This window comes from Oceanobacillus profundus (genome assembly GCF_003515705.1).
In the GTDB taxonomy this organism is placed as follows: domain Bacteria; phylum Bacillota; class Bacilli; order Bacillales; family Amphibacillaceae; genus Oceanobacillus; species Oceanobacillus profundus.
In genome coordinates this window covers 114,180-344,865 of the sequence record NZ_QWEH01000002.1, presented here as the reverse complement: position 1 = coordinate 344,865, position 230,686 = coordinate 114,180, and the positions used below count along the sequence as shown (strand labels likewise).

Below are 230,686 nucleotides of genomic sequence, written 5' to 3'. Positions count from 1 at the left end.
AATTCATCCTGCTGTAATTTAGAGTATGCCGCCATTCCTTCATCTTTGTACCTTCTTGCTAGCTCAAACATACTATGATTTAGAGCATGGAAGCCTGCCAACGTTACAAACTGGAATTTATAACCCATTTTCCCAAGCTCTTTCTGGAAGTTAGCTATCTCCTCATCAGAAAGTTTATGCTTCCAGTTAAAGGAGGGAGAGCAATTGTATGCCAATAGCTTATTTGGATATCTCTCATGGATTGCATTAGCAAAATGTCTCGCCTCTTCCATATTCGGCTCTGAAGTTTCACACCAAATCATATCTGCATATGGTGCATATGCTAATCCACGAGCAATTGCCTGATCAATACCAGCCTTTGTTCGATAAAATCCTTCAGAGGTTCGTTCCCCTTGAATAAACGGTGCATCATACGGGTCTACATCACTAGTTATCATATCCGCAGCATTGGCATCTGTTCGAGCAATAATTACTGTCGGGGTCCCCATTACATCTGCAGCAAAACGTGCTGCAATTAAATTTTTAACTGCTGTTTGTGTCGGCAGCAAGACTTTACCACCTAAATGTCCACACTTCTTTTCGGATGATAATTGATCTTCAAAGTGTACGCCAGCTGCACCAGATTCAATCATCGACTTCATTAATTCAAACACATTAAGCTGTCCGCCGAAGCCTGCTTCTGCATCCGCTACAATGGGTACATACCAATCAATATCTGTATTCCCTTCCGAATAATGAATCTGATCCGCTCGCTGTAATGCCTGATTAATCCGCTTAACTACATTTGGTACACTATTTGCCGGATATAAGCTTTGATCCGGATACATTTGTCCCGCTAAGTTCGCATCCGCTGCCACCTGCCAGCCACTTAAGTAAATTGCTTTTAACCCAGCCTTTACCTGCTGAACGGCTTGATTTCCTGTTAATGCACCTAAAGCGTTCACATATTCTTCCGTATTGATTGATTCCCATAGTTTCTTTGAGCCTCTTGTTGCTAAAGTATATTCCAAATCAATGGATCCTCTTAAACGAATGACTTCTTCTGCTGTATACGGACGTTCTACACCTACCCAACGAAGTTCCTTTTCCCAACTCTTCTGTAAACTTTCAGCACGTTGATTTGACATCATTCATTTCCCCCTTTTAATAATTCCTTATAGGCTGGTATTGTTAAAAATTCAGCAAAGCTATCTTGTTTTATTAATGCATCAAAAATTTGTGCGGCCTGTCCAAAATTCCCTTTCCGGTAAGTATCCGTACCATATTGTTCTTCAATCACCGATAGTTCCTCTTGCATGATTTCTTCAACTAGCTCCATTGTTACTTTTCTGCCATCAACAAATTCTCCTTTAGGATAGCGAACCCACTGCCACACCTGCGCTCTTGAGATCTCTGCAGTAGCTGCGTCTTCCATTAAATTGTTGATTGGTACAGCTCCTCTCCCGCTTAGCCATGCTGCTATATACTGGATACCTACATTAATATTGGTTCGAAGGCCTCCTTCTGTAATTTCGCCAGCAGGTAACCGGACCAAATCTTCCGCCGATACGCGCACATCGACTCGTTTCTTGTTAATTTGGTTTGGTGTCGGCATCACTTTATCAAAGATATCTTTAACAAGCTGAACCATACCTGGATGTGCAACCCATGTACCATCATGTCCATCAACCGCTTCCCGCTCCTTATCTGCACGAACCTTATCAAATGCGACTTTATTGGCTGCATCATCGTTTTTAACTGGTATTTGAGCTGCCATTTCACCGATCTCCATCGCATTACGCTTATGGCACGTTTGGACTTCTATCCCGCAAATCTCTTGGTAGTTGATCAATTGTCCAATTCCCTTCCCGAACTTGCTTTGTCTCTGAAAGAAATTGTAGCTGCTTTCCCTCATTCAGCTTCTCCTGAATTTGCTGTCTAATTTCCAGCAGGTTTTTACGTCGTTCTTCAAAGTAGTTGTGCAGCTTCTCCAGAAATTCTAATGCTTGAGGTGTTAAAATTTCGTTAAACTGATTTTCATGATTGATTTGTACGGTGGTTTGGTTCATTATCATTCCTCCCCTTGCTGTTGTATTATAAATAGGAATAACTTCACTTTGTTATATAACAATAACAATAAAAAAAATTAATCCTCTTTTTTTGACAAACAGTAATCACATTCCATTGTATAACTTTTAGAATCAACCTCTTTACCACATTCTGGACAGGACAGCTTTTCATACTTTTTCATGTTATCTCCCCTCTCTTTTATATAACAATATTAAATATTGTTTGTTGTTATAATACAGTCTATGTGATTTTTTAAAATAATGCAACCATTTTTTATAAAAATTTGAAATTTCTTATCAGAAGTAAGAAAATAGATACGTGTTATAAACATTTAAGACTTTTTATTTTGGAGTGGAGTTGTCGTGAGATACTTTTCATTTATCGGTGATCGAACTGTTAAAACAGGTATTGCAGTTTTCTTAACTGCGCTAGTGTGCCAATGGATAGGCTGGCCACCTGTATTCGCTGTTATCACAGCCATTGTAACCGTGGAGCCTACTGTATCCGATTCAATAAAAAAAGGCTTGATCCGTTTTCCAGCATCAGCAATAGGCTCTGCTTTTGCGGTGTTATTTATCTCACTTTTCGGTAACTCAGCGCTCACCTATGCACTTGCAGCAGTATGTACAATCGTAACATGTTTCCGTTTGAAGCTTCATGCTGGTTTGCTTGTCGCCACCCTAACTGCTGTTGCAATGGTAGAAGTCATCCATACTAACTTACTTGTTGCGTTTTTTATTCGTTTGGGGACCACAACAATTGGACTTGCTGTTTCAACCTTAGTAAACATGTTTATTCTACCGCCAAAATACCGTTTGCATATTTTTAAAAGGGTTACAACAATACGAATGGATACTGCAAACCTAATTGAACACACATTCCAAGCTATCTTAGAGGGTAAGCAAGAAAACATCCCTGTAAAGGAGAATTTAAGCAAAATGGATCATGCTGTGCTGCAGACCGAACAACTAAGTCGGTTTCAAAAAGACGAAGCAAAATTCCATCCGCTTCTCAAATCGGAGCAAGAACAGTTTGAACAATTACAGCATCAATTAAGCAGCTTACGGATTATACATTACCATTTGAATAATTTAACTCGTAATCCAATTACTGAATTATCGTGGACAGAGCGGGAAAAAAATACAATCATGAAAGCTGTATATGGGGTCACAAAACGTTTACAGGAGGATGAATCCTATGCCGTTACGGTTCATCAAAGGCAATTAAAAGAAATTACAGATTTATTTTGGGAAGACAGTGAAGCAACCATAAGGAGCAATCCTACATCCCTAACGAATTTTCCACCTGAATTAATTATTTTATATGAACTTGTTTCTATTTATCATATGGTTGAAAGATTCTATTCTTTCGATCATGTAAAAATAAAAAGAGCCACTCCTAACTAAGAGCGGCTCTTCTTATTTCACAAGATTTTTTTGAAAGGCATATATAACTGCCTGGGTACGATCCTGTACTTCTAGTTTTCCTAAAATATTACTCACGTGCACCTTAACTGTCTTCAAGGCAATGAATAATTCATCTGCTATTTCTTGATTCGCTTTTCCTTGTGCAATCAATAACAAAATTTCCATTTCACGTTCCGTCAATTGCTCATGAAGCGCTGCTTCTGGCTTGTGTCGCATACGATTCATTATCTTTCCGGTTACTTCTGGTTCAAGTATTGACTGTCCTCCATGTGTAGCACGGATTGCTTTTGCTATTTCACTGGCTTTTGATGTTTTTAACATATAGCTGGTTGCACCTGCTTCAAGCGCTGGATACACTTTTTCATCATCGAGAAAGCTTGTTACAATTATAATTTTTGCTTCTGGCCATTTTTCAATAATTTTCTTGGTCGCTTCAATGCCATCCATTTCCTTCATAACAAGATCCATTAAAATAATATCCGGACGTAATTTCAGTGCTAGCTCAACAGCTGGAGCCCCATCATCTGCTTCAGCAACAACATCGATATCAGGCTGTGCAGAAAGATAAGCTGAAACTCCAATCCGTACCATTTCATGATCATCAACAAACAATACTTTAATCACGTGCATCCTCCTCCTTCCTTAAAACCGGAACCTTCACCTCTAATCGAGTCCCTTCATTTGGTAAACTAATGACTTTGAAAGTACCTCCAACCTCATAGGCACGTTCCCGCATATTTTGCATCCCGTATGAGCTTGTTTTTATAGCATCTGTATTGAAGCCGATCCCATTGTCGGTAACACGTAAAATAATGGTTTCATCTCGTTCAATCAGCAAGACATGCAATGTCGTTGCCCTAGCATGTCGTAACGTGTTTGATAAAGACTCCTGTAAAATACGAAACAGTTGGTCCTCTACACCTTTATCTACTTTAAAATCTTCTACCTTTGTTTCAATTTCCATGGGAACCTTTTGTGTCAGCTCAAGCAATAGCTCTTCAACACCCTCCTGCAGCGTCTTTCCTTTTAGGGCAACAGGACGTAAGTGGAGTAATAATGCCCGCATTTCCAGCTGTGATTGATGAATCATTTTTTCTACCATTTCCAGTTGTTTTTTTAACCCTTGATCCTCTAGTGAACCTGTTTCATTAATGGCAGACATGAGCATGGACGCTGCAAAAAGCTGCTGACTGACGGAATCATGCAGCTCACGTGCAAGTCGGTTTCTTTCTTGGACAACAATTTCTTGGAGGCTTTGCTCACGCTCATTTGCTCGTTCCGTTGCAATTCGCTGTGCATTCTCTGCTTGATTTCGAATTTTTTCCTGCAATTGATACATCCGGTGTTCAATGCTATCCAACTCTTTATATGATTCTTCAATCGCCCCCAGCTTCCCACCCTTTATCATGACATCAAGCTTTCGATCGATTTGGGTTAGTCTTTGCTTCCAATACCAGCCTGTTGTAAAACCAATAATTGTACCAAACATGATCGCTATAATTACAATCGTAAGTATGAAAGATACATCACCGATTTTCTGCTGCCAAAGCAATCCCCAGCCTTCTGCCTTATCAAGTGAAAAGCCAAAAAAAGTAATGAGCACCAACGTAACTGCTAATAATATGCTGCAAGCAACGGCCATCAAAATATGCTTGAAAATTGTATTCATATCCGTTTCACCTCAATATCTCCAGAAAAAAGTGAGGTAATTATTTTCACACGCGGATATGCTGTATCATAATTCGCCGTTTGATAGTGGATCGACTTATTCATTAATTTTAGATGATGCTTTCCTAATATATGAGCTTTACCAAACACTGAGCTGTGATGAATGCTTACTTCAACTTCATAAGGTACATAAATTTCGATATTTCCAATGACGTGCCGGATTGATATAACAGCTGTATCATTTGGCAACACCGTATTACTTAAATCAATAATCCGATCGCCAAATGCGCCGTGGATATTTACATCTTTCCACTGGTACGCAACATCTTCTGTGATTTGGTCGTCAAATAACTTATGGTCGAATAACGGATTTACTTTCAAAATCGATTCATGATTCTTCTCGGCATCCGGAAGAATCGGATCAAACTGAGTTGCTTCGCTTTTAGACTTTGAATAGTTAATAATAAAAATAATAATAGCTGCGATAATCAAAAAGCGTACCGCAAGTAGATTTAGCACTGAAAACACCATGCTAACAAGCGCTATCCAGAATACAATTTTCCCCCATAATTTATGGAAATTTTTCCAGCCAATATACATAAACAATGCAGAAAATAACGCTGGAATGATCGAGCCACCGAAAAAAAAGGCAATCTCAAATATAAGGAGAATCACACCAATGATCAATATCCAGTTGAAATAATCTGTTGTTAGTCTTTTGAACATTTTGTAATCCTCCTTTGTTGTATGTAATATTATATATAAATGAAACAAACCGTTACGTTATTTTAGCAACTCTAAACAATACAGACGCAGGATTTTTTCTGCGCCTGTACTAGTATATCATGTTTTTTATTTTTTCTGCATGTATGTTCTACCGTTGTTAATTTGCTTTTTCGTTTAATTCTTTTTCAAGTGCTGCAATCTTACTATCAAACGTGCTACGATAGTACGAGCTATTCACTTTGTATTCAAGATTCTCGATGTACTGCTCCATCTCATCGAATTTAGAGAATGGCTTCTCCGATGTATCTTCAACAACTCGATTAATTTGATGGTTTGCTTTTGCAATATTTTCACGGCCCATTAACTCCATACGACGCAAGTGCATATCCTTTAAGCGATGTTTCATATCCTCGTATTTTTGCTCAAGTGTGTCAAGCTGTTCAATCGCTTCTTCCCTTGAAGCTTTCATACGTTCAGCGCGTGCTTGATACTCCTCATACTCTTTCAACGCAAATTCATGCATTGCTTGTTCCTCTGCTTTTTCAGCGATTGCCGACTGCTTTAGACGTTTGTCAGCTAATTCTTGAGCCTTCAAATATTCGCGTGAAAATTCTTCTTTTAATTTATACTGACGGTCAATAAGCTTTCGAACTTTTTCTTTCTCTTGCTCACTTTGACGCAAGTATTGATTTAATGCAGCAATCGGATTTTTTTGTTCCTTTTTATCCATCATTGTATGAAGATCAGCTGAAATCGAATCTTTAATGCGTGTAAAAATGTTAGTTGACATAAAAATCTCTCCTTTTTTACTTTTGATTATTAAAATAGTGGTGGTTTCTAATTTGTTATGACATTTGCTTTACTTATTTAATTCGGCCCATTGCCTCTCAAAATTTGTAAATGGATCATCATCCTCTACAACATGAACAACTGGGTCTTCTTCTTTATTCCAGTTTTTATAAATAAGGTAAAGTACGTACGCTGCAGCTACTCCCATTACAGCATACAGATTAGAGAACGTAATACTTAATACAAGCAATCCAACTAATGCCCAGCCGACTTTTGCTAGTGTTGAATCAGTTTTTACGAATTTCTTAAAACAGACGTATAGCAACCAAACGCTAAGTGCTAAGAGCACCATTGGTCCAATGTTTGCCATTAATATGAACAGGGCAATTAACCCTCCAATAAACAACATAAATTTTTTCATTTCGTTTGCCTCCTTTCTTTATCTTGATTCCATCTTACCGGTTTAGGAGACTTTCGATAATGAGCCTGAGAAATATTTTGGACTAGGTCTCGGGGCTTATTGTGGAGTGCGCCTTTAGGTGTGAACGTTCGTAGTGTTGATAGCTGTTGCCGTTGCTGGGGGCATTGTGATTAGGGATGGTGCTTTTTTAGACGGGGTTGGTGTCTTAGAGACGAGGGATGGTGCTTATTATAGTCTGATTTGGTGTCTTAGCGATGAAAGGTGGTGCTATGGCAGACGGGGTGGTGTCTTAGCGATGAAAGATGGTACTTTTTAGAGGTTTTAAAACAACGTGGTGCGGAAACTGGCCGGAGTGATAATAGGAAGAGAAAAAGGAAATGGAATATTTCTCTACTTCCTTTTTCTCTTCCTATTAATAAGCCAGATAATAAATAAAATCGTCCCAATAATGATTAGAGTGAAAGCGAAATCAGAATAGATATTCATGAATCCAATTATTTTTTGCCAGTTTGCCCCAAGGACTGAACCTAATGTGATAAGAATAACATTCCAGAGGATTGTGCCGATTGTTGTAAAAAGGAGGAATAGCCAAAAATTCATTCTGGCCATGCCAGCTGGAATCGAGATCAAGCTTCGAACAATTGGTACCATTCTACAGAATAAGACAGTCCAATAACCATACTTGTCAAACCATGCGTCCGCCTTGCGAATATCTTCCTTTTTTAGTCGCAGAATATGTCCCCAGCGATTTATTATTTTTTCTAATCGTTCTGCATCGAGCAGCATACCAATACTATATAAGATCATTGCACCTATAACCGAACCTGCTGTTGCAGCAACGACGACACCAAATACTGTTAAATCAGTATATGTCGTCAGAAACCCACCGAATGGTAATACAATTTCTGATGGAATCGGAGGAAAAACGTTCTCTAAAACCATCATTAGATAAACTCCCAAATATCCAAGTTTTTCCATGATATCCGTAACCCAATTTTCCATTATAACCACCACCTTCAAGTACATATGCTTGTCCATTAATATGTATTGTTGGAGATCGCTTTTTATGCTTATTTCATTAAGAACAAAAAAAAGAACCCTCTCTGAAAAAGGTTCTTTTACTATTTCATATAATTTTTAGCTTTGTGCTGATTTCGTATTACGTCGCATACTTCGCATGACAAAGCTCACAACTAAAATGAGCACAATTGCTCCAATCAAGGCCGGGACAATATAGAACCCTCCCATTACTGGACCCCATTGGCCGAGTATGAGTGTTCCGAGCCATGCACCAATAATACCAGCGATAATATTTCCAAAAACTCCTCCAGGAATGTCACGCCCGGTTATTAGACTGGCTATCCAACCTAAAATTCCTCCAATGATTAATGACCAAATAAATCCCATTTACTACTCCTCCTTCATATTTATTGCAGGAGTAGTTTAACCAACTTTTTCAGTATCATACAAAATCAAAACAGCTCTGCTAATAACTCATATGACCTCTTCCTTGCTTCATAGCTATGGGTAATAGTAACAATCATTAGTTCATCGACATCATAACGCTGTTGCAGATTCTTAAGCTCTTCTTTTACATGCTGTGGATTTCCAATAATTTGATTCTGTTTCAGTTTATCAATCATCTGAATTTCTTCATTCGTATACTGATATTGTTCTATTTCTTCTATGGAAGGTACACCGTTCTTACCCTCACCTTTTGCTTGCAACACTTTCCAATGCAAATTACTTTGAGCAATTTTTTCTGCCTCTTCTGTTGTTTCAGCACAAACGACGGTAACCGTTACAATAGCTTTGGCTTTATTTGTTGTACTATTATCGAAATAGCTTTTAACGATCGCAGGGCCATCCGCATCACTCATAAAGTGGCCAAACACATAAGGCAACCCTTTTTCAGCTGCTAGATATGCGCTTTTTTCACTCGTTCCTAACAACCATGGAATTGGTGCTGATTCCGGAATTGGTGTGGCAGCAATTTTTGCAAACATATTTTCTTCAGGAAAATCACAATTGATAAAATGAAGCAATTCATCCAAAAGCTTAGGCATGTTTTTCACTTTCTCCAAGAAGTTTCCAGCTAAAGCAATTGAAACCTCAGCCGATCCGCCTGGCGCTCTGCCAATTCCTAAATCTATCCGACCAGGAAATAAAGTTGCTAACATATGATATCTTTCTGCCACATTATATGGTTTATAATTCGGCAATAAGACAGCACCAGAGCCTAAACGAATTCTTTCAGTTTGCGATCCAATTATTCCAAGCAAAATATCTGGAGCTGGACTCGCTAATCCATCAAGATCATGATGCTCTGCTACCCAATATCGCTTATATCCTAAGCGGTCTGCAAGCTGAGCGAGTTCAATAGAAGCGTCTAATGCTTCCTTCGCAGTATGCCCCTTTGCAATTGGTGCTTGATCCAAAATACTAAGCTTCATTCTTATCACCCTCTTCCTTTTGATTCATTTCATCCACAAGCTTTTCCGCTGCTTTTCTGTAAAAATTACTCATATTTGTAAGTGTAGCCACAAGTAGTACTTGTTCCAAATACGGCTCATCATTATCATTCACTTCAGCAACTTCTGTTTCAACCTCATTCATATGTTCGAGTAGGTCTTTTTCAAACATGGCATGGTTTACATTCATTAATTCCAAATAACTACTGTATAATCGTTGTAAATCAAAGGACTCGTCCGTTATTTTCGTATTCAGCCTTTCAAGTGTCAGCTTTACATCATTGATTGATAATGCACCCTTCATTTGATATATCATGCTTATCAACATTAAATGTTCCTTCGAATACCTCTTGTTTTTAATTGGAAAAAACAATTTCCCTTTTGCATAATTATTTATCATTGTTTTTGTAAGTACTTTTTCATCATCATTCCGCTTTTGACCTACAAACTTCTTCTCAAATAGTTGAATTACCTGATCCATATAAAGATCTAAATCTGGGATATCCTCAATAGATAACTGGTTATCTAAATGGAGTGTTTCCATCCATTCATGTTTATGTTTCATTGTAACAACCTCATTTATATATAGTATGTTCATTATAAAGCGAAATTTTCTCGAAGTAAACATTGACTACATCATATAATACGTTTATTATGTACATATAGTTTTTAAAACTACTTATCATTATAGGGGTGTTAATATGAATAATTACATTCGGGAACCGATCAATGGATTTACACATTTATTCGGGGCAATTTTATCAATCGCGGGACTTGTTGCATTGATAATGAAGGCTCTAGATACAACAGAATCAGCGCTTGCAATAACCGCTGTCATTATTTTTGGAATTAGCATGATCCTGCTATATGCTGCATCTGCTACATATCATATGGTTATAGCAAGGGATCGAATCATCGCATTTTTACGACGGGTCGATCATTCGATGATATTTGTACTCATAGCTGGAACGTATACGCCGTTTTGTTTAATCAGTTTAAATGGTGTAACTGGCTGGATTTTATTCGGTGTCATCAGCGGACTTGCGATTGCAGGGGTTATTTTTAAACTAGTTTGGTTTCATGCACCGAGGTGGTTATCAACTGCACTCTATGTCATCATGGGCTGGATTGTAGTGTTTTTCAGTGGATCACTTGCACCGATTATCGGAACGAACGGGATGTTCTTCCTTATTCTTGGTGGTCTACTATATACAATTGGAGCCGTTATTTATTGGCTGAAGCCCGCATTTTTAAGCTTTAAACATGTCGGTTTCCATGAAATTTTTCATATTTTCATCTTGCTCGGCACCCTATTTCATTTTATATGCATTTATGGGTACGTATTATAAAACATATATTTGAAGGACTATTTCATTTTTTTGAGATAGTCCTTTTTGAAATGTTAATTTATTCTAAAGTTTTCTAGACCCTTGTTTAAGAGGCAATTATAGCATCATTAAAACGTAAGATTAATAAATTGGAAGCAATCAGGCCAGTTAAAGGAATAAAAGTATAACCTTTTAGCAATCGAGAAGAAATTAGTTGCTTTTATTGTGGTAAAATTAAAAAGATTAAGGGAATGACTATAAGGAGGGTTTTATCATGGCGAATAAATCAAGTAATAGGAGAATAGATTCTGCTTCAAAAGTAATTATGGCATCTCCACAAACTATTTATCAGGCGTTTTTGAACCCAGAATCATTGGTTTCGTGGCTTCCACCGAAAGGAATGTCGGGTCATATTGACATGTTTGATCCCCGTGAAGGCGGAACTTATAAACTGATTCTTAAATACGAAATGGATCACTCAAACCCTGGAAAGACTACGGAAAACACTGACGTAGCCCAAGGGAAGTTTTTGGAGTTGGTTCCAGACAAACGAATTGTGCAATCAATAAAATTCGATTCCGAGGATCCATCATTCTCGGGCGAGATGATACAGAAGTGGCTCTTGGAACCTGTTTCAGAAGGCACAAAGGTTACTATTGTATGCGAAAACGTACCTGAAGGAATACGGAAGGAGGATCATGACACAGGTTTAGGATCCACGCTGGAGAATCTTGCTATCTTTACTGAATAACAAATTGTAATAATCATTTCTGATATCAATCTTAAGCAAATGAGCGCTTTAACGAATAACCCAAGCGGAAAATGAACAATATTTTTTATAAAAATTCTATGGATCGAAATATGTTGAGAGCCTTTTTCATTAGAAATAACTGAAAATGATGTAAATAGAGAAATAATCGACAGGCTCTTTGAAAGAGTAAAAAAGGAAGTCGAATTAAGAATGGCGCAACCATCAAATGCAGCTATAGATTCATATTAAAATAATAACAAACCATCATATGGTGGTTTGTGTAGACCTAAAATAAAGTCGCGACGTTTGTAAAAAAGATGCGAATTTTTGCCCCTTTGGATTTTGCATTATCCAAAGGGATTTTTATGGATACAATAAAATTAAGTATTATTCCATTAATGGGCCCAAATTGTGGAAGAAGTTTAAAAAGAAAAACAACACTTTTTATAGACCTTTTATTCCCTTAGTTAATTTACTTTTTAACTTCATAATGCAATTCAATAAATTGATTAAATTTCTTAGTTCCTTTCAGAGAAAGGTCTAATTGTCGATTTCCTTCTTTAAATAAAGGGATCCCGTTACCTATTATAGTTGGTGCAATGGTTATAATGAATTCATCAACTAAATCTTTCTGCATAAAAGAATTTAGCAGTTCACCTCCACCGACTACCCAAATGTTATTACCGTCTTTGTTTTTTAGCTTGTTCATGAAATTATTTACATCATCCTTAACAAATTTCACATTCTCGGTATCCTCATAAGAAGATCTCGTAAACACATAGCATTCCTTATTTTTATATGGGAACTCTTCAAAATCTTGCTTCATTACCCAATCGTAAGTTCTTTTTCCCATTAAAAGTGTATCAACTGTTTCATAGAACTCTGCAAAGCCGTTATCTCCTTCACCTTCAACCTTGAATAGCCATTCAAGAGATTCATCTTTCGTAGCAATGTATCCATCCAAACTTGACGCTATGAACAATACCGTATTTCGTCTTTGATTCATGAAAAATCTCCTTTCATTACCTGTAAACTATATAATATAAACATGACATCTTTTGTCATGTTAATCAAAATAACTCGCAAATATTTCTTACTCAAGGGTCATATGGAGTAGAGAGAATTGAGAAAAGACAGGGACTGAAAAGTCTGCGTATACGATTTCAAACAACACATTGGAATTAGATGAAACCTCCCTATTCCGAACCGTGCAGACGGTTGTGTGAGATGTCGAAGGTTAGTTACCGCTTCCTGCTCGCTTCGATTATATAGAAGACGGTTTTATCTTATTTTAGAAAGGGTAAAAAATAATAGGAGGCTGTTCAATATGAGACATATAGTTTTTTATGATGGAGAATGCCCTTTATGTTCAACTGTGAAGATAGCTGTTCAAAAATTAGACTGGTTTCGACGAATTCATTGGATACCGGTTCAAGTAGCTGAGGGGAGCTATAAATTCCACTTTTTAAAAAATCGGGATATATACGATAAGATTCAAATGCTTTCATCCAAAGGTCGTTTGTATGAAGGGTTTTATACTGTAAGGAAAATATTAACTGCTTTGCCATTAACCTTTCCTTTCAGCTTGTTATTTTATCTGCCATATATCGATAGGCTCTTATCTCCGCTGTACATGTGGATTTCCAAAAATCGTTACGATTGGTTCGGACGTAAACCATTATAATCATATGCTAAAAGAATAATTTTAATAAATATCATTGACTAGATACAATTAAAGTTGATTATTAAGACGATGTATTATGAGCAAATTAGGTCCAAATGGTGGTACATTATTTTGTATCATGATTAGGAGGAGTAATATGCCCAAACACAAAAAATTTGGCAGGAGTAGCTAAAACGAGCGGAATAATTGTTGCCATGGTACTCACTTTTTTCTTACCATAGCAGTATCACCTAAACAAGCTTCTACTACCTGTAAAAGTGGTGAAATAGTGTATATTAGCTCTTTGGTCAAGAAATTATTAAATTACGAAAATGGAACTCTTTTAGAAGTCACATGGAAGGATAGAACGAGTTATTACTATACGTTAGAAACGTTTTATGATTCCGACAACGGCTTGGAGATGGAGGTCCCTGAATATAGGGAGTATCACGCAGCACTACTAAGACTGCATGAATCGAAAGATAATAACGGTTTTCCTAAAACAACTCTCGGAATTTGAAAAGGTGGGTAATAAAAACAATCCTTTTATTATTAAAAGGGGCACTGACAGGAGAAACTATCTGGAAATCTTCTATGAAGTAAGTGCAAATAAATCCCACCTACTTCATGCAGGTGGGATTTCTCAACTATATTGTAATTAGATTTATTTAGAAAGGCGGTTTATTTAAAGTTAATAACCAATCATTTCTGATTGTACATAATGATATAACAAATTTTCCGTTTGAATAAGTGAGCTTTCATGTGTTCGCTCAAAAGCATGGGATGAGTCTATTCCTGGTCCAATTAATCCGTGAATAATATCATGGCCTGCACGAATTGCTGCCGAAGCATCTGAACCATAGAATGGATAAATATCCAATTGATAGCCAATGTTATTAGCTTCAGCCAGTTCAACAAGGTGTTTTCGCAAACCATAATGGTATGGTCCTGTCGCATCTTTGACACAAATGGAAACAGTATACTCATCTGTCGACTGCCCATCTCCCATTGCTCCCATATCCACTGCTAAATATTCCACAGTTTCAGGAGTAATGTTGGAATTTCCACCATAACCAATCTCTTCATTATTGGAAATAAGAAAATGCGTTGTATACGGAAGTCTTATCTCTTCCGCTTTGATTCGTTTGATAAGCTGTAATAAAATACCTACACTCGCTTTATCATCTAAATGACGTGATTTAATAAACCCATTTTCAGTCAGCTGTACACGTGGATCAAAGGAAACAAAATCCCCAACCTCAATTCCAAGCGTCCGTACCTCTTCTGCATTTTCAACCTTTGCATCAATCCGCACTTCCATATTCGTCTGGTCACGTTTGGCGTCACCGGCATCTTTATATACATGAACAGAGGTCTGATGCATTAAAATTGTTCCGGTTATAACTTCCCCATTCGCTGTATGAACCTCACAATACTCTCCTTCAATCGAGTTATAGCGAAAACCACCAATCAAATCAAGACGAAGTCGGCCATCACTCTTTACTTCTTTTACCATTGCTCCTAATGTATCTACATGAGCAGTCAGCATGCGATGCTCATCCTTATTTGCACCAGGCAAGGTTGCGATTAAAGCTCCTTTTCGATTATGTTTCGTTTCTACATTTAAATCCTGTAAAAATTGTTCTACAAATTGAATCACTTGAAACGTATACCCAGACGGACTTGGAATTGATACTAATTGTCTAATTAGCTCCTTTGTTTCGCTAACATTCGGATATGGCGTCATCTGATCACCCCTTCTTATCGATATCCTAATTTTACAGTTAACATCACTGCCTGAACAGTAAATATACTTCATTATTGATGGAATTAGTTCTTATCCTAGCCTCCTTTAGAATATGTGTATAAAAGGGATTTAATCAAGGAGGAGAAACAATGGGATATTATGTACAGGTCGAACCATCTGTTAACATTTATGTGGAGGATATCAATCCAACAAGTGAAAAAGTTATTCTGTTTGTGCATGGATGGCCAGCAAATCACCGGTTATTTGAATATCAATTTAATGTTTTTCCTGGTATGGGCTATCGCTGTATCGGAATTGATTTAAGAGGTTTTGGTCAATCCGATAAACCATGGGAAGGTTATTCTTATGATCGTCTTGCAGATGATATTCGCGTTATTGTTGACACACTCGGTTTAAAACATTTTACACTTGCCGGTCATTCAGTTGGTGGTGCAATCGTTATTCGATATATGGGCAGACATCGTGGATATGGTGTAGATAAGCTTGCTCTATTCGCTGCAGCAGCACCTAGCTTCATCCAGCGACCAGGATTTCCATATGGCTTACAAGCTAATGAAGTAAATCAGCTTATCCAACAAACGTACGATAATCGTCCACAAATGCTAGCAGATTTAACGAACATGTTTTTCTACAGAGCGCTGACACCAGCTTTTAAGGAATGGTTTTTCCAATTAGGAATTGTGGCAAGTGGTTATTCCACAGCTAATATTTTAGTCACATTGAGAGATGAAGTACTCTTTGCTGATGTGGAAAGCATTCAAGCACCTACTCTTATTTTCCAGGGAATACATGATCAAATTTGCCTTCCCCAGCTTGCGTCCGTCCTGCATCAACAAATACAGCACTCCAAGCTTATCTGGTTTGAACATAGTGGACACGGATTATTTTGGGAGGAACAAGAAAAATTTAATCGAGAACTATTAACATTTTTAACGGCGTAAAAATAACCTAGCATGTGACCGTATCCTGAATCACATGCTAGGTATTTGTTTAACTTTTACGCAGAAGTTTAAAATTCTTACTCCAGATTCCTTAAAATAAACTCTCCAGCAACAGAAAGACACCTGTAAATAACAATAGAATGTATGTAAATAGCCTAAAAATCTTTTGATTTATCCATTTAAAAAGTAGCTGCCCTAGGAATAATCCTAAAATCACAAACGGAACCGCATATAAACTCGATTCCCAAATAACTTTATTTGTACCCGTAAAGATGATTTGCGTAATAAGACTGACAAGATAAATAAAAAGATAAAATCCTAAAGTCGTTGCCCGCAGCTTTGCTTTTTCCGTATCTGTTCCAGTAAAATATAACAACAATGGCGGTCCAGGCATTCCAACACTTGTTGTTAACCCTCCAGATATCCCGCCAACAATGAAATCTCTGATTGGAGTTGGTTTTACTTTGAAGTTTAGCATTAACAATACAGTTAATAGCAGAATAAGGATACTGATTCCCAGCTTGAAAACGTTCATATCTTCAATCGTTATAATTAGGATAACACCAACGGGGATACCAGCTAAGCTTCCTAGCGTAAATCGCTTTACAATCTTAAAATCAATATCTTTTCTTATTTTATAGACTAATGCAATTGAAATAATTAAAGATAAAATAATATTTATCTGAATTGCTTCTTGAGGCAAAAATAACATGAGCAAGAATGGTGTAGCCATTATTGAAAAGCCGAACCCAGTGCTCGTTTGAAGAATAGAAGCAACTAAAATAATTGTGATAAATAAAAATATCGTTCCCAAAATAGACACCCTCTGCCTGTGTGATGTTGTGTATTATTCATCATAGCATTGTTCACCTATTTTTTGTTCTTCATCTGACAACTTTTAGCGAAATAGCACAAAGGATATACGCTGATTAACATTCTACTTAGAGCAGACTTTTACGATGGATTTTAAAAAGGACCTAACCTTTGAAAAGCCACCTGACATGTATCAGATGGCCTAAAACAAATTATTATTCAACTAAAAGCGGATAATACCCTTCCTCATTATGTGTTTCTGTTCCGACTAATGGCGGGTTGAACACACAAACCATTCGCATTTGTGTACGTGCACGAAGACGATGCTTATCATTATCATTCAACAAATACATTGTTCCAGGCTTAATTTGAAAAACATCTCCAGTTTCCACTTTTTCAATTTCCCCTTCACCTTCAATGCAATAAACTGCTTCAATATGATTTTTATACCAGAAAAAGTTATCCGTACCAGCTTTAATAATGGTATCGTTCATGCTAAAGCCAACGCCATCCTTTTTCAAAATAAATCGACGGCTCGACCAGTTTTCACTGAAAGTTTCATCCTCTGTTCCAATAATTTCCTCTAATGATTTAACGATCATAGCGCATTCCCCTTTCTTATCCCTCATTATTTGTTCAAGACATAGTTAATACTGTCATCTAATAGCTGAAATCCCTTTTCTAATCCCACTTTGTCAATAATAAGCGGTGGCAGGAATTTAACGACTTCATCCTTAGGACCGGAAGTTTCTACAATTAAGCCACGCTGAAATGCTTCTGCACAAATTTCAGTTGCTAGACCCTCTTCCTCTACTGCAATTCCCTGCATCAATCCTCTGCCCCTTGCTTCTCCATTCAGTTCAGGATATTTTTCAATTATAGTACTTACAGCAGTCTTTAGAATTTCTGCTTTTTCCTGAACTTCTTTTTCGAAGTCATTATTTTTCCAATAGCTTAATGCTTCCGTCGCTGCAATAAACGCTAAATTATTTCCACGGAAAGTACCATTGTGCTCACCCGGACCCCATTTGTCATGTTCCGGTTTGATTAATGTAATTGCCATTGGCAGACCAAAACCACCGATCGATTTGGAAAGACAAACAACATCCGGTTCAATACCAGCTGGTTCAAAGCTAAAGAAAGTACCCGTACGTCCATTTCCTGCCTGCACATCATCTACAATTAATAAAATGTCCCAGCGTTTACACAGTTCCTCTATCTTTTGTAACCATTCGATTCGCGCAGCATTAATGCCACCTTCTCCCTGTACCGTTTCCAATATAATAGCAGCTGGCAATGCCACACCACTTCCACTATCCTCTAAAAACCGTTCCAAATAGGCGATGGAATCATGATTTTCCACATAATTATCAAACGGCATAGATACCGAATGATGGAGTGGCACACCTGCACCATGGCGTTTAAAGGAATTACCTGTCACAGAAAGAGAACCAATCGTCATTCCGTGAAAAGCATTTGTGAAGCTTATAACTGTCTCACGTCCTGTTACCTTTCTAGCAATTTTCAAAGCACTTTCTACTGTATTTGTTCCAGTTGGACCCGGAAACATAATTTTATAGTCAAGCTTACGTGGTGTAAGAATAATTTCTTTAAAGTTTTCAAGGAATTCTTTTCTTGGAGTTGTACCCATGTCGAGGCTATGTATAATGCCATCATTTTGGATATATTCAATCACTTTTTGCTGCATCGTATCATCATTATGGCCATAATTCATTGTTCCTGCACCGGCAAAAAAATCAATATACTCCTTGCCATCTGTATCCCAAAGTTTATAGCCCTTTGCTTTATTAAAAACTGTCGGCCAGCCTCTGCTATAGCTTCTTACAGCAGACTCTAATTCCTCAAATGTTTTCATTTTCGCATCATTTAATACAGCTGTAGTCACCAAATCATCCTTTATCTTTTATTTTTTATTGGACCTATCTTGAATAGCAATTCATCTTCATGTCCTTCAGCTGGAAAATCCTCTGAGAGAAAGTAATCACTGATGTTGCAATCTGTCTCAAGCTTTTTTGCAAGACCTTTAAATAATGATTGTGACGGTTTATTTGAAGGTGAAACTGTTGCTTCAATGTATTGAACGGTTCCACATGCTGTACGGTTCAGTAATTGGTACAACATCTTTGTTGCTAAACCTTTACCGCGCTCAGATTCATTAACAGCAACCTGCCAAATGAATAATTTATCCGTTGTATTCGGATGAAAAAACCCGGAAATAAACCCAACAATCTCCCCGTTTCTTTCTGCCACAATGGATGTATCAGAAAATATCTCACACCACATTAAATAACTATATGACGAATTTAAATCAAGTACCTTTGTATTTTTTATGAGTTGCCAAACCACTGATCCATCGTGTTTGGTTGGCTTACGAAAATGAAAATCTGTTTCAATTTCAGCTACTGCATTCATTCCTGCAATTCCATTTGTATTGATGCTCTCACCTCCTGCGCTATTTAATTGGTACTCTATAAGATTAATAATAAGCTTCCATTTCGTCAAAATTGATAAAGGCGGGAATTTACAGATTATTCATGATGAGGTATGCTGTGGGTAGTTTGATTGAAGATGCCTATTAAAAGCTAGCAAATGCTGAGGTATAATCCGGTTTATGCAAAATTCGAGTTTTTTAGAGTTTTAAATCAGAAGGTTGGTTGCTGATTGGTCGTATTTTTAGCAAGTCTCTAATAAAGCAAATTAATATTGACAGGACGGCATTTTACACGTATAGTAATAAGTACAAATCGTACATACGATTCCGTAGCTCAGCTGGGAGAGCGCTACCTTGACAGGGTAGAGGTCGTTGGTTCGAGCCCAATCGGAATCATCATAAAACAGAGGTCTGTATCCCTTGTATATCAAGGAGTACAGGCTTTTTTATTTTTATAGTAAAGATTTGTTTTTCACCCCAATTTGGTTAGCAGTCACAAATCAGTCACAGAATTTTTTAGAGCCATTTCAAACACATCGGCAACATCATAATCGTTGTTAGGAACAAGGTGAGCGTATATTTCCAAGGTTGTTTTGGGGCTGGTATGTCCCATACGTGCAGCAACTTTGACTAAATCTACACCTCCTGATAACAGGATGGATGCGTGCGAATGTCTTAAATCGTGAAAGCGAATGATACGTACACCACCTGCTTAATGATTCTATTTGTAACCCGCAGCAAATTTCCCGGATCCTGGACCGCCCCATTTTCTGTACAAACAACTAAATCTTGATCTTGGTACATTTCTCCAGCCGCTTTCTTCTGACCCTCCTGATTTCTTCGGTGTTCTTTAAGTTCAGTGATGACTCGGCTAGATAGTAGAAAACCGGATTTCTTTTTCTGTTTACGCACCCCATCTTGATTGAGATCAACGGTATATCGATATCTAATCCCTTGTTTTTTCTTATATTTTTGAATAGATCCTATCATTTTGCTTACCTCCTTATTAGTAAAGGTAAGCAAGTGGTCTACTTTTAATTTTGACCAAGGAATAGTAAATTATAATTAGTTACATTAATTTAGATTTATTATTTGAAATATTGCAATTAAATGGTAAGGTTAATATGCACTTAAACTAACAGGACATTATTGTTGTAGAATAATAGAAATGCATATATTCTCTAAGAAAATTAAAAAGAAACTCTTGACTCTCCCCTATAGGGTAGACATTAAACTCTATTTGTAAGTTAATCATTTAAAGGAGGAATTCAAAATGAACTTAGAAATTAGAGACATTAAAAAAGAGGACATAGAACCTATTAAAGTAATTACTGCTGAGGCCTTTGCTAAAGGGTTTATAGAAGAGGTAGAAAACGAAGATATACTAGATGCAGCAATTACGCTAATGTTTATAAATCCGATATTAAACAAAAGTACCTTCGGGAGAGTAGCTACACTAGACGGCGAGGTCATTGGTGTAATTTTTGGATCAAGAGTTGATGAGATAAGATCTTATAGATTATTACAAGAGGATTATACAAAGGAACTGTTAGAAATCTTAAATCTAAACGACATCGAAAGAAACTTATTTGTCGAATTTACTTCAAAGACTAATGATGCATATAGCAAGTTAATTAGAGGAAAAGAAAATGAGTTTCAAGGCTGTTTAGAATTCTTTGCCGTTTCTGAAAAGTCGAGAGGTAAAAAGGTAGGAAAAAAATTATTGAATGAGCTATTTTCTTACTTTAGAAACACAAAAGTTAATAAAATCTATGTATATACAGATACAATAAGTAACTATGGGTTCTACGACTGTAATGGTTTTAAACGCCTAGAGGAAGAATTAACTGTATTTAATTTACCTGAAGGAAGATTCGAGAATACAAACTTTATTTATGAATACAAATTTTAAGTTTAAAGCCCACCTTAGCTAGGGGGTGGGCTTTAAACTAATTTGAAATTGCGAAAAGTGATTATTTTGATTAAAGACATCTGTAACTAAATAAAATAAATAAATCTTATCACACGACAAACTCTTTTTCACCAAATATTCTTTTATTAATTGAAATGTTTCGATTTCAGTTTCTCTTGTACAATTTACAGTTAAGTAATCTCCCTTTGGTAACTTAGATACACTTGGATTATCTTTAAGCATAATAGAATCATCTGCTGTTATTATACGAAATGCATCACTAATAGCCCAAATATCATTATGACGTGAATAAATTAGTCCGTACTGGAATGTATTCATTATAAATCTTTCTAATTCTTCATCTAATTTATCGAATGACTGCATTTCATCAAGTACTCCACCCTGTGTAGGTGAACTAAAAAGGTATCTTTCTTCGAAGGTCTGCATATTAAAGCCTTTATTCATAAGATCATCCTCAGATGTATGAATAGCTTTCTTTAATATTTCTATTTGTTTACTAAACTGTATTAGTTTTTTTATTTCCATCTGAATTTCTTCATTTTTCTGTTCCAAGTAAAACTTAAGATAATTGGTATCGGAATTAGTAAATAAATCTTTAATTTCACTAATACTTACATTACCCTGTCTACATATTTTTATAATATCAAGGTAAAAAAATTGGTTAATTGTATAATACCGATAACCATTTTCGGGGTTTATGTAGGCAGGCGTAAGCAAGCCAATATCGTGGTAATAACGCAAGGCTTTTATTGTAACATCCTTTAATTTAGAAACTTCTCCAATTGAAAAGTATCTTTTATTAACCATAAATTCCTCCAAGAAGTTTAATGCGTGAAGTCCTTTTTTCACCCCTATATTTTAGAATAGCACACGTTATTGATTAATTTTTGTTATTATTATTGGCATTAATAGAGTATCCTTAATGTCTTCCTATTATTTAGGTAGATTTATATATCTCGAAACTCCAAAATGATTTTTAACCTTTATAGCTAATTTTTCCTGTCTCCAATAATTCTTTAAGACCCATAAACATATAATACCAGCCTTGTTCAGTGCTATCACGCCATTCATCATGAGCTTTTTCGATATCGGACTCTGTCCAATTTTCTTCATGAATAACATGGATCAATTGTGTGAAAGTCATCTCACAGCCTTGCTGGAGTTCTTTTAGCTCAACTGTAATCGTATCTGCTAATTCGCTGAATCCTTCTGGTGTCAATTCAGGCATCTTAAAAGTGAACACGATTTTTTTCGGAGGATCAATTTCGAGGTACTCCCCAATCGCACGGTAATCTTTTCCTTGTCGATGGTCAACAATTTCCCAAGTACCGCCTACTACAGGATTATTTTGTGCAACCTTATTCGTCCCTTCCAATGTAAAAAACCATTTTCTCATCATTTCTGGGTTTAACCATGCATCAAAAACTCTTTCCGATTTTACATCAAAATTTCTGACCATTGTTAAAGTGGTTGTTGAATAGTTGTTCATATTAAAAACTCCTTTATGTAATTTAATGTTCTTTCTTTTGTGCCTTTATTAACTCTTTCTCAAGAGGGTCAAAACGATTACTCCAAAACCTCTCATAAAAACGAAGCCATTCAGAAACTTGAGACAATGACGCTGCGTTTAATCTACATATATGCGTTCTTCCTCTTACATTCCTCTCCACTAAATTTGCTCGTTCAAGAACCTTTATATGTTTAGAAATAGCTGCTAAAGACATGTCAAAAGGCTCTGCTAACTCTGAAACTGTCCTCTCCTTTTGAGCCATCATATAAACGATTTCTCTCCTTGTTGGATCGGATAAAGCATGAAAAATTTCATTTAAGTTATCTTCATATTGATTAACCATATGGTTAAATATAACAAACTTCTCAATTTATACTCAACTGTTTAGTTAAATTAAAAACATATCCGATCTTTCGTTTTGTGTTTTTGTGGGTAAATCAAGAATTATCAATCATTGAATTTCAACTTATCAATATATTCTTTACCCTCTATCAGTGAAAGACCCAAAGTTTCTCTTGCTTTTTTAATTGCTTTTACATCTTCGCCCTCTTTTATTAGTTTACGTAGTTCATCATTGATTGGATTTTCAGGCAGACCCGATTGTTTGGTTACTTGGTCTAAGGTATATTGCATTCTTTTTATGCGACCTTCTAATTTATTCACCTTAGCCGTTACATTTATTATTATAAGAAAAGCTATGATTATAAGAATGTATTCCATATATTTTTAAACCTCCATATATTATTTGTTCCCTAAACTTATGTACGGATTAAAAAACAAATAGTTTCACTATTAAACAATCTTTCCAAGTTAGTCGATTAAGAAAAAGGATTGCCGCAGCAACCCCATTGTTCAACATAGGCACCCGTTACTTTAAGTGCATATTTTTATAATTCAGAAATTGTTGCTTAATTGAATACGCATTGTTTTATATAAAATGTTGCACCTAGTCTAAAGTGCAACTCCCTATTTTATGTTTTTTCATAACAAAATGCCTTTTAAACTAATGCATCTAACTCAACATAGCGAATGCTACTAAAGATCCCTTGTCGCAAGATTGGAAACCACTCTTTTCATAAAAATGTCTTACTTCTACGTAAAATAACGTTAATCCTTCTTGAATTAACGTTGAAGATGGGCCGGGGTTTATTATCCTTGAAATGTATAAGGAGATGAGGCTTTAAATATCCTGTCAACTCCATTAAGATGATAAGGCATTAATTCATTAGCCCTTTGTATGGATACCCATACCCATTCTATTTCTGAAATTTCGTCTTTGTCTATAATAGAAATTTCTCCTTCGATTACTTTTGCATTAAATGTTATAAATATAGCGTGATGTCCCTTGTCTTTAAATATAGCTTCATTGACAGCTATAATTTCTCCAGCTTCAATTGTTAAACTTGTTTCTTCCTTGACCTCTCGAATAACTGCTTGTTCTAGATTTTCTCCTTTTTCCATTGCACCACCAGGGAGAGACCAACCTCCACCCTTGTTATTAAACCATAAGGATTTTTTTCTTATCCTCATTGATAAATAAATGCATAAGTTACATCGACTCTTATCATTTCTTACTCTCTCCTATGTTTTTCAGGGTTAAATTATTACGGAATGTTTTTCGGCTACCCTGCCCCACCAGTAAAATATCTTCTATGTGCCAGTTACTTGAATAAGTTGTTATTTTATTTTTTCTATACTTTTAACCAACCTAATTATCCAATACAACGTTATCCAAGAAAGAATGAACTTTGTAGCCCATTCTATTAAATTAGGTATTACATAGGATGTGTTTATTTTAAAAAACCAGAGTATTAAGCAAAGTGCAATTAAAATTATAATTGGTATTATAATTTTAATCATCCTCTCAAAGCTATTTTTATTCTGTTGCGTTACTTGAATAAGGAGGAGCATTATCCTTCTATCAGTAATGCACCGGTTAGTAAAGTAGAATGATAAAAACAATATTTATTACTTCTATTATTCTATATGGTTGCGGGCTTATCTAATAAAAGTGTCGTATAAGAATGGTATGCCCACATCCAGGATAAACAAAGCGATGGCGACGAAAAGGACGGTTCCGGCTATTGGTAGAATCCATTTTCTTTTCTTGAATTGGAACCAGTAATTGATTGCCCACATTACAGTCAGGAAAATAATTGTACCGAATCCAAACATGTCAGAGACCGGGTCTCGGTGTGGGCTAATATTTACCACAGAGAAAAACGCAAGAAAACCGATAGCTCCCAATAGAATTAAATTGACAGTATGCACGACAATATCATAAATAGTATCCTTGTTTTTCATTAAATTTCCACCCCGATCATTTATAGTCCACAATCACATTTTATTATTCTCATTTCCGTCCCACTAATCTTCGACTGCCATCCCTTTAACAAGATAGTCACTTTTGAGTAATGCACCCGTTTGTTTAAGTACATTCTTTCACAAACATAACCCATAATCTTCATTTGTTACAGGAATGCTGCCCAGTTTGTTTTCACTATAACTAGCACTAAATCTAATCCACCAGAAACCAGTTTTCTCTGTTTTTAAGTTGTAGACAATTTAGAATTGGAAATCCCCATCCTTCATTAGCAGGACTTCAGTTCCACCTTCTTTAATGCCTACTACTTTCATATCTTCGGTACCAAAAGTTACATTAACTAACAAAAGTGAATTATTCAGACCCGCTTCCTTCAACTCTTCCTCAGATTGGTCAATGCCATTTTGAATATTGGAGGGAGATGCATTTCCGATTCCAATATGACAGGTCGTATTTTCATCAAATAAGGTATTGTAAAAAAGAGTATCTGCCTGAGCAAGAGGAGATTTATTAGAGACTAAGGCAATTTCACCTAGATAATGTGAACCTTCGTCTGTTTCAATGATATTTTGTAACACTTCCTGTCCCTTTGCGGCATAATAGTCGGTAATCCGTCCATCTTTAAAAATTAGATAAAATTCATCGATGACACTTCCACCATAGATAAGAGGTTTAGTACCTACCAATTTGCCATTTACCTTATTTTTATGGGGAGCAGTAAATATTTCTTCCGTAGGAATGTTCGGAAAGAAAGGTATTCCATTTTCATCTATGACACCCCCACCGATATAGTGATGATTTTTAGGTAGACCAACTAATAAATCAGTTCCACCGCTATTTGTAAAATGCAAGGCTTCAAATTGGCTCTCGTTTAGGATTTTTTTTCGAGACTCGAAGGCTCTATTGTGACTCTCCCAATCTTTTATAGGATTTTCCCCATCTGCCCGTGATCCTTTTAAAATTAATTTCCATAATGATTGTAAAGCTTCTTCTTTACTTAGGTTAGGAAATACTTTAGTTGCCCATACAACATACGGGACAGCTAGAAGACACCAGCGTACCTCGTGGGATCTAATTTTCGCATAATAATCCCTCAATTTCGTACGAGAAGCTTTTTGGAAACGACTTATCCTTTCTGTAGAAACCTCCTTATAGACATCTAAGTTTTCAGAAATAATATGGATGTAAGCAGCACCTGCATCGTCCCACTCCTTAAAACGGGCAGCCTGCCAATCAGGAAAGTGATCGATGATACTATCTGCTGCATTTAAGTAAAATTCTTTGGTTGACTGTTCATCTGTCCAATCTATAAATACATTTGAAGCTCCTGCCTCGTATGCTACCGTTTTGATTAGACGTGCAAACGTAGCATTTTGTATATCACTATGAATAATCAATAATTGATTTTTTTGCAGATTTACACCTGTTCGAACAGCAAGTTCTGCATACATTTTTAACTGTTGTTCACTTATAAATTCATATATTCCTTTATTCATTTAATATCTCCCCTGTGATGTTCTTGTGTAATTTTGCTACAGACCCCAGACGTACTTAAACTATCCTACCCCGTTAGTGTAAGTACTTTACTTCACAATCTTTATATATATTTCATCCTTACCATATGCATATAGAAATGACCCTCGCATAAAAACAGGGTTCTTAAACTAACCTGCCCTTTAGGAGAAGATCGTCAAATTGACGATCTCTTGTTCAAGTAATGCACCCGTTTCTTTAAGTATAAAAATTCACAAAGTCTTTATTTTAAGTTTTTTCTACATAGAGAAAACTTTTTTAATTCTTTTTCTTTATAGCTCGCTTTACATCAAAAACTCCTATCGTTCCACAAATCAAAACACCTAATACTAAAATGCCTGTAAGAATCCAATTATCCCCCCATATTGTGATTGCACTTAATAAACAGCTTAATGCAATAACTATTGCTCCATATTTTTCTCTCCACTTTGCTAATTTTGAGGAACTATCATTACTCAAATTATCTTCTCTCCTTTTCTTACGCTAAGGCACCATGTAGTTGAATAAGGAATTTACTTTTTTATCCATATTTCCTTTGTATAAGCTATACTCAATCCCACTCTTTCCATATTATTTTGACTGACGGAGCCAAATTTTGCTTGTCCCACAATTAAATCACATTTTTGTAAGTTTGCTTGATAGATACGATGCTTTAATAATGCACTGTGGATTCCTTTATTTCTTATATTCAGCAAAGTTGCCGCAGCAGCTAAAGTAGCTATACCGTCTTTTATAAACAAAGCTCCTATTCCAGCAGGTTCGTTTTGATAGCTCGCTAGATAAAATTTCCAATTTTTAATGTTATAAAGTACTTCATTATTTTGTGCTACTCCACTTTTTAAGAATGCTGGCATTCGGAAACCTTTTGTGTAGATTTCTGCGTAAGTATCAAATTCGTTTCTTTTTAACTTACGGATAGTGATTTTTTGTTCATTTAATTCATAACTTGTTTCTATTTCTTTGGAGAGTGGGGCATAAAGAGCTGTATGGTAATCATTATGATAATAACCAGCTTCACTTAGGCGGGTTAGTAATTCTGAAGAAGTATGAGCTGGAATTAGTTCAAATCGAACAGGAATCTCTTTTTGCTTATAAAAATCTAATATCTTATCTATTTGTTTTTCATCGCCTTCATTTAACCCTTTTACCGTATTGAAGGATGGACCCGGTATGTTCTTTACCGAAAATGCTGTTGCATTCCCAAACATTTGAATTTCTACGTTCATTGAGTTCCCTTGCACTTTTTGAATTTCAGTTAGTCGAGAACTCAAAGTTTCAATTTCTGAGTTTTCCAATCGAACAGCCAATTCTCTATTCACTAGGCTCATATTTTCACTCTCCAAATATAAATAATTTGTACATTTAACATTGCTGTAAATATATCCTTTTCTTATACAACTCTATTGCCCCTTTTGTAAAATATCTTCTACATAAAATAGCGTTAATCCTTCTTGAATTAACGCACCGTTAGTTGAAGTACAACTCCACAATCGTTTTTACGCCTTTATAAACTTAAATACTTAAATGGTCATCGAAACAGAATTACGTTATCTTTGTTTGTTCTCGCCAGAATTTTGTAGGTTTGCAATGAGCAGTAATAAAATCTGATATTGTACAGAATTTCTGGATTTTGTATATTTTTTCATTTTTTCTTTACCCTTTAAAATACTGACCAATGATTTTCGGAATCATCAACACTATCTCCGTAAATGTTAATGAATTGTCTACTTTATCGAAAGTTTCCATCTTATTTTGATCGAAAGGCAACGGATTCACTATATCACCCTGTACTGATTCACGTTGATTTTTGAACTGGATACGAATTGATTTTGCTTTTTCAAATTGTGGGCGATCCATTACTTGAAAATGAATATGTGCTTCTGATGAATTGCCAGAATTCCCACACTGCCCTAATAGTTGTTCTTCTTTAACGTGTTCGCCTTCCTTAACTAAAATGGAGCCATTTTTAAAGTGAGCAATCATACTATATTCCTTATTTGGATGCTCAATCACGACATAGTTACCAGCAGGATAATGCTCGTTCATTTCACCAGGTACGTTATCTTTAATGCCATCTACTACTTTCACAACTTTTCCGTGTAAAGGTGCAACAACATCTGTGCCAAAAGCAAAATAATTATCATTGATTAAATTTGTACCTTCATATGTTGCCCCGTTTATTATACGTACTAAATCGTAAGCATAACGTTGGTTTTCGTACACATAATGATAATTATCAAACTCATTTGTACCGCCCCAAAATACGAACCATTCATCACAAATCGGCATACGATATTGATTTTCCGTCCATTTTTGGTCAGAGTCGTAAGTGACGAAAGGTTTTAAATAAAATCCTGTAATCACCTGATTAGAGTCATATGCTAACTGAATCGCTTTTTCTTTATTTTGGTCTATCCAAATAACTTGAGTTGTCCCAAACCATTCTTTTTCAGAAAACTTCTTTAGTTCCTGGATACCCTGCTTATAAGAATGGCAGACATTTATAAATTCATTTAACCCAAGTAGTTGTTGAAAATCTATTGATGTAGCTTTATAAAGCATTTCAAACTCTTCATTGATAAAGTATTGTCCGAAATTATTTAAATCTAATTTTGACATATGTATCCTCCAATTATTTTCATCGTTAAATTTATACATTTCTATTCATCTATTTATACGAATAATTTCATTTAGATGTTTCAAAGATATTGGTTATTTTTACAAATTCCCAAACTCTGGTTTTGAAACATTTCTTTATTTCATTGTAAATCCGACGATACTCCTTGTTAAACTAAACTGCTCCGTTAGTTTAAGTACAATATTTCACAAAGTTATATTATGATATATTAATAATCTTAAAAAAGAAAAACAATATGATAAAAGCCGTCTGTTTTGAACGCACCTCGATTGTTAGCCACAACTAACAAATTTGAGTATAGGTCAATTTAGATGACTTTTAATTGCAATTTTATTGCTGAATTTTAATATCATTTGAGATGTATTTTAAAAAATACATCTCAAAATAGAACACTTCAATGATACACACCAAATAAAAAAGTAACATGATTAAGTATCATTCATTATGCTAATAACATAGGGAAAAGATACTTGCTGTTATATACAGTAACTGTTCTTTATATTAGTACAGACCACTTGCTTACCTATCAGTCACAAAAAAGTCACAGAATTAGTTTTCTGGCTTAAATTTATTTAACTTATTTGATTTTCAAGCCTCCCAAACCCCTATTAAACCGCACTTCTTTGAATTCATTTTTTCTAATTTACTTCAGAAACTAATTTGACAGGGTAGAGGTCGTTGGTTCAAGCCCAATACGAATCACCTCTCCCTAATCATTACATTTACTGCATAATCTCGAAGGATATAAGGATTCAGATTGGTACAGGTTACAATTGTGTCCCCTGCAAACGATTCTCTTATTACAATAATAAAAAGCACCTCATTATGAGATGCTTATAATCCTAGTATTTGTTTTTTCTTAGCATCAAACTCGTCCTGAGTTAAAATACCATCATCCAACAACTGCTTATATTTAATTAGTTCTTCAGCGTCACTTGATTTAGTCATAACCGAATTGTCTTCATTTTGCAAGGTTTCCAGTAGATTCTTCAACTCAATAGCCTGATCTAATTCTTTTTTTAAGAAAGTAATGGTGTTTTCATCTTTGACCGCGTCTAAAACACCGCCTTTACTTTCAGATGCTCCACTGTATGCGAATTGAATATATCCAGTTGTTAAGCGCGGTTCTTTTATTTGTATTGCCGTTATGCTCTTGATCGGTATACTCTTCTCTCCTTTAGAACCTTGGTTTAAGTAATTTTGAAACCCTTTCCTTTTCCATCTCAGATAACCATTTTCCACGGTGACAATGAACTTACCATTTGATTTAAAATAAAATTCAGCCATAGTGCCAACTCCCTCCTTTTTTTATTATCGGTAAGGTGGAAAGTTTTTTCAATTTAAAAAACTCCAGGAATCCTCTTAGCTATATTAAAGTGGATAAATAGGCCTTACCTCGAAGGAGTTTTATTGAAAATATAATTATTTTTATTTTCTTATACCACACTTAGTAGAGCAAAAGAGCTTATAATTTCTCTTTGGTTCCATGCCAGAGCTCTTTATTTAATTAATCTCAAGCAATAAATCTCAACCTTCAACCTTACAAGCTTCCGCCAATAATTCTATTAAATGAACAACCTGAATCTGATCCGTCAATCCTTCTCGCTCCACCCCAACCTTCATCTGCAGGTGACAGCCCGGATTTGTTGTAACAATTACTTCTGGTGTTATAGTGGTCAAGTGCTTCATCTTTTCATCAATAAGTTCCATCGATTCATTATAATTTACAATATTGTAAATGCCCGCTGATCCACAACACATATCCTTTTTTGGAAACTCTAAGTATGTGATTCCTGGTACAGATTTTAATAATTGCAACGGTTCATTCACCCGCTTCTGGACATTGCTCATATGACAGGATGGTTGATATGTCACGGCTCTATTGATTTCCTTTTCAAATGGTAGGTTCAACTGACTTAAAATAACGCTAATGTCTACATTCTTTTCTGCAAACTGCTTTGCTCGGGTCGCCCATTCTGGATCATCGGCAAATAATTTATCATACTCGACGAGCATAGCACCGCAGCCACCAATGCTGTTTACAATATAATCGAAGCTGTGTTTTTCAAATGCCTCAATATTTTCTTTCGCTAATCTTTTTGTAATTTCCGTTTCTCCGCTATGACTTTGTAAGGCACCACAACAGGTTTGCTCTTTAATAACTGTTACCTCACATCCAGCTAATTGGAGTAACTTAATGCTTTGTGTATTAATCGATGAAAACATCGTATCCATCACACATCCTGTAAAAAATCCGATGCGAAATGCAGGACGGTGGATTGGCGGATAGTATTCTTCCCGTTTTCTGCGTTTGATACTGCCTTCTGCATTCGGAAGGATTTTCTCAAACGTACGTAGGTTTTCTGGTAAAATATTGGTTGCTTTTGCTTTATGTGCTACCTTTTGCAAGCCGGATTTTTGGTATAATGCAATTCCTCCGCCTACAGTATTCAAGATTTTCTTATTAGGGATTGTTTTATTAAATAGAAATTCTCGAAATAACTTCACACGTTTTGGCGTTTCTTTTTTCTTGTTTTCTTCGATAAATTCTTTTGCTGATTCTAAAATCGTCCCGTATTGTACATTTGTCGGACAAACCACTTCACATGCTCGACATCCAAGGCAAAGATTAATTGGTCCTTCTAGTTCAGAATACGTAATTTTCCCTTCGGCTGCCATTTTCACTAAGTTGATTCGCCCTCTTGGTGAGTGCGTTTCTTTCTCCATTGTTATATATGTTGGACAAGCTGGTAAGCAGTAGCCGCATTGTACACAATCAAACGTTTCTTCATATGCTAGCTCAGCCATTGGTTAACACCAGCCTTTGACCTGGCTCCGGAAAAATCTTGCCAGGATTTAGCACGTTTTTCGGATCCCAGCTTTCTTTGATTCGCTTCATCATATCCAGTCCAATTTCACCGAGTTCCATTTCCATAAACGGAGCTTTTAATGTACCAATACCATGCTCTCCAGATAATGTGCCGCCAAGTTCAATAGCCGCTTCGAATATTTCCTCTACTGCTTTTTCAACCCGGCGCATCTCTTCTTGATCACGTTGATCAGCAATAATGTTCGGATGTAGATTTCCATCACCTGCGTGACCAAATACTACTAAATGAATGTGATACTTTTCTCGAATTTCTTTTAACCGCTTAAACATTTCTGGAATCTTACTTCTTGGAATCGTTGCATCCTCCGAAATTTTTGTAGGCTTTTCACGAACAATTGCAGGGGATACAAGTTTCCTTGCCTTCCAAAGCTCATTAGCCTCTTCCACTGTGTTAGCTACTCTCACCTCACTTGCTTGACTAGATTCACATACCTGCTGAACACGAATAATTTCATCCTCAATTGCTGCTGGGTGACCATCTAATTCAATTAATAATAATGCCTCCGCTTCGATAGGCAGACCAAGTGGTTCATAGGCTTCAACGGCATTAATCGTTGCGTTATCCATTATTTCTAGTTTGGAAGGCAAAATTCCTGAGCTCAATATATTTGTAATTGCTCGACCGGAATCTACTATATCGTCAAAAACTGCCATCAATGTTTTTGTCGCTTGTGGTTTTGGAAAAAGACGTAATATCGCTTCCGTAATAATCCCTAATGTGCCTTCTGAACCAACGATTAATTTCGTTAAGTCATAGCCCGTTACATTTTTAACAGTTCTTCCACCTGTACGAATTACCTCTCCCTCTGGTGTTACAACCTCCAATCCAATGACATAATCTTTCGTAACGCCATATTTCAACCCACGCGGGCCACCTGAATTTTCGGCTAAGTTACCACCAATCGTTGAAACGTTTGAGCTGCTCGGATCAGGCGGATAAATCATCCCTGCTTCCATTGCGGCATTATTAATATCCGCCGTTATAACCCCTGGTGAAACAACCGCTACCATATCTTCAGCATCAATGATTAATTTGTTATCCCATTTGGATAAATCAAAAACAATCCCTCCTTTCACTGGTAAAGGACCGCCGCTTAAACTTGTGCCCTGCCCACGAGGGTAGACAGGTATTTCGTATTTATTTGCCAGCTTCATCATTTCAGCTACTTCTTTTGTCTCCTTTGGCTGAACAACTACATCTGGGAGATATACCCCAAACGAGGAGTCATAGGAATAACTATATAAGTCTACTTTGTCTGTTAATATTCGCTTTTCATCCTTTATAATCTCTTTTAACAACTGGATGATTGTGTCATGAATCATTCCGTATCCCTCCTGAATTTATACGAAACTGCTGATGGCGCAATTTAATGCCTTGGTGATGCTTCCACATCGCCTCTTTTGCTGCATCTGGTCTTCCTTCTATAATTGCACGAAAAATCTGCTTATGCTCTTCTATAACCTGGGCATTTAATGAATCATCTGTTATGGAGTACGCTCGGCTCTCACGTAAATGGATTAAAATCTTATCAGCTACTAATTTAATAATCTCTAACATGACAGGATTATTTGCAGCTTCAACAATTGTATAATGGAATTGGTAATCTTCTTTCATCGCAATCTTGCCTTCGAGACTTAGTACTACTAAATTTTCATAGTCCGATTCCAACCGTTCTTTTTGGGGCTTCGTAATCCGTTTCGCTGCATAAAAAGCAGCGTCTCCTTCGATCGTCTGTCGCAATTCAATCAGATTCATAAAATCATATAGGTTGTCACCTATCACGTTGGAAAATTCAAGAAGTGTGCCGTAATTAGCTTCCGTGTTCACATACATCCCTACTCCTGGCCGGACAGTTATAATCCCAGAGGATTCCAGAACAGTCATTGCCTCTTTTACAGAGGTTCTTGACACTTTAAACATCGTTGCAAGTGCGCGTTCTGACGGTAATTTATCGCCAGGCTGAATAGTTCCTTCAGCAATGGAATGTTTAATTTGATCAATAATATTTTGATAGATTTTTTTCTTCTTTTGTATTGCTTGAAACTCCAAATAATTACCTCCATCTCAGCTGTTGGTCTAGTGGACAGTCCACTGGACACATGCAAATACCCATTTAAGACATTTGCACGTATTTCATCAGATATAATCGATTATGATGGATATTTCCCATATAATTACTGAATTTCACTTGTATTATCCTCTACAGTAACACGCTTATCTCCAAGTTTAATCCGAGCATTCGTTAAATGTTCAGCAACGGCTTCCATAGCAGTTTGCGCATCTCGATTTTTGATCGCAAGGTAAATTTTTTCATGTTCAGCATAAACGGTTTTACGTCGAACCTCCCAGCCTTGGTTTTTGGATAAAGAAAACTGGACAGCTTTTAAGTGGAGGTCCGATATATTATCCATTGTTTGTGTCAAAAAAGGATTATAAGCTGAGCGAACGATAATTCGATGGAATGCATAATCAGCTTCAAACCCATTTATATAGGGGTCTTTAACCGTTTGACTAAACGCTTCAAGGCTTGCTTTTAAATCAACTATATCCTCTTGCTTATGCCGCTTAGCAGCAAGATAAGCGGCATTTGATTCAACAATGGTACGTAATTCCAGTAAATTTTGTACTTCTTCTACTTTAATCATTTCAAAATGTACTTGTTTTAACATTTCAGCTACATTCACTTCTTTTACCCAGCTTCTCCCACCCTGCCTGGACTCAATTAAACCACCTGCTGCTAATACGCTTAATGCTTCTCGTATAGGTGAGCGACTAACTCCAAACATCTTAACGAGTTCATTCTCAGAGGGCAATTGACTGTTCGGAGGAAATTTGCCAGCCTTTATCATCTCTTTTAATTCCTCGAGCACCAATTCGGATACTTTCTTTCTTTCAATTTTCAACCATACCCCTCCTTCTTTTAGTTAAACACCAATCACTTTATCACCACTAGCCGTATTTTGTTTTTGTTTTATTTTATTCGTTCGTAAAATATGCCACGTTAAAATAATTGCTCCAATTCCTAATCCTAATAAATCAGTTATGATCCCTGGTTTAATAAGTAAAAATGCAATCGCAAAAAAGCCAATTCGTTCAACTATATTTAGCTTCATACTAAAGTAATTGAATGTCGCGATGGATAGAGCAAATACGCCAAGTAATGCGGTTACAAAAACGATTAAGCCTTCCATAAAGGTTGCTAACTCACCTGTAGCCGTTTGCATAACAAGGATTGGATTGTATGCAATCATAAACGGAATAATAAAACCTGGCAGGCAGAGCTTTAAAGCAGTCCAGGATGTCTTCATCGGATCGCCTCCAGATATTCCGGATGCCGTGTAAGCAGCTAATGCTACGGGTGGTGTAATATTGGAAAGTGCACCAAACCAAAACACAAAAAAGTGTGCTGCAATTGGATTTACACCAGCCTCAATTAACGCAGGTGCTGCTGTAACTGCTACTACAATATAAAGTGCAGTTGAAGGTAATCCCATACTTAGTACAATACAAGTAACCATAACCAGCAATAGAATAATTGCTAAATTCCCACCAGAAATATTGATTATATTATATGCAAGTGTAGATCCAAGACCTGTCATCGTTATAACAGCAATTAGAATACCAACTGAGGCACAGGCAACCGTAACCTGAATGGTTCCTTTTGCACCATCTATTAATGTTTGGATAGCTTTTTTAAACGTAATTCGATTTGTCTTGTCCTTCGTTAACCAGCTGACAATAATGGCAGAAATAATACCGGAAAATCCCGCTACAATTGGAGTCTTCCCACTCAATAGAGTCCCGATTACAACAATCAGCGGAAGCAGCAGTACGCCTCCTTCTTTTAAAACAGACCAGACCTGTGGAATGGAATCTTTACTAATCCCCTTAAGTCCTCGCTTTTTAGCTTCAATATCAATCGCAATTACTAATCCACCATAGTAAAGCAATGCAGGAATGATAGCAGCAATAATGATGATGTTATAGCTAACACCGAGAAATCCAGCCATAATAAATGCAGCTGCTCCCATAATTGGCGGCATAATCATCCCGCCTGTTGACGCAGCAGCTTCAACCGCACCAGCAAATCGTGAATTTAACCCAATACTCTTCATCAATGGAATTGTAAATGGACCAGTAGTAGCTACGTTTGCAACTGCACTACCACTTAATGATCCAGTTAGCGCACTTGATATTACTGCGACTTGGGCTGGTCCACCACGTCGCTGTCCCGCTAGGGCAATAGCCAAATCATTGAATAGCTTGCTTGCACCACTCGCATTTAAAAAAGCACCAAATAAGATAAACAGAATAATATAGGTTGTTGCAATCGATAAAGTCATACCGAAAATACCTTCTGTTGTCATATAAAAACGGAACAATAAACGCTCTAACGTAAATCCAGCATGTCCTAACACCCCAGGGAAATATGGACCAAATAAAGCGTATACAATTGCAAATAGCGAAAGCAGTGGGATAAATATTCCAATACTTCTTCTTGCCACTTCCAAAAGTGCAATTATTGTAATTGCCGCAAACACATAATCGATTGTAATCGCCTGAGAGATTCTAACACTATGAATGACGATATAGTTAAATAGAATATAAATGGTTCCAGACAAACCTGCAATAATCCAAATGAGGTCAATCGTTGATATTTTTGATTTATCTCCTTTTTTCATTGCCGGGTATAAGGAAAATCCTAATATAAGGACAAACCCTAGAAAAACAATATTGCGGTAAATTTCCTGGATGTTCATAAAGCTGTTTACATAGATAGCAAACAAGGATAAACCTAATGCAACTACAGCAATTATGGAAGCTTGCATTCCTTTCAGTTTTCTAGCGCCACCGCCACCCTCTTTGTCCGCATCTACATTTTGTGTATCTGTAGCCATTTTTTTATTTTCCATAAAGTCCACCATCCTTCTTTTTAAAGTAGTTCTTATTCACTTTGAGATTCCTTCACTTCGACAGGAATAATCTCTTCTGGTATCTCTACTCCTTGCTCTTCAAAGTATCTGTAAGCACCAATATGTAGTGGGGCAGGCAAACCAGCTAATGCTGTTTCTAAAGAAACATCTTTAGCTGAATTATGAATTTCATGTACTTTCTCAAGGTTTTCAAACATTGTTTTCGTAAGCTCATAAACCAAATCTTCATCCATTTCTTTTGATAAAGCGATAAAATTTGGTTGTGCAATTGTATGAATCTCTTCGCTCTCTCCTGGATAAGTGTCAGCTGGAATGACGTAACGAACCCACGCATTCGATAGACTATTAATCTGGTCCAGCTGGGCATCTGTTACTTCTAATACACTGGCATTCACTTTGCTCGCATACATATCCATAATTGCGGAAACTGGCGTACCAGCTGGAAGTGACCCACCAGAAAGACGGCCATCACGCATAGCTGAAATTGTATCATCATAACCTAAATATTCTGGAGTTATATCCTCTTTTGTTAATTCGATACCTTGCATAATGACTAATGTTGATTGCTCTGTACCGCTTGCTTGTGGTCCTACAGAAAAGGAATCACCTGCAATATCTTCAATCGTTCCAGTTTTAACTCTGTTATTCATTAATACAAAGTGTTCCACATTCGGCCAAAGCACTGCCATTGACCGAAGATCCTTATAGGAATTATCCTCAAAAATACCAGTACCTTCATACGCCTGGGCTCCAATTAAACCTTGCAAGATTGCTAAATCCGCCTCATTTTTCCTTAACAAATCAACATTTTCTACTGAACCAGCTGAGGATTGTCCAGTTGCTTTAAGTCCATCAATGGTTTCAGACCACAGGTTTCCGATTCCTACACCAATCGGGTAATATGTACCTCCTGATGAAGCTGTTGCAATTGAGATGTACTGCGTTCCACTGTTTGCTGTCCCACAAGCAGAAATAGTAAGCGCTAACATTAATAGAATTGGGATAACTAACTTTTTCAATTTTTCCAACCCCTCCGATATAAATTCGATATATTTTGCAAACTTGTATTACAAGTATATAATATTATAACTTTCAAAATCAATATTTTTCTGAAAATAATTTATTATTGTTTAAATCTGAAATTAATTTGTTTGCTAAACAAATCATAATAGATATTCTCTCACCTAAACAAAAAAGCTACTAAGTTATCATCCTTAGCAGCACCGTTAAGCTTTAGTTACAGATTCAGATATCTACCCTCTATACTTACCGATATGTTAGGTTATATAAACATTTGAAAGTCGGTACTTCAATTCTTCATTTATAAAATCCAACCGTACCTTGCGTTCGATTGTATAATCTATAACATTGCTATCTAGCTTACGTAAGACACTCTCTGAGACTAACATCTTATTTAGATGAAGCGTATTTGGGATTTGGATGTAATCGGTCTCCTCCCACTTTGCTTTTGGTCCTAAGCTTTTAAACGCATATTCTAATACTTGTCGCTCGGAAGCATAATAAAGCGGAAACATTACTCTTCGTAAAAATGTACTTGTTAGAGCATTCATATAGGTAGCATCCCGGTCTATTTTGTTAATTAGTTTTTCGGTCGTGAAATCTGCTAGCCCTATTCCTTGTGCATTTCCAAATGATTGTTCGGATAAATCCAGTACTGCCAGACGCTTAATACTTGGCTCTTTTGGTTCATCTACTCCATCAATACGCCATCTTCCTATTATATTCGGGTCCATCCCAGTACCACTGTAATTCTTACCCATTTCCTCCACGACTAATAAATCAACTTCTTTTAATGGAAGGCTCGGCATTAGATCCTTTGATTTTCTTAAAAGGTCTGATTCTTGTTCAAACCATTTATCCACGTCTATCCCTTGAATAATAGCTGTTTGATCATAGCTATTTTCAATGATTGCTAACCCCATACTTATTGGAGCATGGTGTAAAGCATACTTAGACACAGCCAAAATATTTTGTTCCATATTTGCTGCCCCTTCGCTATGTACAAAACTTGCTCCTTTCTGTTTACCTAAACCAATTGCAGCCATTTTGCTTAATCCGCTCTCGACGCTGCCTCGGAATGCTGTATGTGCTTTAATTCGATTAACAACAATAATTCCATCAGCATGATATGCCTGTTTATCCATATAAACAGGCAACCCTTCAGGAGTTGTACCAAGATCGATCACTTCCATCGAAGAACGAATTTGCACACCCATGACATCCTCCGTAATACCCAAATAGCGAAGCACATCCATTTGTCCTTCTGCCGTTGCTCCACCATGACTTCCCATAGCCGGCACAATAAATGGACGATAACCATATTGATGTAGATACTTGATAATCTCCTTTAAAATAACTACAATATTGTCGATTCCGCGACTCCCTGCTGTTATTGCAATTTCTGCTTTTTTTGGAAGCGAATTCAATTGTTTGTTCAATTTTAATTCAGACCTTACCTGTCCTTTCAGATCAATTAGTTTTTCCCTCTTAAACTTCTGTTCAATCTCGTATAAAATCATATTGAGTCCCCTTCCTTTTCCCCCACTATTTCTCTAATTTTATCTTCTATCCTTGATTAATCAAGTCAAATATATGAATTGTCGATTAATTTAGCAAACAAACTTATTATCTAGGAACAGGCTTCATTATTTTTAGCATAAAACAACCTTTTCAACATTTCGATACTCGAAATAGAATAGTGGATAAAATCCCCTCCTCACTTTATAATAGTAAGAAAATTGTTTTTATCCGTGATTGTAGGTGGCTCACAATTGAGAAATGTCTTTTCCTTTTTAAAACCATATAAATTCCCTGCTGTCATAGCTTTCATTCTAATGCTGATGGAGCTTGCAGTAGAATTACTTCTGCCGTTATTTTTAGGTTTAATGATTAACCAAGGAGTTGTCAATCAAGATTTAAGTAAAATTGTAATGTGGGGCTCTATTATGATTGGTCTTTCATTTCTATCGTTGGCAGCTGGGATTACGAACTCCTTTCTCTCTTCACACGTTAGTATTGCGTTTGGTTATGATATCCGCCAAAAGCTATTTGAAAAAATTCAGGAGTTCTCATTTGCAAATCTGAACCAGTATCCAACGTCAAGCCTTGTAACGAGGTTTACAAATGATATTAGACAAATTCAAAATACAATATTTATGGCACTGCGAATTATGGCAAAAGCACCGTTAATTGTAATTGGTGGTGTGTTAATGGCTTTCATCGTAAATGCCAGGCTTGCACTGATTTTCTTAATTACTGTGCCATTACTAGTTATCTTCTTATTATACGTGCTTAAACTGGCTAGCAACATGTTCGCTAATGTGCAAGGCTATGTGGATCAAGTAAATCGGGTGATGCAAGAAAACCTTGCAGGAATGCGTCTAATAAAGGCATTTACTCGAAGAGACTTTGAGGAAAATCGCTTTAGGGAAGCAAATGCTGGGCTTGCAGATTCTACGCGCAGAACCTTTCGTTTTGTTGAATCGTCGATGCCTGTACTTTTATTTGTTATGAACGTAAGCATCCTTGTTATTCTTTGGTTTGGAAATCAACAAATGATTACTGGAAATGCGAATGTCGGCGAAGTAGTTACAATGGTTAACTACGCCTTACGTGTAGCCATGGCAATTTCCATGTTTTCCTTTATTATCATGGCAATTTCGCGAACTAAAGCTTCCGCAATACGAGTTGATGAAGTTCTATCTCTTCAAGTCGACCTTACTGATCATACAGAAGGAAATAAGCAAATGACTGTGATACGAGGAAAAGTAACGTATCATCAGGTTTCATTCACCTACCCCGGTGCAGCCAAGCCTGCATTAGAAGATATCTCCTTTACGATTAATCCCGGAGAGAAACTCGCTGTCATTGGTTCAACCGGCTCTGGTAAAACATCATTATTCCAGCTTTTGCCACGATTATATGACGTCAACAAAGGAAAAATCCTTGTCGATGATAATGCGATTACTACATATAGTTTTGACCAAATTCGCGGGAGCGTTGGATATGTTCCGCAAAGTCCCCTGTTATTTTCAGGATCTATTAAAGATAATATAGTATGGGGAAAAAATGCTGCGACGATAGAGGAGATTATTCAAGCTGCTAAAGATGCACAAATTCACGAAACTATTATGGGTCTCCCAAATCAATATGATACAAGAGTCGGGCAAAAAGGTGTTAACCTTTCGGGAGGACAGAAACAACGTATTTCAATTGCACGTGCCTTGATTCGCAAGCCCAAAATATTAATGCTCGATGATAGTACGAGTGCGCTCGATTTAGCAACCGAATCTCAACTGCTTACTGCAATTGAAGCATATAACTGTACTGTATTTATCATCACACAAAAGATTTCTACAGCAAGCACTGCAGATCGCATTATGCTTCTTGATGAAGGAAAAATTCTTGCTATGGGAACACATCAGGAGTTGATACAAGCTTCACACATCTATCGAAATATTGTGACATCCCAATTTGGAAAGGAGTATGAACATGTCCAGTAATCAATTAAAAGCTCCTTTTCAATATGAAAAAATACCGCTAGAAAATATAGCTATAGATAATAAGAAAAAAGCAAAAAATATGGGGAACACATTAAAACGATTATGGAATTATTTAACTGTAGAAAAAGGAAAGCTATTTCTTGTCATTCTTATGGTTACACTTAGTTCTGGTCTAAGTCTTCTCGGTCCATTTATGGTTGGGATGGCAATCGATGATTATATCGTAACCGGTCAAGCTGGTGGTCTTGGGATGCTGCTAGTAGGCTTAATGATTGTTTATTTGTTCCACTCGTTATCTATCTTCCTGCAAAATTACTGGATGATTGGCATCGCGCAGAGAACCGTGTATACATTACGGAAGGACCTTTTCAAACAGTTCCACCGGCTACCGATTTCGTACTTTGATAAACGACAGCACGGAGAACTGATGAGTCGCTTAACCAACGATATTGACAACGTGAATAACACGCTCAATCAATCCGTTATTCAGATTTTTGCTAGTGTCTTAACATTGGTTGGAACAATCGCAGTAATGCTCTATTTAAGTCCAATCTTAACAGTTGTAACCATGTCTGTTATTCCAGCGATGTTTTTCTCTATGCGCTGGATTACAAAACGCACGGGTCCATTATATAAATTACAGCAAAATGACCTGGGTGAAGTAAACGGGTACGTGGAAGAAATCGTCTCCGGTCAGCATATTGTCAAAACATACTCACAGGAAGAGAAAGTAATTCGGGAATTCCAAGAACGAAATCATAACCTCCAACGAACTGGATTTTGGGCACTTACGATTGCCGGTTTTATCCCAAAAATCATGAATATGCTCAATTTCCTTAGCTTTGCTTTAATCGCATTAGTTGGCGGAATTCTTGTTGTTTACGACCAACAGCTTGTAACCGTTGGGGTAATTGTAATTTTTACTGAATATGCACGTCAGTTTACACGTCCGCTTAATGAACTATCGAACCAATTTAATGTCCTGTTATCGGCTATCGCTGGTGCTGAACGGGTGTTTCAAATTATGGACGAAACAAAAGAAGAATCTGATGAAACAAATTCAATTGAAGTGAAAAGAACGAAAGGGAATATTAAATTTGATAACGTTACATTCGGTTATGAGGATACAACTATATTAAAAGGTATTCGTTTTGAAGCAAGGCCTGGTGAGACTGTAGCGTTTGTCGGTCACACTGGAGCAGGTAAAACTACAATTATTAACTTAATTTCACGTTTTTATGATTATCATACCGGGAAAATTACATTAGATGGAATTGATTTAAAATCCATTAAACGAAGCAGTCTACGCAAGCATATGGCATTTGTACTGCAGGATCCCTTTCTCTTCCACGGCAGCGTCCGGGAAAATATTCGATATGGTCGACTTCATGCCACAGATAAAGAAGTTGAAAATGCAGCTGTGGATGCGAATGCCCATGATTTCATTATGAAGCTGTCAAATGGTTATGATACCATCCTCGATCAAGATGGTAGTGGAATTAGCCAAGGTCAAAAGCAATTATTAACGATTGCACGCGCTTTGCTTGCAGCTCCCTCCATCCTAATATTAGACGAAGCGACCAGTAATATTGACACCATTACAGAATTGAAAATTCAAGCTGCATTAAAGCGGCTGATGGTTGGAAGAACAAGCTTTGTAATTGCACATCGATTAAATACAATCCAAGGGGCAGATACAATCATCATGCTTGAGGACGGAAAAATAATAGAGCAAGGCAGCCATGAAGAACTCATCAAACTAAAAGGCAGCTATTACAAGCTTTACAAAGGACAAGTGCAATGAGCGCTTGCTATGATATTTCTTAACCGAAACCGAATAACTCTAGGCTTCTTTTCATTAGGTGACAGGTGCTACACGTTAGTGATAGACTATGGTTAAATATGTACAGATTGATAAACTGAAAGCATGAGGTGTATATTTTGGGTAGAAAAGGTACAATGCTCGTTAAAGACATTGATAGTCGCTTTCTAAATGAAAAAATGTCTATTCAAATTTATCAGCCAGAATCATTCTCACCCCTCTACAAATATAATATTTGCTTGATGCAGGATGGGAATGATTATTTTCAAATGGGAAGGGTTGCAACACTTAGCGACAAGCTGCATGACAGCTACGAAATTACCAATACTGTATTCGCCGGCATCCATTATCAGGATAAACATGATCGCAGGAAAAAGTATCATCCAAGTGGTGAACAAAATGAAGCCTATACAAAATTTCTGGTTAATGAAGTTGTCCCCTTATTAGATGAACTTATTCCGAGCTATCACATGGGACAGTCAAGAGCGTTGATGGGTGATTCCTTAGCAGGAACACTTGCATTAATGACCGCGATTAAATATCCAAATACATTTGGTAAAGTCGTCATGCAATCTCCGTATGTCGATAATTATGTATTAGATGCTGTAACAAATTCTGGCTCTCTTGACTCCATGGACATTTATCATACAATCGGAGAGTTGGAAACAGAAGTTCATATGACTGATGGCAATAAAGCCGATTTTTTAGAACCAAATCGCAAGCTTAATCAGCTGCTACAAGAAAAAGGATCCACCTATTATTATGATGAGATAGAAAATGGAAAACATACGTGGAAGTATTGGCAACAAGATATGACACGAGTTCTCACGACAATGTTTAATTAATTCTTTTCTTATAGAATTTTTGGTATACTAAAAGATAAACATATTGACAGCACTCATTCATCATAAAATAAACTACAATGCAGGAGGTTTTATTAATGAACTATGGTATTGCAATTTTCCCATCAAAACCAATTCAAGACCAAGCAAATGCATACAGAAAACGTTATGATCCTCATTATGCTTTGATTCCACCGCACATCACGCTTAAAAGGTCTTTTGAAGCGAATGATGATAAATTGGATGAATTGATTACGGAAATGAAACATATTGCTAATGAGACAGATCGATTTACCATTCATATTAATAAAGTCAGTACGTTTTCGCCCGTCACGAATACGATTTATTTTAAGGTTGAACCCGTTCAAGCTTTAATGGATTTACAAGCAAAAATGCATGTAGATAAATTCGAGGATAATAATGAGCATCCATTTGTCCCGCACATTACAATCGCTCAGGACCTCGTACATGATGAATATTCCGATGTTTTCGGCAGATTGAAAATGGAATCTTTTCAGTTTGAAGATACGATTGACCGCTTCCAATTACTGTATCAATTAGATAACGGATCATGGACTGTCTATGAAACATTTGTGTTTGGAAAGGAACAAGTATGAATTTAAAAACAGTAGAAACAAAAGAAGAACTTCAAGATGCATATCATGTTCGGATGGAGGTCTTCGTTGATGAACAAAACGTTCCTCCAGAAGAAGAAATCGATGAATTTGAAAAAATCGCAACACATTTCGTGATGTATGACCAGGATAAGCCTATTGCTGCAAGTCGCCTTCGATTTGTTGATGAATATGGTAAATTAGAACGTATTTGTGTAGTAAAAAATTATCGTGGAAAATCTTGCGGCAAACAACTTATTGATGCAATGGAGAAAGCAATTGCTCAAAAAGGTTATCAAAAGGCAAAATTAAATGCCCAAACGCATGCCGAGGATTTTTACAAGAAATTAGAATATAAAACTGTATCCGGAGAATTTCTGGATGCTGGAATTCCACATATTACCATGGTAAAGGAACTCTAAAACATCTTCGCGCTACAATTGTGTAGCGCGTTTTTTATTGTTTTCTCATTTAGATTTGCACACCTTAAATCTTTATCACCGAAAGCGGCATCTACCTCAAATTCCTTTTCCATTAGCGACCAATTCCATTTTTACATGATATCTCTTTACTTGGATACACTAAACGATAAATGCTTTTAACAGGGGGCAATAATTATGCAAGAATATTTTACGATGTTTTACGAACTTGTTTTCGGCTTTTTTGCTCTATTTATTGCAACGAAGGTATTAGGGAAAACACAAATTTCGCAAATCACAGCATTTGATTTTATATCTGCCTTATTGTTGGGAGAACTTGTCGGTAATGCATTATTCGATCCACATGCTGGTGTTCTGGAAATTGCTTTTGTCGTTACTGTTTATGGTGTATTGATGTATACTACAGAAATTATAACTCAAAAATTCAAACGAACTCGAAGCTTTATTGAAGGTAACCCGTCCATTATTATTTATAATGGAAAATTGATTCGCGATACAATGAAAAAAAACAAACTCGATATTGATCAATTGCAGCATTTACTGCGTGAGAAGGATACATTTTCTGTACGGGAAGTCGAGTTTGCTATTTTAGAAGCAAATGGTTCACTTTCCGTTCTAAAAAAGTCCGACTATCAACCCCCCACAAGAAAGGACATGAAGCTTTCTGCACAGGATGTCGATTTATCAACTACCTTAATTAACGATGGAGAAATTATATACGATAATTTAGAAGAAAAGAACCTAAGTGAAGAATGGTTAATGGAACAATTAATCGAACAAGGTTATAATCAGCTGGAAGATGTATTTTACGCTGAATATATGAAAGATCAAAAACTGCTTGTGCTCCCTTTTCTTAATCGAAATCATCAAAAGTGGGAACCATAAACCTCCTTACAGTAAGAAAACGCTACAATAAGGTAGCGTTTTCTTATACATAGTCATTAATGTGCATGCCCTTTCCAGTTATTAACTCTCCAGCTATATCCTCGTCTGCTCCTCGAGTATCATATAGACGCTTGCTTCCCCTATTAATTGCATCATATTTGGTTGAAATTTCCTGATGCTCCTTTTCGAGAATTACCTTAAAAGGACTTTCAATAAAATGCTTATTCCCCTTTTCCTGAATGGTTCGTCTCTGATAATCATTATACTGAAAGTGCGTTACTGGTAAAATATAACTCATTCCCCCACCCCTTATCAGACTATTTTAAATATATATACGTTAAAAATACGTTATTATTGTCGGTCCTTTAAATTCTTTTTATATGTATTACCCTTTTTTTATAAACGTAAACCTCTTTATTTATTTTTTCACTTTATCGTTCATCAGTAAAAACCCGGTTAAATGCCCACACAATCCAATTAAAGACACATATCCTATAAAGGAAAGTAATTACATTTGAGAGGAGCTATTTTCATGGGATGTGGGAAAAATTTTGAATCAGGTAATTGTGTTGTAGATATCCTTAAAGACATTGTGGACGCACAAAATGATATCGTAGAAAATTGCTGTGACACTAGCTGTGATGAATCGATTAGCGATCTACTGGGTGAGAACGAACCTAGTAATGGTTTAGATACAGTACCGATTATTTTATACTGCAAGGATGGCTGTAAACCATTTAAAGGATTTGGTGCTCTAAAAGAGAGAAGGAATAAAATCGGACCAATTCTTGCTAGCTTTATTTTCAGAGTGAAAAAAATAGACAATGATCATTGTGCTGTTCTTGAACTGCTGCTAAGAGAAGGTGAAAACACCGGATGTGAGCATTTAAAATGTCCTACGGATCAAAGTACAGATAAATTGCGTGCCACAGGTATTTGTATCACCGTTGACTTAGATTGCTTCTGCCATGTAACTTGTCTACCAGCAATTGATGCATTCAGCAGGGACTTTGATTAATACTAAAAAAAACACCATTTAGAGGGATTTCCCACTAAATGGTGTTTTTCTCTAAAATCCAAGTAGTTGTACTTCAGTAATTTCATCGATAGCAATTTGTATTGGCGCAGAACGATTTCCGGTTTTGAAAACGACTTCTTCTTCATTCTTTCCAAGTACAATACCGCGATATGTTTTTTCCTTTGTTTTAATTTCGCACCTAACCTGTGGGGCAAATTTGGGTCGTGTAAGAAAATAATCAATTCGCTCTTGAGTATTCATTTCCTTAAATTGTTTACGCCGCTCTCTAGGTGATGAAAATTCAATTTCTTGTTGCTCCTCACTATCTTGAACATTTGCTTCTGTTGTCTCTTCTAATTCTTCCGTAGTTTCCTCTTGTAAGAATGCATGATGTCTTCGATTAACTCTTTTTGGAGAATGGATTACTTCCGGACTGCTTTGATTTTGTTTTGTTTTCCTTTCACTCATATAACTGTGCTGCATTGGTGCCTTTGTCGTTCCAATAGTGGGTTGATGGATGTATAGTAATGGCTCATTCGCAAACTTTTTTTTACTCATGTATTTATCTCCCCTTCTTTTTTCCTCACCCCATTATATGAACCCAATAAATGAAATGTGTTGCCCAGCCAAACAGGGTAGTAAATAAAAAAACAACCTCTCCCAACCGGAAGAAGTTATTTTAGTAACTATATTAAGTAGCTCATAAACGTCGTGGCCATTCCAAAGTAAATTAGAATAGAAATAATATCATTAATTGTTGTAATAAATGGACCCGAAGCTACTGCTGGGTCAATATTAAATTTATGCATAATCATTGGTATCAAGGAACCCGCAAGTGTTGCAACAAGTAATGAAGCTAAAATTGAAACACCAACTAACAAACCTAAGTAAAGATTACCTTGCCATAGATAAATAACGATTGTTATAAGAATACCACATACAGTCCCTGTAATTAATCCAGTAACGGCCTCACGTAAAATTAATTTCATCTTACCTTCTTTATCGTAATCACCAGTAGCGATACCACGCACCGCTACGGCTAGTGCTTGTGTTCCTGTGTTACCAGCCATCCCAGCAATTAACGGTATAAAGATCGCTAGCACTGCCACCTCATTTAATGTTTCCTCGAACCTGCCAATTAAGCTAGCTGTAAAAAGTCCTAAAAACAATAGAATGACAAGCCACGGCAAGCGTCGTTTAGCTGAGGTCAATGCTGTGTCATCCCGTTTATCCGTATCGGACATCGCAGCAAGTCGAGAATAGTCCTCACTTGCTTCTTCTTCCATAACGTCCAAAATATCATCGACCGTAATAATACCTAATAAATGATACTGAAAGTCAACAACTGGCAGCGCAAGAAAATCATAGTCTCGAAACATTAGTGCTACCTCTTCCTGATCTTTCGCAACAGAAACTGCCACAACACTCCCACTCATTATTTCCTCTATTCGTGTATCCTCATCTGCGACAATCAAATCTCGAATTGAAAGAACACCTACTAAGCGTTTGGAATCATCAAGGACGAATAAATAGTAAATCGTTTCTGCATCTGGAGCTTCCTTTTTCAAAAGCTGCATCGTTTCTTTTACCGTCTCATTTTGGTAGATGGCGACATATTCTGTCGTCATAATACTACCGGCAGTTTTTTCCTCATAATGCAGCAATTGTTTTATTTCTTCCGCTGCTTCCTTTTCCATAATCGTTAAAAAACTAGCAACTTCTTCTTTGTCTAATTCATTCAACACATCCACTGCATCATCTGCAGGCATTTTCGAAAATACCATTGCAGCATAGCGAGGATCCATCTCAATAAAAAGGGCTGTTACATCTTCAAGCTCTATATTAATCATTACTTCTGCAATTTCTTCAGGAGATAAATAGGAATAAATGTTCATTCGGTTCGTTTTATCTTGCTCCTGGAAAAACATTGCTTGATCATATGGATGCATATCAAGAAATTTCGTACGAAAACCTTCTATCTGTTCATCTAGCAGGAGGCTTTGCACTTCTTGAAATCGTTCTCTCACTTTTTCCTCATATCGTTCCTCGTGTCTATCCGGTTTCGTGCTCATCTTACCACTTCCTTTCCCAAACGAAGCAACAATCATTCTTATATTAATTCCCTAGATGGAGATAAATAAAACAATGCCGCTTCTTTTGTATTCAAAATAAAACCAATATAATGTACACTGGATACCATTACACTTTTAAAGGTTGTTCAAAAAGTCCGGTAAAAATGGCACATTGAATTTCTTCGTTTACTTGCTTTTAGAACACGCACTTTTATAAAAATCTTTGAACGTACTTCGTTAGTATATGAAGCCAGCCTGAAATAATCTTACCTTTTTTGAATGGAGTGTTTTCCTTGAAAATTGATATTATCGGCGATATACATGGCTGTATCGATGAACTGCATAAGCTTTTTAATACATTAGACTATGAATATAAAGGAGATATTTATGTTCATCCGCATAAACGAACCCCAGTATTTCTAGGAGATATTACCGATCGCGGGCCTAACTCTATAGCCGTTATCCAACTTGTTTATCAAATGGTTGTAAAACATAAAAAAGCACTTTATGTTCCAGGTAATCATTGCAATAAATTGTATCGTTATTTCCTAGGCAATAATGTTCAACGAAAACACGGTTTAGAAACGACAGTGGCTGAATATGAATCCATGCCAACAAGAGAACAGAAATTGGTCCAAAAGCAATTTCTTACGTTGTATGAGCAAGCTCCTCTTTATTTACAGCTACCGGAACTAAACGTTATCATCGCCCATGCAGGGATTAAAGAAAGTCTGATTGGTCGTACAGATAAAAAAGTAAAAACCTTCGTACTCTATGGCGATATTAGCGGAGAGTTTGACAGTAGTGGACGACCGATTCGAAGAGATTGGGCAAAAGACTATCACGGAAATAATTGGATTGTTTACGGACATACACCCGTGAAGAATCCACGAATCCAGAATAAAACAATCAATATTGACACTGGATGTGTATTTGGCAACCGATTAACAGCATTTCGCCTACCTGAAGAAAAAATAATCTCTGTTCCATCCCGACAACCATTATTAGAAGATAAATTCACTGATTTCACATAAGGTTGTTAATTCAATAGTTTTTGCAGATCTTCTGGAAGCTTCGATTGAACCTTTATATTCTCTCTTGTTATTGGGTGTTCGAAGGATAGCTCATTACAATGCAATGCTTGTCTATTGAGGATTTGTAATGAGCCACCATACAAATCATCTCCCACTAACGGATGACCACAGTGGGAGAAATGGACACGAATTTGATGTGTTCGTCCCGTCTCCAGCTCAATTTCAACCATGGTTCTGTTCTCAATTTCAGAGCGCTTTTTATAGTGTGTAATGGCTGGTTTCCCACTTTCATGAATAGTACGTTCTATTATAGAATCAGGTTTACGCGCAATCGGAGCATCAATAGTTCCTTTCTCCGCCTCTAAAATCCCTTCCACAAACGCGATATATGTACGTTTTACTTTATTCGATTGCTGCGCTTTTGCCAGCAATGAGTGGCTATATCTATCCTTGGCAACAAGCACAAGACCAGAAGTATCGCGATCCAACCGTGTCACAACATGTAAAGTAAACATACGGTTATTTCTCCTGTAATATCCAATTAGCCCATTTGCCATCGTACCTGACGGATGGTTTTTAGACGGCATCGTTGCCATTCCAGCCGGTTTATCAATAACGATTACAGCTTGGTCTTCGTAGGCTATATTTAAATTGATATTTTCAGGTTGAAGATTATCGCTTACCTTTTCAGCTGGAAAATGAATTTCTAGCACATCCCCTTCCGCCAGAACATAGCGAACTGTTCTCTCCAAGTCATTTACAAGGAGCTTCCCCTCTTGCTTTATCGCAATAATAATTCTCCTTGAAAAACCATGGATACCTTGCAAATACTCACGAATAGTTAATCCTGCGTATTTTTTTTCAATTACCCAATTCATTTTATAAAATCCTCACTATCTATTATCATCATCCGCCACAAAGGAATCCCGTACCCTATTCCAAAACGGAAATTGTTTAAAACGCGCAAAGCGGATTCTTTCATTCGCCACACGGCATTGAATTGATTTCACATTCGTGTATGTTTTTATAAAATGATCGATTTGAATTAAAAAACTGCTGTCCCTCATTGGTTTTAAGAAGCACGTATGATGCTTTGGCAACACCAATGGCGAACCGATTGTACGAAACACGCGGTTATTTATTGATGCATTTTCCGTTATTTGTATCGCTTCAAGTGACGGATGTAAAATTGCTCCGCCAAGCGCTTTATTATACGCAGTACTTCCAGAAGGAGTAGAAATACAAATCCCATCCCCGCGGAATGTTTCAAAATGCTCTCCCTTGATCTCCACATCAAAAACGACTGAAGAACCGTCAGCAGTTTTAATCATTGCTTCATTAAGTGCCAAAAAACGATCTTCCTTTTCCCCTGTTTTCCCACGAATAATTACTTCGAGCAATGGATATTCTACTGTTTGAAACGGTGTTTTGGCAATTTCAATAATTAGCTTTTCCACTTCAGACGGAACCCAATCCGTGTAAAATCCTAAATGCCCTGTATGGAGACCAATAAACGCAGTTGTTTCAAGCCGATGATTATATCGATGGAATGCCTCCAGAAAAGTACCGTCTCCCCCAACCGATATAACGAGATCTGGCTCGACTTTATCATATTCTAAATCAAATTCTGACAAATATTGTTTCATCGTTGCTTTAATCTTATTAGAACGCTCATCACCTTTTGAAACAATTTTAAACTTCATCCACTCTCTCCCCTTATTACTTATATTACAGTCCCTTTCATAAACGTTCGAGGCGCAGTAGTTTGCACGTTGCTAACTGGTCGCCCCGAGTCTTTACTCTTTACTTACGGTGGAATATTCGTTGCGCTTCCTGAATTTCGCTTTTTATTTTCGACATTTCTTCATCTAATTTAAATGCTGCTTCTGCTGCTCTTTGTAGCCTTGACTCTACCTCTTCTGGTAATTTGCCTTCATATTTATAATTTAAGGAATGCTCATTTGTTGCCCAAAAGTTCATGGCGAGCGTCCTAATTTGAATTTCTGCTAGGTGCAGCTTCGTGCCATGGATTGTCTCAACCGGATATTCAATAATCATATGATACGAGCGGTAGCCACTTGTTTTCTTATTCGCAATATAATCCTTCTCTTCAACTATCGTAAAATCAGTCCTCGTATGAAGCATATCTACAATTGTATAAATATCATCAACAAATTGACAAACAACACGAACACCAGCAATATCTTGGATTTCGGTATCAATTTCATCTAGTGAAACTCCGCGTATTTCTGCTTTTTCCATAATACTATGTACCGGTTTTACCCGACCAGTTACAAATTCTATTGGAGAATGGCTTGATTCGAGTTCAAATTGTGCGCGCATTCCTCTTAATTTTACTTTTAGCTCTTCAACAATTTGCTTATATGGAGCAAGGATTACTTCCCATTTCATTGTTATCACCCTTACCGTTCATCTCAGGTTCATAACAGCCTTCAACATATAAAAAAGCATCTCGAATTGCCAGCTTGACAATAAAGTATTACCTTGTCAATGTTTGAATAACTATTATGAATCAACCCTATTTTAACACATCAGACGAAAATGGCTAATCTTTGCATACATGCTCATCTTTCGCCATAATTAATAATAACCTATTTTCAAGTTGGGGGACATAGATTATGACACAAGAAATAGAAATTGAATTTAAAAACTTATTAGAAAAGGAGGAGTATGATCAATTACTAAATAGCATCCCTTTTCCATCAGAAGGAAAACTGCAAATAAACCATTACTTTGAGACAAAGGAATTCTCGCTTAAAGAATTAGGATGCGCTATACGAATAAGGGAAAAAGATGGGAAATATACATTAACTCTAAAAGAACCGCACCCTGATGGTTTACTTGAGACTCATGACTTACTCACCGAACAAGAAGCATTAAATTGGATGAATGGAACAATTATCCCGAAAGTCAATACATCAAAACAACTACTGAAGAAAAACATACAACCTGAAAAGCTAACCTATTATGGCAGTCTTTCCACATTGAGGCGAGAAGTCCCATATCAAGATGTATTGCTTGTACTTGATTACAGCACGTACAACCATAAAACAGATTATGAATTAGAGCTAGAGGCGCCTACAAAGGCAGATGGATTACGTATATTTCATCAATTGCTCGAAGAAAATAAGATAGAGCAACGCATAACACCAAATAAAATCGAACGGTTTTTCCACTCGTTGGAAAAATAGGTAATACAATCTAGTCAAAATCAGATTTGTTGCTCATTTCGGCATCCGTTGCTACAATATATACAAACATCCAAGGAGATAATTATGGAACAGATTGTACATGGTACTATTTATGAGGCCATTGGCGGATTCGATACAATAGACAAACTAGTTAATGCCTTTTATAAGCGAGTAGGAAAGCATCCAAAACTTATACCAATTTTTCCAGAAGACCTAACAGAAACTGCAAGAAAGCAGAGTCTTTTTTTAACACAATTTTTCGGAGGTCCGAGGAATTACGAAGCAGAACGCGGCCATCCAATGATGCGAAGACGTCACTTACCATTTGAAATAACTCCTTCCAGACGAGATGCTTGGCTAGATTGTATGGCAGAAGCGTTAGATGAAATAGAAATCGAGGAACCATACCGCACGGCTATATTTGAGAAATTGACCCTGACTGCAAACCACATGATGAACACGCCTGAATAAGAGAAAGGAGAATTCGATGTGAGTTGGAACCAAACTGAGCTTACAAGCTCAAATCACACAAACACATCGGCCAACTATAGCTATGTTGATATTGTACAAAAACCGATAGAAATTTTTGTATTTATTGATCCGCTGTGTGCGGAATGCTGGTCCCTAGAACCTTATCTAAAAAAATTGTCCGTTGAATATGGACGTTTTTTCACCATACGTCAAATTGTAAGTGGCCAACTAAGAGCACTGAATACCGATTCATTTGATAAACCAAGAAAGTTAAAAGATATGTGGGAAAGAACAGCAAAACGTACTGGTATGAGCTGTGATGGAGATTTATGGATTGAAAACCCAGTTTCTTATCCTTGGATTGCATCACTTGCAATAAAAGCGGCAGAGCTTCAAGGTAAAAAAGCAGGAATGGTGTTTCTGCGAAAACTGCAAGAGAATCTTTTCTTAAAGAAGCAGAACATATCAGATGGAGACGTACTCCTTCAATGTGCGAAAGAAGCTAAGTTAGACGTTGAAGAATTTGAGAGAGATCTGTTCTCTGGCTCCGCAAAAAAAGCATACCAATGTGATTTGAAGTTAACACGTGAAATGGAAGTAGATTATATTCCAACAATTGTATTCTTTAATCAAGTTGTTGAAGAGGAAGGTATTAAAATTTCCGGTCTTTATCCATATGAAATTTATGAGCTTGTATTAAAAGAAATGCTGCAACGAACACCCATACCTTCCGTAAAGCCACCTCTAGAAACTTTCTTAGAATATTATGAGGTTGTAGGCACGAAGGAAATTTCGGTTGTTTACGATTGGTCACTTGCCAAAACAGAAAAAGAAATGAAAAAACTACAATTTCAGCAAGTTGTCGAAAAAATCCCAGCAAAATATGGATCCTTTTGGAAATATATTTTTTAGTTTTTCAGCCTTACACAGAGGCTTTTTTTTTTGCCATTAAACTATAGGAATAAATGCACTACAATTTATCGTATTTCGCAGTAGGTTTCAGAATAAATTTATGGTCGTTTACTAGAAAAATTAAATAAAGACAAAAAAATAAAGGATATACGGGGCAGCGTATATCCTTATTCCTACTTTGTATTTATACAAAGGGGGATGGGAGAAAGTTTCATGATCAAACAAAAGGGGTATTTGTTTGTACTTAACTTACAATCTTATAATAACAAGAAGTAATTTGATTTTCAACCTATATGTGCACATATTCACAAAATGTTCACTTCTATACGAGCACTTCTAATCATATAGTGTAATGAGCCGATTGATGATGTCACTGGAGGGATTGAGATGCGAAGAATTTATCGGTTTTATCCTATTTTATTTATCACTTTAACTGTTTTTGCCTTTTTCTTAAATTTATTGGGCTTAATGAAGCTCATTCCACTTTTTATCACATTGCCATTATTTTTCTTATCCATCTACGTAACGCTTCATTCCTTAACCCAGCGAAATGTATATCGGCGGTTTAGGTAAAGGGGAATCAGCGATTTGCTGATTCCCCTTTCTTATTTGTGCACGCCTTATCCTAATAACATGCGTTCCATTTCATTCAATTTTTCCTCAAACACATCAAGTGCATCTAAAATCGGTTGTTTTGAAGTCATATCAACCCCAGCTTTTTTCAACACTTCGATTGGATAATCACTACTTCCAGCTTTCAGGAAATCAAGATAACGATCAACTGCACCTTCTTTTCCTTCTAATATGTTATTCGCAAGTGCCGTCGCAGCAGAATATCCTGTTGCATACTGGTATACATAATAGTTGTAATAGAAATGTGGAATTCTTGCCCATTCCAGTCCGATTGCTTCATCAGAAACAACTGCTTCTCCATAATATTTTTTGTTTAGATCATAATAGATTTCGGTTAGCTTATCCGCAGTAAGTGCTTCTCCGTCTTTTGCTCTTACATGGATCTCATGCTCGAATTCAGCGAACATCGTTTGACGGAATACCGTTCCGCGGAAGCCTTCTAAGAAATGATTTAAAATATATAGCTTTTGTTTTTCATCTTCTAAATTATTTAATAAATAATCATTTAACAATGCTTCATTTGTCGTAGATGCAACCTCAGCTACAAAAATGGAGTAATCTCCATAGCGGAAAGGCTGGGTTTTTCTTGTATAGTAGCTATGAACAGAATGACCTAGCTCATGTGCTAATGTAAACGTATTGTTCACATCATCTTGCCAGTTCATCAATATATATGGATTTGTCGCATATGATCCAGAAGAATATGCTCCGCTTCGTTTTCCTTTATTCTCTTCTACATCGATCCAGCGATTTTCAAAAGCTTCTTTTAGAATTTCTCCATATTCACTCCCGAGTGGAGATAACCCTTTAAACATAAAATCTTTAGCCTCTTCATAGGAAACCTTCATTTCAACTTCTTTGACCAAAGGTGTGTACAAATCGTACATATGCAATTCATCAAGCTTTAATACTTTTTTACGCAGCTCTGTATAACGGTGCAATAATGGAAGCTTTTCATTAACAGCCTCGACTAAATTATCATAAACTTGTTCAGGTATATTATTGTTATCCAGTGCAGCCTGTCTTGCAGATTCATAATTTCGAACTTTGGCAGAGAAATTATGGGTTTTCACTGCTCCACTAAGTGTTGAAGCAAATGTATTTTTAAAATTACCATACGTGTCATATACCTTAGTGAACGCATCTTCTCGAACACGACGATCCTTTGATTCTAAAAATGTAGAGTATCTTCCATGTGTAAGATCAACCTCTTCCCCATTCTCGTTGATAATTGAAGGAAAGGTTAAATCAGCGTTATTAAGCATACCAAATGTCTGCGAAGAGCTTGATAAAGGCTCGGATGCTTCGGCAAGCAACGCCTCTTCTTTCTCGCTTAATGCGTGTGGACGCCCGCGGTTAATTTCATCCAATACTTTTTTATAAAAATTTAGTTCTTCTTTTTCTTCAAGAAATTGCTTAATTTTAGCCTCATCCATTTGAAGCACTTCTGGAACAATATAACTCATTACACTTGAAGCTTGAGTTAGCACCATATCCGCTTGAGCATTTAAGCCTTGATAAAAGGAATTGGTTGTATCCTGATCATATCGCATATGCGAATATGTATATAATTTTCCAAGGCGCTCAAAAAGTTCATCCTGTAGTTTCAACAAATCATATAAGGCATCTGGAGACTCTGATAATTTCCCTTTATATGCTTCTGCTTTTGGAATATCATTTTGCAATTTTTTTAATTCTTCCTGCCACAATTCATCAGTGGCAAAGATATCCTCTAATCTCCATGTAGATTCAACTGGTATGTCACTGCGTTTTGGTAATTCCTTTGTGGTTTTTGCCATGAATAAATTCCTCCCTTATTCTTTCTTTACTATTTCTAGATTTCCTAGGTAAAATCCTTCCATCTATACTTTAGTATAACGAACTATTCCCAATTCATGCTCGTATTATGTTTGATTTTTGCCTAAATAATTCCTTTACAAGCTGCTCATCTCCTTGTACTGCTTGCTCAATATGATGATAAAAGGAAATTGGCTGGCGTTTTTTATACATACCGCTAGAGACTTTCTCAATCACTTGAAGCTGCTCGAGCAAGCTAAGGTACTCTTGAACTGGATTACTTTGCGAAGGGATTAATGGAAACTGTTTTGATTTGTATAGCTGCCGGAAGAAAAGACCTTGACATTCAGCATTAGAAAAAACACCTTCAACGGGAAGTGGATCAATAATCTCCAGGCAGACTTTACTCTGCCAATTCCATAGCGGGATTTTCATTCGATATTGCGAGGTTATTGGGAGATGGACAATTGATGGGAGGTTTTCAAGATGCAGTCCTTTGGAGTAGAGCCATCTACGCCAATTCAATTCACTTCCATAAGGTTTTATTCCTTGCGTCTGACGAAATTTAAACTTTTCTTTCTGCCATAAATATTGTAGTTCTGCATTTGTAAAAAATTCAAATTGAAACAGGTCTGAAAATTTATGTTTATTTAGTGGTGAAATACGGATTTTACCAATGGCTTGTGTGCTTTTGGTAATGAAAATATCTTGTAAGATTGCAAGTTGAGAGGTGTATGGGCAAAAGTAGTATAGGACAGGTGGCAATCGTGGGTTATATTGGTGCAGTAATTGTTTCGTAAACTGATCAATTCGAAAGCTATTCGCTTGATAACGTGTAAACAGGGTCGCTCCGGCAATCCATATTGGAATAATGCCACTTGATCGATATCCATGAGTACGTTTCCTTATTATTTCTCCTGAAATTCTAGCACATTGATACTCAATAGCAATTCGTCTGTTGTTCCATGTTATGAATATATCGGGACGTTGTTGAATTTCAGGAAGATATACTTCTAATTCCACCTTCATATCGTGGCGTTTCAACCATTGATATAGCAATAGTTTTCCTTGTTCATGATACATCCCCTCTCCACCTTCATAGGACGGACAATCTACAGTAGATTTATGAGCAAAATGAGCAATTATTTTAACACCAACCTTCATAATTACTTGTTTACCACAAACAGGACAATAAAATAGTATGCCAGTGTTTTTCAATGCCAGTATGCTTTCTCGATTCATGGATGCAAGCGTGACGGATCTACCATCGGCTGTTTTAGCTTGCAGCATTACATCACCTCCATCGAACTATATATTCGACAGTGAATGACAAAATCCTGCTTCTATTGGGATATAATTAAAGGTCTCTCCAATTTATATTTACGTTTTTTTTAAATCAACTTTAAAAAAACGAATAGTATCCAATTAGTTTGGTTGGCTACTATTCGTTACATACGCTCATTATTTATTTCAATTTAAACTTCGCTTCTGCACCTTTGGAAATATCTTCACCATCTATATTGCGCATCGGTCCGATTTCCATTTCAAATGATTTATCTTTCCAAATTTTTTCATACTGTTCTTGATCTAGAAGAAAAACTTGTAGCAGTTCATCGCTATCGTTAGCAGGAATAACATCACCATATCCATACGGCAATAACATTCCTTCATTTAATGTCCACTGTTTACCATCGTTTAAGTATAAATTAGAAGATATAGAGCTTTTGGAAATATCTTCATCATATCCATTATCGATAGTAAATCTAACTGTTAATAATACTACTTCATCAGACTGAAAACGCGGCGCTTCATCTGCATTTGGAACAAAGTTTGTGAATTGATAGCCTTCTAATGTCACACTTGCTTGGTCTACATCTTCACTCTTTCCAATTCCTTCTTCACTTTCTAACATCTCTTTGTCACCCATATTATCAGCAGTTGCTTTATCTTCGTAGAAGCCCTGGCTTGCGGTTTGTTCTTCCTTTTCAGCATTTTCCGCATCAAGAGGGAAGGAGAATCTACCTTCCGAACCAAAAGTAGTAGAAAAATCATCTTTATCTGTTTGAGGTTTTGGAACTCCAACATCAACCGCACCAACCTCTAATACGTCAACCAGACGATCTTCTCCAATAGGATATGCATAGTAACCTGTAAGTTCCTGCCCCGCTTCTAATAAGTATTCATTGTTAGGTGAAAGCAGCGTTGGTAATTGTTCTTCTTCAGGCAAAAGGTATCGATGATTATTTAAATCCTTATCCGCACCAACATAGGTCATATAAAGACTTGGCATATAATGTACATTTTCATCTGTATCATTTTTCACTGTGTATTGTGCGATAATGACCGCTCCATTATTTTGGTCATCAAATGGGATAGCGAAATCTCTATGAAAATCCGTTAATTCAACCAATGTATAAGCATCTAATGTTAATGATATCCCTTCCATATCATGCGATTGTGAATTATTATTTTCATATAGTACGTTTGCTATACCCTGTGTTTCCTCTTCCATATATGTAATCAATTCACTGAAACTGCCTTCCTTATTCGTATCTGCAGGCTCTTCTTCGTTTTCCTCTATTTTTTCCTCTTCTGCTTGATCTGGCTCTTCTTCTGTCTCATCTCCCATCACTTCTTCCTCTGGTTCTTCTGCACTAGCTTCTGATCCTTCATTTTCTTCATCTCCATTACCACATGCAGTTAGTACCATTGCTGATAAAAGTAATGTAATTAAAAATATAAGTCCTTTTCGATTCACGTGGTTATCCTCCTTCTTTACTAGACACAACTATTATATTACTATACCAAATCGAAAAGTCTATGAATATTGCAAAAATGATACATTATTCCTAGGTTATTAGAACGTTTGAAAATAAAAAAATAGACATTCCTATTACAGAATGTCTATACTTCAACTGGAAAGTATGATCTTACTTGTGAAAATGTATCTGATTCAAAAATAATTTTCCCATACTCTTCCAATAAATGAATGGATAAATCGGAATCATTTGCAAACTCTAGTACTTGACTGATTATATTCTCCTGATTGTTATCATCAAGTATTTCGTGAGAAAATTCCATGTATAAATAGTATTTATCATGATAATGGTATAGTGTCTCTTCCCCAAATTGAGATAGGTTGTTGAAATAATGACTTAACTGAATGACATCTTCAAATTCATTAAATTCTACAATAATCCACAAATTATCCTCAATCATATCTTCTTCATCACCTTCTGAAGACGAAACATTCTTACCAAATTTATCTTCAAGCAGGTTTTCGATTTTTTCCTCAACTGGTACATCGTAATCATCTGCATCCTCTGTATCTAATTCAAGGTGCTCCCCATTTTTAGATACTTTTGCCTTAGTAACAACTATTTCAAGCCCTTTTTCCATTGCTTGCACCTGAATCCATAATGGTCCATCGGGATTGAAGTCTTCCTTGTAATTAACTTCATCCATCATTTGCCAAAAAAGTTGTTCACTACGTTCACGGTTATACCAAATTTCCTCACGTTCAAAACCGAGGTCTTCAATGTCAATATACGAGATATAAAACTTAATGGTATTCTCATTTATTCTCTCTATTTCCAATTTAATTCTCTCCCTTCAAATTGAAAAATTAATTGCTGTTTCATCCTTGCAGGAGTATCGCCTAGTCATTTCATATTAAGGAGAACAGTTAGGTGGAAGAGACATCTTCACCAATTATTTATTTCAACTATTATGCTACTCTATAGTTTGTAGTACCCTTTTCAAGGTGACTCTAACCATCGTTATTCTCTGTTTACTTCTATTGTATGATAGTGTACGACATCTTGGAAATTAATATGCCTATTTATCATACGAATTTCTTCATTCCATCCAAATTGAAATGGATAGTTAGTATGCTATTTTACAGCATTCCCCCTATTTTGTCACCCGTTTCGCGCTATGAGATAATCACATTTTTCAGCACAAATACATGATGCATCTTGGTCTAATATTACAACAAGATTATTAGAAAAAATTGGTATCTGTTAAGCCTTACGTCACGGAAAGTTTCATTTTTTTAATTTCCGTCTGTCAAAAATCGCTTCCTAACTTCTGGACTAGGCAATTCACAACTCCTCTTTTTACCGAACCATTTATAACGATTTCGTGCAATAATTCCATAAAAAAAATCACGTATTGGTCTTGGGATAATTACAAAACCATAGACTATTTTCCATGGTCCCTTTAATTGCTTACATATTCGAAGAGCTGCCGCAGACTTAATGTAATACTTGTTATCCTCAATAAGCACCATACTATCTAAATCTTTAGGAGTATCAAGGCTTCTCAAGATATTTTTGCTAATATCACTTTGTAACGAAGCAAATTTAAAACGACCTTTAGGATCCCTAGTGATGATAAATTGTACACCTCGGTCACAAAAATTGCATTCACCATCAAATAATATTAATCTTTCCACGGCACTCACTCCTTATGTTGATGCTACCTCAACAAGATATTCTTATAGAGGTTGTTCAAAAATTCCTGTGAAAATACACATCGAGAAAAGAGGACCTTCGACTAAAAACTGACACGTCCTATGTCGAAAGCAGAAGTCAGCACATTCTGCGTAAGCCCGGTACGGGGGAGCTACTTCGCCTCGAACTTCGACGCACAGGAGCGTGCTGGTGTCCGCGCCTGCACAGGACGTTGCGAATTCAGCCGACTTCAGTCCTATTCATCCCCTTTTTGAATACATACTTATAAGTAGAAAAACGCAGCTCCATAACGGAGTCTGCGTTTTTTATTTTATTTATGAAAAAACAGTTAGTTAACCATCCTCTGAGCTTCGCGCAATTGAAACGTACGTACAGTTCTCGGTAAGAATCTGCGAATCTCATCTTCGTTATAACCTACTTGCAGGCGCTTTTCGTCCAGAATAATTGGTCTTCTCAATAATCCAGGATTTTTTTGAATTAGACTAAATAGATCCTTCATTGGAAGTTGTTCGATATTTACATCCAACTTTTGAAAAACCTTCGAACGCGTCGAAATTATCTCATCCGTTCCATCTTCAGTCATACGTAATATTTCTTTAATCTCATCAAGTGTTAACGGCTCAGAGAAAATATTACGTTCTGTAAACGGTATGTTGTGTTCTTCTAGCCATGCTTTTGCCTTTCTGCAAGAAGTACAACTTGGCGAGGTATAAAGTGTTACCATGAAACTTCACTCCTCATTTTTAAGTATGTTAGATCATTATCATAAACATTGGTAAACTTATTAAATTAAAATAAGTTTAAACTACCCATATGTATAAGTATACTACATTTGTCAACCAAAAGGTAGGGGATATTCTAGAATTAACAGGAAGTTTTACAATATTTTTAGATAATATCTTAACTCATTATGTAATGTACCCATTCTCAATTTCAATTAAACCTATTAAGTAAAAAGATTTCCCTTCAAATTGCAAACGTTTACTTCGAAATTTTCTAAAAATATATAAAAAACACTTGCAATGATTAAAATTTACAATTATGATAATTAACATAACTAATAATGTTAGGAAACCTAACATATAATGAAAGGAAGAGGAACAATGAAAAAGATTGAGTCCATTATTAGACCAGAAACATTTCAAACCCTTCGATATAACCTTTCACAAATCGGAATCAATGGTCTTACAGTGACTGAAGTTGCTGGAACTGGCAAGCAACGAGGGCAAACTGGTGTCTACAGATCAACAGAATTCCAAATACAATTATTATCGAAACTCAAAGTTGAAATGGTCGTGGAAGAAAATCAATTAGAACAAATCATTGATATTATTCTTGAAAGCTGCAACACAGGGAATATCGGAGATGGTAAGATATTCGTTTCTTCAATCGAGGAAACAATTCGAATTCGCACAGGCGAACGAGGTGTAGAAGCAGTTATGTGACAATAACTAACTCGAATACACTGATACATTTCTTTCACCGCTGTTCCGTAAAACTGGATATACCAATTATCTATATTAGTTTTATTTCGGAATGCATCTGTCCTAACAGTTAAAGATTCGTATTTTCTCATTTTTTAAATAAGGTTATGATCTTGTAACCTTCTCCATGTAATCTTTAGATCACAAAAATAACTTCACACCATGATAACAACATTCATTCTTTAAAAAGGATGTGACAGCATCTACTCTTCTTCATATCCTTTTAGCTGCTTTAAATTTTAGAGATAAATCTTTCTTTGTATATTCATTAAAATTCTGGGAGGAAATGATATGTTTAAGAAAAGTTTACTTTTATTTTTATTGATATCTTTTACTGCATCACCAGTTTATGCCGCATCCCCTACAGTTGAATCACTAGAATTATCCGTTAATCTGGTGTGGCTTATGTTTGGAGCCGTTCTAGTATTTTTTATGCATGCCGGTTTTGCAATGGTTGAATCTGGTTTTACACGCTCTAAAAATACGTTGAACATCTTAATGAAAAATTTTCTGACAATCAGCATTGCTGCAATATTATTCTTCATTGTCGGATACGGAATTATGTTTGGCACTTCTGGTGGTTCATTCATCGGAATCGACGGCTTTATGCTCAGTGGTGTGGAAGACATTGGATTTTTTGTTTTCCAAGCAATGTTTGTGGCAACGTGCGCAACAATTATGTCAGGGGCAGTTGCTGAACGAATCAAACTTGGCAGCTATGTATTTATTGTTGTAGCTATAACCGCATTTATTTACCCAGTGGTTGGTCACTGGATTTGGCAAGGAGATGGGTGGATGTCCACCTTAGGTTTTAGTGATTTTGCGGGATCAACGGTCGTTCACTTAACTGGTGCAGTTGCTGCATTTATGGTTGTGCTTATCCTGGGACCACGTATCGGAAAATATAAAGGAAATAAAGTAAACGTCATTCAGGGTCATAGTATACCATTAGGCGCACTTGGTGTATTTATACTTTGGCTGGGCTGGTTCGGCTTCAATGGCGGCAGTACATTAGCAGCTGACCCAGCATTAGTCCCAATGGTTATCGGCACAACCTTATTGTCTACTTCTGCCTCTTTATGCGCTTCGGCTCTTTATACAAAGCTTCGGTTCAAAAAAGTAGATGCTTCGCTTTCTATGAATGGTGTTTTAGGTGGGCTCGTCGGAATTACAGCAGGCGCTGCAGAAATCACACTTGGTGGGGCTCTTATTGTTGGATTCATTTCAGGAATCTTGCTAGTGGAAGGTATCCGTTTCTTGGATACCAAACTTAGGGTAGATGATCCAGTTGGTGCGATTGCAGTACATGGAATCTGCGGTATTTGGGGAACTTTGGCAATCGGGCTGTTTTCCACCTCAACCGGTTTATTCTACGGGAATGGATTTTCACAGCTCGGTATTCAAGCTATAGGAGTTGTTGCCGTAATTAGCTGGGTTGCTTTATCAGTTGGTGGTTTTACCTATATGCTAAATAAATTTTCTCCGATTCGCGTTTCAAGAGATGAGGAAATTGCTGGCCTCGACTTTACAGAACATGGTTCAAATGCTTATCATTTTAAAGATAACCTATTAGATGAAAACACAGAAATTCCAACAAGAAGCTTCGGCTTAGCCGATCGATTGAATCAAAACATACCTTTTGAAACAGCATCTAAGCAAAGTTCGTGACCTATAGAAAAAAGAATGCGACGAAAGCCTAACATAGCTTTCATCGCATTCTTTACTTATCGTAATTGCAGTCAACACTTTCCCCACTCAATGAAATAAACCTAACAATTATGCTTTTTCGGGCTTTTTTATTCCTTCTAAAATATCCTCTGAATCGCGCTTCTCATTATAACTCAATACCTCATCAACAGGTTGATATGCTTTTCCATATATTTCTTTATCCTTATACGTATGGATGTCATTATACATTTTTTTCATTTGTTCAAAGATGATCGCTTCGGCATCGTCATCTGGCGACCAATATAATATTTCCAGCTGTGTTTCTTCATTTGTAGCTAATGACCTACGATTATATCCGATTGATTGCGCATGGGTAAATCCTTCCCTGTTATAAAAACGCAACCTTTTTTCGGAATCCGAATCATCATAATCAATCGGCTCAACTTCTAATATAATTGGTTTGTTCTTTGCCTTTAAATTCTCGATTAATTGGTGACCAATTCCTTGTCCTCTCGTCTGTGTCGAAACCCATAGGTAATCAATAAAAAGGAATGTCTCAAATTCAGCATACATCAGTACATGCTTCGGACTTTCATCCTTATAGTATACATCCCCTTTTTCATCTAACAGGATTTCCATATGCTTTTTTGATTTCATTTCTTCGATCGGAAAATACTCATTAAGCTTTTCATACCAATTCATGGATCTACTCCTTTTTTCGTAGTCCCACTTAGTATAACGAAAAACGTTGCATTTGTTAAATAAGGTCTGAAAAGAAAACAAGAGACTGCCTTACAGACAGCCTCCTGTTATTATTTCCCAATCATATAATCAACATTTTCTGTATATACATTACCTGAATTCCATAGCAGGAACTCATCAATCCCGTTTTCATACAGCGCCTTAATTTGCGCTTCTATTTCTGCTTTACCATACTGCTTCGTAGGTCCGCTGTAAAGCCACGGAGCTTCAAAATCTTGAAGCCAAGGTCTGGATACTGGCGGTGTCTCAAGCTCACCTAATACCGCATTTTCAACCTTCGCATATTCTGAAACAAGTTTATATGGCTCTTCATCAGGATTTTCAATCCCAAAATACGATGTCCAATGACTTGGATAAATCATGGAAGAAATGACATCAACGTTCTCCGAAATTTTCGAGAAGTTTTGACCAATACCAGGTGTTTCTTCAATCGTTGCTGCATAACCAAAAATATCAACAGACACATCTACATCATAATTCGATAACTCTTCTCTTGCATATGCAACAAAATCCGATACTGCCTCAACTCGTTTTTTAATATTGTTTAAGTCCATATCCTTATAGTCACCGAGCGTATATTCTAATTCTTCATCCTTCGTTTCAAAACCTTCCGGGAAGCGGACATAATCAAATTGAATTTCCTGGAATCCCATTTCCGCTGCCATTTTGGCGATTTCGACATTATATTCCCATACCTCTTTTTCAAAAGGGCTGACAAAAGCTTCCCCTTTATTGTTTACCCATACTTCTCCGTTTTGTGTAAATGATAAGTCAGGACGCTTCTTAGCAAGCAGTGAATCCTTAAATACAACTACCCTAGCAATCGGATAAATTTGCTTTTCCTCTAAAAGTTCCATTAACCCTTCAGGATCTGAAATATAATTGGTTGCAATGTCTTCATATGGAGATCCTTCTTCCGGCTTAAACGTTAAATGCCCATGATCTTCTTTAATGTCGATAACCATTGCATTCAGATCAGTTGTGTCTACCAGCTCTACAAGGTTTTCAAAATTGCTAGACCCGACGGAATTTCCAGTTACATAGATTCCTCTGACAGCATCAGGATATTCAAAGTGAAACCCTGAGTCATATGTAAAACGCTTCACATTTTGTAATATGTCCATTAATTCTATGTTTGTCTGCCTCTCTTGATGCAAGGACGCCTGCACCGCTTCCTCACCTGCTACGAACGTTGGAATTGAAATACTAAGTAAAAGAATTCCAATGAATGCCATAATCTTACTACGCCTTCTTTTCCTCATGTTGAATCAATCTCCTATTAAAGTTAATAAGTTAAGTATAAATGAAAAGTTCGTTCATTTAAATGGATATTCCTTATTTGTTTTAAATACTTTTCACCTCAATTAACTTAAAGTATAATTACCCGCCAGTACAAAAATAAAACCGTTTTTTGTTTGAATATTTTTTTCGAAGGTTTGCGATAAAAAGTCGTTCAGTTCTCTATTTCAAAATCAAATATTACAGTATAATTGACTTAGTATAATATTTATAATAGAAAGGATGTTACAATGCCCTACAAATTGCGTTCGAAGCCGACTGCATTACGAATTCTCGAGTTTTTAAACAAACGAAAGAAATTAACAAACAAGGAAAAACAACACTATTTAAATTTACACAGGGGTTATGAAGGAGAAATTCTATTCGACAATTTCACAGAAAAACTACAGTGTGAATGCTTAATCTTAAACGATTTGTTACTAGAAGTAAATAATACCTCGTTCCAAATTGATTGCCTAATTATTACAGGAGATAAAACCTACCTTTATGAAGTGAAAAACTATGCAGGCGATTATTACTACCAAACTGACAAGTTATTCAAAAAACCCAGATTAGAAGTTATTAATCCCCTACACCAACTGAGCAGAAGTGAACCCTTACTACGACAGTTACTTCTTCCTACTGGGTTTAACCCGCAAATCGATGCCTCAGTAGTCTTTATAAACCCCAGCTTCACCTTGTACCAAGCACCTCTAGATAAACCCTTTATTTTCCCAACCCAAATAAAACAACACATGAGAAGTATAAATGAAATGCCCTCTAAATTAATGGAGAAACATCGAAAACTTGCAGATCGATTACTATCATTACATCTATCTGAGTCTCCTTATAACCAGTTGCCATCTTATGAATATGGTCAATTGCGAAAAGGAATTATTTGTTTTAAATGCCATTCGTTTTCTGTTTCAGTCAAACAAAGAGAATGCGTTTGCCAAGAATGCGGATATAAGGAATCTCTAACCAGTTCGGTATTAAGAATCGTTAAAGAATTTGAGATTCTATTCCCAAATGAAAAGATTACTACCAATAATATTCACGATTGGTGCCAAGTAGTGAATTCAAAAAAATCAATAAGAAGAATTCTATCAAGCAACTTAACTGCTGTAGGGTCACATCAATGGACATACTACAAATAAAATAAATCGTTAGGAGCATAAATCCAGCCTTTCATCTGTCTTGGTGAGGGGTTTTTTAATTCTTGCCTATAACTTTTTTATTTTATTGATAAGTTACCAAAGAATGGTTTTTGTGGCATTCGGGGCTTTCATCCGCTCTATGAGTGACCGAACAATTGGCTTTTTGCGAAGTTCGGGCTTTCATCCGCTCTATGAGTGACCGAAACTTTGGCTTTTTGCGGCGTTCGGGCTTTCATGCATTCCATGAGTGACCGAAACATTAAGTTTTTGTGGCGTTCGGGCTTTCATCCGCTCTATGAGTGACCGAAACATTAAGTTTTTGCGACGTTCGGGCTTTCATCCGCTCTATGAGTGACCGAAGCATTGGCTTTTTGCGGCGTTCGGGCTTTCATCCGCTCTATGAGTGACCGAAACTTTGGCTTTTTGCGGCGTTCGGGCTTTCATCCGCTCTATGAGTGACCGAAACTTTGGCTTTTTGCGGCGTTCGGGCTTTCACCCGCTCTATGAGTGACCGAAACTTTGGCTTTTTGCGGCGTTCGGGCTTTCATCCGCTCTATGAGTGACCGATACATTAAGTTTTTGCGGCGTTCGGGCTTTCATCCGCTCTATGAGTGACCGAACAATTGGCTTTTTGTAACGTTCGGTTACTCATCAAGAACTAAAAGCCCGCCTAATAAACTTTCCCCTTGCATTTCAATAAAAGGATATATATAATAGTTAAAAATTAATATATTTAGCGTTGATAAAGATATAGTACAATTTATCCTCTGAATTTGAGAGAGCTTGTGGTTGGTGGAAACAAGCATCAAGGTAAATTGGAATTGGACTTTAGAGCTGATAACAATTAAAGTGATCTTACAAAGTTAAGATAATTAGGGTGGCACCGCGGTTCATTCGTCCCTTTTCTATAGGGAGAATGGGCTTTTTTAATGCTTTTTTAATGCTTTAAAATGATAAGATGGAGTGATAAGACATGGAAAAAATTTTTTCTGGAATTCAGCCAAGTGGTACATTAACTCTTGGAAATTATCTTGGAGCAATCCAGCAGTTTGTTGAATTACAAAATGATTACGAGTGTTTCTTCTGCATTGTAGACGAACACGCAATTACCGTACCTCAGGAGCGATTAAAATTAAGACAAAATATTCGTTCGCTTGCAGCTTTATATCTTGCATCAGGTATTGATCCTGAAAAAGCAACCTTGTTCATTCAATCCGAGGTTCCTGCCCATACACAGCTAGGATGGATGTTGCAGTCTATCAGCTATGTTGGTGAACTAGAGCGTATGACTCAGTATAAAGATAAATCAGAAGGGAAAGATGCAGTTTCTTCTGCACTACTAACGTATCCGTCACTAATGGCAGCAGATATTCTCCTTTATAATACGAACGTTGTACCTGTTGGAGATGATCAAAAGCAGCATCTAGAATTAACACGAAATTTAGCACAACGTTTCAATAATCGCTTTAATGAGATTTTTACAATTCCAGAAATTCGTATTCCGAAGGTCGGAGCGCGGATTATGTCCTTACAGGATCCTACGAAGAAAATGAGTAAATCCGATACAAATGAAAAAGGCTACATTTCCATGCTTGACGAACCAAAGAAAATCGAGAAGAAGATTAAGAGCGCTGTAACGGATTCGGAAGGTATTGTGAAATTCGATAAAGAAAACAAGCCTGGCGTTTCTAACTTACTTACGATCTATTCAAGTTGCACAGGTGAGTCCATTGAAGCACTTGAAGCAAAATATGAAGGCAAAGGCTATGGGGATTTCAAACAAGGCGTTGCAGATGCCGTAATTAGTGTTTTGAAACCAATTCAGGATCGATATGCAGCATTAATTGATTCCAAAAAGCTTGATGAGATTTTAGATCAAGGTGCAGAGAAGGCATCATTTACAGCAAATAAAACGGTTGCCAAAGCAAAGAAAGCTATGGGACTTGGAAGAGTTAAAAAATAATCATTTAAAATGCGCTAGGCAGATTTTTCTGCTTAGCGCATTGCTTTTAGCTCGTTCGATGGCATATACTGAAATCTATTTTTGATTGGATGTATCATGTTCTGGCCCAATCTCAGCTTCCCACATTTTCTCTAAAAAAGGCTGTCCGCGAATCAATTTCATGCAAAGTTCTTCATGGGTTGGGCTCCAGCCCTCTTTCACACCATTATACAACGTTTCCCAAACCGTATCCTCATCCATATAGCGAATCGCAGGATATTGCTTGGGATCCCATTCAGTTAGCCAGTACCGCAATTCTTCGCGGTTATTTGTTGTCTTCAACTGATCCAAGCCAATCATGAGCAATTGTTTGAGTTGTCTTTCTTTTCTTGTCAGTCCAAAGATCAGCTCAGGCGACATGGAAAGCATATGGTATTCTTTTTGGTAATCACTTTCAACGAATTTAAAAGATTGTGCTTTCGTATTGGCAATCATATCAAATACTAGCTGTTCTTGTCGCGGTATTAATCTACTTTTACGAATAGGTATCGAATAGCCAATCGTATCAAAAGCAAGTATATCATTACCGTCTGTAACGATACATGCATACTCCACAACCGATCTTTTTTGTCCCTTGCGTGTATATGCTCTTTTGTAGATCGAATCAAGCAAAGCTTTCGGTAGATCATGCATATCATTTTCAATGTAGTTATATAGTGTTTCTGTTATGTATAACAACGGCACTTGGTCCAACAGCTCAATTGCGTCCTCCTTACGCCACTCATGGAAATGGCAGACACTGTAGCCATTCTCTTCTCCTTCAAACCAATTCACCCATACATCGTGCAAATATAACATAGAACAACCCTCACTTTTCATATTCCGATTTAGAATACATTATGACCATCACGGTGAAAAATATTCGAGAAGTTCCATTAAAATTAATTTGGATAACGATAAAGCACAAATGCCATGATAGCAAGTCCAATTAATAGAAAATAGCATTCAATCCTGCTACTAATAAAAATAAAGTAATCCGACCATGATAAACCAGCTGGAAGAAAATTCATATATGCAATAATGGTAACGCCACCAGTAACAGCTAGTCCAAATCCAATGAGAAAGATAAAAATATATCCCATGATATCCCACCTAAGCTTGTCCGTTTTTATTAGTACATTTTATGCTAGCTAACTCAAAACATGTCATTTCATCTAACGTTATTAACGAGCAAAAAAATTTAACTCCTGCCAAGTTAGGTATCTATTTGAACCCAGAATTTACTTACTGGCGCAGCATTTGTGAACATCAGCATTTATTCTTGAATCACAGCCAATTCTTTTGAACATCAGGATCCCCCCTTAAATCTGCACTCAGTTAGATGAACTTTTTAAAACATCAAAAAAGCCGGTTAGCAATGTTCCATGCTACCAGCTTCTTAGCTTTTCATAGTTAATTATTTATACTTTTTAAATACAAGCGCAACATTATGTCCACCAAATCCAAGTGAATTACTTACAACAACATCTACATTCTGTTGTCTCGCTTCATTCGGGACATAATCCAAATCACAATCTGGGTCTGGAGTTTCATAATTAATTGTCGCAGGGACGATACTATCTTGAATTGATTTAATCGAAATAACAGCCTCTACCCCACCTGCTGCACCAAGTAAATGTCCTGTCATAGATTTCGTCGAGGAAATAGCAAGCTTATTTGCATAATCACCAAAAACGGACTTAATTGCAGCTGTTTCGTATTTATCATTTAAATTCGTGCTTGTCCCGTGGGCATTAATGTAATCTACTTCTTCCGGAGCAATGCCAGCATCCTTAAGCGCAAGCTGCATCGCACGAGCTGCACCTTCACCATTTTCTGCTGGAGCTGTAATATGGTAAGCATCACCTGTTGCACCATATCCTACGATTTCTCCATAGATTTTTGCACCACGCTCAATTGCCGAAGCCAATGATTCTAAAATTAAAATCCCGGCACCTTCACCCATAACAAAACCATCTCGGTTTTTATCAAATGGGCGGCTAGCTGTACTTGGATCTTCATTTGTAGATAAAGCTTTCGCTGAAGAGAAACCAGCAAAGGCCATATCAGAGATGGGCGCCTCTGTACCGCCGGCAATAATATAGTCAACATCTCCACGCTGAACCGCTTTGAATGCATCACCAATTGAATTGGCACCTGACGCACAAGCTGTAACAGAACAAGAGTTGATACCTTTTGCACCTAATTGAATGGATACTTGACCAGCAGCCATATCCGGAATCATCATTGGGACAAAAAATGGACTAACCCTTTTCGGACCTTTTTCTAATAGTTTTGTATGCTGATCCTCCCAGGTTTTCATACCACCGATTCCTGAGCCAATCCATACGCCTACTCGATGTGCATTGCTATCATCTATCGTAAGCTTTGCATCTTCAACAGCCATTTTCGCTGCAGCAACTGCATACTGTGTGAATGGATCCATTTTACGTACATCTTTTTTATCCATATATTCCGTAGGCTCAAAGTCCTTTACTTCTGCGGCTACCTTAGCAGGATAATGGTCTTTATTAACCTTCGTTACAAAATCAACCCCTGATTTACCCGCTAAGATGTTTTCCCACATCGTTTCCACATTATTACCTAGAGGTGTTACTGCCCCTAATCCAGTAACTACTACTCTGTTTTCTTTCATTATCTTTTCCACCTTTCACTAAATTAACGGCTTATTTGCCCCAACGCATTGCAACCGCGCCCCAAGTTAGCCCGCCACCAAAGCCAACTAATACAATTAAATCATTATCTTTTATTTTACCTTCTTTTACTGATTCCGATAAAGCCATAGGTATCGATGCTGCGGAATTATTTCCGTACTTTCTAATTGTCGCTGCCATTTTATCAGATGAAATTCCTAAACGCTCACGAGCAGCATCCATAATTCGAATATTCGCCTGATGCGGCACCAAATAATCAACATCCTCTTTACTATAACCCAATTGTTTAATTACGTTAACTGTAGACTCTGGCATTTGTCTTACTGCAAATTTAAATACTTCACGACCGTTCATAACGAGTTGATCATTTTCGTTCTGATATAAATCTTTACCACCAGATCCATTAGCTCCTAATTCAAAAGATAGGATCCCTTTTCCTTCTGTTACTTCACCAACAACCGCTGCCCCAGCTCCATCTCCAAGCAATACACAGGTAGAGCGGTCTTCCCAATTAATGATTTTAGATAGCTTATCCGCACCAATGACAAGTACATTTTTATAAGCTTTTGTTTCGATAAATTGTTTAGCTGTAATTAATCCATACATAAAACCAGCACATGCAGCACCAATATCCATCGCAGCTGCATTCATCGCACCTAGACGTTCCTGCACCATACATGCCACAGATGGAAATGGCGTATCTGCAGTTACAGTTGCAACTAAAATTAAGTCAATATCAGCTGCATCGATTGCAGCTTCTTCAAGTGCACCAAGTGCTGCATGGTATGCCATATCCGATGTATCGATATCGTCCTCGGCTAACCTTCTTTCCTCAATCCCAGTTCGTGTTCGGATCCATTCATCATTTGTATCAACTATTTTTTCCAAATCTTTATTTGTAACTACTCTAGTTGGAAGATAATGACCTGTGCCCAATATACCTACGTTCATATTGACAGCTCCCTTATATATTCATGTTTAATTGGTTGTACTTTAATATCAATTATTATGACTTGGTACTAATTTTAATGTAAAATACACTATTTAGCAAGAAAAAATGGATATTTCGCCGTTTAATTAGTGTTCATTCGGAAGTAGTCCTGTCTCTTTATATTCTTTAATGAGGTCATGTAATTCTTCTTGAAAAGCTTCTGGAATTGCTTCATTGAATTCACCTAAAGTAATAAACTCGTCGTTAAAATCTAATGTAATCAACTCTCCTGCAAGCTTACCTTCATTAAATTGCTCGGCTGTTTTTTCATAGAGCTCGTCAACATGTTGGATTGTACTTGTTAGAACTGTGTTAGGAGCTATGGAAAGCTGGTCTGTAATATAACCAATCGCATAGTTTTGATCTTCAGCGGCTTTTCGGATAACCTCTTCACTATAAGAATCTCCAATCGGATACACAATATCCACACCATTTTGCTGCATTGTCTTATAAATGCCTGTAGCTATATCGGTATTCGTCCAGCTGTTTGTATAATTTACGCGGATATGAGCATTTGGATTTTGGTATTTTACCCCCTCATAGAACCCCTCCGCTTCTGGTTGCCAAGAAAAAGCAGCAATGACACCTATTTCATTTGTAGTCGTCATCTCACCTGCTACCATTCCAGCAAAAAAACCCATCGCATGTGAATTAAAATTTAAGCTCGTAACATTTTCACTGCTCTCACCACCGTTAACGTATACAAAATGGACATCCGGATATAGCTCTGCGATATCTATAAAATAGTCACCATACATGTTACTGTGACCAAAAATCAGGTTCACTCCATCTTGTACAAATTCATCAATGGCTTCGTTAATTTCCTCTTCGGTCGTTATATTTTCTTTATAATACACTTGGACATCGAAGCGCTCTTCGATTAGCGAAAGTCCTTTATAGCCCTTCTCACTCCATGCATTCTCATCGATGGCAGTATCAACCAGCAAACCAACATTTTGAATTTGACCTGTATTAAAGTATGAGCAGCCTGAAAGAATTGATGCACTTGCTACGAATAATAGAATGATTTTGATATTCCTCAAGGTCCGGCCTCCATTCTGCCACATTTTCAAAGCTTCTTCCATTGTACCTGCTACATTTTTTTCGGTAAATGAATCCAATGTTACATTTTGATATCAAATCTTGAAATTCCTTTTGGAACGATAATGCTCGATTACAGATTTCACCTTCTCTCGCTTAGGTATATTGTCACGGATGAAGACGTTTTTTTCAAGTTTCGAGTCTCCCTTTTTTCCATCATTTTTATTATTCACATATAGGATCGGTGGTAAATCGGAAACTTGTAGCCACTGAAGGAGCGCCTTGGTAAAATCGCCTATATAAAGTGCACTTTTCTCAAATGTTTCGGATTCAAAAGGTATGAATGTGTCTTCATTATATATCCCTTCTTCCTTCATTGGCATCCACTCTCCAAAAAGAATCGGAGTGTGAATGACAGTACATTTTGTATGTGTGTCGGATTGAAATGAGTTCTTAGCTGGATTAATTACAATTAATTGATCGAATTCATGACGCATATCACTTTCTATATCTCCTAAAAAGATGCCAACAGCATACTTTTTTTGAACGTCTTCTGTAACGATAGAAAACGAACTATTTCGTACAAAAAACATACTTAAATCTTCTTCGGTATTTGTAGTTAAAAAAGCATCCACTTTGTAATCATTTTCTAAGAGCATTTCAACAATATGATAGGTTCTCCAATCATTGCAATCCATTACCAAGATAGACATTCGTAAACACTTCCCTTATCAAGGATATTTTGCGTTACATTTAAGAGGATGTTCAAAAAGTCCGGTGAAAATGACACATCGAGAACAAAGACCTTCGACTAAAAACCGACACGTCCTATGTCGAACGTCAAAGTCACCACATCCTGTGGTAGCTCGTTGGCTTGCTTTCATCCTCCTATTTGAAGAGGCACTTTAAATATTTTATTTTCATGACAAGCCTTTTCATTTTTGTTTGTATTTGATAAACTATATGAGGATATAAAGATGAATATCGTTCGAATAATAAATTGATCTAAACTTTTTTACAATAGGTTGTTTCAAGTGCTTCTTTTTGTTATAACCTTTTATAGAATAAGAAGTGGGGTGGGAGTTATGCGTTACATAATGACGATTGTTTGGGCTGTTTTGATCAGTGCTGCTGTATCCTATGTGTTAACTAGTATGGGTGGAGAACCTTTCGTCCTATCAGAAGCATTAATTCTTTCAGCTGTTTTTGTAGTAGCTGCTTTCATTTTAGGTGATGGCGTACTAAAAGAGAAAAGTAATTAAATGCAGAAATAACCCTTGCCTTTAGCAATGACGGCAAGGGTTTTCATTTTTAATACCAAGGTAGGATACTTATGGCTGCGAGTGCTGCCAGTGGCAAAATTAACCGTTGAAATCTACGCGGTGGTCGCCCAAATCCATAACCAAACCCTGGATACCCGTATCCAGGAAAACCAAAGCCAAATCCTCTACTATCTTCATGTTCTTGGTAGCCTTGTTGATTTGGGTCTACTGGCATAGCAAAATATACGTATTCATCATCCAAACCAGTTATAATTGCATCAAAACTTGAGCCATCCGTTGTTTGTGCAAGCACATACGAATGCATATGGCTTTTACATAAATCATACATATGTTTAGTATCACTTTTCATTTTCGTAACCTCCTTCTCACCATCAGCCTATTCATAGGCGCAGTATCTGGTGACTTGTTTGCAGGTGAAAATGAATGGCTATAATAAGGAGAGAAAACAATGGAATTTGTATCAGAATTATGGACAATCATCCAGTATTTTATTTTAGGACTCGTACAAGGTGTTACAGAACCAATCCCAATTTCATCGAGTGGACATCTTATTATTTTCCGAGAACTATTTGGTATCGAAGCGAGTGGGTTATCCTTCGAGATATTTGTGAACTTCGCTTCACTTTTAGCGGTTTTCATCATTTATTGGAACGATATTATTCGTTTAATTAAAAACGGCATTATTTACTTAATAAAGCAGGATCCAGAGGCAAAAAGCGACTTTCAATTTATCATTTATCTTATTGTCGCAACAATCCCAGTTGGTATTATTGGCTTGTTGTTTGGCGATGCAATTGGGGAAGCATTAAGCGGAACAAATGTAGTTGGGGTTACACTCTTAATTACAGCAGCTGCTGTATGGATGATTCGTAATCTAAGGGGAAGAAAAAACGACCGCGACCTAACATTGAAGGATGCATTAATTGTCGGACTTACGCAAGCAGTTGCAGTGACACCAGGGATTAGTCGTTCGGGATCAACGATTGTTGCATCGATGCTCGTTGGAATGAGACAAGAAACCGCACTTCGCTTTTCATTCCTGCTGTATATCCCGGTCAGCTTAGGAACAACCATAATTGAAGTTCCTAAATTAGTGAGCAGTCCGGAATTTCAATCCATGCTCATTCCAAATATTATTGCCTTTATCACGGCATTTATTGCAACCTACTTTGCATTAAAATGGTTTATGAATATCATGGCTAAAGGAAATTTAAAATATTTCTCTTATTACTGTGTTGTCGTAGGGTTATTGGTTATATTTTTCTTATAGAAAAGCCCTGGTTTGTTAATGCGAGGAGACTCGCTTCGTAAATAAGGCTCAACGTAATCCACACAACTTTCAATTAGTATAGTTTCACGAAGCAATTAGAAAAGCAGCTCCATTACATTCGGGCTGCTTTTTCTTATTATTTAAGATCAATCCGGAATTCCCAGGGCAATTTTAGCATAACGTGACATTTTATCTTTACCCCATGGTGGATCCCATACAACATTTACTTTTATTTCTTTCGCTTCTGGAATATCTGCAAGTGCATGCTTAATATCTGTTTCAATATGCGCAGCCAGTGGACATCCCATTGACGTTAAGGTCATTGTAACGTTACAAACCCCATCTTCATCTAAATCAACATCATATATTAATCCTAAATTAACAATGTCAATGCCTAACTCAGGGTCGATTACATTTTCTAATGCGCCAAGTAAATTCTCTTTTAACGCTTCATCCATCTCTTCTACCTCCCATCCTTCATCTATTTCTATTTAAACATAAATTCAGGTTTTATTAAATGATTTTAACCTATTCCTCCTGCCACTATCATCATTATAAATGTTTATCAAACCATTTTACTGTTTCCAATATAGCTGATCGACTTACTTTATGATTTTGGTTTGGTTCTTTAATGAATTTAATGTTCTCTTTATTTCGATAGACCATTTGAACTTCATCATAAAATGTATAGGAATGATCAAACGGAACAACTGAATCACTTTCTCCATGCCAAAATAATAACGGACGGTCATTTAATTTCTTTGGTTGCTTTGATAAATCATAATTCTCTAATTGCTCATAGAGACTCTCAATCATTTCCTCTGTTACCGGCAGGTCCCCTACTTTTTTAAAGCTCTCAACCAATGTCTTTGCATAAGTCGTAATTTTCGGAGAGCCCATTAAAATTGCTGCCACTTTAATCCATGAATACTGTGACAATGCGGCAGATGTCGTAATTCCTCCCATACTTGTTCCGGCCACTCCAAAACGGTCTTCCAAAATCAACCCTTTCGATTCGAAAAATGATTTAATAGTGGCTAATTCTTTTATATTTTGCATAACGATGTTCCAAAAAGAAACCTGTTTTTTTAATTTTGGTATATCTGGCTCTCTTTCACCATGATACATGCTGTCAGGTAAAACTACTCTAAAGCCCTTTTCAGCTAACAAATATGCTAACGGTAGATTATGTTCTTTTGCACTTGTAAATCCGTGAAAGTAGGTAATAACTGGTAATGCTTCGTTTTTCTTTTCTGCGTCTACTACGACTAAGCATGGTATCGTTTGGATAGTTTCTGTATAGATTCCGATCATGTATGTTATTCCGCTCCTTCTCTTTATACTACGTTCTATTTTAAGGGTAAACTTGAGCTTGTTGCAAATAATGTAAAGGAAAAATTACTTTACATATTTCGCTTTCCTCTATACACTATCACATACGAGGTGAATTTTATGGAAAATAAAAAACATTTAATTGCGTTGGATCTTGATGGTACACTTCTAACGAATAAACAAGAGATTAGTGCTCGAACGAAGCAAACGATTCAAACTGCCATGGAGGAAGGGCATCTCGTTGTGATTTCTACTGGTAGACCACACCGTGCAAGCATTCATTATTATAATGAACTTGGCTTAAACTCTCCCATGGTTAATTTTAATGGTGCATTAATCCACCACCCACAAGATCGCACATGGGATTTCGCTATGCATACTCCAATGCCACTCAAAACTGCTCATACCATAATTGATGCCTGCTATGATTTAGAGGTTCATAACATATTGGCTGAAGTGATGGATGATGTTTATCTTGATAATTACAGCCAGGAGATCATTGACATTTTCCACCAAACTCAAAAAGATCGACCTTATATTATTGGAAACATCAAAGATAAATTAGAAGAGGATCCAACTTCTGTCCTAATTTACCCGAAAAAAGATCATATTGAGTCATTGCGTAACCATCTGGATGATTATCATGCCGAGATTATTGAGCACCGTAGATGGGGTGCACCTTGGAATATCATTGAAATCATTAAAAAAGGGATAAACAAAGCCGTTGGGTTACAAAAAATTGCTGATTATTACGGTATTCCAAAAGAACGTATCATTGCCTTTGGTGATGAGGATAATGATCTAGAGATGATTGATTACGCAGGTGTCGGCGTTGCAATGGGCAATGCAATTGATGAATTGAAGTCCGTTTCAAAATATCAGACCTTAACAAATGAACAAGATGGAATTGGTGTTTTTCTAGAAGAGTATTTAAAGATTAAAGTTAAAACAGTTTAATTGAACTTTTTGAACACTACTTCATACGCCAGTACTTACCAGCTATATAAAATGGACGATCGTCCATACTACTTAGTGAACGTATGATGCGTTCACTTTTGATTTGCTTTACTTTTAGCATCTGTTCCGAGTAATTCGTTATTATCCAAGGAGGTTTTCGTCTTGGGCAAACGAAGTAAATCGAAGCGTTTCATTCATCAGGGTGCCGCTTCTGTCAAAAAACATGCAGAGGTTTTCACCTATCGTTCCACTTTATCGGACGAAGAACAAATCATGAAGAAGTAGACAACCACAATCTAGGAGGGTTTTAGGTGCAAAACAACCTATTCCAGCAAGCTAAAGACGCAGTTTCAAACATGATGATGCAAGGCAATGCTAACTCCCAAGATAAGCAAGCTGCGCAAAACGCAGTGCAAGCAGCCTACACCGAGGCTACACCTGAGGAACGCAATCAATTACAACAACTTGAACAGCAGTTGAAACAGCACAATCAATTACAGTAATGAATTCTTAAGCAATCTCTAATTCATTAAGCAAAATAATGAAGCTGGTTTGCTAAATGAAAAATCTCCCTGTCGTTCAGGGAGATTTTTTATTTAAGCGCTCTATTCTGCACTATTCATTTAAACTGTTTGAATTCGACCATCACACATGGGTCTTTCTTTTTTTTTATACACATTTCTGCTACTATAGAAGTAAGTATGTTTAGGAGGGATTTTGTTATGGGAGTTCGCATAGAAGCTACACCTAACCCTAATGCGATGAAATTTACTACGGACAAGTTAATTTTTGAAGGCACAAATAGCGTTTCCGTTATGCCAGGCAATACAAGCGAATACGATATTTTAAATGATTTGATGGAACTTGAAGAAGTAGATAATGTATTTGGCTACCAAAACTTCATCACTGTTAATAAACAGTTTGATGTGGAGTGGGATACTTTAAATCCAAAAGTACTAGAGATTTTTGAAAAACACGGATATTAAGTACATAAAGCAAGAGGTTAACCATTTCTTCTGGTTAACCTCTTGCTTTAATAGTACACATTTCACGATACCGATTTTATTCCTTTTTTATATCAACTGGAATATAGTTCGGGTTTACAATTTCATCGTCCATATTTTTTCCATATAACATCATAATTGGTGGATTGTTACTTTCAATCACAGCCTCAGATAGCTTTTCTTTAATTTCAAATTCCACCCAATCACCTGATTTCTGTGCGATAGAAATTCGTTTTTCTTCAGAAATTTGCTCGTCTCCTTGTTCGATAACATAGAAAAATTCCCCTTCTGTCGCAGCAACTTCACCGGTTAACACAAATTCATTTGCATCTGATACAACATCAATATTTTGAAATACGATTGAATTATTATTTTCTGCTGCTTGATTTTCATTTCCACATGCCGCCAGCAAAAAAACTATAATTATAAGCATGAAATATCTCATTTGTCATTCTCCTATCAATCACGTCTGAAAGAACCAAACACACCTGCAGTTTCCACAACATTTGTAAACGCAGTTGGATCTACCTCATTAATTATTTTTTCTAAGTCATATAACTCATAACGTGTAATTACAAGATACATTACACTTTTGTCTGCTTTCGTGTAAGCTCCCTTTGCAGGCAAAATTGTTATACCCCGAATCATTTTTCGATGAATTGCTTCCTGTAATTCATCTGCTTTAAGTGTAACAATCCATGCTGTAACTTTCTCATGTCGTGTATGAATCGCATCAATTACCCGTGTCGATACATATAACGTAACCATTGTGTACAACGCATTCTCAGGTTCGTATAAAATTCCAGCAAACAAAATAATGACGGCATTCATCACTAAAAAGTAATTACCAATCGGCTTATCCTTCAAGCGCGATAAAATCATCGCTACAATATCCATCCCTCCAGTAGAAGCACCGATTTTTAGTGTGATACCTACTCCAACGCCACCAATAACCCCACCAAATGCTGCGTTCAATATAATATCACCAGAAAGCTCGATTACAGGAATAACCTCTAAGAAAAGCGTGGAGAAGAATACAGAGATAATGCTGTAAATCGTAAAACCTTTACCAACTTTATACCAGCCTAAAAGTAAAACCGGAATATTTAGTACAAAAAGCAAGATCCCTGTACTGATACCAATTCCGATAAAATCATTAAACACACTTGATAGCAGCTGGGCTGCCCCGGTAAACCCACTTGCATATACATTTGCTCCAATTAAGAAAAAGTTTAACGAAATTGCATTTAATAACGCACCGAATATCACAACAATTATGCGTTTTGCTTCCATCATAAACATAGTAGCACTTCAACCTCCTCTTTAATATACTTCATACACCTTTAGTAGTAATTTCAACCATCTTCAATATTGTAGATAATTCTAACTATTACTGGATTATACTTTGACTAAAGCACTAGATAGCTATAAACTAGACATAGAAAGAATTTAGAATGTAGGTGAAAAAATGACGATACAAATTCTCGCTGACTCAGCAAGTGATTTATCATTGAAACATTATAACGAATTTAACATCGAAATGGTATCATTAACCGTTCATTTAGAAGAAAAAGAATACGAAGACGGAAAAACTATTGAACCTAAAAGTGTCTATAACGCAATGAGAGATGGGAAATCTCCGAAAACTTCTCAGGTCTCACCACAAACATTTAAATCTGTTTTCACGACTTATGCCAAAGCAAATAAGCCTCTGGTTTACATTGCTTTCTCTTCTGCTCTATCAGGTACTTATCAAACTGCTAAAATGATGGAACAGGAAGTAAAGGAAGAATACCCGGATGCGCCCATTCACATTATCGATACTAAATGCGCCTCAATTGGATATGGGCTCGTTGTCCTGCACGCTGCAAAACTTGCACAAAATGGTGCCAGCTTAGAAGAAATCATGGAAGCCGCTACCTATCAAGCTGAACATATGGAGCATATTTTTACGGTAGATGATTTAGAATACCTATATCGCGGTGGGCGTGTCAGTAAAACTGCAGCATTTGTCGGTACATTACTTAAAATCAAACCTTTACTCCATGTTGAAGACGGGAAATTAATCCCGCTTGAAAAAATTAGAGGCTCAAAAAAAGTACTTGGCAGAATGCTTGAACTCATGGAAAAACGTGGAACTGATTTTCAAAATCAAACGATCGGTATTAGTCATGGTGATGCCCTTGAAACTGCTGAAAAGCTAGCTTCCATGATCAGTGAAAAATTTGGTGTAGAAAAAGATAACATTCTGATTGAGATGGTCGGTTCTGCAATCGGTTCGCATTCAGGACCCGGAACTATCGCGTTATTCTTCTCAAACAAACCAACCAAATGATAATCTTAAAGTCTGTTCCAGTAAAATGGGAAAGGCTTTTTTTATTACCTTAAATTGATACGTTTAAAATATAGAATGGGAACTAACTCCCAAACACATCAACTTAAAGAACAACAAGATTACCCTGAATAGGTCTAAATAAGGCGGATTATTACCATTGGTAATACAATCTATACTTTTTCCTGCGATCAATATAGTGTTTACAGTGTAGAGAATAACCGTGTAATGGAAGCTTTCCCATGCGACATCAAACAGCAGTAACTTGAAAAAGTAGTATGAATGAGCCTCCTTCAACATATGAATGTATAAATAACTTATGATGGAGGTTTTCCATGCTGAACGAATTATTGGACGCCTTTGAGATGGAACACAAATTTGCCCCGCAAACGATTGATAATTTATTAGACTATTGCCAGAAAAAATATATCCATGGCGAAATTGACCTTAAAACATATCGTGCGTTTTATAATTGTTTGCATGAAAAGGGTGCTGTTTCTGCACATGAAATGTCAATTGAGAAAAAAGTTTAACCGTATCCATTGCTTGTAATTCCCAATCTCAAGTTTTCCTAATCTATTTTCCATGATTGAAATTCCACGATCCGGGTACATTGTTAATAAGCAATTTTCAAGGAGGAACTTTTATCATGGAAATGGAACAAAAAAACGGAACACAAACCCCTCCGGCTCAAATACAACACAAACAGCCCGGAATTGAAGCAAAAATGAATCCAGAACCAGCATATATTCGAAACGAATACAAAGGCAGTGATAAATTAAAGGATAAGGTTGCCATTATTACTGGCGGTGACAGTGGAATCGGTAGATCCGTAAGTGTACACTTTGCAAGAGAAGGTGCATCCGTCGCAATTATTTACTTGGATGAACATGAAGATGCGAATGATACAAAAAGACTGATTGAAAATGAAGGTCAGAAATGTATTTTAATTAACGGCGATATTGGGAATCAATCATTTTGTGAGGCTGCTGTTACCGAGGTATTAGACACATTCGGTAAAATTGATATACTCGTTAATAACGCTGCTGAACAGCACATACAGAATAGTATTATGGACATTACAAGTGAACAACTGGAAAAAACGTTCCGAACCAATATTTTCAGTATGTTTTATCTGACAAAAGCTGTATTACCGAACCTAAAATCAGGTAGCAGCATAATTAATACGTCCTCGATTACCGCTTATAAAGGAAATGTAGATTTAATTGATTATTCTGCTACAAAAGGAGCGATTACTTCCTTTACAAGATCGCTTTCCGGCTCCCTTGTTGATAAAGGCATTCGAGTAAACGGGGTTGCACCAGGGCCCATTTGGACACCTTTAATCCCAGCATCCTTTACGGAGGATAAAGTAAGTAATTTTGGTGCAAATGCACCAATGAAGCGACCTGGTCAGCCACAAGAATTAGGACCAGCGTATGTCTATTTAGCAAGTGAAGATGCAAGCTATATTACTGGCCAAATGATTCACATTAATGGCGGTACAATTGTAAACGGCTAACTAAATTCGACAAAGCTCTCCAGGAACATTCCTTTTGGAGAGCCTTGTCCATATGTCAATTACATGTTCGACTTCTTTTGTTTAGCACTTAAGAATATAATTGCCCCAATAAACAAAACAAACACACCGACGACAAACCCGATAAATAACCAATTAAAGCCTGCGTCTGTTTGAACGGTATACACTTCAGCACTCTCTCGCGCTAAACCAATTCGGTAATTACCATTTTCATTTTCTCTTACTAGATTATCACCGAGATATCCTCTTAACTCCATATTTGAAGGTATGTCTGAAACATCAACATATGCTGACTCGCTACCATTGTTAATTGCGATATACATTGTTTCATCATTATAGGTTCGTTTAAAGACGCTTAGCGCACCAGAAGAATCAACGATTTCAAAATCACCATACCGCAGCACTGGAAACTCATTGCGTAATGCTGAGATTCGATTATGGAATTCCTTTAAATCTGGTTCTCCACTATTAAATGGTACTAAACGCTGGGATTCCTCTGCTTCTGTGCCATACATCGGAAGTTCACTTCCCTGAAGCAACATTGGCACTCCTGGTGTTGTATACATATAAGTTAATGCCAATGACCACGTTGTTAGCGTATTTCTTCCATTCTCAGAAAATTTCTGTGTAAAGCGTTCTGAATTAAAATCATCCATATACAATAAAGGCTGCTGATTTTTTGCTGTTTGCCATACTTCATAAATATTTTCCACCGCATTGTCTGGTTCAGCAAAAACCTCCACCATTGCATCATTTAAGCGCATATTGCCTACCGCATCCAATGCAGTGTCGTTTATTAATTCAGCATTATCCGCATCCGTAATGAGGATATCACCGAGCAGATAAAATTCAGGATTCAATTCTTTTATATACTGTGTAAAGCTCTCCAAAAATGTCAATGGTGCTTGATCAACTGCATGAAGCTTAAAGCCATCAATTGCTGTTTCCTCCATCCAATACGCAGCAACGTCTAGTAAATAAGCTTCCACCTCCGGATGCTCTAAATTTAAACGAACAGTGTTCTCCATCCAAGCTGGCTCTGTCAACTCATTGTCAATAAACCAATCTGCTTTTTCTGAATCATCGACGATTGGATGACTTGCAGCAACATAATTCGTAACAAATTCTATAACTACTTTCATATCACGATTATGTGCTTCTTCAATCAACGTATGTAAGTCTTCCATTGTTCCAATATGATCTTCCACCTGATAAAAATCTTCAATCCAATAGCCATGGAACCCATTGTCACTATTTTCCATCAAAGGGGATAAAGAGATTGTTGTAACCCCAATTTCCTGTAAGTCATCGAGCTTTGCAATTACTCCTTGAAGGTCCCCTCCGTGGTATGCTTGAGGATCATCAAGATTTACTTGAGTATCATTAGTCGGTGTGCCATTATTGTAACGATCAATCAAAATGTTATATATAATTTCATCCTCTAGTCCCCGTTCTCTTTCAGCTGCAACATTGGGAACAAATGTCATAAAAGCTATTAAACCTACTGCTAAAAACACCCCTGCTATTTTTTTCATAAATAATCCTCCATCGCTTTTCAAGCTGTAAACTATCTCTTTACTTAATTATTAAGGAAGGAGAAAAATAGTCAATCCCATTGCTTGGATTGTTGAAAAGCCTTCACATTATTGGGTTAAATACATTTAAAAAGACTGCCCAAAATGGACAGCCTTTTACCTTCGCTATTAAAAATAAAAGCCCATTGGCAAACGGAAAAAGCCAAGTACGAGTACAATGAGAAGTGCAATCCAAAATTGTATCCAAACACCTTTTGTTGGTTTTCCTTTGCCTAACTTTACAAGAATCATTTCCATTGCTGCAATAAGCCAGATTCCTGCAGCTCCCTTTGTAGCAGCTTCAGCCGGATATGGCATTTGATAGCCGCCACTGAAATAATCCAACACGAGTACAATACCTGTATACAGAATAAACAGATAAACTAGACGTAAGATCATGTGAACGATTTTCGCTGGTTTTGCTTTTCCTTGTTTTTGCATTACGATTGCAACGATGAACAAAATTAATCCTAATACCCATCCTGTAATGTGCATATGTGTCATTAGTATGCTACCTCCTTATATCAGCATTTAAGGTTGTCCAAAAAGGTGTTAAAAATCTTCCTTTTGCACACATCGTTTAGAGCTGATATACCGATTTCTATTCGTATCATATCATGGAACTAAGAATAATTCATTTATTTGCTCTAAGGAGAAGTAATTCAATTCTAAAGCTGTTATACTAAACACGGTGTTTAAATTTTCCAATAATGGAGGGTCAAAATATGAGAAGTCAAGAGATTATCGACCAGACACAACAATTCGGTGCGAAGAACTATCATCCCCTTCCAGTAGTCATTTCAAAAGCAGAGAATGTTTGGCTCGAGGATCCAGAAGGAAATCGTTATTTGGATATGCTGAGCGCTTATTCAGCCGTTAATCAGGGGCACAGGCATCCTAAAATTATTGCAGCATTAAAAAAGCAGGCAGACAATGTCACTCTAACATCTAGGGCGTTTCATAATGATCAATTAGGACCGTGGTATGAAAAAATTTGCAAGCTGACAAATAAAGATATGGCACTTCCAATGAATACTGGAGCCGAAGCAGTGGAAACAGCAATTAAAGCTGCAAGGCGATGGGCGTATGATGTCAAAGGAGTAGAAAATAACAAAGCTGAAATTATCGCTTGCGAAGGCAACTTTCATGGCCGAACAATGACAGCGGTTTCTTTATCTTCTGAACTTGAATACCAACGCGGCTTCGGGCCAATGCTCCCAGGGATTAAACTAATCCCGTACGGAGATATTGATGCTCTAAAGAATGCTATCAATGAGAATACGGCTGGTTTTCTTTTCGAACCAATTCAAGGAGAAGCCGGGATTATTATTCCACCTGATGGATTTCTAAAAGAAGCTTATAACGTGTGCAAGGAAAATAATGTCCTATATATTGCAGATGAAATTCAATCGGGACTTGGTCGAAGCGGAAAGCTATTTGCTTGCGACTGGGAGCATGTTTCTCCAGATATTTTAATTCTCGGAAAAGCCTTAGGTGGCGGCGTTTTCCCAATTTCCTGCATCGTTGCCAATAATGACATTCTTAGCGTGTTTAATCCTGGTTCACACGGTTCTACTTTTGGCGGGAACCCACTTGCTTGCGCTGTTTCCATTGCATCATTAGAGGTTCTGGAAGAAGAAAAGCTCGCTGATTGGTCCCTTGAGATGGGTAATCATATGCTCAATGAGCTTAGAAAAATTAATAACCCAATCATAAAGGAAGTACGTGGTAAAGGGTTATTTGTTGGTGTCGAGCTTACTGAAAGCGCTCGCCCATATTGCGAGGCATTAAAAGAGAAAGGTCTATTATGTAAAGAAACACATGAAAATGTCATCCGCTTTGCCCCTCCGCTTGTCATTTCTAAAAAAGACTTAGAGTGGGCTATAGTTCGAATCAAGGATGTACTGCAGCCTTAAAAAATAACATTAAAAATCACAGAAATGTCGATACATCAACGTTTCTGTGATTTTATTTTCAAGCTATTTCAGTTTTCTATATCGGTCACCTTTTTTTGCCCCCATGGCGCAAGCTGTATGGTGATTATTGATTGGTCCCTGACTGAACTATTAAAGTCAAAATCAGGATGAAACGATTCAATTCCATAGGTGACATGATATTCTTTCTGCATATCATTGTAATACTGATATCTCCCTTGGAGAACGACCTGGTCCTGTTCAGCATCTATTTTCTGATCGTTTGCTTTCGCAATATGAAAGACACCATCCGAATCAGATTCGAGCAAGACATATATCTTCGTATTATAATCTACTTCTTCTGCAATTTCCCAAGCATCCTCTGCTATAAAATTAATCTCATAATCAATATATGTCATATGCTGATTATAGCTTCCATACGTATCCGTCATTTCCTCATGCTTACTAAGCAATTGTACCGTACGTCCATAATCATCGATAAAATAATATTGTACGCCTAAGAGAAAAAGTATCGCAATTTGCAGCAAAAGCAGGAGATAGAATAAGAAACGTTTCATGCTTACTCGTCCCCCTTTTGCTTATCAACAATTGTACGACGCTGTTTCTCGATTAAAAAACTAATTAAAAATAATAGAATTCCTCCAATTAAAAAGAAAAGTGACTTATTCATCGCATCCCATGCAAATTGAATATACACCGTGAAAACACTGACTAAAAACGAGATCGTTCCAATTAAAATATACTCACTATTGTCCTGCTTATAGCCAATAAAGAGCCAGACAAGCGAAAATATAAATAGAACAATCAAACTCATACCATATGAAAATGGTATAAACGCGATTGGTAAGAATAAAACGAAGTCAATCAGCTGATAGCTTCGATTATCTATTATTTTTATAGCTATTGCTGCACCAAACAACACGAACCAAACTATTATAAAGCTCCATTGAAGGGTTAGATCATCCATGTAAAATTCGTCTTGGAGAATAAAAGTTTGGTACATCCCGACTATAAAAATGGCAAGTAAGCTGATTATTTTAAAGGGCTTCCGATAAACTTGTTCTCTAATCAAATCACCAGCAACATACAAAATTAAAAAGTACAAAATCAACCAATAATACTGCTGGGACGCTGCAAAAACAAGCGTTAATAATTGCACAACAAAGCTTATACTAAACAGGTAGCTGAATAAATAATTCCGATGGTGATAGACAAAATGACCAAAACCGAGCAGTAATAGAAACAGCAGAACCCAGCTAAAAGCTGAATTAATACTCGCATTGTATAGTTGGCCTATCGTTGTTACTGCAATTGCAACTGAAAACAATAATTTATGCTCATATATAAAATAGACGCCAAGACCTACAACTGCCCATATGATAAAGGGCCAAGCAAATGTCACTTGAATGTTGTAAATATCAATAGCTAATAGCATTCCCGCCCCGAAAGCAATATAGCCAAGCACAATAAAGCTGATTGCTATTAAATCTGCACTTTTTCGGTAACGTATATCTCCTAATACATAGAGCACAGTTGTTACGCTGCAAGGATAACAATCCTTGATAAATGCGGTTCCCGCGCCCAGTCAGACATAATAAATGTCAAAAATCCGAGTGCCATTAGTAAAATAGCAAATAGAAGGATAATTGAATTTGGTCCACTTTTAGAATAGCGTTCTATAATCTTATCGTATTGCTCGTCAGAAATAATACCTTCTTCCACCCATGCTTTCGCTTCTCGTTTTAGCTTTTGCCTATTCATCTGTCAACCCTCCAGCTTTCGTAATGGCTGTCGCTTTCCATAGGTTAAACTACGCCATAGCCACTCAAATGGTCCAAACCGAAATCGCCTTAACCACCAGTTGCTAAGAAAGATTTGACCAATAAAAACAACAAGCACCATTCCTACTCCAGCTAGCGGACGAATCGAACCATATAAACCAAAACCAATACCATAAAAAAGAATAAAGCAAATTATTGACTGCATGAGGTAGTTGGTTAATGCCATTCTTCCAACTGCCGCAAAGGGCTGGATGATTTTCTGTCCAATTTTTCGCTGCGCTATAAACGTTATTGATATAATATAAAATATGGCCGAAAATGTCCCGCCAACATTATCCTGAAGGTAGGATAGCCAAAGTGGATTCCCAACGAGATACGGCCCAATTTTTAACCCTATAAAACCAATGAGTGACACCAGCCAAAGCTTTCTCAAAATGGTTTTATGCTTCTCTGGCTCATGCAGCCAGCGCTTTCTTGCGATATACATGCCGAATAAAAATAATGGGAGTAATACCATAATAAGAAAGAAGAACCCTATTCCGCCATTGGCGTTCATCCAATCATTGTAATTTTGCTCCCAAATCGTAATAAGGCTCTCGCTTTGATAACTTGTAATAGCTTGCGTAATAGCGAGTTGGTTTGACCCTCCTAAAGCACTTCGCGTTTCATATAAAGCTAATGATAATAAACCAACACTTCCACCTAAAAGAGCTGCTCCCCATGCAAGCAAGGATGTATTGCTAGCTTTTAGAAACAATAGTAATAGCAGACCAATAAGACCATAGGATAGTAAAATATCTCCGTGCCAAATAGCAAATGCATGGATTACTCCGAACCCTACTAATATCGTTAACCGTTTCGCCAAAAAGCGGCTTACACGAATATTTCGTTCAACTAGCCTATCCTTCAGCAATTGGATTCCAAAACCAAATAAAAGTGAAAACAGCGTATAAAAGCTTGCTTGAAAAAACATATCAATCAATGCTTGTGTATAGCGGTCAGCGGTAGAATTCCACACCGCAGTTGCACCACCATAGATAAAGTAAGGAGCTGAGAAAGCTCCAATATTTACAATGAATATACCGAAAATAGCAAAGCCCCGTGCAGCATCGATTGCTGCAAGCCGATTCTTCTCTTTAGTTGGTGCTGCATTTATATCCATCATCGATATCCTTTCAATTCCGGTTTCTATCTAAAAAAACTAGCATGTAGTGAGAATTATCCCCCACTACATGCAATTTCAAACCAATTGTGATTACACTTCGAGCAATAGATCCTTAGCAAAGAAATACAAATACGTTTCCTTCACTGGTTCTTTCCAGATCGTTTCTAATGCTGTTCGGTAAAGCTTCATTTGTGTTTCATATCGACTTACTAATTGTACCTTTGCCTCTTCTGTAACATCTGCTGTAATCGCATCTGTTTTATAATCTAAAATAATCCAGCCATCATCACTTTGAATTACGCAATCAATCACACCCTGAATCAATACTTGCTCATCTGTCTCACTTTCCCAATTTGCATAAACCTTGCTTGCAGGCAACGTTAAACTAAACGGAATTTCACGAATGACCTGTGGACTTTCCATTATCCGTTCGGCAATTTCAGAATGGAAAAACTGCTCAATGGCTTCACTGTCAATAACAGAAGCTTCTACACGCGTCAATATTTCTTTATCAGCCAACATTTCCACTGTTTCCTCGATTTCCTTTTTCTTCAGTAGTTTACGTATTGGCAAATGCTGCATGACCGTATGCAAGGCTGTCCCTTTTTCTGCAGCTGTTACCTGTCTTTCCTGCTGCATGAAATTTGGACGCTTAATAATTGGCGCTCGGAAGGCTTGTACAAAGCGATCATCACTATATTCGTCCTTCATTTCCTGCTGACGCTTCAATTCTGTAACAGACTGCTTTGCACGTGACCTTGCCGCTTCGCTAAATGGATAGTGATAAGATAAACGTTCATCAACAAATTTTTCTAATGTTTTATCCCCGATGTGTACAGGCTGCCATTCGTTAATCTTCTCTTTTAAATTCAAATCTGTTTCGACTGTTCTTTCTTCCAAATTTGTCAATTCACTAGCATGGATAATCGAAATATCCCACTTTGATGGATCTGCTTTGATTTCATCTAATACACCATTGCCGATTCCCTCTTCACGAAGCACCTCTGATTCTTGGTGACGGATGAGAGCTGGTCCAACCCAGTCCAAGTATGTTTTCGATTCCGCTCGGAAGTATGCTGGCAGTACCCAGTCTGGATGATTTTGTATTTTTTGCCATTTTTGCAGCTTTTTCTCAACAGATGCTACATTCCCAACCATTACTAATTTCTCCTTTGCCCTTGTCAAAGCTACGTAAAGCACTCGCATTTCCTCTGCAAGCAGCTCCCTTCGCATTTCCTCCTTAAAAGCATGATAAAATAGTGTCGGATAGGTGATGCGCTTGATTGGATCAATATACTTACTCGCTAACCCTAAATCTTTATGCAGTAAGTATTTTTGCATTAAATCCCGCTGATTAAACAGCTTGTCCATTGCACCAACAATAACAACCGGAAATTCCAGCCCTTTACTCTTATGAATCGTCATGATACGCACAACATCTTCTTGTTCACTAAGCGCCCGAGCTGACCCTAAATCATCGCCACGCTCTTCCATTCTTTCAATAAATCGGAGAAAACGGAATAGTCCTCGGAAGGAAGTTGTTTCATAGCCTCTTGCCCGATCATAAAGTGCCCTTAGATTCGCCTGACGCTGTCTTCCGCCTGGCATCCCACCAACAAAGTCATAGTAGCCTGTTTCCCGATAAATATCCCAAATCAACTCTGATAATGCACCTTGTCTGGACGCTAAGCGAAATTGTTCAAGCTGTTCTAAGAACCGATTTAATTTCGTGGCCGTTTCATTTGTTTGCTGTTTTGAATAGGTAAGGACAGCTTCGTAAAATGAATCCTGTTTTGCTGCTAGACGTATTGCAGCAAGCTCATCCTCATTTAAACCAACTATCGGTGATTTTAAAACCGAAGCGAGTGGAATATCCTGCCTTGGATTATCAATCGCCTTCAACAGACTAAGCATTACCTTTACTTCAATCGCTTCAAAATAACCTGTTGAAAGCTCTGCATAGACTGGAATTCCTTGCTTTTTCAGCTCATCTACAATTGTTGGTGCCCATGTCATCGAGCGCATTAAAATCACGATGTCGCGGTATTGCAGATCTCGTTGTGATTGGGTCGCTTTATCAACAACCTGCATTGGCTTAGTGCCTTCTTTTGTACCAATCCAAGTTTTAATTTTTTCTGCATACGCTCTTGCCTCTAACTGCGCCTTTTCTAAATCCTGAAAATCTTCTTCATCTGATACCTCGGCATGCTCTTCCCCTGTTTCCCGATCAATTAACAGCAGCTCGGGAAAAGGTTTATCAAACGGCATATCCTCATACATTTTATTTCCATAGATCAGCTCAGCATCCTGATCATAATCAATCTCACCAAGCTCTTCATTTAAAATTTGTCTAAATATATAGTTCGCACCAATTAAAACCTGTTCCCTGCTGCGGAAATTACTTGCCAAATCAATTCGTTTTGCTTGCTCTTCTTCTCGTGCAAATCGCTTATACTTTTCGATAAAAAGGGATGGTTCTGCATGGCGGAACCGATAAATACTTTGTTTCACATCCCCTACCATAAACATGTTTCCATCCTCTGAGCGATCGCTAATCAATGTCAAAATCGTTTCCTGAACAAGGTTTGTATCTTGATACTCATCAACTAGAACCTCGCTGAACTGCTTTTGAAACCCGATCGCTACGTTTGATGGAATGATGTTATCTGTTGTCGATGCCTCGCTGGCAAGCAGCTGCAAGCAATAATGCTCTAAATCCGAGAAGTCCACCAATGCTTTCTCACGCTTCAGTTCAGTAAATCGGTTTTTAAATTGTTTTACGAGCTCTGTCAACTGTTTAATTACTGGTGCAAGCTCACGCATATCCTCGATATGACTGGATAAATTCCGCCTGAACCATTCGCTGTTCATATCATCCCAGCGTTTCTTGTAGCTTTTTCTTAGCTGTTTCACTTTTTCCTTCTTTTGCTCATTACAGTCAGCTTTTTTCCCCGAAAGCCTGCCGAAGGACTTCGATGACATGAACTGCTGCAATTCATCCCATGAATCAACCAAATTCATTGCTTCATGCAACAACGCAATTTCCGTATCAATCGTATCCGCATAATGGTATGGTCCATCATTTTCCCGGGTTATGCTTAAAGCAAGCTCCATTTCTTGACGGATTGCTTCAAACTGGTTGTTCACTTCCCGTTTTATTATCGTTAACCAAGCTAAATCCTCCTCTTTCCAATCCTCCGGAATATGATAGGATTCAGCTAACTTATCTAGCCATTTTTCTGGCCATGGATTCTGTGTTGCAAATGTGTATAAATCCAGGATTAAATTTTCCACTTCAAGGTCGCTTCGATCATTAGAAAAACGGTCGACAACCGCGAAAAACGCTTGTTGTTCCCCCGGTTCAGCTCCATACCATTCTTCAAATAAATCCTCCAAAACTTCCTGCTTGATAAGATCCCCTTCCATATCATCGGCAATTCGAAAAGATGGATCCATATCAATCAAATACGCATATTTTCGAACGACATCAAGGCAAAAGGAGTGCAAGGTGGAAATGGAAGCACGCTGCAATAAGGAAAGCTGTTTCTTTAAATGCATGGATGTCGGATTTTCTGCTAATGCTTTTTCAAGTGCAATTCCGACCCGATTACGCATCTCCTGTGCCGCAGCATTCGTAAATGTCACGACAAGCAAAGAGTCGATATCAACTGGATTGCTTGTAGATAACAGCTTTTTAATAATCCGTTCGACGAGTACGGCTGTTTTTCCAGAACCCGCTGCTGCGGCTACGAGAATATCGCTTCCGGCAGTATAAATCGCCTCTTCCTGTTCCTTTGTCCAATTAACCATATGTTCACTCCTCTCTTAATTTTTTAGAAAACTTTGTATGCACCAAGCCTTTCGGTGAAATCTAAAGTTGCACTTATGCAAATTGGTAAGTTTTATACTTACTTATTTGCCCAGAATATCCTGTTCTTTTATCTCTTTAAGCTTCCGGTAATTATTTTCTCGTAATTCTGGATCAAATTGACAAACCGAATGAAACGGACAAAATGTACATGCAATCTGCTCTTTATGCTGGTATGGATTTAAATCCACGCCACCAGATGTCATATCAAGCCCTGCGTTTCGCATTAATTGATGAATATGATGTTGTAAGCTGGAAAACGTTTCTTGATCCGCAATTTTGGAATAACCATAAAACCCGCCATTCTTTTTAATACCAGCAGGTACAATTTGACTGGATCCTGACTCCAGTGACTTGTCCATCATTTTGACAATCTCTTCATCAGATAAAAGCAAGCCTTGCATTTTATATTTTTTAAAGATTTCTTCACTAATTTGATCATCATTCATTTTTTGTTTACTTGAAATCATTGGATTATGGACATGGAAATAAAGAACACCTGCTGGGCTCGCTTTCGTGCCAAGCCACTGTTCCGAATGCGTTAAGACGACATCTAAATAAGCAAGCATCTGTAATGCAATACCATAATAAACCTCCATTAGATTTAAGCCTTTCGCACTTGATTTATAATCAATAATTCTCAAATATAGATTATCTTCATTCAAAGCCTTATCGACACGGTCAATTCTTCCGCGAAGCAAAAGCTCATATCCATTCGACAATTGCATTTTTAATGGTGGAAGCTTTTCCTTGTCACCAAAGCCAAGCTCTAATCCAACTGGCGAGAAATTACTCTGTCTTGCTTGTTCACTTAGAATATAGGTGGCTCTCGCGATAACCTCCTGCAGCTTTTGCTGAATATATTTATATCGATTCGAGCTGTGAAGAATTTGATGCTGTAAAATAGGAGCAAGATTAAATACAGCCTTCCCGGCATAGCCATCTGCATCTTTTTTCGTTAGCTGTGCAAAGTCTTTTCCTTCACCTTGAATCCAATCGGTAATGATTTTTAACGCTTCATGGAAAAGCTGACCAATATCTGGCGCATCTAATTTATACGTCCTTCGTTCATCTAGCTTCAAGCTATATTTCGCAAAATGCTGATACGAGCATCTGTAATATGTCTCCAGTCTGCTTACACTTGCCTTCACTTGTTTCGGATAAAGCTCTTCCACTGTATCCTTCGCTAGATTGCTAGGTTTATTTTCATAATATAAGCTTTGTAATATCTTATAGGTTGTACTATATTTTGGCTGGTGTTCCACATACCAGTTATACACTTCCCACCAGACAGGCTGTATTGGATAGCCTTTTTGGCTTCTTGCCAATTGTGCTGTCAATGCCGATCTTGTTTTTACTGGTGCCGTGATAAAGCGTTCTGCTTCTGCTAATTCATCCGGATCCTGCAGTAATAAATGATTACAGCAAGACGGGAATAAATCTTCAATACGCTTAATAAGCTGCGATGGCATTTTGGCCTTCCCTTCCTCATCACTCAATGGATAACTAATCATCAGCCTGTCTTGTGCAGCTGTAAACGCAATATACATATAAAACCAATCATCTAATAATTGACGCTTTCCGCTTTCCGCTAGCTTCATACCATTTTCTGCTAAAAGTGCTCTTTCTTCTTCATTAATCATGCTATCAGCTGGCGGCTTCAATGGCCAAATTCCATCGTTTACACCGAGAAGAAATGCACATTGCACCCCACTAAGCCGTGAACGATCAACTGTCCCGACAATAACATGATCCATGCTTGGAGGTACATGGGCAAATTTTAGCGTTTCAAATCCAGCATCAAGCGTTGCCCGGAAAGTTGCCAATTTCATCGGTTCATCTCCAGCCATTTCCACCATCTCATCAAATAACTGAATCACCGCTGCCCAGACCTGTTCCTGCTCTCTTCCTTTTTCGATTTTGCCATGCTCATCATAATAAGTTCGCATTTCTTCCAGGCGCTCCGGAACACCAAGCTTTTCTAGTAGCAAATAGGTTATTTCAGATAATTCTCTTACAGTAGCCGCTTTTCTTATCTGTTCATCAAATGGCTGTAATGCCTTTACAATTTGCGCTCGGTATGCATTAATCCTCTCCTGGGTTTGTTTTTCCATATCGGTTTGCACATTATTGTCAAAACCGCGGAACCTTTGAAACTTCCATTCCTCATCACTAAACCAACGTTCTCGTGAACGAATTCCATATTCTAATACGTAATTCTCTAACTCATCAATTGCATCATTTGTTAAAGGAAATTTTTGGTTTGATACTGGAATAAACCCTGTTTTTAACACACGGAAAACAGCATCATATCGCCAGTTTCCTTCGACGATATCAAGCATGGAACGAATAAATTCTATCAATGCATGGTTCAGCATCGTTCTTTTTTCATCGATAAATACCGGGATATCATGGTCATCGAAAATTGTTTGAATTAAATCGTGATAAACATCTGTTTGCCTAATAAAAATAGCAATATCTTGAAAGCGATACTTCTCCTCTCGAACAAGGCGCAATATTTCCTGTGCAACCCCTTCTACCTCCGCGCGCGGGTGTACCGCTTCAGCTATTTGAATTGGCACTTCACCATGGAATTCAGGTGACGGCCTGACATCAAAATTTTGTTCTAAATGTGCAAAATACGGTCTATCCTTGAATCTGCCATTAGCTGGATGCATAACGATTGTTTCATCAACCATCACGTAATTCTCATATGCGATTTGCTTTAGGATATGATACGTTTCCGATGTTTGATGAAACAGGTCAAGCTCAGAAATCGTATCATTCGGATTATCAACTGCAAGTGTAATCGTAACCGAGTGACATTGCTTCATTAGGGCTTCAACAACAACAAGCTCATTTGGCGTAAAGCTGTGAAATCCATCAATATAAATTTCTGCATCTTTTAAAATCGATGATTCTCCTATTTTCTCGGCTAATAGCTGTAATTGATCTTCTCCGTCCATGTAATGATCCTTTAATGCCGCAATAAGTTTTTCATAAATATATACTAAATCATCAAGCTTATTCACCAAAGCTACTTCACCAGGTTCTTTATGTACAAACTGGTTCATATGCTCCATTTGCATGTGTAAAATCTCTGGTGTTACTTGGTATCTCTTAAATTCCGTTATCATTTGCTCCAATTGATTCAGGAAGCCTTGTTTTTCCATTGCTTTTTGAAAAACCTGCCATTCTCCCTGCTTCTCTTCAATTATTTTGCGAAGCATCATTTGCAGTCCAATTGAGCTTATAAATTGTCTTGTACCTCCCCCCGTCTCTTGCAATATCCGCCATGCAAGTCGGGAAAAGCTTACTACCTGTGCACGTATGCTTCCTTTTATATGTTCATCATTAAACAATGCAAATTCCTGCTGAAATGTCATTTGGTCTGGAACGACATAAAATATTGGAGAACCTTGAGGATTTGCTAACAGTTTCTCTTTGATTTCATCTAATGTTCTTCCGCTTTTCCCCGTACCAGATCTTCCCATGATAAATCGTAATCCCATTGGTGTTAGCCCTCCTTAAACTATAAAAGATTGTTGCTTTTTGACACAATAAATATAAAACTTCGAACTAACGTGTAATGTTTGTGCGTATACTCGCTCCGGAACGCTTTCCGCGGGTGACCCGAAGCGATCCCGGACGGCGATTATTGCACGTACTGGAAGAAAACAGCCGAGAAGTTAGTTCGCAGTTTCTTCCAACTACGAAGCTTATGAAGCAACAAATTTCACAAAAACAGTCAAATAATAAATAGAGCTCCTACCTATTTTACCAAAAGTAGAAGCTCCAATATAGCTATAACTATTTACCAAAACTAAGCTTTGTCTGGGAGAGTGGCCAGTATTTAATATCTACCTTACCAACAAGCTGATCCATTGATATAAATCCAAATGCTCGGCTGTCATAACTGTCACCACGATTGTCTCCCATAACAAATAACTGATCTTCGGGAACAACTTTGTCTCCTGTTATTTCAGTAAGTGTAAAATTCTTTGTATATGGATGATTGTCACTCGCCTGTACATAACCATCTACTTGCAAGAATTTCTCTGGAACGTATTCACCATTAATGTACAGCTTATCGTTCGTATACTCAATCTCATCACCTGGCAAGCCAATGACTCGCTTCACATAATCATCTTCTTCATTCGCATGAAATACAATCACATCAAAACGACCTACATCTCTTATATTATATACAACTTTATTTACAATTAATAAATTTCCATCATATAACGTCGGCTGCATTGATTCACCATCAACAACATAACTTGCAAAGATGCTTGATCTGAGAATTACCGCAAATATAACTACAAGTATGACCAAAGGAACGAGTCTGCGATAATTAATTTTTTTCATCTTCATCTTCCTCCAGGATATTATATTCTTATCATACCCTAGAGGAAGCCCTTTTAATCTTTCTTCCTATCTTGACGAGCCTTATCCATAGCTTTTTTTTGTAATTTTTGCTCTAGATATTTTCCTAACATCCAAAAAAGGAAAATACCAATACCAACAACAATTGTTCGAACTGGATTTTTTGCGAATTCCATAATGCTGGAACCAACATAGGATATCGAGAAAATCATAACTGCTTTCCCTAGAAAAACAGCAAGAATAAATTGATGGGTACTAACTTTAGACAGCCCTGCGACAACATTAATAATAGCGGATGGCGAAAACGGAAAACAAAGCAGAAGAAACAGCGGGCCAAATCCATGTCTTTCCACCCATGCTGTAATCCTCTTTACTTGATTGTTTTTACGAATTTTTACAAACAGTTTTGTGTTTCCAAGCCTTCTGATAACAACAAATACAACGATTGCTCCACTACTGGCACCAATCCAGGAAAACAAAAATCCTTCCAGCAATCCATATGCCGCCGCATTACCCAGTACAAAAACGATTAACGGTAAGAAAGGCAAGAAAGCTTCTATAAATGGTAATATTATCCCTGGTAATGGCCCTAGTCCTTCATACTGTTCCAATAATTGCTCTATAAAATTTTCTAGTCCTTCCGTTTCAAGAACGTTTTTCCAATTAGAAAAAGTGATGTTTGACAAGTACATGTAGTCTAATTCCCCTCGTTAACAAAAGCAATTTTCGATTATAAAGCTGGGTGTTTAAAAAGTCCGATGATAGTGACACATTGAATTTTCCGGTTCTTTTCATTCACCTTTTTACTTTTACCTATAAATACAATTATCTCATTATATATTCTAAAGTAAACAATGAAAAATGCATAATTTAAAATTAGCTATTTGGCCACTTTCTTTTTATTACGCAAGTATTCTTATTTTGGTAGTGTAATTGCTTAAACTTTAGCATATAATAATAACGGAACTTATGTTCTTGTTTTAAAGGAGGTATCGAAATGCGCTATCTTTCAGATGAGGAATTGGAACTAGGCACGCGCTTTCTTTTTTTATCAATGGCAATAGTTGTCATCAGACAGGACATGGATCATATTCAACGTGGCGCCTTCAAAATAAAGGAGCCTTATATGAAACTTTTAACGAAGATGGAAGAAAAGGCAACCAATGAAAGAAGGGAACTACGTGCAGCAATGAAGCAGAAGAGAATGCAGGTAATTACATTAAATAAAAATGACTCGTTTTCTTCGTTCCTTTTTATTTGTCAAAATCGGGAAGAAAAGCGAAATTATTTCAACCCTGCAATTCGTAAAAAAGTGGAAGCTATTCTAGATGAACTCATTGGGAAGGATCTCCTACCGCACCAGTCTGATACTGCTGAAAGAGCCTAATTCGATGATCCAGCAAGTAGCGAAATTGAGCAGTGCGCTGTAATTGATTCATGATGGAACCATACGATGTAGCAATGATAATCTTTCTGCCATTTGTAAACTGAATTTCAGTATGTCTATCAGCAGCTTTTCTTATTTTATCTATATACGAATGCGCAATCCAAGAACATCTTCGATTGCTAGGTGAAGTAGTTGGGAAAAAGTACATTCCACTTGAAGGGTCGATGGAGATTGGTGCTTTATGGGTAATTCCGCTAATGTCTCTTGTTCCGTCCTGCCTGCCTTTTAGACTACTACCGAAAAAACGGCATGCGTTGTCAATGATTTTTGTGGGGGAGTGATCAACCACATATTCTGCATCCTCCTCTATTACACGTGTAACTGCATCACCATTTACGTCACGCAAAGATAAGATTGCCATTGTAACAGGAGTTATTTCATGAGAGGTAAAATAATAATTTTCCATTAATTGATTCTTCCTTTCTAAAAAATAAAAAGAAAGTGGCTCAAGGACTAATTTACCATATTTGTGTAAATAATGGTAGTGAAAAACCAAATATTGAGAAAAATTAACTTGGGATATAACAAAAGCACGGAGCGCCGGGTGCTGAAGCTGGATGTGGCTGTTTAGGCAGCTACGTTATCCACAGCTTTCATTTTTTATAGTGGCATAGTGGCCTGACATTAAAAATTAAAAAATCCACCCCATACTTTCAATCAACGGGGAGGATTTTTTATGTTTTTTAATTAATAGAGTAAATTAATAAAATCTTCTTTGGAAATTCTTCCGAGGTAGTGCGATACATTGAAATCTTCTAATGCAGCTTCAATCGCTCTTCGTTCATGACGAATACCTTTTAGCTTATCTTCAAGCTCTGTCACACTTCCGACTCCAAAGAAATCACCATAAATCTTACAATTTTCAATGATTCCTTTTTTAACATCTAACCGGACATCTACAAGACCTGCATCAAACTTATACGTTTCCTGAACATTAAATGCCGGAGACTTCCCATAGTTCCATTCCCATTGCTGATAACGGTTTTTAGAGATTTCGTGAATCTTCTCCCAATCTTCTTCTGTCAATACATACTGTGGGACATCTTTTATATCCTCTATATCAAAAACATTTTTCAAGATGATTTCTTTGAATTGACCCATCGTAATCGGCTCGTCAAGATACTCTGCAACATTCGCGACTCGACTTCGAATAGATTTAATTCCTTTTGATTCAATTTTTATCTTTTTAACTTTCAATGCTTTTGTGAGTTCTTCCAGCTCAGAGTCCAGCATTAAGGTCCCATGACTGAACATACGTCCCTTTGTCGAAAACATCGCATTACCGGAAATTTTACGACCCTCTACTGCTAAATCGTTCCGCCCTTGCATTTCTGCTGGAACACCTAGTTTATTCAGCGCATCAACCATTGGTTTTGTAAATTTAGCAAAATTTTGAAAGCTGTTGCCATCATCCTTTGTTATAAAGCTGAAATTAAGATTTTGTTCATCGTGGTAAACAGCTCCACCACCTGAAAGACGACGTACAACTTTAATTTCTTTATCATCGACGTAGTCCGTATTGATTTCTTCAATCGTATTTTGATTTCTTCCAATAATAATAGACGGTTTATTCACATAGAATAATAGGTATGTATCCTTTTCACCAAAATTCTCAAGGACATATTCTTCAATAGCCAAGTTAACCATTGGATCTGTAATTCCTTTATTATCAATAAATTTCATTTATCGTTACCTCCTTCATTACCTCTACCATTAATTTTAAGCCAAAGGACCCAAGTAATCAATGGATATTGCTTATCACAATTAGCCTTTCCAGATTGTTCCTTCTTCTGCTAACCGTACATTTCCCTTATAATGGTTTTTCGCTTCTATCACTAATTGGTGAATATCGCCATATTGTGGTAAGTGACTAAGCATTAAGGTGTCTACTCCTGCAGCCTTCGCAATTTTTGCACCTTCCTCACTATTCATATGCCCTGCTTTTGTCCCGTCTTGTCCAGCATAATAATTACAATCAACAATCAATAGATCCGCGCCTTGTGCAAAATCCTTCCATTCTGATTTATAGCTTGTGTCTGCTGTATAGACAATAACATTTTCACCGTCAGTTATTCGCATACCGTAACATGTAACTGGGTGAACCGTTTCAAAAAACTGAATCGTAAAGGGTCCAAGTTTCAGTTCTTCTTTTGGATTGTATGGCATACCTTTTGTATAGTCATGTGTTAAAGCTTGAAAGCTAGCTTGATCTGCTGTATGCCCATAAATCGGTAAGCGTTTATTTGCACCTTTAACGTAGTATTCAATTAACTTTGCATACTGAAGCACACCAACATCAGCAATATGATCATGATGATAATGCGAAATGATAACCGCGTCGAGATCGGCAACTGCTTTGTATTTTTGTAATTTCGACAGTGCCCCACTCCCAACATCGATCAACAGTGAAAAACCCTCTTTTTCAAGTAAATAAGATGAGGTTGCACCATCCCTTGCTGGGTACCCACCCCAGCAACCAATAACCGTTAATTTCATAAAAAAACACTCCTGTTATAAAATTTGTTGTAACACAGCATTGACAAATAACATATTGTTATATTACAATGAATCTAACATCAAATACGTTAACATTAAAGGAGGATACACATGACTAGTATTGTTGAGTTTTTCAGAAACCTGCCTAAAAAGAAGTGCAAGCAATGCGGTGAAGATATGATTCACGAGAAAGCTGACTGCTATGGTAATATCTGCGATGAGTGTGATCACCCAGCAAGATAACTGCAATACGTCAATAATTTTGTTAATGTGTATAACCTAAATAAATCAGTTTAAATCATCTGTACTACAACAATATTCTTTTTCTTACAGCTATTATTATAGCTGTATTTTTTTTGTAAGCACAGAAAATACTCAAAATATTTTAGAAGGTTCTATTAATAGCTATCAATTTATATTATAATTTATTTAGAGATACGAAACATTTAGTAAAGGAGATTAATAATGGCAATTCATACAATAACTAAAAATCGTTCGGACATACCGGAAGAACAAAAATGGGATTTAAAAGACTTATTCCCTTCTCATACCGCTTGGAATGAGGAGCTTGCGAAATTACAAAAAGACGTTACAGAAATTACAGCCTATAAAGGCAAGTTAGGCTCTGATTCCAATACGTTATTACAAGCTTTGCAGGCATTGGAAGCATTCCAGCAAAAACTTACGCGTGTTTCGGTTTATGCAATGCTTCGTTCAAGTGCAGATGGATCAGATCCCGATAACCAGCGAGACTCCGCGAAAGTAGCAGCTGCAACTGCTTCTATTCAAGCAAAACTAGCTTTTTTTCAATCCGAATTATTGACGCTTTCGGATGCTACGATTAATCAATTTCTTAGGGAACAGTCTGAACTGACAACCTATAAAAAAATGCTAGATGATTTAATGGAAGCAAAGCCTTATACCCTTGCTCCAGAGATAGAAGAGACACTAGCTGCACTAAGCGAAGTACATAATGCGCCATATATGATTTATCAGCGCAGCAAAGCTGCTGATATGCAATTCGACCCGATTAAGAATGAGGATAATGTCGAGTTACCTATGTCTGCAGCTCTTTATGAAGATCGTTATGAATTTACAGCTGATACGAATACGCGTCGAGCAGCATACAAGTCTTTTACGAAAACATTAGATCAATATAAGAATACGTTTGCTGCCACCTATGCAACAGAAGTGACAAAACAGGTTACGATGGCTAAACTTCGTGGCTACAAGTCTGTAACGGATATGCTGTTAGCCCCACAGCAAGTAACTGAAGAAATGTATCATAACCAGTTAGATGTAATTCAACAGGAACTGGCACAACATATGCGCCGGTTTGCAAAATTAAAAAAGGAAAAGCTCCAGCTTGATGAAATGCAGTACTGCGATCTAAAAGCGCCGCTTGACCCAGAATTTAACCCAAAAACAACCTATGAAGATGCAACGGCAACGATTATTGAAGCATTGCAGGTAATGGGACCTGAATACACAGCGATTATGAAAGAAGGAATTTCTAATCGCTGGATTGATCGTTCCGATAATGTCGGTAAAGCCAATGGAGCATTTTGTTCCAGTCCATATGGTGTTCATCCATATATCTTAATTACATGGACAGATACAATGCGAGGCGCTTTCGTATTAGCACATGAGCTTGGTCATGCAGGTCATTTTTATCTCGCTGGAAAGAATCAATCCCTTGTCAATACACGTCCATCTACTTATTTCATTGAAGCTCCATCCACTTTAAATGAGCTGCTATTAGCAGAACATCTGATGAAAACCAATGACGACAAGCGGATGAAACGTTGGGTGATTACCCAATTGCTAGGAACATATTATCATAACTTTGTTACACATCTGTTAGAGGGAGAATATCAACGCCGTGTTTATACGTTAGCTGAGCAAGGTGTTCCGCTTACAGCAAATGTACTTTGCAAGGAGAAGAAAGAAACACTCGAAGCCTTCTGGGGAAATGAGGTTGTATTTGATGAAGGTGCTGGCTTAACTTGGATGCGTCAACCACATTATTATATGGGGCTTTATCCATACACCTATTCAGCTGGATTAACTGTTTCCACGGCAGTAGCAGAAAAAATTAAAACGGAAGGTAAACCAGCTATTGACAGTTGGTTAGATGTATTAAGAGCCGGTGGAACAAAAAAGCCACTCGAACTAATTAAACAAGCTGGTGTTGATATGTCAAATCCTGATGCTATTCGCGTTGCCGTTAACTATGTAGGATCACTCGTTGATGAATTGGAGAAAACCTACGAATGATGTTTGCGACCTGCTGGAAGCAAAATAAGAGTTAAACAATGAAATAATGCTACCTTAACGATTAAGGATGGGGCTGGGACATAACAAAAGTGTTTAATGTTAAAAACGAACGATGCAAAAGCTTAGCGTAGGAAATATACGTAGACTCCAGTGGGAGGTAAGGCATAGGTGGGACACCGTAGTGCGATAGCACAAGAGGCTCACCATCCGCCTTTGGATGCGCGAATTATATTTCCGGATCGAGTTATTTGCACCAATCATGTTCGGTTTTTATTTCATAAAAATACTTTTGTCTCAGTCTCATCCCTTTTATAATTTAGAAGGTAAAAATCCAGCCATTAATAAAGGATGATAATAAATGAAATATGAGTGGAGAAAAAAAGAAAAGGATTTATATATACCGAAACAACAACCCGAATTAGTCACCGTTCCAGAACAGCATTATTTTATGATTCAGGGAAATGGGAATCCGAATGACGAGGAATTTTCCAATAGAATAAATGTCCTTTATTCGTTAGCATATGCTGTGCGGATGATGCCAAAACAAGGACATACTCCTGAAGGATATTTTGAGTATACGGTCTATCCATTAGAAGGAATATGGGATTTGACGGAGAAAGGCAGACAACTAGATACCCTGGATAAGGATGAATTGCTATACACCATTATGATTAAACAACCTACATTTGTAACTGAAGAAGTAGTGGAGAGAGCATTTGAATATGTACGAAAGAAGAAAGCACATCCTTTGCTAGATGACGTGACTTTCGATTCAATGGAAGAGGGTTTGTCTGTACAAATGCTTCACGTCGGACCATATGATGATGAACCAAAAACATTTCAGAAGATGGATGAATTTATAGCTAGCAATCAGCTTGAGAGAATGTCTTTAACACATAAAGAAATTTACCTATCCGATTTTCGAAAAGTTGAAGCATCCAAGCTTAAAACCGTTCTTCGTTACAAGGTAAAACGGAAAATAGAATCGTTTGAGTAGATGATCCAACTAATTGCAGACCATCTACTTTTTTGTGTTTCCCCGGATTAAATTGCTCGATTCTCACCTGTAATGTCGAATAACAGCCAAATTCTCTTATATATCAGCTAATTTAGTGTGAACATCAGCATTTTTCACCCAAATATCAGCCTTTTCACAGTAATTATCAGCTTTTCCCAAGAGGTGCATTTTCCTAAGCAAATAAATAAGCTCCAGATCAACAATCGTCTAGAGCTTACATACCATTATTTATTTAAAAATCCGAGCACCTCTTCAGCACTCTTGCGTCCATGTCCAATGCAATCTGGGATTCCGACGCCATCATAAGAGCTTCCTGTTAAAAATAAACCAGGCAATTCACTTGCTGCATTTGCACGGATATCTGCCACAAGCTCTATATGTCCGACATGATATTGTGGCCTTGCATGTTTAAAGCGTGTAATAATGCTGAATTCGGGCCTTGCTTTTATTTTCATCGTTTTATTCAAATCACGTAAAACGATGTCTGTAATTTCTTCATCTGATAAATTGACAATATCTTGATCATCGGGTTTTCCAACATAGCATCGGAATAAAGCTTTCCCTTCCGGAGTTGTATTTGGCCATTTGCGATGGGTCCACGTACAAGCCGTGATTCGATATTTTTCACTCCGACTAACAAGAAAACCAGTACCATCGATATCTTTTTTTATTTGTGACTGATCGAACGCAAGAACAACATTTGCAGTTGATGTTGCTGGAATATCATATAAGTTTTTAAGGAAATCATATTGTGAAAGGATCTTTGGAACTTTATTATGTGGCGCAGTCATAATAATCGCATCTGCTCGATACACTTCTCCATTGCTTAATAACAAATGGTAGCCATGTTCCTTCTTCTCTATATGATCAACAGCAGTATGCGTACGTACCGTTCCATCAGTTAATTTTTCTTCAAGTCGGTCGATTAATGTCTCGAGTCCATTTTCAAAAGAAAAAAACATTCCTTGCGATTTTTTCTCTTTTGCTTTTTTTGCTGGCTTTGGCATTGTTTTTTGTAAACCTTTGATTAAGCTGCCATGTTCCTGCTCCAATCGATGAAACATCGGATATGTCGCTTGTAAGCTCATTTGATCAATATCACCAGAATGAATTCCTGAAAGCAGCGGATCAATCTGATAATCAACAAGCTCGTCTCCAAAGCGACGACGCATTAATGCACCAACCGATTGATCACCTGTTTCCTTGCTTTTCGGTAGTACCATATCCCAAAGCGCTCGTAGCTTGCCTTTACGTGAAAACACATTGGATGCGAGCAAAGGCTTTATTTCTTTTGGCACTCCCATAAAAGCACCTTTAGGCATTTTATGTAATTTATTTTTCACTAAAATATAGGATTGTCCTGTACCATTGTAAACAATCTCGTCTTCCAGACCTAGTTCTTGTACAAGATTCATTGCTTCTGGTTTTCTTGCTAACAAAGAATCTGGACCGCGTTCGATCGTAAAACTATCCCTTTTAATTGTATGAATTCGACCTCCAAGACGTTCAGTGGCTTCAACCAATTTTACATCAACAGCTAATTGGTTTTCACGAATTTGCTTTTGCAAATAGTAAGCGGCGGATAAACCAGTTATACCGCCACCTACAATCACAATCTTTTTACGTTCCATCACACTTCACTCTTTACTTTACTTAATACTACTTTTACTAGTGAATCAATGAAGTCAGGATGAACATTCGGCATGTGTGGACGATAATAGGATACACCTAATTCATCACACACTACTTTACATTCATAATCATTGTCGTATAATACTTCCAAATGATCTGCGATAAACCCAACTGGCGCATAGACAAAAGCTTGGTAGCCTTCCTGATTATATAGATTTCGTGTAAGATCCTGAACATCAGGTCCTAACCAAGGATCTGGCGTATTTCCTTCACTTTGCCAGCCTACTGCATAATTTTTAATCCCAGCACCTTCAACAATTAAATCCGCTGTTTCTTGCAACTGCTCAGGGTATGGATCACCATTTTGTAAAATCTTCTCTGGCAAGCTATGTGCAGATACGATGAGCACCGCTTTTTCACGTTCTGTCTCAGTCATTTCATTGTAAATCTTTTTAACTCCATCCACCCAGAACTGGATAAATCCAGGCTCTTTATACCAGCTTTCAACAGCTTCAATGGAAATACCATGCTTTTCTGCTTCATTCGCTGCACGATCATTATAAGATTTCACGCTAAACGTTGAATAGTGTGGAGCCAGTACAATAGAAACAGCCTCCTTGATCCCATCCTTTGCCATCTCTTGTACTGCGTCTTCTATAAAAGGTGAAATATGCTTTAATCCAATATACGCTTTAAACTCATATTCATTTTGCGATTCATTTAATCCCTTTTCAATTGCATATGCTTGTTCTTCGGTAATCTTTGCTAATGGAGAAGTTCCGCCAATTGCCTTGTAGCGATCTTTCAGATCCTGAAGCGCTTCAGGATCTGGCTTTCTTCCATGGCGAATATGTGTGTAATACGGTTCAATTTCTTCTTCTTTCGTTGGTGTACCATATGCCATTACTAATAATCCCATTTTTTTCTTTTCCATTTTTATTGCACCTCTTTGTGAAAATTTAAAGTGTGAGTTCAAAAGGAGGATGAAAAGGTCCGAGGACGGATAAGCTCGCAACGTCCTGTGCGTCGAAGTTCGAGACGGTGTGGCTTTGAGCAGACGCACTTGCACGCAGGAAAAGTGATTTTCTTTTCCAAGGAGTAGCGCAAAAGCAGCCAACGAGCTTCTTGCCTGATGTGGTGACTTCGACTCTCGACACAGGACGTGTCGGTACTTAGTCGAAGGTCTACTGCTCTCGATGCGTCATTTTCACCGGACTTTTTGAACAACCTCTTGTATCTATTTATGTGTATAAGAATGAATAAGCGCTGTTAACTTTTTCAATGTTTCTGGTTTTATATCAGGTGTAACACCGTGTCCAAGATTAAACACGTGCTTTCCATGCTGCATTCCTTCGTCTAGAATTGCCTTCGTTCGTCTCTCAATTGTTTCCCAGTCCGTCAGCAAAATGGTTGGATCCAAGTTTCCTTGCACAACCTTCGTTACACCCATTTTACGTGCTTCGGCAATGGATGTGCGCCAATCAAGACCAATAACGTCAACAGGAAGATCATTCCACTCTAACAATAAGTGACGCGCACCAACACCAAAAGTAATCAATGGTACGTTATGCTTTTTTAGCTCTGAAAATATTCTTGTCATTACTGGCTTAATAAATACACGATAATCCGCAGCATTTAATGAACCTACCCATGAATCAAAAATTTGAACTGCTTTTACTCCAGCTTTTACTTGTGCATCCACATACGTAATAATCATATCTGCGAGCTTTTCCATTAAAGCAAACCAAGCTTCTGGCTCACGGTACATCAAGCTTTTTGTTTTGCTGTAATTTTTTGATGGGCCACCTTCTATCATATAGCTTGCAAGTGTAAACGGTGCACCACTGAACCCAATCAGAGGTACATCAAGCTGTTCCTCTGTTAAGATACGAATGGTATCAAGCACGTATGGAATATCTGCTTCTGGATTTAATTCACCAAGCTTCTCAATGTCAGCCAGATTCCTGATTGGATTGTCAATAACTGGTCCAATCCCAGCCTTAATTTCAACATCGACACCAATTGCTGGCAGCGGGGTCATAATATCCTTGTATAAGATCGCGGCATCAACCCCATAATTTTCAACAGGAAGCCTTGTTACATAAGCACATAATTCCGGCTGATGTGTAATTTCAAATAACGAATATTTCTCTTTCAGCTCCCGATACTCTGGTTGGGAACGTCCTGCCTGTCTCATAAACCAAGCTGGTGTATAATCCGTATCTTCCCCTTTGTAAGCTTTTAAAATCGTATCATTGATTCGTTTTGACATAAATTTTCACCCTTTTAACATACTGTGCGTTTCCTCTATACTATCTCCATACCTAACTATAGCGATTACATGCCCTACTGTATAGTAACGGTGGCTGATTGTCATCAATTTGTCTAATTTATTTACCAATTCATTTTCACAACTTCCGATCTGCCACCTTCCAATTTAGTTAAGGGGTCGTACGCTACAACATAATACGTATTTCCGCGAAATAGTGCATGATTAATGGTATATGCTGTTTCTCCTTGCACTTCATCAATGCGTTTATCAATGCCAGGCTTCTCTTGATAGATTCTATAATGCACACGCTCATCATCTGACCCTTCCCAGCTTAACTTTCCCTGTACCAATGAAAAGCCACCAAATTGATATTCTGCACGAAGGTTTGTAATTTGCGGGAGCTTGATTGGCTTAGGTAATTCACTCACAGCATCTGGTTTTGTAAATTCCGCTGTGAGTGCACCACCAGTTTGCTGATCAACCTCAGTCAATATCGATTTCGTTAATCTCGTTGGATAAGAACTTCCACCAGTTAAGTAATGATCCTTATCTGACTTATCATACCCAATCCATGTAGCAGTTACATATTCTGGTGTATATCCAACAAACCAAGCATCCTTGACTTGTCCCTCAACATGGGGATGTTGGGTTGTACCTGTTTTTCCAGCTAATGCTTTTGTATAGTCACCAGCAGCTGCTGTCCCATTATTAACGGTCTCCGTTAGCATCTCCGTCATATGCCATGCTACTTGCGGACTAAAAACCGGTGTAGATACAGCTTCCTCTTCGTATAGTATTTCATTATTTCGATCAAAAATGCGATTAATCGTTGTTGCTTCCACGACATTTCCTTCTGCAGAAAATGAACGATAACCGGTGGCAAGTTGTAGCGGTGTAACTCCTTCAGCTAACCCACCAAGCGCAATCGCTAATCCTTCATCCTCAATCGGCATTCCTAATTGTTCTAGATAATCTTTCGCATAGTCAATGCCAATTTGGTCAAGCAGCCATACGGTCGATGTGTTTTTGGAACTCATTAATGCTTCATAAATTGTAACTGCATTTGCGTACGTTCCATCCACATTCGACACCATATATTTATCTGTTTGTTGATCCGGTAAAAGTGTAAAAGGTGTATATTTTTCCTCCTGCATGAGTGCTGGCCCATATACTGCAACCGGTTTGAAGGTTGAGCCCGGCTGGCGCTTTACTACTGCACGATTTAAATCACCAACCTGATAATTTCTACCACCAATAGCAGAAACAACTTTTCCAGTCTTACCTTCCATCATCACAAAGGCGCCTTCCACTCCATCCGTGTTTCCCGGAAAAAATGCATCGTTTTGAAACTCATCATGGGCAATTTTTTGAATCGTACTATCCATATTAACGATAATTCGATATCCACCACGCTTTAACGCTTCAACTGAAAGCTGATGCTCACTTGCCGCTTCTTTCATCACAAGGTCAATATAGCTGTCAGTCCAAGACTTGGCCTCTTTTTCCTGTATTTCCAGGCCTAATGTTTTTTCTTGTTCTGCAAGCCTTGTTTCAGCAGTAATGTATCCAGCATTTTCCATCGCCTGTAAAACAACATTTCTTCTATTAAGTGCTTTGTCTGGATGGTTAATCGGTGAATATCCATTCGGGGCTTTAGCAAGCCCAGCAAGCGTCGCACTTTCTGCAATTGTCAAATCACCAACCGACTTCGAGAAGAAATACTGTGAAGCTACTTCTACTCCATATAAACCATGACCAAAATAAATTTCATTCATATATAACTCTAGGATTTGATCCTTCGTTAATTCTTTTTCTAAATAAACAGCTGCCATTGCTTCCTTTATTTTTCGTGACCATGTTTTATCATTATATAAAAATAAATTCTTCGCTAGCTGCTGTGTAATCGTACTTGCTCCCTCAACCTTACTCATTGCAATAATGTCTTTGTAGGTTGCACGAATAATTGATTTGATATCTATTCCAGAATGGTCATAAAAACGTCTATCTTCAATTGCAACATAAGCTTGCTGCAGGTGCTCAGGCGTTTGATCAATAGGGGTATAAATTCGATTTTCATTGTATAACGTTCCAATTACTTCCCCATCCTGTGTTTCAATGATAGTCGTTTCATCTAATACCATACCTGCCTGATCAACGATTAGCTTTCCACCAAATAAAGCAGCACCATATCCAAGAAGTCCCATGACGATCATACAAACGATCATAAATAAAATCACTTTAAATCTACGCCGAATTGTTAAACGTCGCTTCTCTTTTTTTACCTTTTTTCGCATATGTTCACCTCTACACAATTACATTATTTATTATACGACATTTTTCGCCGAATCTAAAGAATATACTCCCTATTATTTAATAATAATTTTAATATAGGATTTGTGTAATCGTTGTCAATAGAGGGTAATATGGTTAATATGATATTATAAAAGATAAAGGGGGTTATTATATGAAGGCGTATATGACCAATGGAACAGTTGAGTTCCTATTGAAGCTACGTAAAAAAAATCCAGAAATCAACCTTCATCTTATGCATAGTAGTGAGGGCGGGATTGCTTACTATGAGAATCATGAAAAGAAACTATTCCAATCGGGAAGAGAATATGAAATTTTAATGCAAACCGGAGACATTCTGGAAGAAGGATTTGTGGTAATGAACAACATACCTGTTTCCGATGAAAGTAAACCCGGTTTTGAATATCGATTCAAGAACCGGACTAATTCGGTTGAAGGAATGCCCGGATTCCAAGCCTTTCGCTTACTGAGGTCGACTAAAAGCAATACGTATGTTGTATTCACACAATGGGAATCTGCCAAGGACTTCGAAAACTGGAAGGAATCGGAGCAATTTAAAGAAGCTCATAAAAACCAAAGTTCTAAAAAGCCAGCAAATTTTCTCGAACGGCCGTTTCTAACGATTTGCAATATGTATACAGAGGAAGAGGACTAGAATCAAACACTTGAAATAATGCTCGAAAATTATCCCTCGGGCATTTTTTCAAGGTAATTCATTACCATAAGTAGATTACGCAAAGATAGTTTATTTGCTTACATTAATTTTTGCTTCCTCTGGTGTTATCGTCTTTATTTTCTTTATGAAATAATAGTGCTTATAGAACATGAGTATAACCAAAACTATCCTCACGAACAGAATATCCACATAAAATATCGAAAAAAGAATAAAAGCGTCAGCAATCAAGTTTATTCGAACTTTTTCTTTTTTGGTCATGCCACGGTTTTCTTTGATTCGAACAACGTATTTTTCATAAAACATGGTACTCTTAAACCAGTTTTCAATACGCTTCGAGCTTTTCCCAAAACAAAACGCGGAGAATAGAAAAAACGGTCCACCTGGTAAGACTGGTAATACCGTACCAGCAACACCAATACCAAAGGATATAAGTCCTAGAAGCATGAAAAGGGCACTTCTTATATTTTTAATGGTAATCACCTTACCTTATATAAATTTGGCAACACGGAACAGCATACGATTTAGAGTATAAAATCATATTAATTATTACGTTTTACCTCAAAAATATCAACCTCCTGTTCATTTGAAAATGCAATTCTACTATAGAACACTTTATTTTTCCATACCCTATTGGCAAACACTAGCTTTCTTCCTTTTGCAAACTCATCCATGCTACAATGAGAGAAAAGACAGCTGGAAGGAGTGATACCATGCCAGACTGGTCTTATCATGGTATTTTTCGTCCCCTATTGAACATATTACCGCCTAATGTCTCAAGAGAACTTATACATCGTGGAATGAGTTTCATTGCTACACTTCCATTCCAGATTGGCCCACAAGTGATTCATTTCCTGGGAAGGGAAGAAAATTCTCCCCTCATCCAAAAAAATAACCATGGATTAACATTTCATAACTCAGTTGGGTTATCTGGAAAAATCGATCCTTTTCTTTCTGGAACACGTGCTTTTACCAACTTAGGCTTTGGTTTTCTAGAAATTGGACCTGTGACAGCGAAGCAAACAACCCATTTCACGACTCCAATAGTTGATAGAAAGGCAGAAGCGATTCAATTTCCCGCTAAGGTAGAATCCGTTGGAATTGAAAAAACAATCGATCATTTACATAAGGTAAAAAAGAAGCAACCTCTATTTGTTAGACTAAGTGGGACATATGAAGAACTAAGCTTTATGATAAAGCGGCTTGAACAATTTGCTGATGGTTACATTATCGAATCTTCGTTTCCAGTATTAATTCAAGAAACGAATAAGCCAATATTCTTCTCAACCGTTCCACCAAGTGAGAGTCTTATAGATAGTTCTTTTGCTGGTATTGTGTTGGAACACACGGAAAAAGATATTCGTTTGCATGAAAAAGTGAAGAAGCTAAGAAATAACGGCTATAAAGGCACCATTATAACTTCAGGCGGGATCAAGGAACCAGAACAAGCAATACAGCTGCTAGATGCTGGCGCTGATTTCATTATGCTTTCAGATGGCTATGTATTTGCCGGCCCAGGATTAACCAAGCGAATCAACGAAGCACTTTTAGATCGCCTTGATTACAGCCCTCCACAACTACACGGATGGTTTGCCTATTGGCTATTTGGTTTATTTATTATGATTGGAGGACTGCTGGCACTTCTTTTTAGCATGACAACTGTAGTACTACCATATGATGAGCTGTTTTTAGGAATGAAACGCGAGTCAATAATGACCTTCAATGAGCGAATTATGTTATTCATGGCACATGATCGTATGACACTAGCTGGTACCATGATATCTGGTGGAATTGTATACATGCAGTTAGCCAAACACGGAGTGAAACATGGATTAAAATGGGCAAAGCAGGCAATTGATATTGCTGCAATTATTGGCTTTCTGGGTATTTTTGCTTTTATTGGATTCGGTTATTTCGACTGGCTTCATTTTGTTTTTTGGCTTGTTTTGCTTCCAGTTTATATATATGGATACATGAAATCCATAGGCGTTACTGGCACGCCATCCTCTAAAAACAGAAAAAATGATGTCATCTTTAGAAGAGGATTATTCGGGCAATTAGCCTTTGTATTATTAGGGTTTTCTTTTGTATTAGGAGGGATTATCATTTCCACCATCGGAATGACTACCATCTTTGTCCCAACTGATTTGGCTTATATCTGCATGCCAGCTGAAATGATGAATACGTTTAACGAGAACTTGCTTCCTGTTTTAGCACATGACCGTGCTGGATTTGGCAGTGCTTTAATAAGTGTTGGCCTACTCGTATTGATGCTCTCATTATGGGGATTCCAACAAGGCAATCGGTGGGTATGGTGGACCTATTTAATAGGAGGCTTGCCAGCATTTTGGGCAGGAATCTATATTCACTTTGCAATTGGCTATACGACTTTTATACATCTGTTACCTGCGTATATTGCACTTGGCTTGTATTTTATTGGATTAATTCTTTCTTATACGTTTTTTAACAAAACAGAAGCACGACACTAAATGATTCTTTCGCGTGTTCACTCCCCTTTTTAGCGGTAGATAGAATTCAAATTTTATAGTCCAATCATATCAAAAAAAGTAGTGGCTTCATTGACGAAGCCACTACTTCTTATATTAATTCACAACATATTCATTAAAGAATGTTTCGTAACCCTCTTCAGGATATTGTCCAACAAGCCTGGCAACCTCTTGTCCATCTTCAAAATGAATCAGTGTTGGAGTTGATTCAATGCGATATGCATTGCCTTCTTGTCCAAACTCTAATAAATTGAATTTCTTCATATCGACATCCATATTCTCAGCTAATGGGGCGAGATATGGTGTTGTGTTTTGACAATAAATACAAGTTGGGCTATAAAAGTAAACCGTAACAGGATCTCCATTCTGAATCGTTTCACTTAACTCATCTGGAAGAATTTGATTTTGATATAATGGATTGTCTAGCTGATCAATTGTAGCTTGATCCAAATCCTCTGTTCCATAAGGATTTTCATTGTTATTAAGTGCTTGATTATTTTTATAATCGAGGACGAAAAATAAAGCAATAAATAATACAACAATTACCGCAATAATAGCTATCATTTTCTTTCCCATTCGTTTATTTCCTCCTTTGTTCCTTTAAAAGCATAAGATGTAAAACAATAATTACCGTAAACGCTACACCAGCTAAAAACGGTATCGTTATAAAGCCAAAGTAATTGACGTAGACAGCATTACACGGAACTGCTCCAGTGCATGCTCCCCCCAATTCATGCATTGCAGGCACTTTTTGCAGCATGTAGTGATAAATTGAAATTGGCAATCCGATTACACTCAAAATTAATCCTGGCAGCGCAATTGAAATATCCTTCTTAATTGCTGCAGCCCCATAAATAATGACTAATGGATACATTAGAATTCTTTGGTACCAGCACATTTCACATGGAACATATCCCATTATTTCTGAATAAAACAAACTACCTGTCGTTGCTACAAATGCTTGTACCCAAATGAACAACAATAAATTCTCAGCTTTCTTAGTCATCTGCCGCATATTCGAGTATTCCTCTCTTCTTTTTATACATTTGTATTATACAAATGCCTGTAGTGAAAAACAATAAAACAGCTTTGGTTGTTTCATCTAATATGACAAATTATTGAACAATCACGAAAGAAAAACTCCTGTTTTCATTATAATATTGTTAGTAAATTAATGGTCTATGCTAGTATGGACATGCTATTTCACGAAGTATGAGAGTATGAATTAGAACGGCTCTGGAGAATTAATGTGAATTTTATATTTATTTTAACAAAAGCTGCTTAAACATAGTACCTTAAGCAGCTTTTAGCTAATCTTATAGTAATTGATTACGGTGGACATAAACAGCTGCTTGCGTCCGGTCATTAACATCCAATTTTGATAAAATGTTGCTAACATGCGTTTTCACCGTCTTAATACCGATGTAGAGCTTATCACTTATCTCTTGGTTCGTCATACCATTTCCGATACAGAGTAAGACTTCCATTTCACGTTCTGTCAATTCATCATGGGGCTTTTTTTGTTCAGCGCGGAAATTTGACATCATTTTTCCAGCCACTTTTGGCTCAATGACATTTTCCCCGTTGGCTGCTTTTTTGATAGCAGCAGCAATTTCAGGTGCAGCGGAAGTTTTTAATATATAACTAAATGCCCCGGCTTCAAGTGCCGGAAATATTTGTTCATCATCATAATAGCTCGTCAAAATAATAATTTTACAATTTGGATAGTCCCCCATTATTTGCTTTGTTGCTTCAATTCCTGTCCCATCATCCATAATTAAGTCCATTAAAACAACATCTGGCCGTAATTGAAGCACAAGCTCAGCCCCTTTATTCCCGCTCGATGCCTGACCAACAACTTCAATATCATCTTCCGTCTGTAAATAAGCAATAATTCCTTTTCGTACAATTTCATGATCATCAACAACTAAAACACGAACCATTTCCATTCCCCCCACTAAATAAACCGATTTATTTTCCGCTAACAAGGAATCCGAATATCAATATATGTTCCTTCATCGGGATTAGAACGAATAACAAATGTCCCGCCTAACTCCTCACTACGCTCTCGCATCGTTTTCAACCCGTAGGATGTTTTTCTTTCTTTATCATTTACTACATCAAAACCTTTACCGTCATCTTGAATGTGTACAAATAATTCGTTTGATTTTTTAAAAATCTCTACCTGTACGTTGTTCGCGTTTGCATGTCTTAAAATATTTGATAACGATTCTTGAACAATCCGAAATACATGCTCTTCTATCGTTTCACTTAGTTCTAGCTCCTCATTTATCTTGAGATGGAAATGAATTGAGCTCTTTTGCTTTAATTCTTCAATTAATTTATGTATTCCTGTTGCCAATGAATCTCCTGATAAATGAACAGGCCGTAAATGCAGTAAAAGCGCTCGCATTTCTGTCTGTGCTTGTAATGCCGCCGTAGCAACTTCCTTCATTTGCTTTTTCGCTAATGCCGGATTTTTATCAAATTGCTTAATCGAAGCTTCTGAAATCATTGTTAAAGCAAAAAGCTGTTGGCTAACAGCATCATGAAGGTCTCTAGCAATCCGCTGCCTTTCCTCTATAACAGCTGCTTTATGTGCTGACTTAGCAAAATCTGCTTTCTCATCCGCCATTCGCTGCAATGACTTTACCTGATTCTTTAATTTATTACCGAGCTCATTTAAATCCTTTGCAATTCTTGTAATCTCATCTTCATCTTTCATTGACTTTGGGAACTGAATAGAAGAATCATAATTTCCGTTTGAAAATTGCGTAATGAGAAGGGATATGCCATCCAGCTTGGTTTTCAACATATTCCCTACCTCTTTAAACCCAGTGTACAGCGAAATAACAAAGGCAATAGACGCATACAAAATTGCAAATAGAAAAATGCTTTGAACAGTTAACCATTCTGGCTCAAATAAGACATAGATAGATAACAAAATGGTAAGTAGTAAGATGGATGTTAAAAACATACTGTACAAATGGGAACGAATAAAAATATAGCGGATACTTGAAAACCTGTTTTTCATCATACAGCCCTCCTCACACACGATCGATACGAATGTTACCAGCTTTTAGATTGATATAAAAATCCAGCTTTTTGACAGCAGCATCATAGTTATTCGTTTGATAGACGAATGTGCGATTTATACCATCCGAAGCTTGATCCAGCACTTGTATACCGCCAGCTTTCACCCTCGCATGGATACGAAAATCAATATTTTCAGGTACCACAATATTCACATCTGCTGCAAGCGAATCAATCGTAATTGGAATTTTCTTTTCAGGAATAAAAGCTTTCGAAAAGTTAAAATAAAAGTCTCCGGCCATATGTTTTAAATGCATCGGCTCTACTACCCAATTCTGCTCATCGAAGGTTTGGCTCCCAACCGAAAACATCGAATTATCAAAATACTTTTTATGCCATCCTGTGTCATAATCATAATCATGATTCTTGTCGTCATCAAAAGAATAACTGATCGTAACCCGATTACGTCCAATTAGAGAAAATCCAATATATACAATAAGCAATGGCCATAAATTAATAACATCTTTAAAAGCAAATGTCATCCAGTCTAACCGATCCATGATTAACAACGAACCGAATATTGCGAAAAAGGATCCAAAAATCCAGCTTCCCCCTCTTCTTCCTAAATAACGAATCAAGCTCATAAAACCAATCACAACAAAGAAAATTGGATAAATATAATGCCATGCGACACTAAAATTGAAATCAATCACTTCAAGATTAGCCATCACAAGCATAACGCCAATAACGATTAAAAAAATCGCAAAGAAATAACGAAAGAAATTTCTCATCTGTCTGTCATCCTCTCAGAGTCAATCTGTATATAGGAGATTGCTCTACACATCCTCTTTTTTAACACGGACCATAAGCAAGTTACTACTCCTATCATAAACTTAGTTGTTCCCCCTTTAAACCATCTAGAGGATGCTTTTAGCTCCGACTTAAGACTGACTCCATCCTTTCATACACATATATGAGTCCAATTAAACAGATAAATCCAAGCGCAAATCCAGCAACAATATCGGTTATATAATGGACATGAATTACATATCTGCTGATCCCAATCAAAAATATAAGTGTGACAAACATTGTTTGCGTAATAAAGATTAGGACATGCGATTTCATTTTCTTAACTAATAAATAAGCAATCAAGCCATAACAAACCATTGAGATCATAGCATGTCCAGACGGAAAACTGTATCCTTCTGCATTAGCTGCAACCGATATGCTTGGTCTCTCCCTTACAACAAGACTTTTAATAAGTATATTCAATTGATGTGTCAGTAAAATCCCACCAGGAAAAAGAATAGCAACAAACCATTTTTTGAGTAAAATACTTAACACAATCGTCATGACAACTACGAATGGTACGAGAAAGGATTCTGATCCAAGATTTGTAACCAATCGAAATGGCTGATAAATAATGGAATTATGCAAGGTTTCAACGAATTGGTTTGACCAGCTGTCAATATAGGGTACATAACCATTTACAATTTGTAGAACCCAAACTCCCGTTATTATAAGTACTGCGATTAATAGAAACAACAATAATGTCCGATCTTTTTTCATCATTATTTCACACCTTCATTTTATCTTCTTATTTCAATTTAATGTTATTATACAGGGATTTAGGTTTAAACAAAACTAGAGCGGGTATTGTATCAGTATACTTAACGTTTTACTATTGAAAAGGTGGAGATAAATAATGGAAAAGGATTTACAAAATTTAATTGATGGTTTAAATGAAGATTTAGCTCATGAGTATGGTGCTGCTATTCAGTACACATACAGTGCATCTGTTGTTTCTGGCTTATACCGATCAGCATTAAAACCATTTTTCGAATCAGAAATTACGGATGAGCTTGGACACGCACTCTATCTTTCTGAAAAAATCAAGGCTCTTGGAGGCACTCCAACAACCAAATCAGCTGATGTACCTCAACCAACAGAAGTAAAAGCAATGCTTGAAGCAACACTTCAAGCTGAGTCCGATACAATTAAACGTTATGAAGAACGAAAAAAACAAGCAGAGGACCTTGGGTTAACAGAGCTTGTTGTTAAGCTAGAGGATTTAATATCGGATGAAACACACCATAAGGAAGAAATCGAACGATTACTTGCTGATCCTCGACTTTCTTAATAGATTCCCTTTTTCTTAAGGACGGCTAACTATAGCTGTCCTTTTTTATTGGTTATCACTAATTTACTTATCTATTACTTGTAAAATCATGATATGATGAATAAATTAGAATTGAACAGGTTCCTGTATATAAAAGGCGCCCGTATACAATACAGGCGCCTTCACGAAATTTGCGGCAAAGCACGATGTGTTCACATTCACATCTATTGCATTGTGCTTTGACTTACACAAATCAGCTCATCGCAACGTTAAGTATAACATCATTTATATAAAAGCACCATACCGCAATTATAACTAATGGAGGATAAAAATTGAATACAAAAGATTTATCATTAGAAAATCAGCAAAAAAATAAACGTACAACATGGCTTCTTATCTTCGGAATTATTCTAATCGGATCCAATTTAAGAGCCCCACTAACTTCTGTCGGATCACTCATCCCTTTTATTCGAGATGATTTAGCACTGAACAATGCCATAGCAGGAAGTATCACCACGCTGCCTCTAATCGCATTTGCACTTCTTTCTCCATTTGTACCAAAACTAGCGAACCGGCTTGGAATGGAATGGACGATTTTTCTTTCTATGCTTATTCTAACCACTGGAATTATTGTCCGTTCATTAGCAGATGTTGGCTTTTTATTCATTGGAACAATCTTAATAGGGACTGCAATAGCATTTGGCAATGTGTTACTACCAGGATTTATCAAAATGAATTTCCCTTTAAAAATCGGAATGATGACAGGTGTGTATGCTGTATCGATGAATATATTTGGTGCGCTCGGCTCTGGATTAAGTGTCCCTCTTGCTGCAATTCAAGGTTTTGGCTGGCCAGGCGCATTAGCAGTCTTCGCATGTATTTCATTTTTAGCCATACTTGTATGGGTCCCGCAATTACTTCAAAGAAAAGGGACTACTAATACGATCGCTGTAAAGAAAAACGGAAATCATTTATGGAAATCTGGATTAGCTTGGAAGGTTACACTATATATGGGATGTCAATCTTTTCTATTCTATACATTAATAACCTGGCTCCCTGATATATTACGAACAATTGGTTATAGTTCAAGTGCAGCAGGATGGATGGTTTTCTTAATGCAATTCTCTGTTATTCCAATCACCTTTATTATCCCAATTATTGCAGAGCGCTTGAAAAATCAAATCGGTTTAAGCATCGTAACCGCTTGTTTATATGCATCAGGCATACTTGGATTGTTAATCGGACATCCAACTATCGTTCCTGTCAGTGCTATCCTAATTGGTATAGCCTCTGGTAGTGCATTTAGTTTGTCCATGATGTTCTTCACATTAAGAACAACGGATGGAAAACAAGCGGCAGCATTATCTGGAATGGCTCAATCATTTGGTTACCTGTTAGCAGCGACGGGACCAGTTCTTATTGGTGCCCTACACGATATCGCAAACAGCTGGAGTATCCCGTTACTATTATTAATAGGTATCATTGGATTGCTGCTGCTCGCTGGAATTGGATCTGGCAGGCAAAGAACTGTGGGAGAAAAGCTAAAAGGGTCAGCTTAATAATGTATTGAACAAATCATTCTTATATTAATAATGGATTAATTTATTTGAATTACTTGTTCATATAGTGATACGCTTAAACTATTAGTGAAAGGGAGTGGTTCATAATGAGTAAATCGATTCCAGAGATTACGCTTCATGATGGTATGACCGTACCAGTTATTGGTTTGGGTACATATAAACTTAATGGGAATGCAGGTGTAAATGCGATTACAAGTGCGATCGACATCGGCTACCGGCTAATTGACACAGCTTATAATTATGAAAACGAAGGAACTGTTGGGGAAGCTGTAAGACGCAGTTCTGTTCCAAGAGAAGAATTAAGAATTACATCCAAATTACCAGGACGTTACCATGAGTATGATAAAGCCGTTACAACCATTCAAGAGTCATTATATCGTGCAAATCTAGATTACTATGATTTATACCTTATTCATTGGCCGAACCCAATCCAAGATATTTATATGGAAGCCTGGCAAGCATTAATTGATGCAAAAAAATGGGGGCTTATTCGCTCTATCGGTGTTTGTAATTTCTTACCGGAGCATATGGAGCGATTAGAAAAAGAAACTGGTGTAAAGCCGAGCATGAACCAAATTGAATTACATCCTTTTTTCAACCAAGAACAACTGCGAAAATGGCATCAGGATAACCAAGTTCAGACTCAATCCTGGAGTCCTATTGGTCGCACAAATAATGCTTTACAACATGAAGTGATACAAAAAATTGCCGAATACCATAACAAGACTGTATCACAGATTATTTTACGTTGGCATTATCAGTTGAATGCCATTCCTATTCCTAAATCAGCGTCACCGCAAAGACAATTAGAAAACATATCGATTTTTGACTTTTCACTGGACGAAACTGAAATGAACCTCATTGGAGAGTTGACTCGCCCTGATGGCAGAAATAAAAATCAGGACCCAGCTGTTTACGAAGAGTTTTAAATCACATGATGATAGCGCATCGTATATGAGCCTTTGATGCACTATCATCACGTTTGTTTTTAATTTCTAATGAACGGATTACTTCTTATTCACCTTTCCTTCTCCATAACAGTGCCTTGATAATTCACTATCTTAACCTTCATATTAAACCTCCAATTATCGTAGTGGTTCCCAACTTAAAATATATAAAATTTATTTTCTGAATAGAAACTCATGTTATGATAGAATAAACGTAAAAGTGAATTAATTTAAGAGGTGGCGTTATCAATGTTAGAAAGTATACATCAATCAATTGATGAGCTCTATCCAGAAATGATAGAGATCAGAAGATATTTGCATCAGCATCCCGAATTATCTTTTCAGGAAACAAAAACAGCAAAATACATAGCAGATTTCTATGAAGAGCTCGGGATTCCCTATCAAACAGGAGTCGGTGGAAATGGTGTAATCGCAACATTAAAAGGAGCAAAGCCAGGTAAAACAGTTGCATTAAGAGCCGATTTCGATGCACTGCCAATTCAAGATGAAAAAGATGTACCATACAAATCCAAGGTTCCTGGTGTCATGCATGCCTGTGGCCATGACGGACATACCGCAACACTACTTACACTAGCTAAAGCTATGAAAAAATATCAAGCCGAGCTTACAGGAACGATTGTCTTTTTACATCAACATGCGGAAGAATTTGCACCAGGTGGAGCGAAACCTATGATAGAAGCAGGCGCACTCGATGAAGTGGATGCAGTATTTGGAACACATTTGTGGGCAACCGTTCCCCTAGGCGTACTCCAGACTTCAAAAAAGGAATTTATGGCTGGTGCAGATCGGTTTGAGATAAAGATTCAAGGCCAAGGTGGACATGGTGCATACCCACATGAAACAAAGGATGCGATCGTTCTCGGAGCGGAAGTTATTACACAGTTTCAGCAAATCGTTAGCAGAAGAGTAGATCCATTACAAACAGCAGTGCTAACAACAGGAATTTTCCAAGCGGGGAATGCATTTAATATTATTGCTGATCAAGCAGAATTAGTTGGTACGGTACGATACTTTAATACAGATGTTCAAAAACTAATTATGGATGAGATGGAAAAAATACTTAAAGGTATTTGTATATCAAACGACGCATCCTACACATTAAATTATATAAAAGGCTATCCGCCATTAATCAATCATTCTGAGGGAGCTGAAATTGTTCTCGAAGCGAGCAAACAAATTGATGCGATTCATACTACTGAGGAAATTTTACCGGTAATGGGTGGAGAGGACTTCTCCTATTATATGATGGAAAAGCCAGGAGCATACTTTTTTACAGGTGCGAACAAAGAAGGAAATCCATATCCACACCATCATCCCAAATTTGATATTGAGGAGAAAGCTTTACCAATTGCTGCTAAAACCTTAATTGGAGCTTATTTTGAATATCAAAAAGCGAATTCCGAATTCTAACCAGATGAAGCAGACCAAATCAAAATAGATTTGGTCTGCTTCATTGTATTACTTTAACCTCGGTTTCATATAACCATTCACAAATAGAACGGTAAAGAGCAACCCACCACCAAGAACAATAACAAATCCCAAATATTCCTGTAACAGAACAAACAACAAGGCGAACAAGAGCGTTTGAATTGTACTTAGTTGATAAACAATCTTGAGAACAGCACTTCTCCTATAATTTAATTCAACTGGATAAAGATCCAGCCACATATTCGTTCGGTGATGTTGATAAAGGGGCATCATCTGGAATGTGCTCAAATAGAGAAATAAAATTCCAAATAATATCTTCATCCATACATTCGGAATGAAATAAATGAATAATCCTCCAATTACGATGAGACGCACATACATCCCTAAGTAATCTCCACTGCGAATAAAGGAAATTCGAAATAAGTAGTCATACGTATGTTTCTTTTCAATTGGGACACCTCTGTTAACTAAATGAACCAACCACTGACGCTTTTTTACGCGGTTTTTTAAATGTGGAACATCTGCAAACATATTGGCTATTCTATAAAACGTCTGCATGCGATTTTGATCCTTTTCAACAAGCAAATCCCACGCCAACCCTGATTGTTTATTGGAGTAATAATAATCATAGAGAAAAACGATGACAAATAAAATCGAAGTAATTCCTGCAAATAGCATGTCACCATTTACGATAAAATAAAAAATAACCCCATTCAAAACCGTGCGGATGAGAAGATCAATATTCCGAATTCCTGGCTCCCTAACTTTCAGCATCCACCAATTTGCAAATAAATTTGCAACTTTAAATAGTAAAAGTAGAACTAGTGTAAGTAAATACATACTTCCCGCTCTTTCTGGATATGAAGCAAAATAAAGCGGTCCAAATGCTGCAGCGAAAAGCAGAATCATATAAAGCTGAATGACAAAACTATAAATAAGCGCATTACGGAAATAGGCCCCCATCTTTGTCTCAGCTACGATAAGAAAAACAAGATCCGGCTCTTTTAATAACGTTCTTACAGGGCTATAACTCACAATTAGCCCGAATGTAATTCCAATTATCAAAGCCGTCGGAAAATTCGCTGGTAATTCCGTCAACCATTGTTGGTAATAATATGCAGATGCAGAAATAAAGAATAGGATAGCGAATGCCATATGACCATTAAAAATATATTTCAAATAACGGCCTGTCTCTTTTAAGTGAGATGAAAAACGCTTTTTATAAAATTCATGCGAATCAAACATGGCTATCTTCTTCTTTCGTTAATTGCACATACAAATCATCCAACGTTGAATCAGGCATATTAAAGCTTTCTCTTAATTCTTCTAATGTCCCAATCGCTCGAATAACACCATCATGCAAAATAACAAAACGATCGCAATAGCGCTCTGCAGTAGCAAGAATATGTGTCGACATCAACACACCCGCTCCTTTATTTTTCATGCTGTCCATCAGTTGTAGATAAGATTGAATCCCCAATGGGTCTAAACCTACAAATGGTTCATCAACAATATAAAGCGGTGGTTCGATTAAGAACGCGCACATAATCATAACCTTTTGTCGCATCCCTTTTGAAAAATGAACGGGGAACCAGTTTAGCTTTTTTTCTAAACGAAATTCCTTTAAAAGCGGCTGAAGTCTTGCCTCGAATGTATCCTCAGCAATTCCATATGCCATCGCCGTTAAGCGCAGATGCTCATAAAGCGTTAATTCATCATATAATATCGGCATTTCCGGAATATATGCCATTTGATTTCGATACGTTTCTGAATTTTCCTTGTAGCTCTTTCCATTCACGCGAACGGTTCCTTTTTTGGGCTGCATGAGTCCAATAATATGCTTAATCGTCGTACTTTTACCAGCACCATTCAAACCAATTAAACCTACAATTTCTTTTGGTTTAACATCAAATGAAATACCGTGCAATACATTTTTATGTGTATACCCTCCATGAAGGCTATCAATATGTAATAAGGATTCCATCAAAATCCCTCCTTGTCATTACTTTTGATTTTATCATTATTGCTGGACATTGCCAAAGGCAAACCTTACGACATTTTCTGACCAAAAGCGCAGAACGCCCTTAGATAATACGCGGACATTACTGTTTCAGTACAAGACATACTTCCCATCAAAATTTTTAAAAAATCCATGTATAAGATATTTATTTCGGAACAAAATAGAAAGGAAGAAACGAGGATGTCTCACTACAACAAAATCTTGTCATACGCAAATGAGGTGTTGACGATCGAATATCTAATGTAATTTCGTGTAAAAAACACAAAATGAGGTGTTAGTGTTCGATAATTACTCTGATTTTTCGTAAAAAAGCGAGATGGGGTGTCAGTGTTGGCATACTAATGATATAAAGCCCTTTTACCAGCTTCCGCTTCAGACGAAGTGGACAATTGGTATAATGGTTTTTGTAAACCATAGACGAATCATCTTTGCATGATTTACTGGTGTTTACAGTTCCCCAGCATTAGTTTAAAACATCCTCTTCCTTCTTAAAACAGGCAGGTCCGCATTATGCGGGTCTGACCTGTTTATTTATTTTGCGCTTGTCCTTTTTCAGAAAATAAGAGGAATAGCTTTACATTTGTCCCTAATACTTACTACAATAAACATAATATATACAATTATAAAAGGAGAGATAACAAATGAGTCATGACGATTGTATTTTTTGCAACATAATTAATGGTGAACTTCCTTCTGCCAAAGTATATGAAGATGAGCATGTTTATGCATTCCTGGATTTAAGTCAGGTAACAAAAGGACATACACTTATTGTTCCGAAAACACATACGAAAAACATTTATGAAACACCACCAGAGGTTGCAAAAGAATTGTTCGCTCGAGTTCCAATCATTGCCAATGCGATTAAAAAAACATACAGTCCATTAGGAATGAATGTATTAAACAATAATGAAGCGCCAGCAGAGCAGTCTGTATTCCATCTTCACTTGCATCTAATTCCAAGATATGGCGAAGGTGATGGCTACACACCAAACTGGACTGTACATACAGACGAATATACGTCAGAAGAACTGCAAAATATTGCCCAGGAAATTAAAGCCGCAATTTAAAACAAAAGCGGAAACGTCCAGTTAGCGACGTATGAACTGCGCCCTGTACCAATCGGTAAGTCTTCTTTATCGTGTCATGAGGTGATGGAAGTCTTGCTACAACTTTCGTGCTGGAGCTGGACGTCGCTATTCCAGCATTTACAAAAATTAGTCCTTTTAATTTTCAATAAATTCTGCTATACTATTGCTAACATTTCGCAACTGACAACGAGTGTACAGTTGGAAATAAAAAAGCTTGAGCATAGAATAGATGAGGAGAGTTAAAAATGAATACGAGAATATTGATTATTTTATCCCTATTGGTAGGTATCGGTGCTGTTTTGCATGCAGTTGTACCACCTATGCTTTTTGGTGTGAAGCCTGATATGCTGTTGTCCATGATGTTTCTAGGAATTTTACTATTTCCTAAAGCAAAATATGTACTTATTCTATCCATAGCAACAGGTATCATATCCGCTTTAACAACATCTGCACCTGGAGGACAAATTGCCAACATTATTGATAAACCAATCACAGCCTTTGTATTTTTCGCTTTATTTTTACTCGTGAAAAATAAAGTTAAGATTACATTAAGTGCACCTGTTTTAGCTGCTTTTGGTACAATGGTTAGCGGTTCGATCTTCCTTTCTGTTGCATTATTCATTGTCGGATTAATGGAAGGCGGATTCTTAGCATTGTTTGTTGGAATTGTATTACCTGCCACTGCTTTAAACACCATCATCATGATTGTTATTTATCCGATCGTACAAGGAATTATGAAACGGTCTAAACCAATAACAGTAGCTTAATCTATACAAACCTCTGATAAAACAATGTCAGAGGTTTTTTATGTTTTTCTGCTTAGTAGTAGCTTTATTTCCGCTTATTTTTTATAATCAAATTAGTGAAGCCTTTTCATATGTGTGCGTGATTAAGAAAGTGGAGGTAGAGGCCGAAATCGGCTAAGGTCGCAGTATCCTATAGCAACAGGATATTTTTATTCCTCCTTAATAAATATGTTTGATAGCACTATGAAAAGTGGAAATGATATAATAGAAGCAAGAAAGGAGTGCGTAGCTATGTCAAAAGGAAAATCATTTATTCTAGGACTGCTTGTCGGGGGAACAGTTAGTGCAGCAGTCACATTATTAAGCACACCTGAATCAGGAAGAGATGTACGTGTTCGTGTAAAAGATCAGGGATTGGAATTAAAACTTCTTCTCAACCGACTAAAAGTAGAAGGTTTACGACTACAACAACAAATTAAACACACGTCCAAAGAGGGTGCTGTCCTCATTAAAGATTTAACAGACGAAATCAGAAAATCTGTTGAGGAATGGAAAGAAACGGTTGAACCCCATCAAGAAAGTATTTATCAATCATTGGAACAAATTGAAACTAGTCTGAGAGACCTGGAAAATAAGGTTAAAAATCATTAATACTAGAACTAAAAATGAGACAGCTTGGTTAGGGCTGTCTCATTTTTTATTCCAGAATCATTCAACTCACCTTCTACGATGTTGCCTGTCATATTCCTCCAATATCTTGCTGAACTCCGACATAAGCATTGGATAGCATCCATCTAATTTCAGTGCTTCAATTGTCTTATTTGGGTCCAGTTTCTCATTCAACATACCAGCAAATTGAATAAGCAATGATGTGAAATCTAGCAAGCCCTCTTCTTTTTGAAGCTCATACGCATCATTTAAGCTTTGAATCATCTCCATCATTTCGTTGTATTCCTTGCGGGTAAGATTATGTTCGATAATCATTTTGATGACGGGGTATTGATTCATATCTATTATTTTGGAAAGTAATTGTATATGAAATAATGAGCTGTCATTTGTATTTTCAAATTCCCCCAACTCAGCTTCCCCCTTAAAATAGCATCTCTCTAAACACTGTTTTCTCTATATAGTTGTGTTTCCTATCAATAGCAAGCGACCTGTTTTTTTGAATTGCTTTCATTTGCTATCTATATAATTTGTATACATGAAACTACTTTTTGTTATAATCGTTCTGATATATTTTTTGTCTTTCTACTATTATACAGAAACATGGAAAACAAAAAAAGCTTCTTTCACTTTATTCACAGCGATTTATATATATCAGTAACTATATCATTCTAGCTGGAAAAATGATAATTCATTTCTCTATTTTTCTTCTCCTGCCTCTGTTCATCCAGCACTTCTTTTGGTAGAGTAAGATTACAAGTGTACATTGAATGAGAGGAGTTCAAGTCATGGTCATTTTTTATATGTGCTTTGCTTTTGTTGTATTGCTTATTTTCAACACCCTTACAAAATCTTTCTGCATCAAAATGCAAATGGACAAGCATAAGCAAGCTAAAATATTCCGTGTGATCAATATGATTATGGTCGCATTGCTCGTATGCTCCTACTTACGTGTCATGAATGTGACAGTTTAACGGTATTTTTTAGGTATTTTACATAATACTATTTTTTCTAAAAGGAAGTATGTTATATTTATCATTGGCAGATAATAAGGTATAAACCATTCTTATCTGCATAAGTGCAACGAAGTCATCCGCCCAAAAGACCTGGCGAATACCAAGTTTTCCAATGAAAACTAGAACCAACAAACAGATTAGGAGTGTTTAGAGACGATGAAGAAATTAGCCTTTGCTGCTATTATTACTGCTGGTACACTAACGTTAGCAGCATGTACAAATAATGAAGCAGATTCTGAAGTGGTTGTGGAATCAGAAGCAGGAGATATTACAAAAGAAGACTTTTATGAAAAACTGAAAAGCCGCAATGGAGAAGCTATCCTTGAAGAAATGATTACAATCAAGGTGCTCGAGAATAATTACGAAGTAACTGAGGAAGACGTGAATGCTGAGATTCAATCGATGAAAGATACATATGGTGATCAATATGATTCCATTATCGAGCAAAACTTTGGCAGTGAGGATGAACTTCGCGAGATTATTCGCATAAGCTTATTGCAAGAAGCTGCAATTGCAGAAGATATAGAGATTACAGAAGAAGATCTTGAGCAAGAATATAATCGTCAAAACACTGAGATTGAAGCACAGCATATTCTTGTAGCAGATGAAGATACTGCAAATGAAGTAAAACAAAAGCTGGATGAAGGTGAAGATTTTGCTGAATTAGCAAAAGAATATTCAACAGATGGTTCTGCAGAGGATGGCGGAGACCTTGGATACTTTTCAACTGGTGAAATGGTCCCTGAATTTGAAGAGGCAGCTTACAACATGGAAATAGACGAAATCAGTGATCCAGTACAATCACAATTCGGCTTCCATATCATTAAAGTAAATGATATTCGTGATAAAGAAGAAAGCATCGGTAAATTTGAAGATGTAAAAGAAGACCTGCGCCGTGAACTATTAACAAAACGAATGGATGTTACAAAAGTTCAAGAAAAAATGGATTCGCTAATTGAGGATGCAAAAGTCGATATTAAAATTGATGAATTCAAGGACCTTCTTGAAATACCAGAAACAGAAGGTCAAGGATCAGAAGAAGCCAAAGGATAAGAGACAATTACGAAAAAATATCATAGGCTGTCAAGGTGAACGAACCACCTGACAGCCTATTTTAATTGGAGCGCTGTTGCTCATTTTCTGACTCTCGTCGCAATTTATCTTCATGAATACGATCCATATAGATTTGTCCTTCACGTTCAATAAACTGCTGATCTAATTTCCTTTCTGCAAGCATTGCTCGGAATGCCATATAACCGCTGAGGAAAATCAAAATAATTACCGCGAATACCCATAATGGAATTGCTTCTGTCATCCATAAATCCCCCAATCTTGTCCAAGCTTTCTATTTTATATATATGAACAAAAATGAGGAAAATAACTATTGCTTAATTTTCTTCAAATAATGGCTTATAAAATGCCCGATTATCCATTGCAAACAACCGATCTGTAAATTCACCAGGCTTCACCTTATCTAAAGAACGATTCAGCATATTCATCTTCGCATCAATTAAATCAATAAGATGAAGAATTTCCGCTTCACGCACTAATGGTGGTGTCGGGCTTCCCCATTCTGCCTTCCCATGATGACTTAAAACCAGATGCTGCAAAATGAGCACTTCTTCCCCTTCAATTTGCAATTCTCTAGCCATCAAGCCAATTTCTTCCACCATCATTGGGATATGCCCAAGTAATTTTCCTTCTAAAGTATATGTAGTTGTCACCACCCCAGAAAGTTCTTTCAGTTTACCAAGATCATGTAAAATAATTCCTGCATAAAGAAGATCTTTATTAATCTGCGGATAAAGCTTGGATAGCTCTCTCGCTATTTGTAACATGCTTACAATGTGATGAGCTAAGCCAGATGCATATTCATGGTGATTCTTAGATGCTGCTGGATAGGTAAGCAACCCTTCTTGGTATTTTTTTATAAATGCTCTAACTATCCGCTGAATGACTGGATTCTTCATTTCAAAAATAGCCTCTGTCAGCTTTTCCGTCAAATATTCCCTTTCCACAGGAGCTTTCTCTACAAAATCAGAGATCTTCACACCGTCCGTTTCCTGCGCTGGTCTTACAGATAAGATTTTTAATTGGTTCTTACCTCGGAATTGGTTGATCTCTCCTGTCACCCGAATAATTTGCTCTGCAATAAAAAGCGTTTCATCATCCTTTGTTGCATCCCAAAGCTTTGCTTCTATTTCCCCAGTTGCATCACGCAATATTAAGGTTAGGAATGGTTTCCCATTGCTCGTCATTCCTTTAGTAGCTTCCTTGATTAATAGAAAGTCATCGAACGTCTCGCCTACTGCGCTATAACCTATTCCTCTTTTCATGTATTCTCCGCCCTTTCCAATTTCCTGAAAACTATATATTTTGGACTTTTTCCGTTATGTCTATTTGCTTCATTTCCGTTACAGCAGAAGCGATTTCCTGTCTGCACGTAAACAGTATCACTTGTTGCTTTTCTGCAACTTGCTGAAGAATAGCAATCATCTTCTTTATTCTAATAGAGTCAAAATGCACAAAAGCATCATCAATCACAAATGGTAATCCGTGCTTTTCACTCATTATTTCACTTATTGCAAGACGTAATGCTACGTACAGCTGATCAATTGTTCCTTGAGATAATTCATTTACAGTGTATCGTATATTGTCGATTGATTCTACTTGAAACACACTACTATCTGTTGGCGCATAGACCTGAACATACTTCCCGTCCGTAATTTCTTTAAAATATAAAGTTGTTACTTCAATGACCTTCGATAAATAATTCGCTCGATAATTACGTTTTGTCTCTGTAAGTATTTCTTTAGCAGTTTTTAAAACCGCCCATTCTTTACCCAACTGGTTAAAATGCTCCGTTTCCATTTCAAACTGATGAAGACTAGTAGAATAAGACTCCGTTGATTCCATGGCAACGAGCTCTGCTTTCGTATCTGCTAAATTTTCTCTTACCTTTTCTAGCTTGCTTTCCAGTGATTGCATTGATTCTTCGGTATGTTGCCGATTCAATTCTAGTTCTGTTTCTGTTACCATCGTTTTTCCAAATTGCTGTAAGCCTTCCGTTGACAATAGGTTTTTATGCTGTGTCGTCGTTTTTGCTAATTCCTTTTCAAGCGTAGCCTTTTCCTCTGATTGTCTCGCCTTTTCATAGAATAATTCCTCTGTATCAACTGCTGCCAGGTTAAACAAACGCTCTATTTCCGTTTCGTATGTTTGCATACTTTCTTGTAATTCACGTTGTTTTTCCTTTAAATCTGCTAATAGTTGCTTATAATAATTAAGCTCTTTACGTTTCTCTAGTTGGACATTATGAATTTGCTCTATCGTTTGCAGCTTTTCTTCTAGATCCTCTCCTGAATTAGTAACCCCCAGCTTTTCTATAAATCGCTCAAGATTTTGCTGATCTATTGCCAATTGCTTTTCCAGCGTAGCTACCTCATCCATATGCTTTTGCCAATCCTTTATTAATTTCAAAACATGTTTTAAATGATGATACAGTTCAGGCCAGTATGCCATTTCCATTTGCTTTAAGAAAGGATGGCTTTCATAATGACGACAAATTTGCTCCTCTAATCGCTGCTCCCGTTCAGCTAACAGGTTTTGTTTTTCATTCCATTTAATATACTGGATGTGTGCAAGCTTCAACTGCTCTTGTAAGGCCGCCTGCTCACTTTTATACTTTTCCTGCATTTCTAGCAGTTCCGCTGCTTCTCTTCTTTCTGCTTCCGTAACCTGTTGACCAGATTGCTCATGATAATCCTCAAGTACATGATCGAACTCTTTATTTGTTCGCTTCGTCATCAACCATTGCCCGATTCCCAACACAAGTGTCAGCAGCATAATCGTATAGAGCCAGCTATAATCGGTTAATATTGCGCCAATACCTAAAAGGATTGCAACAATAATACTTCCTATAAGGACATTTGAAGCTAGTTGATTTTCTTTATTTTGCGCTTCTTCCCTTTTTTTTGCATCCCTTTTGAGTTTATCCATTAATTGTGTTGATTTAAAAGTATCTAACCGATCACGCAACTCATGTACATGACTATCTGATAAAATCGATTCCTTCAACTGCTTGATTTGGTTGTTCATATAATGCTTCTCTTGCTCTAGCTGCTTCTGTTCATTGTCCAACTGTTCGGATTCAAGTTTGAGCTGCTCGTTTTCATTCTTTAATTGCGTCCATGCCTTTTCTAAATAAAAGGGAAGCTCTAGACTAGCAAGTTCTTTTACTTGTATACCTAGATGTAAACGATCCATCGCTTCATTTAGTTGAAGTTCATCATGGCTTACCGCAGTTTGTAGTTTTTTTAGTTCACCACATTGCGATTGAATCCGTTTCTTCTCGTCAAGAAGCCCTTTTGCTTCTTGACCGATTTCCTTTGCATGTAAGTCCTGCTCAATCGTCGCTATCTTTTGCTTATACTTCTTTTCATGACCTGCGACGATATTCCATTCACTTTTGAGCGGCAATAGCGATTCCTTCCATTTTTCCAGACGACTTACACCGTTTTCAGGAAATTTAATTGTCTCTGGATAATCTTCAAGCTGTTTTTTTAACTTATGGTATTCATGGATTACCGGTAGGGCATGTAGTTGTTTTTCGATCGTAAATGCTACTTTTTTTTCTTCTTTCATCTCTATTTGCAATTGCGTTAGCTCCTGCTCCAATTGTGCAACCGTTTCTTTTTTTTCGCGATATGAAGCTTCCACTTCCCGAAAGCTTTGTAAGGAATCAGAAATCCGATTTAATGATTCAATTTTTTGGTTCATTAGTGGCTTTTTTCCAGTTGGTTTAAACAGCTCACCGATTTTCGCATCCAATTGTTTTTCAACAGCATAGATATTATTGGATCCTGTCATCCCAATCCCAAGTAGCACTTCACCTAAATCTTCATCTTTCATATTGCGAATTTCCGTTAAGTCTAGTGCAGAGAAAGAAAAAATGGATTCGTATGTTTTTGCTGTCATTCCATTTAGCTGTTCCTTTAACCATGCTTCGTCATATGTTTTTCCGTCTTTCGTAAAGCATGCAGCAGCACCATTATTCACTTCATCCAATCGTTCAATGCGAAATTCACCGATCTCTGAATGAAGGACTGTCATTTTACCACCCATTTTTCCGCTCGTCTTCGGTCGATAAAATGTGCGCTGCTTCGGTGTGAGACCAAACAACATAAAAAGAATAAATTTTTGAATCGTTGATTTACCAGATTCATTTTCTCCATAAATACATGTTGCATCTGAAAAATCAATTTTATAGTCGACCCATTTTCCAAAACCATAAATTGTGGCATCGAGGATTTTCAAATCAATCACCCCTTCAGCAGTTCCTGGATCAGGAGCTGCTTTGCTTCTTCTTTAATTTCTTGTTCTTCTTCATTTGACAATGGCTTCAAATACCTCCTTGCCTGTTTGTGCTGATATAATTCTCCAATGTACGGAAGTATAGCCGTCTCCTTTAGGTGATGAGACAATTCTGCTATAAAATGACTACCGTTCTCCATAGCTTCATCAATTAGAACTTGCTTCACATCTGTTGAAACACGAAATATGTATTTCCAATTCATTCCAGAAACAGTTGTTTCATTGATAAGATCAACAATATCTTCCACATGTTTTAGACGCTCCCACTCTTTCAAGCTTGGATCATCACTTGTTAGGGTAAGTTCAATTAATTGAGGTCCTTTTGTACCAGTGATCTCCCTTAAGATTTGCTTTTCTAAATCATGAACCTGCTTACACGAAGAAACATCTATTTTTTTCGACTGAAATTCAATGGACTGTAATGGGATAAAGGACAACTCAGCCTGCTTGTCCTTCAATATAACATGGTAGCATCCCTTTTCACCTGTTTCTTTTCTATTTCGTCCTTGAATATTCCCAGGATAGACGATAGGAGGAGTGTCTTTTAATATTTCTCGCTTATGGATATGACCAAGTGCCCAGTAATTAAAATCTTCTTCTACTAAATCAGAAATTTGAAACGGGGCATATACGTCGTGCTCTGTGTTGCTAACAATACTTCCATGTAACATTGCAATATGATAGGGAATTGTTTCATCGCTAATTTTGTATGCTTTCGCTTTCCTTTCAAATACAGCACGGTTTTCATAGCTGAATCCATAGATTTGCGCTACATCCGCTCCATCTTTGGTAAACGTGAAATTGGTCACTTTCTCTCCTGGAAAAATAGAAACATTTTCTGGGTATGTTACTGGGTAACGATTGCCCTTTATGTAATCATGATTTCCATAGGATAAATATACATGAATTGACTGCGATTCTAATTTCTCGAAAGCTCGTCGTAATCGAATTTGCGCTTTCAAGCTTTGCTTCTCATTATCAAATAAATCTCCAGCTATCAGAACAAAATCCACCTGTTTGCTAATCGCTACCTCAATTAGTTGATCCAAAGCGGCAAATGTACTTTCAAGTACTTCATTAAAAATTTGTTCCGGTAGATTACTCAATCCTTTAAAAGGACTATCTAAATGCAAATCAGCTGCATGGATAAATGATATTTCTTCTGCCATTTCGGATCTCTCCTTTTAACACATAATGATTTCGTTATTGAATCGTTATATTATTAATCCCATTTTACCAAACCGCTAAACAGAATGCACGTTCTATATAATAGAAGAGAAAATGCCCATATTATTTGAATAAATACGGGCATCTGATACTTCACCAATTATACCCCGAGTAATAAGGGCCATACGGTGGATATGGATACGGTTGATAAACTGGAAATGGTTGATATACGGGGTAATACGCCGGTCCTGGCTGGTATACCGCACCAGCGAGCAAACCACCGGCTAGACCACCTAGAAATGGCAGCAAGAACGGAAAAAATCGTTGATCACCATGATATTCATGTTCATTTCTAAAATAAGGATATGGTACATAAGCTAAATAGGGAGACATGTCATAATTCGTGGATACAAGCGTCTCATTTTGTTCATCACTCATCTATTTTCCCCTCATTTCTTTATTGCTCTCTCCATTATCCTATGCATATGCCTAAAGTAACTATTGGGCGTATGTACAGTTTTTAAAACTTTCCTGAAGAATTGTTTTGCTCCAGTCGCTTTCAACTTCCATCTTTATACCATTTCGGGATGACACGTGTAAAATCCTCATGATCTCTTATTACATCCAGCGAATAGTTTAGCATTATTTCGTATTGCGCTTGACTTCTTTTTAGTCCCCAGACAAGCGATGAAGCAACGTGCATCGCACTATATAATGTATATAATTTCCAAAATGATTCCGCTACAGGCTGCTCATTATGATAGCCGGCAATAACCCCATTTGTAAACGGAATACTTATACGCTTGGAGAAAAAACCGAGCTTCTGTAAGTCATGAACCGGATCTCCCCAATCCATTCGTCCGAAATCAATAATTCCAGAAAATGTCCTGTTATGAATTAGAATATTGGCAGGATGAAAATCATCATGCTGAAATGTATTTGGCCTTCCTTTTAACAGCATTTCATTTTCCCAAATATAGGTTTCTAGCATTTCCTTTATCCGTTTATCCACATCAATCTGCTGTAACTCCATTAAGTACCTATCACTCTTTTGTTTTTTTATTGTATTCCATGCTGGATAATCAGTAGGGGCTGAAAAACGATGAAGTTTCTTTAATTCCTTTCCCGCTAAAATTCCAATTCGATATTGCTCTTCGTTTGTTAATTCCTTTAAAGCAATCTCAGCGTCTTTTCCTGGGAGATACGTGAGTATCATATAAGCCATATCAGTTCCTTCTATCACATCAAATTCAATTCCTTTTGGGATTGCATCTGAATAGGCACCTAATTTGTTTACCGTAACAAATTCTTCTTTTCTGCGTTGAATTTGTTTATTCGAAAAAACTCGTAGCAGATACTGATTATCAATAATAAACTTCTTATCATAAGAAAATCCTTTGTCCAACGAAACGACTTCTTTCGAATATCGCAAAAAAGGAATCTTCTTTTTCCATTGTTCTTCCATCTGATCACTCCTTGTCTGTATTCTAGCGTTGGCAATGAAATGTAAGCATCATCCATATACTCCATACATGCAAACAAGACACTATCTCCGGTGCTTAAGACACCATACTCACAAATAACACACCATTCCAGCTGATTAAGACGCCATACTCACAAATAACACACCATTCCAGCCGATTATGACGCCATACTCACAAATAACACACCATTCCAGCCGATTATGACGCCATGCTCACAAATAAGTCACCATTCCAGTCGTTAAGTATGACTCTTAAAAAGCGTTCCTTCATACGTAGCCCATCAGCCTTGTGTACAAATTTTGGATATGTTATGCCAGCTGCATGACTGGCTGATGGTTTTCATCGAATTCTCTCCCTGGCTCACTACCTACTTACGACTGACAATAAGCGCTCCAACACCACTTAAAAGAAAATATACCGCAAATGGGATCATTAAATAGAAAACTGCCACACTTTCTATATTCATGAAACTAATAATTCCCAACCCAATAAAAAGAAGCGCAATAAAGATATTTGCCGCATAAGCATAAAATTTAAGCATGTTTTTCACTGTTCGTTCATCAAAATCCGGTGTTTTGTCTTTTTTAAAACGCATTCGAGCTACATCAATTCCAACCACAAGTAATAATGCAGTTAAGGATCCAAGTATGCCACCGAAGTTCAGATTTCCTACAAGCAACTGCCCAATCGTCATTCCAATGACTCCTCCAATTCCTGCAAACGTAAAATTCCATTTGTGCATTTTTCTTCTTTTCATTCGCCTTCCTCCTCCACTAATGTAAATACTTCTTCGATCGGAACATTAAAGTACTCTACAATCTTAAGTGCAAGTTCAAGACTGGGATTATATTTATTTTTTTCAATCGCTGTGAACGTTTGTCTGGTTACCTGCAAATCCTCAGCCATTTGAATTTGCTTTATCCCCCTTTCTAACCTAATTTTCCGTATGTTGTTTTTAACCGGCATTATTTCACCTTCTAGTAAGTAAAGATATCTTTACATATTTTATAACATACCAAACCTTTAACGTAAAGACATCTTTACCTTTTCAAAAAAAAGAATATGATAGAATGCTCTCTTTTGGGAATATTACATACTAACAACTACAGGAAAGGAGTTTGTCAATGAGTGAGAACCCTAAAATTAATGAAAATAGTAAGCAAGAGCAATTAGAGCAATTCCGTGTAGATGATACGAATAAGATACTAACAACAAATCAAGGTTTAAAAGTATCGGAGGATGAGCTCTCATTAACTGCCGGAAAACGCGGTCCAACACTAATGGAAGACTTCCATTTCCGCGAAAAGATGACCCATTTCGACCATGAACGTATCCCAGAACGTGTCGTACATGCCAGGGGAACTGCTGCGCATGGCGTCTTTGAACTTTACGAATCCATGAAACCATACACGAAAGCAAAGTTTTTACAAGATCCAAAGGTAAAAACACCCGTATTTGTACGTTTTTCAACAGTTGTTGGTTTTCGTGGTTCGGCAGACACAGTCCGGGATGTTCGCGGTTTCGCTACAAAATTTTACACCGAGGAGGGTAACTATGATCTAGTAGCTAACAATATGCCTGTTTTCTTCATTCAGGATGGTATTAAATTTCCGGATATTGTTCATGCTATTAAGCCTGAACCGCATAATGAAATCCCACAGGCTTCTGCTGCGCATGATACATTTTGGGATTTTGTTGCAAATAACCAGGAATCCGCACATCAGGTAATGTGGCTTATGTCGGATAGAGCGATCCCAAGAAGCTTCAGAATGATGCAAGGATTCGGGATTCATGCCTTCCGCTTTGTAAATGAGCAAGGCAAATCGCATTTTGTTAAGTTCCATTGGGTACCGAAGCTTGGTGTCCACTCACTCGTTTGGGATGAAGCACAAAAAATTGCCGGTAAAAATCCAGATTTTAATCGTCAGGATTTATTTGATGCGATCGAAATGGGGAACTTCCCTGAGTATGAATTAGGTGTGCAAATAATTGAGGAAAAGGATGAATTTGCCTTTGACTTCGACATTCTTGATTCTACAAAGCTTTGGCCTGAAGAGGATGTACCGCTAAAAATAATTGGCAAGCTTACATTAAATCGCAATGTCGATAACTTCTTCGCTGAAACAGAACAAGTCGCATTTCATCCTGGACATGTTGTACCAGGTATTGATTTTACAAATGACCCACTGTTACAGGGACGTTTATTTTCCTATACAGATACACAGCTTATTCGATTAGGTGGACCAAATTTTCATGAGATTCCAATCAATAAGCCTGTGTGTCCATTCCATAATAATCAGCGAGATGGCTACCATAGGCAAACAATCAATAAAGGAAGGGTAGCTTATCATAATAATTCAATGGCTGCAAATACCCCCGCTCCAGCAACAGAAGAAGAGGGAGGATTTGTTCATTATCAAGAAAAAGTCGAAGGCAGTATCATTCGAACTAGAAGTGAAAGCTTTAATGACCACTTCTCTCAGCCTAAACTTTTTTGGAACAGCATGAGTCCTATTGAAAAGCAACATATTATTAATGCCTTTAGCTTTGAAGTTGGGAGCGTAAAAGATAAATCGGTTCAACAGCAGGTAGTTGATATGTTTGGGAATGTTGACCTAGCAATGGCCACAGAGGTTGCGAACAACATCGGGGTAACTCCTCCTACTGCAGAAGAATCATCTGTAACAAAGGCCTCCCCTGCACTTAGTCAAGAAAACACAATAAAAACTCAAGTTGGTCGTAAAATTGCTGTGATTTTGCACAATGGCTTTCAGGATACGGAGGTAAAAGAGATTTTACAAGGATTGAACATAGCTGGAGTAGCATACGAAATTATTAGCGACAAACAAGGTTTCGTATCAGGTAAAAATAATGTTGACCTCCAAGTTGTTCATACTTTCACAACAACTCACCCAGTTTTGTATGATGCCGTTTATATTGTCGGTGGCAGTAATGTTGATGACGCATTCTACAAAAATGCAAGCGACTTTGTAAAAGAAGCTCATAAACATTATAAAGCAATTGGCGCAACAGCAGATGGAATTGAATGGCTTGAAAGTAATAATATAATTGGTGATCCAGGTGTTATTGAAGGAAGCGGAAAACAATTCTTGGAGACGTTTCTTGAAGCTATCGCAGCACACCGTCATTGGGATCGAAAGGTAATTTGATACTTGAATTGATTAAGAAAGTCTGTCAACACTGCCCCAATGTCGTTACTTTGGGAGCAGTGTTACATTTCATTTTTTCCATACAGCACGATAATCAACTCTGCCATGACTATCGAGTTCGATATTTGCATATTGACTTGATTCGGATTCGTAAATTGTATGAATACGATGATTGAGAAAAATGATTGCATGCTGCGCTTTTAAATAATCTTCTATTTCAAAATAACTATTCCAACGAGCCGTTTCATCTTGGAATGTTTTCATTTTTGAAACCTGTTTATTAATAAATACTTTCATGTCCTCATCCAAACATGGAAAAATGGATAATTGATTGGAATGAATGGAAGTTAGAACAGAAAGTAATCGATCATCCGATAATGCAATTCCAGAAACAAACAAGTCATACTTCTCGATAACCTGAGGATCCTTGAATTGGATTGCGTTTACAATTTCTACTTCCGCTTCTATACCTGCTTGCTCTAATTGCTGTTTGAGTATCATCGCTTCTCTTTCATGGTTAACTCCTTCTCGGATTTGCTGTGCAGCGATTTTCAGTTCAACATTGCCTGCCAACTTTTGCTTCGCATTACTCCTTACTGGTAAGTCAAGCTCTCTTGACTTCTGCGTTAGAAAACTATGCGCAACCATTTCTCCTTCTAAACAAAATTGCTCAGGATCGATTATTTGGCAGATACGCCGGCGAAATTCACTGTCCTGCAATGGCCCACTTTTTCTGCAATTAAATGTTATATAGTCTGCGCCTTCTTCAATCGAGCGCACTTCTTTCCAAGCAGTATCTGGTGCAGTTAATCGAAACGGATGGGATTGGTCGTCTTGAAATAATGCTGGTGTATTTATAACCTCCACACGATCCAACCAAGGGCGTAACCCATAATACTGCTGAAACACATCTAAACGAATCATTTCATTATCATTGCGAATTAATTGAAATGGACCACTACCTACAGGTAAATTCTGAAATCCTTCTTCATCTTTCTTGAAAACTTCAATCGGAATAATCGATGCTTTTAGGCTTGATAAATATCGCGGAAATATATAATCAGCATGCTTAAGCTGGAACACAATGCTATATCTTGTTACACACTCCATACGTATTTCATTTCCTTTAATATTATCTTCCTTTAAAAATCGCTCCAATGTTGCGCTTACATCTTCACTTGTCAATTCTCTCCCATGGTGAAATAGGACACCTTTATGCAAATAAAACACCCATCGTTTGCCATCTCGACTTTCAAAATGGCGAGCAATTTTAGGTACCAGTTGTCCTGTATGACGATTAAATTCTACTAAACGTTCAAAGACTTGCTGAACCATATGTGCATCATGTCTTGATATGATCAACAATGGATCCATCGATAGCTTTGTTTCGTAAAAAGGATATCGCAGGATGTCCAAATCATTGTCCTCTATATTCTTATGGGTCATTCCTAAATATCCTCTAAACCATTCCTGGAACGTATATTGTGCTTCTTTTTCTAATTGACTCACAATGAAGAATGCAGCTTGATACTTTTCCATCTTTACGCTTTGCTTCGCTTCCTTAAGATGCACCTCTTCATGCGTATAATTCAGCATTAACTTCGGCTTCTTCCCACGACCTCTTTGGATTCTCCACTCTACGTAACCTGCTTGGTGAAGGAAGTTTACAATCGTTTTCACATGTCGTTCAGAACAGCTAAGAATTTCAGCTAATCGAGCGATAGTTGTTTCTACTTCTTCTTTTTTATTAAAATAACGCGTTAGCACCTTCATATGTTCAATATATTTCATTTTTCCTCCAAAAGGTGAACATTTTTTTTTACAATCTTCACTTTATATTCATCTTTTTTTATTTTACACTTCTTTTAGGAATAGAATCAATGAAAGGTTGGAGTGTATGCCAATGGAAGCAGCTAAAAGCAAGGACAACATTCTCACATTGTGGAGAAACAAAAACTTTCTACTTCTATGGGGAGGAAATATAATTTCAAGTTTCGGGTCACAGATGTACACAATAGCAATTCCCTTATTAATTTATGAAATTAGTCAATCGGCATTAGCAATGAGCAGCATGCGCGCAATTGAATTTTTCCCTAATATTTTCATCGGAATGCTTGCTGGTGTACTTGTCGATCGATTTAACCGAAAAAAGATGATGCAGTTGACAAGTTTTATTCAATTCACTTCCGTATTTGGCATCGTACTTCTATTACTCACAAATAGTCTGCAGCTTTGGCATTTATACATCCTTGGATTCATACTCTCCTGCGCCGGCTATACATTTGGAAATGCCCATCATTCCGTTATACCGCAAATTATTTCGAAGGAACAACTGACCTCAGCCAATGCAAAATTATCATTTGTAAGTACATTGATTCAAACAGCTGGCCCAGGGCTTGCAGGAGCATTTTTAGTCGCCTTCTCCTATACAGCCACATTATCAATCTATTTACTTTGCTTATTCATTTTATTTCTATGTGTTCAATTCTTTAAACTTCCTGTTTCGGAAAGAGAGATCAGAGAAAAAACCAGTATTTGGCATGATATGAAAGAAGGGATTGATGAGCTATTTCGTAATAAAACATTACTGACACCAACAATTACTGTATTATTTATCAACTTTGCTTCAAGCCTTGTCATTGGCGTGCTTATTTTTTATGTTACCGATAAACTTGGTGCTACGGAAGCACAAATCGGGTTGATGTTTACGATTTCAGCGGTAGGTGGCCTTTTAGGTGCAGCTGTAGTCAGTAAGATTCGCGCTAGATTTGGGCGTGGCAATATTTATACATTCTGTTTACTTTTTGATATCGTCGGGGTCAGTTATCTTATCTTTGCACCGACATGGTGGGCCATCGGAATTGCGCTTGCCATTCGGACCTTTTCTACTACAATTTCTAATATTGTCTATTTCACGATTCGGCAAGAATTCACGCCAAACCATTTATTAGGTCGTGTAGCAGGAACATCCTCCATGCTCATGAAGTTAACCCTACCATTTGGATTATTTATTGCTGGATTATGGGCAGAATGGCTACCCATTCCAATTTTATTTGCTATATCTGCAGGAATATTTTCTCTTTTGTTCATCCGCCTTTACTTTCATCCATTTCGCAATTTAGTTTAATTTATTAAAAGACCATTAAATCAAACCTGAACTTGATTTAATGGTCTTTCTTACATTCCGGCCCTACTTTTCTTTCTTCCCTAATACAAGCGCCTTTTTTAAATCCTTCAATGAACCAGATCTTCCATACATCAGCACGCCGCCACTATAGACCTTCGCACCGATATACGCAAGAACGGCAATCGTTCCAACCATAATTCCCAGTGATAATGCAACTTCCCAAATTGGAATATCAAGCATTCCAACTCGCAAAAACATAATCATCGGTGTAAAGAATGGAATATAAGAGGTTACTGTTACAAACGTTGACTCAGGTGCCCCTAGGCCAAAAATAGCGATCATGAAGGCAATTACAATTAACATCATCATCGGCGTCGTTAATTGGCCCACATCTTCAATTCGACTTACAAGTGAACCAAGCATTGCTGCTAATGTTGCATAAAGTAAATAACCGAGAATAAAGAACACAATTGCGTAAACAAAAATCATTGGCGATGTATCCTGAACACCAAATAACTCGAAAACTCCCCCGACTAACTCTTCCTGTTTCGAACGAATTAGCGTATAACCAACTATAATAAATAATCCAATTTGCGTCAGTCCAACTAATGCAATACCAATTATTTTTGCAAACATATGTGTAATTGGAGGTGCACTCGATATCAGTATCTCCATAACCCTTGATGATTTCTCTGTAGCGACATCCGTTGCAATCATCTGACCGTACATCATAACAGTCATATAAAGTACAAACAGCATGACATAGACAATACCTCGCGCTTGATTGAGTTCTTCCTCTGTTTTTGCTGATTCATCAAGCGCAACTGCTTCAAATGCAATTGGTGCATAAATTTCCGCAATCCTTGCTTCGTCAATACCAGAGGCTTGTGTTGCAATGGCAATCTTTAATTGTTGTAAATGCTGTTCAATAATCATTTGATTTCCAGACTCTGTAATAGTATTCGCAAAATACGTTGCATCAAAAATTTGTTCTTCGTTTTCCGTCAGTTCCACAACTGCATCATATTGACCATCTTGTACAGCCACTTTCGCTTCGTTAACCGTACCATCAAATGGAACTAATTCAATGTCCTCTTCTGCTGCAGCAAGGCTTTGTTGCAATGCTTCTGTATAGACACCTGATTCATCCACAACCACAATTTCACCCGATTCCTCTCCAGCGAACATGTCAATAATGGTTTGGAAATTAGCAAGACCCGCGATAATTAACAAAGTAATGAGCGTACTGAAAATAAATGACTTTGTCTTAACCTTCGTAATGTATGTATGGGATAAAACAGTCCAGAATTTATTCATATGCTTCACCTACTTTCGCAATGAAAATATCATTAAGCGATGGTTCTTCAAGATCAAATTTACGAACAAAACCTTTTCCCTGGATTGCGGAAAGAATGTCTTGGGATACTTGCTCATTATCTATTTGCAGCTTACAGCCTTGAGCACCTTTTTGATATCCAGATACACCTTGGAAATTTTTTAAAAAACCAAAGTCGATATCTCCATGAATAATCAAGTTCTTTTTTCCATAGGAGCGTTTGATGTCTTTTAATGATCCATGCACAACTGGTGTACCTTTTCGTAAAATGCACAAATTCTCACATAGCTGCTCCACATGATGCATTTGGTGGGATGAAAAAACAATCGAAGTTCCTTGATCTTTCAGGTCAATTACTGCCTCCTTCATCATTTCAACATTAACAGGATCCAGCCCTGAAAATGGTTCATCTAAAATAAGTAATTTGGGCTTGTGAATGACAGCTGAGATAAATTGAATCTTTTGCTGATTCCCTTTAGATAGCTCTTCAACTTTTTTTGTCATGTATTCAGGTACTTTAAATCTTTCCAGCCAGTATTCGAGCTCTGTAAGAATTGCTTGCTTCTTCATTCCTCTTAACTTTCCTAAGTAAATCAACTGTTCTTTCACGGTTAGTTTTGGATAAAGTCCCCTTTCTTCTGGGAGATAACCAATCAAATGACTATTATCGTAATCGATTGGCTTACCATTCCAAGAAATTTCCCCTTCCGAGCTATCCAATAGCCCAAGAATCATCCGGAAAGTAGTTGTCTTACCAGCACCATTACCTCCTAAAAAACCGAACATTTCCTTCTCTGGAATTTCAAGTGAAAGTCGGTCTACTGCCGTGTGTCCTTGAAAACGTTTTGTGACGTCTTTTAATACCAATGTCAAAAAAAACTCCCCCTTCTCTCGTATTCATACGATTCTTTATAAGATTTGATTCATTTTTATTCGTGCTTTGTTGAAAAAAAGAAATTTGTAATAATTGCAGTTACATTATGCAGAGCATAGAGTGCGGTTAGTAAAAAAAAGCTGAAGCCAATGCCATCAAATATGATGACAACAAACCAGGCTATTAGGTATACTACGATCATTGCATCCCAGGATCTTGCCTTTGAGCGGTTATTTGTCTGCTGATAGCGCTCATCAAATAAATGCTTCTTTCGACCAATGCGCCGATTAATGAAAAATATAATAATTGATACGATTACGGCAGCAATTAAACCCCAAATACCGGATGGGTTTGCTAAAAAGTCCCTACTCAATGTTCTCATCCCCTTCAAAAATAAATAATTCCTCAATTGTGCAGTCAAACGTTTGAGCTAGCTTATGTGCTAATATTAATGATGGCTTATACTTGCCTTTTTCCAAGGATATAATCGTCTGTCTAGAAACCTTTAATTTCTGTGATAATTCTTCTTGTGTAATATCCAGCTCTTTGCGTTTTTCCTTTATAAGTGTTTTCATGCTATCTCCTATTTTTTAGTAAAGTGAACTTTACGTACAGTTTACTTTACACTACCAGTAATGTCAACCATACTTTACACCCTTTTCCTTTCACTTGTATTAAAATTTAGATTATAATGAATATACAGCTGACTTATTATAGTGGTAAACAGGGAGCCGGGTTTAGCGGAGCGAGGATAAGCTCTAACCATAATTGCACATTATGTCACAGTTCCTTTCAAATGCGACAAATACAAGCAACTGCATGCTCGAAATGTGTCTAGCTATATATCTGGTACAAAGAGACAAAACAATTAACAATATCAACGCAAGCAATAATTTCTAGAAAGTTAAGTATATAGATTACATAAATAATAGGAGGAGTTTTTTATGAGAAACTATGCTTTAACAGTATTTGACCCAAGGGGTGAGAAACTGCTGGATGAATCATTTACTGCTGCAAATGATGCAGAAGCTAAAGAGGTAGGACAGGCACGATTGGATAAAGAAGGATACAGCGAACATACACATCGCTGCGTAAGCCCGGAAGCAAAGCTTGTCTTATTTCACAGGTAATTCACCACTCTCTTAAATAAGGAAAAAGCTTCTTTGCGTACTTTCAAATAAGAATATTTAATCAAAAAATCCGCAGATATTAACTGCGGATTTTTTATGTATTTTCTTAGTTTGTTTCATCTGTAGTACCGTATAGTTCTTCCAACGGCTTCGTAATAATACGACTAATATCATTGATTGCAAGATTTAAACGTTGTTCTTCTTCCATCAATTTAGAGATATCCTGATGTTCTTGCACAGCCTCAACGACCGCTCGCGCTTTTTCTAGTTCTTCTTCTGTAATATCCAAACCTTGCATTTGCTTTTCTTGTAAATTCATTTGTGTATCACGGAAATCCTCGAACATTTGCTTTGCACTCGGATTATTCATTACCGTTTCATAAGCTAATTTCAAACTTTTAAATTCTTCGCTTTCACGAATAGCTTTTTCCAATTCATATGCGCTATCATAAATATTAGGCATGATGTTCCTCCTTTAGTATCAATACTAACGTTACTATAACAGAGCTTTTATCCTGTGTATACCCTCAACGAAAAAACCCTATTTTTGAAAAAATATTTTTACACTTGTATTTGACTGCTATAATTAAACAATAGAATAAGGAAAAAGGAGATTTCAAGATGTATAAAATGCTAAAAAATTTTTTCCCTACTTTTTTAATTTATGATGAAAATATATCTGAAATACCCGATGACTATCAATGGTTCGTTACAGATACAAATGCAATTATCGGCATAGCTAAAAGCGATTTGAGCGCAAAGGATGCTGCCATGCTTTCAACATTTTTAACACCATACCAGCTTACGATACCAAAACCGACTGATTTAGAAAAATTATGGAAAAATCGAATTCATCATTCTAGTTCTATGCCAGAGACATCACATGAAAAATTTCGCTTTGTTTATTTTTCTTTTCCTAAAAATCAAATAGAGCCTAACATTTTTAGAACTGCAATGTATGAATTTTTCTCTAATCCAATACCTATTTTATGGGAAAATGAACAGGAAGGAATTCTTATTGAACAACAGGGAGTACAGCTAGAAGATTCGCTCACGTATGACCAAATTGTTGATACACTGATGAGTGATCTTTATGTGAAAACGAAGTTCTTTATTGGTCCTTATTTAGAGGCCTTCAAAGATCTCTCTAATCAGTATTTATCTTTCATACAATTAGCAAAAATATCAGCTAGCTATTCCGATAATCCTGTTATTACATATGTGGATGCCATTCCCTTCCGACTTGTAAATCAAATACCCTTTGAGCAACGAAACCAAATTAGCAATTTGGTACTCAAGGAGTTTAAGAACGATGAGGAAATGCTTCAAACCATTTGGACGTTTATCCAATGCAATCTTAATATTTCACTCACTGCAAAAAAACTCTACATGCATCGGAATAGTCTACAATATCGCATTGATAAATTTTTCGAAAAAACTGGGATTGATGTTCGGCAGTTTAACCAAGCTTTAACCGTATATATAGCACTGCTAGCAACCATGCACAAAGAGCCTGTCTAAATTTGTGCACATTCCCCATTATGTAAAGCGCTTTCTTTCTATACAATGAATATATAAAACGTTTACATTTTGGAGGGGTAATAATGGCTGAATTACGCTTAGATCATATTCAAAAAACGTATGATAAAAATGTGGTTGCTGTATCAGACTTTAATCTACATATTAAGGACAAAGAATTTATTGTCTTTGTTGGACCATCTGGGTGTGGGAAATCAACGACTCTAAGAATGGTGGCTGGTTTAGAGGAAATCACAGGTGGCGAGCTCTATATTGATGACAAAAAAATGAATGATGTCGCACCAAAAGATCGCGATATTGCGATGGTATTCCAAAACTATGCATTATATCCACATATGAATGTGTATGATAATATGGCTTTTGGTTTAAAGCTTCGTAAATTTAAGAAAGACGAAATCGACCAGCGTGTTCAGAATGCAGCAAAGATTTTAGGGTTAGAGGCATATTTAGACCGCAAGCCGAAAGCACTCTCAGGTGGACAACGTCAGCGTGTAGCACTTGGACGTGCAATTGTAAGGGATGCAAAAGTTTTCTTAATGGATGAACCTTTGTCTAACTTAGATGCCAAACTGCGTGTACAGATGCGTGCAGAAATTCAAAAATTGCATCAACGTTTGCAGACAACAACGATTTACGTAACCCATGATCAGACCGAAGCAATGACAATGGCAACTCGCCTCGTTGTAATGAAAGATGGAGTTATTCAACAGGTCGGAGCGCCTAAAGAGGTTTATGATCATCCTGAAAATGTATTCGTCGGTGGTTTTATTGGATCACCCTCAATGAACTTCTTCCTAGGTAAACTAACAGAGGGCTATTTCGAAGCTGATGGTATAAAACTGAAAGTTCCAGAAGGCAAAATGAAGCTTCTTCGAGAGCAAAATTACGTTAATAAAGAAGTTATTTTAGGTATTCGACCAGAAGACATCCATGATGAGCTACTAATCGTTGAATCTTCACCGGAATCCAAAATTGACGCACATATTGAAGTTGCTGAATTAATGGGAGCCGAGTCCATCTTATATTCTAAATTAGGCACACAGGATTTTGTAGCACGAGTTGATTCTCGCTCTGACGTCAAAGGCGGTGACAATTTAGAACTTGCTTTTGATATGAATAAAGTGCATTTCTTTGATAAAGAAACGGAAGAACGGATACGCTAAGAATAGAAAAAAATAACTTCATATCATGTTAAAGAGGAAAGTCCCGAAAGACTTTCCTCTATCCATATTTATGAAATTTATTTCCCGTGTAATTGTTGTTGTGCAGTTTGCACTAGACGTTTTGTAATTTCTCCACCTACAGAACCATTCGCACGTGATGTTGAGTCTGGTCCTAAGTTAACACCAAATTCTTGAGCAATTTCATATTTCATTTGATCAAGAGCTTGTTGTACTCCAGGGACAACTAATTGATTTGAACTGTTGTTAGCCATGTTTATCACCTCCTGTAATTCTATTGTTTGCACTATCAAAAAACTTATAAGTTTTATTTACTGGTAAATTGTAGGATTCCTTCCAGTTAAACAAAAAAACGCACTGCATCAAATTGCAGCACGCTTTTTTGCTTCGTCTATTTTGGAGATGTCATTTCTTTCGGGTTCACATACTTATCAAATTCTTCTTCTGTCAGTAAGCCTAGTTCAACTGCAGTAGCTTTTAGCGTTGAATTATCATTAAATGCCTTTTTAGCAATTTTAGCAGCATTTTCATAGCCAATATGAGGATTCAGTGCTGTAACGAGCATTAAGGAATCATTAAGGTATTTCTCAATTTGTTCATGGTTCGGTTCAATTCCAACCGCACAGCGCTCATCGAATGAAATAATACTATCCGCTAATAATTGACTGGATTGTAAAAAGTTATATGCAATCACTGGTTTAAATACATTGAGTTCAAAATTACCTTGACTTGCTGCAAAACCAATTGCTGCATCATTCCCCATAACTTGCGCGACAACCATTGTAACAGCTTCACTCTGAGTCGGATTTACTTTACCCGGCATAATTGAACTTCCAGGCTCATTCGCAGGTATTATAATTTCTCCAATCCCACAACGCGGACCACTAGCTAACCATCGTACATCATTTGCAATCTTCATCATATCTGCAGCTAATGCTTTAAGTGCTCCATGTGCATAAACCGTTTCATCATGACTTGTTAATGCGTGAAATTTATTCGGTGCAGAAACAAATTTTTTCCCGGTATACGAACTGATTGCCTCACAAACGCGTTCTGAGAACTCTGGATGTGCATTCAGCCCCGTACCAACCGCAGTACCACCAATAGCTAATTCTCTTAGATAATCTGTACTTTCCGTAATCATTTTTTCCGATTTTTCAAGCATGCGATGCCAGCCACTAATCTCCTGCCCAAGTGATAATGGTGTTGCATCTTGTAAATGCGTTCGTCCAATTTTCACGATATCGGAAAATGCTTCCATTTTTTCTTTCAGCGTAGCTTTTAATTGCTGTACAGCAGGAATAACCGTATCTTCCAGCTTCAATACAGATGCTACGTGCATTGCAGTTGGATATGTATCATTAGAGCTTTGAGATTTATTAACATCATCATTTGGATGAAGTCTTAGCTCGCTTCCTTTTCCTTCAAGCCATTTATTCCCGACAAATGCTAGAACTTCATTTACGTTCATATTGGATTGTGTACCACTTCCCGTTTGCCATACAACTAATGGAAAATGTTCATTCAATTCATCAGCTAATACAAGGTCAGCAGCATACGAAATTGCTTCTGCCTTCTGACTTTCCAACAAGCCTAAATCACTGTTTGCTTTTGCCGCACTTTTCTTTAGAATTGCAAACGCTTTAATAATTTCAGCAGGCATAGTCTCAGAACCAATTGGAAAGTTTTCCTTGCTTCGCTGTGTTTGCGCTCCCCAATATTTATCTGCTGGTACATGTATTTCCCCTATTGTATCTCTTTCCACACGGTAATCCATTCTAATTCCTCCCTATAATATGTATTACTCAAACCCTCTTCTATTGTAACAAATTTTTGAAATAAATTAATAGTTATCGACTTATTTTTTTAGTGCAAGTAACGACTTATCAGTTAAACACCCCTCTCTCAATAACTGAGAAAGGGGTGTATGCTTCATTATATACTCATAATTCCGCCTTTAGATGCATTTGTTACAAGCTTGGAATATCTTGCTAACCATCCAGTTTTAATTTTTGGTTCAAATGGTTTTAAGTCTTTACGTCGTTCTGTTAATTCTTCGGCCGAAACTATTACATTCATTGTCCGGCTTGGTAAATCAATTTTGATTATATCACCATTTTCAACCAAAGCAATTGGACCGCCTTCAGCTGCTTCTGGAGAAATATGACCAATTGAAATACCACGAGATGCACCACTAAAGCGACCATCTGTAATGAGTGCAACTTTAGTTCCTAGTCCACGACCCATAATAGCTGAAGTTGGCGCAAGCATTTCTGGCATGCCTGGTCCACCTTTTGGTCCTTCATAGCGGATGACTACAACATGACCTGCTTGTACTGTCCCATTATCAATCGCTTCTTGGGCTTCGTCTTGTGAATTAAAGACAATTGCTTCACCAGTAAATGTTTTGATTGACGGATCAACTGCACCTACTTTAATCACGGAACCTTCTGGAGCAATATTTCCATACAATACAGATAAACCTCCAACTGGACTATAAGGATTGTCTTTCGTACGAATCACTTCTGGATTAGTAATGTGATGGTCCTTTACAAGCTCACCCATTGTTTTACCGCTAACGGTAATTCTTTCCGGATGAATTGCCCCAGGGATTTTTGTTAGTTCATTAATAATTGCTTCTACTCCACCAGCTTTATTGATATCATCCATTGAAAGATCTGATGCCGGCATAATTTTTGCTAAGTACGGGACTCTTTCTGCAACTTTATTTATAACTTCTAAGTCGTACTCAATTCCAGCTTCATGCGCAATCGCCAATGTATGTAGTACGGTATTTGTTGACCCACCCATTGCCATATCAAGTGCAAAAGCGTCATCGATCGCTTCTTTTGTGATGATATCACGCGGCTTAACATCTTCTTTAATCATACGAACTAATTGTTTGGCCGCTTCGCGTACTAATTCTTTACGCCTTTCACTTGTAGCAACGATTGTACCATTACCAGGAAGTGCAACTCCCAGCATTTCCATTAAGCAGTTCATTGAATTTGCTGTAAACATACCTGAACATGAACCACATGTTGGACATGCATTCATTTCAATATCTAACAGCTCTTCTGAAGACATTTGTCCGGATTTGTGGGCACCAACACCTTCAAATACAGATGTTAAAGAAATTTGTTTTCCTGTTGCACTTACACCAGCTTCCATCGGTCCGCCTGATACAAAAACAGAAGGAACGTTCGTACGAGCAGCAGCCATCAGCATACCCGGTGTAATTTTGTCACAGTTTGGAATATAAAATACCCCATCAAACCAGTGTGCATTTATTACCGTTTCGGCAGAGTCTGCAATAAGTTCACGACTTGGTAAAGAATAACGCATTCCAATATGTCCCATTGCAATTCCGTCGTCTACTCCAATTGTATTAAACTCAAACGGAATACCACCTGCTTCAATAATCGCTTCTTTTACAACATCTGCAAACTCTCGTAAATGAACATGACCAGGAATAATATCAATGTACGAGTTACAAACACCAATAAAAGGTTTCTCAAAATCTTTAGGTTTTACTTTTCCTGTTGCATATAAAAGACTGCGGTGTGGAGCACGATCGACTCCAATTTTAATCATATCGCTTCTCATCTGAACAACACATCCATAATTTCAAATTTTAAATCTATTTTAAATCCTAAGTTGTCTGCTGTCAATATAGTTGTACGACAAGTTAAATAAAACTCTTCCTGTGACATTTCACCGGACTTTCTGAACTTCTCCTAATAAACTGTTATTCAATTCTTAAGTCTTTCATCGCGTGTAAAATGTGAATTTTCATTGCACTTCTGGCTCCCTCAGGATTACGGGCTTTCATAAATTCCATAATCAGCTTATGATCATTCAACGTATCTTTTACGACTTGCTCATTTTTTTGGGACAATTGGACTCCTTTATCAATTGCCTGAAAAACAACTGGCATAAGCTTGTCGATAAATTCATTATGAGTAGCCTTGGCTATCGATTTATGAAATTTCTGTTCAACATCTGTCCGATCCTCACCCTGGTCAATTTTTTGTTCAATCTGATTCCCATACTCTAATATGCGACTTAGCTCAGCATCACTCGCTCGTAACGTCGCATAATAGGCTGCTTCCGGCTCAAAAATCAGACGCATTTCATACAGGTCTTTCGCATTTATTCTTGCATGGGAAAGACCATTCAATGATTGCATGGTATCATGTAAATCAACTTCCTTTTTCACAAATGTACCTTTGCCTCGTTTAATTTCCAATACTCCATTTGTTACTAATATTCGAATCGCTTCACGCAATGTCGTTCTGCTAATCTGAAGTTCCTCTGATAACTCAATTTCGTTCGGCAGTTTATCACCTGGTAAAAATCTTTCTTCGATCGTAATCATTGATAAAATATCTTCTGCTATATTATCGGAAAGCCGCTTCATTTGTTTCATCTATCCTATCATCCTTATTTTTTTATAGTATAGCACACCATGTACACTGCATTATTAATCATTTAGAATACTAAACATGAACATAAACACTGGAAAAAATATGTAATGACACAAAATTGTACTACTCTACAGACCACCAACTACTGATATTTCGATATAATACGTTACATAGCTTTAATTTAAGGAAGACTTCATACTTTTCACTGTCCTAAAGGTTTTCCAAATACTTCAAGAAGGAGGATGTCGCTATGCCAAATACATGGACACATATTTTATTTTGCGAAGATGTGATTGATTCCGTCAAACAGCCTTATCCATTTTCACAATATGAACCTTATATGAAACTAGGCGCGCAAGGACCAGATCCATTTTTCTATTATAACTTCTGGCCATGGATAAAGGATGAACCTGTCCATGAAGTCGGTATGACACTTCATACGGAACGCTGTGGCGATTTCCTAATGGATTTGATTCGAAAAGCGAAGGGCCAATGTAGCGAGGTAAAAGCCTATGTTACCGGATTTATCACCCACCATATCCTTGATCGTAATACGCATCCATATATTCATTATCGCGCTGGCTATGAGGGAAGTAATCATCAAAAGCTGGAAATTATTATTGATACGTTAATGATGGAAAAATACCATAAATTAAAAACGTGGAAAACGCCTGTATATAAGGAAATTGATGTTGGCAGAACACTAAATCTCGAAGTACGAGAATTGCTTCACGAAACAATAAAGAAACACTATCCAGAATTAAATCGAGATACATCTGAATATATTCAAAAAGCATACCGAGATATGCTGCTTGCATTGAAGATACTTATGGATCCTTATGGTTGGAAAAACTTCATGCTACGCTCATTGATTTCATCTTATTCACATCAACCAGTAAAAACAAATGTTGATTACTTGAATTTAAATCATACAACCTGGTATCACCCTGCAACAAATGAAGCCTCAAACCATAGCTTTATTGAGCTATACGATAAAGCGCGAGTAGAAGGCATTGAAATTTTGTCACAGCTGCAAAACTATTGGGAAAACAGTGCCAACTCATCCGAACAACGATTAAGCGAACTTATTGATAATATTTCATATGATACTGGTAAGCCGTTAAAACTCGGCCTTAAAAATAAATATAGTGATCCAATTGTTTAGACATTAGTATAGTTTTTACACGATTAAAATAAATTCCTCGAGTAAAATATACTCAGAGGGTCTATATAGATAGCTCGGGATAGACAATAACTTGTATATCCCGAGCCTAATTTTTGTCAGCACTACTAGCAAACAATTTTTGATGACATGATGCTATTTCGGTTTTACCTCTACTACACCTTTAGGGTTTGTCAGTCGTTCCGCATCTTGCATTCCTTTTTCAACATCAACAAATCTCAGGATAATAATACCTGCAATAAAGAATACGATAAGTGAAACAATTCCAAGTCTACTGCTTCCTGTTACTTGACCTACAAAGGCAAACATAAATGGTCCAATCACAGCTGCGAATTTAGAGGATATTCCATAGAATCCAAAGAATTCCGCATGTTTATTTGCTGGAACCATCCGACCGAAAATGGAGCGGCTTAGGGATTGTGCTCCCCCTTGGACCATTCCAACTACAATAGCCAAAATATAAAAATGCAATGCAGAGGTCATAAAGTATCCAATTATGACAATACCAAGATAAACGAATAACGTAATATTTAATGCTTTTTTAGCTGTAATGACTGAAGCTAGCCACCCAAAGAAAAATGTAAAAGGAATTCCGACAAATTGTGTAATTAATAGGGCGACAATTAAATCATTCTGCGCTATCCCAATTTCACTGCCATAAACAGTAGCCATCCGAATAATCGTTGATATTCCATCATTATAAAGCCAGAAAGCCAGCAAGAAAATAAGCAGCTGTTTATATTGCTTCATTTCTTTAAATGTATTTCCTACTCGGGAAAAACCAATAGCAACATATGACCTATCACGTTTTACTTCAACTTTCTTTTCTTCTTTTATGTTTTTAATGAGTGGGATGGAGAAGATTAACCACCAAATCCCAACGGTGACAAAAGCAACTCGAGTAGACATCTCCGTATCTGGTAGCCCGAACCAGCCGGGATTTAAAATCATTAAAACATTAATCGCTAACAATATTCCTCCGCCTATGTATCCATAGGCAAAACCACCAGATGAAACACGATCAATTTCGTCTTTCGTGGCGACTTCTGGAAGAAATCCATCATAGAACACGTTCGCACCAGAAAAACCGATGGAACCAACTATAAATAGTACGGAGGCTAATATATAATCCCCTTCACCAACAAAAAACAGTAAAATACTTGCTATGATACCCATAAATGCAAAAAACTGAAGAAATTTTTTCTTGGCTGCAGAGAAATCACTAATGGCACCTAAAATTGGCGCAAGCACAGCCACGATTAAAACAGAAATGGACTGCGAATAGCCCCAATAGCTTGTAGCCAATCCTTCCTCTAAACCAGAGGCCGCTACACTAGAATAATAAACAGGAAGTACCGCCGCCATTATCGTTGTTGCAAATGCTGAATTACCAAAGTCATATAACATCCAGCTGCGTTGTATTTTCTTTTTATTTCCCATCAATTTTCACCCCTTTTGTTAGCATACCAAACTTTTCCTGTTTGGAAATAACAACATTGTAAAATTTACAAAAATAATATATGTAGGAATAAAGTAAAGGCTCCCAAAACTAGGTTAGCCAAAGCTTTAGAAGAATTTTTATAATGAAGCAGCAAGAAAAAGCCTCACCATAACGGTAAGACTTGGTATTGTTACTCCCATATAAAGTGTCTGTATGATTCACTTGCTTTAAGAAATTCCTCTTTATTACCTTTCTCAATGGAGCTATTGATGTCTTCTTCTAATCGATTTTTATTCCAGTTAAAACAAAGCTCATCCAAAATCAATCGGGAAAAGAGTCTTAATTCATAAGGTATTTCTCTTTTTGCTTGTAGCTTTTCACCTTCATAGCGATAAAATCGATATACTATTTTTTCCTTCTTCATGGAACATGCCCCCTTTGTTCCCTTTTTATTATTATCCTAAATTTTTAGAATAATTTCAACTAAAAACAACTTTTTTAGGCGATTTGGTACAAAAACTTAAATGCTGTTGTAACCTAGTTGCGACTAAATCTTAGCTAAAACCTAATGTCGGCATAAGGAATATGTTACCTTAACATTTCCTACATAAGCTAAGCATGTTCACATGGTCAAATCATCCCACAATACAGACGCATAATCGGACATCGCATTTTGTATTCTGTAAGGACACTTCCACTTTCGTTTCTAATTTTTCCCTCTGTAAACATCCTTCACACCCTTCAATACATATAACCAGGGTCTTGAATGTTTCTCTAGACCCACCTTGTCTTGCTCTGATAGACTGTTAAAGCTATATAAAAATGGAAACAATTAAATGTGGAGGCATTTAGGATGAATCATTCAGAAAACCTGAAAATGGGAGAAAAAGGCGCATGGCTAAGCATTTTTGCGTATATTACGCTTGCCATTATTAAATTATATATCGCTACAATTGGAGACTCTGCTGCCCTTTATGCAGATGGATTAAATAATATTACGGATGTAATTGCTTCTGTTGCTGTGTTAATCGGCCTAAAAATATCAAGAAAGCCGCCAGATAAGGATCATCGCTATGGGCATTACCGGGCTGAAACCGTTGCAGCATTATTTGCAGCTTTTATCATGATGTTTATTGGCGTACAAGTGATATACGATACATTGAAAAGTATGGCTGCCGCTGAAGCTTCACAGCCAAGCATGTTAACAGCATGGACCGCTTTAGGTTCTGCAGTTGTTATGTTATTTGTATATCGCTATAATGCTAAACTTGCTAAAAGAATTGAGAGCAGCTCATTAAACGCTGCTGCACAGGATAATCGTTCAGATGCGCTTGTAAGTATTGGGGCATTTATCGGTATTTGCGGGGCACAGTTTGGGCTTTTCTGGCTCGATCCATTAGCTGGAATGGTCGTCGGAATTATTATTTGTAAAACAGCATGGGATATCTTTAAAGATGCCACACACACACTAACAGATGGATTCGATGAAGAACAGCTGGAAATGATTAAGAAAAGCATTATCAAAGTACCTGAGGTTATAGAAGTCGTTGATGTCAAAGGGAGAGTCCATGGTAATCAAGCATTAATTGAGATCACCATTTTAGTTGACCCAACTTTGAATGTAGCAGAAAGTCACCGCATTACGGAAAGAATTGAAGACTATTTATTTAAAAAGCATCGCATCACACATGCGCATATCCATATTGAACCATATGGAGGAAAATAGGCTTTAGCAAATCATCGCTAAGCCTATTTTTTGATTGTTGATCAGGAGCTTTTTTAAAATGATAATAAAAAAACAGTAAGAATTGCTCCTAAGACAACTAAAATAATATTTAATCCAAAGTATGCCAGAACAACTGCCACAAGTCCACCTATCATTCCATGATGAGGCTCTTCTGGTTTAACAGACATAATACCAGGAAAAATTAAAGCTCCTAGTGCTGCATATGGTATTGCACTCAACCACTTATTAATCCAAGGACGAAACTGCATTTTTTCAATGATAACAGCAGGAATAACCCTTGGCAGCATTGTGGCTAATGACATCCCAATAATCATCAAAATAATCATGTGCGTTCCTCCCCTAGGAAATAAATGCCACTAAACCCACCAATAATCGTTCCAGCAACGATTGCCCAACCAGTACTCATCCCCAGCTGAACAAATCCTGCGTTGACTAGCATTGCTACAATTGCAATCGCAGCTATTCTTGTTTCCTGTTTAATAGATGGAATGAGCAGTCCAATAAACATGGCATACAATGCGATCCCCATACTTTGACTAAGTTTTTGGGGTATGATATCTCCAAGCATACCACCAAGCAGAGAACCAAAAACCCATGATAAATATGCGCTAGCAAGAATCGTGCCATAGAATAAAGCACCCTTTTTCATGCTTGCTTCTTTCGAATTCATTGCAGAGACTGCAAACGATTCATCGGTCAATCCGAAAGCTAATGGAATTTTCCATTTTAGTTTAATTTTTTTGAGCTGATTCATAAAAGATAAACTCATAACAAAATGCCGGAAATTCAGGACAAAGGTTGCAATAATAATTTCCAATGCTCCTGTTCCAACCGCAAACATATTCACTGCCATAAACTGACTGGCACCTGCATAGACCAAAGCACTCATCAATGTTAATTCTGTTAATGACATCCCTGCTTGCTTGGCTAGAACTCCATATGTAATCGCAACTGGCAAATAACCAAGAATTATTGGAAACCCTGTTGCAAACCCTTTTCGAATCATATGTATAGAAGTATACGAATGTTGTTCTTCTTTTAACACAATGTCTCACAAGCCTCCTCAAGTAAAATAAAACTTCCTCTTTTAGCAGTACTCTATTGCTAGTCGATAAAACATAATAAAGCTAAGGCAGAATATAGTGTCTTCCTCCCCTTTCTCTTGTTTTTGCTCTCGATCTTCGTGGTGATGGGAATTACAGCCTGGTAACGCATATAAAATTCTTTATAGTATAACTGAATATTTCCTAAAATGGAAGGATTCTATCTTATAGGAGGTGTTGACAAAAGAAGATTGGAGCATGTATAGTCAATATTACATAATTGAATTACGCAATTTATCCTAGGGATTCGAAGTAGATTATTTTTTAGCAAAGAATAGAGACAAAGCGGTTGGTGCAAGCTTTGGCGGAAAATAGTTGAATTACAAATCCTGTCTAGATATATGCTGAATGTTAGCATGAACTATTCAAAGGATTGCATACAATGAGCGGGTGAATTGTATTTCACCAATCAGGGTGGTAACGCGGAGTATAGCTTCGTCCCTTTTTTAGGGGACGGAGCTTTTTTGTATTTGGTAACAGCCACAGACCAAGTTTTTTAATATCTTCAAAAGGAGTAAACATCATGATTCCAATTAACCCAAAGCATCAACCTTCATTTATCGAAGCAATTTTCTTTTTTTTACTGATTATCGGTTTAATCAGCTACTTTATCATTGGATTAGAAGCTGTGCCACATATACCTATTTTACTCGGGATTTTTATACTTGTTGCATACGGTTTATTTAAACGTATCACTTTTAAAGAACTACAAGATGCCATGATTTCAGGAGCACAATCAGGTATGGGAGCTATTTTCTTATTCTTCCTTATTGGGATTCTAATTAGCAGTTGGATGGTTAGCGGGACCATCCCAGCACTAATCAATGCTGGCTTCACAATCATTGGCGGAACTTGGTTTTATGGAATTGTCTTTGCTGTTACTGCGATTATAGGCGTAACACTAGGTAGTTCCTTAACGACGACTGCAACTGTTGGCGTCGCCTTTATTGGAATGGCAGGTGCAATGGAAGCTTCCTTAGCAATTACAGCAGGTGCAATCGTTTCTGGTGCTTTCTTTGGGGATAAAATGTCGCCGCTATCTGATACAACCAATCTTGCTTCAACTATCGTTGGAGTAGATTTATTTGACCATATAAAGCATATTAGTTTAACAACGATACCAGCTTTTATCATTTCGTTAATTTTATTTGTTTTAATATCGCCAGAACAAAATACGTCTCTACAAAGTATCGTATCCTACCGTGAAGCATTACAAGCTTCTGGATTAATTCATTGGTTATCATGGATTCCATTGATCGTTCTCGTTATTTGCACAATTATTAAAGTCCAGGCTTTTATTGCCTTAACTGTAAGCAGTTTGGTGGCAACATTTATAGCAAGAATAACAAGTGACCATACTTGGTCAGAAATTTGGGCGTATTGGTTTAATGGTTATACTGGGACTACAAATTTTGAACCGGTTAATGAGTTGCTTTCCAAAGGCGGTATAAACAGTATGCTCTTCACGATTTCACTCGTTATTTTAGCTTTAAGCTTTGGTGGCCTATTATTTGTAACAGGGATTATTCCTACGATGCTAGCCACTTTTCAGGAAAAATTACGAAAAGCACGTTCCATTATCGCAGCAACTGCTGCTACAGCAATTGGTGTCAACGTCCTAATTGGCGAACAATATTTATCCATTCTACTTACTGGAGAAACATTTAAAACGGTATATGAAAAAGCTGGTCTAACTAAAAAGGCTCTTTCTAGATCTCTGGAGGATGCAGGAACCGTGATTAATCCACTCGTTCCTTGGAGTGTTTGTGGTGTATTTATTGCAGATGTACTAGATGTACCTGTACTAGATTATTTGCCATTCGCATTTTTCTGCCTGCTCAGCCCTGTTATTACGGTTTTATTCGGAGCAAAAACGGCAACATTGAAAAAATAAGTTACTAATGTGTTTCGATTGAACAAAAGCGCGTGGCGCCAAAGCTGGACATGGCTGTTTCGGTAAATATGTAATCCACAGCATTCAAATTTTTATAGTTACCTATCCTCAAAAACAATAATATGAGGCTTTCCCGATAAGGAAAAGCCTCATATTATTTTTGATAACTTTCTTAAGCCTTCAAGCAACCTTGGTGACGGTCTGCAAAAGAGCGATTCTTCTAAAACATGAATATTGTTATTTCGAATTGCTTTCATTTCATTCCAGCCTGGTCGCTTTTTTACTAATTCAGGTCGCATCTTATCTTCTTTTATTCCTACCCAAACCATACAAATATGATCTGGATCTCTTTTTTTTACTTCATCCCAATTTGTTTGATAACTAGCAACATGTTCCGTTGCGAAAATGTTTGCTGCTCCTGCCAATTGACTTATTTCTGTAAGCCAATTTACATATCCCGGAGTAAAAACTGGTTTTGGCCACCATTCCCAATATAAGGTTGGTTTATGTTCTTGTTCGAGTGCCTTTTCTTTATAAGCCTTCACTTCAGCAAGGAATTCGTGAGCTTTCACATCTCCAAGTGATTTAGCATTTAGAGCTTCTCCAACTACTCGAATATCATTTGCTATTTCTTCTAAAGAATTCGGATTCAAAATAATATAAGAGAGCTTTCTAGCATCTAGCTCCTCGATATTCTTTTCCATTCCAGGAACACTTAAAGAAGCTAGTATGAGGTCTGGCTGCAATGCTTCTACTTTGTCCATATCGATGGAAAGATCCGGCCCAACTTTCGGTAAATCCAATACCCTCTTCGGCCAGTCTGAATAATCGTCTACACCAACTAACACATCAAGTTTTCCCAAATATGCTAAAACTTCCGTATTGCTCGGACAGATTGATACAACACGCATAGACAATCGTCTCCCCGTAACGTACTATTATTCCTTGTCTTGATCCGTCGTTAAAAGTGGTCCATCCTTTGTAATTACAATTGTATGCTCATACTGTGCTGAGCGTCCTTTATCAATAGTTCGTGCTGTCCAGTTATTTTCATCCATTTGACTTTCCCAGCTTCCTTCATTAATCATCGGTTCGATTGTGATCACCATACCCTCTTTAAGACGCAATCCTTTATTAGGCAAGCCGAAATGCGGGATATGCGGATCTTCATGAATCGTCGGTCCAATTCCATGCCCAGTGAAATCACGAACAACAGAAAAGCCTTCTCCTTCTGCATAGGTTTGAATAGCATGGCCAATATCTCCAATACGCTTACCTACCTGGGCTTGTTCAAGCCCTTTATACAGAGCTGTTTTCGTGACATCCATGAGGCGTTTTCCTACCCCATCAACTTCTCCAACTGCATACGTCCATGCTGAATCGGCTAGCCCACCGTTAAGATTCACAACCATATCTATTGTAACAATATCACCATCTTGCAATTTTTCTTCTCTCGGGAAGCCATGACATATCTCATCATTAATTGATGCACAAATTGCATACGGATAGCCGTTATATCCTTTCTGCTCAGGTGTCGCTCCCCGTTCAGATAGAAACTTTTCTACAAAATCATTAATCTCCATGGTTGTAACCCCAGGTTTTATCATATCAGCTATCGCTTTATGACACGCAACAAGCACATCACCAGCAGCTTGCATTTGCTCAATCTCACGTTTACTTTTTCGTGTAATCATTGGTCATCTTCCTCTCTTTTATCGTCAACATTACGAACACTTATTGTTAAGTCATTATGGTTAATAACAGGAAATATACAAAATAAATTTTATCATAAAATAAAATTACTTTCAGTAACAGTCTACTATACTATATTATTCAAAACATAAAATTCATGACAAACACTTTCCTTCATTGTAAACCATTATTTGAGACTCCCAAGGCTAAAGCCGCTAGCTCTATACCTAGAGGTTTAACGAGTGGGATTCTTGCATGACTTACCGTTCGCAATCCATTTCTGTTTTTGAACAGCCTGCAAGTTAAGGGGCATCTCATTGCCCCGCCCTGTTTCGTTCCACCCATCTTTGATAGGCGTGTACCAAAACAGGCGGTGTCACTATTACCACGACACTAATTCTTTTTAGATTTCTCCTCGGATAGTCCGCTCACTGCTTTCGAAATATTTATGGCGGCATTTATATCTGCATGGCTTCGGTAGCCACACTTCCTACAACAAAAAGCATTTCTATCCCGATTTCGCTTGTCAACATGTCCACATTTGCACATTTGGGAGGTGTAGGTTGGATTCACATACTCAACCAAGAGCCCTGCCATTTGTGCCTTGTATGCAATAAACTGTTGCAATTGATAATGGGACCAGCGATGCAAAGTTCGACCTGCTTCTTTTTTTGATTTTCTGAAATGCCGGATACCTGTCAAATCTTCCATTCGAATTAGATGAACACCGTTATCCAATGCGAATCTGATAATTTGACGGCTTATCTTATGGTTTGTTTCCTTCACCCAGTCGGATTCTTTGTTTTTCGATTTACGGATAGCTTCAAGCTTCTTCAAGCTGCCAAGTTTTCGCCTACGGGAAGCGAAACGTCTTCTTCGATATCCGAGTTCCTTCCCTGGGAAAAAGATAGAAGTCGTCCCAATAGAACAGGTGGCAAGCTGGCGCATTCCGATGTCAATGCCCATGGTTTTGGCTTGAGCTTGATCGGCTTGCTTTTGTTCTACTTCAAAAGAAAAGCTGATTGCGACAAACCACCGCCCTCTTTTTTCAAAAAGCTCTGTAGTGCCTTGTTTAACCTCACTAGACAAAAGTTTGTCAAGCCATGGCTTTTGATGGTCTTTACAGACAACTGGCACACCAATCCGCTTTTCTTGTGTTGGAAAAGAGACTTTATATAATCTGTTTTCTCTCTCAACCTTAAAGTTTTGATTATTGAATCCACACCACATACGGCGAAAAGTTTTCGTTTTCTGTTTTTTCTTTTTCGATTTTACTGTTTGAATCGTTTGATTGACAACAGCTGCAGGAAATGGCTTATCTGAAAAGTGTTTAAATACTTTCGAAGTAGCTGTTTGAAGTCCATCAAAATGCAACAACCAATTTGAAAAAGCGGTATTAATCGCTGTCATTTTTTGGTACATTGCCATTTTCTCTTTTGTCGGTTTTTGTAGCTCCAGCTTAAGTGTGATCGTTTGCACGTTATACACCTCCTGCTTAAATTATATCACAAAAGGGAACGTTTGTGCTGTTTAAGTGTTACTTTTAGATTGGGTTTAAGGGAAAATCTCAAATACTGTAAAGTTTAAAACATGGAATGTATTTGTTTCCAAATAAAAATGCAGCAGGATAACTGCTGCATTTTTATTATGATGACGAAATGCGAAAGCACCTCATCTTATTGTATTCTATTTCTTAGCAGCAGTAGCCACCATAGCCTCCATTGCCCCCGCCTGTATAAGCAGTGCCAATGATTATTAATAAAATAAATAATACGACTAACAAGGCGAAACCGCCAGAGCCGAACTCTTTACCTCCAACATCTTTACTCATTTTTTTCCCTCCCTATTTTCAAGACTACTTTACTTTATGCTGCGTTCATCAAATTGGGAGGGCTATTTACTCATTTTTTTTCTAAAAATACTTATACATAATCACGCACATGATAAATTTTTCCGTTTTCCACATCATCATCTGTTAAAATATCAACCACTACTCCACCAACTAAATCTGTATCTTTTAGCAAGTTATTATCCTTAAATTCTTTAAACTTTTCCACATCGGCAAATTCATCTTCAGAGCTTGAACGTATTTTCTCTTGCATGTTTGTATCCATAATTCCTGGACTAAACGCGATTATTTTATGACCATTCTTCAATTCTTCCTGTTCAAGTGCAGCAGTTTTCGTATACATGTTCACACTCGCTTTAGTTGAACAGTAAGCACTCCAGCCATAAGATGGCTTTTCAGCTGCACCAGAAGTGATTACAACGCTAATTAACTGAACCCCTTTTTCCGTTGTCTTTTTTAGGAAATAATTTGTTATTGCCATCGGAGCAATCGTATTGAGATTCACATGTTTTGTAAGATCTGTAGTCTTTATATGCATCGATTGAGCAATTGGCTCAACCGTAGCAGCGTTATTTACTAAATAAACCGTTGTCGCTTCCTCCCAGAAAATAACATCGCTAATTTCATCACATACTGAATCCAATGTATTGATATTTGCCAGATCACAAGAGATATGCGTGAATAAATCTCCGTGATTTTCTAACTGATTATTCGTACTACGAGAAAGTCCAATTACATGAATATTTAAATCAATAAACAACTTGGCAATCGATTCTCCAAGCCCTTTCGAGACCCCGGTAACAATGGCATATTTCATTTCCACTCTCTCCTTTTAACGGTTTTTCATATTTTTATTTATCTTAATACAGAATTACCCCGAATCTGAAAAGGAGAAACGGGGTACTTTAATCATTCCTTATTAATTTCATCCCAGTAGTATACGAGTGTTTCCATCCCTTTATCAAAGCTATCTAACGGGAAGCTTTCATTTGGTGAATGCAAGCGATCCTCTGGTGTTCCAAATCCTAATAAAACAATTGGCATATCGTAAATTTCCTCAATCCATTCTACGACAGGAATCGAACCACCCATGCGAATGAAAATTGTTTCTTTATCAAAAGCTTTCGTATAACTGGCAGCAGCCTTTTTAATGAGTGGATGGTTCGGCTCTACTTTATATGCTTTAGAAGATAGTTTTTCTTTTTTCACTTCTAGTGTTACACCTGCAGGAGCAACTTTATTGACATGTGCTTCTAGTAATTCCTGAATTTTTTCAGGATCTTGTCCAGGAACAAGTCGACAGGTTATTTTTGCAGTTGCAGAAGATGGAATTATAGTTTTCGTTCCTTCTCCTTGATATCCGCCATAGATTCCGTTTATTTCAAATGTCGGACGTCCCATCGTGTGTTCTTTAGCCGTATACCCTTTTTCAGATACCGTCTCAGGTATACCAGTTGCTTCAACAAAATCCTCACTTGGAGCTTGTTCCATTAATTTCCTTTCAGCACCACTCAGTGGTTCTACATCGTCATAAAAACCATCTACTGTGATTACTTCATTTTCATTCTTCATTGATGCGAGTATGTGGCTTAATGCGATAATCGGGTTTCTTACTGCACCACCATACATACCGGAATGCAAATCATGATCGGGCCCATTTACGGTAATTTCAATGCCCGTAAATCCTTTTAACCCATATAGAATGGTTGGTTGATTTTTCGCCGCCATACCGGAATCAGAGATAACTGCAAAATCTGCTTGAAATTGCTCTTTCTTTTCTTGTAAAATGTTGTACAAATTCTCGCTGCCAATCTCTTCTTCCCCTTCAATGCATACCTTTACATTGAGCGGCAGTTTTCCTTCGGTTTTCATATAAGCCTCAAAAACTGCCAAGTGCATAAATACTTGTCCCTTATCATCACTTGAACCACGTGCATAAAGGCGACCATCTCTTACCTCTGCTTGAAAAGGATCACTTTTCCATTGGTCTATCGGGTCTACTGGCTGGACATCATAGTGCCCGTAAAAAAGCACTGTTGGGGCATCTTCTCCCGCCCCATTGTACGCAGCATATACAAGTGGATGACCTTCTGTCTCCTGCTTTTCTACCTTGTCAAAACCAATCTCTTTTAAGTATGTAACAATAAAGTCTGCCGCACGAGTTACATCTCCTTTGTATGCACTATCCGTACTCACACTCGGAATCGCCAGGAAATCACTCAATTTGGTTAGCAGACGTTCTCGGTTGTCCTTCAAATAGTATAATGCTTTTTCACTCATTAGACATTCCTCTCCTATCATATTGATATATAGTTTATTTTAGCATAACGGAAATGAAAAGGAATAGTTCGTCAAACTAATGGGTTTCGTTTTAGATATATATTAATAAATAAGGGTACAATTCTTTATTCAAGATTTGCACCCTTAAGTTCAAGATCACCTATTAAAGTTTCACATTCGCTATTGGAAATGGACTTTAAAGGGACTTATATCAAACACCACGTTTATTCCCCCATAAATAAGTGTGAAGCTGTGGCAATACCCGAACGTCGTTCAATTCTGAATTATTCATTACAAGGTCAACCAATCGTTCGTATTTTTCAAGTAAATATGGTAACAACTTATCCTGTTCTACTGTTTCCAAATCATCATTACCCACTTGCAGAAACAATTCTACATCAGGATACCTTTTGTGTATGTTGATGGCATATTGCAAATCTCCTTTCTCAAAGATGACCACCTTTAAACTGAAATTGCCTTGTTGCTTTTCCTCTAATGAACGGATGATAAAATCCAATGTTTCAAAATTTGTAGTCATTCCAGAGCTCGGTGGCTTAGGCGAAATCGTCAGATCATCTATCTTTGTAAACCATTTCTGCCATCTGCTACCTTGTGTTTCCAATGCAACCTTCACCTTATTTTCATGAAGTAAATCTACCAATGTATTCAATTGTGCCAATAATCCTGGATTCCCTCCAGAGATGGTAACATGCTGAAATCTTCCATCGCCCTTTTCAAATAAGGCATCCACTATTTTCTGCGGTTCCATCATTTGAATCGATTCCTTTTCTGAACCGTCCCACGTGAATTTCGAATCACACCATGAGCAGGAATAATCACAGCCGGCCGTTCTGACAAACATCGTTTTTTGGCCAATGACCATTCCTTCACCTTGAATGGTTGGACCAAATATTTCAAGTACAGGTATTTTTCTCATAATGTTTTCTCCTTCGGTCGGTAAATACAATAGCTTGTGGGCGTTTCCCTTAAATATACCTGAACACAAGTTGGGTTATTCGACAGGGTGTTTAGGTATTCCTTAATGATTTCATATATAGTACGGGCAACCACTTCTGTTGTTGGAAAATATTCAGCGTCCTGGTCGGAGAATTTGGTATCTTCGTTCATCATACGATGATCAAATCGCTTATGAATTAAATCTTTTATTTTTTTAAAATCTACCAAAAAACCTGTGTGATCAAGCTCGTCTCCAGCAATGGTGACATTTGTAAAATAGGTATGCCCATGCATATTTTGGCATTTCCCAGCATCCTCATGTGGTACATAATGAGCTGCGGCAAATTGAAAATCTTTATTTAGTTCATATGCATAGGGATGTTCTGTAACTGGATAAATCTGTTGCATCATGAATCATCACTCCTTCGTTTATTTTGTATCTTTGGGAGCTTGTATCCATCCAAATAAAAAAAGAACAACACTAAGAAGATGCTGTCCATGCTCCTTAGTTTTTTATAGAGGGATGGAATTTCGAACCTCTCCTGCCAATACGCAGATTCTATTATTCACTTACCATCTTACTTTACCATATCTTTTGTTTAAGATTAAAGAATACATGTCAACATAGAAATGAATTCATTCATGGTATAGCAAAAAACGTTTCAAAGGAAAAGACGATAACCGATGATCGTCTTGTTTAACGTTTGCATCAGTTTACTATAATAATAGACAGCTAAAAATATAAGAAATATGTAAAAATAAGAAATAAAATTGAAGATACAATAATTCTAATCCAACTCAATTTTTTACTTATCCCTGCTCTTTTTTCTAAGTAATTTATATAACTAACTGTTAATATAAAACCAAAAAGTATAATTGCATATCCTAAATTATCATTTTCTTTAATCAAATACCTCATTGCAGCTATAGCAACGAGTATAATGCCGATTGTTCCCAAAGTCATATTGAAATAAAGAGCTTGTTTATTTTCCTTCAAAACTACCCTTCCCTCTAAAAAATTCCTCAGGTATATCCCTTTCAATTACTTAACAACCCCGCCCCGCAAACGATAAAAAGCCACTTCTCTAATTGAAGAGTAGCAACAGATCGTTCAATAAGAATTATTTATTTTTTCTCTAATGCCTTTACACCTCTGATTAGCCAATACAAAGCTATCCAAGGTAAAACAAATTTAGTAATCCATTCAATTAAAACAAATAAGAAGAAACTTTCAATGTTAAAAAACGGGAGAATTATGAAAAGTACTACTAAAATGGCACCACCAATGATGAAAATATTCATCGGATTATCACCTCTTCCATAGGTAAACTAATCTTTAATTTGGAAAAATAGTATCTTTTGAATAGGTAAACAGCCAAAATCTAACCTCTTTTCGAAAATAAATCTTTAACAAACCTATTACTATACTTCAATAAGACAGAGCCGGTGTCCTTTTACACTAAACCTACACCGTTAGTACCATTGCTACCATTTGCATCATAACCTAATAACTTTTCCTTAGATTTTCTTTACTTTTAACCATATGCCTTATTCCTTTACCTGCAAGTGGTTCGTCTTTAAATCTTGGTATAATGTGGAAATGAGCATGAAAAATATGCTGACCTCCTACTTCACCACAGTTCCAACCAAGATTATATCCTTGAGGTTCATGTTCTTTGTCTAAGTATTTTTTTACCTCTTGAAGAAGACTGTAAGTTGCTGCCCATTCATCGTTTCTCTATGATTTTTAGGAACAATGAGCCCTGCTCCTTCAAGTAGACCAGCTTTTATTTTTGATTGATCTAATTGTAAAAAAAGACAATGTTCATTACTCAAAACAACTTTTTGTTTAGGTTCTGAATAGGGGTTACAAAAAACACACTTTTCCATGGTAATCTCCTCATTTTTTACTTCTCTTCTCAGTAACTTCTACATAACCCGATTCTAGCACATATTTATTCAGTTATAGCACCACCATTTGAAGAAGCATTAAATGGCACTTATTAAACAATCGTGCCATTTAATTGAAATATTCCATACTGCGGGTCAGTAAAAAATAAAAAGCAGCAGCTACTAATAATAAATTAACTATTGCTAACTTCTTCATACCTTCTTTTATACATATAACCAAGCCATATAAACTGCTAAACATCCAAAAAGCTATCAAAATTATCCAACCCAAATGGTCATTTCTATAATCGTCATCGAAAAACATCGTTATTGCACCTACAATTAAAAAAATAAGCAAGGTGTTAGTCCCAACTCTTAAAGCTTTATTTGTATTATCACTTTTCAATTTATCCCCACTTTTTTTGTGCTAAACTGCCAGTTACATTAAGAACAACATTTCACATAATTATCTTACCATATATTAATAATCTTTCAAAAAATTCAATAATGTCCTCGTTATTTTAATAATAAAAACCGTCTGAACTAGACGGTTTTGTTTGTTAATTTATTAGTCAATAATGTCATTTGAGTTGTATTTTTTGTCAATACAACTCAAAACGGAACCACATTTAAATGAGTTGTTCCTGTTTATTGCTTAGTGCTATTTTTAAATCATCAATCAAGTCATCAGCATCCTCAATTCCAACCGATATACGAATTAACCCATCGGTGATCCCAAGCTCTTGTCTACGCTCAGCTGGAATTGAAGCGTGTGTCATTTTAGCCGGAACAGAAATTAAGCTCTCAACAGCTCCAAGACTTTCGGCTAATGTAAAATAGTTTACCTTACCAAGTACTTCATCTGCTTTTTCAGCACTTCCAACATCAAAGGACACCATGCCGCCAAACCCAGTTGTCTGCTGCTTCGCAATTTCATGTCCTGAATGAGTCTCGCGTCCAGGATAATAAATAGTGGAGACACTCTCGTGTTTTTCCAGGAACGAAACGATTTTCTTCGTATTTGCCTCAATTGCTTCCATACGAATAGCCAACGTCTTAATCCCCCGCATAATAAGCCAGGAATCCTGTGGTCCAAGTACCGCACCAACTGAATTTTGGATGAAATGAAGCTGTTCTGCAAGTTCCTCTGTATTTACAACCACTAATCCAGCTACTACATCACTATGTCCTCCAATATATTTCGTTGCACTGTGAAGTACAATATCTGCTCCTAAATCTAATGGCTGCTGCCAATATGGTGTTGCAAATGTATTGTCCACAATTAAAAGAATATCATGCTTTCTGGCAATCTCAGCCATCTTTCGAATATCCGTAATTTTTAACAATGGGTTTGTAGGTGTTTCTACAAATATTGCCTTTGTATTCTCTTGTATAGCAGCCTCCACTTCATCTGAAGAGCTTGTATTGGTAAACGTATGCTCTAAATCAAAACGATTAAGCACTTTTGACATTAAACGATAAGAGCCACCATAGACATCATCGGTTAATACAACATGATCTCCAGCGTTAAATAACATCATAACAGATGTCATGGCACCCATTCCTGAACCAAAAGCAAAGCCTGCTTTACCATTTTCAAGGTCGGCAATGACTGTCTCCAGTGCATGACGAGTAGGATTGCCTGTTCTTGAATATTCATATCCACGATGCTTACCTACTTCATCCTGCTTATACGTACTTACTTGATAAACCGGCACAGAAACAGCTCCTGTTTGTTCATCTCCCGTTATACCGCCATGAATCATTTTCGTTTTTGCACGCATGATTATTCCCCCTTAATTTCTAAAATTGTTCATATATTTGCTTACTTAGATAACGGTCACTCGAATCTGGAAAGATTGTAACAATTGTAGTTCCTGGTTTGGCATGTTTTGCCTCATTTAGGGCTGCAGCCATCGCAGAACCCGAAGAACTTCCAACGAGCAACCCTTCTTTTGCCGCAAGCATCTTCACCATCATAAAAGCATCCTTATCTGTAATCGTGTAAATATCATCAAAATGTTCGCGATTCATATAATCTGGAAGGAATTCCATCCCAATCCCTTCCGTCAAATGTGGGCCTGATTTGCCGCCATTGATAATAGAACCCTCTGGCTCAACAATTACTGTTTTAACGGCAGGATTTTTTTCCTTTAGAAATGATGCTATACCTGTAAATGTTCCACCAGACCCAGCACCAGCAACAAATACATCCACTTTCCCATTAAGCTCCCTCCAGAGTTCTGGAGCAAGTGTCTGATAATACGTCATTGGATTAGCTGGATTTGAGAACTGTTTTGGTGAGAAGCTATTTGGAATTTCTTTTAGTAATTGTTCGGTCTTTTCAATAGCACCCTTCATTCCCAGTTCACGCGGTGTATGAATAATTTCCGCTCCTAATGCTTGCATCAGCTGCTGTTTTTCCTTGCTAAAATGTTCTGGAACACAAAATATGACAGACAATTTTTTATTTAGGGCTGCAATTGCAAGTCCAATACCAGTATTACCTGCAGTAGGCTCAATAATTGTACCGCCTTCTCGTAATACCCCACGTTTTATGGCATCCTCAATCAAGGCAACACCTAATCGATCCTTCACACTACCACCCGGGTTAAAAAATTCAAGCTTTGCAAATAAACGTACTGCTTCAGGCAGATTAAAATTTCTAATCTCTAATAACGGGGTATCCCCAATCAGTTCATGTATTGAATTATAAAGAGCCATTTCGTTTCGCCTCACATTACATTTTAGAGGTTATTAAAAAACTTCATGCCACCCGTGACGCTTGCTTAACATTTCCTTAGCGATTTCCTTTGCACCTTCCAAGCTATGACTTGCTGCCCAGCCGCATTGAACTTCATTGCACGCAGGAACTTCAGTTGCGTCGAGCACATCTGTCAGCGTTTTTTCAAGCATTGTTAAGACATCATCATAGTTATCATGATTGATTAACGATAAATAAAAACCAGTTTGGCATCCCATTGGCCCGATATCAAGAACATTATCTGCATGATTTCGGATATTCTCAGCCATCAAATGCTCTAACGAATGAAGTCCTGGCATTTCCATATGTTCTTTATTTGGTTGCTTAAAACGGATATCATATTTTTGTACTTTATCTCCATTTTCACCTTCTGTTACACCAACTAATCTTACATATGGCGCCTTTACTTTTGTGTGATCAAGATTAAAACTTTCTACATTCATTTTTTTAGTCATTATTTCATTACTCCCCACTTTTTTATTTTTTGTTTGCAGTCAATACCCAAACAAAATCATTCATTTGCCTAAATGATACATCAAATCCATGCTTTTCAAAAGCATTCTTCATTGTATCCAATGTGGGATAGTATTCACGATTCAAGTCTTCTGCTAGATCATGATGCCCTTTTTCCACTGCCTCTTTTATTTGCATCCTTTTATCGGCTTCCGTTTTAAACATCGTATCCCCAAAAACAACCTTGCCATTCAGTGGCAATAACTCTGCAAATTGTTTAATCGCAATCGCCTTTTCATCATCTGTTAGATGATGGAACGCATACGTACTTGTAATCGTTTCAATCTTTCCAGTGGGGGCCGGGTAGATTAAGAAATCACCATCCAGAACCGTCAAACCTGGAATTTTCCTTTTTGCAATGTTTCTCATTTCTTTTGAAGGTTCAATTCCTATTACAGAATGCCCTGCTTGCAGCAACTTCTTGGATAAATTACCTGTTCCAACACCAAATTCCAATACCCTGCCAACACTATGATCCACTACTGCATCAAGGATTACATCATAATTAGCAAAAACCTCTGCATATTGTGGGTCTTCTCCCACTACACTGTTATCATAATCCTCCGCCCACTCTTCAAATAGCTCAATAAACTCTCTCCCCATATATGATCAACTCCGAAGTTTATTAAATCAAAGTAACTAACTAAGATTACTAAGGATTATATGTATGTACTATACCACAGGTTCCAACTCATGACAAAGTTTTTTATTTCACAATTCGGATATATCTTTATCCATAAGAAAAAGAGCGCTCCTTTCAGGAACACTCTTTATGACTATCGTCTATTTTGTGGGAAAAGTCGTTCAACCATATTCCCCATCTGATCGAAAAATCCTTCGACCGGTTCACCATTATTAACATCATCAACATAGTTATTCGTTAAATCAATAAAATCAGGATTCGTGGATACATACACATTATCAATTCCGTTATCCACAGACTTCACAATATCTCCAATTTTTTCCTTTACTTCATCTGTAAGTTCGCCACCATTATCACGTGTTCCGCGATTTGCATTACGATTGTCCGTGTCTAGTATTGCAGCTACATATGCATTATTATCTGTAGTTAATACATACGCTCGATCAATATCATTAACTTCGTTCGTAATTCGCTCTGCAGCCTCTTCTGATATATCATATTGGTTGTGCTCATTTGCTCGATTGTTCCCGTTGTCTCGATTTTGGAATTGCTCCGAATTTCGATCTAGTGTATAGTTCCGAACATTCGTCATTCCCTCTCCAGCATTGTTGTAAAATCGGGTTTGTTCAATATTGTCATTAGGTCCAGTCGCATTGTCTCGAGCGTTATTATCTGTAGCTTGGCAAGCTGTCAAAGTTAAAAAAGTCGCAGCAGCGATACTTAAAACTTTCCATTTCATCCTAAATCCCTCCTTATGGATTTGCTTTTAGTATGTAACGGAGGAGCATTCCTATGCTTAAATATCTACATCCTTTAAATGGCATTCACACCAAATAAATCACACGCATTATATATAAAAAGCGGGCAGTCTAATTAGTAACCCTTTAAACAAATGTGTCTTCAATAAAGGAGGGGGAAAAGTTGATTCCAGACTATGACAAAGCTTTATATTATACATTGTGGGGCCAATGGGATGATCTACTCGTACTAATGGTTCGAACAAAGGATGATATGCTTTCCAAAAAAATTGAACAATTTTTAAATGCTTATCACTATTCACTGGATCAGTCTAAAGTAATAAACACGCATGATACACTGCTTTATTATATAGACCATGCGATGAAATATACCCCACCAGTCATGATGGAAGTATAAAAAATGGAAAAGCACTTGTTGTGCTTTTCCATTATCTTAATTCATCAGGCTACTAAATCTTTTTTCATCATCCAGATGCGACGAATTTTTATCATCTATATCTTCCTCGTTAAAAAAAGTATTAATAATTGCCCTATCATCGGAAGAAATCGATGTTAAATCATTCGCTGAAGCATCTTTCTCTAAAAGTTTTAATGCCATTACTTCATTCATCGAAGTAGATTCTTCCTTTGCTTGGTCTCTAATTTTTTGCGGGATTAGCAATGTGGCTATTTCCCATCCAGATATACTTTGAAAAAAATCCTCCAATTCCAGAGGGATAAAGATGTTTTGATCAGGTACCCCATCAGCAAAGCTAAAGCCGACGATCATATTTTTTTCATCGTTTACTAATCCTGTTTGCTCACTGATATCTAAAATACGGCCAATTACCTCTTCCAGCAATTCATCTTGATAATTTGGTAATTGTTCCACAATTAATGAAGCCTCGTCATTTAAAGCTCGGATTGATTGCACATTAAATTTCTCATTTACTTCCATTTCAATACTAGGATTTATATCCAATGTCACGTACGCATAAGATTCGCGCTCACCCGAAAACATATAGAAAGGTAGAAAAAACAACAATATGACACATGTCATGAAAAAAGTTTTAAACGGTGTATTCAACATCTTCCAAGATTGTAAAATGGAAATATGCCGCTTATCGAGATCTAGCGGTTCGTAGGCGACCTCCTCTCCGATTATTACACCTTTTTTACATGGCTTCGCTTTTAAAAAGAAACCCTCTTTGGTCATAATAATCGTATAGTTGCGATGGAGTTCCATCACAATTCCTTTTTTCATTGCCCCACTCCCTTAAGATAATCCTTAAGATAGATGTAGTCTCCACTTAACACAATGAATATTGCTAAAATAAATTTCCGATTTCGCTCCAACGTCTTTTTGCTGACATCCACTTTTTTTACAAGCTCCTTAATCGGAAGTTTCTTTTTTCGATATACGTATTCACTTAAATGCTTATCGTGATAAAGAATTCTTGCAGTTTTGACTGCAGAATCACGTGCATCTCTATGTTTTGGAGAGGCCTCTGACAGTTCAACCAATGTCAACTTATATTCACGCAACTTTTCCTTAAATTCCATAATTTCTTCCTTACGATAAACTGCATCTAATTCCTGATTATACCTATCCTTTACAACGGCAACCTCAAGCGGATTCTCCATCAGTTCCTCATCAAAATTCTCATCAAATGAAATGGATGAGAGTCTTTTTTGATTAAACCGAATGTAGTCAATTACCTTCCGTTTTATAACAAGCTTTGCAAAGGATAAAAATGAACATCCTCTATCTGCAGAATAGGAAAAGATAGCTTCATTAAACGCAGAAAGCCCTATACTAAATTCATCATCTCTTTTTGGATCTATGTATCGTTTGCATACTTCTGAAACACATTTTGCAATAAATGGTTGATACGTACGCAATAAATAATTTTGTGTTGCTGTATCTCCTTGTTGAATCGATGCTACTAATTCTTCAAGGGGTTGCTCTTGGACCGAAGTACTTGCCATCATTTAAAAGCACCTCCGTCCATTATAAAATACGTATGTTAAATACCCTTTTTGGGTGTAGCTGTCTAATTGTCCATTTGAATTAAAAACGTTAGTGCAATGTATATATATCATATGATGTCCCCACCATTTTCATTTTTATTTTTATTTTATAAGCAATCATTTCAAAAAGTCTGGTAAAAATTCAACTTCAAAACAACGATCATTCTAAACATATATTATCGATATCTGTATTTTTCAATTTGTTTCTTTATATATTTCGACAAATAATGCTAATTATTTTAGTCTAATCCATGTTAACGTAATGCCGATTAGGTTGCTATCTCAATTCCATTACAGTTCCTTTAAAAAACAGTAACTAAATACATTAAACGCAAAAATTTTACTTCTCCAACTATTCTAACATATTATACATTCATAAAAGCAGGACAAAAGAACACCTGCATATTACTAGCTTAGGAGGTGCTCTTTAAAAGGAATCTATTTCTACCGTTACGACACTAAATTACTCAAAACTTACCAAAATCTCCTCTTTTTGCTGAAATGGCTTGTTATTTAAAATACCTTCAAGAGAATCATTGATATATAAATCTTTTTCAAACCAATCCACCGTGTTTATTTGTCTTGTGTGAAAAATATAAAATTCATTTTCAACAATACTTTTACTGCTCCGAACAACGATATACTCGATTATCCATTGAGACGTATCATAGATCATATCTACAATTCGGCCAATCTTACCGTCTTTCGCGTGTACCTTAAAATCGTTCGTTTCTTCCTCACTACGCAAATAATTATCATGCTCATGATATCGTCCATTTCGATTTAAATGCGGCTCTTCCGGTGGCCGTTCATTCTCTAATCCAATAATTGGAAATGTACCAAGCAGTCCACGTTCTGCGTGAGGTAATGCATTATCCGTATAACTGTTCCATCCAAAATAATCAATTAAGTGATTTTCTTTATCCTTCGTTAAATCCTCATTTTCTGGAACAGGAGGACTATTTCGGATCATCAGCTTATCGAATTCTACATTGACACTTTCATTCGTCTCATCTACCTCTATAAAGGAATTCGGTGACAAGAGGACTTTTCTACCTGGAAGCCATTTCCTTGTATCCACAATTGCATAGCGTATTTCCCAATTACGATCATCGAAATAAAAGTCTTTAATTTTTCCAAGTTCACCGTCTGTTGCGTGAATATTAAATTGCTTTAATTGAGATGTTAAGCGCATCATTTTGTCTACCCCCCAAAAGGTTTTATAAGGTACATACCCTTCTTAAAAACAATAAAACCCAGGAATACTTATTCCTGGGCATACTCGTGAAAGTAGTCAATCGATATAAACAGTCCAACTTTACCGTGGTTCTCATGTTCAAGCGTTGCAAATATAACACCAATTACCTCACCGTTCTGATTAATAACAGGGCTCCCACTATTTCCTCGATAGACTGGAGCATCCAGCATAAATACACGTTCATTCCAATCGGATAATTGGGTATCGCCAATAATTGTTCCCTCATTTGCAATTCCATTAAATCGCAAAGGATTACCAATGAATCGAATGGGTTCATTTTCTTGAATATTTGGATCTTGGGCTAATGATAAGGATGGCAGTCCTGTTTCATTCACTTCAAGAACGGCTAAATCAATTTCTGGAAATTGTTCGGTAACTTCTGCAGTAAATAAACCATCCTCAGGGAATGCAACAGTCACTTGCTCTTCTCCTTCAACAACATGATGGTTCGTTAAAATAGTGCCATTTGCAGAAATAGAAAATCCGGTTCCCTTGCTGTTATCTGTCTCTACAACGACAACAGCTTCTTTAAACGTTCGGATATCTTCTTCAGCTGACAGCTTAGCAGATGTAACGAGAAAATCAAATGCAGGTATCGAAAAGGTTTGCGGTATTAGGGCGAAGAGATTAAATACTAAAGCGAAGGCGATCAGCCAAAACGCCCATTTCGGAAAGGAACGCTTTGGAGCTTTTTCTTCCTCAGAACGACGAGCTCGCTCTAAAGCCTTTCTACGCTCTTCCTGTACAAGCTCATATAATTCCTCGTCATCAAACTCTTCAAATAAGTCCCCATCAAGTTGATCATCTTTTTTATCTTGTTTATGATCCATAAGCCACCTCGCGTGAAACATAATTGAAAACAAAAGCGCCCGTTTTAGCGACGTACGGACTGCGCCCCGTACTTTAAGGGTGGTTCGAGGTATCGAACATTTTTACGTAGGAGATCACTCCAAAGTATAAGATGATCTAAGACTTTTGCTCTCACGGGCGCAAAGTCAAGTTCATCTAAAAGGAAACATGCCATGTAAAGGGGAGAGGCCAACGTAGGCTTTAACTAAGGTTTAGTTGGCCATCCTTTACCTAGAGTCGATTCCCGATTTCACCACAAGGGTATAAATACGACTAAGCCTCATGTCTTGCAGTCGCAAGTCTTCTTTATCGTCTCATGAGGTGAGGGAAATCTCGCTATCACTTAAGCGCTGGAGCTGGACTAGAACATCCAAACGCAAATTTACACAGCAGCTTTAACCTTTCCTTGCTGCATTTGGTACATCTGATAATATAAACCTTGCTGTTCAATTAGTTTATCATGATTTCCTTGTTCTTTGATAGTTCCATGGTCGAGAACAAAAATAATATCAGCTTGTTGGATTGTTGATAAACGGTGTGCAATAACAAGTGTTGTTCTTCCTTCCTTCAACACTTTTAATGCTTCCTGAATAATATTCTCTGTCTCCGTATCAATATTTGCGGTTGCCTCATCTAAAATTAAAATAGCCGGATCAAAGGCGAGTGCACGTGCAAAAGATATAAGCTGACGTTCTCCTAGTGAGAATGTGGTGCCTCCTTCTGTAACAACCTCATCATAAGTGTTCGGTAATTTATCAATAAACCGGTTTGCTCCGACAGCATGTAAAGCGCTTATTGCAGCTTCTCTGCTGATTTTCGGATCATTCATCGTTACATTCGAAATAATCGTACCCGAGAATAAAAATGGATCCTGTAAAACGATTCCCATATGACTTCTTACTTGCTGCCTCGCCCAATCTCTCGTATTGTATCCATCAATCCTGATTGAACCTTTTTGCGCATCATAGAATCGAAATAATAAATTCATAATCGAGCTTTTACCTGATCCAGTATGACCGACAAATGCTGCTGTCTGACCTTCGTTAATTTCAAATGAGATATCATTTAGAACATAATCTTTTTCGTTATAGGCAAATGAAACATGATCAAAGACAATCTTCCCGCGATATTTTTCAATTTGCTTATTCTCTACAGCTTCTCCATCATGATCCAATAATTCAAATACACGCGCACCAGCAACACGTGCTTGTTCTAAGAGCGGCAGCTGGTTCACAATATCTGTAACTGGTTCAAATAATCTTGTAATATAATCGACGAATGCATAAAGCATACCGATGGATATAACACTTGTCAGTTCAAGCGAAGAAGAGCCGAAGTACCAAATAAAACCAACAAAAGTCAAATTTCGAATAACCGTTACAAGATTATATGATGTCAACGCACTCAATTTAATCAGCTTTTTCTGATACGTATAATTGCGTTCATTCAATACCTCAAATTCCTCTTTTGTCTTCTTTTCACGATTAAACGCTTGAATTACCGGCATTCCTTGAATAGCTTCACTAATATTTCCATTTATTTGGCTGATCGTTTTCCGGATAACCTTATTGTATTTTGTTCCAAAGTATTTATAAGCTTTCATCCAACCATATAGCAACGGGAGAATGAGCAGACACATCATCGCAAGCTTAGCATCTAGAATAAATAGGGCAATAAAAATCCCTCCCATGTATACCGCACTTGTCACGATAATCGCTAATACCCTTTCATATAAATCACGAATTGCTTCCGTATCGTTTGTAATTCTGGCAACAATTGTTCCTGCAGGCTGATCGACAAAATAATCAATTGGAATTCGCTGTGTATGCGCAAATAAATCCGTTCGCATTTTTTTAACAATTTGATTTGCAGCTTTTTGCAGAAGAAATGTTTTATAAAATTGAAATATCCCAGCAATGACAAGCAATCCTATATATAGTCCAAGCAGTAGTAAAATTGGCCGTTGTTCCGGTTTAAAGAAAGGATAAGCTTCTGTTAAGGCGAGACGCTCCCCTCCATAATGAAACGTCCCTTCTGCTGTTGTAATGCTAATTTGATTATCATTCGCATTCGCATCTCGTTTCCCATCTAATGGCGCCCTATCATGAATAAAATGATATGCTGTGCCTATTTGAAGCAATGTAACAGCCTCGCCTATTGTCTCATCAGAAGCAGTTAAGCGGTCTACCCGCTTGAAAGACCCGCCATCATAATCCACCGTATAGCGATCATCATTTTCCGCAACTTCCTGCCAATAGCCTTCAACACCAAGTATATGGTCATCAATAACTATTTTCGCAATGAACGGTCCAGCCAATTCCATCGCAACAGCTATCATTAAGCAGAACAAACCAATGATAATTCTTTTTTTATAGTGTAAAGCATAGTGAAATAATCGCTTTTCTGTTGATGGCTTTTTCATTACATCGCCACCTCCCCATCCTCCAACTGTTGCTGTTGGTACTGCTTTTTATACCAACCATCCAACTGCATTAATTGTTCATGTGTTCCTTCTTCGGCTATTCTTCCATCCTCTAACACGATAATGTGATCTGCATGTGTCACTGCAGATAGACGATGGGCTGCTATGAAGGTTGTTTTATGCTGCCTTTCTGTTCTTAAATGGGCAAGAATTTTCGCTTCTGTCTTACCATCTACCGCAGACATTGAATCATCTAGAATTAAAATCTCTGGGTCCTTAATAAAAGCCCGTGCAAGCGCAACACGTTGCTTCTGACCACCAGATAAAGTAATCCCGCTTTCTCCGACCTGGGTGTCCAGCCCATTCGGCAGCTGCTTTATATCATCGAGAAAATGTGCTAGCTTCATCACACGAAAAATTTCCTCATCGGTTGCATCGGCTTTACCAAACTGAATATTTTCCCGAATTGATTTGGAAAACATCATTTGATCCTGTGGAACATAACCAATCCAGTCTCTAATTTGCTCCAATCGAATAGCATTTAAATTGATATCGGAAACCTTAATCTCTCCTTCTACTCCAGGATATTGCCGAAGTAAAAGCTTAAACAATGTTGTTTTTCCAGCTCCAGTTTTCCCTACAACACCAATTGTTTGACCACTTTTCACCTGTAAAAGTATTTCACTCAATTGCTTTCTTTCAACAGATGGATAGGAGAAAGATACATTGTGGAAATCGATGGAATGAACACCGAAAACAGATTTGGGTTCGGTCGTTTCCTTAACATCTGCTTCGTAGGATAGAGTTGCGTTTACACGGTCCAAGGATGCATTACCGCGTTGTAAAATGTTAATTAATTCTCCAACAGCAAACATTGGCCAAATCAGCATGCCTAGATACACATTAAAGGTAACAAGGTCACCAAGCGTTATGATACTTTCAAATACAAGAAATGCACCATAGCCGATTCCAATTGTATAAGATAGCCCAACTAAAATTTTCATCGTTGGCTCGAATAATGCATCAATTTTTGCAACTTCAATGTTTTTCTCGTATACATGATTTGTTCTGGTTTCAAATCGATCTGCATCTTGTTTTTCCTGAACAAATGCCCGAATAACACGCACTCCTCGAATTGATTCCAGTACTTCATTGTTCATTTCTCCAAAAGCTGCTTGTGCTTCTGTAAAACGCGCGTGAATGGCTGAACCATATTTATTCATGACAATCGCCATAATTGGAAGCGGCAATAATGCTGCTAATGTTAGCTGCCAGCTAATTGTAAAGCCCATAACTGCAATAATCATTAACATAAAAATACTTGAATCCACAAGTGTCAGCACTCCGAATCCTGCAGTCTGACTAATTGCTTTCAGATCATTTGTAGATCTTGCCATTAAATCACCAGTTCGATGCTTTCCATAAAAAGTTGGCGTCATGCTAAGAAAATGTGAAATTAATCGACTTCGCATCCAGCGTTCTAGAATTACAGCTCCGCCAAATAACGTATAATCCCATAAATAGGATATTGCGTAATGGATAATAGTAAGAACGAGATATCCTAAAATAAGTGCAACTAATAATTGCATTGTTAATGAACCAAATTGGATTTGATCGATCGTTAACCCGACAAGCTTCGGGGGGATAAGTCCAATCGCACTTGCAATAATTAAAAAGATAATTGCTATTACATATCGCTTCCAGTAATACTTAAAAAACCAATCCAATTTCTTGAATACCTGAAACATTTTTTCACCTTCTAATCTACTTGTTTTTTTCCCTTCATTAAGACACAAAAATAGCACACGCCTATGACGTGTGCACATAAATAGGTTAGAAAACGAGAGGTCTCACTAGAGTATAGCAAGTGTCTTCGTTAGCCTTGTTCAGACAGAAAATGTTTACTTTCCACCTGACAAGAAATACCCCTTTATAATACAAATGGTCACAGACATCTGTGACCATTCAATGATTCATCCGATACTTAAATAGCTAAGAATCATTCGCATCCTTCATGAAGGTCACAGTACATATAAAATTCATTCGGTTTATGATAATTACCTTTTCCATGGTAGTGACCTCCTTTTCCGTTTCATTTTTAATTCCCAAGTAATTATATTATTTAGATAGTTTTTCGTCAATAGTTTTTTGAAAATTTTTTATTTCCTTTGAGATTACGAAATAGGATTTGTATTATTGGACAAAAATATAATACTTAAATCATTTTTTGAATCCTTTTCGTATTCTATGATGTATTACAGTTAATTCATAAAAAAGGGAGTGGAAAAATTGAATAACCATGAGATTGATTACAAGTTATATGGCGATGATATGCAGTTTGTAGAAGTAGAGTTAGACCCGTCCGAAAGGTTATTGCAGAAGCTGGAAGCTTAATGATGATGGATGATCAAATACGAATGGAAACCATTTTTGGTGATGGCTCCACCAAGCAAACTGGTGGAATCATGGGCAAGCTGATCGGAGCTGGAAAAAGATTAGTTACAGGAGAAAGCTTATTTATGACAACATTTACGAACGAAGGAACTGGTAAAAAACATGTTTCGTTTGCTTCTCCATACCCCGGAAAAATTATTCCAATGGATCTAAGTGAATTGAATGGAGAGTTAATCTGTCAAAAGGATGCATTTTTAGCAGCTGCGAAAGGCGTATCTGTTGGAATCGCATTACAACGGCGCATTGGAACAGGTTTCTTTGGTGGAGAAGGATTTATCATGCAAAAGCTCGAAGGAGATGGCCTAGCATTTGTCCATGCAGGCGGAACCATTCATCGAAGAGATTTAAAATCAGGTGAGATTCTTCGAGTAGATACCGGTTGTCTCGTCGCGATGACAGGCAATATTGATTATGACATTGAATATGTTGGTGGCATTAAAACGGCATTATTTGGAGGTGAGGGTTTATTTTTCGCTACTTTACGCGGTCCCGGGACTGTCTGGATTCAATCCTTGCCATTTAGCAGACTTGCAAGCAGAGTATTTGCAGCAGCCCCTCAACGACCAGGCTCAGATTCTAAAGGGGAAGGTAGTATTGCAGGCGGACTATTTGATTTATTAGGTGGAGATCGTAAATAACATAATTGACATTCTTCTAATTTCTACCTGTTTTACATTACTTCACACGATATAAATCTATTACATGAAAAAAGAGAATGGCTCAATAATTTGAGTTATTCTCTTTTGGTATATTTTATAAGGGGGATCCTCAATGTAATTCAGATTCTAATTCACCCTTGCGATTATGGCCTAAATAGACCATATCTTCTACTTTTTCCAACGATACTTTGGTGTATCGTGAAATTTCTACAAGCGATACATGAGGATTTTTCTGGACAAAGTTGCGAACTTGTTCACTGTCCCTTAAGCATGTTGGACACATCATAAACGGACTGCTTTTCATCGGTTCTTTGCACAATCGACAATTTCGAACAAATTCTTTCATTTCCTCACCCCTTTAAAGTATTACTTCCATAATACAACATATTTATTTAACTAACAATCACAATTTGGAATTATTAGAAAAATAATGCTTTAGTCATGCCTTTTAGCTTTTTTATTTCCTATTGCGCAAAAAACTGATATAGTTTTATAAAAGATAAAGTAGGAGTTGATTGGATGCATTTAGATGAAATGTTAGAGTTCAACAAACAATTCGTGGAGAATAAACAATATACAGCATATAAAACAGATACATATCCCAACAAAAGGATGATTGTTTTTACATGTATGGATTCACGCTTAGTCGAACTATTGCACAAAGCATTAAACATTCAAAACGGAGACGTAAAAATGGTCAAAAATGCTGGTGCAATCATTCGTAAGCCGTTTGATAGCATCATGAAAAGCATTCTTGTTGCCGTTTTCAACCTTAAAGCTGAAGAGGTTGTCGTGATTGGTCACCATAATTGTGGAATGTCGAATGTAGATACAGAAGCCCTTAAGAAAACAATGATAAATCGTGGAATTGATGAAGAGAAAATAAACACATTAACCCATAGTGGAATCAGCCTTGACGAGGAATTTCACGGTTTTGAAACTGTAGAAGAGTCCGTCATGCAAAGTGTTGGCATCATTCGAAACCATCCATTGCTGCCGAAAGAAGTAAAAGTGCATGGTCTAGTTATTAACCCTGATACGGGTAAAGTAGATGTTGTTACAAAAGAATAGAAATAGGTACTAACTACTGCTTTTCTTTTAAAGCAGTAGTCTATTTGTATATTATTGAGGAAAGTAAATAAAGTACAATCTGCCTTCAATATCAATTGCCTTTGCGGGCTTGTTCTTTAGACTTTTATTGCAAAGAATCGCAGAAAAAAGCTAATCACCAAAATTGATCAGCTTTTCTCTTTATTTTTGGCTAATTTTTTCCGATCTTTAATTCCTGGTGGTTGTTCCAGCCAATTATGTTTAATCATAAGATCGGCACCACTTTTGGCTAAGCGGGTAATTTCTAATGATAATCGTTCGTAATTGACCGCTAAGTCCAATCGTTGACTAGCAGCTGCAGCAGTGGCATAGTTCCCAATCCCCGCTGCACTTATAAGTGACATATGAAACATCATCAATTTATCTGAAAATGTTTGTGTTGTAGAATCACTTACAGCTACATCAGGTACTTGCGGTGCTTCAATGTCATCTTTCAAAAATGTATCCACAAAAATTTTAATATGCTTTTGCGAAATTTCCTTTCCTCTTAGCATAAAATCTTGTACTTCTTTGGACGGAGAGGTTTGAGCAAAGGCAAGACATAATTTTACTCCCATCACGTTTGTTAGTATGTTCATATATAGATGGGAAATTTCAACTGCGTTCAATGGTCGTTTGTCACTAAATGGATTGAAGCCACTGTAATATTTCTTACTGTCCACATAATCCGTTTCTTTCGGAACTTCAATATATGGGTGCCTGCCGTTAATTCCCTTATTAACAGCAATTTTAAGTGATTCATTATAAAGATTCGTGATTTTACTCAAACCGATCGAAAAATAATTACATATATCTTCTCTTGTACTCATTGAAAGAAAACCACCGTATGCCAACATTCCCACTTTAGACATATGATTTACATAGGTTAAACAAAACGCATCTGTAAAAAGCCATGGAGCAATAATGTTAACGTCTTGTTCGTTAAAACCATTTGGAATGGCGTATTGTTCTTTTTCAAAAATGGATACCAATAGTTCCAGATGTTTGGAAGAAATGTCATAGGAAAGTTGAATAACAGGTTTTATATCTGGATCTTCAATATGCTTCAGCATATAGCCTAAAACGCACTTCGACATACTATCATTCATATATCCAGTCCAAAGTGAAGCAATTTCACCTGATGTTAAATATATTTTCTTTTCACTCATTCTGGTCCTCCTAAAGCGATGATAGGCTTAATATGCGCAAACAATTTTAGTTTATGTAAAGGTTTCCTGTTTAGTTATCCCTTGAGGAAGCGATGAAGCGAACCAACATTACCAATAAAAAAATACTGACAAAATAGCAATGATAACAAACAAAATACTAGTTAACATCCCAAATACGTATTGCTCTCTTCTTGAAAAGATCCCCGTTCCATATGCCAAATAAGTTGTTGTTGTATGAATAGGCAAAATCATCATCCCTCCAATAATCATGACAACTAAAAATGCTAGCTGTATTGGCGGTATTCCAATTAATTCTGAATAAGAAATAACGATTGGGAAAATAACAATTATTGCTGAAGAAGGGACAATAAAGAAAAAGCGCAAAACAAAAACAATGAAAGCAATAATCACTACTTTTATAACAATACTCGTACCTTCTGGAATAAAACCAATTAGTAAATTGGCTAATGCTTCTGCAGTACCATTACTTTCTAATAGCAATCCCAACGAAAAAGATGCACCAAGCAATAAGAAATTTTCCCAATCATAATCTCGAAGCATACGGTTGGTGACTAACCCTATTTTTGGAATAGCGTAAAATAAAATGCAACTAATAGCATTGGTGGCAGTAAAAGCGGAACTTTCTCTTGATCTGTTACAATCCAAACGATAATCATTAAAAAAAAGCTTACTAAAACAAACCAAAACTTAGTGGAAAACACCTCACCTCTCTCCTCGTTAATATCTTTTTCCTTGTTCAAAAAGGCAGTTATTTTTTCATCGGGCATCGTGATTTTTAGATAGTACCATACAAATAAAACCATAAAAATCGAACCTAACCAAAGTGGAGGGGCTATCATTATAAACCATTCCACCCACCCTAAATCGGCTATATTATAATCACGAATCAACTGAGAAGCGAGTATCGGGAAGCCACCACCAGTAAAAATAACAGTGGTAACATTTTGATTTAACATCCCGATGATATAAAGACTATACTTTTTAAAAATACTCTTCTCTGCAAATCCATATAAATAATTCATGTTCTGAATCAATGGAAAAAGTATCTTAAACCGAGCTACTGCTGAGGGCAGAATAATCGGTGAGATCAATACAAATAATGGCAATCCGATAATAATAAATCGAATACCACCCCTACTGCATCTTATTAAAAATCGAGAAACGACCTGATCCAAACCCACTTTTACCAGTACGTGACTAATGATGGACAGCAATAATATAAAATAGATGGCAGGAGATAAAAAACCTGCCAATGCCTCTTCAACTGTATCTACTAAGTTCAGCAAAAGCATAAGTGCCAGTATTAAAAAGCTGCTTGCACCTGTTGGAATTGGTGCCGCTATCCATAAATAGACTGCAAATACTAGTAACCCTAAGGTTAACTGTTGATCAACAGAAAAACGCTCTAAAACGGAAAGTCCTCCACTCAAAAAAATTGCTACCGCTAAAGTGAATAAAAAAAGATATACAATTATTTTTATCTGCTTATGTAAGTCTGTATTAAAGGTAAATTTCATCAATCATAATCCTTTTTACTACATATTTGTATATTTATTTAAAACAGATTCTGATAATTCAATATTAACACAATTACACTTTTACAAAAAAACATTTTTAAATAAACGTCAATTGCTACTCATATTTCTTTTATTTATCGGCATACTAAGTCAAGCTAAGCTGTGATGGAGGGACGACCTATGAGAAAAAGAATGAAACGTTCATCCAAAAACGTTTTTCCTCTGAAAATTGATGAACTAGAGCAACTAATGAAAAGTGAGTTTGATAAAAGTCCAGATTTAAGTTTTAGCAAATACGAACATCAAAATAAAAAAATTGCAGTATTTTTCATTCCCTATCAAGTGCAGCCGGATAGAGTAGAAAATCTGCTATTAACACCATTATTAGAGAGTAAGGAAGAATGGTCAAATACTGCTATCCTTAATAAAATACCGTTAAATTCAGGTAAAGAATATCAACAAATGGATGAAATTCTCCCAGGTCTCATAGCCGGTAAAGTTATGATTTATATAGAGGATGAAGCAGCTGTTGTATCCTATGATTTTTTAAACAAAGAAAAACGTTCTTTGGAAGGAGCCGAGACGGAATCCGTTGTTATTGGACCGAAAATAGCCTTCACAGAATCATTGGTTACGAATTTAAATGTGATTCGCTGGAATATTCGTACACCAGATCTGGCAATAGAAGAGATAACAATAGGTAAAAGAGCTCCACGTGAGGTCCGGTTAATTTATTTGAAATCGCTTGCCAACGATACAGATGTAGACACAATGAGACAACGTTTAAATGAATTAGATGTCGATAATGTTGAAGATAGTAATGTACTCATGCAATACATCGAAGACGACTCTGCGTCCATATTTCCACAATTTCATACAACCGAGTTGCCTGACCGTACTTCATATGCCATTTTAAAAGGAAAAATTGCAGTATTAATGGAAAATAGCCCGTCGGCATTAATTGCGCCATCGACCTTTTTTAGTTTTTTTGAATCAACGGAAGACTTATACATGCGCTGGAATTCAGGTTCACCTTTAAGGTTTATAAGATTTATGTCTATGTTCATCTCGGTCGTTCTGACCCCAATGTATGTTGCTGCAGTTACATTTCATTATGAAATTATACCAACGCAACTACTCATTTCAATTGGACAATCAAGAGCAGGAGTTCCCTTTCCTCCTGTATTTGAAGCATTATTCCTTGAGCTAATGATTGAATTATTACGTGAGGCTGGCGCAAGACTTCCGACGAAGGTAGGACAAACAATTGGTATCGTTGGTGGTGTTGTTGTCGGAACAGCTGCTGTTCAAGCTGGAATAACGAGTAATATATTAATTATCTTTATAACGATAAGTGCACTAGCTTCCTTTACAGCACCAAGTTATCAAATGGGTACTTCCATCAGATTGCTGCGTTTTCCAATGATTGTATTAGCAGGTATTCTAGGCTTGATTGGAATTATGTTCGGTTTATGTATGCTGATTATCCATTTATTAAAAATGACATCCTTAGGCAGACCATATCTGTCACCGATCTACCCAATTCGTTTTGAGGATTTAAACAAAGCATTATACCGGTTACCTCAAAATTTTCAGTACAAACGATTTATATCACTTTCTTTAAAAGATTCCATTCGTTTTTCTAAACGTAATGCTAAAGAGAAAAAAGATATTGATGAGTAGGTGTCTCCTGTGGAAATTAATGTAAAAATAAAACCAAATATGCGTATTCAAGCATTTTATTTGTTTTTTATTATCGTTTCCATGCAAATCGGGGTTGGTATATTAGGTGTCCCACGATTAGTTTTTAGCGAGGCAAAGCAAGATTCCTGGATATCCATCTTAGTGGCGGCTGCTTACGTTATCATCGTGTTATTGGCAATGCTGCTCATTCTTAAACAATATGATAATGCGGATATTCATGGTATTCATCGTGATATATTTGGAAAGTGGCTTGGAAAAATATTCAGCACTGTCTATATCTTATATTTTGCGATTGCTTTTTACTCTGTGCTATTAACATATATCGAGGTTGTTAAAGTGTTTGTATTTCCTGATGTAAGCAATTTTGTAATGGGGCTGCTGCTCATTTCTCTCACTATTTATGGTGTCCTAGGTGGATTGCGAGTTATTATCGGCGTTAGTTTCGTCTTTGGGGTCCTAGCTAATTGGATCCTATTTTTATTAATTCATCCTGCATTACAAATCGATTTTAATCATTACCTGCCACTTTTTCAAGCTCCTTTTGTCGATTTATTAAAAGGCGCAAGGGCTACTTCCTATACATTTATGGGATTTGAAATCTTATTTTTAGTTTATCCTTTTATCCAAAATAAAAATAAAGTTCGGATTTCGAGCCTTTTGGCTGTTACTTGGTCTTCACTTCTTGTATTATCTGCAACCATGCTAGCGATAGGCTTTTTCAGTGCTGAACAGCTTGAACGCAGAGAGTGGGCTGTTCTTGTATTATTTAAAACCCAAAGTTTTCCCTTTGTTGAACGGTTTGATTACATCGTTGTCGCTGAATTGATGATGGTTGTTGTACCATCCCTGCTCTTTCTTATGTGGGGATTAACATACAGTATGAAAAGAGTATATAAGGTCAAACAAAAACTAACATTGTATGTAGCTGCCATTATATTTTTAATTGGTACGTTCTTCTTTGAAAAGCATTTTGAAACGCAACGAGTCATTAATTTTGCTGAGCAGTTTGGATTCTGGTTTATTTATGTATATCCTTTTGTACTACTTCCATTGGTTTTATTGAAAAAGAGACTGAAGAAGCGAAAAGGAGCTGGATCCTCATGATAAAAAAAACAATTCTTTTGCTGATTTTCTCTGTCATTCTTACCTCCTGCGTACCCTATAAACAACTTGAGGAGCTAGGGATAATTAATACTCGTGGTGTAGACGTAACCGAAAACAATCGTGTTGAAACGACAATCATCGCTTACCAATTCGATGCGCAAAACCCACAAATAACGACATCTACTACTGGTGTTGGGAAAACAATTAAAGGAGCACGTGAGAATGCCGGTTATAATACAAATTTCGAGTTAAGCCCCGGACAAATACGACTTGAATTATATGGCAAGGAAACTGCCGAGGAAGGAATTTTAGAATACCTAAGTACACTAGTTCGTGATGCACGTGTATCGGATACAATGCTAGTAGCTATTAGTAATATTACTGCAAATGAGGTCCTTACAGTGGGGCAAGAAGAATTGAATACCGATGTCGGTCAAATAATCCAAAGTTTAATTGAAAAGGAAGTAAAGGAGTATAGTATACCAAAAACCTCCTTACAACATTTTTTGCATATTGAAGCAGATATTGGACAGGATCCCGTCGCTCCAATAATTGGTTTACGAAATAACAAACCAGCGATTGTTGGAATAGGCGCTTTTTCGAATGATAGGCTGGTTGGTGAGCTGCATATCGATCAAGCATTTCTAATTAATACCTTTTTAACAAATGTTAAAGGTACTCCAATGGAAATTTCACTTCCGCGAGAACCATTTGTAGATTTTATCTTTAATAACGAAACGAATTCGATGCAACCAGATAAACTTGAAGATAAGGAACACTTGACCATACTAGTAAGAATATCGAAAGGTAAAGGTGATATAACATTAAAAAACATCGATGATCTCCACTTTGAGGCTAATGTTCATTTAGAAGTAGATCTATATGAATCATCAGAGTTACTCAGTGTTAAGAACAAAAAAATAGCAGCCATACTGGAAGAGGAAATTGAAAAGGAATTTAAGCGACAGTATGATGTACTATTGGCCAAACTCCAAGAGATAGATTCTGACCCTTTAGGATTTGGAGGAATTTATCGAACAAAGAAAAAGGGGGAGCGTTTAACAGATACAGAGTGGAGGGAAAAATACCCAAACATTACAGTAGATTTCAATGTAAATGTAGATTTAATGCATTATGGAACAATACAGTAACAAACAAATCCAGACTAATAAACATACCCCCTGGCGTCCAAACCAGGGAGTATATTTATTTGCTTGTCGCATTAATAATTTCGATAACACGATCTCGCGATTTTTCACTTTTATATTCCTTCATCGTATCTATCATAATCGGTGCATATTCTTTTAATTGTAAAAGCTCATCTTTTAATGTTGGTTTTGTTAGTTTTTCCTCATCTATAACCCTGGCATAGCGTTTTTCCTGAAACGATTGCGCATTGATAATCTGATCCCCCCGGCTTGCACCTTTGGATAAAGGAACCAACAGCATAGGTATTCTTAATGCCAGAAATTCAAAGATTGCATTCGATCCAGCTCGAGACAGCACATAGTCTGAAGCAGCAAAAATATCCTTTAGTTCTTCATTAATATATTCAAATTGCACATATCCAGCTTTTTGAATCGAATGATCTATTTTGTCTCGTCCACAGATATGAATGATTTGAAAGTTCGTTAAAAGCTCATCCAAGCTTTCCCTCACGGTTTCGTTGATCTTATATGACCCGCCACTACCTCCCATGATGAGGAGTACAGGTAATTTTTTCGATAATCCGGCAAATTTCAAGCCGCTATCCTTATCCCCTTTAAAAAGCTCATCGCGAACAACTGCGCCAACATATTCCGCTTTTTTCTCAGGCAGATATTGCATCGTTTCTGGAAATGTCGCAAGTACTTTTTTCGTAAATGGAATGGAGAGCTTATTTGCTAATCCTGGTGTGAAATCTGATTCATGGATAACGGATGGCACGCCTCGTAATTTTGCAGCTGCAACAACAGGAACGGATACAAATCCTCCCTTAGAAAAGATAACTGCAGGCTTACGTTTACCAATTATCTTATACGCTTGCATTGTACCTTTTATCACCTTAAAAGGATCTTTTATATTTTCTTTCGACATGTAACGGCGAAGTTTTCCAGTGGATATTGGATGATAGGTTACTCCTTCGAGCTGTCCAATTAAGTCTCTTTCAATACCATTATAAGAGCCAATGTAATCAATTTCCCAGCCTTTTTCCTGATAGAATGGAATCAACGCTAAATTGACAATCACATGTCCAGCTGTTCCTCCACCAGTGAAAAGGATTCTTTTCTTTTTCATTGAAATGTACTTCCTTTCTTTCACAAATCAGCATAACCGAGTATAATAAAGGCTACGTCTTAATAGGATTACACTACTCTCTATCCTATTAGAAAACATACAAAAAAGGAAGAGTTTTAATGTATGAAACAAAAACAGTTAAGGAAAAGCTGAAGCTATTTATCATTATTTTAATTCCTATCTTAATAACGCAAATCAGCATGAACCTCATGACATTCTTTGATACGATGATGTCTGGACGCTCTAGTGCTGCAGACCTTGCAGGCGTAGCAATTGGGGCTAGCCTCTGGGTTCCGATCTCTACCGGGATTAATGGAATTGTTTTGGCAATCACGCCAATTATAGCACACTTGATTGGCGGACGAGCTGATAAGGATATACCAAAAGTTATTCAACAAGGAATTTATTTAGCAATTATTTTATCTATCTTGATTATGGTGGCCGGTGTGATTTTCTTAGAACCGATACTATCTATGATGGATCTGGAATCTGAGGTGCGACATGTCGCAAAATATTATCTGTTCACACTAGGAATTGGTATTATTCCCTTGTTTATTTTTAATACAATTCGTTGTTTTATGGATGGCCTCGGACAGACACGCATTTCCATGATCATCATTCTGATCTCCCTGCCACTTAATGTTATCTTTAATTATATATTTATTTTCGGAAAATTAGGGGTGCCGGCATTAGGTGGTATAGGAGCAGGCATTGCAACTGCGATTACGTATTTTATCGTGTGCATTATTGCTCTTTACTTTCTTCATCGAATTCAGCCTTTCAAGAAATTTGCTGTGTTTGCTAAATGGTTTAAACCTTCCCTCAAACAATGGCGTAACCAATTAAAGATTGGTATACCAATTGGTGCAGCAATATTTTTTGAGACAAGTATTTTCTCAGCTGTAACGTTATTGATGAGCGTTTACAGCACAAATACAATAGCGGCACACCAAGCGGCATTGAACTTCGCTAGTCTCTTGTATATGATTCCACTAAGTGTCGGGATGGCGTTAACAATTACGGTTGGCTTCGAAGCAGGTGCTAAGCGTTATAAAGATGCACGTGCATATGGATACATCGGAATGAGCGGAGGTATATTTATCGCACTCTTTGCAGGAGTTATTTTGTATTTATTGAATGGTCCTGTAGCTGCCCTTTACAATTCCGATCCAGAAGTGATTGAGCTAACGAAGCAATTTATTTATTTTGCTATTTTTTATCAGTTGGCAGATGCATTTGGTGCTCCAATTCAAGGTATACTTCGTGGTTATAAAGATGTAAATATGACATTGATTATTGCATTAATCTCTTATTGGGCTATCGGGCTTCCAATTGGCTGGTTATTAGCAAATTACACTGCTCTGGAGCCATTTGGCTACTGGGTTGGAATTATTGTTGGCCTCAGCGCTGGCGCAGTTGCATTATTATGGCGACTTCTCTATATTCAGAAGAAATATGCGTTTTCTAAAAAAGCACATCCAGTTGAATGAAAGGGTTTCGTTTATAGGTGCATATTAGTTAAACAACAAAACTGACGTATGGCAATTCATACGTCAGTTTTGTTGTTATTCTAACGATTAATGCTTAAATTAGGTTTTTGGCATCCGAATATCTCATTTATTTTTTATTGGACAAGATATTGTACATATAAAAAACGATGGCAATTTGGCTGTCAATTTAGATAATAGACCTTTGTTTATAAAGTACAAAAGAACCTCTTTTAAAAGATCCAGGTCAATTTCTCCTTATTATTAAACTTCCTCGATGGATTCAATTTACTCCTAAATTCTAAAGCACCCGTAATTTAATATAATTTGCTTCACAAATGGAGAGAGAGCAATAAAGTCAGAACTATAAAAAGCTAACGTCTCGTCCAACTTTAAAGCATTTTTGAATCTAAATGGAATTAGTCCAACACATTAAGATCACGATCGAATATTTCTTCATTATCCATGCCTGTTGAAGTGAAAATGCACTATTAAAATTCTCGCAAGGCATGGATACAGATGGAGAAACAAGCATAGTCAGTAGGACACGGATTTAAAACAATGCCAATAGCTTTATTCGTTCGGATAAAGATCTTTATATGTTTCTACTGTATGTTTAATTAAATCCTTTAAAACATTGGTATCGATATCAGCTAATTTATTTACATAAATACAAGCCTTACTCTTCGTGTGTTTACCAAAGTTTTCTAATAATTTTTCCCTTTTCTCACTTTCATAGTCCAAATAAAGACTAATTTTCGCTTTTCTTGGTGAAAAACCCACTAAAGGCGCATCCCCTTCACGTCCTGATGCATACTTATAGTGATAGCTACCAAAACCTATAATACTAGGCCCCCACATTTTTGCTTCGTAACCAGTTACTTCTTCAAATATTTCCAATAACTGATAGGCATCTGCCTTCTTCTTCTCATTTTCCACACTTTCAATAAATCCAATTACACTGTTGTCGGTTTCTTTCATCTTCGGTTCATACATATATGCGCTCTCCAATTCTCTGAGTAAACAATTGCTTACGATATTGTCATCATTATTACATTCTAGAATACAAGTCCAATTTCCTGCATTAAAGATGGGAAACTACTTTTTATACATTCATTACTTTATAAATAAACCTCTTATCCGTTAAAAAACGAGCATAAGAATTATGGAAACCTTCCTCTAGAACCAACGGACTGTTTTGAAGTTCCTCTGGGAGATTAATTAAATTTACTTTTTTATTGAGCACAATAGGTGCCGTTTAATTTCTTGTTCAACTCTTGCACCATTAATTAAGAAAGGTTTTATTAATTAACGGTAAACCTGTCTTCCTTCAAAACGACATCTACAAGACCCTCTAAATCAGCATCATTATTATCAAGCATAAACTCCTCTGGAAAATAATTTGAATTAAAATCTTTAACAATTTGTCTAATTCTTTCTTCTCCTACATACGCAATTCCACTTCGTAGCCTATCCCTATTAATTAGGATATTTATATCACTTTTAATTACTATTATTTTAATGTTAATATCTAAATGTTTCATTCTATCTATAACAGAAAATATCTGTTCTTTAGAAAAAACATAATCAGTAACTACATTCATATTATTTTGTGTAAAGTTTTCAACCAGAGCAACTATATTGTCCCATAAGACATTCAGAAAAAAATTATCGTGATCATCACAAGGATGTACCCATCCTTTCTTTACCAAATTGTATAGCACATCCCCCTCTATATGTACACATAATCCATCCATACTTTTACATATCTTATCAGCCAATGTACTCTTTCCAGCCCCAGGGGGACCACTTATCAAAAAGACTGTTCTTTTTGAATTCAAAAAATCACGCCCTCTGAAATGAATTATATATTATAAATATGATATGTTACTAAACTTATTACGGAACTTAATATTCTGCGTTGATAGGAGTCTTTATTGTGTGTTTTTAAGACAATTTTAAATGTTTACTATCAAATATCATAATATTAATGCAACAGGTCCCGCTCATCCTTCTTCTCAACTATCCTGACCCTTCGTTTAAGTACATTCCTTCACAAATTATTCTTATCTACATTATTTATTTTAAGATTGCTACTTAGATTAAGGCACAAGTATGAGGCCTCCTATAATATTAATAGAATAGCCCCATATGTTGAAAATGATAAAGATTGATTGACTTATTTTAAATTTAACTACTGTTCAATGCCTTTCCTTCTTCAAAACTTTTTTAAAATGATGGATCCCTTCAGGTACTTCCTCACTACCATTTGGATCAAGAAGCCACTCAATCATTTTGTAAGGCATTTTAGACTCGTTGTCATTTCAGGTGAAGTTATAGCACTTATTATCATCTTCACATCCCATAATTAAATGGAAACTTATCTTAAATTTTCTATAACCTTTAGATCCACTCACCGTGTCTCCTCTCACACTCTTCATTATATTTGAGAAAAAAGAATTATAAGCCCAACAAGAAATGCAAAGAAAAGACGATTGACTTAATACCCAACTGCTTAACTCTCACCAGTTGAATAAAAATGCTGAAATGATTCACCTTCGTTATATAGTTAATAGGATAATCGCTATCCTCGGAATAGATTAATTCTAATTTTTCCCCAAAGCTTTTCATGCGAGGTCATAAATAAGATTATCATGATCTTGGAAATTGGTTTTTCATTCACTATCTTACTTTCTTACATTGTCCAACCTTCACTATGGCTTAATAAAGACAACCTTAAAAGGTGGATATGAAGTGTGCCTTCTTTCGCTAATTTAGCTATGTATATCAATTCCTGTTTTAGTCAAACCACAATAAAGTTTACCTAAACTCATATGGGTAAGATAATCATCCTGTTCATAAAATTTTACGGTAACTTATTACCGCGTGAAGCCGTATACAGAGAATACCATTCTTCACGAGTCATAATCTCCGCCTGTTGGATTGCATCCTGGCATTTAGCAATTCTATCTGGATTTGTTGTACCAATGACAGGCTGAACCATAGCTGGATGACGCATTAACCATCCAAGCACAATTGCTTCTGCGGAGGTTTCTTTTTCTAATGCTAATTTTTTCACCAGCTCTATCGTGGCTAGCTCCGATTCTGACGGATTATCTATGGAGCGACCAGAATAGATTCCATTTGCTAAAGGTGACCATGCTTGAATTTGTACATTGGCTAAGCGACAATATTCAATTGTCCCATCTGGAAAATTCACAGCTGTCCCTTCCTTTTGGTTCACTAAAACACCTTGCTCTAGCCAATCTACTTGCTGTAAGCTCATATTCAGTTGGTTAACAATCATAGGTTCAGAACAGTAAGCGTTCAAAAATTGGATTTGAGAAGCACTCATATTAGATACCCCAAAATGACGAACTTTTCCTGACCTCTTCAATGTTTCGAATGCCTCTGCTACTTCTTCTGGTTCCATTATGGGGTCGGGACGATGCAATAAAAGAATATCTAAATACTCGGTGTTCATTCTATTTAGGATACCATCGACTGAATTCAGGATATAATCCTTTGAGAAATCATAGCGACCTGGATTCTTGCCATCTGCAAATCGAATACCACATTTTGATTGAAGTGCTATGTTTTCTCTGAGTTCCGGACGCGATTTTAAGATTTCACCAAATACTTTTTCCGCTTTTCCCATATTATAAATGTCGGCATGATCAAACATTGTAATTCCGTGAGATAATGCTGCATCGATTGCTTTTTCTGTTTTTAGTATATCCTCTTTTGTGTAAGCAGTTTGATCCCTGTCTCCCCCAAACCCCATACAGCCTAGTATGAGACGGCTTGTTGTGATTCCCATTTTTTCAATAGGCATTACTTTCATGTATCTTCCTCCTGACATACTAAATTCATAATATAATTTTGTTTGTTTTCTATCAGAATTATAGCACCTTCTGTTAAATTAAACTGTCCTGTTCGTACGATATCAGAAACTTTAATTAAAGCATTGGTTAGCTTAATATTAACATTTGCATATCATTAAGATGTTTCCATCCGGATCTTTGAAATTAAAATAATGATTATGCTCGATTGGTGTAATTAAATCAACATCCTTTTTACTCATAAAATGGAATGCTTCTTCAATGCTTTTTGTATTGAAGTGGAATGCTGGAACTTTAAATATTCTATCTTCTGAATAGATCTTGCTGTCTAACACAATCCCTGTGCCTTCCATAGGAATAACGTAAAGATGACCGAATTGAATCTCCCCATCTGTTTCTAGTCCTAAAATATCGCAGTACCAATCTCTCGCTTTCTCTATGTTGCTTACTGGAATGAATACTGTTCCTATTTGTTTTAAGATAGGATTATCCATAAAAATCCCCCCCTTTAAATAACCTTATTAAATATTCCATATACTAAGTATAAAATCCTGCTTCTTTAGTAAAAAAAGACCGCCGCATTGACTAGCTCATTGTTATATTAAAACACCTGTTCGTTTAAGTGCAATTGTCTAAATAAGACTTAATTTCTTGTCTACTCTTTAAAATAATAATCTCTTTTGTAGAATCTAAGGCTTGAAAGTTCTGAAATTGTTCGATCATTTTTCTTTTACGAGGATAATAAGTAGTATATATAAACCTAATGAATTTCCAATCTAACTTTTCCTTACAACCATTTCCCATATCAGGCCGTGTTTTGCCGATGTTCTTTAGCCATCGCTTAACAACACGATATAAACAAACATATAATGGTAATTCCAAATAAATTATTGTGTCAGCGTGTTTTGCGCGAATCTGAATAGTATTACTATAGTTTCCTTCAATTATCCATTGACCTTGTTTTACAATCTCTTGCTGTGCTTCCGAAAACTCTTCTAATGTGGCTTCTACCCAGTTTGGCTTCCAATATAAGGCGTCTAAATGATTAACTTTTATATGAAGCTCTTTCCCTAACTTTTGTGCGAAAGTTGACTTCCCAACACCTGCCGAAACTCCAATTACCATTATTTTTTTCATCCTAAGTCACCACCTCTTAACAGGTTTTATAATCTGTTTAGTATCTCTTTTTCAATAATACCATAATATTCAAAAATATTTACCGAAAGAAAAAGACAACCATTTTTATGATTGCCTTGTTTAACAATGCACCCTTTAATAGAATAACTAAGAGTCATTCGCTGAAACCGTTACAGGTTCAAGCTATAAATCACATATACCAAAGTAAATCATTTTTCATTTTTTTACCTTGTCTTCTTTCCTTCTTTACAACTACCCATTTACCATTTAACCTAGACAGTTGAAAAACAATGTTAGTTCCATCTGCCTTTTTAAAAAGAATGTATCCTTGATTATTCTTAATAAAGGTAACTGGCTCTATAATATTTTTATATGGGGGTTTTATTTCGGGATTTAAATCATTCACTATGATGTCCGTTACAATATCCGATAGAGATTTGTATTCCTTTTGTTTTTCCGATTTATATAATAGTTGTTCATATTTAATTTTTTTGAAGGAGTTTAAGTTTATTTTAAATGTCTCTTTGATATCTGTAATAGTCTCATTATAGAAATTTGCTATTTTGCTTTCTTCTTCATCTCCCTCGTGGATGAATTTAATGACTTTGACCTTGTCTACTTCCACTCCAAGGATTATTGTTTCTTTACCGTAAGGGGGATTATGAGCTTCTTCAAAGGTATTTACTTGAACTTTGACTTTAAAACTAAATCCACCGTCTTTTTCTCTTGATATACCGAGTATTTTTGCATCGTACAAACCATACGATTTATGATAGCCGTAATACTTTTCTACTGCTTCTGATATATACGGATCCAATAAAGTAATCAATGTGTCGAGCAGCAATTTATTTTCTATTTTATTTTGTTTGGCATTCGTGTCATTTGGCTGGATAAGAATAATGAACAAGAAAATTAAAAGTACAAAACACAATTTGTTTTTCATATACACCCACCTAAAATTCTTTAGGTTTAGGATTTCCCTTACTGAAAATACAATACAACCCTTTAAGTCGAGCAACCACGCATTTTTTTTGACAATAAATAGACGGTAGAGTTTTCTGGCTTCCAAGTTAGTTACACCTGCCCACCTATCCATTAATTTCGCAATTGATCATTCAGCGATATAGTCCGATTGTTGAACAGAAGCTAAACACGACTCTTCAAGTATTCTGCCTCGTTCGTTCAAGACCTTTTATTCATAAGAAAACTGCACCTCCAATTGAGGTGCAGTTCATTTTAGTCTACTTTTGTTTCCAATTTTAACGGTCGATTTTAATGTCAGTTGAGGTGTATTTTTGGAAAATGCACCTCAAAACGAATCCTTTACAGTTGTTTGGATGAAACGAACAACCCTCGTGCCAGGTCTTCATTATAAAAATAACCCTGTAATAGTTGCTGATAAAATCGAAGCTAGAATCGAACCAGCTAATAATTTCATTCCAAATCCGGAAGCTTGTACTGCTTTTTTCGCATCGATACCTTTTACCGTTCCAGCAATAATACCGATAGATGAGAAGTTAGCGAAACTTGTTAAGAATACTGTAACAATACCAATTGTTTTCTCTGACATTGTATCCAGAAACGGTTGAAATTCAAGCATAGCTACAAATTCATTGGTAACGATTTTCATACCCATAACTGCTCCAGCGTCTATAACTTCACTTGGATCAATCCCCATTAGAATACCGAGCGGAGCAAGAATATAACCTAAAATTTGCTGCAATGTTACCCCTGCAAAGATAAATTGAATAATCCAGTTAACCAAGGATAATGAAGCAATAAAAGCTATTAGCATAGCAGCAACAATCAAAGCAATTTTACCGCCCTCTAATGCACCGTTCCCCATTGCTTCAAAAATACTTTTATCCTGCGTTACATTACTTATATCAACATAATCCTCTTCCTTTGGTACTCGAACTGGTGCAATGATTGAAGCTATCATTAAACCACTAAACATATTTAAAGGAAGTGCTACTAAGATATACTGTGGTGGGAGCATTAGAATATAGGAACCTACAATTGCTGCTGAAACGGAACTCATTGCAGAAGCACAAACGATGTACAAACGATTTTCCGATAAATGGTGAAATTGGGATCGAATTGCAATTAATGCCTCTGACTGACCGAAAAAGATACTATTCACCCCGTTAAAGGATTCAATTTTAGGTAAGCCTGTAATTTTAGAAATAGCTGCACCAATATACTTAATTATCAATGGTAAAATTTTTAAATACGTAAGCACAGAAAGAAGTGTTGCGAAAAAGATAATTTGCAGTAATACGTTGAAGAAGAATACGCCACCATCTTCTAACGCAAATCCGCCAAGCACAAAGCTTATCCCTTCTACACCAAATTCAATTAGCTTATTAAATACAGCAGAGATACCATCAATGATTGCTTTTCCAATCTGTGTGGAAAACATAAACCATGTTATTAACAGCTGACAAACCAGCATAATGCCGATTCCCTTGTAATTAATTATTTTCTTATTATTGGACATTAAATAGGCTAGGCCTAAGGTAATAATTATCGCTAAAATACCGAGAAGTATACCCATCACGGTAAAGCCTCCTTTAAGAAACAGTATTAAAATAGTTTTTCCCTATTTTTATCTTTTTTAACATATAAATTTCCTGTTTGTTTGAGCCGTAAAAAACTGTCTCCCTTCGGTTGTGGAGACAGTATTCATTTGGCAGATAAGAATAAGAATGTCTTAAACATTCTTATTGCCTAAGGGCAACTATGGGATTTACATAAAAGCTTGGTAAATGCCAAGTTTTCTAATCAATGCGTTGGGAAAAAGGCCATTTGGATAAGAAAAATCACACCAAACACATATAAAATCCAATGCACTTCCTTACCTTTACCACTTACAAGCTTCAATATTGGATACGTTATAAACCCAATAGCAATTCCTGTTGCAATACTTGATGTGAATGGCATTGTTAAGATGACTGCAAATGCCGGGAAAGCTTCATCAAATGCTTTCCAGTTAACCTTAGCCAGTCCTTCCATCATAAAACACCCTACAATAATTAAAACTGGTGAAGTAATGGCTGGCAAACCAGCGATTACTGAAATTATAGGTGTAAAGAAAATCGACAGCGCAAATAGAATTGCCACAACAATCGATGTTAATCCGGTTCTTCCCCCTGCTGCAACTCCTGAGGTAGATTCAATATAAGCTGTTGAAGGGCTTGTCCCAAACATCGAGCCAACAGTCGTTGCGGTTGCATCTGCTAAAAGTGCCTGCTTTGCACGCGGCATTTTTCCGTCTTTCATAAACCCTGCTTGTTCGGCAACTCCTATCATTGTTCCAGTAGTGTCAAACAGTGTTACTAATAAAAAGGCAAATACTACTGTATAAAGACCGTTTGAGAATACGCCACCTATATCCATATCAAAAAATACTGGTGCAGGAGGTGCAGATAGAACACCTGTCACCGTTAACTGTCCTGTAAAATATGCAATGATTGCCGTAGCAAGCATACCGATGAATAGTGCACCTTTTATCTTCATAACAAAAAGAATTAGTGTGATTAATAACCCCACTAAGGTTAATACAATCATCGGATCATGTAAATCACCAAGCCCAACAATCGTCTCTGGATTCGCTACAACAATCCCTGAATTGCGCAGCCCGACGAAAGCAATAAACAAACCAATACCAGAAGTAATTCCATATTTTAATGATGGTGGGATTGCACCAATCAATGTTTCACGCAGCTTTGTTAAACTAAGAATAATAAAAAGAATTCCAGCTAAAAATACAGTGCCAAACACTACTTGATAGGACAACCCTTGCGTTGCGACAATACTCGCAAAGTATGCATTTAACCCCATACCAGGAGCAATTGCTATTGGGTAATTCGCGAAAATCCCCATAATTAAAGTACCTACTATAGCAGCAATAACGGTTGCCATAAATACCTGTTCAAATGGAATTCCTACAGAAGATAAAATAGCAGGATTTACAACAACAATATAAGCCATCGTTAGAAATGTTGTTGTTCCAGCAACAACCTCCGTACGGATATCTGTATTATTTTGTTTTAGTTTAAAGCCCTTATCCATATAATACCCCTTACTTTCCGTATATTTTTACCAACGTTTACTATAATATTCGTTTCACTACTATTTTGCAATGGTTAACTTGAGATTAAAGCAATTGTCATTGATTTTTCATCGATTCTTAAATTGGGATATGGTTGGGCAGAAATTGCAGATGGGGCAATTTGTGGATTAGGTGGATATATGGACTAAGCGATTAATTTGAGACGTATGGTAATCGCGATTTTCCAGTGAAACAACACGTAAAAAACCTTTGCTGATACTTTCACAGCAAAGGTTTTTTTCTATTCAACTATTAACCTTCTAATAATAAATCATATGGGTCTTCTAGCATTTGTTTTACACGTACAAGGAATTGAACCGCTTCTTTTCCATCGACAATTCGATGGTCGTAAGATAATGCAAGGTACATCATTGGACGAACTTGGATTGAATCATCCGGCATTACCATTGCTCGTTTAACAATGTTATGCATTCCTAGGATTCCTACTTGTGGTGCATTTAAAATTGGTGTAGACATCATAGAACCAAATGTACCACCGTTTGTAATAGTAAATGAGCCACCTTGTAAATCCTTCAATCCTAATTTATTATCACGCGCTTTTTTGCCTAGGTTGACAATTTCACCTTCAATACCTGCAAAGTCAAGACGATCTGCATCACGTACTACTGGGACGACAAGACCTTCATCTGTGGATACTGCAATACCGATATCGTAAAATTTCTTTACAACTAGCTCATTACCTTGAATTTCTGCATTCAGTAATGGGAACTCCTTTAGTGCTCCTACAACAGCTTTTGTAAAAAAGGACATAAAGCCAAGCTTCACACCATTTTTCTCTAAAAATTTATCTTTACGCTGTTTTCGAAGATCCATCACAGCAGTCATATCCACTTCGTTAAACGTTGTTAGCATCGCAGTTTCGTGTTGAACATTTACAAGATTTTTAGCAATTGTTTGACGTCGACGGGTCATTTTCACACGCTCAACTGGCTTATCAAACTCCGTTTTATTTGCAGCTGCTGGTGCTTCTTTTTTAGCAGGAGCTGATTTAGATGCTTTTGGTTCACTTGATGCTTGTGCTGCGGCATCTACATCTTCTGGACGAATTCGACCGAGCGGATCACGGGCATTCACTTTACTCAAATCAATATTTAGCTCACGCGCACGTTTTCTAGCCGCTGGAGAAGCAATCACTTCAGAATTGTTATGATCCTTTTCAGAATTTGCTTCTGGAGCTTTTGGAGCCTCTACTGGTTGCTCTTTCGCAGCTTCCTCTTGCTTCTCTTCCTTTGGTGTTTCAGCAGGTGCAGTACTTCCGCCTGCTTCTCCATTCTCATCTAAGCTTGCAATCGTATCTCCTACGGAAACATCGTCACCTTCTTCACTGAGAATTTCGGTAATAACACCAGAGAAGTCAGAGTTGACTTCAACGTTTACTTTATCCGTTTCCAGCTCAACAATCGGATCTCCCTTTTCTACTTTATCCCCTTTTTTCACGAGCCATTCTGCAATCGTACCTTCTGTAATGGATTCAGCTAGTTCTGGAATCTTAATTTCTTGCACTGGATTTTCCCCCTTCAGATATGTTTAGCGCCTGATTGATAATTTTGTTTTGAGCTGTTTTATGAACACTTGGTATTCCACCAGCTGGTGCTGAACGACTTGGTCTGCTAATTACGCGTAATTTCTGCCCTTCTTGTAATAATTCTCGTAAGTAATCATCCACAAAATTCCAAGCCCCCATATTTTTCGGCTCTTCTTGCACCCAGACAATTTCTTTTAGATTCGGTAAATGTTTTAACTCTTCTTCCAATGCTTTTTTCGGGAACGGATAAATCTGTTCCAATCGAATAGCTCGTAACCATTCAAAGCTTTGATCTGAAGTTTCCATTGTTTCCTCTATATCAATCATGATTTTTCCACTGCCGATTAAGAGACGAGTCGCACTCTCTTTATTCACCTCTAAACCTGGTTGGTTACGCAACGTTTTAAATTTCCCTGTTGTAAACTCTTCTGCCGGCGCCCCCATTTTAGGATGACGAATGAGACTGCTTTTTGGCGTCATTAGAATTAAAGGTCTTGCTTGTTCACGCCCACGTAATGCTGCTTGTCTGCGTAACAAATGGAAAAGCTGTGCAGATGATGTAACGTTCGCTACAATCCAGTTGTTCTCCGCTGCCATTTGTAAAAACCTTTCCAAACGTGCACTGGAGTGTTCTGGACCCTGTCCTTCATAACCATGCGGCAGAAGAATAACCATATTGGATTTTTCTCCCCATTTAGCACGTGATGATGATATAAATTGGTCAAAGATTACTTGACCAGCATTCGCAAAATCACCAAATTGTGCTTCCCAAATAACTAGCGTGTTTGGCGAATGAACACTATAACCGTATTCATAACCTAAAACAGCAGCTTCTGATAATGGACTGTTTCGAATATCAAAGGATGCTTTTGCATCGGTTAACCCGTGCATTGGGCTATACTTTTCATTTGTTACCGTATCATGGAGCACAATATGACGGTGTGCAAATGTACCTCTCTCCGAATCTTGACCAGTGAGACGTATTGGAATTCCATCTCGTAAAATAGATGCATATGCCAGTGTTTCACCAGTACCCCAGTCCGCCGTATTTCCTTCTTCGAAAGCTTTTTCACGGCGTTTCAAAATCTTTTCTGTTTTCTTGAACCCATTAAATCCTTCCGGGCGTTTCAGCAAATCTTTATTTAAGGATTTTAATGTTTCCAGATCAATTGCAGTTTCAAACTGATCCAACCCATTTAATAGCACTTCAGGCATTAATTTTGCTTCTGGCTGACCAATATCATGCTCTTTCATATTTTTATAAATGTCGGTTAATTTTGTTTCGACATCCTCTTTCAGTTTATCAAAGTCCCCTGGATCAATAATGTTTTTCTCTTCCAATGCATTAGCAAATATCTCTGCTACAGGCGGATGGTTATCAATTTCTTGATATAATTTCGGCTGTGTCGTTCTTGGCTCGTCCATTTCATTATGACCAAACCTTCGATAACCAACTAAATCAATCATGAAATCTTTACGAAACTTTTGTCGGTATGCATAAGCTATTTTTATGGCTGACAAGCATGAAATTGGGTCATCAGCGTTTACTCGGACAACCGGTATTTCAAATCCTTTCGCTAAATCACTTGCATAACGAGTGGATCGGCCATCCTCCCGGTCAGTTGTATAGCCTAAAAGGTTGTTTGCAATGATATGAAGCGCCCCACCTGTATTGTAACCAGGTAGCCCACTTAAGTTTAACGTTTCTGCAACAACACCTTCTCCAATAAATGCTGCATCACCATGAATAAGAACAGCAAGCGCTTTATTGAAATCACGCTTCGGATAACCTTTTTCTGACCGGTCATCTTGTGCTGCACGTGCGAAGCCTTCTACTACTGGATTCACAAATTCTAAATGTGATGGGTTATGTGCTAACGTAATGCGGGTTTTTAACGCATCCCCACTACTGACTTCTCGCTTTGCCCCATAATGATATTTCACATCACCTGTCCAGCCATAATTAATTGCTGCTGACCCTTCTGATGGCATCAATTCTTTATCTTTCGAGTAGTTAAACTCTGAGAAAATTTTATCGTATGGCTTCCCTAAAACATTTGCAAGAACGGCTAGACGACCACGATGAGCCATGCCCATCATTACATTTTCAATTCCATCCTTAGCTGCATAGTGTACGATTCGATCAATCATCGGCACCATTACCTCTAAGCCTTCAATTGAAAAACGCTTTTGTCCGACAAATGTTTTTTGCAAGAAATGTTCAAAACCTTGTACATCTACGAGCCGCTCTAAAACTACCTTTCGCTGCTCATCCGTTAATTCAAGTCTAGCATTTCCATTTTCAATTAAATCAAAAAGCCATTTTCGTTCTTCATGGTTATTCACATGATCATATTCAAATGTGATGGTACCCGTATAATATTTCCTTAGACGGTTTACAACATCTAATCCATTCTCCACATCACTTGGAGCTTTATCCCATACCCAGGAGGCTGGAATACTTTTTAAATCTTCTTCCGTTAAATCATACGTTTTCAATTCCAGTAAGTTCGTTTTGCTTCCTTTATAGCCACCAATCGAGTAAATATCTGCCTCCGTGTGACCATAACGACGAATAGCCTCAACAAGTTGCATCGCTGAGGTTAATTTTTTTACACTACTTGCTAATGTCTTTTGTGATACGGATTGCCCTGCATTTTCTTGTTGGTACATCCATGCAGGAGCCCCATACTTATCGAACATCTCTTTAATAGATGGTTCGACAGCTTCAGGGTCTTCTCTGTACAATTCATACTGTTGTTCTAAATACCCCGAGTTTGGTCCATGAAATTGCCCCCAGAATCTCTCTACAGATTCTCCATTTTCTGCCACGTCTGATACCCCCATTAGAAGTTAACTTCCCCCGCCATGTAAACGGTTCAATTTTATTATAGATATGTAACTACGTTTCATCAACTAATATACCTTATTTTTAGCCCACTTACAATATATGTACATACTTTTCAATATATTTATTTATTCCAAATTTTAATTAAATTGCAGGAGGAAATTCATCAAATTTTATCACTGGAATCAATCGGAAAAAATGCCTTTTCCAAGTACTTATATTAGAGGGATCAACCAAATAAATTGGATGATAGTTTCCTTATTGAAATAATTTCGTTATAATAGGGGCATATTCAATTAAAACGCTTTATTTTCATAATAAGGAGGAAATTCTCATGAAATTAGCATTACTTATGGGTGTTATTCTAACATTCGTCGTTTCTTTTTTCACTTCTGGCTATGAAGCAAAACCTGGGGTGCCTAAGAAAAACCAATAATGGTATGAAGTAAAAGTAACATATCCTAAAAAATCCGCTCAGCATTATTTGCCGAACGGGTTTTTTACCTTATATCAAATTTGGAAAGCCTTGCTGTCTTAATGCTTCATAGATAATAATCGCGGCCGTATTCGACAGATTCAGTGACCTTACTTTATCATTCATATGAATTCGCAAGCATTGGTCTTCTCTACCGATTAAAAGCTCTTTCGGAAATCCAGTTGATTCTCTTCCAAAAACAAAAAATATATCTTCTTCTTTTTTGCTATAATCAAAATCAGAATAGTGCTTTGTTCCGAAGTTTTCAATATAATAATAGACACCATTTGGATACTGCTCATATAATTGATCCATCGAATCATGCTCATGGACATCGACATGTTTCCAATAATCCAACCCAGCTCTACGCAGCATCTTATCATCTGTCGAAAAGCCGAGTGGACGAATCAAGTGAAGTGTAGTATCAGTTGCTAAACACGTTCTTCCAATATTTCCAGTATTAGCAGGTATCTCTGGTTGATATAATACGACATGTAAACTCAACATTCATTCTCCTTAACAATTTATTAACCCTACTATTATAGGTTGTTAAAAAATTCCGGTAAAAATGACACATCGAATTTCTTCGTTGGCTTGCTTTTCCGTTCCTCACGTATTAATTGCATACGTTCCGGTACTCAAAACTTCGCCGCCTCAAACTTCTCGGTCATTTTCATCCTCATTTTTAACCCTACTATTATAGCACTAATCATCCCCAATTCGGAAAAATTTATAGTTAATCTCTGGTGTCCATGCAGTTGAATCCTCATAGGACCAATAGCGATTCCTGCTATTATCCGTATGTGCATTAACAAGTGGCATTCCATAGGCATCTTTGGCAACAACAATTGTGTTATGATCCCACCTGCCATCTCCTTGGAAATCATAACAAATTACATCCCCGGGAATGAGCTGATCCGCTCGCTCCATTTCCTTTCCTTTTAAACCCTGATTCGATCCACTTAGATACCATCTTAATGAATGAGCCACAGCCCAGCTGAAACTCCAATTATCCGTTTGGTACCACCAACCTCGCTCCCTCACAGGGGCTCCCCACATTGGTGCCCCTCCAGCACGCAGGCATTGTGATACATAGTTTGTACAGTCAACATCAAAAACGCGATATTCTGGATTATAACTATTCCACCAACGCTCCGCATATTGGACAGCAGCTAAACGATCATAAGCGAATCTTTCTCCCTCTTGTTTCCTCGTTTTCAATTCTTGTTCGATTCCTTTTCTATTTGTAGCAGTCTTTCTTTCAATTCCTTGGTGATTCTTCACAACGCCACCCTCATATCGAAAGCGGTATGGTATAAGCTGTTCCTCTACGTGAAACTGTCCTTTTTGTTTGATTACATATCGAAGGTGTAATGTATAATCGAAATTTGTGCTGTTATCATAATGGAGCCTTTGGAATATTTTTCCGTTCACTTTCAACCGAACTATTTCTGCTTCTCGGTCTTTCAGAGAAGCCTGCTTACGTGTCCACCAAACCGGAACGTCATCCGATTCATTTTGAAAAAAATCGAGCCACAGCTGCTTTATTTCTTCCATAAAAAATCCCCTCCACAAAAAGTATATGGAGGGGAAGCTTGGCATAATCTTTCAATGACAAAATATTATTTAATTCATGATTTATACTTGAATTCTAAACCTTTTTCCATTTCAAATAGTACTTGGTCGTCTTTTTCATTTTCCATAGCAGCCTCAATTGCCCGGAATGCTTCCACAGTTCCTATTTTCCCAAGAGCCCAGGCTGCAGTACCGCGAATCACCGGACGAGGATCTTCTTTCATTACACTAATCATTTCCGGGATCGCTGTTTTATCTTTATAATGACCAAGTGCGATTAACGCGTTTCGCTGCAATGGTTTCTTCCCTCGCCACGAACCGGACATGTGACCAAATTTTTCTTTAAATGAACGATTGGAAATCCGCAGCATTGGCTCAAGCTTGGGTTTTGCCAAATCATGCTCCGGTTCAAATTCAGGATGGATATGAGAATCAATTCCTTTATTCCTTGGGCAAACTTGCTGACAGGTATCGCATCCGTATAGGCGATTTCCTAGCTTTGTTCGAAATTCGTCGGGCAAGAAATCCTTTGTCTGAGTTAAAAATGCAATGCAGCGCTGTGCGTTTAATCTACCACCTTCAACAAGTGCACCGGTAGGACACGCGTCCATGCATTTCGTGCAATCACCACAGCTATCCTCGATCGGGTCATCTGGAACAAATGGAATATTGGTTATCATTTCACCTAAATAGACAAACGAACCAAATTCGGGTGTAATAATCGATGTGTTCTTTCCACTAAATCCGATTCCAGCTCTTTCTGCAACAGCACGGTCTGAAAGTTCACCGGTATCGACCATTACTTTATTGCTAACCTCTGGAACCTTTTCCTGGATAAAAGCTGCGAGCTTTTCTAAACGGTCACGCAAGACAACGTGGTAATCAATTCCCCAAGAGGCGCGGGCAAACAATCCACGCCTTTCCTCTTTTGTACTTCTTGGCGCGTCTTTCATACGAGAAGGGTAGGCAATCGCAATGGAAATGATTGACTGCGCTTCTGGTAATAGACGTTGTGGTTCTGTGCGTTCTTCTAGACTTCCTTTTTCGAAGCCTGATTGAAAGTTCGATTCCTGCTGTCTTCTTAATCGCTCTCTCAGCTCCCCAAATACATCTGCTGAGGCAAAACCAATTTTGTCTATTCCAATCTCCTTCGCATAATCAATAATCTCCTGTTTCAATTGCTCTGTTCGCATCTGAACAACCTCCCTTCTACTTTTGTTTTACAATTGCTGTTCGCATCCGGTTTAACACAGCCGCAATTTCGTGTCTGCGAGGACGTGCAAGATCCCCTGGATGCTGATTTTTAAATACAGTGAATGAAGCCAAACCAACAGCATCCAACTGACGTTCTATCTCATCGAGCATTTCATGTAATGATTTATGCTTAAAGTCATTTGTACGCGCCAAATAATGTATTATTTCAGCAATCATACGAGTCTGCGATAAATCAATTAATTGTTCTGTATAATCAAAGGTAATTGGTGTCTTCCCCATTACAATTTGATACAGTCCTTTGGCTTGTATTTTCATTCGATTTGCCTTTTCAAGTTTTAACGATTCAGGCTGAAAATAACGATTGGTTGTTTCATTAAAACCTGATTGTGCACGTACCTGACGTTCTATTGGATGCTTCTCTATAATCACACGCGCTTGATCTGTTACATCATAAGGGATATATTCATCCATCATTACAACTGAATCTGCTACTGAGAAATAATCACCTGATCCTCCCATAACAAGAATCGTAGAAATGCCAAATTGATTAGAAAGCTGTTTAATTCGATCAATAAATGGTGTAATTGGTTCCTTATTTTGGCTAACAAGCTGTTGCATACGATAATCACGAATCATAAAATTTGTTGCACTTGTATCTTCATCAATCAGCAGTGTTTTTGCCCCAGCCTCCAATGCCTCCATCACATTAGCCGCCTGCGAGGTACTGCCGCTTGCATTTTCTGTAGAAAAGCATGCTGTATCTTGTGCATTTGGTAAGTTATTAATAAAGGAGGAAATATTGACAGCAGTAACCTGTCTTCCATCCTCAGCACGGATCTTCACTGCATCTGGATCTGTTAATACATATTCCCGCCCGTCACCTTTTTGGTGAAAATACACACCGCGTTCAATAGCCTTTAACAAGGTGCTTTTACCATGATATCCTCCACCAACTATTAATGTAATCCCCTTTTTAATCGCCATTCCTTTTAGCGGATGTGCTTGGTGTGGAATTGTTATAGAAACCTCAGACGCTTTCGGACTTTGAAACGGCACAGCATGTTTAAACGGTGTATTCCGAATGCCGCTTTCCCGCGGAAGTATGGACCCATTCGCAATAAAAGCAATCCAATTTTGCCGCTTCATTTCATTAAGAATTGCTTCCTGCTGATCAGCCAGCTTTATCGCCGTCTCTATTTCGCTATTTGTTATTTTAAATATAGAATTTTTTATAATAGATGGAATTGCTGCCGTAAAGAGCTTCTCGGCTTCTCTTGCATTAATGCGTCGACCATTAGCGGGTAGACCAACAGAAATACAAATTGTTATCGCCTTTGGACTAATTTGCAATGCCGTCCGTTCTAAAACTTCCTGTCCAGGGCGATCAAAGAAAATCATACCGCTTTTCCCTGAACCTTTCACGGAAAAAGACTGTCTATCCGTTTCCTTCCCTACAACTCGTGCAATTGCATCCTCTACAGCTACTTTTCGAGTTCGGGTTTGCAGCCATTCCGGACGAATCGAACGTCTATCCCCTGATATAACAACCCGAATCTTGGACGGTGTCGCAAATGGATCTCCTTGTACATAATCTATATATAAGTCATAGTCGTCAAATTGATAATGACCTTGAATGCTTTTATAACCTTTATAGCTCTTATTATCCAGTTGCCTTAGTTGCTGAAGCAAGTTTTTCATCGTGATCCCTCATCATTTAAATATTAATTTCCTATAGAATACTACTTAAAAAATGATAAATTCAAGTATGAAGATGTTGGAAATATCGTGAAAATTAAAAACGCAACGCTTCGTAATCCTACTTTTACGAAACACTGCGTTATCACATATGTATGGAGCGGGTGAAGGGAATCGAACCCTCATCATCAGCTTGGAAGGCTGAGGTTTTACCACTAAACTACACCCGCAAATCATTATTCATTTTTCGCTAACAGATAATATTATAACAACCTCTTCTTAACAAATCAATAGTAATTTCAACATTTCTTTACAAAAAATTTAATTGACAAGAGAAACCCTTGCTATAAAGACGAAACTTTATTAAATAATTTCTAATAATTCATTATTTACTTTAGAGGATAGAGGCTATAAACTAGGAATAGGCTTTTAAAAACGGATGTTCAAAAGGTATGTGACAGGAAACATTTTAGTCCTCTGCCCTTCTTGAACCCGTACTAAGAGAAAGGGGCTTTTATGTATGTCTGTTTATCCTATTATAATGACACAATCCCAGTTTACACACCGTGATAATTTACATTATCCATTTGAAGAGCGTGGACTTCAATTCGGGGATGGAATATATGAAGTAATTCGAATCTATCACGGAACTTACTATTTACTCGATGAGCATGTGGATCGCTTATTTCGATCTGCTGAAGCAATTAAAATAAAATTACCATTCAATAAAGAAGAAATAACACATTTGTTACTAGAATTGCTTGAACGAAATAAAATGACTACAGATGGTAAGGTATACTTACAAGTAACACGTGGATCTGCCCCACGTGATCATATTTTTCCTGCTGATGTTCTACCTAATATCTATGCATATGTAGGAGACCAGCCGAGAAATTTGGAGTTATTACAAAATGGTGTTCAAACAATTACACAAAGAGATATTCGATGGGAATACTGTTACATCAAAAGTTTAAATTTATTACCGAATGTATTAGCAAAGCAAGCTGCTAAGGAAAATAACTGCTATGAAGCGATTCTCCATAAGGATGGACTGGTAACCGAATGCAGTTCTTCAAATGTATATTTGGTAAAGGACGGAACGATCTATACACACCCTGCTACCAAAAATATTCTCCATGGCTGTGTAAGAATGGCAGTTGAGAGATTTGCTGGTGAATTAAATATTCCCTTCATTGAGGAAAGCTTTGAAGTGGAAGAAATTAGTCTCGCTGATGAACTTTTTCTTTCAAGCAGCACTTCTGAGATTACACCAATTGTAAAAGTAGATAATCTGGACATTGCTGATGGAAAGCCAGGAAAGATAACGCGGCAATTACAAGAAGCTTATGAGACGGATGCTAAGATACAAGAAAACAATACAAAACATACAGTTTAATGCATAAGTGACCCGGATTCGGGTCACTTTTCGTATGTATGATAAGTATACATCACATTTATAGTCACCTTCATTCGCCGAATTTCCTAATTGATTCGTAACACGAAATAGTTTAAACTAATAGACAGTTCTTATAAAGTGAAAATTCATTCAAAGAGGAGCATTCTCTCCTCTTTGAATGACAATTTTAAATTAGGGGGAAATTCTATGGTTCATACCAAACGATCGATTAAATCAGAAGACCTAAAAAAGATCGAAGTATACAGCGATCCACAATATACACCTGATGGAAAAGCATTTACATATGTTTCCACAACAATTAATGAAGAAAACAAGTATCAATCACAGCTTTATTTTCAACAATTTGACGAAACTGAAGCAAAGCAATGGACTTTTGAGAATACTAAAAACGATAACCTTCATTTTTCACCAGATGGAAAAATTGCGGTCTTCCAATCAACGCGCAGTGGTATTTCGCAGCTTTATCTAATAAACAAAGCTGGTGGAGAAGCAAAACAATTAACCGCATTTAAGCATGGCGCCTATAGTCCTTTATGGTCAAAAGATGGAAGATCCATCTTCTTTCATGCTTCTCTTGACAAAGGAGATCATATTGAGGGCCAAAAAGAATTGACAACGGAAGAGCGACAAAAGGAAAAGGAGCATAATGCGAAGCAGCCCCTTGTCGTCAATCGATTAAAATATAAGTCAGATGCAAACGGGTTTCACGATAATAAAACAACGCAAATTATCCAATACAGCTTAGAAACAAAAGCATTCACACAATTAACGACAAAAGATGCAGATCACAGTTTTCAAGATAGTTCTCCAGATGCGAGCACCATTTTATTTACTGCTAACTTCGATGCGGATGCCGACTATGAACGTTTTAGTGACTTGTTCACACTCCATTTGGAGACAAAAGAAGTAACAAAATTAACGAATGGAAAAAGTAGTTATTACAACGCTAAATTTTCCCCTCACGGTAATAAGATTGCCTGCTTTGGTCACGATTTTGAATACAGCACTGCAACGTTAAGCAAACTGTTTCTAATTGATGTAACAACTAAAAGCCGTACGCCCCTCAGCAACGATTGGGACATGCAACTCGGTGATGTGATGGTAGGTGATACACGACTTGGCGCGGCAACAACGGGTCCCATCTGGTCGGCAGACGGAAATCGAATCTTTTTCATTGCAACAGACTTTGGCGCCACAGGTCTTTATCAAGCAACAATGGACGGAAACTTAAACGTGCTATATAAAAATAGTAATCATGTATTTAGTTTTACGTATCACCCAGAAGCCGAGTCTTTTATTCTTGGGATTAGTACGCCTACTAATCCGTGCAATTTCTACCAGCTTAACAAGGATTTACAGTTGGAGCGATTAACAAATGCGAATGAGAAGTTCCTTCAGGAAGTAGCGATTTCCGAGCCAGAAGCACTTACCTTTACAGCACAAGATGGATTGGAAATCCAGGGATGGTTATTATGCCCATATGACTTTGATGAAACGAAAAAATATCCATTCATCCTGGAAATCCATGGCGGGCCACATATGATGTATGGACAAACTTTCTTTCATGAAATGCAGCTTTTAGCAGCAAAAGGCTATGTCGTTCTTTATACGAATCCACGGGGAAGCCATGGATATGGTCAGAAATTTGTTGATGCCGTTAGATTCAACTATGGAAAAGGCGATTATTCGGATTTAATGGATGCTGTGGACTATGTATTAGAAAACTATAGCTTTATCGATGAAACAAGACTTGGCGTTACAGGGGGAAGCTATGGTGGATTTATGACAAACTGGATTGTTGGTCATACGAATCGCTTTAAAGCTGCTGTCACCCAACGTTCGATTTCCAATTGGCTCAGCTTTTATGGTGTGAGTGATATTGGATATTTCTTCACGAAAGGAGAACACGGCTTAAATTTGCTCGATGATCCAACCAAACTTTGGGATATTTCTCCCCTAAAATACGCAAATAATATCGAAACACCATTATTAATACTGCATGGTGAACGTGATTTCCGGTGCCCAATCGAACAGGGTGAACAGCTTTTTATTACATTAAAGCACCTACGTAAGGAAGTGAAGTTTGTTCGTTTCCCTGGAGCAACTCATGAATTAAGTAGAAGTGGTCAACCTATCATGCGCATAGCAAGACTTGATCAAATTTGTCATTGGTTTGAGAAATATCTATAAATACGGTGCAAAAATAAATGCAGTGTGTCGCATAGAGGACCACTGCATTTATTTATCAGCTATTCCAATTGTAGCACCTTCATCTCCTCTTCGGATTCCGAACCTTCCCATACCTTTAAAGAGAGATAAAATGTTGTTCCTCTTCCCTCTTCACTCTCCACCCAAATTCTTCCTTGATGCGCCTGCATAATTTCCTTGCAAATAACTAATCCCAGCCCATGCCCTGCCTCTTTGCTTCCATTTGCTTTTGTATAAAATTGATCAAATATATAAGGGAGATCGGTGGCTGCAATACCACGTCCTTCGTCCGCAATTGAAATAACGGCTTCACCTGTATTCTCTAATGATAGCCTTAATGCTATTTCACCTTCGTCCGAATGCTTCATTGCGTTGGATATGAGATTCCCCATGACTTGCTCGATTCGTTGTACATCCACTTCAACTAGCGGATAGCCCGATCCTATGCGACCAGAGTATTCCGATCTAAAGGTTAGTCCTTTCATGTTAACCTCTAATTCAAACTGACTGCATAAATGAAGAAACAGTTTATCAATAGGAATCACATCCATTGCAAAGGAGACATTACCAGATTCAAATTGTGCTAAATCAAACAAATCTTGAATAAGACCATTTAAAGCAGTTACACGCTTCTTAACAATTTGAAGGTACTCTGTACGCTGTTCCTCTTCAATAATTCCCTCTAAAATGGCATCAACGTAGTTTTGAATTGCAGCGATTGGCGAGCGTAAGTCATGTGAAATAGTTGAAAGGTATCGAGTACGCTCTGCTTCTGCATGCTCTAGGGAAATATTAGCATTCTTTAATTTTTCATTTGCAGCATGTAACAAGGCAGTCCTTTCCTCTACTGTGGTTTCCAAATTCGCATACAAATAAGCATTTTCAATAGAAATTGCAACTTGCGAAGCCAATAAAGTTAACAAAACTACCCTTTCTCTAGTAAATACATTTGTGGATTGGTTGTTCTCTAAATAAAGGATACCTGTCAACTTACGATGATACACAATTGGTAAACAAAGAATTGATTTCGCTTCTGTTTGCTTAATAAAATGGTCTTTCTTAAATTCCCCTTGATTCATAGCATCGTCCAACACAACGACTTCCTTTGTATTTGCAACGTAATGAACAATCGCTTCTGAAAAATCGCGGAACATCTCCACCCGTTTTGGTTTTTTATATAATGTAATCTCATCTTGCACATTTTTTTTTGCAACAAGCTGAAGTAATTCATCTTCCTTCAATAAAAGAAAAGCACGTTCGGCACCAGCATTAATTACCATTAGATCCATAAATTTTTCTACTAATTGATCGAACATTACCTCATCAGCAATTAGCCGAGAGGTTTTAAATAATGTGTTCATATCAATCGATTCATGAGGGTGTTCAAGGTTAAAGGTACGTTCTCCTTCCTGGTGATTAAGGATTGGATAAGCTTCAGCTAAATTATGAGCGATTCGTTTTGCACCCCATTTTAAGTAATGAACATACGCATCAACGAGATATGGTTTTGCCGATTTTGATAAATTCTTTGCTAAATAAAATTCTGCTGCACAGTGATTGATAATCGCCACATCTTGTATAAACCCAGATTCCGTCGCAAATCGTATGGCACGATTATAAAGATAAATCGCTCGCTCTTTTTTATTTACGTGCAACCATTCAGCTTCCAATAGTAAATATTTATGCCGATAATTAGCTGGGGAGTTCTTTGCCCACATTTTCATCTTTTTTAGTCTTTTAAATAGCTTTTGCCGTCCTTGATTTCTCGACAACTTTCCTCTTCTCATGAGTCGCGTTAACCATAATGCGTGATAAAAATAATAGTCAGGGGCAATGACAAGAATAAGTGTACGATCGACAATCGATTCTAGCTTTTCCATAATAGCCAATGCAGCATCTTCATTATCCAGTAGGTATGTCATTTGAAGTCTGATTGTGTAATGTACAATTTTTGCAGATACATCATTTGTAAAATCTGGAAAATTCCAGTTTACCGGATCAGTCCTAGTTGCTAATACATCAATCCAATCTATGGTTTCATCCAAAAAATCATCTGAAATGATATATTCATTTTGTTTTGCAAAGTCATGCTGCCGTTTAATTCCTTTTTTTACATCGTTTAAATGATCACCTTTTATCAATAGAATAATTGCAATAAAAGAGCTGTTAGCTCCAGCAAGATGGAGATTACCTGACTCAATACAAAGCTGCTGTGACTGCTCTAAATAGACGAGACTTTCGCGAATCGGTTTCTTCCAATGGTTAACAAAGCTGCCAAATACAAAGTAAACCCGGGCTTTTAAACTATTATCCTGAAACTTTTCCAAATGCTTCATGGCTAATTTGCCAAATCGATAGCTGCTATCATAATCGTTAAATCCTGCACTCAGTGTCAAAGCATAATTGTTGTAGACAAGAGCCGTAATATCCATATCTCCGTATTTCAATGTTAATCGCAGTGCACGCAGCATTAAGATGGTGGCTAGGTTTTGATTCCAATGGTAGGTTGGTGCATTTGAATTAATTAACGTGCGCATCAAGGCATGCACAAGTTTATCTTCCACAACCGGAAGCTGCAGTAAATCCGTTTCCTTTTTCTTTCTTAGCGCAAGCTTCGTGAGTAGATATTCTTTTGCAACATCCATCTTTGTCGCATTACTTTTGAAATTCCACCCACCTAGACTCAATCCTTCCAGACCAGCATTTGTGGCTTTTTCCACCTCGTGTATATGAACATTCAGTAATATTTTCAAGTCATAAATCTGTAACTTTTCTTGAATTGTCTTCGCATTTATTAGAATTTCCTCGAATGTATTCTCGGCCTCTTGAAATAAATGATTTAAGTACTCGGCCTCTCCAAGCCCTGTCATTATTTTAAATGTTAAAGGATAATAAGCGGCGCTCCATCGTTTTTCTGGAAGTAATTCTTTGCCTATCCGAAAGAAATTCAATGCGGATTCAGATGCAGCTCTATTCTTAGCACGCTCCCCCGCCATCCAGTTCCATTCAATTAAATTTAACTTTTGCTTTTCGGTCAAAAGGACTCTGCTTTGGTTTAAATGATTAACAATCTCAAAAATATGCGATTTTAGTTCTGCTTTACCATATAAATAGACAAGCTCTAAACCGATAAGCTGATGATTTTTCATTTGCTTTTCATTTGAAAGCGTTGTGTAAAAGGCTTGTTGAATTTTATCATGTACAAATACATAGCTTGGAGGGTACCCCTGATCGATATTTGAATCAGCATCCTCATAGACCCACTTAAAGCTAGAATCGATTGGCAGGATAAGGCCAGCTTCCAGTCCATTCCTAAAACTTTTACTCACTTCTAAATAGGTTCTGTTTGCTATTTTGGCTAATGCCTTGAGGTTAAATCGATTTCCAAAGCAGGAAGCCAATTGTAAAATGGCAATCGTCTCTTTTGGTAATCTCCCAATACTTTTTAATACGAAATCAATAATCGAGTCTGACATCGGCATCTGCTTTACTGCATCCCTGTTGAGTATCCATTCACTCTTTTCCATTCGGAATTCAATTACCTTTTCATCTAGAAGTGTTTGAATTACTTGGACGATGAAAAACGGATTCCCTCGCGTAATTCGATAAATAAATGACACAAGAAAGTCTATGTCATCCTCCCCTAACGAAAACGCCTCCCTAACCCATTCACGAACATGCTGAGCAAGTAATGTCGCTATTCGTATAAAGGTAATGCCGACATCCCTTTTCTGCAGCTTGTTTAACATGATTTCAAATGGATGCCCGACATGAACTTCATTGTCTCGATATGCAGCAATAATTAACACATACAGATCATCCGGATTGCTTACTAGATAATCAAGTAAATCCAATGTTGCCTCATCAGCCCATTGCAAATCATCTAAAAATAATACAAGTGGATGTTCTTTTGTTGCAAATACACGCACAAAGCTTCTGATCGCATGCCGAAAACGATTATGAACTCCTTGTGGTGGCAAATCTGGAACCTCGCCATTTTCCCCAATTAACCAGCGAAGCTCCGGAATAAAATTCGCAATTACGCTTGCAGAGGGTCCTAACGATTCCGTTAATCTTCCCCCCCACTGCTCCATACTAGATTTACCTTCTGATACAATTTGGCGGAGCAGCCCTTGGAATGCATATACAATTGGAGCATAAGGAATTTGCTTTTCTAATTGTTCAAACTTCCCCGAAATGAAATATCCTTTTTCCTTTACCAATGGCTTATGCAGCTCATGAACAACAGATGTCTTCCCTACACCGGACGGACCAGGGATAAGCACCAGTTCTGTTCTTCCTTTTTGAACACGATAAAAGCTTTTGATTAATTGCTCGATGGTTTGTGCACGACCATATAATCTTCTTGATTTTTCGTAAATACGCTCAGATCGTTGATCACTTAATTCAATATTTTGTATATCACCAGTTTCATCCAGCTGTTTTAGACATTTTTCTAAATCATCTTTTAGTCGTTTCGCATGCTGATAACGGTACGCAGGAGCTTTTTCTAACAATCGTAGGATAATAGCAGAAATTGGTTCTGGGATTGCTGAATTAACTGAACGCGGACTTTCTGGCAGTTTCGCTAGATGCGCGTGGATGAGTTCAGCAGGGTGTTCTGATGAGAATGGCAGTCTTCCAGTTATCATCTCATAATAAATAATCCCTAAAGAATAAAGATCTGTACGATAATCTAGCGCACGATTCATTCTTCCAGTCTGTTCTGGAGACATATATGTGATTAGCTCTCTAAATTGATATGGACTACCATTTGTATGCTGTATTTCTTTTGAAAATGTTGTCGCGTGATGAAATCCGGTTAATTTTACTTCATGTAATCTCGGTTGAAGAACAATATTTTGAGGTTTTAAAGCTTTATGTATAATATGTGCTTGATGTAAATGTGAAACAACACCAGCTAATTTGGCTGCAATCTTAAGAAAGCTTCTTACATCAAAAGGACCCGCTGTTCTTTCTATTCTCGTCTCTAACGTTTCACCTTGTATGGGTTCTGTGATGATATACATTTCTTCTCCATATTTCTCTATATGAAGTGGACGTAAAATATACTCACTATTTAAATCCTTTGCAATATAAAAATCATGTGAAATTTCAACTCTCGAACGGTTTTTTTCTGCCTTTATCGCGACAACTTTTTCATCTTTTAGTGAAATAGCTTTATATAGAATCCAAGATTCATTGTCTATAAGTACATTTAAAATCCGATAACCAGGCAGTTCAAACATGGTAATCCACGCTCCTTTATAGTTAAGGGGTTATTTAAGAAAACTTAAAGGAAACTTCAACTAATCTTTAACGCAATTTATACTCTTGCTATTATTCTGTTTATATATAGTGCAAGGAGGGTCTTCATTGGAAAATAATGTACAGTTACCGTCAAATCATTCTAACGTGTATGACCAGGATTGGATTCATTTAATGAAACAAGCAAAATATATAGGATTAAGTCCTTCAGAAGTGCGTCAACTGCTTAAACATTTAGCGATAGAAGAGGAAAAACCTTTAGTGAGCAAGATCAGCGAATTTGTAACCGATCCCACGTAATGTGTGAATATACTGTGGTTCATCTGGATTTTTTTCGATTTTTTTTCGTAATTTACTTAAATGTACCATGACAGTTCGAAAGTCTCCTAGACTTTCTTCACCCCAAATGAGTTCAAATAATTTATCCACTGTATAAATACGCTCTGGATTTTGTGCCAGAATACATAATAGTTGATATTCTTTTGCTGATAGTTTCACAATAGATCCGTTCACCTTAACTACTGCACTTGTCAAATTAATTTCAAGTCCGGGATAGCTAATGATAGCGGAATTTGTTTTTTCTACTGGCCTTACCTTCGCTTCAACTGCTCGACTGCGCCTTAAATGAGCCTTTATCTTCGCAATCATCACAGGCATACTCGTTGTTTTAGGTAAATAATCATCCGCACCTATTCCAAGACCAAGCACTTTATTCATATCGTCGTCGATTGAACTAAACAAAAGGACTGGTACATCTGTATGTTTGCGAATGATTGGTAATAGTTCAAAGCCATCAAGGTTTGGCATCATAACATCTAAAATAATCAATTCTGGGTTTTTATCCTCAATTACAGCAATTGCTTGAATACCATCTTCTGCTGTAAAAATAACATATCCACTTTTTTCAAGATACAGTTTAAGTACCATTTGCATATCTGTATCATCGTCAACAAGTAAAATCCGTTCACTAGCCATGAACGTACGCCTCCATTCATCGTTAATGCCCTAAAAGAGTTACTACAATTCACAACTATTTGAAAATAACATAACTATTATACTACAAATTTATCCTTCACAACAGATAAATAGGTAAAAATATGGATAAATCACTTCACATTTAATTAGAAAACTTGACATTCGTTAGAGCGATTTTTTTATAACTGTTTATACTTTTCCATGTCAAAAAAATACAGTCGGTCCCACATTCAGGAACCAACTGCTTGCCCTAACTTTACTTTGTTATAATTTTTTCCGGTCGGAAACTTTCACTCAAATACTCCTGTAAAGATAATATCTCTTTTTCAAGTAAAGCTTGATTTAACCCGCCTGCAAATACATTTAACGTTTCAAGACTCGTAAAATACGGAACTTGAAAGCGTACCGATAATTCACGAATTAAAAAGCCAATTTTCTCTTTTTCCCTTCCTTGATTCGGGATGTTCAGTACAATATGCGGTGGATTATCTTGCCAATGATTTAGAATATCTTTTTTGCTTTTGACAATTCTTTTTGTTACCATTCCATTTTCTTCAATAACCTTAGCCGTCCCTTCTGTTGCCGTAATAATAGCACCACGATCAGAGAATTCACGAATGATGGGAAGACTCTCTTGTTTTAACCGATCTGAGATCGAGACAAATAATTGGAGCGGCTTTGTTAGTTCTTGTAGGTGATGTGTACGTATCATTGTCTTTTTTAATGCTTCTTTTTTATCATATCCTATTCCGATAATTTCTCCTGTTGATTTCATTTCTGGTCCAAGCACATGGTCTACACCCTTTAGCTTACTTGCAGAAAATACAGGAGCTTTGATCGTATAATATTCTGGTTCCTTCATTAAATTAACTTCATCTGTAATTTCCGTTAGAGGTATACCTAGTTGCGATCTTACTGCCCATTCAACCATTGGGACACCAGTTACTTTACTCATGATTGGAACCGTTCTGGACGATCGTGGATTAACTTCCAATACATAAATCGTATCCTGATGAATTACAAATTGAATATTCATCATTCCGATAACCGGTAAATTACTACTAATCTTTTGGACAATTTCCACGATAGCTTCCTTCGTCTTATCGCTTAAGGTGACAGGCGGAAATACACCTATGCTATCACCAGAGTGAATACCTGCCTTCTCAATATGCTCCACAATTCCTGGTATCACAACCTCTTTGCCATCACTTACAACATCAACTTCACATTCTAAGCCAGGTAAGTATTGATCAATTAACAACGGCCAGCAACGATCATTCGTATCCTGTTGAATTCTTGAGGTATATTGATACAATTCTTTCTCGCTATAGCAAATAAACATTGACTGACCGCCAATAACGTAGGAAGGTCGAATCAGCACTGGAAATCCTAGTTCATGAACTAGGGATGGAAGTTCATCCAATTCATGTACAATTCGTCCTGCAATATGGGGTATTCTTAATTCGTTCAAAAAGTTATAAAATTGTTCCCTGTCTTCCATCTGGTCAATATGTTCTGGTAATGTCCCAAGTATATGGACACCCTCATCTTTCAAATCATTTGCCAGATTAATAGCTGTTTGACCACCAAACTGAATAAGCACCCCTGCTACTTGCTCTTTTTCAATGACAGCAAGCACATCTTCCAATGCTAACGGGTCAAAATATAAACGGTCTGCCACAGAGTAATCTGTACTCACAGTTTCTGGATTATTGTTCATTACAACTGCTTCATAGCCGATTTTCTTTAATGCTAACGTAGCATGAACGGAACAATAATCAAATTCAACACCTTGCCCAATTCGGATTGGGCCAGAACCTAGAACAAGTATTTTCTTTTTGTTAGCAGTTGTCAGGACCTCATCATGACCATGCCAAGTCGAGTAGTAGTATGGAGTAACAGCATCAAACTCCCCTGCACACGTGTCCACTAGTTTATAGACTGGCTGCATACCATACACTTTATATTTTTCCCGTAATTCCTTCGGGGTTGTACCGAGTAATTCCGCAATTCGATGATCACTCATATTCAGTTGCTTTGCTCTTTTTAGCACATCTACTGGGATTGTGGCTAATTGGTATGCGGCTAACACTTGCTCATAATCAATGATTCGCTTTATCTTTTGCAGGAACCAATAATCAATTTTCGTTAATTCCATAATTGTTTCGGTTGAAATCTTTCGTTTAAATGCTTCCGCGATAGCAAATAGCCGAAGATCATTAGGAATCTCAATCAGATCTAGAAGTTCTTGTATATTTTTCTGATCCATACCAGGAAAATGTAAACTATATAAGTTCAATTCCAGTGACCGAATTGCTTTATGAAGTGCCCCTTCAAACGAACGATCAATTGCCATTACCTCACCTGTAGCCTTCATTTGTGTACCAAGTGTTCGATCCGCCTCCGTAAACTTATCAAATGGAAAGCGGGGAATCTTTACAACAATGTAATCTAATGCGGGTTCGAAAGAGGCATATGTACTTCCTGTTATCGGGTTTACAATTTCATCAAGTGTATAGCCAATCGCACATTTAGCAGCAATCCGAGCAATGGGATAACCAGTGGCCTTCGAAGCTAATGCAGAAGATCTGCTAACCCTTGGATTAACCTCAATAATGATATATTCATTAGATGTTGGATGGAGTGCGAATTGTATATTGCACCCCCCGACAACATCAAGTGCCCGGATAACCTTTAATGATGCAGTACGAAGCATTTGATATTGCACATCTGAGAGCGTCTGAGAAGGTGCTACCACAATCGAATCTCCCGTATGAACACCAACTGGATCAAAATTTTCCATATTACATACGATAACACAGGTGTCATTTTCATCGCGCATTACTTCGTACTCTATTTCTTTCCATCCTTTAATGCTTTTTTCAACAAGCACTTGATGGATCGGGCTTAATGCAAGGCCTTGTTTCAGCAAACTCACAAACTCTCCCTTATGATAGGCGAATCCTCCGCCTTCACCACCAAGTGTATAGGCAGGACGTAAAATAACCGGAAATCCAATTTCCTCGATAAAACTTAGACCTTCCTCAACCGATTGAATGATTTTTGAGTCTGCAATCGGCTCCTGTATATCAATCATTAACCTGCGAAATAATTCCCGATCTTCTCCGTTCTTAATGGAAGAAACCGAAGTGCCTAATAGCTCCACATGATAGTTATCAAGAATTCCCTTATCAGACAATTCAACCGTTAAATTCAAACCCGTTTGCCCACCAAGACTACCAATTAAACCATCTGGCTGTTCTTTTGCAATAATTTTCTCCAATGTACCTACATCGAGTGGTTCTAAATAGACACGATCTGCCACCCCGTCGTCTGTCATAATCGTTGCAGGATTATTATTTACTAAAATAACTTCAATTCCTTCTTCCTTTAAAGCTAAGCATGCTTGTGTGCCTGCGTAATCAAACTCGGCCGCCTGACCGATCACAATGGGACCAGATCCTATCACCATTACTTTGTTTATTGCTTTACGCTTCGGCATAAATAATTGCCCCCTTCTGTCTATTAGCTGCTGCTTGTTGAATAAATTCCAGAAAAATATAAGCTGTGTCACTTGGTCCAGGGTGAGCCTCCGGATGAAACTGTACAGATTGAACCGGAAGTTGCCGATGTTTTATCCCTTCCAGCGAATGATCATTCACATTCTGAAACCAGATATCAAAGTTTTGCTTGGAAAGACTATCCTTCTCTACGACATAGCCATGATTTTGCGACGTCATCCACACTTTCCCTGTTTGCATATCTTTAACTGGATGATTCCCTCCACGATGACCGTATTGCATCTTCTTTGTTTTTCCACCATAGGCTAATGCTAGAAGCTGATGTCCTAGACAGATTCCAAGGGTTGGGAAGTTTTTAGTTATACGCTTTATGTCCGGAAAATATCGCGCCAATGCTAGCGGATCTCCAGGTCCATTACTAAGTAAAACCCCATCTGGCTCGAATTCCTTTATTTTTTCAAATGGTGTATCAAAGGGAACGATTGTCACTTTACAGCCCAGAGCAAGCAATTGATCGAGAATTGATTTCTTATAGCCATAATCCACCAACACAATGTGATGCTGTCCACTTCCATAAGAAATCGGTTTCTTAACAGAAACTTGTTCTATAACCGCTAGCCAATCTGGCGCTTCCCAGTTCATTTCATGTGCATTCTTTTGCTTTTCCGAAATGATTTTTCCGTTGACCGTTTTATTTTTTCGTATGACGCCAACCAAGGCGCGGGTATCCACATTCATTAACCCAGGAATACTGGCAGCCTTTAATCTCTCAGAAAAAGAAGTCATTGCTTGATAATGACTTGGTTCTTCACACATGTCACTAACAATAACAGCAGAAATGGCCAATCCTTGACTCTCATCATCATAAGCATTCATGCCATAATTCCCTATCATTGGATAACAGAAGGTGAGCAGTTGTCCTGCATAGGAAGGGTCTGTCATCATTTCCTGATATCCGGTCATACTCGTATTAAAAACAACCTCTCCACTAACCTCCTGTTCATTGCCTATCCAGTCTCCAACAAATTCTTCACCAGTTTCCAGAATGAGATAGCCCTTTGTCATACTGTAGTTCCCTTCATCTCTACTAGTACCTCTTTAAATACTTCGATAAATTGGGTCAATTCTGCTTTTGTCGTTGTTAATGGAGGTAAAATACGCAATACGTGCGAACCAGCAGATAAAACGAGAATTCCCTTTTCACGGAATGCTTTAATAAAAAAGTTAGCCTCTTCCTTTAATTCAACACCAATTAAAAATCCAATTCCTTTCACACTAACCATTACTTCTTCTTTCGCTTGCAATGCTTCCAACTGTTCTTGCAGCCAGCTGCTATTCACTTTAACCTGTTCTAAAATATTTTGTTTAAGTATCGTTTCTATTGTTGCAATACCAGCAGTTGCTGCTAATGGATTTCCTCCAAATGTGCTACCATGTGTCCCTGGACTAAATGTACTAGCACATTCTTTTTTCGCTAACATCGCTCCAATTGGGAAACCAGATCCAAGTCCTTTAGCTGATGTCATGACGTCTGGTTCAATCCCAAACTGCTCATAAGCAAATAATGTCCCTGTACGACCTGCGCCAGTTTGCACCTCATCCACCATTAATAAAATGTCGGCTTCCTTACAAATTGCAGATAGCTTTTCAATCCAGACTTGTTCTACTGCATTTATACCGCCTTCTCCTTGAATAAGCTCAAGTAAAACAGCTGCAGTTGTTCCATTATTCACGGATTCAAGTGCTTTATCCTCGTTTAGCGTTAAATATCTGAATCCTGGTGTTAAGGGAGTAAATCCTTGATGGATTTTTTCCTGTGCAGTTGCCGCCATCGTCGACCCAGTACGACCGTGAAACGATTGATGGAATGTGACAATTTCCGTACGCTCGGTGTAACCTTTATCCTTTGCGTATTTTTTAGCAAATTTAATAGCTGCCTCGTTTGCTTCTGCTCCACTATTGCAAAAAAACACACGATCAAAGCAGCTGTTTTCTGTTAATAACGCTGCAAGCTCATTTTGCGTTGGAATTTCATATAAGTTCGAGCAGTGCCATAGATTATCAAGCTGATTACTTAACTTTTGATGAACGGAATCCGGAACATGGCCTAAATTACACGTCGCAATGCCAGAAGTATAATCTAAATATTTATTTCCATCTTGATCCCAGACATAACTTCCCTTCCCCTTTGCAATTGATAGTGGAAAGCGTTGATATGTATGCATTACAGAATGGTTTGTTTGTTGAATCATAGCTTCAGACATGTTGCTCTTCCTCCTTTTTCATGACTACTTTCGTTCCTGCTTGTTTTCCTTCGATATACTTTTTGATATCTTCTGGTGCTAAGCCATTTAAAATAACTGACTCCTTGATTCCTCCAGATAAACCCTTTAAGGCAGAGAGAACTTTAGGAATCATCCCACCATAAATAACTCCCGAAGCAATTTTTTCTTCAATCTCGACTTTCGTTAATTGCCCATGTACGATCTCTTTTCCAGATATGTTCTCCATTACTCCCGGAATATCACTGATTAACGCTAGCTTTGCTTTTAATGCTTCGGCAACGGCTGCTGCTGCCATATCCCCATTAATATTTAAACGCTCACCAGCTGCATCGATACTAATCGGTGAAATAACTGGAATCGCTCCATGCTCCATGATTGTTTCAAGCCACGACACATTTACTTCTTTTACCTGACCGACTAAGCCGAACTTCCCTGCCGCATCAATAGGCTCCGCCTGCAGAAGCTTACAATCGACACCGCTCATG

The 230,686-nt window shown here is 37.2% G+C and carries 222 protein-coding genes, 2 tRNA genes, 4 pseudogenes, 1 riboswitch and 1 other annotated feature (2 of these 230 only partly in view); of the genes and pseudogenes, 67 read left to right on the top strand and 161 right to left on the bottom strand.

The genetic code is table 11. From position 1 onward, the window contains the following. From aceA to D1B32_RS04895, 3 genes and pseudogenes are all read right to left on the bottom strand, one after another. On the bottom strand, positions 1-1,127 hold the 5' portion of the coding sequence (aceA, locus tag D1B32_RS04905; RefSeq protein ID WP_095309517.1) for an isocitrate lyase. Its footprint begins 151 nt before the window's first position; 1,127 of the gene's 1,278 nt are visible here — the first part of the coding sequence; it begins with the start codon at positions 1,125-1,127; its stop codon lies off the left edge, out of view. Then, positions 1,127-1,798, bottom strand: a pseudogene (locus tag D1B32_RS04900) (malate synthase A); the annotation flags it as partial. The pseudogene D1B32_RS04900 and the gene aceA, both read right to left, overlap by 1 nt. Next, positions 1,782-2,048, bottom strand: a complete 267-nt coding sequence (locus tag D1B32_RS04895) for a hypothetical protein (RefSeq protein WP_158586206.1) — start codon at positions 2,046-2,048, stop codon at positions 1,782-1,784. The gene D1B32_RS04895 and the pseudogene D1B32_RS04900, both read right to left, overlap by 17 nt. A gap of 363 nt (positions 2,049-2,411) precedes the next feature. Between D1B32_RS04895 and D1B32_RS04890 the strand changes: the two genes are divergently transcribed. After that, positions 2,412-3,455 (top strand): aromatic acid exporter family protein, encoded by a 1,044-nt coding sequence (locus D1B32_RS04890; RefSeq protein ID WP_118888776.1) that lies wholly within the window; start codon positions 2,412-2,414, stop codon positions 3,453-3,455. Positions 3,456-3,467: 12 nt separating this feature from the next. Here the strand turns inward: D1B32_RS04890 and D1B32_RS04885 are convergent, their stop codons facing one another. The 5 genes from D1B32_RS04885 to D1B32_RS04865 form a co-directional block, all read right to left on the bottom strand. Continuing rightward, positions 3,468-4,100, bottom strand: a complete 633-nt coding sequence (locus tag D1B32_RS04885; protein ID WP_095309371.1) for a response regulator — start codon at positions 4,098-4,100, stop codon at positions 3,468-3,470. Further along, positions 4,093-5,145, bottom strand: a complete 1,053-nt coding sequence (locus tag D1B32_RS04880) for a sensor histidine kinase (RefSeq protein ID WP_118888775.1) — start codon at positions 5,143-5,145, stop codon at positions 4,093-4,095. The genes D1B32_RS04885 and D1B32_RS04880 overlap by 8 nt, the downstream gene beginning before the upstream one ends. Further along, a complete protein-coding gene (gene liaF / locus D1B32_RS04875) occupies positions 5,142-5,870 on the bottom strand; it encodes a cell wall-active antibiotics response protein LiaF (protein WP_118888774.1) in 729 nt (242 codons plus the stop codon). Before liaF (D1B32_RS04875) ends, D1B32_RS04880 begins: the two co-directional genes overlap by 4 nt. A gap of 157 nt (positions 5,871-6,027) precedes the next feature. After that, entirely contained in the window at positions 6,028-6,660 is a 633-nt protein-coding gene (locus D1B32_RS04870) for a PspA/IM30 family protein (protein ID WP_095309377.1), read from the bottom strand. A gap of 69 nt (positions 6,661-6,729) precedes the next feature. Further along, on the bottom strand, positions 6,730-7,080 hold the full coding sequence (locus D1B32_RS04865; protein WP_118888773.1) for a lmo0954 family membrane protein: 351 nt from the start codon (positions 7,078-7,080) through the stop codon (positions 6,730-6,732). A gap of 133 nt (positions 7,081-7,213) precedes the next feature. On the opposite strand from D1B32_RS04865, the gene D1B32_RS04860 reads away from it, so the two are divergent. After that, on the top strand, positions 7,214-7,396 hold the full coding sequence (locus tag D1B32_RS04860; RefSeq protein ID WP_118888772.1) for a hypothetical protein: 183 nt from the start codon (positions 7,214-7,216) through the stop codon (positions 7,394-7,396). Between the two features lie 74 nt (positions 7,397-7,470). On the opposite strand, the gene D1B32_RS04855 is transcribed toward D1B32_RS04860, so the two are convergent. The 4 genes from D1B32_RS04855 to D1B32_RS04840 all read right to left on the bottom strand — a co-directional run bounded on the left by D1B32_RS04855 (position 7,471) and on the right by D1B32_RS04840 (position 10,116). After that, on the bottom strand, positions 7,471-8,082 hold the full coding sequence (locus tag D1B32_RS04855; protein ID WP_095309383.1) for a DedA family protein: 612 nt from the start codon (positions 8,080-8,082) through the stop codon (positions 7,471-7,473). 135 nt (positions 8,083-8,217) lie between these two features. Next, complete coding sequence (locus D1B32_RS04850; RefSeq protein WP_095309385.1) at positions 8,218-8,487, bottom strand: GlsB/YeaQ/YmgE family stress response membrane protein; 270 nt, start codon at positions 8,485-8,487, stop codon at positions 8,218-8,220. A gap of 65 nt (positions 8,488-8,552) precedes the next feature. Next, positions 8,553-9,533 carry an LLM class flavin-dependent oxidoreductase gene (locus tag D1B32_RS04845; RefSeq protein WP_118888771.1) on the bottom strand — a complete coding sequence of 327 codons (981 nt, stop codon included), beginning with the start codon at positions 9,531-9,533 and terminating at the stop codon, positions 8,553-8,555. Beyond that, positions 9,523-10,116, bottom strand: a complete 594-nt coding sequence (locus D1B32_RS04840) for a DUF1836 domain-containing protein (RefSeq protein ID WP_095309389.1) — start codon at positions 10,114-10,116, stop codon at positions 9,523-9,525. Before D1B32_RS04840 ends, D1B32_RS04845 begins: the two co-directional genes overlap by 11 nt. 136 nt (positions 10,117-10,252) lie before the next feature. Here D1B32_RS04840 and trhA point away from each other — a divergent pair, with 136 nt between their 5' ends. Further along, complete coding sequence (gene trhA, locus D1B32_RS04835; protein ID WP_095309391.1) at positions 10,253-10,900, top strand: PAQR family membrane homeostasis protein TrhA; 648 nt, start codon at positions 10,253-10,255, stop codon at positions 10,898-10,900. 253 nt (positions 10,901-11,153) lie between these two features. After that, positions 11,154-11,630 carry an SRPBCC domain-containing protein gene (locus D1B32_RS04830; protein WP_095309392.1) on the top strand — a complete coding sequence of 159 codons (477 nt, stop codon included), beginning with the start codon at positions 11,154-11,156 and terminating at the stop codon, positions 11,628-11,630. 472 nt (positions 11,631-12,102) lie between these two features. Here D1B32_RS04830 and D1B32_RS04825 read toward each other — a convergent pair whose 3' ends face one another. Continuing rightward, complete coding sequence (locus D1B32_RS04825; protein WP_095309397.1) at positions 12,103-12,636, bottom strand: dihydrofolate reductase family protein; 534 nt, start codon at positions 12,634-12,636, stop codon at positions 12,103-12,105. Positions 12,637-12,957: 321 nt separating this feature from the next. Here D1B32_RS04825 and D1B32_RS04820 point away from each other — a divergent pair, with 321 nt between their 5' ends. Then, positions 12,958-13,314 (top strand): thiol-disulfide oxidoreductase DCC family protein, encoded by a 357-nt coding sequence (locus D1B32_RS04820; RefSeq protein ID WP_095309399.1) that lies wholly within the window; start codon positions 12,958-12,960, stop codon positions 13,312-13,314. Between the two features lie 670 nt (positions 13,315-13,984). Here D1B32_RS04820 and D1B32_RS04810 read toward each other — a convergent pair. Continuing rightward, positions 13,985-15,040 carry a M42 family metallopeptidase gene (locus tag D1B32_RS04810; RefSeq protein ID WP_095309405.1) on the bottom strand — a complete coding sequence of 352 codons (1,056 nt, stop codon included), beginning with the start codon at positions 15,038-15,040 and terminating at the stop codon, positions 13,985-13,987. Positions 15,041-15,189: 149 nt separating this feature from the next. Here D1B32_RS04810 and D1B32_RS04805 point away from each other — a divergent pair, with 149 nt between their 5' ends. Further along, a complete protein-coding gene (locus D1B32_RS04805) occupies positions 15,190-16,002 on the top strand; it encodes an alpha/beta fold hydrolase (protein ID WP_095309407.1) in 813 nt (270 codons plus the stop codon). A 91-nt stretch (positions 16,003-16,093) separates the two neighbouring features. Here D1B32_RS04805 and D1B32_RS04800 read toward each other — a convergent pair whose 3' ends face one another. From D1B32_RS04800 to ectA, 4 genes are all read right to left on the bottom strand, one after another. Then, on the bottom strand, positions 16,094-16,816 hold the full coding sequence (locus tag D1B32_RS04800) for a sulfite exporter TauE/SafE family protein (RefSeq protein ID WP_095309410.1): 723 nt from the start codon (positions 16,814-16,816) through the stop codon (positions 16,094-16,096). A gap of 214 nt (positions 16,817-17,030) precedes the next feature. Next, on the bottom strand, positions 17,031-17,417 hold the full coding sequence (locus D1B32_RS04795) for an ectoine synthase (RefSeq protein ID WP_095309412.1): 387 nt from the start codon (positions 17,415-17,417) through the stop codon (positions 17,031-17,033). Between the two features lie 26 nt (positions 17,418-17,443). Next, the gene (gene ectB, locus D1B32_RS04790; protein ID WP_095309519.1) at positions 17,444-18,691 is read right to left on the bottom strand and encodes a diaminobutyrate--2-oxoglutarate transaminase; all 1,248 of its coding nucleotides are present in this window, start codon (positions 18,689-18,691) and stop codon (positions 17,444-17,446) included. A 41-nt stretch (positions 18,692-18,732) separates the two neighbouring features. Then, entirely contained in the window at positions 18,733-19,248 is a 516-nt protein-coding gene (gene ectA / locus D1B32_RS04785; RefSeq protein ID WP_118888770.1) for a diaminobutyrate acetyltransferase, read from the bottom strand. A gap of 342 nt (positions 19,249-19,590) precedes the next feature. On the opposite strand from ectA, the gene D1B32_RS04780 reads away from it, so the two are divergent. Further along, positions 19,591-19,663 (top strand) — tRNA-Val (locus D1B32_RS04780). Between the two features lie 97 nt (positions 19,664-19,760). Here D1B32_RS04780 and D1B32_RS24580 read toward each other — a convergent pair. Then, positions 19,761-19,922, bottom strand: coding sequence for a hypothetical protein (locus tag D1B32_RS24580; protein WP_392391097.1), 162 nt, complete (start codon positions 19,920-19,922; stop codon positions 19,761-19,763). Positions 19,923-19,942: 20 nt separating this feature from the next. Then, positions 19,943-20,257 carry an Arm DNA-binding domain-containing protein gene (locus tag D1B32_RS04770; protein ID WP_118888768.1) on the bottom strand — a complete coding sequence of 105 codons (315 nt, stop codon included), beginning with the start codon at positions 20,255-20,257 and terminating at the stop codon, positions 19,943-19,945. A gap of 283 nt (positions 20,258-20,540) precedes the next feature. Here D1B32_RS04770 and D1B32_RS04765 point away from each other — a divergent pair, with 283 nt between their 5' ends. Further along, positions 20,541-21,179, top strand: a complete 639-nt coding sequence (locus D1B32_RS04765; RefSeq protein WP_118888767.1) for a GNAT family N-acetyltransferase — start codon at positions 20,541-20,543, stop codon at positions 21,177-21,179. A gap of 18 nt (positions 21,180-21,197) precedes the next feature. Here D1B32_RS04765 and D1B32_RS04760 read toward each other — a convergent pair whose 3' ends face one another. From D1B32_RS04760 to D1B32_RS04665, 18 genes and pseudogenes are all read right to left on the bottom strand, one after another. Further along, a complete protein-coding gene (locus D1B32_RS04760; protein ID WP_118888766.1) occupies positions 21,198-22,007 on the bottom strand; it encodes a MerR family transcriptional regulator in 810 nt (269 codons plus the stop codon). Between the two features lie 169 nt (positions 22,008-22,176). Then, entirely contained in the window at positions 22,177-22,689 is a 513-nt protein-coding gene (locus D1B32_RS04755; RefSeq protein WP_118888765.1) for an SRPBCC family protein, read from the bottom strand. A 22-nt stretch (positions 22,690-22,711) separates the two neighbouring features. Beyond that, positions 22,712-23,053, bottom strand: a complete 342-nt coding sequence (locus D1B32_RS04750) for an ArsR/SmtB family transcription factor (RefSeq protein ID WP_118888764.1) — start codon at positions 23,051-23,053, stop codon at positions 22,712-22,714. A 104-nt stretch (positions 23,054-23,157) separates the two neighbouring features. Next, positions 23,158-23,430 carry a hypothetical protein gene (locus D1B32_RS04745; RefSeq protein WP_118888763.1) on the bottom strand — a complete coding sequence of 91 codons (273 nt, stop codon included), beginning with the start codon at positions 23,428-23,430 and terminating at the stop codon, positions 23,158-23,160. Positions 23,431-23,859: 429 nt separating this feature from the next. After that, positions 23,860-24,278 (bottom strand): annotated as a pseudogene (locus tag D1B32_RS04735) (NUDIX hydrolase). Between the two features lie 430 nt (positions 24,279-24,708). After that, positions 24,709-25,014 (bottom strand): hypothetical protein, encoded by a 306-nt coding sequence (locus tag D1B32_RS04725; RefSeq protein ID WP_118888761.1) that lies wholly within the window; start codon positions 25,012-25,014, stop codon positions 24,709-24,711. A gap of 261 nt (positions 25,015-25,275) precedes the next feature. Next, positions 25,276-26,529 carry an aminopeptidase gene (locus D1B32_RS04720; protein WP_118888760.1) on the bottom strand — a complete coding sequence of 418 codons (1,254 nt, stop codon included), beginning with the start codon at positions 26,527-26,529 and terminating at the stop codon, positions 25,276-25,278. Between the two features lie 295 nt (positions 26,530-26,824). Next, entirely contained in the window at positions 26,825-27,025 is a 201-nt protein-coding gene (locus D1B32_RS04715; protein WP_118888759.1) for a hypothetical protein, read from the bottom strand. Between the two features lie 53 nt (positions 27,026-27,078). Further along, positions 27,079-27,894 (bottom strand): GNAT family N-acetyltransferase, encoded by an 816-nt coding sequence (locus tag D1B32_RS04710; protein ID WP_118888758.1) that lies wholly within the window; start codon positions 27,892-27,894, stop codon positions 27,079-27,081. A 325-nt stretch (positions 27,895-28,219) separates the two neighbouring features. Next, positions 28,220-29,185, bottom strand: coding sequence for a M23 family metallopeptidase (locus tag D1B32_RS04705; RefSeq protein WP_118888757.1), 966 nt, complete (start codon positions 29,183-29,185; stop codon positions 28,220-28,222). A gap of 853 nt (positions 29,186-30,038) precedes the next feature. Beyond that, the gene (locus tag D1B32_RS04700; RefSeq protein ID WP_095309442.1) at positions 30,039-30,491 is read right to left on the bottom strand and encodes a DUF4429 domain-containing protein; all 453 of its coding nucleotides are present in this window, start codon (positions 30,489-30,491) and stop codon (positions 30,039-30,041) included. A gap of 240 nt (positions 30,492-30,731) precedes the next feature. Then, positions 30,732-32,012, bottom strand: coding sequence for a (Fe-S)-binding protein (locus D1B32_RS04695; RefSeq protein ID WP_118888756.1), 1,281 nt, complete (start codon positions 32,010-32,012; stop codon positions 30,732-30,734). Further along, entirely contained in the window at positions 32,005-33,417 is a 1,413-nt protein-coding gene (locus D1B32_RS04690; protein WP_095309446.1) for an FAD-binding oxidoreductase, read from the bottom strand. Before D1B32_RS04690 ends, D1B32_RS04695 begins: the two co-directional genes overlap by 8 nt. After that, positions 33,407-34,144, bottom strand: a complete 738-nt coding sequence (locus tag D1B32_RS04685; protein ID WP_118888755.1) for a FadR/GntR family transcriptional regulator — start codon at positions 34,142-34,144, stop codon at positions 33,407-33,409. Before D1B32_RS04685 ends, D1B32_RS04690 begins: the two co-directional genes overlap by 11 nt. A gap of 125 nt (positions 34,145-34,269) precedes the next feature. Further along, the gene (locus D1B32_RS04680) at positions 34,270-34,998 is read right to left on the bottom strand and encodes a FadR/GntR family transcriptional regulator (RefSeq protein ID WP_118888754.1); all 729 of its coding nucleotides are present in this window, start codon (positions 34,996-34,998) and stop codon (positions 34,270-34,272) included. A gap of 21 nt (positions 34,999-35,019) precedes the next feature. Beyond that, complete coding sequence (locus tag D1B32_RS04675; RefSeq protein WP_240033730.1) at positions 35,020-37,008, bottom strand: TRAP transporter permease; 1,989 nt, start codon at positions 37,006-37,008, stop codon at positions 35,020-35,022. Between the two features lie 32 nt (positions 37,009-37,040). Beyond that, a complete protein-coding gene (locus D1B32_RS04670) occupies positions 37,041-38,048 on the bottom strand; it encodes a TAXI family TRAP transporter solute-binding subunit (RefSeq protein WP_118888753.1) in 1,008 nt (335 codons plus the stop codon). Positions 38,049-38,306: 258 nt separating this feature from the next. Then, positions 38,307-39,569 (bottom strand): nickel pincer cofactor-dependent isomerase, group 22, encoded by a 1,263-nt coding sequence (locus D1B32_RS04665; RefSeq protein ID WP_118888752.1) that lies wholly within the window; start codon positions 39,567-39,569, stop codon positions 38,307-38,309. A gap of 252 nt (positions 39,570-39,821) precedes the next feature. On the opposite strand from D1B32_RS04665, the gene D1B32_RS04660 reads away from it, so the two are divergent. From D1B32_RS04660 to D1B32_RS04635, 6 genes are all read left to right on the top strand, one after another. Further along, the gene (locus D1B32_RS04660) at positions 39,822-41,552 is read left to right on the top strand and encodes an ABC transporter ATP-binding protein (RefSeq protein WP_118888751.1); all 1,731 of its coding nucleotides are present in this window, start codon (positions 39,822-39,824) and stop codon (positions 41,550-41,552) included. Continuing rightward, complete coding sequence (locus D1B32_RS04655) at positions 41,542-43,356, top strand: ABC transporter ATP-binding protein (protein WP_118888750.1); 1,815 nt, start codon at positions 41,542-41,544, stop codon at positions 43,354-43,356. Before D1B32_RS04660 ends, D1B32_RS04655 begins: the two co-directional genes overlap by 11 nt. Positions 43,357-43,493: 137 nt before the next feature. Next, positions 43,494-44,219 carry an alpha/beta hydrolase gene (locus D1B32_RS04650; RefSeq protein ID WP_095309457.1) on the top strand — a complete coding sequence of 242 codons (726 nt, stop codon included), beginning with the start codon at positions 43,494-43,496 and terminating at the stop codon, positions 44,217-44,219. Between the two features lie 95 nt (positions 44,220-44,314). Further along, a complete protein-coding gene (locus D1B32_RS04645; protein ID WP_095309459.1) occupies positions 44,315-44,833 on the top strand; it encodes a YjcG family protein in 519 nt (172 codons plus the stop codon). After that, entirely contained in the window at positions 44,830-45,252 is a 423-nt protein-coding gene (locus D1B32_RS04640) for a GNAT family N-acetyltransferase (protein ID WP_095309461.1), read from the top strand. Before D1B32_RS04645 ends, D1B32_RS04640 begins: the two co-directional genes overlap by 4 nt. 195 nt (positions 45,253-45,447) lie before the next feature. Continuing rightward, positions 45,448-46,155: a DUF421 domain-containing protein gene (locus D1B32_RS04635; protein WP_095309463.1), complete on the top strand. Its 708-nt coding sequence runs from the start codon at positions 45,448-45,450 to the stop codon at positions 46,153-46,155. A 43-nt stretch (positions 46,156-46,198) separates the two neighbouring features. Here the strand turns inward: D1B32_RS04635 and D1B32_RS04630 are convergent, their stop codons facing one another. Beyond that, the gene (locus D1B32_RS04630; RefSeq protein WP_095309465.1) at positions 46,199-46,453 is read right to left on the bottom strand and encodes a hypothetical protein; all 255 of its coding nucleotides are present in this window, start codon (positions 46,451-46,453) and stop codon (positions 46,199-46,201) included. A gap of 234 nt (positions 46,454-46,687) precedes the next feature. On the opposite strand from D1B32_RS04630, the gene D1B32_RS04625 reads away from it, so the two are divergent. Then, positions 46,688-47,173, top strand: a complete 486-nt coding sequence (locus tag D1B32_RS04625; protein ID WP_095309468.1) for a CotY/CotZ family spore coat protein — start codon at positions 46,688-46,690, stop codon at positions 47,171-47,173. A 51-nt stretch (positions 47,174-47,224) separates the two neighbouring features. Here D1B32_RS04625 and D1B32_RS04620 read toward each other — a convergent pair whose 3' ends face one another. Together D1B32_RS04620 and mgtE are read right to left on the bottom strand one after the other, a co-directional pair. Further along, positions 47,225-47,731 (bottom strand): CotO family spore coat protein, encoded by a 507-nt coding sequence (locus D1B32_RS04620; protein ID WP_095309470.1) that lies wholly within the window; start codon positions 47,729-47,731, stop codon positions 47,225-47,227. Between the two features lie 128 nt (positions 47,732-47,859). Then, the gene (gene mgtE / locus D1B32_RS04615; RefSeq protein WP_095309527.1) at positions 47,860-49,245 is read right to left on the bottom strand and encodes a magnesium transporter; all 1,386 of its coding nucleotides are present in this window, start codon (positions 49,243-49,245) and stop codon (positions 47,860-47,862) included. 293 nt (positions 49,246-49,538) lie between these two features. Here mgtE and prpE point away from each other — a divergent pair, with 293 nt between their 5' ends. After that, on the top strand, positions 49,539-50,279 hold the full coding sequence (gene prpE / locus D1B32_RS04610; protein WP_095309472.1) for a bis(5'-nucleosyl)-tetraphosphatase PrpE: 741 nt from the start codon (positions 49,539-49,541) through the stop codon (positions 50,277-50,279). Between the two features lie 5 nt (positions 50,280-50,284). On the opposite strand, the gene D1B32_RS04605 is transcribed toward prpE, so the two are convergent. From D1B32_RS04605 to yjbM, 3 genes are all read right to left on the bottom strand, one after another. Further along, complete coding sequence (locus D1B32_RS04605) at positions 50,285-51,157, bottom strand: RluA family pseudouridine synthase (protein ID WP_118888749.1); 873 nt, start codon at positions 51,155-51,157, stop codon at positions 50,285-50,287. Between the two features lie 15 nt (positions 51,158-51,172). Further along, entirely contained in the window at positions 51,173-51,982 is an 810-nt protein-coding gene (locus D1B32_RS04600; RefSeq protein ID WP_095309476.1) for an NAD kinase, read from the bottom strand. A gap of 100 nt (positions 51,983-52,082) precedes the next feature. Then, positions 52,083-52,691, bottom strand: a complete 609-nt coding sequence (yjbM, locus tag D1B32_RS04595; protein ID WP_118888748.1) for a GTP diphosphokinase — start codon at positions 52,689-52,691, stop codon at positions 52,083-52,085. 227 nt (positions 52,692-52,918) lie between these two features. Between yjbM and D1B32_RS04590 the strand changes: the two genes are divergently transcribed. From D1B32_RS04590 to D1B32_RS24125, 4 genes are all read left to right on the top strand, one after another. After that, positions 52,919-53,491, top strand: a complete 573-nt coding sequence (locus D1B32_RS04590) for a CYTH domain-containing protein (protein WP_118888747.1) — start codon at positions 52,919-52,921, stop codon at positions 53,489-53,491. An 84-nt stretch (positions 53,492-53,575) separates the two neighbouring features. Next, on the top strand, positions 53,576-53,962 hold the full coding sequence (locus D1B32_RS04585) for a globin domain-containing protein (RefSeq protein WP_095309482.1): 387 nt from the start codon (positions 53,576-53,578) through the stop codon (positions 53,960-53,962). Positions 53,963-53,980: 18 nt separating this feature from the next. Further along, positions 53,981-54,874 (top strand): ClpXP adapter SpxH family protein, encoded by an 894-nt coding sequence (locus D1B32_RS04580; protein ID WP_095309484.1) that lies wholly within the window; start codon positions 53,981-53,983, stop codon positions 54,872-54,874. Between the two features lie 387 nt (positions 54,875-55,261). Continuing rightward, positions 55,262-55,447, top strand: a complete 186-nt coding sequence (locus tag D1B32_RS24125) for a hypothetical protein (protein ID WP_095309486.1) — start codon at positions 55,262-55,264, stop codon at positions 55,445-55,447. Between the two features lie 47 nt (positions 55,448-55,494). Here the strand turns inward: D1B32_RS24125 and pepF (D1B32_RS04570) are convergent, their stop codons facing one another. The 6 genes from pepF (D1B32_RS04570) to spxA all read right to left on the bottom strand — a co-directional run bounded on the left by pepF (D1B32_RS04570) (position 55,495) and on the right by spxA (position 62,503). Continuing rightward, positions 55,495-57,306 (bottom strand): oligoendopeptidase F, encoded by a 1,812-nt coding sequence (gene pepF / locus D1B32_RS04570; RefSeq protein ID WP_095309488.1) that lies wholly within the window; start codon positions 57,304-57,306, stop codon positions 55,495-55,497. Between the two features lie 94 nt (positions 57,307-57,400). Next, complete coding sequence (locus D1B32_RS04565; RefSeq protein ID WP_095309490.1) at positions 57,401-58,594, bottom strand: competence protein CoiA; 1,194 nt, start codon at positions 58,592-58,594, stop codon at positions 57,401-57,403. A gap of 175 nt (positions 58,595-58,769) precedes the next feature. After that, a complete protein-coding gene (locus tag D1B32_RS04560) occupies positions 58,770-60,062 on the bottom strand; it encodes a DUF5068 domain-containing protein (RefSeq protein WP_240033729.1) in 1,293 nt (430 codons plus the stop codon). 146 nt (positions 60,063-60,208) lie between these two features. After that, positions 60,209-60,901: an adaptor protein MecA gene (gene mecA / locus D1B32_RS04555; RefSeq protein ID WP_095309492.1), complete on the bottom strand. Its 693-nt coding sequence runs from the start codon at positions 60,899-60,901 to the stop codon at positions 60,209-60,211. 457 nt (positions 60,902-61,358) lie between these two features. Then, positions 61,359-61,760, bottom strand: coding sequence for a thiol-disulfide oxidoreductase DCC family protein (locus D1B32_RS04550; protein ID WP_095309494.1), 402 nt, complete (start codon positions 61,758-61,760; stop codon positions 61,359-61,361). Positions 61,761-62,107: 347 nt separating this feature from the next. Beyond that, positions 62,108-62,503 carry a transcriptional regulator SpxA gene (spxA, locus tag D1B32_RS04545; RefSeq protein WP_095309496.1) on the bottom strand — a complete coding sequence of 132 codons (396 nt, stop codon included), beginning with the start codon at positions 62,501-62,503 and terminating at the stop codon, positions 62,108-62,110. A gap of 379 nt (positions 62,504-62,882) precedes the next feature. Between spxA and D1B32_RS04540 the strand changes: the two genes are divergently transcribed. Both D1B32_RS04540 and D1B32_RS04535 read left to right on the top strand, forming a co-directional pair. Beyond that, positions 62,883-63,224: a P-II family nitrogen regulator gene (locus tag D1B32_RS04540; RefSeq protein WP_095309498.1), complete on the top strand. Its 342-nt coding sequence runs from the start codon at positions 62,883-62,885 to the stop codon at positions 63,222-63,224. Between the two features lie 330 nt (positions 63,225-63,554). Further along, a complete protein-coding gene (locus tag D1B32_RS04535; RefSeq protein WP_118888746.1) occupies positions 63,555-64,931 on the top strand; it encodes an ammonium transporter in 1,377 nt (458 codons plus the stop codon). A 108-nt stretch (positions 64,932-65,039) separates the two neighbouring features. Here the strand turns inward: D1B32_RS04535 and D1B32_RS04530 are convergent, their stop codons facing one another. Together D1B32_RS04530 and D1B32_RS04525 are read right to left on the bottom strand one after the other, a co-directional pair. After that, the gene (locus D1B32_RS04530; protein ID WP_095309502.1) at positions 65,040-65,633 is read right to left on the bottom strand and encodes a GNAT family N-acetyltransferase; all 594 of its coding nucleotides are present in this window, start codon (positions 65,631-65,633) and stop codon (positions 65,040-65,042) included. Between the two features lie 110 nt (positions 65,634-65,743). Next, complete coding sequence (locus D1B32_RS04525; RefSeq protein WP_118888745.1) at positions 65,744-66,955, bottom strand: putative glycoside hydrolase; 1,212 nt, start codon at positions 66,953-66,955, stop codon at positions 65,744-65,746. A gap of 267 nt (positions 66,956-67,222) precedes the next feature. Between D1B32_RS04525 and D1B32_RS04520 the strand changes: the two genes are divergently transcribed. Together D1B32_RS04520 and trpS are read left to right on the top strand one after the other, a co-directional pair. Further along, a complete protein-coding gene (locus tag D1B32_RS04520; protein WP_095309506.1) occupies positions 67,223-68,128 on the top strand; it encodes a nuclease-related domain-containing protein in 906 nt (301 codons plus the stop codon). Positions 68,129-68,858: 730 nt separating this feature from the next. Next, positions 68,859-69,033, top strand: a binding site (T-box leader). A gap of 68 nt (positions 69,034-69,101) precedes the next feature. Continuing rightward, positions 69,102-70,091 (top strand): tryptophan--tRNA ligase, encoded by a 990-nt coding sequence (gene trpS, locus D1B32_RS04515; RefSeq protein WP_095309531.1) that lies wholly within the window; start codon positions 69,102-69,104, stop codon positions 70,089-70,091. Positions 70,092-70,166: 75 nt separating this feature from the next. Here trpS and D1B32_RS04510 read toward each other — a convergent pair whose 3' ends face one another. The 6 genes from D1B32_RS04510 to D1B32_RS04485 all read right to left on the bottom strand — a co-directional run bounded on the left by D1B32_RS04510 (position 70,167) and on the right by D1B32_RS04485 (position 75,529). Then, positions 70,167-70,928, bottom strand: a complete 762-nt coding sequence (locus D1B32_RS04510; protein WP_095309534.1) for a YjbA family protein — start codon at positions 70,926-70,928, stop codon at positions 70,167-70,169. Between the two features lie 83 nt (positions 70,929-71,011). Beyond that, complete coding sequence (locus D1B32_RS04505) at positions 71,012-71,212, bottom strand: YuzI family membrane protein (protein WP_095309537.1); 201 nt, start codon at positions 71,210-71,212, stop codon at positions 71,012-71,014. Between the two features lie 314 nt (positions 71,213-71,526). After that, on the bottom strand, positions 71,527-72,765 hold the full coding sequence (gene fabF, locus D1B32_RS04500) for a beta-ketoacyl-ACP synthase II (RefSeq protein ID WP_118888744.1): 1,239 nt from the start codon (positions 72,763-72,765) through the stop codon (positions 71,527-71,529). A gap of 31 nt (positions 72,766-72,796) precedes the next feature. Then, positions 72,797-73,735: a beta-ketoacyl-ACP synthase III gene (locus D1B32_RS04495; protein WP_095309541.1), complete on the bottom strand. Its 939-nt coding sequence runs from the start codon at positions 73,733-73,735 to the stop codon at positions 72,797-72,799. Positions 73,736-73,861: 126 nt separating this feature from the next. Further along, the gene (locus tag D1B32_RS04490) at positions 73,862-74,818 is read right to left on the bottom strand and encodes a BMP family ABC transporter substrate-binding protein (protein WP_240033728.1); all 957 of its coding nucleotides are present in this window, start codon (positions 74,816-74,818) and stop codon (positions 73,862-73,864) included. Between the two features lie 93 nt (positions 74,819-74,911). Beyond that, entirely contained in the window at positions 74,912-75,529 is a 618-nt protein-coding gene (locus D1B32_RS04485) for a hypothetical protein (RefSeq protein WP_118888743.1), read from the bottom strand. Positions 75,530-75,901: 372 nt separating this feature from the next. On the opposite strand from D1B32_RS04485, the gene D1B32_RS04480 reads away from it, so the two are divergent. Next, positions 75,902-76,078, top strand: coding sequence for a DUF2929 family protein (locus D1B32_RS04480; protein WP_095309545.1), 177 nt, complete (start codon positions 75,902-75,904; stop codon positions 76,076-76,078). A 49-nt stretch (positions 76,079-76,127) separates the two neighbouring features. Here the strand turns inward: D1B32_RS04480 and D1B32_RS04475 are convergent, their stop codons facing one another. After that, a complete protein-coding gene (locus D1B32_RS04475; RefSeq protein WP_095309547.1) occupies positions 76,128-76,448 on the bottom strand; it encodes a hypothetical protein in 321 nt (106 codons plus the stop codon). Positions 76,449-76,547: 99 nt separating this feature from the next. On the opposite strand from D1B32_RS04475, the gene D1B32_RS04470 reads away from it, so the two are divergent. Then, a complete protein-coding gene (locus D1B32_RS04470; RefSeq protein WP_118888742.1) occupies positions 76,548-77,369 on the top strand; it encodes an undecaprenyl-diphosphate phosphatase in 822 nt (273 codons plus the stop codon). Between the two features lie 146 nt (positions 77,370-77,515). Here D1B32_RS04470 and D1B32_RS04465 read toward each other — a convergent pair whose 3' ends face one another. Both D1B32_RS04465 and D1B32_RS04460 read right to left on the bottom strand, forming a co-directional pair. Then, positions 77,516-77,827 (bottom strand): metal-sulfur cluster assembly factor, encoded by a 312-nt coding sequence (locus tag D1B32_RS04465; protein ID WP_095309551.1) that lies wholly within the window; start codon positions 77,825-77,827, stop codon positions 77,516-77,518. Positions 77,828-77,921: 94 nt separating this feature from the next. After that, positions 77,922-78,683 carry a prolyl oligopeptidase family serine peptidase gene (locus D1B32_RS04460; protein WP_118888741.1) on the bottom strand — a complete coding sequence of 254 codons (762 nt, stop codon included), beginning with the start codon at positions 78,681-78,683 and terminating at the stop codon, positions 77,922-77,924. A 138-nt stretch (positions 78,684-78,821) separates the two neighbouring features. Here D1B32_RS04460 and D1B32_RS04455 point away from each other — a divergent pair, with 138 nt between their 5' ends. The 4 genes from D1B32_RS04455 (at position 78,822) to D1B32_RS04445 (ending at position 80,644) form a co-directional block, all read left to right on the top strand. Next, positions 78,822-79,658 (top strand): Cof-type HAD-IIB family hydrolase, encoded by an 837-nt coding sequence (locus D1B32_RS04455; protein ID WP_095309555.1) that lies wholly within the window; start codon positions 78,822-78,824, stop codon positions 79,656-79,658. A 162-nt stretch (positions 79,659-79,820) separates the two neighbouring features. Then, a complete protein-coding gene (locus D1B32_RS24420) occupies positions 79,821-79,943 on the top strand; it encodes a hypothetical protein (RefSeq protein WP_262366383.1) in 123 nt (40 codons plus the stop codon). A 26-nt stretch (positions 79,944-79,969) separates the two neighbouring features. Next, positions 79,970-80,161, top strand: a complete 192-nt coding sequence (locus D1B32_RS04450) for a DUF3813 family protein (RefSeq protein ID WP_095309557.1) — start codon at positions 79,970-79,972, stop codon at positions 80,159-80,161. Between the two features lie 219 nt (positions 80,162-80,380). Beyond that, the gene (locus D1B32_RS04445) at positions 80,381-80,644 is read left to right on the top strand and encodes a NifU N-terminal domain-containing protein (RefSeq protein ID WP_095309559.1); all 264 of its coding nucleotides are present in this window, start codon (positions 80,381-80,383) and stop codon (positions 80,642-80,644) included. Between the two features lie 76 nt (positions 80,645-80,720). Here D1B32_RS04445 and D1B32_RS04440 read toward each other — a convergent pair whose 3' ends face one another. After that, positions 80,721-81,107, bottom strand: coding sequence for a hypothetical protein (locus D1B32_RS04440; protein ID WP_095309561.1), 387 nt, complete (start codon positions 81,105-81,107; stop codon positions 80,721-80,723). A 14-nt stretch (positions 81,108-81,121) separates the two neighbouring features. Beyond that, the gene (locus D1B32_RS04435; protein WP_095309563.1) at positions 81,122-81,964 is read right to left on the bottom strand and encodes a YitT family protein; all 843 of its coding nucleotides are present in this window, start codon (positions 81,962-81,964) and stop codon (positions 81,122-81,124) included. Between the two features lie 166 nt (positions 81,965-82,130). On the opposite strand from D1B32_RS04435, the gene D1B32_RS04430 reads away from it, so the two are divergent. From D1B32_RS04430 to D1B32_RS04420, 3 genes are all read left to right on the top strand, one after another. Further along, a complete protein-coding gene (locus tag D1B32_RS04430; protein WP_118888740.1) occupies positions 82,131-82,997 on the top strand; it encodes a fatty acid kinase binding subunit FakB in 867 nt (288 codons plus the stop codon). A gap of 332 nt (positions 82,998-83,329) precedes the next feature. Continuing rightward, entirely contained in the window at positions 83,330-83,527 is a 198-nt protein-coding gene (yppF, locus tag D1B32_RS04425; protein ID WP_118888739.1) for a YppF family protein, read from the top strand. Positions 83,528-83,643: 116 nt separating this feature from the next. After that, entirely contained in the window at positions 83,644-84,516 is an 873-nt protein-coding gene (locus D1B32_RS04420; protein WP_118888738.1) for an SDR family oxidoreductase, read from the top strand. 59 nt (positions 84,517-84,575) lie between these two features. Here the strand turns inward: D1B32_RS04420 and D1B32_RS04415 are convergent, their stop codons facing one another. Both D1B32_RS04415 and D1B32_RS04410 read right to left on the bottom strand, forming a co-directional pair. Next, positions 84,576-86,069 (bottom strand): alpha-amylase family glycosyl hydrolase, encoded by a 1,494-nt coding sequence (locus D1B32_RS04415; protein WP_118888737.1) that lies wholly within the window; start codon positions 86,067-86,069, stop codon positions 84,576-84,578. Positions 86,070-86,237: 168 nt separating this feature from the next. Beyond that, positions 86,238-86,612 carry a YisL family protein gene (locus tag D1B32_RS04410; protein ID WP_095309575.1) on the bottom strand — a complete coding sequence of 125 codons (375 nt, stop codon included), beginning with the start codon at positions 86,610-86,612 and terminating at the stop codon, positions 86,238-86,240. Positions 86,613-86,833: 221 nt separating this feature from the next. On the opposite strand from D1B32_RS04410, the gene D1B32_RS04405 reads away from it, so the two are divergent. Further along, on the top strand, positions 86,834-88,024 hold the full coding sequence (locus D1B32_RS04405; protein ID WP_118888736.1) for an ornithine--oxo-acid transaminase: 1,191 nt from the start codon (positions 86,834-86,836) through the stop codon (positions 88,022-88,024). A gap of 68 nt (positions 88,025-88,092) precedes the next feature. Here the strand turns inward: D1B32_RS04405 and D1B32_RS04400 are convergent, their stop codons facing one another. The 8 genes from D1B32_RS04400 to D1B32_RS04365 form a co-directional block, all read right to left on the bottom strand. Beyond that, complete coding sequence (locus tag D1B32_RS04400) at positions 88,093-88,599, bottom strand: GDYXXLXY domain-containing protein (RefSeq protein WP_118888735.1); 507 nt, start codon at positions 88,597-88,599, stop codon at positions 88,093-88,095. Between the two features lie 2 nt (positions 88,600-88,601). Further along, entirely contained in the window at positions 88,602-89,573 is a 972-nt protein-coding gene (locus tag D1B32_RS04395; protein ID WP_118888734.1) for a hypothetical protein, read from the bottom strand. 5 nt (positions 89,574-89,578) lie between these two features. Next, entirely contained in the window at positions 89,579-89,803 is a 225-nt protein-coding gene (locus tag D1B32_RS04390) for a DUF2157 domain-containing protein (protein WP_118888733.1), read from the bottom strand. A gap of 3 nt (positions 89,804-89,806) precedes the next feature. Further along, positions 89,807-90,988 carry a DUF418 domain-containing protein gene (locus tag D1B32_RS04385; protein ID WP_240033727.1) on the bottom strand — a complete coding sequence of 394 codons (1,182 nt, stop codon included), beginning with the start codon at positions 90,986-90,988 and terminating at the stop codon, positions 89,807-89,809. Between the two features lie 90 nt (positions 90,989-91,078). Then, a complete protein-coding gene (gene addA, locus D1B32_RS04380) occupies positions 91,079-94,798 on the bottom strand; it encodes a helicase-exonuclease AddAB subunit AddA (RefSeq protein WP_118888732.1) in 3,720 nt (1,239 codons plus the stop codon). 102 nt (positions 94,799-94,900) lie between these two features. Further along, complete coding sequence (addB, locus tag D1B32_RS04375; RefSeq protein ID WP_118888731.1) at positions 94,901-98,368, bottom strand: helicase-exonuclease AddAB subunit AddB; 3,468 nt, start codon at positions 98,366-98,368, stop codon at positions 94,901-94,903. 298 nt (positions 98,369-98,666) lie between these two features. Then, positions 98,667-99,224 (bottom strand): signal peptidase I, encoded by a 558-nt coding sequence (gene lepB / locus D1B32_RS04370; RefSeq protein ID WP_095309586.1) that lies wholly within the window; start codon positions 99,222-99,224, stop codon positions 98,667-98,669. A 53-nt stretch (positions 99,225-99,277) separates the two neighbouring features. Continuing rightward, a complete protein-coding gene (locus D1B32_RS04365) occupies positions 99,278-99,934 on the bottom strand; it encodes a TVP38/TMEM64 family protein (protein ID WP_095309588.1) in 657 nt (218 codons plus the stop codon). A gap of 305 nt (positions 99,935-100,239) precedes the next feature. On the opposite strand from D1B32_RS04365, the gene D1B32_RS04360 reads away from it, so the two are divergent. After that, the gene (locus D1B32_RS04360) at positions 100,240-100,629 is read left to right on the top strand and encodes a YhjD family protein (protein WP_118888730.1); all 390 of its coding nucleotides are present in this window, start codon (positions 100,240-100,242) and stop codon (positions 100,627-100,629) included. Here D1B32_RS04360 and D1B32_RS04355 read toward each other — a convergent pair. The 3 genes from D1B32_RS04355 to D1B32_RS04345 all read right to left on the bottom strand — a co-directional run bounded on the left by D1B32_RS04355 (position 100,577) and on the right by D1B32_RS04345 (position 103,185). Next, the gene (locus D1B32_RS04355; RefSeq protein WP_095309592.1) at positions 100,577-101,095 is read right to left on the bottom strand and encodes a competence protein ComK; all 519 of its coding nucleotides are present in this window, start codon (positions 101,093-101,095) and stop codon (positions 100,577-100,579) included. The two genes, D1B32_RS04360 and D1B32_RS04355, sit on opposite strands and share 53 nt — an antisense overlap. A 281-nt stretch (positions 101,096-101,376) precedes the next feature. Beyond that, positions 101,377-102,372, bottom strand: coding sequence for a lipoate--protein ligase (locus D1B32_RS04350; RefSeq protein WP_118888729.1), 996 nt, complete (start codon positions 102,370-102,372; stop codon positions 101,377-101,379). 81 nt (positions 102,373-102,453) lie between these two features. Next, positions 102,454-103,185, bottom strand: coding sequence for an MBL fold metallo-hydrolase (locus D1B32_RS04345; protein WP_118888728.1), 732 nt, complete (start codon positions 103,183-103,185; stop codon positions 102,454-102,456). Between the two features lie 111 nt (positions 103,186-103,296). Here D1B32_RS04345 and yhfH point away from each other — a divergent pair, with 111 nt between their 5' ends. From yhfH to D1B32_RS04330, 3 genes are all read left to right on the top strand, one after another. Continuing rightward, a complete protein-coding gene (gene yhfH / locus D1B32_RS04340) occupies positions 103,297-103,428 on the top strand; it encodes a protein YhfH (RefSeq protein ID WP_095309598.1) in 132 nt (43 codons plus the stop codon). A gap of 222 nt (positions 103,429-103,650) precedes the next feature. Further along, on the top strand, positions 103,651-105,462 hold the full coding sequence (pepF, locus tag D1B32_RS04335; protein ID WP_118888727.1) for an oligoendopeptidase F: 1,812 nt from the start codon (positions 103,651-103,653) through the stop codon (positions 105,460-105,462). 358 nt (positions 105,463-105,820) lie between these two features. Beyond that, positions 105,821-106,459: a GyrI-like domain-containing protein gene (locus D1B32_RS04330; RefSeq protein WP_118888726.1), complete on the top strand. Its 639-nt coding sequence runs from the start codon at positions 105,821-105,823 to the stop codon at positions 106,457-106,459. 245 nt (positions 106,460-106,704) lie between these two features. On the opposite strand, the gene hemY is transcribed toward D1B32_RS04330, so the two are convergent. From hemY to D1B32_RS04310, 4 genes are all read right to left on the bottom strand, one after another. Then, entirely contained in the window at positions 106,705-108,111 is a 1,407-nt protein-coding gene (gene hemY / locus D1B32_RS04325) for a protoporphyrinogen oxidase (RefSeq protein ID WP_118888725.1), read from the bottom strand. Beyond that, positions 108,111-109,046 (bottom strand): ferrochelatase, encoded by a 936-nt coding sequence (gene hemH, locus D1B32_RS04320; protein ID WP_118888724.1) that lies wholly within the window; start codon positions 109,044-109,046, stop codon positions 108,111-108,113. The genes hemY and hemH overlap by 1 nt, the downstream gene beginning before the upstream one ends. Positions 109,047-109,349: 303 nt before the next feature. After that, the gene (gene hemE / locus D1B32_RS04315; RefSeq protein ID WP_118888723.1) at positions 109,350-110,384 is read right to left on the bottom strand and encodes a uroporphyrinogen decarboxylase; all 1,035 of its coding nucleotides are present in this window, start codon (positions 110,382-110,384) and stop codon (positions 109,350-109,352) included. A 122-nt stretch (positions 110,385-110,506) separates the two neighbouring features. Further along, complete coding sequence (locus tag D1B32_RS04310; RefSeq protein ID WP_118888722.1) at positions 110,507-112,678, bottom strand: transglycosylase domain-containing protein; 2,172 nt, start codon at positions 112,676-112,678, stop codon at positions 110,507-110,509. 170 nt (positions 112,679-112,848) lie between these two features. Here D1B32_RS04310 and D1B32_RS04305 point away from each other — a divergent pair, with 170 nt between their 5' ends. Then, positions 112,849-113,349, top strand: a complete 501-nt coding sequence (locus D1B32_RS04305) for an antibiotic biosynthesis monooxygenase family protein (RefSeq protein WP_118888721.1) — start codon at positions 112,849-112,851, stop codon at positions 113,347-113,349. Positions 113,350-113,439: 90 nt separating this feature from the next. Here the strand turns inward: D1B32_RS04305 and D1B32_RS04300 are convergent, their stop codons facing one another. Continuing rightward, positions 113,440-113,814, bottom strand: coding sequence for a YbaN family protein (locus tag D1B32_RS04300; protein ID WP_240033726.1), 375 nt, complete (start codon positions 113,812-113,814; stop codon positions 113,440-113,442). 266 nt (positions 113,815-114,080) lie between these two features. Here D1B32_RS04300 and D1B32_RS04290 point away from each other — a divergent pair, with 266 nt between their 5' ends. Further along, the gene (locus D1B32_RS04290) at positions 114,081-115,856 is read left to right on the top strand and encodes a dihydroorotate dehydrogenase (protein WP_118888719.1); all 1,776 of its coding nucleotides are present in this window, start codon (positions 114,081-114,083) and stop codon (positions 115,854-115,856) included. A gap of 114 nt (positions 115,857-115,970) precedes the next feature. Here D1B32_RS04290 and D1B32_RS04285 read toward each other — a convergent pair whose 3' ends face one another. The 6 genes from D1B32_RS04285 to D1B32_RS04260 all read right to left on the bottom strand — a co-directional run bounded on the left by D1B32_RS04285 (position 115,971) and on the right by D1B32_RS04260 (position 120,476). Next, on the bottom strand, positions 115,971-116,450 hold the full coding sequence (locus tag D1B32_RS04285) for a thioredoxin family protein (protein ID WP_118888718.1): 480 nt from the start codon (positions 116,448-116,450) through the stop codon (positions 115,971-115,973). Between the two features lie 4 nt (positions 116,451-116,454). Then, positions 116,455-116,889, bottom strand: a complete 435-nt coding sequence (locus D1B32_RS04280; protein ID WP_118888717.1) for a disulfide oxidoreductase — start codon at positions 116,887-116,889, stop codon at positions 116,455-116,457. 301 nt (positions 116,890-117,190) lie between these two features. After that, positions 117,191-117,817 (bottom strand): response regulator transcription factor, encoded by a 627-nt coding sequence (locus D1B32_RS04275; protein WP_118888716.1) that lies wholly within the window; start codon positions 117,815-117,817, stop codon positions 117,191-117,193. Positions 117,818-117,855: 38 nt separating this feature from the next. Then, positions 117,856-118,908 (bottom strand): sensor histidine kinase, encoded by a 1,053-nt coding sequence (locus D1B32_RS04270; RefSeq protein WP_118888715.1) that lies wholly within the window; start codon positions 118,906-118,908, stop codon positions 117,856-117,858. 13 nt (positions 118,909-118,921) lie between these two features. Further along, a complete protein-coding gene (gene liaF / locus D1B32_RS04265; protein WP_095309625.1) occupies positions 118,922-119,698 on the bottom strand; it encodes a cell wall-active antibiotics response protein LiaF in 777 nt (258 codons plus the stop codon). A 139-nt stretch (positions 119,699-119,837) separates the two neighbouring features. Further along, positions 119,838-120,476, bottom strand: coding sequence for a phosphatase PAP2 family protein (locus D1B32_RS04260; RefSeq protein WP_240033725.1), 639 nt, complete (start codon positions 120,474-120,476; stop codon positions 119,838-119,840). Positions 120,477-120,612: 136 nt separating this feature from the next. Between D1B32_RS04260 and D1B32_RS04255 the strand changes: the two genes are divergently transcribed. The 4 genes from D1B32_RS04255 (at position 120,613) to D1B32_RS04240 (ending at position 124,984) form a co-directional block, all read left to right on the top strand. Continuing rightward, positions 120,613-121,047, top strand: a complete 435-nt coding sequence (locus D1B32_RS04255) for a ferritin-like domain-containing protein (RefSeq protein WP_118888713.1) — start codon at positions 120,613-120,615, stop codon at positions 121,045-121,047. A gap of 311 nt (positions 121,048-121,358) precedes the next feature. Next, entirely contained in the window at positions 121,359-122,585 is a 1,227-nt protein-coding gene (locus tag D1B32_RS04250) for a CynX/NimT family MFS transporter (RefSeq protein WP_095309638.1), read from the top strand. A gap of 107 nt (positions 122,586-122,692) precedes the next feature. Beyond that, positions 122,693-123,535, top strand: a complete 843-nt coding sequence (locus D1B32_RS04245) for an aldo/keto reductase (protein ID WP_095309641.1) — start codon at positions 122,693-122,695, stop codon at positions 123,533-123,535. 267 nt (positions 123,536-123,802) lie between these two features. Beyond that, positions 123,803-124,984, top strand: a complete 1,182-nt coding sequence (locus tag D1B32_RS04240; RefSeq protein WP_118888712.1) for a M20 family metallopeptidase — start codon at positions 123,803-123,805, stop codon at positions 124,982-124,984. 48 nt (positions 124,985-125,032) lie between these two features. Here D1B32_RS04240 and D1B32_RS04235 read toward each other — a convergent pair whose 3' ends face one another. Together D1B32_RS04235 and D1B32_RS04230 are read right to left on the bottom strand one after the other, a co-directional pair. Continuing rightward, positions 125,033-126,247, bottom strand: a complete 1,215-nt coding sequence (locus tag D1B32_RS04235) for an ABC transporter permease (RefSeq protein WP_095309645.1) — start codon at positions 126,245-126,247, stop codon at positions 125,033-125,035. Then, positions 126,240-126,986, bottom strand: coding sequence for an ABC transporter ATP-binding protein (locus tag D1B32_RS04230; protein ID WP_095309647.1), 747 nt, complete (start codon positions 126,984-126,986; stop codon positions 126,240-126,242). The genes D1B32_RS04235 and D1B32_RS04230 overlap by 8 nt, the downstream gene beginning before the upstream one ends. Positions 126,987-127,663: 677 nt before the next feature. Between D1B32_RS04230 and D1B32_RS04225 the strand changes: the two genes are divergently transcribed. The 3 genes from D1B32_RS04225 (at position 127,664) to D1B32_RS04215 (ending at position 129,507) form a co-directional block, all read left to right on the top strand. Further along, positions 127,664-128,089, top strand: a complete 426-nt coding sequence (locus D1B32_RS04225) for an HIT family protein (protein ID WP_095309649.1) — start codon at positions 127,664-127,666, stop codon at positions 128,087-128,089. Positions 128,090-128,355: 266 nt separating this feature from the next. After that, complete coding sequence (locus tag D1B32_RS04220; RefSeq protein ID WP_118888711.1) at positions 128,356-128,877, top strand: tryptophan transporter; 522 nt, start codon at positions 128,356-128,358, stop codon at positions 128,875-128,877. 270 nt (positions 128,878-129,147) lie between these two features. After that, entirely contained in the window at positions 129,148-129,507 is a 360-nt protein-coding gene (locus tag D1B32_RS04215) for a YtxH domain-containing protein (protein WP_095309653.1), read from the top strand. A 66-nt stretch (positions 129,508-129,573) separates the two neighbouring features. Here the strand turns inward: D1B32_RS04215 and D1B32_RS04210 are convergent, their stop codons facing one another. Next, positions 129,574-129,933 carry a DUF1878 family protein gene (locus D1B32_RS04210; RefSeq protein WP_240033724.1) on the bottom strand — a complete coding sequence of 120 codons (360 nt, stop codon included), beginning with the start codon at positions 129,931-129,933 and terminating at the stop codon, positions 129,574-129,576. Between the two features lie 377 nt (positions 129,934-130,310). Between D1B32_RS04210 and D1B32_RS04205 the strand changes: the two genes are divergently transcribed. Together D1B32_RS04205 and D1B32_RS04200 are read left to right on the top strand one after the other, a co-directional pair. Further along, positions 130,311-130,496: a hypothetical protein gene (locus tag D1B32_RS04205; protein WP_095309655.1), complete on the top strand. Its 186-nt coding sequence runs from the start codon at positions 130,311-130,313 to the stop codon at positions 130,494-130,496. A gap of 198 nt (positions 130,497-130,694) precedes the next feature. Then, the gene (locus D1B32_RS04200; protein ID WP_118888710.1) at positions 130,695-131,591 is read left to right on the top strand and encodes a peptidylprolyl isomerase; all 897 of its coding nucleotides are present in this window, start codon (positions 130,695-130,697) and stop codon (positions 131,589-131,591) included. A 61-nt stretch (positions 131,592-131,652) separates the two neighbouring features. On the opposite strand, the gene D1B32_RS04195 is transcribed toward D1B32_RS04200, so the two are convergent. The 8 genes from D1B32_RS04195 to D1B32_RS04160 all read right to left on the bottom strand — a co-directional run bounded on the left by D1B32_RS04195 (position 131,653) and on the right by D1B32_RS04160 (position 139,528). Continuing rightward, positions 131,653-131,853 (bottom strand): sporulation YhaL family protein, encoded by a 201-nt coding sequence (locus D1B32_RS04195; protein ID WP_095309658.1) that lies wholly within the window; start codon positions 131,851-131,853, stop codon positions 131,653-131,655. Between the two features lie 73 nt (positions 131,854-131,926). Continuing rightward, the gene (yhaM, locus tag D1B32_RS04190; protein ID WP_118888709.1) at positions 131,927-132,874 is read right to left on the bottom strand and encodes a 3'-5' exoribonuclease YhaM; all 948 of its coding nucleotides are present in this window, start codon (positions 132,872-132,874) and stop codon (positions 131,927-131,929) included. Between the two features lie 31 nt (positions 132,875-132,905). Next, complete coding sequence (locus D1B32_RS04185) at positions 132,906-135,854, bottom strand: ATP-binding protein (protein ID WP_158586205.1); 2,949 nt, start codon at positions 135,852-135,854, stop codon at positions 132,906-132,908. 5 nt (positions 135,855-135,859) lie between these two features. After that, positions 135,860-137,080: a metallophosphoesterase family protein gene (locus D1B32_RS04180; protein ID WP_095309664.1), complete on the bottom strand. Its 1,221-nt coding sequence runs from the start codon at positions 137,078-137,080 to the stop codon at positions 135,860-135,862. 151 nt (positions 137,081-137,231) lie between these two features. Beyond that, positions 137,232-137,516, bottom strand: coding sequence for a hypothetical protein (locus D1B32_RS04175; protein ID WP_379600342.1), 285 nt, complete (start codon positions 137,514-137,516; stop codon positions 137,232-137,234). Positions 137,517-137,637: 121 nt separating this feature from the next. Next, a complete protein-coding gene (locus D1B32_RS04170) occupies positions 137,638-138,543 on the bottom strand; it encodes an aminoglycoside phosphotransferase family protein (protein ID WP_095309666.1) in 906 nt (301 codons plus the stop codon). A gap of 386 nt (positions 138,544-138,929) precedes the next feature. Further along, on the bottom strand, positions 138,930-139,319 hold the full coding sequence (locus D1B32_RS04165) for a hypothetical protein (RefSeq protein WP_118888708.1): 390 nt from the start codon (positions 139,317-139,319) through the stop codon (positions 138,930-138,932). Then, entirely contained in the window at positions 139,316-139,528 is a 213-nt protein-coding gene (locus tag D1B32_RS04160; protein WP_095309670.1) for a helix-turn-helix transcriptional regulator, read from the bottom strand. The genes D1B32_RS04165 and D1B32_RS04160 overlap by 4 nt, the downstream gene beginning before the upstream one ends. Before the next feature lie 158 nt (positions 139,529-139,686). Here D1B32_RS04160 and D1B32_RS04155 point away from each other — a divergent pair, with 158 nt between their 5' ends. Next, on the top strand, positions 139,687-141,732 hold the full coding sequence (locus D1B32_RS04155) for a catalase (RefSeq protein ID WP_118888707.1): 2,046 nt from the start codon (positions 139,687-139,689) through the stop codon (positions 141,730-141,732). 69 nt (positions 141,733-141,801) lie between these two features. On the opposite strand, the gene D1B32_RS04150 is transcribed toward D1B32_RS04155, so the two are convergent. Continuing rightward, entirely contained in the window at positions 141,802-143,523 is a 1,722-nt protein-coding gene (locus tag D1B32_RS04150; protein WP_118888706.1) for an ABC transporter substrate-binding protein, read from the bottom strand. Positions 143,524-143,635: 112 nt separating this feature from the next. On the opposite strand from D1B32_RS04150, the gene D1B32_RS04145 reads away from it, so the two are divergent. Further along, positions 143,636-144,859 carry an MFS transporter gene (locus D1B32_RS04145; RefSeq protein WP_158586204.1) on the top strand — a complete coding sequence of 408 codons (1,224 nt, stop codon included), beginning with the start codon at positions 143,636-143,638 and terminating at the stop codon, positions 144,857-144,859. Positions 144,860-144,922: 63 nt separating this feature from the next. On the opposite strand, the gene D1B32_RS04140 is transcribed toward D1B32_RS04145, so the two are convergent. The 4 genes from D1B32_RS04140 to D1B32_RS04125 are packed head-to-tail and all read right to left on the bottom strand — an operon-like array spanning position 144,923 to position 147,644. Further along, positions 144,923-146,176 carry an ABC transporter permease gene (locus tag D1B32_RS04140; RefSeq protein ID WP_095309679.1) on the bottom strand — a complete coding sequence of 418 codons (1,254 nt, stop codon included), beginning with the start codon at positions 146,174-146,176 and terminating at the stop codon, positions 144,923-144,925. After that, positions 146,169-147,068 carry an ABC transporter ATP-binding protein gene (locus tag D1B32_RS04135; protein ID WP_118888704.1) on the bottom strand — a complete coding sequence of 300 codons (900 nt, stop codon included), beginning with the start codon at positions 147,066-147,068 and terminating at the stop codon, positions 146,169-146,171. The genes D1B32_RS04140 and D1B32_RS04135 overlap by 8 nt, the downstream gene beginning before the upstream one ends. 56 nt (positions 147,069-147,124) lie before the next feature. Next, positions 147,125-147,442 carry a DUF2178 domain-containing protein gene (locus D1B32_RS04130; RefSeq protein ID WP_158586203.1) on the bottom strand — a complete coding sequence of 106 codons (318 nt, stop codon included), beginning with the start codon at positions 147,440-147,442 and terminating at the stop codon, positions 147,125-147,127. Continuing rightward, positions 147,435-147,644, bottom strand: coding sequence for a helix-turn-helix transcriptional regulator (locus tag D1B32_RS04125; protein WP_095309685.1), 210 nt, complete (start codon positions 147,642-147,644; stop codon positions 147,435-147,437). Before D1B32_RS04125 ends, D1B32_RS04130 begins: the two co-directional genes overlap by 8 nt. 369 nt (positions 147,645-148,013) lie before the next feature. Between D1B32_RS04125 and D1B32_RS04120 the strand changes: the two genes are divergently transcribed. Beyond that, the gene (locus D1B32_RS04120; protein WP_095309691.1) at positions 148,014-148,199 is read left to right on the top strand and encodes a YhzD family protein; all 186 of its coding nucleotides are present in this window, start codon (positions 148,014-148,016) and stop codon (positions 148,197-148,199) included. A gap of 106 nt (positions 148,200-148,305) precedes the next feature. Here the strand turns inward: D1B32_RS04120 and D1B32_RS04115 are convergent, their stop codons facing one another. Then, complete coding sequence (locus D1B32_RS04115) at positions 148,306-148,662, bottom strand: YlbF/YmcA family competence regulator (protein WP_095309693.1); 357 nt, start codon at positions 148,660-148,662, stop codon at positions 148,306-148,308. Positions 148,663-148,820: 158 nt separating this feature from the next. Here D1B32_RS04115 and D1B32_RS04110 point away from each other — a divergent pair, with 158 nt between their 5' ends. Then, on the top strand, positions 148,821-149,720 hold the full coding sequence (locus D1B32_RS04110) for a PucR family transcriptional regulator (protein WP_118888702.1): 900 nt from the start codon (positions 148,821-148,823) through the stop codon (positions 149,718-149,720). An 83-nt stretch (positions 149,721-149,803) separates the two neighbouring features. Beyond that, complete coding sequence (locus tag D1B32_RS04105; RefSeq protein WP_118888701.1) at positions 149,804-150,901, top strand: oligosaccharide ABC transporter ATP-binding protein MsmX; 1,098 nt, start codon at positions 149,804-149,806, stop codon at positions 150,899-150,901. A gap of 77 nt (positions 150,902-150,978) precedes the next feature. On the opposite strand, the gene D1B32_RS04100 is transcribed toward D1B32_RS04105, so the two are convergent. The 4 genes from D1B32_RS04100 to D1B32_RS04085 all read right to left on the bottom strand — a co-directional run bounded on the left by D1B32_RS04100 (position 150,979) and on the right by D1B32_RS04085 (position 155,348). Beyond that, positions 150,979-151,173, bottom strand: a complete 195-nt coding sequence (locus D1B32_RS04100) for an alpha/beta-type small acid-soluble spore protein (protein ID WP_095309699.1) — start codon at positions 151,171-151,173, stop codon at positions 150,979-150,981. Positions 151,174-151,310: 137 nt separating this feature from the next. Next, complete coding sequence (gene fumC / locus D1B32_RS04095; protein ID WP_118888700.1) at positions 151,311-152,696, bottom strand: class II fumarate hydratase; 1,386 nt, start codon at positions 152,694-152,696, stop codon at positions 151,311-151,313. A gap of 158 nt (positions 152,697-152,854) precedes the next feature. Beyond that, complete coding sequence (gene ilvD, locus D1B32_RS04090) at positions 152,855-154,525, bottom strand: dihydroxy-acid dehydratase (protein ID WP_118888699.1); 1,671 nt, start codon at positions 154,523-154,525, stop codon at positions 152,855-152,857. 142 nt (positions 154,526-154,667) lie between these two features. Next, the gene (locus tag D1B32_RS04085) at positions 154,668-155,348 is read right to left on the bottom strand and encodes a FadR/GntR family transcriptional regulator (RefSeq protein WP_118888698.1); all 681 of its coding nucleotides are present in this window, start codon (positions 155,346-155,348) and stop codon (positions 154,668-154,670) included. Between the two features lie 248 nt (positions 155,349-155,596). On the opposite strand from D1B32_RS04085, the gene D1B32_RS04080 reads away from it, so the two are divergent. After that, positions 155,597-156,511 (top strand): zinc dependent phospholipase C family protein, encoded by a 915-nt coding sequence (locus D1B32_RS04080; protein ID WP_118888697.1) that lies wholly within the window; start codon positions 155,597-155,599, stop codon positions 156,509-156,511. Between the two features lie 153 nt (positions 156,512-156,664). Here the strand turns inward: D1B32_RS04080 and D1B32_RS04075 are convergent, their stop codons facing one another. Both D1B32_RS04075 and D1B32_RS04070 read right to left on the bottom strand, forming a co-directional pair. Next, positions 156,665-157,969, bottom strand: a complete 1,305-nt coding sequence (locus tag D1B32_RS04075; RefSeq protein WP_118888696.1) for an MFS transporter — start codon at positions 157,967-157,969, stop codon at positions 156,665-156,667. Between the two features lie 191 nt (positions 157,970-158,160). Further along, complete coding sequence (locus D1B32_RS04070) at positions 158,161-158,394, bottom strand: IDEAL domain-containing protein (protein ID WP_118888695.1); 234 nt, start codon at positions 158,392-158,394, stop codon at positions 158,161-158,163. A 429-nt stretch (positions 158,395-158,823) separates the two neighbouring features. On the opposite strand from D1B32_RS04070, the gene D1B32_RS04065 reads away from it, so the two are divergent. After that, entirely contained in the window at positions 158,824-159,696 is an 873-nt protein-coding gene (locus D1B32_RS04065; protein WP_095309713.1) for a cation diffusion facilitator family transporter, read from the top strand. 53 nt (positions 159,697-159,749) lie between these two features. Here the strand turns inward: D1B32_RS04065 and D1B32_RS04060 are convergent, their stop codons facing one another. Both D1B32_RS04060 and D1B32_RS04055 read right to left on the bottom strand, forming a co-directional pair. Beyond that, a complete protein-coding gene (locus D1B32_RS04060; protein ID WP_118888694.1) occupies positions 159,750-160,043 on the bottom strand; it encodes a branched-chain amino acid transport AzlD family protein in 294 nt (97 codons plus the stop codon). Beyond that, entirely contained in the window at positions 160,040-160,723 is a 684-nt protein-coding gene (locus D1B32_RS04055) for an AzlC family ABC transporter permease (RefSeq protein WP_095310045.1), read from the bottom strand. Before D1B32_RS04055 ends, D1B32_RS04060 begins: the two co-directional genes overlap by 4 nt. A gap of 620 nt (positions 160,724-161,343) precedes the next feature. Here D1B32_RS04055 and nhaC point away from each other — a divergent pair. Continuing rightward, positions 161,344-162,714 carry a Na+/H+ antiporter NhaC gene (nhaC, locus tag D1B32_RS04050; protein ID WP_118888693.1) on the top strand — a complete coding sequence of 457 codons (1,371 nt, stop codon included), beginning with the start codon at positions 161,344-161,346 and terminating at the stop codon, positions 162,712-162,714. A 149-nt stretch (positions 162,715-162,863) separates the two neighbouring features. Here nhaC and D1B32_RS04045 read toward each other — a convergent pair whose 3' ends face one another. The 17 genes and pseudogenes from D1B32_RS04045 to D1B32_RS03970 form a co-directional block, all read right to left on the bottom strand. Beyond that, on the bottom strand, positions 162,864-163,625 hold the full coding sequence (locus D1B32_RS04045) for a cobalamin-binding protein (RefSeq protein ID WP_118888692.1): 762 nt from the start codon (positions 163,623-163,625) through the stop codon (positions 162,864-162,866). A 27-nt stretch (positions 163,626-163,652) separates the two neighbouring features. Continuing rightward, positions 163,653-164,408 (bottom strand): type I methionyl aminopeptidase, encoded by a 756-nt coding sequence (gene map, locus D1B32_RS04040; protein ID WP_118888691.1) that lies wholly within the window; start codon positions 164,406-164,408, stop codon positions 163,653-163,655. Between the two features lie 391 nt (positions 164,409-164,799). Further along, positions 164,800-165,885 (bottom strand): RNA-guided endonuclease TnpB family protein, encoded by a 1,086-nt coding sequence (locus D1B32_RS04035; protein ID WP_118888690.1) that lies wholly within the window; start codon positions 165,883-165,885, stop codon positions 164,800-164,802. A gap of 214 nt (positions 165,886-166,099) precedes the next feature. Then, complete coding sequence (locus D1B32_RS04030; protein ID WP_095309724.1) at positions 166,100-166,237, bottom strand: YjcZ family sporulation protein; 138 nt, start codon at positions 166,235-166,237, stop codon at positions 166,100-166,102. Between the two features lie 91 nt (positions 166,238-166,328). Next, a complete protein-coding gene (locus D1B32_RS04025) occupies positions 166,329-167,072 on the bottom strand; it encodes a (S)-benzoin forming benzil reductase (RefSeq protein WP_095309726.1) in 744 nt (247 codons plus the stop codon). A 92-nt stretch (positions 167,073-167,164) separates the two neighbouring features. Further along, positions 167,165-168,535, bottom strand: a complete 1,371-nt coding sequence (locus D1B32_RS04020; protein ID WP_118888689.1) for a dipeptidase — start codon at positions 168,533-168,535, stop codon at positions 167,165-167,167. 211 nt (positions 168,536-168,746) lie between these two features. Next, positions 168,747-169,472: a 7-carboxy-7-deazaguanine synthase QueE gene (gene queE, locus D1B32_RS04015; protein ID WP_095309730.1), complete on the bottom strand. Its 726-nt coding sequence runs from the start codon at positions 169,470-169,472 to the stop codon at positions 168,747-168,749. Further along, on the bottom strand, positions 169,469-169,903 hold the full coding sequence (queD, locus tag D1B32_RS04010) for a 6-carboxytetrahydropterin synthase QueD (RefSeq protein WP_095309732.1): 435 nt from the start codon (positions 169,901-169,903) through the stop codon (positions 169,469-169,471). The genes queE and queD overlap by 4 nt, the downstream gene beginning before the upstream one ends. A gap of 88 nt (positions 169,904-169,991) precedes the next feature. After that, positions 169,992-170,038: riboswitch (PreQ1 riboswitch) on the bottom strand. A gap of 187 nt (positions 170,039-170,225) precedes the next feature. After that, entirely contained in the window at positions 170,226-170,489 is a 264-nt protein-coding gene (locus tag D1B32_RS04005; protein WP_095309734.1) for a hypothetical protein, read from the bottom strand. Positions 170,490-170,617: 128 nt separating this feature from the next. Further along, positions 170,618-170,794, bottom strand: coding sequence for a hypothetical protein (locus D1B32_RS23990; protein WP_095309736.1), 177 nt, complete (start codon positions 170,792-170,794; stop codon positions 170,618-170,620). 202 nt (positions 170,795-170,996) lie between these two features. After that, positions 170,997-171,382, bottom strand: a pseudogene (locus tag D1B32_RS04000) (HIT family protein). A gap of 130 nt (positions 171,383-171,512) precedes the next feature. Continuing rightward, complete coding sequence (locus tag D1B32_RS03995) at positions 171,513-171,788, bottom strand: hypothetical protein (protein WP_095309738.1); 276 nt, start codon at positions 171,786-171,788, stop codon at positions 171,513-171,515. Positions 171,789-172,011: 223 nt separating this feature from the next. After that, a complete protein-coding gene (locus D1B32_RS03990; protein ID WP_095309740.1) occupies positions 172,012-173,166 on the bottom strand; it encodes a bifunctional cystathionine gamma-lyase/homocysteine desulfhydrase in 1,155 nt (384 codons plus the stop codon). Between the two features lie 19 nt (positions 173,167-173,185). Then, a complete protein-coding gene (locus tag D1B32_RS03985) occupies positions 173,186-174,106 on the bottom strand; it encodes a PLP-dependent cysteine synthase family protein (RefSeq protein WP_095309742.1) in 921 nt (306 codons plus the stop codon). A 33-nt stretch (positions 174,107-174,139) separates the two neighbouring features. Beyond that, on the bottom strand, positions 174,140-174,601 hold the full coding sequence (locus tag D1B32_RS03980; RefSeq protein WP_095309744.1) for an S-ribosylhomocysteine lyase: 462 nt from the start codon (positions 174,599-174,601) through the stop codon (positions 174,140-174,142). 22 nt (positions 174,602-174,623) lie between these two features. Beyond that, complete coding sequence (locus D1B32_RS03975) at positions 174,624-175,262, bottom strand: class I SAM-dependent DNA methyltransferase (RefSeq protein WP_095309746.1); 639 nt, start codon at positions 175,260-175,262, stop codon at positions 174,624-174,626. Between the two features lie 173 nt (positions 175,263-175,435). Beyond that, complete coding sequence (locus D1B32_RS03970; RefSeq protein ID WP_095309748.1) at positions 175,436-176,041, bottom strand: YhcN/YlaJ family sporulation lipoprotein; 606 nt, start codon at positions 176,039-176,041, stop codon at positions 175,436-175,438. A 182-nt stretch (positions 176,042-176,223) separates the two neighbouring features. Here D1B32_RS03970 and D1B32_RS03965 point away from each other — a divergent pair, with 182 nt between their 5' ends. Next, positions 176,224-176,457, top strand: coding sequence for a YhdB family protein (locus D1B32_RS03965; RefSeq protein WP_095309750.1), 234 nt, complete (start codon positions 176,224-176,226; stop codon positions 176,455-176,457). A gap of 36 nt (positions 176,458-176,493) precedes the next feature. On the opposite strand, the gene D1B32_RS03960 is transcribed toward D1B32_RS03965, so the two are convergent. From D1B32_RS03960 to D1B32_RS03935, 6 genes are all read right to left on the bottom strand, one after another. Further along, complete coding sequence (locus tag D1B32_RS03960) at positions 176,494-177,303, bottom strand: anti-sigma factor domain-containing protein (protein ID WP_118888688.1); 810 nt, start codon at positions 177,301-177,303, stop codon at positions 176,494-176,496. Continuing rightward, positions 177,300-178,028, bottom strand: a complete 729-nt coding sequence (gene sigI, locus D1B32_RS03955) for an RNA polymerase sigma factor SigI (RefSeq protein WP_379600403.1) — start codon at positions 178,026-178,028, stop codon at positions 177,300-177,302. The genes D1B32_RS03960 and sigI overlap by 4 nt, the downstream gene beginning before the upstream one ends. 505 nt (positions 178,029-178,533) lie before the next feature. Beyond that, the gene (locus tag D1B32_RS03950; RefSeq protein ID WP_118888687.1) at positions 178,534-179,268 is read right to left on the bottom strand and encodes a PRC-barrel domain-containing protein; all 735 of its coding nucleotides are present in this window, start codon (positions 179,266-179,268) and stop codon (positions 178,534-178,536) included. Between the two features lie 68 nt (positions 179,269-179,336). After that, on the bottom strand, positions 179,337-180,158 hold the full coding sequence (locus tag D1B32_RS03945) for a S1C family serine protease (RefSeq protein ID WP_118888686.1): 822 nt from the start codon (positions 180,156-180,158) through the stop codon (positions 179,337-179,339). Between the two features lie 401 nt (positions 180,159-180,559). Then, positions 180,560-182,599: an ABC transporter ATP-binding protein gene (locus D1B32_RS03940; RefSeq protein ID WP_118888685.1), complete on the bottom strand. Its 2,040-nt coding sequence runs from the start codon at positions 182,597-182,599 to the stop codon at positions 180,560-180,562. After that, positions 182,599-184,347 (bottom strand): ABC transporter ATP-binding protein, encoded by a 1,749-nt coding sequence (locus tag D1B32_RS03935; RefSeq protein ID WP_118888835.1) that lies wholly within the window; start codon positions 184,345-184,347, stop codon positions 182,599-182,601. The genes D1B32_RS03940 and D1B32_RS03935 overlap by 1 nt, the downstream gene beginning before the upstream one ends. A gap of 541 nt (positions 184,348-184,888) precedes the next feature. On the opposite strand from D1B32_RS03935, the pseudogene D1B32_RS03930 reads away from it, so the two are divergent. After that, positions 184,889-185,691: pseudogene (locus tag D1B32_RS03930) on the top strand (TIGR00266 family protein). 130 nt (positions 185,692-185,821) lie between these two features. Here the strand turns inward: D1B32_RS03930 and D1B32_RS03925 are convergent. Then, a complete protein-coding gene (locus D1B32_RS03925; RefSeq protein WP_095309766.1) occupies positions 185,822-186,058 on the bottom strand; it encodes a FeoC-like transcriptional regulator in 237 nt (78 codons plus the stop codon). 173 nt (positions 186,059-186,231) lie between these two features. On the opposite strand from D1B32_RS03925, the gene D1B32_RS03920 reads away from it, so the two are divergent. Next, the gene (locus D1B32_RS03920; protein ID WP_095309769.1) at positions 186,232-186,783 is read left to right on the top strand and encodes a beta-class carbonic anhydrase; all 552 of its coding nucleotides are present in this window, start codon (positions 186,232-186,234) and stop codon (positions 186,781-186,783) included. Positions 186,784-186,950: 167 nt separating this feature from the next. Here D1B32_RS03920 and D1B32_RS03915 read toward each other — a convergent pair whose 3' ends face one another. The 3 genes from D1B32_RS03915 to D1B32_RS03905 form a co-directional block, all read right to left on the bottom strand. Beyond that, positions 186,951-187,970, bottom strand: coding sequence for a DUF3231 family protein (locus D1B32_RS03915; RefSeq protein WP_118888684.1), 1,020 nt, complete (start codon positions 187,968-187,970; stop codon positions 186,951-186,953). A 108-nt stretch (positions 187,971-188,078) separates the two neighbouring features. Continuing rightward, positions 188,079-188,531, bottom strand: a complete 453-nt coding sequence (locus D1B32_RS03910) for an anion permease (protein WP_095309774.1) — start codon at positions 188,529-188,531, stop codon at positions 188,079-188,081. Between the two features lie 17 nt (positions 188,532-188,548). After that, the gene (locus D1B32_RS03905; protein WP_118888683.1) at positions 188,549-189,508 is read right to left on the bottom strand and encodes an SLC13 family permease; all 960 of its coding nucleotides are present in this window, start codon (positions 189,506-189,508) and stop codon (positions 188,549-188,551) included. 180 nt (positions 189,509-189,688) lie between these two features. Here D1B32_RS03905 and D1B32_RS03900 point away from each other — a divergent pair, with 180 nt between their 5' ends. From D1B32_RS03900 to D1B32_RS03890, 3 genes are read left to right on the top strand one after another with little or no spacing between them, the layout of a single operon-like run. Beyond that, on the top strand, positions 189,689-191,191 hold the full coding sequence (locus D1B32_RS03900; protein WP_240033723.1) for a spore germination protein: 1,503 nt from the start codon (positions 189,689-189,691) through the stop codon (positions 191,189-191,191). A 9-nt stretch (positions 191,192-191,200) separates the two neighbouring features. Beyond that, a complete protein-coding gene (locus tag D1B32_RS03895) occupies positions 191,201-192,316 on the top strand; it encodes a GerAB/ArcD/ProY family transporter (protein ID WP_118888682.1) in 1,116 nt (371 codons plus the stop codon). Further along, positions 192,313-193,467, top strand: a complete 1,155-nt coding sequence (locus D1B32_RS03890; protein ID WP_118888681.1) for a Ger(x)C family spore germination protein — start codon at positions 192,313-192,315, stop codon at positions 193,465-193,467. Before D1B32_RS03895 ends, D1B32_RS03890 begins: the two co-directional genes overlap by 4 nt. A 55-nt stretch (positions 193,468-193,522) precedes the next feature. Here D1B32_RS03890 and D1B32_RS03885 read toward each other — a convergent pair whose 3' ends face one another. Next, positions 193,523-194,593, bottom strand: coding sequence for an undecaprenyldiphospho-muramoylpentapeptide beta-N-acetylglucosaminyltransferase (locus D1B32_RS03885; protein WP_118888680.1), 1,071 nt, complete (start codon positions 194,591-194,593; stop codon positions 193,523-193,525). A gap of 119 nt (positions 194,594-194,712) precedes the next feature. On the opposite strand from D1B32_RS03885, the gene D1B32_RS03880 reads away from it, so the two are divergent. Beyond that, positions 194,713-196,083, top strand: coding sequence for an MATE family efflux transporter (locus tag D1B32_RS03880; protein WP_118888679.1), 1,371 nt, complete (start codon positions 194,713-194,715; stop codon positions 196,081-196,083). A 570-nt stretch (positions 196,084-196,653) separates the two neighbouring features. On the opposite strand, the gene D1B32_RS03875 is transcribed toward D1B32_RS03880, so the two are convergent. The 15 genes from D1B32_RS03875 to D1B32_RS03805 all read right to left on the bottom strand — a co-directional run bounded on the left by D1B32_RS03875 (position 196,654) and on the right by D1B32_RS03805 (position 214,757). Beyond that, positions 196,654-197,076: a DUF1801 domain-containing protein gene (locus D1B32_RS03875; protein ID WP_118888678.1), complete on the bottom strand. Its 423-nt coding sequence runs from the start codon at positions 197,074-197,076 to the stop codon at positions 196,654-196,656. 308 nt (positions 197,077-197,384) lie between these two features. Beyond that, positions 197,385-197,921 (bottom strand): AAA family ATPase, encoded by a 537-nt coding sequence (locus D1B32_RS03870; RefSeq protein WP_158586202.1) that lies wholly within the window; start codon positions 197,919-197,921, stop codon positions 197,385-197,387. Positions 197,922-198,946: 1,025 nt separating this feature from the next. Then, positions 198,947-199,924, bottom strand: a complete 978-nt coding sequence (locus D1B32_RS03865) for an aldo/keto reductase (RefSeq protein ID WP_118888676.1) — start codon at positions 199,922-199,924, stop codon at positions 198,947-198,949. Between the two features lie 138 nt (positions 199,925-200,062). Next, positions 200,063-200,416, bottom strand: a complete 354-nt coding sequence (locus D1B32_RS03860) for a VOC family protein (protein ID WP_118888675.1) — start codon at positions 200,414-200,416, stop codon at positions 200,063-200,065. A 124-nt stretch (positions 200,417-200,540) separates the two neighbouring features. After that, positions 200,541-201,059, bottom strand: coding sequence for a DNA topology modulation protein (locus D1B32_RS03855; RefSeq protein ID WP_118888674.1), 519 nt, complete (start codon positions 201,057-201,059; stop codon positions 200,541-200,543). 190 nt (positions 201,060-201,249) lie between these two features. Continuing rightward, the gene (locus D1B32_RS03850; RefSeq protein WP_158586201.1) at positions 201,250-202,002 is read right to left on the bottom strand and encodes a DUF3888 domain-containing protein; all 753 of its coding nucleotides are present in this window, start codon (positions 202,000-202,002) and stop codon (positions 201,250-201,252) included. 426 nt (positions 202,003-202,428) lie between these two features. Then, positions 202,429-203,616 carry a NupC/NupG family nucleoside CNT transporter gene (locus tag D1B32_RS03845; protein ID WP_118888672.1) on the bottom strand — a complete coding sequence of 396 codons (1,188 nt, stop codon included), beginning with the start codon at positions 203,614-203,616 and terminating at the stop codon, positions 202,429-202,431. A gap of 227 nt (positions 203,617-203,843) precedes the next feature. Beyond that, positions 203,844-205,133: an NCS2 family permease gene (locus D1B32_RS03840; protein WP_095309804.1), complete on the bottom strand. Its 1,290-nt coding sequence runs from the start codon at positions 205,131-205,133 to the stop codon at positions 203,844-203,846. A gap of 292 nt (positions 205,134-205,425) precedes the next feature. Next, positions 205,426-206,697, bottom strand: a complete 1,272-nt coding sequence (odhB, locus tag D1B32_RS03835; protein ID WP_118888671.1) for a 2-oxoglutarate dehydrogenase complex dihydrolipoyllysine-residue succinyltransferase — start codon at positions 206,695-206,697, stop codon at positions 205,426-205,428. Continuing rightward, a complete protein-coding gene (locus D1B32_RS03830) occupies positions 206,684-209,551 on the bottom strand; it encodes a 2-oxoglutarate dehydrogenase E1 component (protein WP_118888670.1) in 2,868 nt (955 codons plus the stop codon). Before D1B32_RS03830 ends, odhB begins: the two co-directional genes overlap by 14 nt. Positions 209,552-210,072: 521 nt before the next feature. Next, positions 210,073-210,546 carry a tRNA (uridine(34)/cytosine(34)/5-carboxymethylaminomethyluridine(34)-2'-O)-methyltransferase TrmL gene (trmL, locus tag D1B32_RS03825; protein WP_095309810.1) on the bottom strand — a complete coding sequence of 158 codons (474 nt, stop codon included), beginning with the start codon at positions 210,544-210,546 and terminating at the stop codon, positions 210,073-210,075. A gap of 201 nt (positions 210,547-210,747) precedes the next feature. Then, on the bottom strand, positions 210,748-211,599 hold the full coding sequence (locus D1B32_RS03820) for an amidase domain-containing protein (protein ID WP_118888669.1): 852 nt from the start codon (positions 211,597-211,599) through the stop codon (positions 210,748-210,750). A 74-nt stretch (positions 211,600-211,673) separates the two neighbouring features. Beyond that, positions 211,674-212,810, bottom strand: a complete 1,137-nt coding sequence (gene queG / locus D1B32_RS03815) for a tRNA epoxyqueuosine(34) reductase QueG (RefSeq protein ID WP_118888668.1) — start codon at positions 212,808-212,810, stop codon at positions 211,674-211,676. Between the two features lie 16 nt (positions 212,811-212,826). Then, positions 212,827-214,530, bottom strand: a complete 1,704-nt coding sequence (locus D1B32_RS03810) for an ABC-ATPase domain-containing protein (protein ID WP_118888667.1) — start codon at positions 214,528-214,530, stop codon at positions 212,827-212,829. 153 nt (positions 214,531-214,683) lie between these two features. Beyond that, positions 214,684-214,757 (bottom strand) — tRNA-Gly (locus D1B32_RS03805). A 290-nt stretch (positions 214,758-215,047) separates the two neighbouring features. Here D1B32_RS03805 and dat point away from each other — a divergent pair. Next, positions 215,048-215,923 (top strand): D-amino-acid transaminase, encoded by an 876-nt coding sequence (gene dat, locus D1B32_RS03800; protein ID WP_118888666.1) that lies wholly within the window; start codon positions 215,048-215,050, stop codon positions 215,921-215,923. A gap of 207 nt (positions 215,924-216,130) precedes the next feature. Beyond that, on the top strand, positions 216,131-218,134 hold the full coding sequence (locus D1B32_RS03795; RefSeq protein WP_118888665.1) for a S9 family peptidase: 2,004 nt from the start codon (positions 216,131-216,133) through the stop codon (positions 218,132-218,134). A gap of 59 nt (positions 218,135-218,193) precedes the next feature. On the opposite strand, the gene D1B32_RS03790 is transcribed toward D1B32_RS03795, so the two are convergent. Beyond that, positions 218,194-223,401, bottom strand: coding sequence for a sensor histidine kinase (locus D1B32_RS03790; protein WP_118888664.1), 5,208 nt, complete (start codon positions 223,399-223,401; stop codon positions 218,194-218,196). 127 nt (positions 223,402-223,528) lie between these two features. On the opposite strand from D1B32_RS03790, the gene D1B32_RS03785 reads away from it, so the two are divergent. After that, positions 223,529-223,720 (top strand): anti-repressor SinI family protein, encoded by a 192-nt coding sequence (locus D1B32_RS03785; protein WP_095309822.1) that lies wholly within the window; start codon positions 223,529-223,531, stop codon positions 223,718-223,720. On the opposite strand, the gene D1B32_RS03780 is transcribed toward D1B32_RS03785, so the two are convergent. From D1B32_RS03780 to argB, 5 genes are all read right to left on the bottom strand, one after another. Further along, positions 223,679-224,395, bottom strand: coding sequence for a response regulator transcription factor (locus D1B32_RS03780; protein WP_095309824.1), 717 nt, complete (start codon positions 224,393-224,395; stop codon positions 223,679-223,681). The genes D1B32_RS03785 and D1B32_RS03780 overlap by 42 nt on opposite strands. A 256-nt stretch (positions 224,396-224,651) precedes the next feature. Beyond that, complete coding sequence (gene carB, locus D1B32_RS03775) at positions 224,652-227,897, bottom strand: carbamoyl-phosphate synthase (glutamine-hydrolyzing) large subunit (protein ID WP_118888663.1); 3,246 nt, start codon at positions 227,895-227,897, stop codon at positions 224,652-224,654. Next, positions 227,884-228,981, bottom strand: a complete 1,098-nt coding sequence (locus tag D1B32_RS03770) for a carbamoyl phosphate synthase small subunit (RefSeq protein ID WP_118888662.1) — start codon at positions 228,979-228,981, stop codon at positions 227,884-227,886. The genes carB and D1B32_RS03770 overlap by 14 nt, the downstream gene beginning before the upstream one ends. Continuing rightward, a complete protein-coding gene (locus tag D1B32_RS03765) occupies positions 228,978-230,180 on the bottom strand; it encodes an acetylornithine transaminase (protein WP_118888661.1) in 1,203 nt (400 codons plus the stop codon). The genes D1B32_RS03770 and D1B32_RS03765 overlap by 4 nt, the downstream gene beginning before the upstream one ends. After that, positions 230,173-230,686 carry the 3' portion of an acetylglutamate kinase gene (argB, locus tag D1B32_RS03760; protein ID WP_095309834.1) on the bottom strand. Its footprint extends 293 nt past the window's final position, so 514 of the gene's 807 nt are visible here — the last part of the coding sequence; the start codon falls outside the window, past its right edge; it ends in the stop codon at positions 230,173-230,175. The genes D1B32_RS03765 and argB overlap by 8 nt, the downstream gene beginning before the upstream one ends.

Coding starts and splice junctions, on each gene's coding strand:
- D1B32_RS03885 (WP_118888680.1), bottom strand. CDS start 194,593: ATGAAAAAGAAAAGAATCCTTTTCACTGGTGGAGGAACAGCTGGACAT.
- D1B32_RS04345 (WP_118888728.1), bottom strand. CDS start 103,185: ATGAAATTAACGGTTATTGGTTGCTGGGGTGGGTACCCAGCAAGGGAT.
- liaF (WP_118888774.1), bottom strand. CDS start 5,870: ATGTTCAAAAGACTAACAACAGATTATTTCAACTGGATATTGATCATT.
- D1B32_RS04810 (WP_095309405.1), bottom strand. CDS start 15,040: ATGACGCCATATCCGAATGTTAGCGAAACAAAGGAGCTAATTAGACAA.
- yhfH (WP_095309598.1), top strand. CDS start 103,297: ATGACTAGTATTGTTGAGTTTTTCAGAAACCTGCCTAAAAAGAAGTGC.
- D1B32_RS03875 (WP_118888678.1), bottom strand. CDS start 197,076: ATGTATGAACCGAAGATGAAAGAAACCGACAACAGTGTAATTGGATTT.
- D1B32_RS03970 (WP_095309748.1), bottom strand. CDS start 176,041: ATGAAATGGAAAGTTTTAAGTATCGCTGCTGCGACTTTTTTAACTTTG.
- D1B32_RS03780 (WP_095309824.1), bottom strand. CDS start 224,395: ATGGCTAGTGAACGGATTTTACTTGTTGACGATGATACAGATATGCAA.
- D1B32_RS04820 (WP_095309399.1), top strand. CDS start 12,958: ATGAGACATATAGTTTTTTATGATGGAGAATGCCCTTTATGTTCAACT.
- D1B32_RS04120 (WP_095309691.1), top strand. CDS start 148,014: ATGAGAAACTATGCTTTAACAGTATTTGACCCAAGGGGTGAGAAACTG.
- ectB (WP_095309519.1), bottom strand. CDS start 18,691: ATGAAAACATTTGAGGAATTAGAGTCTGCTGTAAGAAGCTATAGCAGA.
- D1B32_RS04140 (WP_095309679.1), bottom strand. CDS start 146,176: ATGAATAAATTCTGGACTGTTTTATCCCATACATACATTACGAAGGTT.
- D1B32_RS03845 (WP_118888672.1), bottom strand. CDS start 203,616: ATGGGTATACTTCTCGGTATTTTAGCGATAATTATTACCTTAGGCCTA.
- D1B32_RS04535 (WP_118888746.1), top strand. CDS start 63,555: ATGTTTAAGAAAAGTTTACTTTTATTTTTATTGATATCTTTTACTGCA.
- D1B32_RS04465 (WP_095309551.1), bottom strand. CDS start 77,827: ATGGATGAAGCGTTAAAAGAGAATTTACTTGGCGCATTAGAAAATGTA.
- yhaM (WP_118888709.1), bottom strand. CDS start 132,874: ATGAAAAGAGGAATAGGTTATAGCGCAGTAGGCGAGACGTTCGATGAC.
- D1B32_RS04410 (WP_095309575.1), bottom strand. CDS start 86,612: ATGACACATATGCACATTACAGGATGGGTATTAGGATTAATTTTGTTC.
- ilvD (WP_118888699.1), bottom strand. CDS start 154,525: ATGAGAAGCGATATGATTAAAATTGGAGTCGATCGTGCTCCACACCGC.
- D1B32_RS03980 (WP_095309744.1), bottom strand. CDS start 174,601: ATGACTAAAAAAATGAATGTAGAAAGTTTTAATCTTGATCACACAAAA.
- D1B32_RS04175 (WP_379600342.1), bottom strand. CDS start 137,516: ATGAGTGATGAACAAAATGAGACGCTTGTATCCACGAATTATGACATG.
- D1B32_RS04100 (WP_095309699.1), bottom strand. CDS start 151,173: ATGGCTAACAACAGTTCAAATCAATTAGTTGTCCCTGGAGTACAACAA.
- D1B32_RS04255 (WP_118888713.1), top strand. CDS start 120,613: ATGGAAAAGGATTTACAAAATTTAATTGATGGTTTAAATGAAGATTTA.
- D1B32_RS04290 (WP_118888719.1), top strand. CDS start 114,081: ATGCCAGACTGGTCTTATCATGGTATTTTTCGTCCCCTATTGAACATA.
- D1B32_RS03915 (WP_118888684.1), bottom strand. CDS start 187,970: ATGAGTGAAAAGAAAATATATTTAACATCAGGTGAAATTGCTTCACTT.
- D1B32_RS04530 (WP_095309502.1), bottom strand. CDS start 65,633: ATGAATTGGTATGAAAAGCTTAATGAGTATTTTCCGATCGAAGAAATG.
- D1B32_RS04895 (WP_158586206.1), bottom strand. CDS start 2,048: ATGAACCAAACCACCGTACAAATCAATCATGAAAATCAGTTTAACGAA.
- D1B32_RS04845 (WP_118888771.1), bottom strand. CDS start 9,533: ATGAAGCTTAGTATTTTGGATCAAGCACCAATTGCAAAGGGGCATACT.
- pepF (WP_118888727.1), top strand. CDS start 103,651: ATGGCAATTCATACAATAACTAAAAATCGTTCGGACATACCGGAAGAA.
- D1B32_RS04760 (WP_118888766.1), bottom strand. CDS start 22,007: ATGGTTAATAAAAGATACTTTTCAATTGGAGAAGTTTCTAAATTAAAG.
- D1B32_RS04655 (WP_118888750.1), top strand. CDS start 41,542: ATGTCCAGTAATCAATTAAAAGCTCCTTTTCAATATGAAAAAATACCG.
- D1B32_RS03765 (WP_118888661.1), bottom strand. CDS start 230,180: ATGTCTGAAGCTATGATTCAACAAACAAACCATTCTGTAATGCATACA.
- lepB (WP_095309586.1), bottom strand. CDS start 99,224: ATGAAAAAAATTAATTATCGCAGACTCGTTCCTTTGGTCATACTTGTA.
- D1B32_RS04205 (WP_095309655.1), top strand. CDS start 130,311: ATGGTCATTTTTTATATGTGCTTTGCTTTTGTTGTATTGCTTATTTTC.
- D1B32_RS04085 (WP_118888698.1), bottom strand. CDS start 155,348: ATGAAACAAATGAAGCGGCTTTCCGATAATATAGCAGAAGATATTTTA.
- D1B32_RS04365 (WP_095309588.1), bottom strand. CDS start 99,934: ATGTACTTGTCAAACATCACTTTTTCTAATTGGAAAAACGTTCTTGAA.
- D1B32_RS04475 (WP_095309547.1), bottom strand. CDS start 76,448: ATGAAAAGTGATACTAAACATATGTATGATTTATGTAAAAGCCATATG.
- D1B32_RS04520 (WP_095309506.1), top strand. CDS start 67,223: ATGCCCTACAAATTGCGTTCGAAGCCGACTGCATTACGAATTCTCGAG.
- D1B32_RS04795 (WP_095309412.1), bottom strand. CDS start 17,417: ATGATCGTTAAATCATTAGAGGAAATTATTGGAACAGAGGATGAAACT.
- addB (WP_118888731.1), bottom strand. CDS start 98,368: ATGGGATTACGATTTATCATGGGAAGATCTGGTACGGGGAAAAGCGGA.
- D1B32_RS04275 (WP_118888716.1), bottom strand. CDS start 117,817: ATGGTTCGTGTTTTAGTTGTTGATGATCATGAAATTGTACGAAAAGGA.
- D1B32_RS03960 (WP_118888688.1), bottom strand. CDS start 177,303: ATGAAAAAAGGAATTGTGATGGAACTCCATCGCAACTATACGATTATT.
- D1B32_RS04025 (WP_095309726.1), bottom strand. CDS start 167,072: ATGAAATATGCCATTGTTACCGGGGTCTCGAAAGGGCTTGGAGAATCG.
- mgtE (WP_095309527.1), bottom strand. CDS start 49,245: ATGAGCACGAAACCGGATAGACACGAGGAACGATATGAGGAAAAAGTG.
- D1B32_RS04415 (WP_118888737.1), bottom strand. CDS start 86,069: ATGAAAAAAATAGCAGGGGTGTTTTTAGCAGTAGGTTTAATAGCTTTT.
- D1B32_RS04630 (WP_095309465.1), bottom strand. CDS start 46,453: ATGAGTTATATTTTACCAGTAACGCACTTTCAGTATAATGATTATCAG.
- D1B32_RS04690 (WP_095309446.1), bottom strand. CDS start 33,417: ATGATTCATGACACAATCATCCAGTTGTTAAAAGAGATTATAAAGGAT.
- liaF (WP_095309625.1), bottom strand. CDS start 119,698: ATGAGAAATTTCTTTCGTTATTTCTTTGCGATTTTTTTAATCGTTATT.
- D1B32_RS03810 (WP_118888667.1), bottom strand. CDS start 214,530: ATGAAAAACTTGCTTCAGCAACTAAGGCAACTGGATAATAAGAGCTAT.
- D1B32_RS04405 (WP_118888736.1), top strand. CDS start 86,834: ATGAGAAGTCAAGAGATTATCGACCAGACACAACAATTCGGTGCGAAG.
- D1B32_RS04065 (WP_095309713.1), top strand. CDS start 158,824: ATGAATCATTCAGAAAACCTGAAAATGGGAGAAAAAGGCGCATGGCTA.
- queE (WP_095309730.1), bottom strand. CDS start 169,472: ATGAGAAAAATACCTGTACTTGAAATATTTGGTCCAACCATTCAAGGT.
- queG (WP_118888668.1), bottom strand. CDS start 212,810: ATGCGAACAGAGCAATTGAAACAGGAGATTATTGATTATGCGAAGGAG.
- D1B32_RS04755 (WP_118888765.1), bottom strand. CDS start 22,689: ATGAACAACTATTCAACAACCACTTTAACAATGGTCAGAAATTTTGAT.
- D1B32_RS04200 (WP_118888710.1), top strand. CDS start 130,695: ATGAAGAAATTAGCCTTTGCTGCTATTATTACTGCTGGTACACTAACG.
- D1B32_RS04855 (WP_095309383.1), bottom strand. CDS start 8,082: ATGGAAAATTGGGTTACGGATATCATGGAAAAACTTGGATATTTGGGA.
- D1B32_RS04585 (WP_095309482.1), top strand. CDS start 53,576: ATGGAACAGATTGTACATGGTACTATTTATGAGGCCATTGGCGGATTC.
- fumC (WP_118888700.1), bottom strand. CDS start 152,696: ATGGATTACCGTGTGGAAAGAGATACAATAGGGGAAATACATGTACCA.
- D1B32_RS04770 (WP_118888768.1), bottom strand. CDS start 20,257: ATGATAGGATCTATTCAAAAATATAAGAAAAAACAAGGGATTAGATAT.
- D1B32_RS04485 (WP_118888743.1), bottom strand. CDS start 75,529: ATGTCTATCTTGGTAATGGATTGCAATGATTGGAGAACCTATCATATT.
- D1B32_RS04245 (WP_095309641.1), top strand. CDS start 122,693: ATGAGTAAATCGATTCCAGAGATTACGCTTCATGATGGTATGACCGTA.
- D1B32_RS24125 (WP_095309486.1), top strand. CDS start 55,262: ATGCGAAGAATTTATCGGTTTTATCCTATTTTATTTATCACTTTAACT.
- D1B32_RS23990 (WP_095309736.1), bottom strand. CDS start 170,794: ATGAATATTTTCATCATTGGTGGTGCCATTTTAGTAGTACTTTTCATA.
- D1B32_RS04705 (WP_118888757.1), bottom strand. CDS start 29,185: ATGTCAAAATTAGATTTAAATAATTTCGGACAATACTTTATCAATGAA.
- D1B32_RS04850 (WP_095309385.1), bottom strand. CDS start 8,487: ATGGGATTTATTTGGTCATTAATCATTGGAGGAATTTTAGGTTGGATA.
- D1B32_RS03985 (WP_095309742.1), bottom strand. CDS start 174,106: ATGGCTCTTTATAATTCAATACATGAACTGATTGGGGATACCCCGTTA.
- D1B32_RS04020 (WP_118888689.1), bottom strand. CDS start 168,535: ATGAGTGAAAAAGCATTATACTATTTGAAGGACAACCGAGAACGTCTG.
- D1B32_RS04180 (WP_095309664.1), bottom strand. CDS start 137,080: ATGGCAGAAGAAATATCATTTATCCATGCAGCTGATTTGCATTTAGAT.
- D1B32_RS04640 (WP_095309461.1), top strand. CDS start 44,830: ATGAATTTAAAAACAGTAGAAACAAAAGAAGAACTTCAAGATGCATAT.
- D1B32_RS04665 (WP_118888752.1), bottom strand. CDS start 39,569: ATGATTTTATACGAGATTGAACAGAAGTTTAAGAGGGAAAAACTAATT.
- D1B32_RS03990 (WP_095309740.1), bottom strand. CDS start 173,166: ATGCGTGCAAAAACGAAAATGATTCATGGCGGTATAACGGGAGATGAA.
- D1B32_RS03950 (WP_118888687.1), bottom strand. CDS start 179,268: ATGATGCGCTTAACATCTCAATTAAAGCAATTTAATATTCACGCAACA.
- D1B32_RS04105 (WP_118888701.1), top strand. CDS start 149,804: ATGGCTGAATTACGCTTAGATCATATTCAAAAAACGTATGATAAAAAT.
- D1B32_RS04060 (WP_118888694.1), bottom strand. CDS start 160,043: ATGATTATTTTGATGATTATTGGGATGTCATTAGCCACAATGCTGCCA.
- D1B32_RS03890 (WP_118888681.1), top strand. CDS start 192,313: ATGATAAAAAAAACAATTCTTTTGCTGATTTTCTCTGTCATTCTTACC.
- D1B32_RS04725 (WP_118888761.1), bottom strand. CDS start 25,014: ATGAAAAACAAGGATACTATTTATGATATTGTCGTGCATACTGTCAAT.
- D1B32_RS04330 (WP_118888726.1), top strand. CDS start 105,821: ATGAAATATGAGTGGAGAAAAAAAGAAAAGGATTTATATATACCGAAA.
- D1B32_RS04030 (WP_095309724.1), bottom strand. CDS start 166,237: ATGAGTAAAGATGTTGGAGGTAAAGAGTTCGGCTCTGGCGGTTTCGCC.
- D1B32_RS03910 (WP_095309774.1), bottom strand. CDS start 188,531: ATGCTTCGAGATTATGATTGGGAAAATTTCTTATTGCTTGGTGCATCT.
- D1B32_RS04225 (WP_095309649.1), top strand. CDS start 127,664: ATGAGTCATGACGATTGTATTTTTTGCAACATAATTAATGGTGAACTT.
- D1B32_RS04110 (WP_118888702.1), top strand. CDS start 148,821: ATGTATAAAATGCTAAAAAATTTTTTCCCTACTTTTTTAATTTATGAT.
- D1B32_RS04710 (WP_118888758.1), bottom strand. CDS start 27,894: ATGAGCCTAGTGAATAGAGAATTGGCTGTTCGATTGGAAAACTCAGAA.
- yjbM (WP_118888748.1), bottom strand. CDS start 52,691: ATGAAATGGGAAGTAATCCTTGCTCCATATAAGCAAATTGTTGAAGAG.
- D1B32_RS04115 (WP_095309693.1), bottom strand. CDS start 148,662: ATGCCTAATATTTATGATAGCGCATATGAATTGGAAAAAGCTATTCGT.
- D1B32_RS04055 (WP_095310045.1), bottom strand. CDS start 160,723: ATGATTCGAAAAGGGTTTGCAACAGGGTTTCCAATAATTCTTGGTTAT.
- fabF (WP_118888744.1), bottom strand. CDS start 72,765: ATGAAAGAAAACAGAGTAGTAGTTACTGGATTAGGGGCAGTAACACCT.
- carB (WP_118888663.1), bottom strand. CDS start 227,897: ATGCCGAAGCGTAAAGCAATAAACAAAGTAATGGTGATAGGATCTGGT.
- D1B32_RS04045 (WP_118888692.1), bottom strand. CDS start 163,625: ATGCGTGTTGTATCAATCTGTCCGAGCAATACGGAAGTTTTAGCATAT.
- D1B32_RS04455 (WP_095309555.1), top strand. CDS start 78,822: ATGGAAAATAAAAAACATTTAATTGCGTTGGATCTTGATGGTACACTT.
- D1B32_RS04285 (WP_118888718.1), bottom strand. CDS start 116,450: ATGGGAAAGAAAATGATAGCTATTATTGCGGTAATTGTTGTATTATTT.
- D1B32_RS03840 (WP_095309804.1), bottom strand. CDS start 205,133: ATGGATAAGGGCTTTAAACTAAAACAAAATAATACAGATATCCGTACG.
- sigI (WP_379600403.1), bottom strand. CDS start 178,028: ATGGCAAGTACTTCGGTCCAAGAGCAACCCCTTGAAGAATTAGTAGCA.
- D1B32_RS04590 (WP_118888747.1), top strand. CDS start 52,919: ATGACACAAGAAATAGAAATTGAATTTAAAAACTTATTAGAAAAGGAG.
- nhaC (WP_118888693.1), top strand. CDS start 161,344: ATGATTCCAATTAACCCAAAGCATCAACCTTCATTTATCGAAGCAATT.
- D1B32_RS03850 (WP_158586201.1), bottom strand. CDS start 202,002: ATGAAAAACAAATTGTGTTTTGTACTTTTAATTTTCTTGTTCATTATT.
- D1B32_RS03925 (WP_095309766.1), bottom strand. CDS start 186,058: ATGAAAGAATTTGTTCGAAATTGTCGATTGTGCAAAGAACCGATGAAA.
- D1B32_RS04350 (WP_118888729.1), bottom strand. CDS start 102,372: ATGAAATTTATTGATAATAAAGGAATTACAGATCCAATGGTTAACTTG.
- D1B32_RS03900 (WP_240033723.1), top strand. CDS start 189,689: ATGAGAAAAAGAATGAAACGTTCATCCAAAAACGTTTTTCCTCTGAAA.
- D1B32_RS03770 (WP_118888662.1), bottom strand. CDS start 228,981: ATGACAAAGGGCTATCTCATTCTGGAAACTGGTGAAGAATTTGTTGGA.
- D1B32_RS03855 (WP_118888674.1), bottom strand. CDS start 201,059: ATGAAAAAAATAATGGTAATTGGAGTTTCGGCAGGTGTTGGGAAGTCA.
- D1B32_RS04075 (WP_118888696.1), bottom strand. CDS start 157,969: ATGGGAAATAAAAAGAAAATACAACGCAGCTGGATGTTATATGACTTT.
- D1B32_RS03795 (WP_118888665.1), top strand. CDS start 216,131: ATGGTTCATACCAAACGATCGATTAAATCAGAAGACCTAAAAAAGATC.
- ectA (WP_118888770.1), bottom strand. CDS start 19,248: ATGAATGCAGTAGCTGAAATTGAAACAGATTTTCATTTTCGTAAGCCA.
- D1B32_RS03860 (WP_118888675.1), bottom strand. CDS start 200,416: ATGGATAATCCTATCTTAAAACAAATAGGAACAGTATTCATTCCAGTA.
- D1B32_RS04510 (WP_095309534.1), bottom strand. CDS start 70,928: ATGTTATATTTGCACGATGTATGGGTGAATTGGTTTGAAGGAGAAGAG.
- D1B32_RS04635 (WP_095309463.1), top strand. CDS start 45,448: ATGCAAGAATATTTTACGATGTTTTACGAACTTGTTTTCGGCTTTTTT.
- D1B32_RS04645 (WP_095309459.1), top strand. CDS start 44,315: ATGAACTATGGTATTGCAATTTTCCCATCAAAACCAATTCAAGACCAA.
- D1B32_RS04870 (WP_095309377.1), bottom strand. CDS start 6,660: ATGTCAACTAACATTTTTACACGCATTAAAGATTCGATTTCAGCTGAT.
- D1B32_RS04600 (WP_095309476.1), bottom strand. CDS start 51,982: ATGAAGTTTAAAATTGTTTCAAAAGGTGATGAGCGTTCTAATAAGATT.
- D1B32_RS04470 (WP_118888742.1), top strand. CDS start 76,548: ATGGAATTTGTATCAGAATTATGGACAATCATCCAGTATTTTATTTTA.
- pepF (WP_095309488.1), bottom strand. CDS start 57,306: ATGGCAAAAACCACAAAGGAATTACCAAAACGCAGTGACATACCAGTT.
- D1B32_RS04505 (WP_095309537.1), bottom strand. CDS start 71,212: ATGGGATATATTTTTATCTTTCTCATTGGATTTGGACTAGCTGTTACT.
- trpS (WP_095309531.1), top strand. CDS start 69,102: ATGGAAAAAATTTTTTCTGGAATTCAGCCAAGTGGTACATTAACTCTT.
- hemE (WP_118888723.1), bottom strand. CDS start 110,384: ATGTCAAAACGAATCAATGATACGATTTTAAAAGCTTACAAAGGGGAA.
- D1B32_RS04750 (WP_118888764.1), bottom strand. CDS start 23,053: ATGGTTAATCAATATGAAGATAACTTAAATGAAATTTTTCATGCTTTA.
- D1B32_RS04155 (WP_118888707.1), top strand. CDS start 139,687: ATGAGTGAGAACCCTAAAATTAATGAAAATAGTAAGCAAGAGCAATTA.
- D1B32_RS04235 (WP_095309645.1), bottom strand. CDS start 126,247: ATGTTTGATTCGCATGAATTTTATAAAAAGCGTTTTTCATCTCACTTA.
- D1B32_RS03975 (WP_095309746.1), bottom strand. CDS start 175,262: ATGGGGAGAGAGTTTATTGAGCTATTTGAAGAGTGGGCGGAGGATTAT.
- D1B32_RS03940 (WP_118888685.1), bottom strand. CDS start 182,599: ATGAAAAAGCCATCAACAGAAAAGCGATTATTTCACTATGCTTTACAC.
- D1B32_RS04480 (WP_095309545.1), top strand. CDS start 75,902: ATGCGTTACATAATGACGATTGTTTGGGCTGTTTTGATCAGTGCTGCT.
- D1B32_RS04880 (WP_118888775.1), bottom strand. CDS start 5,145: ATGAATACAATTTTCAAGCATATTTTGATGGCCGTTGCTTGCAGCATA.
- D1B32_RS04230 (WP_095309647.1), bottom strand. CDS start 126,986: ATGGAATCCTTATTACATATTGATAGCCTTCATGGAGGGTATACACAT.
- yppF (WP_118888739.1), top strand. CDS start 83,330: ATGCTGAACGAATTATTGGACGCCTTTGAGATGGAACACAAATTTGCC.
- D1B32_RS04540 (WP_095309498.1), top strand. CDS start 62,883: ATGAAAAAGATTGAGTCCATTATTAGACCAGAAACATTTCAAACCCTT.
- D1B32_RS04240 (WP_118888712.1), top strand. CDS start 123,803: ATGTTAGAAAGTATACATCAATCAATTGATGAGCTCTATCCAGAAATG.
- trhA (WP_095309391.1), top strand. CDS start 10,253: ATGAATAATTACATTCGGGAACCGATCAATGGATTTACACATTTATTC.
- D1B32_RS04305 (WP_118888721.1), top strand. CDS start 112,849: ATGAAGGCGTATATGACCAATGGAACAGTTGAGTTCCTATTGAAGCTA.
- D1B32_RS04150 (WP_118888706.1), bottom strand. CDS start 143,523: ATGAAATATATTGAACATATGAAGGTGCTAACGCGTTATTTTAATAAA.
- D1B32_RS04070 (WP_118888695.1), bottom strand. CDS start 158,394: ATGAAGAAGGAAAAAATAGTATATCGATTTTATCGCTATGAAGGTGAA.
- D1B32_RS04145 (WP_158586204.1), top strand. CDS start 143,636: ATGGAAGCAGCTAAAAGCAAGGACAACATTCTCACATTGTGGAGAAAC.
- D1B32_RS04280 (WP_118888717.1), bottom strand. CDS start 116,889: ATGCGGCAGATGACTAAGAAAGCTGAGAATTTATTGTTGTTCATTTGG.
- map (WP_118888691.1), bottom strand. CDS start 164,408: ATGATTACACGAAAAAGTAAACGTGAGATTGAGCAAATGCAAGCTGCT.
- D1B32_RS03790 (WP_118888664.1), bottom strand. CDS start 223,401: ATGTTTGAACTGCCTGGTTATCGGATTTTAAATGTACTTATAGACAAT.
- D1B32_RS04565 (WP_095309490.1), bottom strand. CDS start 58,594: ATGCTGCAAGCTAAAACAGCCGATGGTAGATCCGTCACGCTTGCATCC.
- D1B32_RS03920 (WP_095309769.1), top strand. CDS start 186,232: ATGCATTTAGATGAAATGTTAGAGTTCAACAAACAATTCGTGGAGAAT.
- D1B32_RS04430 (WP_118888740.1), top strand. CDS start 82,131: ATGACGATACAAATTCTCGCTGACTCAGCAAGTGATTTATCATTGAAA.
- D1B32_RS04825 (WP_095309397.1), bottom strand. CDS start 12,636: ATGAATCAAAGACGAAATACGGTATTGTTCATAGCGTCAAGTTTGGAT.
- D1B32_RS03880 (WP_118888679.1), top strand. CDS start 194,713: ATGTATGAAACAAAAACAGTTAAGGAAAAGCTGAAGCTATTTATCATT.
- D1B32_RS04125 (WP_095309685.1), bottom strand. CDS start 147,644: ATGAAAACACTTATAAAGGAAAAACGCAAAGAGCTGGATATTACACAA.
- D1B32_RS04435 (WP_095309563.1), bottom strand. CDS start 81,964: ATGTTTATGATGGAAGCAAAACGCATAATTGTTGTGATATTCGGTGCG.
- D1B32_RS04420 (WP_118888738.1), top strand. CDS start 83,644: ATGGAAATGGAACAAAAAAACGGAACACAAACCCCTCCGGCTCAAATA.
- D1B32_RS04300 (WP_240033726.1), bottom strand. CDS start 113,814: ATGCTTCTAGGACTTATATCCTTTGGTATTGGTGTTGCTGGTACGGTA.
- D1B32_RS04195 (WP_095309658.1), bottom strand. CDS start 131,853: ATGACAGAAGCAATTCCATTATGGGTATTCGCGGTAATTATTTTGATT.
- D1B32_RS04700 (WP_095309442.1), bottom strand. CDS start 30,491: ATGGCTGAATTTTATTTTAAATCAAATGGTAAGTTCATTGTCACCGTG.
- D1B32_RS04360 (WP_118888730.1), top strand. CDS start 100,240: ATGCGCTATCTTTCAGATGAGGAATTGGAACTAGGCACGCGCTTTCTT.
- D1B32_RS04385 (WP_240033727.1), bottom strand. CDS start 90,988: ATGATGGATATAAATGCAGCACCAACTAAAGAGAAGAATCGGCTTGCA.
- D1B32_RS04260 (WP_240033725.1), bottom strand. CDS start 120,476: ATGAAAAAAGATCGGACATTATTGTTGTTTCTATTAATCGCAGTACTT.
- D1B32_RS04460 (WP_118888741.1), bottom strand. CDS start 78,683: ATGATCGGAATCTATACAGAAACTATCCAAACGATACCATGCTTAGTC.
- D1B32_RS03945 (WP_118888686.1), bottom strand. CDS start 180,158: ATGGATCATAAACAAGATAAAAAAGATGATCAACTTGATGGGGACTTA.
- D1B32_RS04765 (WP_118888767.1), top strand. CDS start 20,541: ATGAACTTAGAAATTAGAGACATTAAAAAAGAGGACATAGAACCTATT.
- D1B32_RS04495 (WP_095309541.1), bottom strand. CDS start 73,735: ATGAACGTAGGTATATTGGGCACAGGTCATTATCTTCCAACTAGAGTA.
- D1B32_RS04160 (WP_095309670.1), bottom strand. CDS start 139,528: ATGCCGGTTAAAAACAACATACGGAAAATTAGGTTAGAAAGGGGGATA.
- D1B32_RS04865 (WP_118888773.1), bottom strand. CDS start 7,080: ATGAAAAAATTTATGTTGTTTATTGGAGGGTTAATTGCCCTGTTCATA.
- D1B32_RS03820 (WP_118888669.1), bottom strand. CDS start 211,599: ATGGAAGAAATAAAGCAGCTGTGGCTCGATTTTTTTCAAAATGAATCG.
- D1B32_RS03905 (WP_118888683.1), bottom strand. CDS start 189,508: ATGAAATTTACCTTTAATACAGACTTACATAAGCAGATAAAAATAATT.
- D1B32_RS04080 (WP_118888697.1), top strand. CDS start 155,597: ATGCCAAATACATGGACACATATTTTATTTTGCGAAGATGTGATTGAT.
- D1B32_RS04445 (WP_095309559.1), top strand. CDS start 80,381: ATGGGAGTTCGCATAGAAGCTACACCTAACCCTAATGCGATGAAATTT.
- D1B32_RS04440 (WP_095309561.1), bottom strand. CDS start 81,107: ATGAGATATTTCATGCTTATAATTATAGTTTTTTTGCTGGCGGCATGT.
- D1B32_RS04695 (WP_118888756.1), bottom strand. CDS start 32,012: ATGGCTGAGCTAGCATATGAAGAAACGTTTGATTGTGTACAATGCGGC.
- D1B32_RS04165 (WP_118888708.1), bottom strand. CDS start 139,319: ATGAAAAGAAGAAAAATGCACAAATGGAATTTTACGTTTGCAGGAATT.
- D1B32_RS04270 (WP_118888715.1), bottom strand. CDS start 118,908: ATGAAAAACAGGTTTTCAAGTATCCGCTATATTTTTATTCGTTCCCAT.
- D1B32_RS04355 (WP_095309592.1), bottom strand. CDS start 101,095: ATGGAAAATTATTATTTTACCTCTCATGAAATAACTCCTGTTACAATG.
- D1B32_RS04220 (WP_118888711.1), top strand. CDS start 128,356: ATGAATACGAGAATATTGATTATTTTATCCCTATTGGTAGGTATCGGT.
- D1B32_RS04400 (WP_118888735.1), bottom strand. CDS start 88,599: ATGAAACGTTTCTTATTCTATCTCCTGCTTTTGCTGCAAATTGCGATA.
- D1B32_RS03935 (WP_118888835.1), bottom strand. CDS start 184,347: ATGTTTCAGGTATTCAAGAAATTGGATTGGTTTTTTAAGTATTACTGG.
- D1B32_RS04830 (WP_095309392.1), top strand. CDS start 11,154: ATGGCGAATAAATCAAGTAATAGGAGAATAGATTCTGCTTCAAAAGTA.
- spxA (WP_095309496.1), bottom strand. CDS start 62,503: ATGGTAACACTTTATACCTCGCCAAGTTGTACTTCTTGCAGAAAGGCA.
- D1B32_RS04675 (WP_240033730.1), bottom strand. CDS start 37,008: ATGGAAAATAAAAAAATGGCTACAGATACACAAAATGTAGATGCGGAC.
- D1B32_RS04525 (WP_118888745.1), bottom strand. CDS start 66,955: ATGAGGAAAAGAAGGCGTAGTAAGATTATGGCATTCATTGGAATTCTT.
- D1B32_RS04720 (WP_118888760.1), bottom strand. CDS start 26,529: ATGAATAAAGGAATATATGAATTTATAAGTGAACAACAGTTAAAAATG.
- dat (WP_118888666.1), top strand. CDS start 215,048: ATGTCTGTTTATCCTATTATAATGACACAATCCCAGTTTACACACCGT.
- D1B32_RS04170 (WP_095309666.1), bottom strand. CDS start 138,543: ATGGAAGAACAATGGAAAAAGAAGATTCCTTTTTTGCGATATTCGAAA.
- D1B32_RS03865 (WP_118888676.1), bottom strand. CDS start 199,924: ATGAAAGTAATGCCTATTGAAAAAATGGGAATCACAACAAGCCGTCTC.
- queD (WP_095309732.1), bottom strand. CDS start 169,903: ATGATGCAACAGATTTATCCAGTTACAGAACATCCCTATGCATATGAA.
- D1B32_RS04215 (WP_095309653.1), top strand. CDS start 129,148: ATGTCAAAAGGAAAATCATTTATTCTAGGACTGCTTGTCGGGGGAACA.
- D1B32_RS04390 (WP_118888733.1), bottom strand. CDS start 89,803: ATGAATAGGCAAAAGCTAAAACGAGAAGCGAAAGCATGGGTGGAAGAA.
- D1B32_RS04605 (WP_118888749.1), bottom strand. CDS start 51,157: ATGAATTGGGTAATTGAAAAAAAATACGCAGGATTAACTATTCGTGAG.
- D1B32_RS04310 (WP_118888722.1), bottom strand. CDS start 112,678: ATGCGAAAAAAGGTAAAAAAAGAGAAGCGACGTTTAACAATTCGGCGT.
- D1B32_RS04805 (WP_095309407.1), top strand. CDS start 15,190: ATGGGATATTATGTACAGGTCGAACCATCTGTTAACATTTATGTGGAG.
- hemH (WP_118888724.1), bottom strand. CDS start 109,046: ATGGAAAAGAAAAAAATGGGATTATTAGTAATGGCATATGGTACACCA.
- D1B32_RS04745 (WP_118888763.1), bottom strand. CDS start 23,430: ATGGAATACATTCTTATAATCATAGCTTTTCTTATAATAATAAATGTA.
- addA (WP_118888732.1), bottom strand. CDS start 94,798: ATGGTTAATTGGACAAAGGAACAGGAAGAGGCGATTTATACTGCCGGA.
- D1B32_RS04625 (WP_095309468.1), top strand. CDS start 46,688: ATGGGATGTGGGAAAAATTTTGAATCAGGTAATTGTGTTGTAGATATC.
- D1B32_RS04840 (WP_095309389.1), bottom strand. CDS start 10,116: ATGAAACATAAACATGAATGGATGGAAACACTCCATTTAGATAACCAG.
- hemY (WP_118888725.1), bottom strand. CDS start 108,111: ATGGAACGTAAAAAGATTGTGATTGTAGGTGGCGGTATAACTGGTTTA.
- D1B32_RS04620 (WP_095309470.1), bottom strand. CDS start 47,731: ATGAGTAAAAAAAAGTTTGCGAATGAGCCATTACTATACATCCATCAA.